General features: G+C 61.7%; 209 protein-coding genes, 1 other RNA gene, 1 pseudogene and 1 riboswitch (1 of these 212 cut by a window edge). Of the genes and pseudogenes, 118 read left to right on the top strand and 93 right to left on the bottom strand.

Going from position 1 to position 223,121, the window contains the following annotated elements:
• Positions 1-88: 88 nt before the first annotated feature.
• Complete coding sequence (gene elbB / locus LIY36_RS01820) at positions 89-754, bottom strand: isoprenoid biosynthesis glyoxalase ElbB (RefSeq protein WP_226454636.1); 666 nt, start codon at positions 752-754, stop codon at positions 89-91.
• A gap of 116 nt (positions 755-870) precedes the next feature.
• Here elbB and LIY36_RS01815 point away from each other — a divergent pair, with 116 nt between their 5' ends.
• Complete coding sequence (locus LIY36_RS01815) at positions 871-2,106, top strand: sterol desaturase family protein (RefSeq protein ID WP_226454635.1); 1,236 nt, start codon at positions 871-873, stop codon at positions 2,104-2,106.
• On the opposite strand, the gene LIY36_RS01810 is transcribed toward LIY36_RS01815, so the two are convergent.
• Entirely contained in the window at positions 2,087-2,722 is a 636-nt protein-coding gene (locus LIY36_RS01810; protein ID WP_226454826.1) for a DedA family protein, read from the bottom strand. The genes LIY36_RS01815 and LIY36_RS01810 overlap by 20 nt on opposite strands.
• 208 nt (positions 2,723-2,930) lie before the next feature.
• On the opposite strand from LIY36_RS01810, the gene hemB reads away from it, so the two are divergent.
• The gene (gene hemB / locus LIY36_RS01805; protein WP_192297947.1) at positions 2,931-3,944 is read left to right on the top strand and encodes a porphobilinogen synthase; all 1,014 of its coding nucleotides are present in this window, start codon (positions 2,931-2,933) and stop codon (positions 3,942-3,944) included.
• 18 nt (positions 3,945-3,962) lie between these two features.
• A complete protein-coding gene (gene ppk1, locus LIY36_RS01800; protein ID WP_226454634.1) occupies positions 3,963-6,185 on the top strand; it encodes a polyphosphate kinase 1 in 2,223 nt (740 codons plus the stop codon).
• A 136-nt stretch (positions 6,186-6,321) separates the two neighbouring features.
• Here the strand turns inward: ppk1 and ppx are convergent, their stop codons facing one another.
• Positions 6,322-7,824, bottom strand: a complete 1,503-nt coding sequence (ppx, locus tag LIY36_RS01795; protein WP_226454633.1) for an exopolyphosphatase — start codon at positions 7,822-7,824, stop codon at positions 6,322-6,324.
• 449 nt (positions 7,825-8,273) lie between these two features.
• Between ppx and LIY36_RS01790 the strand changes: the two genes are divergently transcribed.
• From LIY36_RS01790 to LIY36_RS01775, 4 genes are all read left to right on the top strand, one after another.
• Positions 8,274-8,921, top strand: coding sequence for a DUF1120 domain-containing protein (locus LIY36_RS01790; RefSeq protein WP_226454632.1), 648 nt, complete (start codon positions 8,274-8,276; stop codon positions 8,919-8,921).
• An 85-nt stretch (positions 8,922-9,006) separates the two neighbouring features.
• Positions 9,007-9,744: a fimbria/pilus chaperone family protein gene (locus LIY36_RS01785; RefSeq protein WP_226454825.1), complete on the top strand. Its 738-nt coding sequence runs from the start codon at positions 9,007-9,009 to the stop codon at positions 9,742-9,744.
• A gap of 7 nt (positions 9,745-9,751) precedes the next feature.
• A complete protein-coding gene (locus LIY36_RS01780; protein WP_226454631.1) occupies positions 9,752-12,241 on the top strand; it encodes a fimbria/pilus outer membrane usher protein in 2,490 nt (829 codons plus the stop codon).
• Positions 12,231-12,770: a hypothetical protein gene (locus LIY36_RS01775; RefSeq protein WP_226454630.1), complete on the top strand. Its 540-nt coding sequence runs from the start codon at positions 12,231-12,233 to the stop codon at positions 12,768-12,770. Before LIY36_RS01780 ends, LIY36_RS01775 begins: the two co-directional genes overlap by 11 nt.
• Here the strand turns inward: LIY36_RS01775 and LIY36_RS01770 are convergent.
• The 4 genes from LIY36_RS01770 to LIY36_RS01755 are packed head-to-tail and all read right to left on the bottom strand — an operon-like array spanning position 12,742 to position 15,582.
• Positions 12,742-13,479, bottom strand: a complete 738-nt coding sequence (locus LIY36_RS01770; protein WP_226454629.1) for an amino acid ABC transporter ATP-binding protein — start codon at positions 13,477-13,479, stop codon at positions 12,742-12,744. The genes LIY36_RS01775 and LIY36_RS01770 overlap by 29 nt on opposite strands.
• Complete coding sequence (locus LIY36_RS01765) at positions 13,466-14,116, bottom strand: amino acid ABC transporter permease (RefSeq protein ID WP_192297940.1); 651 nt, start codon at positions 14,114-14,116, stop codon at positions 13,466-13,468. The genes LIY36_RS01770 and LIY36_RS01765 overlap by 14 nt, the downstream gene beginning before the upstream one ends.
• Positions 14,113-14,781, bottom strand: coding sequence for an amino acid ABC transporter permease (locus LIY36_RS01760; protein WP_192297939.1), 669 nt, complete (start codon positions 14,779-14,781; stop codon positions 14,113-14,115). The genes LIY36_RS01765 and LIY36_RS01760 overlap by 4 nt, the downstream gene beginning before the upstream one ends.
• A gap of 15 nt (positions 14,782-14,796) precedes the next feature.
• Positions 14,797-15,582, bottom strand: coding sequence for a transporter substrate-binding domain-containing protein (locus tag LIY36_RS01755; RefSeq protein WP_226454628.1), 786 nt, complete (start codon positions 15,580-15,582; stop codon positions 14,797-14,799).
• Positions 15,583-15,846: 264 nt separating this feature from the next.
• Here LIY36_RS01755 and LIY36_RS01750 point away from each other — a divergent pair, with 264 nt between their 5' ends.
• The 5 genes from LIY36_RS01750 to LIY36_RS01730 all read left to right on the top strand — a co-directional run bounded on the left by LIY36_RS01750 (position 15,847) and on the right by LIY36_RS01730 (position 21,057).
• Complete coding sequence (locus LIY36_RS01750) at positions 15,847-16,542, top strand: FadR/GntR family transcriptional regulator (protein WP_192297937.1); 696 nt, start codon at positions 15,847-15,849, stop codon at positions 16,540-16,542.
• A gap of 121 nt (positions 16,543-16,663) precedes the next feature.
• Complete coding sequence (gene trxA / locus LIY36_RS01745; protein WP_003213989.1) at positions 16,664-16,993, top strand: thioredoxin TrxA; 330 nt, start codon at positions 16,664-16,666, stop codon at positions 16,991-16,993.
• A 234-nt stretch (positions 16,994-17,227) separates the two neighbouring features.
• On the top strand, positions 17,228-18,487 hold the full coding sequence (rho, locus tag LIY36_RS01740) for a transcription termination factor Rho (RefSeq protein WP_016973082.1): 1,260 nt from the start codon (positions 17,228-17,230) through the stop codon (positions 18,485-18,487).
• 135 nt (positions 18,488-18,622) lie between these two features.
• Positions 18,623-20,089, top strand: a complete 1,467-nt coding sequence (ubiD, locus tag LIY36_RS01735) for a 4-hydroxy-3-polyprenylbenzoate decarboxylase (RefSeq protein WP_226454627.1) — start codon at positions 18,623-18,625, stop codon at positions 20,087-20,089.
• Positions 20,089-21,057, top strand: a complete 969-nt coding sequence (locus LIY36_RS01730; RefSeq protein WP_226454626.1) for a CDP-6-deoxy-delta-3,4-glucoseen reductase — start codon at positions 20,089-20,091, stop codon at positions 21,055-21,057. Before ubiD ends, LIY36_RS01730 begins: the two co-directional genes overlap by 1 nt.
• 150 nt (positions 21,058-21,207) lie before the next feature.
• Here the strand turns inward: LIY36_RS01730 and LIY36_RS01725 are convergent, their stop codons facing one another.
• Positions 21,208-21,684 carry a sn-glycerol-3-phosphate transporter gene (locus LIY36_RS01725; protein WP_226454625.1) on the bottom strand — a complete coding sequence of 159 codons (477 nt, stop codon included), beginning with the start codon at positions 21,682-21,684 and terminating at the stop codon, positions 21,208-21,210.
• 285 nt (positions 21,685-21,969) lie between these two features.
• On the opposite strand from LIY36_RS01725, the gene LIY36_RS01720 reads away from it, so the two are divergent.
• Both LIY36_RS01720 and LIY36_RS01715 read left to right on the top strand, forming a co-directional pair.
• Positions 21,970-24,357: a TonB-dependent receptor plug domain-containing protein gene (locus LIY36_RS01720; RefSeq protein WP_226454624.1), complete on the top strand. Its 2,388-nt coding sequence runs from the start codon at positions 21,970-21,972 to the stop codon at positions 24,355-24,357.
• A 26-nt stretch (positions 24,358-24,383) separates the two neighbouring features.
• On the top strand, positions 24,384-25,037 hold the full coding sequence (locus tag LIY36_RS01715; RefSeq protein ID WP_226454623.1) for a gamma-glutamylcyclotransferase: 654 nt from the start codon (positions 24,384-24,386) through the stop codon (positions 25,035-25,037).
• Here the strand turns inward: LIY36_RS01715 and glpT are convergent.
• Positions 25,034-26,371 (bottom strand): glycerol-3-phosphate transporter, encoded by a 1,338-nt coding sequence (gene glpT, locus LIY36_RS01710; protein ID WP_192297931.1) that lies wholly within the window; start codon positions 26,369-26,371, stop codon positions 25,034-25,036. The two genes, LIY36_RS01715 and glpT, sit on opposite strands and share 4 nt — an antisense overlap.
• Positions 26,372-26,600: 229 nt before the next feature.
• On the bottom strand, positions 26,601-27,578 hold the full coding sequence (locus LIY36_RS01705) for an NADPH:quinone oxidoreductase family protein (protein ID WP_226454622.1): 978 nt from the start codon (positions 27,576-27,578) through the stop codon (positions 26,601-26,603).
• 150 nt (positions 27,579-27,728) lie between these two features.
• Here LIY36_RS01705 and LIY36_RS01700 point away from each other — a divergent pair, with 150 nt between their 5' ends.
• Positions 27,729-28,136 carry a flagellar basal body-associated protein FliL gene (locus tag LIY36_RS01700; protein WP_226454621.1) on the top strand — a complete coding sequence of 136 codons (408 nt, stop codon included), beginning with the start codon at positions 27,729-27,731 and terminating at the stop codon, positions 28,134-28,136.
• 118 nt (positions 28,137-28,254) lie between these two features.
• Here LIY36_RS01700 and LIY36_RS01695 read toward each other — a convergent pair whose 3' ends face one another.
• The 4 genes from LIY36_RS01695 to LIY36_RS01680 all read right to left on the bottom strand — a co-directional run bounded on the left by LIY36_RS01695 (position 28,255) and on the right by LIY36_RS01680 (position 33,643).
• Complete coding sequence (locus LIY36_RS01695; RefSeq protein WP_226454620.1) at positions 28,255-29,373, bottom strand: ABC transporter permease; 1,119 nt, start codon at positions 29,371-29,373, stop codon at positions 28,255-28,257.
• The gene (gene rbbA, locus LIY36_RS01690; protein WP_226454619.1) at positions 29,373-32,090 is read right to left on the bottom strand and encodes a ribosome-associated ATPase/putative transporter RbbA; all 2,718 of its coding nucleotides are present in this window, start codon (positions 32,088-32,090) and stop codon (positions 29,373-29,375) included. Before rbbA ends, LIY36_RS01695 begins: the two co-directional genes overlap by 1 nt.
• Positions 32,087-33,052: an HlyD family secretion protein gene (locus LIY36_RS01685; protein ID WP_226454618.1), complete on the bottom strand. Its 966-nt coding sequence runs from the start codon at positions 33,050-33,052 to the stop codon at positions 32,087-32,089. Before LIY36_RS01685 ends, rbbA begins: the two co-directional genes overlap by 4 nt.
• Before the next feature lie 141 nt (positions 33,053-33,193).
• Positions 33,194-33,643: an EVE domain-containing protein gene (locus LIY36_RS01680; protein ID WP_226454617.1), complete on the bottom strand. Its 450-nt coding sequence runs from the start codon at positions 33,641-33,643 to the stop codon at positions 33,194-33,196.
• A gap of 194 nt (positions 33,644-33,837) precedes the next feature.
• Here LIY36_RS01680 and LIY36_RS01675 point away from each other — a divergent pair, with 194 nt between their 5' ends.
• Positions 33,838-33,987, top strand: coding sequence for a hypothetical protein (locus tag LIY36_RS01675; RefSeq protein WP_092355790.1), 150 nt, complete (start codon positions 33,838-33,840; stop codon positions 33,985-33,987).
• A gap of 24 nt (positions 33,988-34,011) precedes the next feature.
• Here LIY36_RS01675 and LIY36_RS01670 read toward each other — a convergent pair whose 3' ends face one another.
• The 4 genes from LIY36_RS01670 to LIY36_RS01655 form a co-directional block, all read right to left on the bottom strand.
• Entirely contained in the window at positions 34,012-34,626 is a 615-nt protein-coding gene (locus LIY36_RS01670) for a 5-formyltetrahydrofolate cyclo-ligase (RefSeq protein ID WP_226454616.1), read from the bottom strand.
• Positions 34,627-34,683: 57 nt separating this feature from the next.
• Positions 34,684-34,862, bottom strand: a non-coding RNA gene (gene ssrS / locus LIY36_RS01665) — 6S RNA.
• A gap of 30 nt (positions 34,863-34,892) precedes the next feature.
• On the bottom strand, positions 34,893-35,210 hold the full coding sequence (locus LIY36_RS01660) for a cell division protein ZapA (RefSeq protein ID WP_159937738.1): 318 nt from the start codon (positions 35,208-35,210) through the stop codon (positions 34,893-34,895).
• Complete coding sequence (locus tag LIY36_RS01655) at positions 35,207-35,416, bottom strand: TIGR02449 family protein (RefSeq protein WP_003177365.1); 210 nt, start codon at positions 35,414-35,416, stop codon at positions 35,207-35,209. Before LIY36_RS01655 ends, LIY36_RS01660 begins: the two co-directional genes overlap by 4 nt.
• Positions 35,417-35,554: 138 nt before the next feature.
• On the opposite strand from LIY36_RS01655, the gene LIY36_RS01650 reads away from it, so the two are divergent.
• The 9 genes from LIY36_RS01650 to gcvH all read left to right on the top strand — a co-directional run bounded on the left by LIY36_RS01650 (position 35,555) and on the right by gcvH (position 44,983).
• Positions 35,555-36,112, top strand: a complete 558-nt coding sequence (locus tag LIY36_RS01650; protein ID WP_058426458.1) for a YecA/YgfB family protein — start codon at positions 35,555-35,557, stop codon at positions 36,110-36,112.
• A 20-nt stretch (positions 36,113-36,132) separates the two neighbouring features.
• A complete protein-coding gene (gene pepP / locus LIY36_RS01645; protein ID WP_192297923.1) occupies positions 36,133-37,455 on the top strand; it encodes a Xaa-Pro aminopeptidase in 1,323 nt (440 codons plus the stop codon).
• The gene (ubiH, locus tag LIY36_RS01640; protein ID WP_192297922.1) at positions 37,452-38,639 is read left to right on the top strand and encodes a 2-octaprenyl-6-methoxyphenyl hydroxylase; all 1,188 of its coding nucleotides are present in this window, start codon (positions 37,452-37,454) and stop codon (positions 38,637-38,639) included. The genes pepP and ubiH overlap by 4 nt, the downstream gene beginning before the upstream one ends.
• The gene (locus LIY36_RS01635) at positions 38,632-39,117 is read left to right on the top strand and encodes a DUF4442 domain-containing protein (RefSeq protein ID WP_226454615.1); all 486 of its coding nucleotides are present in this window, start codon (positions 38,632-38,634) and stop codon (positions 39,115-39,117) included. Before ubiH ends, LIY36_RS01635 begins: the two co-directional genes overlap by 8 nt.
• Positions 39,118-39,126: 9 nt before the next feature.
• Positions 39,127-40,344, top strand: coding sequence for a 2-octaprenyl-3-methyl-6-methoxy-1,4-benzoquinol hydroxylase (locus tag LIY36_RS01630; protein WP_226454824.1), 1,218 nt, complete (start codon positions 39,127-39,129; stop codon positions 40,342-40,344).
• A gap of 161 nt (positions 40,345-40,505) precedes the next feature.
• Positions 40,506-41,510, top strand: coding sequence for an extracellular solute-binding protein (locus tag LIY36_RS01625; RefSeq protein ID WP_226454614.1), 1,005 nt, complete (start codon positions 40,506-40,508; stop codon positions 41,508-41,510).
• A 180-nt stretch (positions 41,511-41,690) separates the two neighbouring features.
• Positions 41,691-43,307 (top strand): ABC transporter permease, encoded by a 1,617-nt coding sequence (locus LIY36_RS01620; RefSeq protein WP_226454613.1) that lies wholly within the window; start codon positions 41,691-41,693, stop codon positions 43,305-43,307.
• A 156-nt stretch (positions 43,308-43,463) separates the two neighbouring features.
• The gene (gene gcvT, locus LIY36_RS01615) at positions 43,464-44,546 is read left to right on the top strand and encodes a glycine cleavage system aminomethyltransferase GcvT (RefSeq protein WP_226454612.1); all 1,083 of its coding nucleotides are present in this window, start codon (positions 43,464-43,466) and stop codon (positions 44,544-44,546) included.
• 53 nt (positions 44,547-44,599) lie between these two features.
• Complete coding sequence (gcvH, locus tag LIY36_RS01610) at positions 44,600-44,983, top strand: glycine cleavage system protein GcvH (RefSeq protein ID WP_192297917.1); 384 nt, start codon at positions 44,600-44,602, stop codon at positions 44,981-44,983.
• Between the two features lie 51 nt (positions 44,984-45,034).
• Here the strand turns inward: gcvH and LIY36_RS01605 are convergent, their stop codons facing one another.
• From LIY36_RS01605 to LIY36_RS01575, 7 genes are all read right to left on the bottom strand, one after another.
• The gene (locus LIY36_RS01605) at positions 45,035-46,174 is read right to left on the bottom strand and encodes a DegT/DnrJ/EryC1/StrS family aminotransferase (RefSeq protein ID WP_226454611.1); all 1,140 of its coding nucleotides are present in this window, start codon (positions 46,172-46,174) and stop codon (positions 45,035-45,037) included.
• 156 nt (positions 46,175-46,330) lie between these two features.
• Positions 46,331-46,831: an outer membrane protein gene (locus LIY36_RS01600; protein WP_268945274.1), complete on the bottom strand. Its 501-nt coding sequence runs from the start codon at positions 46,829-46,831 to the stop codon at positions 46,331-46,333.
• Between the two features lie 123 nt (positions 46,832-46,954).
• Complete coding sequence (locus tag LIY36_RS01595; RefSeq protein WP_003176799.1) at positions 46,955-47,269, bottom strand: DUF2388 domain-containing protein; 315 nt, start codon at positions 47,267-47,269, stop codon at positions 46,955-46,957.
• A gap of 69 nt (positions 47,270-47,338) precedes the next feature.
• Entirely contained in the window at positions 47,339-47,785 is a 447-nt protein-coding gene (locus tag LIY36_RS01590) for an NfeD family protein (RefSeq protein WP_192297914.1), read from the bottom strand.
• A gap of 10 nt (positions 47,786-47,795) precedes the next feature.
• A complete protein-coding gene (locus LIY36_RS01585; RefSeq protein WP_010207363.1) occupies positions 47,796-48,716 on the bottom strand; it encodes an SPFH domain-containing protein in 921 nt (306 codons plus the stop codon).
• A 66-nt stretch (positions 48,717-48,782) separates the two neighbouring features.
• A complete protein-coding gene (locus LIY36_RS01580; protein WP_226454610.1) occupies positions 48,783-50,462 on the bottom strand; it encodes a GspE/PulE family protein in 1,680 nt (559 codons plus the stop codon).
• Positions 50,463-50,548: 86 nt separating this feature from the next.
• Entirely contained in the window at positions 50,549-50,884 is a 336-nt protein-coding gene (locus LIY36_RS01575; protein WP_226454609.1) for a hypothetical protein, read from the bottom strand.
• A 128-nt stretch (positions 50,885-51,012) separates the two neighbouring features.
• Between LIY36_RS01575 and LIY36_RS01570 the strand changes: the two genes are divergently transcribed.
• Positions 51,013-51,483, top strand: a complete 471-nt coding sequence (locus LIY36_RS01570) for an Lrp/AsnC family transcriptional regulator (protein WP_192297911.1) — start codon at positions 51,013-51,015, stop codon at positions 51,481-51,483.
• A gap of 114 nt (positions 51,484-51,597) precedes the next feature.
• Here LIY36_RS01570 and LIY36_RS01565 read toward each other — a convergent pair whose 3' ends face one another.
• Positions 51,598-52,965: a CYTH domain-containing protein gene (locus LIY36_RS01565; RefSeq protein ID WP_192297910.1), complete on the bottom strand. Its 1,368-nt coding sequence runs from the start codon at positions 52,963-52,965 to the stop codon at positions 51,598-51,600.
• A 158-nt stretch (positions 52,966-53,123) separates the two neighbouring features.
• Between LIY36_RS01565 and argE the strand changes: the two genes are divergently transcribed.
• From argE to LIY36_RS01515, 10 genes are all read left to right on the top strand, one after another.
• The gene (gene argE, locus LIY36_RS01560; protein WP_226454608.1) at positions 53,124-54,272 is read left to right on the top strand and encodes an acetylornithine deacetylase; all 1,149 of its coding nucleotides are present in this window, start codon (positions 53,124-53,126) and stop codon (positions 54,270-54,272) included.
• 135 nt (positions 54,273-54,407) lie between these two features.
• The gene (gene argA / locus LIY36_RS01555) at positions 54,408-55,709 is read left to right on the top strand and encodes an amino-acid N-acetyltransferase (protein ID WP_192297908.1); all 1,302 of its coding nucleotides are present in this window, start codon (positions 54,408-54,410) and stop codon (positions 55,707-55,709) included.
• Between the two features lie 721 nt (positions 55,710-56,430).
• Positions 56,431-57,795 carry an OprD family porin gene (locus LIY36_RS01550; protein WP_226454607.1) on the top strand — a complete coding sequence of 455 codons (1,365 nt, stop codon included), beginning with the start codon at positions 56,431-56,433 and terminating at the stop codon, positions 57,793-57,795.
• Positions 57,796-58,091: 296 nt separating this feature from the next.
• Positions 58,092-58,730, top strand: a complete 639-nt coding sequence (locus LIY36_RS01545) for a peroxiredoxin (protein ID WP_177043807.1) — start codon at positions 58,092-58,094, stop codon at positions 58,728-58,730.
• 332 nt (positions 58,731-59,062) lie between these two features.
• Positions 59,063-59,656, top strand: coding sequence for an NADPH-dependent FMN reductase (ssuE, locus tag LIY36_RS01540; protein ID WP_159960795.1), 594 nt, complete (start codon positions 59,063-59,065; stop codon positions 59,654-59,656).
• 97 nt (positions 59,657-59,753) lie between these two features.
• Positions 59,754-60,722, top strand: coding sequence for a sulfonate ABC transporter substrate-binding protein (locus tag LIY36_RS01535; RefSeq protein WP_192297905.1), 969 nt, complete (start codon positions 59,754-59,756; stop codon positions 60,720-60,722).
• Positions 60,723-60,747: 25 nt separating this feature from the next.
• Positions 60,748-61,896, top strand: coding sequence for an FMNH2-dependent alkanesulfonate monooxygenase (gene ssuD / locus LIY36_RS01530; RefSeq protein WP_192297904.1), 1,149 nt, complete (start codon positions 60,748-60,750; stop codon positions 61,894-61,896).
• Between the two features lie 8 nt (positions 61,897-61,904).
• On the top strand, positions 61,905-62,693 hold the full coding sequence (gene ssuC / locus LIY36_RS01525) for an aliphatic sulfonate ABC transporter permease SsuC (RefSeq protein ID WP_192297903.1): 789 nt from the start codon (positions 61,905-61,907) through the stop codon (positions 62,691-62,693).
• Positions 62,690-63,496 (top strand): aliphatic sulfonates ABC transporter ATP-binding protein, encoded by an 807-nt coding sequence (ssuB, locus tag LIY36_RS01520; protein WP_192297902.1) that lies wholly within the window; start codon positions 62,690-62,692, stop codon positions 63,494-63,496. The genes ssuC and ssuB overlap by 4 nt, the downstream gene beginning before the upstream one ends.
• A 28-nt stretch (positions 63,497-63,524) precedes the next feature.
• Positions 63,525-63,740, top strand: coding sequence for a TOBE domain-containing protein (locus LIY36_RS01515; RefSeq protein ID WP_003176783.1), 216 nt, complete (start codon positions 63,525-63,527; stop codon positions 63,738-63,740).
• A gap of 120 nt (positions 63,741-63,860) precedes the next feature.
• On the opposite strand, the gene LIY36_RS01510 is transcribed toward LIY36_RS01515, so the two are convergent.
• Entirely contained in the window at positions 63,861-64,490 is a 630-nt protein-coding gene (locus LIY36_RS01510; protein ID WP_226454606.1) for a TetR/AcrR family transcriptional regulator, read from the bottom strand.
• 231 nt (positions 64,491-64,721) lie between these two features.
• Complete coding sequence (locus LIY36_RS01505) at positions 64,722-66,098, bottom strand: glutamine synthetase family protein (protein ID WP_003213894.1); 1,377 nt, start codon at positions 66,096-66,098, stop codon at positions 64,722-64,724.
• 608 nt (positions 66,099-66,706) lie between these two features.
• Between LIY36_RS01505 and LIY36_RS01500 the strand changes: the two genes are divergently transcribed.
• From LIY36_RS01500 to LIY36_RS01470, 7 genes are all read left to right on the top strand, one after another.
• A complete protein-coding gene (locus LIY36_RS01500; RefSeq protein WP_226454605.1) occupies positions 66,707-68,065 on the top strand; it encodes a glutamine synthetase family protein in 1,359 nt (452 codons plus the stop codon).
• Positions 68,066-68,123: 58 nt separating this feature from the next.
• On the top strand, positions 68,124-69,488 hold the full coding sequence (locus LIY36_RS01495) for an aspartate aminotransferase family protein (RefSeq protein WP_192297899.1): 1,365 nt from the start codon (positions 68,124-68,126) through the stop codon (positions 69,486-69,488).
• A 193-nt stretch (positions 69,489-69,681) separates the two neighbouring features.
• The gene (locus tag LIY36_RS01490; RefSeq protein ID WP_192298238.1) at positions 69,682-70,776 is read left to right on the top strand and encodes a polyamine ABC transporter substrate-binding protein; all 1,095 of its coding nucleotides are present in this window, start codon (positions 69,682-69,684) and stop codon (positions 70,774-70,776) included.
• Positions 70,777-70,932: 156 nt separating this feature from the next.
• Complete coding sequence (locus LIY36_RS01485; RefSeq protein WP_329959595.1) at positions 70,933-72,027, top strand: polyamine ABC transporter substrate-binding protein; 1,095 nt, start codon at positions 70,933-70,935, stop codon at positions 72,025-72,027.
• Between the two features lie 67 nt (positions 72,028-72,094).
• On the top strand, positions 72,095-73,237 hold the full coding sequence (locus tag LIY36_RS01480; RefSeq protein WP_192297897.1) for an ABC transporter ATP-binding protein: 1,143 nt from the start codon (positions 72,095-72,097) through the stop codon (positions 73,235-73,237).
• Entirely contained in the window at positions 73,234-74,154 is a 921-nt protein-coding gene (locus LIY36_RS01475) for an ABC transporter permease subunit (RefSeq protein WP_065902286.1), read from the top strand. Before LIY36_RS01480 ends, LIY36_RS01475 begins: the two co-directional genes overlap by 4 nt.
• Positions 74,151-75,035 (top strand): ABC transporter permease subunit, encoded by an 885-nt coding sequence (locus tag LIY36_RS01470; protein ID WP_056860728.1) that lies wholly within the window; start codon positions 74,151-74,153, stop codon positions 75,033-75,035. Before LIY36_RS01475 ends, LIY36_RS01470 begins: the two co-directional genes overlap by 4 nt.
• Positions 75,036-75,170: 135 nt before the next feature.
• On the opposite strand, the gene LIY36_RS01465 is transcribed toward LIY36_RS01470, so the two are convergent.
• Positions 75,171-75,809 carry an HD domain-containing protein gene (locus LIY36_RS01465; RefSeq protein ID WP_226454604.1) on the bottom strand — a complete coding sequence of 213 codons (639 nt, stop codon included), beginning with the start codon at positions 75,807-75,809 and terminating at the stop codon, positions 75,171-75,173.
• A gap of 247 nt (positions 75,810-76,056) precedes the next feature.
• Between LIY36_RS01465 and LIY36_RS01460 the strand changes: the two genes are divergently transcribed.
• The gene (locus tag LIY36_RS01460; RefSeq protein ID WP_226454603.1) at positions 76,057-77,022 is read left to right on the top strand and encodes a GlxA family transcriptional regulator; all 966 of its coding nucleotides are present in this window, start codon (positions 76,057-76,059) and stop codon (positions 77,020-77,022) included.
• A gap of 144 nt (positions 77,023-77,166) precedes the next feature.
• Here LIY36_RS01460 and LIY36_RS01455 read toward each other — a convergent pair whose 3' ends face one another.
• Together LIY36_RS01455 and LIY36_RS01450 are read right to left on the bottom strand one after the other, a co-directional pair.
• Positions 77,167-79,521 (bottom strand): penicillin acylase family protein, encoded by a 2,355-nt coding sequence (locus LIY36_RS01455; protein WP_226454602.1) that lies wholly within the window; start codon positions 79,519-79,521, stop codon positions 77,167-77,169.
• A gap of 30 nt (positions 79,522-79,551) precedes the next feature.
• Complete coding sequence (locus tag LIY36_RS01450; protein WP_226454601.1) at positions 79,552-80,127, bottom strand: DUF6436 domain-containing protein; 576 nt, start codon at positions 80,125-80,127, stop codon at positions 79,552-79,554.
• Between the two features lie 99 nt (positions 80,128-80,226).
• Here LIY36_RS01450 and LIY36_RS01445 point away from each other — a divergent pair, with 99 nt between their 5' ends.
• Positions 80,227-81,150 (top strand): alpha/beta hydrolase, encoded by a 924-nt coding sequence (locus LIY36_RS01445; protein WP_226454600.1) that lies wholly within the window; start codon positions 80,227-80,229, stop codon positions 81,148-81,150.
• 120 nt (positions 81,151-81,270) lie between these two features.
• Here LIY36_RS01445 and LIY36_RS01440 read toward each other — a convergent pair whose 3' ends face one another.
• Positions 81,271-82,023, bottom strand: a complete 753-nt coding sequence (locus LIY36_RS01440) for a DUF2059 domain-containing protein (protein ID WP_192297892.1) — start codon at positions 82,021-82,023, stop codon at positions 81,271-81,273.
• Between the two features lie 132 nt (positions 82,024-82,155).
• On the opposite strand from LIY36_RS01440, the gene LIY36_RS01435 reads away from it, so the two are divergent.
• Both LIY36_RS01435 and LIY36_RS01430 read left to right on the top strand, forming a co-directional pair.
• Entirely contained in the window at positions 82,156-82,788 is a 633-nt protein-coding gene (locus LIY36_RS01435; RefSeq protein WP_192298236.1) for a 2OG-Fe(II) oxygenase, read from the top strand.
• A gap of 2 nt (positions 82,789-82,790) precedes the next feature.
• Positions 82,791-83,285, top strand: a complete 495-nt coding sequence (locus tag LIY36_RS01430) for a DUF523 domain-containing protein (RefSeq protein ID WP_226454599.1) — start codon at positions 82,791-82,793, stop codon at positions 83,283-83,285.
• Position 83,286: 1 nt separating this feature from the next.
• Here the strand turns inward: LIY36_RS01430 and LIY36_RS01425 are convergent, their stop codons facing one another.
• Positions 83,287-83,781 (bottom strand): transporter substrate-binding domain-containing protein, encoded by a 495-nt coding sequence (locus LIY36_RS01425; protein WP_226454598.1) that lies wholly within the window; start codon positions 83,779-83,781, stop codon positions 83,287-83,289.
• A gap of 135 nt (positions 83,782-83,916) precedes the next feature.
• On the opposite strand from LIY36_RS01425, the gene LIY36_RS01420 reads away from it, so the two are divergent.
• The gene (locus tag LIY36_RS01420; protein WP_192297889.1) at positions 83,917-84,357 is read left to right on the top strand and encodes a DUF4399 domain-containing protein; all 441 of its coding nucleotides are present in this window, start codon (positions 83,917-83,919) and stop codon (positions 84,355-84,357) included.
• A gap of 64 nt (positions 84,358-84,421) precedes the next feature.
• Here LIY36_RS01420 and serA read toward each other — a convergent pair whose 3' ends face one another.
• Positions 84,422-85,651 carry a phosphoglycerate dehydrogenase gene (serA, locus tag LIY36_RS01415; protein WP_192297888.1) on the bottom strand — a complete coding sequence of 410 codons (1,230 nt, stop codon included), beginning with the start codon at positions 85,649-85,651 and terminating at the stop codon, positions 84,422-84,424.
• A 204-nt stretch (positions 85,652-85,855) separates the two neighbouring features.
• Between serA and LIY36_RS01410 the strand changes: the two genes are divergently transcribed.
• The 4 genes from LIY36_RS01410 to LIY36_RS01395 all read left to right on the top strand — a co-directional run bounded on the left by LIY36_RS01410 (position 85,856) and on the right by LIY36_RS01395 (position 90,161).
• Positions 85,856-87,250 (top strand): FAD-binding oxidoreductase, encoded by a 1,395-nt coding sequence (locus LIY36_RS01410; protein WP_192297887.1) that lies wholly within the window; start codon positions 85,856-85,858, stop codon positions 87,248-87,250.
• Positions 87,251-87,272: 22 nt separating this feature from the next.
• Entirely contained in the window at positions 87,273-87,938 is a 666-nt protein-coding gene (locus LIY36_RS01405; RefSeq protein WP_226454597.1) for a fumarylacetoacetate hydrolase family protein, read from the top strand.
• A 267-nt stretch (positions 87,939-88,205) separates the two neighbouring features.
• Entirely contained in the window at positions 88,206-89,132 is a 927-nt protein-coding gene (locus LIY36_RS01400) for an SdiA-regulated domain-containing protein (RefSeq protein ID WP_226454596.1), read from the top strand.
• 120 nt (positions 89,133-89,252) lie between these two features.
• Complete coding sequence (locus LIY36_RS01395; protein WP_192297884.1) at positions 89,253-90,161, top strand: SdiA-regulated domain-containing protein; 909 nt, start codon at positions 89,253-89,255, stop codon at positions 90,159-90,161.
• Here the strand turns inward: LIY36_RS01395 and LIY36_RS01390 are convergent, their stop codons facing one another.
• Complete coding sequence (locus LIY36_RS01390; protein WP_226454595.1) at positions 90,162-92,108, bottom strand: autotransporter domain-containing protein; 1,947 nt, start codon at positions 92,106-92,108, stop codon at positions 90,162-90,164.
• 279 nt (positions 92,109-92,387) lie between these two features.
• Complete coding sequence (gene rpiA / locus LIY36_RS01385) at positions 92,388-93,059, bottom strand: ribose-5-phosphate isomerase RpiA (RefSeq protein WP_017736692.1); 672 nt, start codon at positions 93,057-93,059, stop codon at positions 92,388-92,390.
• Positions 93,060-93,198: 139 nt separating this feature from the next.
• On the opposite strand from rpiA, the gene ilvA reads away from it, so the two are divergent.
• Together ilvA and LIY36_RS01375 are read left to right on the top strand one after the other, a co-directional pair.
• Positions 93,199-94,713, top strand: coding sequence for a threonine ammonia-lyase, biosynthetic (ilvA, locus tag LIY36_RS01380; RefSeq protein WP_226454594.1), 1,515 nt, complete (start codon positions 93,199-93,201; stop codon positions 94,711-94,713).
• A gap of 41 nt (positions 94,714-94,754) precedes the next feature.
• A complete protein-coding gene (locus tag LIY36_RS01375; protein WP_226454593.1) occupies positions 94,755-95,168 on the top strand; it encodes a DUF2269 family protein in 414 nt (137 codons plus the stop codon).
• 113 nt (positions 95,169-95,281) lie between these two features.
• Here the strand turns inward: LIY36_RS01375 and LIY36_RS01370 are convergent, their stop codons facing one another.
• A complete protein-coding gene (locus LIY36_RS01370) occupies positions 95,282-95,938 on the bottom strand; it encodes an HAD family hydrolase (protein ID WP_226454592.1) in 657 nt (218 codons plus the stop codon).
• A gap of 143 nt (positions 95,939-96,081) precedes the next feature.
• On the opposite strand from LIY36_RS01370, the gene LIY36_RS01365 reads away from it, so the two are divergent.
• Together LIY36_RS01365 and ptsP are read left to right on the top strand one after the other, a co-directional pair.
• Positions 96,082-96,561 carry an RNA pyrophosphohydrolase gene (locus tag LIY36_RS01365; RefSeq protein ID WP_003176750.1) on the top strand — a complete coding sequence of 160 codons (480 nt, stop codon included), beginning with the start codon at positions 96,082-96,084 and terminating at the stop codon, positions 96,559-96,561.
• A 22-nt stretch (positions 96,562-96,583) separates the two neighbouring features.
• Positions 96,584-98,863: a phosphoenolpyruvate--protein phosphotransferase gene (ptsP, locus tag LIY36_RS01360; RefSeq protein WP_192297879.1), complete on the top strand. Its 2,280-nt coding sequence runs from the start codon at positions 96,584-96,586 to the stop codon at positions 98,861-98,863.
• A 145-nt stretch (positions 98,864-99,008) separates the two neighbouring features.
• Here the strand turns inward: ptsP and LIY36_RS01355 are convergent, their stop codons facing one another.
• Positions 99,009-99,755 (bottom strand): NRDE family protein, encoded by a 747-nt coding sequence (locus LIY36_RS01355; RefSeq protein WP_226454591.1) that lies wholly within the window; start codon positions 99,753-99,755, stop codon positions 99,009-99,011.
• Positions 99,756-99,875: 120 nt separating this feature from the next.
• Here LIY36_RS01355 and LIY36_RS01350 point away from each other — a divergent pair, with 120 nt between their 5' ends.
• The 3 genes from LIY36_RS01350 to LIY36_RS01340 all read left to right on the top strand — a co-directional run bounded on the left by LIY36_RS01350 (position 99,876) and on the right by LIY36_RS01340 (position 102,424).
• Positions 99,876-100,658 (top strand): sulfite exporter TauE/SafE family protein, encoded by a 783-nt coding sequence (locus tag LIY36_RS01350; protein ID WP_226454590.1) that lies wholly within the window; start codon positions 99,876-99,878, stop codon positions 100,656-100,658.
• Positions 100,659-100,723: 65 nt separating this feature from the next.
• Positions 100,724-101,536 carry a prolipoprotein diacylglyceryl transferase gene (gene lgt, locus LIY36_RS01345; RefSeq protein WP_192297876.1) on the top strand — a complete coding sequence of 271 codons (813 nt, stop codon included), beginning with the start codon at positions 100,724-100,726 and terminating at the stop codon, positions 101,534-101,536.
• A gap of 54 nt (positions 101,537-101,590) precedes the next feature.
• Positions 101,591-102,424, top strand: coding sequence for a thymidylate synthase (locus LIY36_RS01340; protein ID WP_226454589.1), 834 nt, complete (start codon positions 101,591-101,593; stop codon positions 102,422-102,424).
• A gap of 131 nt (positions 102,425-102,555) precedes the next feature.
• Here the strand turns inward: LIY36_RS01340 and cadR are convergent, their stop codons facing one another.
• Positions 102,556-102,996: a Cd(II)/Pb(II)-responsive transcriptional regulator gene (cadR, locus tag LIY36_RS01335; protein ID WP_226454588.1), complete on the bottom strand. Its 441-nt coding sequence runs from the start codon at positions 102,994-102,996 to the stop codon at positions 102,556-102,558.
• An 84-nt stretch (positions 102,997-103,080) separates the two neighbouring features.
• Here cadR and LIY36_RS01330 point away from each other — a divergent pair, with 84 nt between their 5' ends.
• The 7 genes from LIY36_RS01330 (at position 103,081) to LIY36_RS01300 (ending at position 112,085) form a co-directional block, all read left to right on the top strand.
• Positions 103,081-105,333 (top strand): heavy metal translocating P-type ATPase, encoded by a 2,253-nt coding sequence (locus LIY36_RS01330; RefSeq protein WP_226454587.1) that lies wholly within the window; start codon positions 103,081-103,083, stop codon positions 105,331-105,333.
• A 16-nt stretch (positions 105,334-105,349) separates the two neighbouring features.
• A complete protein-coding gene (locus LIY36_RS01325) occupies positions 105,350-106,213 on the top strand; it encodes a LysR family transcriptional regulator (RefSeq protein ID WP_226454586.1) in 864 nt (287 codons plus the stop codon).
• 238 nt (positions 106,214-106,451) lie between these two features.
• On the top strand, positions 106,452-107,516 hold the full coding sequence (locus tag LIY36_RS01320) for a putative 2-aminoethylphosphonate ABC transporter ATP-binding protein (RefSeq protein ID WP_226454585.1): 1,065 nt from the start codon (positions 106,452-106,454) through the stop codon (positions 107,514-107,516).
• Position 107,517: 1 nt separating this feature from the next.
• On the top strand, positions 107,518-109,230 hold the full coding sequence (locus LIY36_RS01315; protein ID WP_226454584.1) for a putative 2-aminoethylphosphonate ABC transporter permease subunit: 1,713 nt from the start codon (positions 107,518-107,520) through the stop codon (positions 109,228-109,230).
• A 19-nt stretch (positions 109,231-109,249) separates the two neighbouring features.
• Positions 109,250-110,272, top strand: coding sequence for a putative 2-aminoethylphosphonate ABC transporter substrate-binding protein (locus tag LIY36_RS01310; protein ID WP_226454583.1), 1,023 nt, complete (start codon positions 109,250-109,252; stop codon positions 110,270-110,272).
• A gap of 125 nt (positions 110,273-110,397) precedes the next feature.
• The gene (locus LIY36_RS01305; RefSeq protein WP_226454582.1) at positions 110,398-111,531 is read left to right on the top strand and encodes a TIGR03364 family FAD-dependent oxidoreductase; all 1,134 of its coding nucleotides are present in this window, start codon (positions 110,398-110,400) and stop codon (positions 111,529-111,531) included.
• Entirely contained in the window at positions 111,531-112,085 is a 555-nt protein-coding gene (locus LIY36_RS01300) for a phosphonate degradation HD-domain oxygenase (RefSeq protein ID WP_226454581.1), read from the top strand. The genes LIY36_RS01305 and LIY36_RS01300 overlap by 1 nt, the downstream gene beginning before the upstream one ends.
• On the opposite strand, the gene LIY36_RS01295 is transcribed toward LIY36_RS01300, so the two are convergent.
• Complete coding sequence (locus LIY36_RS01295) at positions 112,082-113,449, bottom strand: DUF3482 domain-containing protein (protein ID WP_226454580.1); 1,368 nt, start codon at positions 113,447-113,449, stop codon at positions 112,082-112,084. The two genes, LIY36_RS01300 and LIY36_RS01295, sit on opposite strands and share 4 nt — an antisense overlap.
• The gene (locus LIY36_RS01290; protein WP_226454579.1) at positions 113,442-114,821 is read right to left on the bottom strand and encodes a DUF2868 domain-containing protein; all 1,380 of its coding nucleotides are present in this window, start codon (positions 114,819-114,821) and stop codon (positions 113,442-113,444) included. The genes LIY36_RS01295 and LIY36_RS01290 overlap by 8 nt, the downstream gene beginning before the upstream one ends.
• Positions 114,822-114,890: 69 nt before the next feature.
• Here LIY36_RS01290 and LIY36_RS01285 point away from each other — a divergent pair, with 69 nt between their 5' ends.
• The gene (locus LIY36_RS01285) at positions 114,891-115,403 is read left to right on the top strand and encodes a dihydrofolate reductase (protein ID WP_192297864.1); all 513 of its coding nucleotides are present in this window, start codon (positions 114,891-114,893) and stop codon (positions 115,401-115,403) included.
• Positions 115,404-115,527: 124 nt separating this feature from the next.
• On the opposite strand, the gene LIY36_RS01280 is transcribed toward LIY36_RS01285, so the two are convergent.
• Positions 115,528-116,919 (bottom strand): L-cystine transporter, encoded by a 1,392-nt coding sequence (locus tag LIY36_RS01280; protein ID WP_226454578.1) that lies wholly within the window; start codon positions 116,917-116,919, stop codon positions 115,528-115,530.
• Between the two features lie 239 nt (positions 116,920-117,158).
• Here LIY36_RS01280 and LIY36_RS01275 point away from each other — a divergent pair, with 239 nt between their 5' ends.
• From LIY36_RS01275 to LIY36_RS01260, 4 genes are all read left to right on the top strand, one after another.
• Positions 117,159-118,217 carry a haloacid dehalogenase-like hydrolase gene (locus tag LIY36_RS01275; RefSeq protein WP_370694873.1) on the top strand — a complete coding sequence of 353 codons (1,059 nt, stop codon included), beginning with the start codon at positions 117,159-117,161 and terminating at the stop codon, positions 118,215-118,217.
• A gap of 218 nt (positions 118,218-118,435) precedes the next feature.
• Positions 118,436-118,969: an RNA polymerase sigma factor gene (locus LIY36_RS01270; protein WP_192297862.1), complete on the top strand. Its 534-nt coding sequence runs from the start codon at positions 118,436-118,438 to the stop codon at positions 118,967-118,969.
• Positions 118,966-119,913 carry a FecR family protein gene (locus LIY36_RS01265; RefSeq protein WP_226454577.1) on the top strand — a complete coding sequence of 316 codons (948 nt, stop codon included), beginning with the start codon at positions 118,966-118,968 and terminating at the stop codon, positions 119,911-119,913. Before LIY36_RS01270 ends, LIY36_RS01265 begins: the two co-directional genes overlap by 4 nt.
• A 132-nt stretch (positions 119,914-120,045) precedes the next feature.
• Entirely contained in the window at positions 120,046-122,493 is a 2,448-nt protein-coding gene (locus tag LIY36_RS01260) for a TonB-dependent siderophore receptor (protein WP_226454576.1), read from the top strand.
• A gap of 56 nt (positions 122,494-122,549) precedes the next feature.
• Here LIY36_RS01260 and LIY36_RS01255 read toward each other — a convergent pair whose 3' ends face one another.
• Together LIY36_RS01255 and ilvD are read right to left on the bottom strand one after the other, a co-directional pair.
• On the bottom strand, positions 122,550-123,197 hold the full coding sequence (locus LIY36_RS01255; protein ID WP_226454575.1) for a putative adhesin: 648 nt from the start codon (positions 123,195-123,197) through the stop codon (positions 122,550-122,552).
• Between the two features lie 158 nt (positions 123,198-123,355).
• A complete protein-coding gene (gene ilvD / locus LIY36_RS01250; RefSeq protein ID WP_192297858.1) occupies positions 123,356-125,197 on the bottom strand; it encodes a dihydroxy-acid dehydratase in 1,842 nt (613 codons plus the stop codon).
• Positions 125,198-125,477: 280 nt separating this feature from the next.
• Here ilvD and LIY36_RS01245 point away from each other — a divergent pair, with 280 nt between their 5' ends.
• Complete coding sequence (locus LIY36_RS01245; protein WP_226454574.1) at positions 125,478-127,211, top strand: DUF4153 domain-containing protein; 1,734 nt, start codon at positions 125,478-125,480, stop codon at positions 127,209-127,211.
• On the opposite strand, the gene LIY36_RS01240 is transcribed toward LIY36_RS01245, so the two are convergent.
• The gene (locus tag LIY36_RS01240) at positions 127,186-127,944 is read right to left on the bottom strand and encodes an MFS transporter (protein ID WP_226454573.1); all 759 of its coding nucleotides are present in this window, start codon (positions 127,942-127,944) and stop codon (positions 127,186-127,188) included. The two genes, LIY36_RS01245 and LIY36_RS01240, sit on opposite strands and share 26 nt — an antisense overlap.
• Before the next feature lie 231 nt (positions 127,945-128,175).
• Positions 128,176-129,372, bottom strand: coding sequence for a class I SAM-dependent rRNA methyltransferase (locus LIY36_RS01235; protein WP_003195152.1), 1,197 nt, complete (start codon positions 129,370-129,372; stop codon positions 128,176-128,178).
• 279 nt (positions 129,373-129,651) lie between these two features.
• Here LIY36_RS01235 and LIY36_RS01230 point away from each other — a divergent pair, with 279 nt between their 5' ends.
• Both LIY36_RS01230 and mutM read left to right on the top strand, forming a co-directional pair.
• The gene (locus tag LIY36_RS01230) at positions 129,652-130,464 is read left to right on the top strand and encodes an HDOD domain-containing protein (protein ID WP_192298234.1); all 813 of its coding nucleotides are present in this window, start codon (positions 129,652-129,654) and stop codon (positions 130,462-130,464) included.
• Between the two features lie 21 nt (positions 130,465-130,485).
• Positions 130,486-131,298, top strand: a complete 813-nt coding sequence (mutM, locus tag LIY36_RS01225; protein WP_226454572.1) for a bifunctional DNA-formamidopyrimidine glycosylase/DNA-(apurinic or apyrimidinic site) lyase — start codon at positions 130,486-130,488, stop codon at positions 131,296-131,298.
• Between the two features lie 114 nt (positions 131,299-131,412).
• Here mutM and LIY36_RS01220 read toward each other — a convergent pair whose 3' ends face one another.
• From LIY36_RS01220 to LIY36_RS01200, 5 genes are all read right to left on the bottom strand, one after another.
• The gene (locus LIY36_RS01220) at positions 131,413-131,664 is read right to left on the bottom strand and encodes a YfhL family 4Fe-4S dicluster ferredoxin (RefSeq protein ID WP_017734768.1); all 252 of its coding nucleotides are present in this window, start codon (positions 131,662-131,664) and stop codon (positions 131,413-131,415) included.
• A gap of 196 nt (positions 131,665-131,860) precedes the next feature.
• Positions 131,861-132,340 carry a pantetheine-phosphate adenylyltransferase gene (gene coaD / locus LIY36_RS01215; protein WP_003176711.1) on the bottom strand — a complete coding sequence of 160 codons (480 nt, stop codon included), beginning with the start codon at positions 132,338-132,340 and terminating at the stop codon, positions 131,861-131,863.
• Between the two features lie 103 nt (positions 132,341-132,443).
• On the bottom strand, positions 132,444-134,039 hold the full coding sequence (locus LIY36_RS01210; RefSeq protein ID WP_226454571.1) for a GMC family oxidoreductase: 1,596 nt from the start codon (positions 134,037-134,039) through the stop codon (positions 132,444-132,446).
• A 165-nt stretch (positions 134,040-134,204) separates the two neighbouring features.
• Entirely contained in the window at positions 134,205-134,750 is a 546-nt protein-coding gene (locus tag LIY36_RS01205; RefSeq protein WP_226454570.1) for a twin-arginine translocation pathway signal protein, read from the bottom strand.
• A gap of 28 nt (positions 134,751-134,778) precedes the next feature.
• Complete coding sequence (locus LIY36_RS01200; RefSeq protein WP_226454569.1) at positions 134,779-136,206, bottom strand: coniferyl aldehyde dehydrogenase; 1,428 nt, start codon at positions 136,204-136,206, stop codon at positions 134,779-134,781.
• Between the two features lie 147 nt (positions 136,207-136,353).
• Here LIY36_RS01200 and LIY36_RS01195 point away from each other — a divergent pair, with 147 nt between their 5' ends.
• Both LIY36_RS01195 and LIY36_RS01190 read left to right on the top strand, forming a co-directional pair.
• The gene (locus LIY36_RS01195) at positions 136,354-137,025 is read left to right on the top strand and encodes a TetR/AcrR family transcriptional regulator (RefSeq protein WP_192297850.1); all 672 of its coding nucleotides are present in this window, start codon (positions 136,354-136,356) and stop codon (positions 137,023-137,025) included.
• A gap of 33 nt (positions 137,026-137,058) precedes the next feature.
• On the top strand, positions 137,059-137,913 hold the full coding sequence (locus LIY36_RS01190) for a sulfurtransferase (protein WP_226454568.1): 855 nt from the start codon (positions 137,059-137,061) through the stop codon (positions 137,911-137,913).
• A gap of 32 nt (positions 137,914-137,945) precedes the next feature.
• Here LIY36_RS01190 and LIY36_RS01185 read toward each other — a convergent pair whose 3' ends face one another.
• From LIY36_RS01185 to LIY36_RS01170, 4 genes are all read right to left on the bottom strand, one after another.
• Complete coding sequence (locus tag LIY36_RS01185) at positions 137,946-138,941, bottom strand: hydrolase (RefSeq protein WP_226454567.1); 996 nt, start codon at positions 138,939-138,941, stop codon at positions 137,946-137,948.
• Between the two features lie 127 nt (positions 138,942-139,068).
• A complete protein-coding gene (gene rsmD / locus LIY36_RS01180) occupies positions 139,069-139,686 on the bottom strand; it encodes a 16S rRNA (guanine(966)-N(2))-methyltransferase RsmD (RefSeq protein WP_192301240.1) in 618 nt (205 codons plus the stop codon).
• Positions 139,686-141,176, bottom strand: a complete 1,491-nt coding sequence (locus LIY36_RS01175; RefSeq protein WP_226454566.1) for a M16 family metallopeptidase — start codon at positions 141,174-141,176, stop codon at positions 139,686-139,688. Before LIY36_RS01175 ends, rsmD begins: the two co-directional genes overlap by 1 nt.
• On the bottom strand, positions 141,169-142,524 hold the full coding sequence (locus LIY36_RS01170) for a M16 family metallopeptidase (RefSeq protein WP_226454565.1): 1,356 nt from the start codon (positions 142,522-142,524) through the stop codon (positions 141,169-141,171). The genes LIY36_RS01175 and LIY36_RS01170 overlap by 8 nt, the downstream gene beginning before the upstream one ends.
• A gap of 338 nt (positions 142,525-142,862) precedes the next feature.
• Between LIY36_RS01170 and ftsY the strand changes: the two genes are divergently transcribed.
• The 4 genes from ftsY to rpoH all read left to right on the top strand — a co-directional run bounded on the left by ftsY (position 142,863) and on the right by rpoH (position 146,946).
• Complete coding sequence (gene ftsY, locus LIY36_RS01165) at positions 142,863-144,275, top strand: signal recognition particle-docking protein FtsY (protein WP_226454564.1); 1,413 nt, start codon at positions 142,863-142,865, stop codon at positions 144,273-144,275.
• Positions 144,272-144,943 (top strand): cell division ATP-binding protein FtsE, encoded by a 672-nt coding sequence (ftsE, locus tag LIY36_RS01160; RefSeq protein ID WP_226454563.1) that lies wholly within the window; start codon positions 144,272-144,274, stop codon positions 144,941-144,943. Before ftsY ends, ftsE begins: the two co-directional genes overlap by 4 nt.
• Positions 144,940-145,965, top strand: coding sequence for a permease-like cell division protein FtsX (ftsX, locus tag LIY36_RS01155; RefSeq protein ID WP_192301245.1), 1,026 nt, complete (start codon positions 144,940-144,942; stop codon positions 145,963-145,965). Before ftsE ends, ftsX begins: the two co-directional genes overlap by 4 nt.
• A gap of 126 nt (positions 145,966-146,091) precedes the next feature.
• Positions 146,092-146,946 carry an RNA polymerase sigma factor RpoH gene (rpoH, locus tag LIY36_RS01150; protein ID WP_016972967.1) on the top strand — a complete coding sequence of 285 codons (855 nt, stop codon included), beginning with the start codon at positions 146,092-146,094 and terminating at the stop codon, positions 146,944-146,946.
• A 135-nt stretch (positions 146,947-147,081) separates the two neighbouring features.
• Here rpoH and mtgA read toward each other — a convergent pair whose 3' ends face one another.
• Positions 147,082-147,804 (bottom strand): monofunctional biosynthetic peptidoglycan transglycosylase, encoded by a 723-nt coding sequence (gene mtgA / locus LIY36_RS01145; RefSeq protein ID WP_226454562.1) that lies wholly within the window; start codon positions 147,802-147,804, stop codon positions 147,082-147,084.
• Between the two features lie 70 nt (positions 147,805-147,874).
• Here mtgA and LIY36_RS01140 point away from each other — a divergent pair, with 70 nt between their 5' ends.
• From LIY36_RS01140 to trmB, 4 genes are all read left to right on the top strand, one after another.
• Positions 147,875-148,249: a DUF423 domain-containing protein gene (locus tag LIY36_RS01140; protein ID WP_192301247.1), complete on the top strand. Its 375-nt coding sequence runs from the start codon at positions 147,875-147,877 to the stop codon at positions 148,247-148,249.
• 79 nt (positions 148,250-148,328) lie between these two features.
• Entirely contained in the window at positions 148,329-148,529 is a 201-nt protein-coding gene (thiS, locus tag LIY36_RS01135) for a sulfur carrier protein ThiS (RefSeq protein WP_015886354.1), read from the top strand.
• Between the two features lie 48 nt (positions 148,530-148,577).
• On the top strand, positions 148,578-149,372 hold the full coding sequence (locus tag LIY36_RS01130; RefSeq protein ID WP_058426547.1) for a thiazole synthase: 795 nt from the start codon (positions 148,578-148,580) through the stop codon (positions 149,370-149,372).
• Between the two features lie 9 nt (positions 149,373-149,381).
• Positions 149,382-150,107, top strand: coding sequence for a tRNA (guanosine(46)-N7)-methyltransferase TrmB (gene trmB, locus LIY36_RS01125; protein WP_226454561.1), 726 nt, complete (start codon positions 149,382-149,384; stop codon positions 150,105-150,107).
• Positions 150,108-150,250: 143 nt separating this feature from the next.
• Here the strand turns inward: trmB and LIY36_RS01120 are convergent, their stop codons facing one another.
• The 9 genes from LIY36_RS01120 to LIY36_RS01080 all read right to left on the bottom strand — a co-directional run bounded on the left by LIY36_RS01120 (position 150,251) and on the right by LIY36_RS01080 (position 156,983).
• Positions 150,251-150,574, bottom strand: coding sequence for a DUF3392 domain-containing protein (locus LIY36_RS01120; protein ID WP_010207241.1), 324 nt, complete (start codon positions 150,572-150,574; stop codon positions 150,251-150,253).
• An 18-nt stretch (positions 150,575-150,592) separates the two neighbouring features.
• Positions 150,593-151,795: a radical SAM family heme chaperone HemW gene (hemW, locus tag LIY36_RS01115; RefSeq protein WP_226454560.1), complete on the bottom strand. Its 1,203-nt coding sequence runs from the start codon at positions 151,793-151,795 to the stop codon at positions 150,593-150,595.
• Positions 151,792-152,385 (bottom strand): RdgB/HAM1 family non-canonical purine NTP pyrophosphatase, encoded by a 594-nt coding sequence (rdgB, locus tag LIY36_RS01110; RefSeq protein ID WP_226454559.1) that lies wholly within the window; start codon positions 152,383-152,385, stop codon positions 151,792-151,794. Before rdgB ends, hemW begins: the two co-directional genes overlap by 4 nt.
• A complete protein-coding gene (locus tag LIY36_RS01105) occupies positions 152,382-152,819 on the bottom strand; it encodes a DUF4426 domain-containing protein (RefSeq protein ID WP_226454558.1) in 438 nt (145 codons plus the stop codon). Before LIY36_RS01105 ends, rdgB begins: the two co-directional genes overlap by 4 nt.
• Positions 152,820-152,840: 21 nt before the next feature.
• A complete protein-coding gene (gene metW / locus LIY36_RS01100; RefSeq protein WP_105521094.1) occupies positions 152,841-153,461 on the bottom strand; it encodes a methionine biosynthesis protein MetW in 621 nt (206 codons plus the stop codon).
• Positions 153,462-153,468: 7 nt separating this feature from the next.
• Positions 153,469-154,608, bottom strand: a complete 1,140-nt coding sequence (metX, locus tag LIY36_RS01095; protein ID WP_192301250.1) for a homoserine O-succinyltransferase MetX — start codon at positions 154,606-154,608, stop codon at positions 153,469-153,471.
• 225 nt (positions 154,609-154,833) lie between these two features.
• Entirely contained in the window at positions 154,834-155,421 is a 588-nt protein-coding gene (locus LIY36_RS01090) for a YggT family protein (protein ID WP_226454557.1), read from the bottom strand.
• Positions 155,422-155,444: 23 nt separating this feature from the next.
• On the bottom strand, positions 155,445-156,263 hold the full coding sequence (gene proC, locus LIY36_RS01085; RefSeq protein ID WP_226454556.1) for a pyrroline-5-carboxylate reductase: 819 nt from the start codon (positions 156,261-156,263) through the stop codon (positions 155,445-155,447).
• Positions 156,264-156,296: 33 nt separating this feature from the next.
• A complete protein-coding gene (locus LIY36_RS01080) occupies positions 156,297-156,983 on the bottom strand; it encodes a YggS family pyridoxal phosphate-dependent enzyme (RefSeq protein WP_192301253.1) in 687 nt (228 codons plus the stop codon).
• Between the two features lie 57 nt (positions 156,984-157,040).
• Between LIY36_RS01080 and LIY36_RS01075 the strand changes: the two genes are divergently transcribed.
• Positions 157,041-158,075 (top strand): type IV pilus twitching motility protein PilT, encoded by a 1,035-nt coding sequence (locus tag LIY36_RS01075; protein ID WP_226454555.1) that lies wholly within the window; start codon positions 157,041-157,043, stop codon positions 158,073-158,075.
• A gap of 138 nt (positions 158,076-158,213) precedes the next feature.
• On the opposite strand, the gene LIY36_RS01070 is transcribed toward LIY36_RS01075, so the two are convergent.
• Entirely contained in the window at positions 158,214-158,852 is a 639-nt protein-coding gene (locus LIY36_RS01070) for a C40 family peptidase (RefSeq protein WP_226454822.1), read from the bottom strand.
• Positions 158,853-159,102: 250 nt separating this feature from the next.
• Between LIY36_RS01070 and LIY36_RS01065 the strand changes: the two genes are divergently transcribed.
• Positions 159,103-159,531, top strand: coding sequence for an NINE protein (locus LIY36_RS01065; RefSeq protein WP_226454554.1), 429 nt, complete (start codon positions 159,103-159,105; stop codon positions 159,529-159,531).
• 139 nt (positions 159,532-159,670) lie between these two features.
• Here the strand turns inward: LIY36_RS01065 and LIY36_RS01060 are convergent, their stop codons facing one another.
• The 7 genes from LIY36_RS01060 to gshB form a co-directional block, all read right to left on the bottom strand.
• Positions 159,671-160,942 carry a dihydroorotase gene (locus LIY36_RS01060; protein ID WP_226454553.1) on the bottom strand — a complete coding sequence of 424 codons (1,272 nt, stop codon included), beginning with the start codon at positions 160,940-160,942 and terminating at the stop codon, positions 159,671-159,673.
• Positions 160,939-161,943 (bottom strand): aspartate carbamoyltransferase catalytic subunit, encoded by a 1,005-nt coding sequence (locus LIY36_RS01055; RefSeq protein ID WP_192301257.1) that lies wholly within the window; start codon positions 161,941-161,943, stop codon positions 160,939-160,941. The genes LIY36_RS01060 and LIY36_RS01055 overlap by 4 nt, the downstream gene beginning before the upstream one ends.
• A gap of 24 nt (positions 161,944-161,967) precedes the next feature.
• Positions 161,968-162,474: a bifunctional pyr operon transcriptional regulator/uracil phosphoribosyltransferase PyrR gene (gene pyrR, locus LIY36_RS01050; RefSeq protein ID WP_226454552.1), complete on the bottom strand. Its 507-nt coding sequence runs from the start codon at positions 162,472-162,474 to the stop codon at positions 161,968-161,970.
• 73 nt (positions 162,475-162,547) lie between these two features.
• Positions 162,548-162,985 carry a Holliday junction resolvase RuvX gene (gene ruvX / locus LIY36_RS01045; RefSeq protein WP_003195067.1) on the bottom strand — a complete coding sequence of 146 codons (438 nt, stop codon included), beginning with the start codon at positions 162,983-162,985 and terminating at the stop codon, positions 162,548-162,550.
• Positions 162,985-163,554 carry a YqgE/AlgH family protein gene (locus LIY36_RS01040; protein WP_192301259.1) on the bottom strand — a complete coding sequence of 190 codons (570 nt, stop codon included), beginning with the start codon at positions 163,552-163,554 and terminating at the stop codon, positions 162,985-162,987. The genes ruvX and LIY36_RS01040 overlap by 1 nt, the downstream gene beginning before the upstream one ends.
• 186 nt (positions 163,555-163,740) lie before the next feature.
• On the bottom strand, positions 163,741-164,646 hold the full coding sequence (locus LIY36_RS01035; RefSeq protein WP_226454551.1) for an energy transducer TonB: 906 nt from the start codon (positions 164,644-164,646) through the stop codon (positions 163,741-163,743).
• A 77-nt stretch (positions 164,647-164,723) separates the two neighbouring features.
• Positions 164,724-165,677, bottom strand: coding sequence for a glutathione synthase (gene gshB / locus LIY36_RS01030; protein WP_226454550.1), 954 nt, complete (start codon positions 165,675-165,677; stop codon positions 164,724-164,726).
• A gap of 239 nt (positions 165,678-165,916) precedes the next feature.
• On the opposite strand from gshB, the gene pilG reads away from it, so the two are divergent.
• The 9 genes and pseudogenes from pilG to LIY36_RS00985 form a co-directional block, all read left to right on the top strand.
• Positions 165,917-166,324, top strand: coding sequence for a twitching motility response regulator PilG (gene pilG / locus LIY36_RS01025; protein ID WP_026137140.1), 408 nt, complete (start codon positions 165,917-165,919; stop codon positions 166,322-166,324).
• A gap of 46 nt (positions 166,325-166,370) precedes the next feature.
• Complete coding sequence (gene pilH / locus LIY36_RS01020) at positions 166,371-166,736, top strand: twitching motility response regulator PilH (protein ID WP_034101258.1); 366 nt, start codon at positions 166,371-166,373, stop codon at positions 166,734-166,736.
• Between the two features lie 12 nt (positions 166,737-166,748).
• Entirely contained in the window at positions 166,749-167,273 is a 525-nt protein-coding gene (locus LIY36_RS01015) for a chemotaxis protein CheW (protein ID WP_192301262.1), read from the top strand.
• Positions 167,270-169,321 (top strand): methyl-accepting chemotaxis protein, encoded by a 2,052-nt coding sequence (locus LIY36_RS01010; RefSeq protein WP_226454549.1) that lies wholly within the window; start codon positions 167,270-167,272, stop codon positions 169,319-169,321. The genes LIY36_RS01015 and LIY36_RS01010 overlap by 4 nt, the downstream gene beginning before the upstream one ends.
• A gap of 185 nt (positions 169,322-169,506) precedes the next feature.
• Positions 169,507-175,326, top strand: a complete 5,820-nt coding sequence (locus tag LIY36_RS01005; protein WP_226454548.1) for a hybrid sensor histidine kinase/response regulator — start codon at positions 169,507-169,509, stop codon at positions 175,324-175,326.
• Positions 175,319-175,774 carry a chemotaxis protein CheW gene (locus tag LIY36_RS01000; RefSeq protein WP_226454547.1) on the top strand — a complete coding sequence of 152 codons (456 nt, stop codon included), beginning with the start codon at positions 175,319-175,321 and terminating at the stop codon, positions 175,772-175,774. The genes LIY36_RS01005 and LIY36_RS01000 overlap by 8 nt, the downstream gene beginning before the upstream one ends.
• 138 nt (positions 175,775-175,912) lie before the next feature.
• The gene (locus LIY36_RS00995; protein WP_192299950.1) at positions 175,913-176,296 is read left to right on the top strand and encodes a polymorphic toxin type 44 domain-containing protein; all 384 of its coding nucleotides are present in this window, start codon (positions 175,913-175,915) and stop codon (positions 176,294-176,296) included.
• Positions 176,274-176,693 (top strand): hypothetical protein, encoded by a 420-nt coding sequence (locus LIY36_RS00990; RefSeq protein ID WP_192299949.1) that lies wholly within the window; start codon positions 176,274-176,276, stop codon positions 176,691-176,693. The genes LIY36_RS00995 and LIY36_RS00990 overlap by 23 nt, the downstream gene beginning before the upstream one ends.
• Before the next feature lie 74 nt (positions 176,694-176,767).
• Positions 176,768-176,860, top strand: a pseudogene (locus LIY36_RS00985) (chemotaxis protein CheW); the annotation flags it as partial.
• A gap of 144 nt (positions 176,861-177,004) precedes the next feature.
• Here the strand turns inward: LIY36_RS00985 and LIY36_RS00980 are convergent.
• Together LIY36_RS00980 and LIY36_RS00975 are read right to left on the bottom strand one after the other, a co-directional pair.
• Positions 177,005-177,292, bottom strand: coding sequence for a HigA family addiction module antitoxin (locus LIY36_RS00980; RefSeq protein ID WP_192299948.1), 288 nt, complete (start codon positions 177,290-177,292; stop codon positions 177,005-177,007).
• Positions 177,293-177,306: 14 nt separating this feature from the next.
• The gene (locus LIY36_RS00975) at positions 177,307-177,585 is read right to left on the bottom strand and encodes a type II toxin-antitoxin system RelE/ParE family toxin (RefSeq protein WP_192299959.1); all 279 of its coding nucleotides are present in this window, start codon (positions 177,583-177,585) and stop codon (positions 177,307-177,309) included.
• Positions 177,586-178,093: 508 nt separating this feature from the next.
• On the opposite strand from LIY36_RS00975, the gene LIY36_RS00970 reads away from it, so the two are divergent.
• Together LIY36_RS00970 and trhA are read left to right on the top strand one after the other, a co-directional pair.
• Positions 178,094-178,339: a DUF6124 family protein gene (locus tag LIY36_RS00970; protein WP_226454546.1), complete on the top strand. Its 246-nt coding sequence runs from the start codon at positions 178,094-178,096 to the stop codon at positions 178,337-178,339.
• A 129-nt stretch (positions 178,340-178,468) separates the two neighbouring features.
• Complete coding sequence (gene trhA / locus LIY36_RS00965) at positions 178,469-179,086, top strand: PAQR family membrane homeostasis protein TrhA (protein WP_192299945.1); 618 nt, start codon at positions 178,469-178,471, stop codon at positions 179,084-179,086.
• Positions 179,087-179,227: 141 nt separating this feature from the next.
• Here trhA and LIY36_RS00960 read toward each other — a convergent pair whose 3' ends face one another.
• Positions 179,228-180,130, bottom strand: a complete 903-nt coding sequence (locus LIY36_RS00960; protein WP_226454545.1) for a LysR family transcriptional regulator — start codon at positions 180,128-180,130, stop codon at positions 179,228-179,230.
• 99 nt (positions 180,131-180,229) lie between these two features.
• On the opposite strand from LIY36_RS00960, the gene LIY36_RS00955 reads away from it, so the two are divergent.
• Genes LIY36_RS00955 through LIY36_RS00945 form a run of 3 tightly spaced genes read left to right on the top strand, consistent with a single transcriptional unit; the run spans position 180,230 to position 182,750 of the window.
• Positions 180,230-181,462 (top strand): D-amino acid dehydrogenase, encoded by a 1,233-nt coding sequence (locus LIY36_RS00955; protein WP_226454821.1) that lies wholly within the window; start codon positions 180,230-180,232, stop codon positions 181,460-181,462.
• 10 nt (positions 181,463-181,472) lie between these two features.
• Positions 181,473-181,823 carry a RidA family protein gene (locus tag LIY36_RS00950; RefSeq protein WP_192299940.1) on the top strand — a complete coding sequence of 117 codons (351 nt, stop codon included), beginning with the start codon at positions 181,473-181,475 and terminating at the stop codon, positions 181,821-181,823.
• A 24-nt stretch (positions 181,824-181,847) separates the two neighbouring features.
• On the top strand, positions 181,848-182,750 hold the full coding sequence (locus tag LIY36_RS00945) for a transporter substrate-binding domain-containing protein (RefSeq protein ID WP_226454544.1): 903 nt from the start codon (positions 181,848-181,850) through the stop codon (positions 182,748-182,750).
• A 140-nt stretch (positions 182,751-182,890) separates the two neighbouring features.
• Here the strand turns inward: LIY36_RS00945 and LIY36_RS00940 are convergent, their stop codons facing one another.
• Positions 182,891-183,610, bottom strand: coding sequence for a 16S rRNA (uracil(1498)-N(3))-methyltransferase (locus tag LIY36_RS00940; protein ID WP_226454543.1), 720 nt, complete (start codon positions 183,608-183,610; stop codon positions 182,891-182,893).
• A 69-nt stretch (positions 183,611-183,679) separates the two neighbouring features.
• On the bottom strand, positions 183,680-185,086 hold the full coding sequence (locus tag LIY36_RS00935) for an adenosylmethionine--8-amino-7-oxononanoate transaminase (protein ID WP_192299938.1): 1,407 nt from the start codon (positions 185,084-185,086) through the stop codon (positions 183,680-183,682).
• A gap of 248 nt (positions 185,087-185,334) precedes the next feature.
• Here LIY36_RS00935 and LIY36_RS00930 point away from each other — a divergent pair, with 248 nt between their 5' ends.
• Together LIY36_RS00930 and LIY36_RS00925 are read left to right on the top strand one after the other, a co-directional pair.
• The gene (locus LIY36_RS00930; RefSeq protein WP_192299937.1) at positions 185,335-185,886 is read left to right on the top strand and encodes a cytochrome b; all 552 of its coding nucleotides are present in this window, start codon (positions 185,335-185,337) and stop codon (positions 185,884-185,886) included.
• Positions 185,887-185,918: 32 nt separating this feature from the next.
• Positions 185,919-186,497 (top strand): YceI family protein, encoded by a 579-nt coding sequence (locus LIY36_RS00925; RefSeq protein WP_192299936.1) that lies wholly within the window; start codon positions 185,919-185,921, stop codon positions 186,495-186,497.
• A gap of 405 nt (positions 186,498-186,902) precedes the next feature.
• On the opposite strand, the gene LIY36_RS00920 is transcribed toward LIY36_RS00925, so the two are convergent.
• The 5 genes from LIY36_RS00920 to ahcY form a co-directional block, all read right to left on the bottom strand.
• The gene (locus LIY36_RS00920) at positions 186,903-188,789 is read right to left on the bottom strand and encodes a DEAD/DEAH box helicase (RefSeq protein ID WP_226454542.1); all 1,887 of its coding nucleotides are present in this window, start codon (positions 188,787-188,789) and stop codon (positions 186,903-186,905) included.
• A 222-nt stretch (positions 188,790-189,011) separates the two neighbouring features.
• Positions 189,012-189,803 (bottom strand): substrate-binding periplasmic protein, encoded by a 792-nt coding sequence (locus LIY36_RS00915; RefSeq protein ID WP_226454541.1) that lies wholly within the window; start codon positions 189,801-189,803, stop codon positions 189,012-189,014.
• Between the two features lie 63 nt (positions 189,804-189,866).
• Positions 189,867-190,949 carry a hypothetical protein gene (locus LIY36_RS00910; protein WP_226454540.1) on the bottom strand — a complete coding sequence of 361 codons (1,083 nt, stop codon included), beginning with the start codon at positions 190,947-190,949 and terminating at the stop codon, positions 189,867-189,869.
• 81 nt (positions 190,950-191,030) lie between these two features.
• On the bottom strand, positions 191,031-191,876 hold the full coding sequence (gene metF / locus LIY36_RS00905; protein WP_226454539.1) for a methylenetetrahydrofolate reductase [NAD(P)H]: 846 nt from the start codon (positions 191,874-191,876) through the stop codon (positions 191,031-191,033).
• Positions 191,877-192,053: 177 nt separating this feature from the next.
• On the bottom strand, positions 192,054-193,463 hold the full coding sequence (ahcY, locus tag LIY36_RS00900; protein WP_192299931.1) for an adenosylhomocysteinase: 1,410 nt from the start codon (positions 193,461-193,463) through the stop codon (positions 192,054-192,056).
• A gap of 21 nt (positions 193,464-193,484) precedes the next feature.
• A riboswitch (S-adenosyl-L-homocysteine riboswitch) is annotated at positions 193,485-193,591 on the bottom strand.
• Positions 193,592-193,789: 198 nt separating this feature from the next.
• On the opposite strand from ahcY, the gene LIY36_RS00895 reads away from it, so the two are divergent.
• From LIY36_RS00895 to LIY36_RS00880, 4 genes are all read left to right on the top strand, one after another.
• The gene (locus LIY36_RS00895; protein WP_122488807.1) at positions 193,790-194,194 is read left to right on the top strand and encodes an acyl-CoA thioesterase; all 405 of its coding nucleotides are present in this window, start codon (positions 193,790-193,792) and stop codon (positions 194,192-194,194) included.
• Positions 194,195-194,289: 95 nt separating this feature from the next.
• Positions 194,290-196,179: a patatin-like phospholipase family protein gene (locus LIY36_RS00890; protein ID WP_226454538.1), complete on the top strand. Its 1,890-nt coding sequence runs from the start codon at positions 194,290-194,292 to the stop codon at positions 196,177-196,179.
• A gap of 59 nt (positions 196,180-196,238) precedes the next feature.
• Positions 196,239-197,123 carry a formate/nitrite transporter family protein gene (locus tag LIY36_RS00885; protein WP_226454537.1) on the top strand — a complete coding sequence of 295 codons (885 nt, stop codon included), beginning with the start codon at positions 196,239-196,241 and terminating at the stop codon, positions 197,121-197,123.
• 125 nt (positions 197,124-197,248) lie between these two features.
• Positions 197,249-201,868, top strand: coding sequence for a dermonecrotic toxin domain-containing protein (locus LIY36_RS00880; RefSeq protein ID WP_226454536.1), 4,620 nt, complete (start codon positions 197,249-197,251; stop codon positions 201,866-201,868).
• Here the strand turns inward: LIY36_RS00880 and LIY36_RS00875 are convergent.
• Positions 201,862-203,121 carry a cation:proton antiporter gene (locus tag LIY36_RS00875; RefSeq protein WP_226454535.1) on the bottom strand — a complete coding sequence of 420 codons (1,260 nt, stop codon included), beginning with the start codon at positions 203,119-203,121 and terminating at the stop codon, positions 201,862-201,864. The genes LIY36_RS00880 and LIY36_RS00875 overlap by 7 nt on opposite strands.
• 194 nt (positions 203,122-203,315) lie before the next feature.
• Here LIY36_RS00875 and LIY36_RS00870 point away from each other — a divergent pair, with 194 nt between their 5' ends.
• Positions 203,316-203,702 (top strand): MAPEG family protein, encoded by a 387-nt coding sequence (locus tag LIY36_RS00870; RefSeq protein WP_192299926.1) that lies wholly within the window; start codon positions 203,316-203,318, stop codon positions 203,700-203,702.
• 127 nt (positions 203,703-203,829) lie between these two features.
• Here LIY36_RS00870 and mltA read toward each other — a convergent pair whose 3' ends face one another.
• Positions 203,830-205,014: a murein transglycosylase A gene (mltA, locus tag LIY36_RS00865; protein WP_226454534.1), complete on the bottom strand. Its 1,185-nt coding sequence runs from the start codon at positions 205,012-205,014 to the stop codon at positions 203,830-203,832.
• Positions 205,015-205,144: 130 nt separating this feature from the next.
• Here mltA and LIY36_RS00860 point away from each other — a divergent pair, with 130 nt between their 5' ends.
• The gene (locus LIY36_RS00860) at positions 205,145-205,594 is read left to right on the top strand and encodes a c-type cytochrome (protein ID WP_226454533.1); all 450 of its coding nucleotides are present in this window, start codon (positions 205,145-205,147) and stop codon (positions 205,592-205,594) included.
• A gap of 6 nt (positions 205,595-205,600) precedes the next feature.
• On the opposite strand, the gene LIY36_RS00855 is transcribed toward LIY36_RS00860, so the two are convergent.
• From LIY36_RS00855 to LIY36_RS00835, 5 genes are all read right to left on the bottom strand, one after another.
• The gene (locus LIY36_RS00855) at positions 205,601-205,996 is read right to left on the bottom strand and encodes a DUF1090 domain-containing protein (protein WP_192299923.1); all 396 of its coding nucleotides are present in this window, start codon (positions 205,994-205,996) and stop codon (positions 205,601-205,603) included.
• A 38-nt stretch (positions 205,997-206,034) separates the two neighbouring features.
• Positions 206,035-207,699, bottom strand: coding sequence for an NAD-dependent DNA ligase LigB (gene ligB, locus LIY36_RS00850; RefSeq protein ID WP_226454532.1), 1,665 nt, complete (start codon positions 207,697-207,699; stop codon positions 206,035-206,037).
• Between the two features lie 95 nt (positions 207,700-207,794).
• Positions 207,795-208,145, bottom strand: coding sequence for a hypothetical protein (locus tag LIY36_RS00845; protein ID WP_192299921.1), 351 nt, complete (start codon positions 208,143-208,145; stop codon positions 207,795-207,797).
• Positions 208,146-208,363: 218 nt separating this feature from the next.
• Positions 208,364-209,554, bottom strand: coding sequence for a methionine adenosyltransferase (gene metK, locus LIY36_RS00840; protein WP_192299920.1), 1,191 nt, complete (start codon positions 209,552-209,554; stop codon positions 208,364-208,366).
• 19 nt (positions 209,555-209,573) lie between these two features.
• A complete protein-coding gene (locus LIY36_RS00835; RefSeq protein ID WP_192299919.1) occupies positions 209,574-210,569 on the bottom strand; it encodes an ArsR/SmtB family transcription factor in 996 nt (331 codons plus the stop codon).
• A gap of 259 nt (positions 210,570-210,828) precedes the next feature.
• Here LIY36_RS00835 and tkt point away from each other — a divergent pair, with 259 nt between their 5' ends.
• The 6 genes from tkt to fba all read left to right on the top strand — a co-directional run bounded on the left by tkt (position 210,829) and on the right by fba (position 217,138).
• A complete protein-coding gene (gene tkt, locus LIY36_RS00830) occupies positions 210,829-212,826 on the top strand; it encodes a transketolase (RefSeq protein WP_192299918.1) in 1,998 nt (665 codons plus the stop codon).
• Between the two features lie 159 nt (positions 212,827-212,985).
• On the top strand, positions 212,986-214,041 hold the full coding sequence (gene epd, locus LIY36_RS00825; protein WP_192299917.1) for an erythrose-4-phosphate dehydrogenase: 1,056 nt from the start codon (positions 212,986-212,988) through the stop codon (positions 214,039-214,041).
• Positions 214,042-214,058: 17 nt separating this feature from the next.
• On the top strand, positions 214,059-215,222 hold the full coding sequence (locus LIY36_RS00820) for a phosphoglycerate kinase (protein WP_192299916.1): 1,164 nt from the start codon (positions 214,059-214,061) through the stop codon (positions 215,220-215,222).
• Between the two features lie 29 nt (positions 215,223-215,251).
• Entirely contained in the window at positions 215,252-215,479 is a 228-nt protein-coding gene (locus LIY36_RS00815; RefSeq protein WP_192299915.1) for a hypothetical protein, read from the top strand.
• A gap of 47 nt (positions 215,480-215,526) precedes the next feature.
• Complete coding sequence (locus LIY36_RS00810) at positions 215,527-215,859, top strand: MliC family protein (RefSeq protein WP_192299914.1); 333 nt, start codon at positions 215,527-215,529, stop codon at positions 215,857-215,859.
• Between the two features lie 214 nt (positions 215,860-216,073).
• Positions 216,074-217,138, top strand: a complete 1,065-nt coding sequence (gene fba / locus LIY36_RS00805; protein WP_192299913.1) for a class II fructose-bisphosphate aldolase — start codon at positions 216,074-216,076, stop codon at positions 217,136-217,138.
• A gap of 57 nt (positions 217,139-217,195) precedes the next feature.
• Here the strand turns inward: fba and LIY36_RS00800 are convergent, their stop codons facing one another.
• Complete coding sequence (locus LIY36_RS00800) at positions 217,196-217,624, bottom strand: hypothetical protein (protein ID WP_226454531.1); 429 nt, start codon at positions 217,622-217,624, stop codon at positions 217,196-217,198.
• Positions 217,625-217,857: 233 nt separating this feature from the next.
• A complete protein-coding gene (locus LIY36_RS00795) occupies positions 217,858-218,523 on the bottom strand; it encodes a polysaccharide lyase family 7 protein (RefSeq protein ID WP_226454530.1) in 666 nt (221 codons plus the stop codon).
• A 312-nt stretch (positions 218,524-218,835) separates the two neighbouring features.
• Between LIY36_RS00795 and LIY36_RS00790 the strand changes: the two genes are divergently transcribed.
• Genes LIY36_RS00790 through LIY36_RS00780 form a run of 3 tightly spaced genes read left to right on the top strand, consistent with a single transcriptional unit; the run spans position 218,836 to position 221,797 of the window.
• Positions 218,836-220,938: a putative bifunctional diguanylate cyclase/phosphodiesterase gene (locus tag LIY36_RS00790; protein WP_226454529.1), complete on the top strand. Its 2,103-nt coding sequence runs from the start codon at positions 218,836-218,838 to the stop codon at positions 220,936-220,938.
• Between the two features lie 42 nt (positions 220,939-220,980).
• Positions 220,981-221,481 carry a M48 metallopeptidase family protein gene (locus tag LIY36_RS00785; protein WP_017735682.1) on the top strand — a complete coding sequence of 167 codons (501 nt, stop codon included), beginning with the start codon at positions 220,981-220,983 and terminating at the stop codon, positions 221,479-221,481.
• A gap of 19 nt (positions 221,482-221,500) precedes the next feature.
• Complete coding sequence (locus tag LIY36_RS00780; RefSeq protein WP_192299909.1) at positions 221,501-221,797, top strand: winged helix-turn-helix domain-containing protein; 297 nt, start codon at positions 221,501-221,503, stop codon at positions 221,795-221,797.
• Positions 221,798-221,918: 121 nt separating this feature from the next.
• Here LIY36_RS00780 and LIY36_RS00775 read toward each other — a convergent pair whose 3' ends face one another.
• A complete protein-coding gene (locus tag LIY36_RS00775; RefSeq protein ID WP_226454528.1) occupies positions 221,919-222,371 on the bottom strand; it encodes a GNAT family N-acetyltransferase in 453 nt (150 codons plus the stop codon).
• Positions 222,372-222,548: 177 nt separating this feature from the next.
• On the opposite strand from LIY36_RS00775, the gene LIY36_RS00770 reads away from it, so the two are divergent.
• Positions 222,549-223,121, top strand: partial view of a substrate-binding periplasmic protein gene (locus tag LIY36_RS00770; protein WP_226454527.1) — the 5' portion only. It continues 165 nt past the right edge of the window; only the first 573 of its 738 coding nucleotides appear in the window; its start codon is at positions 222,549-222,551; its stop codon lies beyond the right edge, outside the window.

Here is a 223,121-nt window from a genome sequence, read left to right as displayed (position 1 = left end):
GAGCGCTGCGGTGTTTCAGGGAGACCGAGGTGCCTGGTTTTAGGGCGGCTTCGCCCCCCAGCGCGGGGCAAGCCCGCTCACTACAGGGTCAGTCGTTTTCGTGGGTCAGCTCGAGCACCCGGTCTACCAGCTTGTTGATGCCCGACGCCACCTCGCTGATGCTTTTGCCCACCATATAGGCCGGTGTGCTCACCAGCCTGCGCGCCGTGTCCTCGACGATGTCGTCCACCGCGCATTCCTGGTGGGTGGCGCCCATCTTGTCCAGGGCCGCTGCCGTGTCAGCGCAATTGCCGATGGTGCAGGTCACGCCGGGGCCGTAGATCTTCGCGGCCAGGGCCGGGGAGATGCAGATCAGTCCTACCGGTTTGCCCGCTTCGGCAAAGGCTTCGGCCAACGCCAGTACCTGCGGGTTGACGCTGCAACCGGCGCCTTCCACGGCAAAGTTCGACAGGTTTTTCGCCGCCCCAAACCCTCCGGGCACGATCAGCGCGTCGAAGTCGGCGGCGTTGGCCTCGCCAATGTCCTTCACGTCACCGCGAGCGATACGTGCCGACTCCACCAGTACATTGCGCGACTCGGGCATTTCTTCGCCGGTGAGGTGGTTGATCACGTGCAGTTGCGCAATGTCCGGGGCAAAGCATTGGACCTGAGCGCCGCGCTGGTCCAGACGCAGCAGGGTGATCACGCTTTCGTGGATCTCGGCGCCGTCGTACACGCCGCAGCCGGAAAGGATCACTGCAATTTTTTTGCTCATGGGCATTTCTCCTAGGGTCTTGGCGTTAAATGTCTACTAATTTGTCACCTGTTGCCAATGGGCTCTCGCGGCGCTACACCTACTCTAGATGTAACAAAAATAGACCGGACTAGCCCATGGACTTCGTGCCTTACGCGGTACCGTTTTTCATCGCCTTGATCGTGGTAGAGCTGCTTGCTGACCGCTGGCGCGGCGCGCGCAATTACCGGGTGGCAGACGCCATCAACAGCCTCAGCACCGGCGTGCTGTCCACCACCACAGGCTTGCTGACCAAAGGCGTGGGGCTGCTCACCTACGCGTTTGCCCTCAAACACTTGGCGCTGCTTGAATTGCCTGCCCAGAACCCCTGGACCTGGGTATTCGCTTTCGTGTTCTACGACTTCTGCTACTACTGGCTGCACCGCATGGGCCACGAGCGCAATATTTTGTGGGCCGCGCATTCGGTGCACCATCAGAGTGAGGACTACAACCTCAGCACCGCCCTGCGCCAGACCAGCACCGGTTTCCTGCTGAGCTGGATCTTCTACCTGCCGCTGGCGGTGGTCGGCGTGCCGTTGGTGGTGTTTATCAGCGTGGCGTCGCTCAACCTGCTGTACCAATTCTGGGTGCATACCCGCCACGTGCCCAAGCTTGGCTGGTTCGAATGGTTCTTCGTCACACCGTCCAATCATCGGGCGCACCATGCACAAAACGCTCTCTACATGGATCGCAACTACGGCGGTGTGTTCATTATTTGGGACCGGCTGTTCGGCACCTTCCAGGAAGAAGACGACAACGAACCGGTGATTTTCGGCGTGACCACGCCCCTGGCCAGTTGGAACCCACTGTGGGCCAACCTGCAGTTTTATGCCCAGCTGTGGAGTGATGCGCGGCGCACCGAGAAGTGGTGGGACAAATTGCGCATCTGGTTCATGCACACCGGCTGGCGCCCGGCGGACGTGAAAGCCAGGTACCCGTTGGCCAAGCACGACTTGAGTCAGTTCCGCAAATTCGAGGTGCCGCTGGATGTGCGCCAACAGGTGTACATCGCCCTGCAATTTGCCGCGTATGTGGGGTTTGGCAGCTATCTGATGAATTTCGGTGAAGGCTTGCCGACCGCCGCGTTGATTCTGGGCTGGAGTGCCATGGCACTGGGATTGTTTACCCTGGGCGTGGCCCTGGAGGACCGGCCGTGGGCGCTGAAGGCTGAGCTGACGCGGCTGGCGCTGAATGTGCCGCTGGTGTGGCTGGCGCCGCAGGTCGGGCTGTGGCCGGCCAGCAACCTGGGCTGGCTGGGCCTGGCGAGTTACAGCCTGCTCAGCGTGATCGGCCTCTACTGTTGCAGAAGCCGGCTTACTCGACTGGTGTCTTAGACGCCTCGACCGCCGCCGGCTCGGCCGCGAGCCGGGCCTTGGCGTCGGCGCAGGCTTGACGGGCGATGCGCGCGTTCTTGATCCGGCGGCGCAGCCACAGGCCAAAGCCCAGCACCAGCAGCGCGCCCAGCACCCACAGCTCGTACTTCTTGACGCTGCCGAGCATGCCTTCGAGCACCGCGCCGAAGTGGTACGCCGCTGCGCCCAGCGCTGCCGCCCAGATCGCCGCGCCAATGCCGTTGAGGATCAGGTAACGCACCGGCGGATAACCGGAAAGGCCGATCGCCACGGGCATCACCGTGCGCAAGCCGTAGACGAAGCGGAAGCTCAGTACCCAGATGTCCGGGTGCTTGCGGATATGCTCCAGGGCTTTGTCGCCCATCAATTGCCAGCGCGGCTTGCGCGCCAACAGCTTGCGGCCGTGCTTGCGCCCCAGGAAGTACCACAACTGGTCGCCGGCATAGCTGCCGAAGAAGGCAACGACCACCACCAGATTGATGTCCATGTACCCACGGAACGCCAGGAAGCCTGCGAGCACAAGGATGGTCTCACCTTCAAAGAAGGTGCCCAGGAAGAGCGCAAAGTAGCCGAAGTCATGCAGGAATTGTTGAAGCATGGTCTGGGGTGCTGGCGAAATGAACGCGCAGCCTACGCCTTCGTGAACATTCATGAAAGTATCGAGATGTGTCTTGAAGTGAACAATTCCTACATAAATGACGAATGCGGCTACAGGTCGCACCGTTAAGCACAACTGTCATTCATTCGTCATAATGCCCGCTTATAACTGCAACGCTCGCCCGTAAACGCGGGCTCAGGAGTCTGTCGTGAGCTTTACCCCTGCCAATCGCCTGTTCCCCGCCACCCGCCTGCGTCGCAATCGTCGTGATGATTTTTCTCGCCGTCTGGTCCGTGAAAACGTGCTGACGACGAATGATCTGATCCTGCCGGTGTTTGTGCTCGACGGCGAGAATCGGCGCGAAGCAGTGGCGTCGATGCCGGGCGTGGAGCGCTTGACCATCGATCAGTTGTTGATCGAGGCGGCGGGTTGGGTCGAGCTGGGGATTCCGGCGGTGGCGTTGTTCCCGGTCACACCGGCGGGGCTCAAATCTCTCGACGCGGCCGAAGCCTGGAACCCGCAGGGCATCGCCCAGCGCGCCACCCGCGCCCTGCGCGAGCGTTTCCCGGAGCTGGGCGTGATCACCGACGTTGCCCTGGACCCGTTCACCACCCACGGCCAAGATGGCATTCTGGACGAAGACGGCTATGTTCAGAACGACATCACCGTCGATGCGCTGGTCAAGCAAGCCTTGTCCCATGCCGCAGCCGGTGCCCAGGTGGTTGCACCGTCGGACATGATGGACGGCCGCATCCAGGCGATCCGCGAAGCCCTGGAGCTGGCCGGTCACGTCAATGTGCGGATCATGGCCTACTCGGCCAAGTATGCCAGCGCCTATTACGGCCCGTTCCGCGATGCGGTGGGTTCGGCACTGAACCTGGGCAAGGCCAATAAGGCCTCGTACCAGATGGACCCGGCCAACAGCCACGAAGCCCTGCACGAAGTGGCGGCCGACCTGGCCGAAGGCGCCGACATGGTGATGGTCAAGCCCGGCATGCCGTACCTGGACATCCTTTACCGGGTCAAAGAGGAATTCAAAGTGCCGACCTTTGTCTATCAGGTCAGCGGTGAATACGCCATGCACATGGCCGCGATCCAGAATGGTTGGTTGAGTGAAGGGGTGATCCTTGAATCCCTGACTGCCTTTAAACGTGCCGGCGCTGATGGCATCCTGACTTACTTCGCCGCCCGCGCTGCCCAATTGCTTAGAGAGCAACAATAGCCCTCACAGGAACACTTGATGAATACCGAAGGACTCACAGAAGTTGCCGTAAAAGACGCTCACCCGGTGGTTGAACCTGTCACCGAGACCCCGCCGGAGCTGGAGCCGGCCCCACCTGTCGTGGTGGTCGAAACACCGGCCCCGGCGCCTGTGGCGGTGGTGACCAACCTGGATGACAGCAGCCTGTACATCCATCGCGAGCTGTCACAACTGCAATTCAACATCCGCGTGCTGGAACAGGCGCTGGATGAGTCCTACCCGTTGCTGGAACGCCTGAAGTTCCTGCTGATCTTCTCCAGCAACCTGGACGAGTTCTTCGAAATCCGCGTCGCCGGCCTCAAGAAGCAGATCACCTTCGCCCGTGAACAAGCCGGCGCCGACGGCCTGCAACCTCATCAAGCGCTGGCGCGCATCAGCGAGCTGGTGCATGGCCACGTGGACCGCCAGTACGCGATCCTCAACGACATCCTGCTGCCGGAACTGGAGAAACATCAGGTCCGCTTCATCCGTCGCCGCCACTGGACCACCAAGATCAAGACCTGGGTGCGCCGTTACTTCCGTGACGAAATCGCGCCGATCATCACCCCGATCGGTCTCGACCCTACGCACCCGTTCCCGTTGCTGGTGAACAAGAGCCTCAACTTCATCGTCGAGCTAGAAGGTATCGACGCCTTCGGTCGCGATTCCGGCCTGGCGATCATCCCGGCGCCGCGCTTGCTGCCACGGATCATCAAAGTACCGGAAGAGGTGGGGGGCGCTGGCGATAACTATGTATTCCTGTCGTCGATGATCCATGCCCATGCCGATGACCTGTTCCAGGGCATGAAGGTCAAAGGCTGCTACCAGTTCCGCCTGACCCGCAACGCCGACCTGGCGCTGGACTCCGAAGACGTCGAAGACTTGGCCCGTGCCCTGCGCGGCGAGCTGTTCTCGCGGCGCTACGGCGATGCGGTGCGCCTGGAGGTGGCCGACACCTGCCCGAAACATCTGTCGGACTACCTGCTCAAGCAGTTCAACCTGGGCGAGACCGAGCTGTATCAGGTCAACGGCCCGGTGAACCTGACGCGCCTGTTCAGTATCACCGGCCTGGACAGCCACCCGGAGCTGCAATACACGCCGTTCACCCCGCAGATCCCGAAACTGCTGCAAAACAGCGAGAACATTTTCAGCGTGGTGAGCAAGCAGGACATCCTGTTGCTGCACCCGTTCGAGTCGTTCACCCCGGTGGTCGACCTGCTGCGCCAGGCCGCCAAGGACCCGCACGTTCTGGCCGTACGCCAGACCCTGTACCGCTCCGGCGCCAACTCGGAAATCGTTGACGCCCTGGTCGACGCTGCGCGCAACGGCAAGGAAGTCACCGCGGTGATCGAGTTGCGGGCGCGCTTCGACGAAGAGCCCAACCTGCAACTGGCCAGCCGCCTGCAAGCGGCCGGTGCGGTGGTGATCTACGGCGTGGTCGGCTTCAAGACCCACGCCAAGATGATGCTGATCCTGCGCCGCGAAGCGGGTGAGATTGTGCGCTACGCCCACTTGGGCACCGGCAACTACCACGCCGGCAACGCCAAGCTCTACACCGACTACAGCCTGCTGACTTCCGACGACGCCCTGTGCGAAGACGTCGGCAAGTTGTTCAGCCAGTTGATCGGTATGGGCAAGACGCTGCGCATGAAAAAGCTGCTGCACGCGCCGTTCACCCTCAAGAAGGGCATGCTCGACATGATTGCCCGCGAAACCCAGTTCGCCCTCGACGGCAAGCCGGCGCACATCATTGCCAAGTTCAACTCGCTGACCGATCCGAAGATCATCCGCGCGCTGTACAAGGCCAGCCAGTCCGGCGTACGCATCGACCTGGTGGTGCGCGGCATGTGCTGCCTGCGTCCGGGGATTGTCGGCGTATCGCACAATATCCACGTGCGCTCGATCATCGGCCGCTTCCTGGAGCACACGCGGGTGTTCTATTTCCTCAATGGCGGCGAAGAGCAGATGTTCCTCTCCAGCGCCGACTGGATGGAGCGCAACCTCGACAAGCGTGTGGAGACTTGCTTCCCGGTAGAAGGCAAGAAGCTGATCATGCGCGTCAAGAAGGAGCTGGAAAGCTACCTGACCGACAACACCCACAGCTGGAGCCTGCAATCGGACGGGCGCTACGTGCGCAACACGCCAACCGGCAACCAGAACCCGCGCAGTGCGCAGGCGACGTTGTTGGAGCGGTTGGGTAGCCCGATCCTGACGGTGAGCTGAAACCTGCGACAAACCAAATGTGGGAGCGGGCTTGCCCGCGATAGCGGTAGGTCAGTCAAAGATGCATTGACTGACACTCCGTCATCGCGGGCAAGCCCGCTCCCACATTTGTTTTTGCAGCGTTCTTTAGAGCGCCTCAGCGCACGTTCAGCGTGAACCCCACCCGCGTCAACCATTCTGCTTCTTGCGCAAAATCCGCCTGGGTCAGCTGGTTTTCATCCAGCCAGCCTTTCGGGAACACCACGTCCAGGCTCTCGGCGTCGGCGCGCAAGGTCACCTGGGGCATTTCCTGGGTACCACGGATGTGATGGAACAGGATCGCAAAACGCAGCAGCACGCACAGGCGGATCAGCTTGATGCCGTCGTCGCCGAACTCGGCAAACTTGTCCTTGGGGATGTTGCGGCGGTGGCCGCGCACCAGCAGGGCGAGCATCTGTTGGTCTTCGCGGGAGAACCCGGCGAGGTCGGAGTGCTCGATCAGGTAGGCGCCGTGCTTGTGGTAATGGTAGTGGGCGATGTCCAGGCCCACTTCATGCACCTTGGCCGCCCAACCCAGCAGCTCACGCCAGACACCGTCTTCCAGGTCCCAGTCGGCCGCGACCTGGTCGAAGGCGTGCAGGGCTTTGCGCTCCACGCGCACCGCTTGTTCCATGTCGACGTGATAGCGCTCCATCAGCGAGCCGAGGGTGCGCTCACGCACGTCTTCGTGGTGGTGGCGGCCCAGCAGGTCGTAGAGCACGCCTTCACGCAGGGCTCCGTCGCAGTGGTCCATGCGTTGTAGTTCGAGGGCGTCGAAGATCGCCTCGAGAATCGCCAGGCCCGCCGGAAAGATGGTGCGACGGTCGGGCTTGATGCCGTCAAAGTCGATTTTTTCCGCGTCACCCAGCTTGAACAGCTTGCGCTTGAGCCACGCCAGGCCTTCGGCATTCACCTCGCCGGTGCCATGGCCGCCGGCTTTCAGGGCCAGGCCGATGGCGCGGATGGTGCCGGAGGAGCCGATGGCTTCGTCCCAGGTCAGGCGGTGCAGGGCGTGCTCGATGCTCATGATCTCCAGCCGCGCCGCCGTGTAGGCCTGGGCGTAGCGTGCCGGGGTGATCTTGCCGTCCTTGAAATAGCGCTGGGTGTAGCTGACGCAGCCCATCTGCAGGCTTTCGCGCAACAATGGCTCGAATCGTTGGCCGATGATGAATTCGGTACTGCCCCCGCCGATGTCGGCGACCAGGCGTTTGCCGGGGGTGTCGGCCAGGGTGTGGGATACACCGAGGTAGATCAGGCGTGCTTCCTCACGGCCGGAGATGACTTCCACCGGGTGCCCGAGGATCTCTTCGGCGCGGCGGATGAATTCGCCACGGTTGCGCGCTTCACGCAGAGCATTGGTGCCGACGATACGCACGGCGCCCAATGGCATACCGTTGATCAACTGGGCAAAACGCTTGAGGCAATCGAGGCCGCGTTGCATGGATTCTTCGTTGAGCTGACGCTCATCATCGATCCCGGCTGCCAGTTGTACTTTCTCGCCGAGCCGCTCAAGGATGCGGATCTCACCGTTCTGGGCCTTGGCCACGACCATGTGAAAGCTGTTGGAGCCCAGGTCGATGGCGGCGATCAGGGACAGATTCTTGGCTTGGGATTGCGGCATGGTTTGGGGGTCTCGGTCGATAACCTAGCCATCGTGCCACGATCGACCGCTGGAGCCAACGCGTAGTGCTTCGGGAATTTCGCTGAGGCCGCTTGTGAAGCTTTTTTGCAGAAAATATAGGTTGTCTTTACGGGCTTATGTCGAGGTGGATGACGGATATGTAGGAGTTGTTAACTGGGGACTGTTGTAGAACTTCTTATGACTTCTCCTACAGTAGTTGGTCAATGTTCTTTTTGTTTTATTGTTCTGCGCCTACCACTGAGGCGGGCTCTTTGCGCAACTTGTCTTTTACTGGTCCTACGCTAACTGATGTGTTGTCTTATTCTTTAATGGAGTACCAAAGCGACAGACTGTCACCCGGCAATTTCGCCGTGGTGTTATTTATTTATGGATTTATGTTTCCAGGATAAAAATAAATACGCCTGATAACTTTAAGTGACGGGTCGACTATGAAGAAAATTATTGGATTGACGCTTGGTATCGCTTGCCTGGCAGCAACGCTTAGCGCCCAGGCAACCACCAGCGCTCAGTTGGTGGTCAGGGGCTCAATTACACCTGCCGCCTGCAACCTCAGCCTGGCGGGCAGTGGCATTGTCGATTACGGCGTGATCCGTTCTGGTGAGCTGTCCCAGACAGCATTCAACCCGCGCGAGGAGAGGACCACATCCCTGGTCGTCAACTGCGGTACGACGCCAGCGAAGTTCGGCCTCACCTTCACCGACCTGCAAGCGGGTAGCAAGGTGACGGGTATCCTGGGTGCCGGCTTTACCGAGGCGCAGAACTATGGCTTGGGCATGGCAGGAAACCGCAGAACCGGCGGCTACTCGATCACGCTCAAGGATCTGCGGTCTTCCGGCGTAACGCTGTATCCGATCATGCGCTCCGGTGGCGGAGCTTGGCAGAGCAGTGATGGCAAGGTTGCGCAGTCACCCAGCCAGTACTCCTGGCGCAACGGTGCGACGATTACACCTGCCTCCATCACCCAACTGACAGGGACCATTGCAGTGAAGGCCGTCATCAATAAAGCCCAGGACTTGGACCTGAGCCGCGACGTCTCCATTGATGGGCGAGCCACGCTGGTATTGAGTTACATCTAAACGACGACAATACAGCCGTTCAAGAAGTGTAACTACTTCTTGTCGGCTGTTTTACGTGGGCGCTTGGCTATCAACCGTTAACTTCATGGATTGCGGGGAATACTGCGTGCGTGGTTCTTCAGTAATAAACAGTGTGCTGTTACAGGTGGCAAGTTTATTTATTCTTTTAACCAATGTTGCGGCAGCGGACGGCATGCAGCCGGAAACTACTGTGGTCGTGCTGTATGAAGAAGCGGGTGAAGCCACACTCAATGTCAAGAACACGGACGCGGGCCCGGCGCTGCTGCATTCCGTCGTGGAAAATGTGCCCGAGGACCAGGCCCCGCTACTGATTGTCACGCCGCCGATCACACGGGTGGAGGCGGGCGATACGCAGCTGGTGCGTTTTATCGGCACATCGACGGAACCGCTGAAGACCCAGCGGCTCAAGCGTGTGTCCTTCGAGGGGATTCCCCAGGCACGTGCCGCCGGCGCTGCGACCATCGGTATCACCCTGCGCCAGAATTTGCCGCTGATCCTTCACCCGCGGGGCCTGCCTTGGCATCACACGCCCTGGGAACTGCTGGTGTGGCGGCGGGCCGGTGAGCAGCTCACGGTGCATAACGACAGCGCGTATGTCGTACGCCTGGCGCCAGACGTGCGTTTGTTGCCGCAGGGCGTCCCGGCCACGTTGCCGCGTGCTTACCTCTTGCCGGGTGAAACGCTGACCGCGAAGGCCGACGGGCCCATGGCGGGCTTAGTCACGGTCGAGATCCAGCCGGCCACGGTCTACGGTTTCTCGGTAGACAGTTACCAGGCGCCGATCACCCAGGGCGAGGGTTGATCAGCCCATGACAAACCTGTCGACTGTCCCCATTACGGCCTCTTCCAGGTCGCGCCGGCCGTCACTGTTCGTGGGGGTTGCCACGCTCTGGAGCTTGCCGGCCCTGGTATCGGCCCTCGAGTTGGGCGAGGGTTTCGACCTGGCGGCGCTTACCACCCTTGGCATTGACCCGAAGGTCTCCGATTATTTTCGCAGCGCCGCGCGTTTTCGCGAGGGCGTCCATGTGGTCGGTTTGCGGGTCAATGGAAACCCGCTCGGGCTGGTGGATGCCCGTTTCGATGCACAAGGCCGATTGTGTTTTACCCCTGGTTTGCTGGAAAAGGCCGGGTTGGTCAAACCCGATACGGTCATTGGCGAGGGCGCGGCACCGGGCGAGGCCTGTCATGACTTCCTCGGTGAGTTCCCGACGACCATGGTGAGACTGCGCCCCGGCATCGACGAAGTCGCGTTGGTGGTGCCCACCCAGTCATTGCGTGAGCCCCAATGGGAAGCCGGACAATTTTCCCAAGGCGGAGGGGCGGCATTGTTCAACTATGACCTGCTGGGTTTTGACAGCCGCTCGCGCAGTGGGCCCAGCCGGTTCGTGTCGGCCTATACGGAGGCGGGCTTCAACTGGGAGGACTGGATCGTTCGCAGCCGCCAGTTTTATGTGTCGGATAACGGCAAGGTCCGCACCGAGCACCTGTACGCCTATGCCCAGCGGGACATCGCTGCGTTGCAGTCGACCTTTCAACTGGGCCAGATTTCCAGCAACAACCCGCTGTTTGGCGGTGTGCAGTTGTCGGGTTTGCAGTTTTCCCCCGATGGCCAGTCGCGAGTGCCGGCAGGCAGTCATAACGCGGTGGTCGAGGGGCTTGCCCATAGCCAGTCGCGGATCGAGGTGCGTCAATCCGGTGTGCTGATCCACAGCACGCTGGTGCCCGAGGGGCCGTTTCGTCTGACGAGGTTGCCCCTGCTCAATGGCACCAGTGACCTTGAAGTCAGCGTGATCGATGTGCGGGGCGCCAAGCGCAGCTTTGTTGTGCCGGCCGCGTCGTTCGGCGGCGCTGCGGCTGCCCCCGGCTACTACTTCTCGGTGGGGAAGGCGCGTGAAAGCACTGGCGAAGGGGCGGCGTCACCGATGGTTGCCATGGGCAGCGGCACCTGGGGGCTTGGGCGCGATTCGTCCATGGGGCTTGGCGTGTTGGGCGCCGAAGACTACTGGTCGGCGGGAGGCAGTTTGAGCAACGTGTTTTTCCAGCGGGTTGCAGTGGGCGCGCGCCACAACCTTTCCCGGGACAGCCGCAAGGCAGTGTCCGGTTCGCGCAGTACCGTGTCGGTGAGCAGCCCCGTTTCCGCCAATGTGCAAGCCAACCTCAGCGCCACCCGCCAGACCCGTGGTTATCGGGAGGTGCTCGAAGCGGGCCGGTCATGGACGGCCGATGAGTTGGGTACGCGGTTCAAGAACCAATATACGGCGGGCATGAGCTGGGTCGATCCCTCGCTGGGCGTGTTCTCCCTGGGATATACCCGCAGTGCGCAATTCGACGGGCGAGCCACCGAGCAGGTGTTCGCTTCGTGGAACAAGTCGTTCAATCGCGTGGATGTCGGGTTGATTGCCGATTCGCAGGTAGGCGGCACGCGTGATTCCACGCCCGACGGCAACCGCCGCAACGCGCCCCAGGACAATGACCTGGCGGTACGCCTGCAAGTCAGCGTGCCCCTGGGCGCTGATCGTCGCCTGAACAGCTATGCCAGCCGCCGTGGGGATCAGTTCGGCGCCGGCACTGCGCTGAACGAGCGGGTCAACGAGTACGTGAACTACGAGGTGGGCGTCGAGCGAGACCTCAAGGCTGGGGAGCAATCGACTCGCGCTCATGTCGACCTGCTGCCGCGCTATACGCGGGTCGGCCTGGGGGTCAGTCGCGACCCGCTGGGCACCAGCTACTCGGGACAGTTGCAGGGCGGGATCGTGGCACACGAGCGCGGCGTGACCTTTTCGCCCTACGCCGTACAGGACACGTTTGGCATCGTTTCCGTGGGCGACATCGGCTCGGCCCGGATCGAAACCCCGCAAGGCCCGGTGTGGACCGACTACCGTGGGCACGCGGTGATCGCCGGCTTGCCGGCGTATACCAACAGCCGCGTCGAAGTGCAGACCCGCTCGCTGCCCAAGCGCGTCGACTTGAAGAACGGCACCCAGGTGCTTGCTGCTGGCCGTGGTTCCGTCAATACCGTGGATTTCGATGTGGTGAAAGTCCGTCGCGTGTTGCTCAACGCCAGTGATGCGCAAGGCCGACCACTGCCCCAGGGGGCTGCGGTACTCGGCAAGGGCAACCGCTTCCTTACCAGCGTGGCGGGTGAGGGCAAGGTTTTTCTGAATGATGTCAATGAGTCGCAAGACCTGCGGGTATCACTGCCGGACTCCTCCACCTGCTCACTGCGTGTCGACGCCGAGGCCAAGCCGGATAATGACAAGTTCTACGAGACTGCATCGGCGGTGTGCCATGCTCTTTAAGTGGGCAATGCTGCTTTGCGCGGTACTGATCGCTCCGGGAGCGTGGGCCGAAAACTGCCGCTTGTCGTTGAGCCAGGCTCATATCGACTACGGTGCCATTCGCCGGGCCGGGCCGGTGACAGGCGCCTCCATGGCACTGCCGACTCGCTCGCTGCACCTGACTGTGCTGTGTGCCGAGCCCTCGGCAATGGCGTTGCGCTTTACCGGCGCGGCTGCCGATGGCCAGGGGTTTCAGTTTGGTCGCCCAGGGCGCTTTCGTCTGAGCCTCAAGCACGCGCGGGTGGACGGCCGCGCGGTCGAGTGGGCGGCGATGCAACGGCCCGACGAGTCGGCGGATGGGCAATTGCTGCCTGGCCAGACCCTGGAGGTGCGAGTGGCGGGGATGCGGGTGGCAGGGCGAAGGCTGACCGCTCAAGTCGACATCGACACCGACCTGCCAGCCGATGCCCTGGAGGTGCGCAACGAGGCGCGCCTGGAAGGACGCGGCAGCCTTGAGCTGATCAGCCTGCCTGCTCCACCGAGCCAATGAAGTTGGCGAACTCAGTGGTCTGCGGGTTGGCGAACAGCACCTTGGGGTCGCCCACTTCATGCACCTTGCCCTGGTGCATGAACACCAGCTTGTCGCCGACTTCGCGGGCGAAGCGCATTTCGTGGGTCACCATGATCAGGGTCATGCCGTCCTTGGCCAACTGGCGCACCACGCTGAGCACTTCGTTGACCAACTCCGGGTCCAGGGCCGAGGTGATTTCGTCGCACAGCAAGACTTTCGGCGACATGGCCAGCGCACGGGCAATCGCCACGCGTTGTTGCTGGCCGCCGGACAAGCGATCAGGGAAGGCATCGAATTTGTCGCCGAGCCCGACGCGTTCCAGCATCTGCCTGGCCAGTTGCGCGGCCTTGGCCTTGGGCACTTTCTGCACCACCTGTGGTGCGAGCATCACGTTTTCGCCCACCGTCAGGTGTGGGAACAGGTTGAATTGCTGGAACACCATGCCGACTTTCTGTCGCAGGCTGCGCAGGTCGGCGCGAGCGGCGTCGAGGTACTCGCCGTCGACTTCGATCACGCCGTCGTTGATCGATTCCAGGCCGTTGAGGGTGCGCAGCAAGGTGGACTTGCCCGAGCCGCTGCGGCCGATGATCGCCACCACCTGGCCTTCTTCAACGGTCAGGTCGATGCCCTTGAGGACGTGGTGATCGCCGTAGTACTTATGCAGGGCGGAAATTCTAAGCAGAGGCATGCAGTCTCCTTTCCAGGTAGCGCGCGCTGAGGGACAGGGGGTAGCAGAGCAAAAAATAACCAAGGGCCACCAGGCCGTAGACCATGAAGGGCTCGAAGGTGGCGTTGGCGAGCATGCCGCCGGTCTTGGTCAGTTCGGTGAAGCCGATGATCGAGGTCACGGCGGTGCCTTTGACCACCTGCACCGAGAAGCCCACGGTGGGCGCCACGGCAATTCGCAGGGCCTGGGGCAGGATCACGTAGCGCAGTTGCTCCAGTGGGTTGAGCGCCAGGCTGGCCGAGGCTTCCCATTGCCCGTGGGCGATGGAGTCGACGCAGCCGCGCCAGATTTCGGCGAGGTAGGCACTGGTGAACAGGGTCAGGGCAATCGCGGCGGCAAGCCAGGGCGAAATATCCACACCGAGCAGGGCGATGCCGAAAAACACCAGGAACAGTTGCATCAGCAACGGTGTGCCCTGGAACAGTTCGATATAGGTGCGCGCCACGTTACGCGGGAACGCCTTGCTGCTGATGCGCAGGGTCATCACCAGCAAGCCGATCAGGCCGCCGCCGATGAACGCCACCAGCGACAGCAATAGGGTCCATTGCAGGCCGGTGAGCAGGTTGCGCACGATGTCCCAGAACGAAAAATCACTCATCGGCTATTCCTCATCACAAACCGGCGGCCGATCCAGTTGAGCAACTGGCGAATCATCAAGGCCATGCACAGGTACACCAGGGTGGTCAGGGCATAGGTTTCAAAGGCGCGGAAATTACGCGACTGGATAAAGTTGGCGGCAAAGCTCAACTCTTCGGTGGCGATCTGCGAGCACACTGCCGAACCGAGCATCACGATGATGATCTGGCTGCTCAGGGCCGGCCACACCTTGCCCAGTGCCGGTAGCAGCACCACGTGGCGAAACGCTTCGAAACGCGTCATCGCCAGCGCCGCTGCGGCTTCCAGTTGCCCACGGGGGACGGCCTGGATGCCGGCGCGGATGATTTCGGTGGAGTAGGCGCCCAGGTTGATCACCATCGCCAGCACGGCGGCTTGCCATTCGGTGATCTTCAGCCCCAGGGACGGCAGGCCGAAGAAGATGAAGAACAGCTGCACCAGGAACGGCGTGTTGCGGATCAACTCGACGTACACGCCGAAGAACCAGGCGAACGGCTGGATCTTCCACGCCCGCACCACGGCGCCGGCAGTGCCCAGGGCCACCCCGAGAATCGCGCCAATGGCGGTCAGCTCCAAGGTGAACAGCGCGCCACGCAGCAGCAGGTCGGTGTTGGCCAGCACGGGCACAAAGTCGAACTGATAGGCCATGGGTCAGCTCCGCCTTCAAAGATCAGCCGGCAAAGGCTCTTTCAGCCATTGCAGGGCGTTCTTTTCCAGGCTGCCATCGGCCTTGGCGGACACCAGGATCTGGTTGACCTTTTCCAGCAGCGCCGGCTCGTTCTTGTTCACGCCCACGTACACCGGCGAATCCTTGAGCTTCACCTTCAGCGCAGGCACGCGTTTGGGACTGCGCTCGCTGATCGCGACCATCACCACGTTGCCGCTGGCGATCAGGTCGACCTGGCCGGCCAGGTAGGCGGCGATGGTCGAATTGTTGTCTTCGAAGCGCTTGATCGTGGCTTCCTTGGGCGCAACGGCGGTCAGCTCGATGTCTTCGATGGCGCCACGGGTCACGCTGATGGTCTTGCCCTTGAGGTCGTCGAGACCAGTGACAGCCGCGTCAGGCGGGCCGAATACGGCCAGGTAGAACGGCGCGTAGGCCTTGGAGAAGTCGATGACCTTTTCCCGCTCGGGGTTCTTGCCCAGGCTGGAGATCACCAGGTCGACCTTGCCGGTGGTCAGGAACGGAATGCGGTTGGTGCTGTTGACCGGGGTCAGCTCCAGCTTGACCTTGAGCTGGTCGGCCAGCAGCTTGGCGGTGTCGATGTCCAGGCCGCGCGGTTTCATGTCCGGGCCGACCGAGCCGAAGGGCGGGAAGTCCTGGGGCACGGCGACCTTGAGGGTGCCACGGGCGACGATGTCGTCCAGACCGTTGGCCTGGGCGGGTGCCTGGCTCAGCATCAGGCTGGCAAACAGGGCAGTGAGCAGGGCGCTGTAGCGCTTGGTCATGGCAACTCTCCGAGAAGGGCGAAGGGGTTTTCTGGATTGGGCTGATGGGGTAATTGCACAGCCCATGCCAGCCTGCGCAGGATCGTCTGCAAGGCAGGGTTTTGCTGCGCTGCGCTGGTCTTACTGGTCTGAACAGTGGTGGGGCTTTTCGCACCCTTTTCGAGCGCCGTTAAAACCGCGCGAGCCCCTTTGGGGCGTGGCTTGCCGCCGGCCGCGAATAGCTTTACAACTAGCCGCTCAGTTGACTGGAACCTTGAGTTTTTTATGAATTCCATCGCCCAAGCCGTACCGGAAGCGGCCCTGCAGGCCATCCGCAAACTGATCAAGGAGCAAGGCTTCGGGCCGGGCGATGCATTGCCGTCCCAGCGCGATCTGGCGCTGCAGTTGGGGGTGAGCCGGGCGTCTTTGCGCGAGGCGCTGTCGTCTTTGAGCGCCTTGGGCGTGGTCAGCGTGCAGCCGGGCAAAGGTGTGTTTGTGCAAGCAGTCGACGAGGCGCCGGGATTTGCCTGGCCGTTTGCGGCACAGGCCACGCCGTTGGATATTTTCCAGTTGCGCTATGCCCTTGAAGGCTTTGCGGCGGGTCTGGCGGCGGTGACGTTGACCATCGACGAGCTGGACAGCCTGGACGATAACGTCGAGGCGATGCGCAAGGTGCTCAAGGCCGGTGACTTTGAAGCGGCGGCGCGGCTGGACTTCGAATTCCACCAGCGCATCCTGCTGGCCAGTGGCAATCAGGCGATGGTGAGCATCCTGAGCGCCAGCGCCGAGGTGTTCCTGGAAAGTCAGAAACTACCGTTCATCCGGCCGGAGCGGGCCATGGAAACCTGGCAGGAACACCGCAAGATCCTGCGCGCCCTGGCCCGGCGCGCCAGTGCGGCGGCGCAGAAAACCATGCAGGAGCACGTGCGCAATGCGGCGCTGCGCACCGGCATTGCCTTTGTGACTCCCGTAGCGCCTTGAGTTGGGCTATACCCAAACTCATGCACCACCATAGCAAGACTCAATCAGAGGCGGCTTCCTGAACGGGGGAAGGGCAGCTATGATGGGCCACGTTTTTTTTGCTTACAATCCGGAGACATCCATGAGCAACGATCTTATCAAGCACGTCACCGACGCGACCTTTGAGGCCGAAGTACTCAAGGCTCAAGGCCCGGTGCTGGTTGACTACTGGGCTGAATGGTGCGGCCCTTGCAAAATGATCGCTCCTGTTCTGGACGACATTGCAACCACCTACGAAGGCAAATTGACCATTGCCAAGCTGAACATCGACGACAACCAGGAAACCCCGGCCAAGCACGGCGTGCGTGGTATCCCGACGCTGATGCTGTTCAAGAACGGTAACGTCGAAGCCACTAAAGTGGGCGCGCTGTCGAAGTCCCAGTTGCAAGCTTTCCTCGACGCGAACATCTAAACGTCGTCAGAAAGGCCCCGCAAATTGCGGGGCTTTTTCGTGAAACAGGGCTAGACGCTCCGAAACTCAGGTGGTACATTCGGCCCCGCACTGGTTTCTCCACTGCCCCCTGCATGCCGTCGCCGACGCACTCCTTTTCGATTAGTACGCGATCCTGTCGCCTTCTCTGCGGCGCGGCCTCATTAAGCCAAAAGCTTAATTTCCCCCCTCCATAAATGATTACGTCATTCCTATATGAATCTGACTGAACTCAAGCAAAAGCCGATTACCGACCTGCTCCAGCTGGCCGAAGAAATGGGCATAGAAAATATGGCCCGTTCGCGCAAGCAGGACGTGATTTTCTCCCTGCTGAAAAAGCACGCGAAAAGCGGCGAGGAAATCTCCGGTGATGGCGTGCTGGAGATTCTCCAGGACGGCTTCGGCTTCCTCCGCTCTGCAGACGCCTCCTATCTTGCCGGCCCAGACGACATTTACGTCTCGCCGAGCCAGATCCGTCGCTTCAACTTGCGCACCGGTGACACCATCGTTGGCAAGATCCGCCCTCCAAAGGAAGGCGAGCGTTATTTCGCCCTGCTCAAGGTCGACACGATCAACTTCGATCGTCCTGAGAACGCGAAAAACAAGATTCTCTTCGAGAACCTGACCCCGCTGTTCCCGACTGTGCGCATGAAGATGGAAGCCGGCAACGGTTCCACCGAAGACTTGACCGGTCGTGTGATCGACCTGTGCGCCCCGATCGGCAAAGGCCAGCGTGGTCTGATCGTCGCGCCGCCGAAAGCCGGTAAGACCATCATGCTGCAGAACATTGCAGCGAACATCGCGCGTAACAACCCTGAAGTTCACCTGATCGTGCTGCTGATCGATGAGCGTCCGGAAGAAGTGACCGAAATGCAGCGCACCGTGCGCGGCGAAGTGGTTGCCTCGACGTTCGATGAGCCGCCAACCCGCCATGTGCAGGTTGCCGAAATGGTGATCGAGAAGGCCAAGCGCCTGGTCGAACACAAGAAGGACGTGGTGATCCTGCTTGACTCCATCACCCGTCTGGCCCGTGCCTACAACACCGTGATCCCGAGCTCCGGCAAGGTATTGACCGGTGGTGTCGACGCCCACGCCCTGGAGAAACCGAAGCGTTTCTTCGGCGCCGCGCGCAACATCGAAGAAGGCGGCTCGCTGACCATTATCGCCACCGCACTGGTTGAAACCGGTTCGAAGATGGACGAAGTGATCTACGAAGAGTTCAAGGGTACCGGCAACATGGAACTGCCCCTGGACCGTCGCATCGCGGAAAAACGCGTATTCCCGGCCATCAACATCAACCGTTCCGGCACCCGCCGTGAAGAGTTGCTGACTGCCGACGACGAACTGCAGCGCATGTGGATCCTGCGCAAGCTGCTGCACCCGATGGATGAAGTTGCTGCCATCGAGTTCCTGGTCGACAAGCTGAAGACCACCAAGACCAACGACGAGTTCTTCTTGTCGATGAAGCGTAAGTAATACGACGCTTGCGGTCCGAAAGAATGGCGCCCCCAGGGGCGCCATTTTTTTTGCGCCCGCTTTTTAAGTGCTCCGGCAGCCAAATGCCCCTCGGAGCAGGTAGGATGTACGCCTATTTTACGGGTGGCATGGTTAATGAAATTCAAGGATCTTCGGGATTTCGTGCAGCAGCTTGAGCAGCGCGGAGAGTTGAAACGTATCCAGATGCTGGTTTCCCCGGTGCTGGAAATGACTGAGATTTGCGACCGTACCCTGCGCAACAAGGGCCCGGCGCTGCTCTTCGAAAACCCGACCGGCTTTGACATTCCGGTGCTCGGCAACCTGTTTGGCACCCCCGAGCGCGTGGCGTTTGGCATGGGCGCCGAGTCGGTCAGCGAGCTGCGCGAAATCGGCAAGCTGCTGGCTTTCCTCAAGGAGCCCGAGCCGCCCAAGGGGTTGAAGGACGCCTGGTCGAAGCTGCCGATCTTCCGCAAGATCATTGCCATGGCCCCCAAGGTGGTCAAGGACGCGGTGTGCCAGGAAGTGGTCATCGAAGGTGATGACGTCGACCTCGCCATGCTGCCGGTGCAGACCTGCTGGCCCGGCGACGTCGGCCCGCTGATCACCTGGGGCCTGACCGTCACCAAAGGCCCGAACAAGGACCGCCAGAACCTCGGCATCTACCGCCAGCAAGTAATCGGCCGCAACAAGGTGATCATGCGTTGGCTGAGCCACCGTGGCGGCGCGCTGGATTACCGTGAATGGTGCGAAAAACACCCAGGCCAGCCATTCCCGGTCTCCGTGGCCCTGGGCGCCGACCCGGCCACCATCCTTGGCGCCGTGACGCCGGTGCCTGACAGCCTGTCCGAATACGCCTTCGCCGGCCTGCTGCGCGGTAACCGCACCGAGCTGGTGAAGTGCCGTGGCAACGACCTGCAAGTGCCGGCCACCGCCGAAATCATCCTCGAAGGCGTGATCCACCCGGGGGAAATGGCCGACGAAGGCCCGTACGGCGATCACACCGGCTACTACAACGAAGTCGACAGCTTCCCGGTGTTCACCGTCGAGCGCATCACCCACCGGATCAAGCCGATCTACCACAGCACCTACACTGGCCGGCCGCCGGATGAGCCGGCCATTCTGGGCGTGGCGCTCAACGAAGTGTTCGTGCCGATCCTGCAAAAGCAATTCCCGGAAATCACCGACTTCTACCTGCCGCCGGAAGGCTGCTCGTACCGCATGGCCATCGTGACCATGAAGAAGTCGTACCCAGGCCACGCCAAGCGGGTAATGCTTGGTGTGTGGTCGTTTTTGCGACAGTTCATGTACACCAAGTTCGTTATCGTCACCGACGACGACATCAACGCCCGCGACTGGAACGACGTGATCTGGGCCATCACCACGCGCATGGACCCCAAGCGCGACACGGTGATGATCGACAACACGCCGATCGACTACCTCGACTTCGCCTCGCCGGTGTCGGGCCTGGGCTCGAAGATGGGCCTGGATGCCACCCACAAATGGCCGGGTGAAACCACGCGCGAGTGGGGCCGGGTGATCGTCAAGGACGAAGCTGTCACAGCCCGTGTCGATGCAATGTGGAAAGAATTGGGAATAGATTGATGCGTGTAACCCTGCAACCGTCCGGCGCCGTGCTGGAGTTGGTCCCTGGCGAGCGAATCCTCGAAGGCGCCCGTCGCCTGGGCTACGAGTGCCCCCAGGCCTGTCGCAACGGCGTGTGCCACATATGCGCGGCGTTGCTGGTGGAAGGCCGGGTGCAGCAAGCCGGTGAGGTGCGCGACCACGGTGAGTTCTACACTTGTATCGCCGAGCCGCTGGAAGATTGCATTGTGTTGTGGGATGGCGTGCTGGCGCCGGGAGAGTTGCCGTTGCGCAAGTTGTCGTGCCAGTTGAGTGAGTGCGTGGACGTCGGCGGCGACGTGTGGCGCGTGCGCCTGCGTGCACCGGCCGGCAAGGCGGTGCGTTACCACGCCGGGCAATACCTGATGATCGAGCGGGACAATGGCGACAAGTCGGCGTTCTCCCTGGCCTCGGCGCCCCACGCCGGGCGTGACTTGGAGCTGCACGTGCTGGCCCGTGAAGACAGCGCCCGCAGCTTGCTGGCGCAGTTGCAGCGCAACCAGATGGCGCGCGTCGAGCTGCCATTTGGCGACACCCACCTGGCCGAACTACCGGACGGGCCGCTGGTGCTGATCGCCGCCGGCACCGGCATGGCACAGATGCACAGCTTGATCGAACACTGCCGCGCCTCGGGCTTCAAGCACCCGGTGCATCTGTATTGGGGCGTACGTCGCCCGGAAGATTTCTACACCATCGAGCACTGGGACCAGTGGCTGCAACTGCCCAACCTGTTCCTGCACAAAGTTGTCAGCGACCTGTGCGGCTGGGACGGGCGTTGCGGGTTGTTGCATGAAGCAGTGTGTGAGGACATCGCCGACCTCAAGGCCGTGCACGTCTATGCCAGTGGTTCGCCGGCGATGATATACGGCACATTGGATGCCCTGGTCGAAGCCGGGATGGACGCGCACCAGATGCGCGCCGACGTATTTGCCTACGCTCCCCGTCCATAAATTACTGGCCTACACCGATCAAAATGTGGGAGCGGGCTTGCTCGCGAAAGCGGTGTGTCAGCCAAAGATGTTTTGACTGATCCACCGCTTTCGCGAGCAAGCCCGCTCCCACACAAGCCCGCTCCCACATTGGATTGTGTCGTGTCAGGGTCAGAAGCGTACGCCGGTTGTCACCATCGCCGCATTGAACCCCAGCAACACCAATTCCGCCGCCACCGGCCCGTAATGGGTGCCCACTGACGGAATGATCACCGGCGCCACGCCGAAACGGTTCAACGGAATCTTGTCGCGGTATTCGCCGCGATAGCCCTGGATCACCCCGCCGGTCAGCTTGAGGTACACCGGATAGTCGCTCATGTCATAGCGCTTGCCCGCATAGGCGTAGTACGAGCGCTGGCTGAACGAGTTGCGAAATGTCGCCCCGCCATATACCCAACCAGATGCGTCATTGCGCTCCAGGCCGATCAGGTCCTGGTTGTTGTTGTGCTTGGGGTCCGGTGAGAAGTGCCGGGTGTAGACGCTGGTCTGCGCGTACCAGAAGCCCTTGTCGTCTGGCGCAGCGGTTTCGTTGGCCAGGGCAGCGGTGGCTTGTGCCAGAAGCAGCAAGCCGAGGAAAAGCTGTTTCATGATCCGACCTCGGTAGTCGTTTGGATGGGCGGCTAGTGGGGTCGCTTAATCCCTGTAGTTTGACGGCTAGCGCCCGACCTGGCCTGAACGTGGGCTGAAAGTATGACCGCCTATGCTTATGCATTTAAGGTCTTTTAAATGTAGGAAAAGTCTTATTAAGATATAAGGCAACGGACTACCGACGTTCTGCCAAACACCAACAACTGACCGCCACCGCCCGCCAGCCGGATCGATCGTACGCATTCAGAGCATGACGTTCTGATAGATGATTCCAAGGGGAGCGGTATGGGGAGCTACAAGAAACACGCGCTGTACTCGGCGATTTTGTCAGCCAATTTGCTGACCGCCGCAGGCTTCAATCCTGTCTTTGCGGCCGAAACGTCCGCCACCGATGCGCCTAAGCTCGACACCGTGATCGTCACCGGCACCCGCGCCCAGGAGCGGACTGCCAGTGCCTCGCTGTCGCCGGTGGATGTGATTTCCGGCGACACCCTGCGCAGCACCGGTTCCGATGAGCTGGGCGCAGTGTTGGCGCGGCTGATTCCGTCGATCAACTTTCCACGCCCAAGCCTGGTGGATGGCGCCGAACTGGTACGCCCTGCGCAGCTGCGCGGGTTGTCGCCGGACCAAGTGTTGGTGCTGGTCAACGGCAAGCGCCGCCACACCAGTGCCTTCGTCAACCTCGGCGGGGCGGTGGGGCGTGGCTCGGCCCCAGCGGACCTGAACGCGATCCCGCTGTCGGCGGTGGACCATATCGAAGTGCTGCGCGACGGCGCGTCCGCGCGCTACGGTTCGGACGCGATTGCCGGGGTGATCAACGTAATCCTCAAGCATGCCGACCATGGCGGCTCGATCTCCAGCAAGTTCGGCCAGTACAAGAAGGGCGACGGAATCCAGCGCAATATCAGCGGCAACACCGGCCTGGCCTTGGGCGACAACGGCTTTATCAGCCTCTCCGGCGAAGGCGCCGACAACGATTACACCAACCGTGCCGGCAAGGATTACCGCACTGCCAGCATTGGCTCCACCACCTACGGCCAGCGCGTGTTCCGCCAGGGCGAACCGGCGACCAATGAAGGCAAGCTGGCGTTCAACTCCGAATATTCCTTCAACGATGCGGCCGAGTTCTACAGCTTTGGCGGTTACAGCAAGCGGCGTGGCGAGACGGCGGCGTTCTACCGTGCAAGCAATGCGTCCAACAACATCGCGGCGCTCAACCCCAATGGCTACCTGCCGCTGATCAAGGGCAGCCTGGAAGACACCTCGCTGGTGGTGGGCCTGCGCGGCTTGCTGGCCTATGACTGGCATTACGACCTGTCGGCCAACTACGGCAAGAACACATACGAGCTGAGCACCGAAACCATCAACACCTCCCTGGGCCTGGCCACGCCGCGCAAGTTCGACAACGGCACCCTGAGCAACGACCAGAAGCAAGTCAGCCTGGACCTGTCCCGTGAGTTCGACGTGGGCTTGCTGCCGTATCCGGTGTCCGTCGCGTTTGGCGGTGAATACCTGCGCCAGGGCTATGAAATCGAAGCGGGCGAGCCGGCATCCTACTACCAGAGCGGCAGTTCGGGCCTCGGCGGCTTCCGTGAGGCTGACGCCGGCAGCAGCTCGCGCCACAACTGGGCCCAGTACCTGGACCTGGAAACCAACTTCACCGAAAAACTCAGCGCCTCGGCCGCCGTGCGGCATGAGGATTACAGTGACTTCGGCTCCAATGTCAGCGGCTCGCTGTCGGCGCGCTACGATTTCACCCCGCAGGTGGCCTTGCGCGGCAGTATTTCCAACGGTTTCCGCGCACCGTCCCTGGCCCAGCAGAACTTTGCGTTTACCTCGTCCCAACTGATCGGCAGTGAAATCCGCGAGGCCGGCACGTTCCCGGCCTCCAGCCAGGTTGCCCGCCTGCTTGGCGCAGAGGACCTGAAGGCCGAGAAATCGCGCAACTACAGCCTCGGCCTGGTACTGGAGCCCGCCGATGACCTGACCGTGACGCTGGATGTGTACCGCATCGATATTCGCGACCGCATCAGCCTATCGTCCAACCTCAACCTGAGCCCCGCGACCCAGGCCTACCTGCAAGCCAACGGCGTCGGCAACATCAACTACACCACGGCGCGCTACTTCACCAATGCCACCGACACCAGCACCGACGGCGTCGACCTGGTGGCCAACTATCGCTACCAGTTCGACAACGGCATCCGCTGGAACAGCACCGTCGGCTACAACTACAACCACACCAAGGTCACGGACGTGAAGGCCAACCCGGCGATCCTCGACAGCCTGGGGGCCAACCTGGTGCGGGTCGACCGCCGCGAGAAAAGCGGCCTGCTCGGCGATACCACGCCAGAGCACAAGCTGAGCCTGGGCAACGACTTCACCTTCGGCAATTGGGCGTTGCACAGCAACCTGGTGCGCTATGGTGAGTTCACCAGCTATCAGGCGGACAAGGTCAACGACCAGACCTTCAAGGCAGCGTGGGTGCTGGACCTGTCGGCGGACTACAAGTTGCAGAACTGGACCTTCACCCTGGGCGGCGACAACGTCACCGATAAATACCCGGAAAAGGTCAATGCGTTCGCCAGCAGCGGCGGCAACCTGGCCTACAGCACATTTTCGCCGTACGGTTACAGCGGCGCGTTTTATTACGGTAAAGTTGCTTACAACTGGTAACACACAGGAGACCTAAGCGATCTGCCATGACCGTTATTGAATCCGATCTTATGCAATTGGCTTACCCTCCGCGGCTCGATCTGGGGCCGCAACTCACTCACGAGCAGTTGATGAGTTCGATGCAGGCGACCATGGGCCGGCACAAGGGTGGGCCGGTCTGGCTGTTCGCTTACGGCTCGTTGATCTGGCGTCCTGAATGCTCATCCACCCAACGCGTGCGGGCGCGGGTCCACGGTTATCACCGTGGCCTGTACCTGTGGTCCCACGAGCACCGGGGGACGCCGGAATTGCCGGGGTTGGTCTTTGGCCTGGATCGCGGCGGCTCATGCAGCGGGTTTGCCTACCGTTTGCCGGAAGACCAGCTGGAAGCCTCGCTCTACGCACTGTGGTGCCGCGAAATGCCGTACCCCTCGTATCGGCCACACTGGCTCAGTTGCCGTCTTGAAGATGGCAGTCAGGTGCAGGCCTTGGGGTTTGTGTTGGAGCGGCACTTGCCCAGCTACGCGGGCAATCTTCCCGACGCCATCCTGAACCACGTGTTGGAAAGCGCTTGCGGGCGTTACGGCACTACGCGCGATTATGTCGAGCAGACCGTCCACGCCCTGCGTAGCCACGCCATGCCAGATAAAAACCTGGAGGCGCGGCTCAAGCGTTGTGCGAAGGGGTGTTCAGGCGGTTAACGCGCCGAACTGACGCTGTTGGTGTGCCACAGCGTGGGGATCAGGAACGCAATCGCCAACACGCACGCGCCGATCAGCAGCACGAAACCACCGTCCCAGCCGAAGTGGTCCACGGTGTAGCCCATGGCCGCACTCGCCGCCACCGAACCGCCCAGGTAACCGAACAGGCCGGTGAAACCCGCCGCCGTACCGGCAGCTTTCTTCGGTGCGAGTTCCAGCGCCTGCAGGCCGATCAGCATCACCGGGCCGTAGATCAGGAAACCGATGGAGAACAGCGCGATCATGTCGATCATCGGGTTGCCCGGCGGGTTGAGCCAGTAAACCAGGGTCGCCACCGTCACCAGCGCCATGAACACGATGCCGGTCAGGCCACGGTTGCCACGGAAGATCTTGTCCGACATCCAGCCGCACAGCAGCGTGCCCGGAATACCGGCCCACTCGTAGAAGAAGTACGCCCACGACGACTTGTCGACGGTGAAGTGCTTGGCTTCCTTGAGGTACGTCGGCGCCCAGTCCAGCACGCCGTAGCGCAGCAGGTAGACGAACACGTTGGCGAAGGCGATGTACCAGAGCATTTTGTTGCGCAGCACGTACTTGACGAAGATTTCCTTGGCGCTGAATTCGTCTTCGTGGCTGGCGTCGTAGCCTTCCGGATAGTCGTTCTTGTACTTCTCGATGGGCGGCAGGCCGACCGATTGCGGGGTATCGCGCATGGTGATGAAGGCAAACGCCGCCACCAGCAGGGCCACGGTGGCCGGTACGTAGAACGCCGCGTGCCAGTCGTTGAACCAGGCCATGCCAAGCAGGAACAGCGGGCCGATCAGGCCGCCGCCGACGTTATGCGCCACGTTCCACACGGAAACCACGCCGCCGCGCTCCTTCTGCGACCACCAGTGCACCATGGTCCGGCCACTTGGCGGCCAGCCCATGCCTTGGGCCCAGCCGTTGATGAACAGCAAAATGAACATCATGGTCACGCTGGACGTCGCCCAAGGTGCGAAACCGAAAATGAACATCACACCCGCTGAAACCAGCAGGCCGAAGGGCAGGAAGTAACGCGGGTTGGAGCGGTCGGACACCAGGCCCATGAGGAACTTGGACAGGCCGTAGGCAATCGCGATGGCGGACATCGCCAGGCCCAGTTCGCCGCGGGTGTAACCCTCGTCGATCAAGTACGGCATGGCCAGGGAGAAGTTTTTACGCAGCAGGTAGTAGCCGGCGTAACCAAAGAAAATACCGGCGAAGATCTGCCAGCGTAGGCGTCGGTAGGTGCTGTCTATTTTTTCTTCAGGCAGGGGCGCCTGGTGTGCGGCAGGACGAAAGAAAGCAAACATTCAAGAGCTCCAAATTTCTTGTTTTGACTGCGGATGCGAATGTTACAGTTTCGTTACCGAAAATAGCATCGCCTCTTATCTGCAAACACAGGAAATGAGCGTCAGTGGATGTTCTCTTACGAACATGTCGCGAATGGATAAGTGTGGGTCGGGATGGGGTCTCGCAGGACACTGGAGATCCAAATGTGGGAGCAAGCCCGCTCCCACATTTAACTGTATTTCAAGTGGGTTAGCGGGTTTGGACGACGACTTTCCCGACAGCCCGGCGCTGCCCCAGGTCATTGATCGCCTGCGCCGCCTGTTCCAGCGGATACACCTGCGACACCAACGGCTTCAACTTGCCCTCGCCATACCAAGTGAACAGCTGCTGGAAATTCGCGGCATTGTCTTGCGGCTGGCGCTGGGCGAACGAGCCCCAGAACACCCCGACCACCGCCGCGCCCTTGAGCAGCGCCAGGTTCACCGGCAGCTCCGGGATGCGCCCGCTGGCAAACCCCACCACCAGCAAGCGGCCGTTCCAGGCGATGCTGCGGATGGCCTGGTCAAACAGGTCGCCACCCACCGGGTCGTAGATCACATCCGCGCCGTTGCCGTCGGTGAGGCGCTTGATCTCATCCTTCAGGCTGGTTTCGCTGTAGTTGATCAACTCATCGGCACCGGCGGCTTTTGCCACTGCGAGTTTGTCGGCGCTGCTGGCCGCCGCGATCACACGGGCGCCCATGGCCTTGCCGATTTCCACCGCCGCCAGGCCCACGCCACCGGAGGCGCCGAGTACCAGCAGGGTTTCCCCGGGTTGCAGGTGGCCGCGCTGTTTGAGCGCGTGCATCGAGGTGCCGTAGGTCATGCTGAAGGCGGCGGCGGTGTTGAAGTCCATGCTCGGCGGGATCGGCAGCACGTTGTAGCCCGGCACCGCGACCTGCTCGGCAAAGCTGCCCCAGCCGGTCAGGGCCATGACCCGGTCGCCAACCTTCAGGTGGCTGACCTTCTCGCCGACTTCACTGACCACACCCGCCGCTTCGCCACCCGGCGAGAACGGAAAGGGCGGCTTGAACTGGTACTTGCCCTCGATGATCAAGGTGTCCGGGAAGTTGACCCCGGCAGCATGCACGTCCAGCAGGATCTCGTTTTTCTTGATCGCTGGGCTTGCGACATCTTCCAGCACCAGGGTTTCGGCAGGGCCGAAGGCTTTGCACAGCACAGCTTTCATCGGACTATTCCTTTGGGCGTCGTGGCCGATAAGTGTAGAAGGGTGCGTCTGGGGGTCAACGAGCATGCTCGTGCCTGATACGTCGCCATAAGCTTGTGCTGAGCGTTGCTAGCGTTATGCTAGCGCGCAACCGAATGTGAGGAATGAACTGTGAAAGCGTGGATCCTGTTGATGCTGGCCCTGATCTTGCCGATGGCAGCCCAGGCCCAGGAAGCGAAAGAAGGCGAGGCGCCGAAAGTCAGCTATATCAGCCTGACGCCACCGTTCGTCGGCAACTATGGCCTGGACGGCACCGCCAAGCTGAAGGTGTACAAGGCCGACATCGCCCTGCGCGTGACCGGCACCGAGGCGGCCGCGGCGGTCAAAGCCAACGATGCGTTGATCCGTAATCAACTGGTGGCGCTGTTCACCCAGCAGACCAACGAGACCATGAGCACCGTCGAAGGCAAAGAGAAACTGCGCCAGGAAGCGTTGAAGCAGACTCAGCAAGTGATGAACGATGAGACGGGCAAGCCAGTGGTGGAAGATCTGTTGTTCAACAACCTGATCATTCAGTAACCCGGGCGCTTCGCGCCATTCGCGCGCAAGCCCGCTCCCACAGTTGACCGCATTCTCATGTTGAAACGCGGTCAACTGTGGGAGCGGGCTTGCTCGTGAAGAGGCCCTGACAGTCACCTCAGGACGCCAAACTCTTCCTGAACCGTCCCCGCGCCACCGCAAAAAACACCAACCCGATCCCCGCCAGCGCCAGCAAGTCCGGCCACACCACACCCACCCCCGCATCCCGAAACAGAATCGCCGCGCTCAGGCTCACAAAATGCGTCGAGGGCGATGCCTGCATCACCCATTGCAACCACTCGGGCATGCTGTCCAACGGCGTACTGCCGCCGGACAACAACAGCATCGGGATAATCACCGGAATCGCCAGCAAGCCAAATTGCGGCGTCGAACGGGCCAGTGTGGCGAGAAAGATCCCCAGTGCGGTGCTGGCAAACAGATACAGCGCCGTGACAAACAGGAACAACCCCAGCGACCCCGCCAGCGGTACGCCGAGCAAACCCTTGACCACCACCTCCAGCGACACCCAGGTGCACAACACCACCACCAGCATGTTGCTCCAGATTTTTGCCAGCATGATCTCCAGCGCGGTCAGCGGCAGCACCAGCAAATGGTCGAGGGTGCCGTGCTCGCGTTCCCGCAGCAGCGCAGTGCCGGTGAGCACGACGGCGAGGATGGTGATGTTGTTGACGATCTGGATCACCGCCAGAAACCAGCCGCCTTCCAGGTTGGTGTTGAACAGCGCGCGGGTGGTCAGCAGGGCCGGCGTGTTGCTCGCGGCAGCGGTCTGCCCGCTATAGGCCAGCAGCTCACGCTGGAAAATCCGCCCGATGTAGCCCGCGCCCATAAACGCCTGGCTCATCGCCGTGGCGTCCACATTCACCTGCACGCCGGGTTGGCGACCGGCCAGCAGGTCGGCCTGGAAATTCGCCGGCACATTGATGACGAAGGTATACGCGCCGCTGTCCATGACCTTGTCCAACTGGTCATAGGCTAATGGCACAGGCGCTTGAAACTCGGGTGGCTGCAGCGCTTCGGCCATCTGCCGCGAGAGCGTGCTGTGGTCTTCGTCGATAAACGCCACACTGGCGTTGTGTACGCCAATCACCGAACCGGCGGCGGGCATATAGATGGCTACGGTGAAGGCGTAGAACAGGAACAGCAGCAAGACGCTGTCGTGGCGCAGGCTGGTGAGTTCCTTCAGACCCAGGCGCAGGATGTGCGCGAACTTGTGCATCAGGCCTCCTGCTTCTTGAGCATGATCAGGCTCAACCCGGTGAACCCGACGAAAAACCCGAACAGCGCCAGGCACTGCGGCCACAGCTGGCGCAGGTCCAGGGCCTTGGTAAAGGTGCCTACCGCAATGTCGAGGAAATGCCCCGCCGGAAACAGCATGCCCATCAGCGCGGCGGCGCCTTCCAGGGACGAACGCGGCACGATCAGCCCGGAAAACTGGATAGTCGGCAGGCTGGTGATGATCATGGTGCCGAGGATCGCGGCGATCTGGGTGCGGGTGAACGCGGAAATCAGCAGGCCCATGCCGGTGGTGGCCAGCACATACAGCAGGCCGCCGAACGCCAACGTCAGGCCGCTGCCCTTGAATGGCACGCCGAACAGCCAGCGGTTCATCGCCACCAGCAGCGCCAGGTTGATCAGGCTGACGGCCAGGTACGGCGCCTGTTTGCCCAGCAGGAACTCCAGGCGTGTGAGCGGCGTGGCGTAGAAGTTGGTGATCGAGCCCAGCTCCTTTTCACGCACGATGCCGAGGGCGGTGAGCATCGCCGGAATAAACGCCAGGATCAGCGCCATTACGCCGGGGCCGATGGCGTTTACGCTGACCACGTCCTGGTTATAGCGAAAGCGCGTTTCCAGTTTGGCCGCTGCCGGGGTGTTTTGTGGCCGGCTGCTCAGTTCGCCCAGTTGCTGGAGGTTGGCCTGGTGCACGGCTTCTACATAGTTGCGGCTGGTTTCCGCACGAAACGGCATGCCGCCGTCGAGCCAGGCGGCCACGGTGGGTTGGCGACCGGCGTAGAGGTCGCGGCCAAAACCGGGGGGGATCTCCAGGGCCAGTTTGATTTCCGAGCGTTGCAGGCGCCGGTGCAGTTCGCTCGAATCCTGAATCGCCGGTTGCTCCTCGAAGTACCGCGAGCTGCGGAACGCCTCCAGGTAGGCGCGACTCTGCGGGGTCTGGTCTTGGTCATAGACGGCGAAGGCGAGGTTTTCCACATCCAGGGAAATGCCGTAGCCGAAGATCACCATCATGAACATCGCGCCGAGCAGGGCGAAGGCCATGCGCACCTTGTCGCGCAGCAGTTCCTTGCCTTCGCGGCTGGCCACGGCCAACAAGCGCGCCAGGCTGAAACCGCGCTTGCTCACCGGCGGCGCCGCGGTTTCGCTGACCGTGGCGGTGGGCGCAGTCGGCTCGGGTTCGCCCTGGGCCTGTTCCAGGCAGGTGACGAAGGCAGCTTCGAGGGTGTCGCCGTGGAACTGCTGTTGCAGCGCGTGCGGCGTGTCGCAGGCCAGCACCTTGCCCGCGTGCATCAAGGAAATGCGGTCGCAGCGCTGGGCTTCGTTCATAAAGTGGGTGGACAGAAAGATGGTCACGCCCTGTTCGCGGGACAACTCGATCAGCAGCCGCCAGAAGTCATCCCGCGCCGCCGGATCGACGCCCGAGGTCGGCTCGTCGAGGATCAGCACTTCCGGGCGATGCAGCACCGCCACCGCCAATGACAGGCGCTGGCGCAGGCCCAGGGGCAGTTCGCCGGAGGGTTGCTCGGCGACATCACCGAGGTCGAAACGCTGGATCAACTCGTCGATCCGCGGCCCGCTCTCGGCCGGGTTCAGGTCGAACAACTGCGCGTGCAGTACCAGGTTCTGGCGCACGCTGAGTTCGCCATACAGCGAGAAACTCTGCGACATGAACCCCACGCGCTTGCGGGTGGCCAGGTCCTTGGCATTCACCGGGTTGCCCAGCAACTTCGCGCTGCCTTCGGTGGCCGGCATCAGCCCGGTCAGCACCTTCATGGTGGTGGTCTTGCCGCAACCGTTGGAACCGAGGAAACCGAAAATCTCGCCACGGCCGATGGCGAAGCTGACCTTGTTCACCGCGGTGAAATCACCGAAACGCAGGGTCAAGTCGTGGGCTTCGATGGCGATGTCGGTGTTGGCGCTTTCCCGGGGTGGGATCAGCAGCGGTTGGTTGTCGTGGGCGCTGTCGCCCTGGAAGTGGGTGAAGGCCTCATCCAGTTTGCCACTGGGTGTGGCGGCGGCCAGTTCGCTGCTCAGGCCGTCGGCGATCAGTTTGCCGCGATCGAGCATCAGGCAATGTTCGAATTGTTCGGCTTCTTCCATGTAGGCCGTCGCCACCAGCAACGTCAGCTGCGGGCGCTCGCTGCGTACGGTTTCTACCAGCTCCCAGAAGCGTCGGCGCGACAGCGGATCGACGCCGGTGGTGGGTTCGTCGAGGATCAGCAGGTCCGGGTCGTGGATCAGCGCGCAGCACAGGCCGAGCTTCTGCTTCATCCCGCCGGACAGCTTGCCCGCCGGGCGTTCGGCGAAGCGTGCGAGGTCAGTGGCCAGCAGCAGGTTGTGCATGCGCTGGTCGCAGTCGGCTCTGGACAGGCCGAACAGCGTGGCGAAGAAACGGATGTTTTCGCTGATCGACAGCTCGGGGTACAGGTTGCCGCCCAGCCCTTGGGGCATGAAGGCGATGCGCGGGTAGAGGCTGTTGCGGTGGCGCCGGTCCTGGATCGAGCCGCCAAGCACCTCTAGCTGGCCTGCCTGGAGCTTTTTGACCCCGGCGATCAACCCCAGCAGGCTCGACTTGCCTGCGCCGTCCGGGCCGATCAAGCCGCAGCGCGTTCCGGCGGGCAGGCTGAAGGCGATGTCGAGCAAAGCCTGTTGTTTGCCGTAGCGATGGCTGATCCCGCTGGCGTGCAGCGCCAGGCCGGTCATTGCAGGTTGGCCGGCCAGGCGATGTCTGCCGTGCGCACGTAACCGGCGCCGGGCATGCCCGGTTTGGCTTGGGGCACGGCGTCGGGTTGGGTCAGGCGCAGTTTGACGCGGAACACCAGTTTCTGGCGCTCGTCGCGGGTTTCCACTTCCTTGGGCGTGAACTGGGATTTGGCGGCGACAAAGCTGATCTTGGCCGGCAGCGGTTGCTGGGGCAGGGCATCGAGCAGGATGCCCGCGTCGCTGCCGACGGTCAGGCGACCGGTGACGGAGGCGGGCAGGTAGAGGTTCATGTACTGGTCATTCGGATCGATCAACAGCAGCACACGTCCGCCCGCGCCAAGCACTTCGCCGGGCTCGGCCAGGCGCAGTTGGATGATCCCGTCGATGGGCGCGCGCAGGCTGCTGTCGTCGATCTCGCTGTTGAGCTGGGCGACTTGGGCCTGGGCCGCACCGATGGCGGCCTTCACCGAGTTGACTTGGGCTTGCGCGGCGATCACCGCGGCGTTGCCGGTGTTCTGCCGGGCTTGCTGCTGGTCGATCAGTTGGCTGCTGGCGAAGCCGCGCTTGTACAGCTCCTGGGTACGCTTGAGTTCCTGGTTGGCCAGCAACTGCTCGCTTTGGCGCAGTTGCACATTGGCCTCGGCGGCGGCGAAGTTTTCCTTGGCGCGCAGCACTTCGGCCTCGGCCTGGGCGCGTTGGGCCTCGAGGGTGCGGGTGTCCATGCGTGCGAGCAGTTGGCCTTTGAGCACCTTGTCGCCTTCGTCCACGCGCACCTCGGCCAGGCGCCCGGGGATCTTGGCGGCGATTTGCACTTCGGTGGATTCCAGGCGCCCGTTGCCCATGCTCAGGCCTTCGGGGAGGCGGTCCTGGAGGGAGCGCCAATAGCCGAAGCCGCCGGCACCCAGCAACAGGGCGATGAGTGCGATGGCGAAAAGACGGGAGGTGTGGTGATTCGTCGACATGGCGGCTTCCTGCGGCATTAGCATCCTAGTTTGACCGGATGGCGCCCAGGGGCGGTTGATTCCGGTCAAATGAAGCACCAGCCTAACCCGCCCGGCGTGCAGATGCATGCGTCTGGCGCGTGACTGCCGGGTTCTGGGTGTTTAACCCAGGGCGAGCACCGCCGCCCATTGTTCGGCGGTCACCGGCATCACCGACAGTCGGCTGCCTTTTTGCACCAGCGGCAACTCGGCGAGGGCGGTTTGCTGCTTCAGGTAGCCCAGGCCCAGCACCTTGGGGAATGTCTTGACGTGGGCGACGTCGATCGCGTTCCACGGATTTTTGTCCGGGGTGGCCTTGGCGTCGTAGTAGTGGCTTTGCGGCTCCAGGGCTGTGGGGTCCGGGTAGGCTGCCTTGATGATTTTTCCGATGCCGGCAATCCCTGGCTCCGGGCAGCTGGAATGGTAGAAGAAAAACTCGTCGCCCTCGGCCATGGCGCGCAGGAAATTGCGCGCCTGGTAGTTGCGGACCCCATCCCAGCGAGCTTCGCCGAGCTTTTCCAGGCCCTTGATGGAGAGTTCATCGGGCTCGGATTTCATCAGCCAGTAGGCCATTTTTGCGCTCCTCAAAATGGGATTGGGCAAGTTGTCGGGCAATTGCATGACAAACCGACAGTCGGTTGGCGTCAAGGTTTGCGTGTTGGTTCACGTTACCGCAGAATGCCCGCTTTTAAGCTTGACAGCGCCGCAACGGACTCCTGAGGAACGTTGTTGTCATCGTGTACGAAGTGCCTGAAGGGGGGCAATCGATGCAACGTAAGCCGGATTTACTATGGATTTTGGTTATTTTGTTTGGTCTGGGCGTCGTGACCACCGGGTATGCCCAAAGCTTGTGGTCCAACAAGACCGATGCTCCCGTTGAATTGACTCAGCAACAGCCGCAACCGTTCAAGCGTTGACCCTTCTTCCAGACGCCGCTTTTTTTACTGCGGCGTCTGCGCGATATACCACTGCTTATCCGTGACGGTGCCGGCCAATGGCACATCCCAGCTCGCCTGCGTCAACTTCTCGACCTTCTGGCATTCATGGGCCAGGCCCAGCAACGTCGGCTTGCGCCAGCTCTGGCGGCGCGCGAGGTAAGCGAGGCTGCGGTCGTAGAAGCCGCCGCCCATGCCCAGGCGGCCACCCGCATCATCGAAACCGACCAACGGCAACAACACCAGGTCCAGCGCCCAGACCTTGCGCTGTTGGCCGATGTTGACCCGTGGCTCGAGGATGCGGAAGCGATTGGGCCGTAGCTTTTCCCCAGGCCGCACGCGCTGGAACACCATCTTGGTGCGTGGCCATGCGCTGAGCACCGGCAGGTAAGTGGCCTTGCCCCGGCGCTGGGCGGCACGCAGCAACAGGCGCGGGTCGATTTCGCCGTCCGTCGGTAGATACAGGGAAATGTGTTTGGCCCGGCGAAACAGCGGCTGCTGTGCCAGTTGCCGATAGAGGCCGTGGGCGGCCTTGCGCTGCTGGCTCGGGCTGAGCTCGCGGCGGGCCTTGCGCAACATGCGTCGAAGTTGCGGACGGGAAAGCGGCGCAGGTTCGGTCATGGTTTTCGGCTCATAAAACAATGCCAGTCCGAAGACTGGCATTGAGTTTGGGAATTCAGGCTCCCCGACAGAGCCGCTGTCGACTTAGCCCTTGAACCCGAAAGTTCAAGGTGGAAGAAGCAGTAGGCTTTAAGGCTTTCCGTCTAGCGGACATGCACACCAGCCCAACGTGCAACTTCCAGGGTAGTGCGAATCGGCTCAGGGACATCGCCGACTGGCAAACACGCCAGGGAGTGGGGCGAGTATACCTTAAACAGTCGCGGCAATCAGCCCTTGGGTGTGTCTGAATCGCTGGACAGCACCAGATCCACACGTTCCAGCAGGTCGCGCACCTGCTCGCGCGTCGAGCCGCTGGCCTGCACATCAGGACGTTCCTGCTTGTGCAGCAGATCGTGAGTGATGTTCAGCGCGGCCATCACGGCGATACGGTCGGCGCCGATGACTTTGCCGCTGCTGCGGATTTCACGCATCTTGCCATCCAGGTAGCGGGCGGCGCTCACCAGGTTGTTGCGCTCTTCCTGGGGACAGATGATCGAATATTCTTTATCCAGGATCTGCACGGTGACGCTATTGCTTGAACTCATGAGTCTTGCTCCAGGGCCTTCAGGCGCGAAATCATCGATTCGACCTTACGCCGGGCGATTTCGTTTTTTTCAATGAGGTGAGCGCGTTCCTCGCGCCAGGTTTTTTCCTGAGCTAGTAGGAGTCCGTTTTGACTCTTAAGTTGCTCGACCCGATCAATTAGCAACTCGAGTCTGGCCATCAGCGCTTGCAGGTCGGTGTCTTCCATTGGGTTCCACTGGATTTGTCTGATGAATGGCAACTGCAGGATAAACGATCTGACGCCCTTGATAGTCTTGGTACGTCTGCCGGTGCTAGGATACAGCGCTTCATTCTAGACATTGCGCCGTCTGGCGCCTAGCTCACCATGCCCATTCAGAACTCCCCGTACGATGCTTTTTCCAAACTGCTGAGCGCCAGCGGTCACCCATGCTCGCCTGCCGAATTGCACGGCGTGTTGCTGGGCCGCAGCTGCACCGGCGTAGGCTTTGATGCCGACAACTGGCTGGCCGATGTGGCCGAGCTGCTGGAGACCGAGCCGACCGACAACGTGCGCAACGCGCTGATCGGCCTGCAGGAAATGGTCAAGGGCGAGCTGACCGGTGACGACGTCACCGTGGTCCTGCTGCTGCCGACCGACGACGCACCGCTCACCGAACGCGCCGCCGCACTGGGCCAATGGTGCCAGGGCTTCCTCCACGGTTTCGGCGTGAACGCCGGCGGCCTGGAACTGAGCACCGACGCCAAGGAAGTGTTGCAGGACCTTGCGGCCATCTCCCAGGTACAAGACGCCCTGGAAGAGTCCGAAGACGGCGAAGGCGACTACATGGAAGTCATGGAGTACCTGCGCGTCGCGCCGCTGCTGCTGTTCACCGAGACCAAGAAGTCCGCAGAACCTGCCGCACCCAAGCCGTCGCTGCACTAAGCAAGGAAGCCCATCTGCCCATGATTCATATCCCCAGAGCGGAATACACCCGGCGTCGCAAGGCGCTCATGGCGCAGATGGAACCCAACAGCATCGCGATCCTGCCGGCCGCCGCCGTGGCGATCCGCAACCGTGATGTCGAGCATGTCTACCGCCAGGACAGCGACTTCCAGTACCTGAGCGGTTTCCCCGAACCCCAGGCGGTGATCGTGCTGATGCCCGGTCGCCTGCATGGCGAGTACGTGCTGTTCTGCCGCGAACGCAACGCTGAACGCGAATTGTGGGACGGCCTGCGCGCCGGCACCGAAGGCGCGATCCGCGACTTTGGCGCCGACGACGCGTTCCCCATCACCGACATCGACGACATCCTGCCCGGCCTGATCGAAGGCCGCGACCGGGTGTATTCGGCCATGGGCAGCAATGCCGAATTCGACCGCCACCTGATGGAGTGGATCAACGTGATCCGCTCTAAAGCGCACCTCGGCGCCCAGCCGCCGAACGAATTTGTTGCGCTGGATCATCTGCTCCACGACATGCGCCTGTATAAATCGGCGGCGGAAGTGAAGGTGATGCGCGAGGCGGCACGGATTTCCTGCGCGGCCCACGTACGGGCGATGCAGGCCAGCCGCGCCGGTTTGCACGAGTTCAGCCTGGAAGCCGAACTGGACTACGAATTCCGCAAGGGCGGCGCAAAGATGCCGGCCTATGGCTCCATCGTCGCCGCCGGGCGCAACAGCTGCATCCTGCATTACCAGCAGAATGACGCCGTGCTCAAGGACGGCGATCTGGTGCTGATCGACGCCGGTTGCGAGATCGACTGCTACGCCAGCGACATCACCCGCACCTGGCCGGTCAACGGCAGGTTTTCGCCCGAGCAAAAGGCGGTCTACGAGATTGTGCTGGCCTCCCAGGAAGCCGCCTTTGCCCAGATCGCCCCCAACAAACATTGGAACCAGGCCCACGAGGCGACGGTGCAAGTCATCACTGCCGGGCTGGTCAAGCTGGGCTTGTTGCAGGGCGACGTCGACGAGTTGATCGCCAGCGAAGCCTACAAAGCCTTCTACATGCACCGCGCCGGCCACTGGCTGGGCATGGATGTGCATGACGTGGGCGAGTACAAGGTGGGCGGTGAATGGCGCGTGCTGGAGGTGGGCATGGCATTGACCGTGGAGCCGGGGATCTACATCTCGCCGGACAACCAGAATGTGGCAAAGAAATGGCGTGGCATTGGCGTGCGCATCGAGGACGACGTGGTAGTGACCAAGCAAGGCTGTGAAATCCTGACCGGCGGCGTGCCCAAGACCGTCGCCGAGATCGAAGCGTTGATGGCGGCTGCCCGATGAGCCGGGTCAACCTCGCGATCATCGGCGGTGGCCTGGTGGGCGCCAGTCTGGCCCTGGCGTTGCAGGCCGGGGCCAAGGCGCGTGGCTGGAAGATCGTGATGATCGAGCCGTTCGCGCCGGGCGACAGCTACCAGCCGAGCTACGATGCGCGCTCGTCGGCGTTGTCCTACGGCGCCCGGCAGATTTATCAGCGCCTGGGCCTGTGGCAGGACATTTCCCGTCGCGCCGAGCCGATCAAGCAGATTCACGTGTCGGACCGGGGGCGTTTTTCCACGGCGCGCCTGTCTGCCATGGAAGAGGGCGTGCCAGCCCTGGGTTATGTCGTCGAAAACGCCTGGCTCGGCCAATGCCTGTGGCAAGGTTTGGATAAAGACGTGGTCAGCTGGCGCTGCCCGGCTGAAGTCACGCGCATGGAACCACTGCCCGACGGCTATCGCCTGACCCTCAACGATGAAACCGTGCTGGAATGCGACCTCGCCGTGCTGGCCGACGGCGGCCGTTCCGGCCTGCGCGAGCAACTGGGCATCGGCGTGAAAACCCGGCCGTACAACCAGAGCGCGCTGATCGCCAACATCACCCCGAGCGAAGCCCACAACGGCGAAGCCTTCGAGCGTTTCACCGATGAAGGCCCGATGGCCTTGCTGCCGCTGCCGGACAACCGTTGCGCACTGGTGTGGACGCGCATCGGCATGGACGCCCAGCGCCTGGCGAACCTCGATGAGCGCAGCTTCCTCAGTGAATTGCAGGGCGTGTTCGGCTACCGCCTGGGCACCCTCAAGCAAGTTGGCGCACGTCACCTGTATCCGTTGACCCTGGTGGAAGCCGAAGAACAAGTGCGCTCCCACCTGGCGATCCTCGGCAACGCCGCCCACAGCCTGCACCCGATTGCCGGGCAGGGCTTCAACCTGTCCCTGCGGGACGCCCACGCCTTGGCCGAAGCCTTGCTGGCCGGGCCTGAGGTGCCGGGCGACCTGGCGACGTTGCAAGGCTACCGCGAGCGCCAGCGCCTGGACCAGAAACTTACTGTGGGCTTCTCCGACCAGGTCACGCGCCTGTTTGGCAGCGCCCAGCCGCTGGTCGCCCTGGGCCGCAACATGGGCCTGCTCGGTCTCGACCTGCTACCGCCGGCCAAACGCTGGTTCGCCCGTCAGGCCATGGGCCTGGGCACGCGTCCCGATGCGTAAGTGGTTGATTGAGCGCCTGGGCAAGGCGCGCTTGTTGCGTTGGATCATGACCCTGTACCCGCCGTACCTGGGGGCGGGCGTCAGCGTGCAGCAGATGAGCGCGGACTTTCGCCACGTCAAAGTGCGCATGGGCCTGGGCTGGTACAACCGCAACTATGTCGGCACGCAGTTCGGCGGCAGCCTGTATTCGATGGTCGATCCCTTCTACATGTTGATGCTCATGGAGAACCTGGGCCGCGACTACATCGTCTGGGACAAGGCCGCGAGTATCGATTTCATCTCGCCGGGCAAAGGCCCGGTGTTTGCCGAGTTTTCCATCGACGATACGTTGCTCGATGAAATCCGCCGGCAGACCGAGGGTGGCGAGAAGTATTTGCCTCACCTCAAGGTACAGATTCATGACGGCGCCGGCACCCTGGTGGCGCGCGTCGACAAAACCCTTTACGTGCGGCGCAAGCCGCCAGCGAGACAGGCTTAAACCATGGACATGCGCGCAGATGTGCTGATTGTCGGGGCCGGAATGGTCGGAAGCGCCCTGGCGCTGGCGTTGCAGGGCAGTGGCTTGCAGGTGTTGCTGCTCGACGGCAGCCCGCTGAGCGTCAAGCCGTTCGCTCACGACGCGGCGTTCGAACCCCGCGTGAGCGCCTTGTCGGCCGCCAGCCAGCGCATCCTCGAGCGCCTGGGCGTGTGGGACGGCATCGTCGAGCGCCGCGCCAGCCCTTACGGCGAGATGCAGGTGTGGGACGGCAGCGGCACCGGGCAGATCCACTTCTCGGCGGCCAGCGTGCATGCCGAGGTGCTTGGGCATATCGTCGAAAACCGTGTGGTCCAGGATGCCTTGCTTGAGCGCCTGCACGACTGCGACCTGGGCCTGCTGGCCAATGCGCGCCTGGAACAGATGCGCCGCTCCGGCGATGACTGGCTGCTGACCCTGGCCGATGGTCGCAAGTTGCGCGCGCCGCTGGTGGTGGCGGCCGACGGCGCCAACTCCGCCGTGCGCCGCCTGACCGGCACCGCGACCCGCGAATGGGATTACCTGCATAACGCCATCGTCACCAGCGTGCGCAGCAGCCAACCGCACCAGCGCACGGCGTGGCAACGTTTCACCGACACCGGGCCGCTGGCGTTTTTGCCCCTGGTACGCGATGGGCAAGAGGACTGGTGTTCGATCGTCTGGTCGACCACGCCGGCGGAGTCCGAGCGCCTGATGGCACTGGACGATGAAGGCTTTTGCCGTGAATTGGAGCGCGCCTTTGAAGGCCGCCTGGGCACGGTGATCAGCGCCGACCCGCGTGTCTGCGTGCCGCTGCGCCAGCGCCACGCCAAACGCTACGTGGCCGAAGGCCTGGCGTTGATCGGCGACGCAGCCCACGTGATTCACCCGTTGGCGGGGCAGGGCGTGAACCTGGGCTTTCTCGATGCGGCGACGCTGGCCGAAGTGCTGTTGTCCGCCACCGAGCGCGGCGAACGCCTGGCGGATGTAAAAGTGCTGAGCCGCTACGAGCGCCGACGCATGCCGCACAACCTGGCGTTGATGGCCGCGATGGAGGGCTTCGAGCGGTTGTTCCAGGCCGACCAACTGCCGCTGCGCTGGTTGCGCAATGCCGGGCTGAAGATGGTCGACCAGATGCCCGAAGCCAAGGCCGTGTTCGTGCGCCAAGCCTTGGGCCTGACTGGCGATCTGCCTGATTTGGCAAAACCCTGAGCTTGAAACCCGGTCCCCTGTGGGAGCTGGCTTGCCTGCGAAGAGGCCATCAGCCCCACTATAAATCCTACTCATGCAACATCTGGTAACGCCTCCAGCAAGCGCCGGCAAATGTGAGTCCTTATCATTTGCGCTCTTTTTGCAAATGAGAGACCGCACCCATGTTGGTACCCAAGCGCCTCCTGACTGCCCTGGCACTCACCCTGATCGGCAGCACCACCGTGCAGGCAGCCGACGAAGTGGTGGTCTACTCCTCGCGCATCGACGAACTGATCAAGCCGGTGTTCGACGCCTACACCCAGAAGACCGGTGTACAGGTGAAGTTCATCACCGACAAGGAAGCTCCGCTGATGCAACGCATCAAGGCCGAGGGCGAAAACGCCACCGCTGACCTGCTGCTGACCGTCGATGCCGGCAACCTCTGGCAGGCCGAGCAAATGGGCATCCTGCAACCGTTCACCTCGCCGGTGATCGACAAGAACATCCCCCTGCAGTATCGCTCCTCCAACCACGCCTGGACTGGCCTGAGCCTGCGTGCCCGTACCATCGCCTATTCCACTGACCGGGTGAAACCGGGTGACCTGACTACCTACGAAGCCCTGGCCGACAAGCAGTGGGAAGGTCGCCTGTGCCTGCGCACGGCGAAGAAGGTCTACAACCAGTCGCTGACCGCCACCCTGATCGAAACCCATGGCGCGGCCAAGACCGAAGAAATCGTCAAGGGTTGGGTCAACAACCTGTCCACCGACGTGTTCTCCGATGACATCGCCGTACTCGAAGCGATCAACGCCGGGCAATGCGACGTGGGCATCGTCAACACCTATTACTACGGGCGCCTGCACAAGCAGAACCCGAAGCTGGCGGTGAAGCTGTTCTGGCCGAACCAGGGCGACCGTGGCGTGCATGTGAACCTGTCGGGCATCGGCCTGACCAAGCACGCGCCGCACCCGGAAGCCGCCAAGGCCTTGGTCGAGTGGATGACCACGCCTGAGGCGCAGAAGATCTTCGCCGACGTGAACCAGGAATTCCCGGCCAACCCGGCAGTGCCGCCGTCGGCGGAAGTGGCGACCTGGGGCAAGTTCGTGGCGGACACCTTGCCGGTGGAAGTGGCGGGCAAGCGTCAGGCCGAGGCGATCCGCCTGATGGATCGCGCTGGCTGGAACTAAGTACAATCTGCCAGGCACCGCAGTCCTGAATGTGAGAGCTGGTTTGTGTGGGAGCTGGCTTGCCTGCGATAGCATCACCTCGGTGTATCAGTGATACCGAGGTGATGCTATCGCAGGCAAGCCAGCTCCCACATTGGTTAGCGGCGACTTCAAATTCTTCATTATTCCGAGAGCTTTTCCTTGGCCCACCCCGCCCAACGCCGCTGGTACCTGCCGGTTTTCACCGTCGCCGCCCTGGTGCTGCTGCCGCTGAGCGTGCTGTTGCTGTCGTGGCAGAGTATCGATGTGCAGATCTGGTCCCACCTCTGGGAAACCCAGATGCCGCGCCTGCTGGGCAACACCCTGACTCTGGTGCTGGGCGTCGGCGTCGGTGTGACCCTGCTTGGGGTCAGCCTGGCCTGGCTGACCAGCCTGTGCGAATTCCCCGGGCGGCGCTGGCTGGATTGGGCGCTGATGCTGCCCTTCGCCATTCCGGCCTATGTACTGGCGTTTGTGTTTGTCGGCCTGCTGGATTTTTCCGGGCCGGTGCAAACCCTGCTGCGCGAGTGGTTCGGCACCGGCCTGCGCCTGCCACGCGTGCGTTCCACCAGCGGCGTGATCACCGTGTTGGTGCTGGTGTTCTATCCCTATGTCTATCTACTGGCGCGCACCGCGTTCCTCGCCCAGGGCAAGGGCCTGATGGAAGCGGCGCGGGTGTTGGGGCAGTCACCGTGGCAAGCGTTCTGGCGCGTGGCGTTGCCCATGGCGCGGCCGGCGATTGGTGCCGGCGTGGCGTTGGCGCTGATGGAAACGCTGGCGGATTTCGGCGCGGTCTCGGTGTTCAACTTCGATACCTTTACCACCGCCATCTACAAGACCTGGTACGGTTTTTTCAGCCTGTCGAGTGCGGCGCAACTGGCCAGCCTGTTGCTGTTGGTGGTGATGCTGGTGCTGTACGGCGAGCGCCGTGCCCGGGGCGCCAGCCGGCCGAGCAACGAGCGGCCACGGGGCAAGGCGCTGTATCACCTGCGTGGGCTCAAGGCGGCAGCAGCCAGCAGTTGGTGTGGGTTGGTGTTTGCCTGCGCGTTTGTCATCCCGATGCTGCAACTGGTCGCCTGGTTCTGGCAGCGCGGTCGCTTCGACTGGGATGAGCGTTATTCGGGCCTGATCGTGCATACGCTCTACCTGGGCGGTATCGCTGCGCTGATAACCGTCAGTGTGGCGCTGGTGCTGGCGTTCGCCAACCGGCTGGCACCTACCCGGGCGATTCGCTCCGGCATCAGCCTGGCCAACGTCGGCTACGCCTTGCCGGGCTCGGTGCTGGCGGTGTCGATCATGTTGGCGTTCAGCTACCTGGACCGTGAGCTGGTGGTGCCGCTGTCGGGCTGGCTGGGCGGTGCGGGCAAGCCGTTGCTGCTGGGCAGCCTGTCGGCGCTGGTGCTGGCGTATCTGGTGCGCTTTTTGGCGGTCGCCTACGGGCCGCTGGAAAACAGCCTGGCGCGAATCCGACCCTCGTTGCCGGAAGCGGCGCGCAGTCTTGGCGTGAGCGGGCCACGACTGTTTTGCAAAGTGTATCTGCCGTTGCTGCTACCGGGGACGTTGAGTGCGGCGTTGCTGGTGTTCGTCGATGTGCTCAAGGAAATGCCCGCGACCCTGCTGATGCGTCCGTTCGGCTGGGACACTCTGGCCGTTCGGATCTTTGAAATGACCAGCGAAGGCGAGTGGGCGCGGGCGTCTTTGCCGGCCCTGACGTTGGTGTTGGTCGGCCTGTTGCCGGTGATCGGGCTGATCCGGCGCTCTGCTCGGCAAATCGGCTAGGTGCCAGTCCTACGGCTTGCAGCTACAATGCGCGGCATTCGGTGCGCTCCGCCTTTCTGGCCGGGTTGCTGTAGGTGGTTGCCGGCCTTGTAAATCAAGGCGTTCAGCACGTACGACAACGCTGCGCACCTTCGCCAAGCCCGGAAGGAGAAACCCATGGGACAGCGTACGCCTCTGTATGACCTGCATCTCGCCCTCGGCGCGAAAATGGTCGATTTTGGCGGTTGGGATATGCCTCTGCACTATGGTTCGCAAGTCGAAGAACACCATCAGGTGCGACGCGACTGCGGGGTGTTCGATGTATCTCATATGACCGTGATCGATGTCACCGGCCCCCAGGCTAAGGAATGGCTGCAGCACCTGCTGGCCAATGATGTCGAGCGCTTGCATGGCTGCGGCCGTGCGTTGTACAGCGCCATGCTCAACGAAAAGGGCGGCGTGGTGGACGACATGATCGTCTACCGCACCGAGAGCGGCTACCGGCTGGTGGTCAACGCCGCTACCCGCGACCAGGACATCGCCTGGATGCAGGCGCAACTGGGTGGCTATGGGGTGCAACTGCACGAGCGGTCCGAGTTGGCCATGCTCGCCATTCAGGGCCCCCATGCCCGGCAGAAGATCGCCGAGTTGGTCACCCAGTCCCGCGGCGCCCTGATTCATCAGCTCAAGCCGTTTGAAGGCCTGGCCGATGGCGACTGGTTTATCGCACGCACCGGTTATACCGGCGAGGACGGTTTGGAAATCGTGCTGCCCGCCGAACAGGCCCCGGGCTTTTTCAACGACCTGGTGGGCGCGGGCATTTCTCCCATTGGCCTTGGCGCCCGCGATACCTTGCGCCTTGAAGCGGGCATGAACCTGTATGGCCAGGATATTCACCAGGATGTTTCGCCGCTTGCGGCCAACATGGCCTGGAGCATTGCCTGGGAACCGGCCGAGCGCAATTTCATCGGCCGTACCGCGCTGGAAGCCGAGTTGGCGGCCGGTGTGCAATTCAAATTGGTCGGGTTGGTGCTGGAAGAACGAGGTGTTTTACGCGCTCACCAAGTAGTTCGTATCGCCAATGTTGGCGAAGGGGAGATCACCAGTGGTAGTTTCTCTCCTACGCTGAGCAAATCCATTGCCCTGGCACGTGTACCGACGGCGACAGCTGATCGTGCCGAAGTGGAAATCCGCGGCAAGTGGTATCCGGTTCGAGTGGTCAAGCCGACCTTCGTGCGCCATGGTAAAACCTTGATCTAACCTATTTCCGGCAGGCCAAAGGCCGCTGACACTACTTCTTGAGGACACAGACTATGAGCAATATCCCGGCCGACCTGCGTTTTGCCGAGAGTCATGAATGGGCCCGTCTGGAAGCTGACGGCACTGTGACCGTCGGTATCTCCGACCATGCCCAGGAAGCGTTGGGTGATGTGGTGTTTGTTGAGCTGGCGGAAGTCGGCGCGCAGTTCGAGGCTGAAGGCCAGGCGGGTGTGGTTGAGTCGGTGAAGGCGGCTTCGGATATTTATGCGCCCGTTGCGGGCGAAGTGATTGCCGTCAACGAGGAACTGAGCGGGAGTCCTGAGCTGTTGAACTCCGACCCTTACGGCGCCTGGATTTTCAAGCTCAAGCCAAGCAACCCGGCTGACCTGGAAAAACTGCTGGATGCTGCCGGCTACAAAGCCGCCATCGGCGAATAAGCACGGGTAAAAATCTGGGAGGGGGCAAGCCCCTCCCAGATTGGCGTCTACTCAGGGTTTGAGTACGGCTTTTACGGCCTCCACCGACCGCTCCACATCCGCTTCCGTCATCGCCGTGAACATCGGCAACGACACGATCAAACGTCCCACCTTTTCCGCGACCGGGAACATGCCTTCCTTGAACCCCTGTGCCCGATAAAGGCTCAACAGGTGGATAGGCGGGTAGTGATAGCCGATGCCGACGCCGCGGGCCTGCATCTGCTCCATGAAGGTGGCGCGAGCGGGCAGGCCGTCCTGGCGTTCCGGCAGCACCAGTTGGAACAGGTGCCAGTTGCTGTTCTCAAAATCCGCCGGCGGCAGCTGTGCACCGTATTTCTCTTCGAAGTCGCTGCCGAAGCATTTGAAGTAGTGCCGCGCCAGGTTCTGGCGGTGGGCAGTGATCTCTTCGATGTGGGCAAACTGGCCCAGGCCGATGGTGGCGGCGATGTCGGTCATGTTGAACTTGCCGCCGAGTACATCCACGTCCAAGCCGTCGAAACCGGTGCGTGTTACGCCTTGCAGGCGATACTTCTCTGCCAGGCGGGCTTCGTCGGCATTGTTCAATACCAGGCAGCCACCCTCGGAACAGGTGACATTCTTGTTCGCCTGGAAGCTGAACGATACGAAGTCACCAGTGGCGCCGATGCGCTCGCCATCCCAGCTGGAGCCCAGGGCCTGGGCGGCATCTTCGATGACGCGCAGGTTGTACTTGTTGGCCAGTGCGTAAAGCATCGGCATGTCCAGGGGCAGGCCGGCCAGGTACACCGGGATGATTGCCTTGGTACGTGGCGTGATCGCGGCTTCTACCTGGGCCAGGTCGAGGTTGCGGGTGACCGGGTCGATGTCGGCAAATACCGGCGTGGCGCCCACTTCCAGAATTACGTTGGCGGTGGCGACCCAAGAGATTGGCGTGGTGATGACTTCATCGCCCGCGCCGATCCCGGCGATGCGCAGCGCGATCTCCATGGTGCAGGTGCCCGAGTTGAATGTGCGCACCGGCCGGCCGCCAAAATATTCCGACAGCTGTGCTTCGAACGCCTGCACTTTCGGCCCGCTGGTGATCCAGCCCGAGCGCAGTACATCGCCAACCGCCGAGATGGTGGCTTCATCGATGATGGGTTTGGAGAACGGCAGAAAGGGCTGTTGGCTCATGACGACGAAGGCATCCGTTTCAAAGGGGTAATGAGTGAAAAATCGGTCAGTGCCGGCATAGTTGCACGGTCCGACTGAATATAGCCTGTCCTGCGTGAATGAATCGTCACCGTCGGGTTAAAAATGCCGCTTCAAAAGTGGCATTCTGTGAAGGCTTCAAAAAGAGTAGCGGGCTTCCAGAAACACATTCTGCTCCTTGAGCTTGCCTTTGATTTGTTCATCCCGGGCGTTCACACGGTTCGCAAAGGTGTTGTAGCCGGTTTCAACATCGCCCATTGCGATGTAACGGTAACCAGTGCCCAGTGTGATCTGGTCAGTGACCTTGGCTTCCAGCCCCATGCCTAGGCTATAGGCGAAGTTATGCTGGCGGTTATTGGCGAAACGACGGGTCACATTGGTTTGATAGCCTTCGGCTTCAACACGTGCGACGCCCACCCCGGCCATCCCGTAGAACGACAACCATGGGTTGATCGAGATGTCTTTGTAGCCATTGAGCATCAAGCGTTGGCTCTGGACATGCAGGCTGTTGACGTTGGCATTAAAGGGGGCCCAGTAGGACTTGAATGTCGAGTTGTTCGGCATCGTGTATTCCCCTTCCAGACGCCAGCCACTGTCGAGAATCCTTAGCTTGTTACCCACCCGGATGAGGCTCGACAGGACTTTGCTGTATTGGGCTGTGAAAGCAGGAGTGCTTGTGTAGTGCCCCGGTGAGATTGACTGTAGGAATGGAAGACAAAAAAATGCCGCTGGTTAACAGCGGCATTTTTTATCGAGCACGAATCACTCGGTAACTGCGTTTTTCGCAAGGATGGCGTTGGCCAACTCCATGTCCGTGGCCTGTAGGCCAGGGTTGTCGGCGCGGACTTTCTGCATCGCAGCTTCCAGGTATGGGCCACGGATGCCACCGTCGCTGGCGACAAAGCTGCCTGCATCGTCTTGTGCAGCGACCACCAGTTTGTGGTCTTTGAATGTCAGGTACGTCGAACCGGTAGTGGCGCCCGACGAGATGACATTGCGCCAGAAACTGTCGGCCATGGCTGAACCGACAGGAAGGGAAAGCACAGCAAGGGTTGCGACAGCATATTTGAGACGCATGATGGGTGACTCCGGGTGGGTTATCTGTTCTTTATGATTGTAGTTAGTCCAACCGAGTTCCCTCACTGACTAAACAGTTTCAACCCTCAACACTACGCCGTCCTGACCAACCACCCGGACTTGAGCGCCCACAGGGCTGTCCGGGCCGGTCACCATCCACACGCCATCGCCGACTTTTACCTTGCCTCGTCCATCCACAATCGCCTGGTGCACCATGAAGGTGTGACCGATCAGCTCCGAGCCGCGCTCGTTGAGCCCGGGTTGGTCGCTCACCTTGGCACTGCTGCGCTGGCGCTTCCACCAATACACCGCTGTCAGTATGGACAGCAGCGCAAACAACAGGAGCTGCCACTCCAGCCCCAGGGGCGGCACCAGGAACTTGATCACGCCCACGGCAGCCGCGGCGATACCCATCCACAACAGGTAACCGCCAGCGCCGAAAACCTCGAGAATCAGCAGCACCGTACCCAGTGCCAGCCAATCCCAGAACGACAGATGCTGCAGGAAATCCCACATGGCGCTGGCCTCAGCCTTTCTTGTTGTCGAATGTAGCCTTGACGATCTCGCCGATCCCGCCGACCGCTCCGATCACCTGGCTGGCTTCCAGCGGCATCAGGATGACCTTGCTGTTGTTGGCGGAGGCCAGCTTGCCCAGTGCGTCGATGTATTTTTGCGCGACGAAGTAGTTGACCGCCTGCACGTTGCCCGACGCGATCGCTTCCGACACCACCTGGGTAGCGCGGGCTTCGGCTTCGGCCTGACGTTCACGGGCCTCGGACTCCAGGAACGCGGCCTGGCGGCTACCTTCGGCCTCCAGGATCTGCGCCTGCTTCTTGCCTTCGGCGGTCAGGATCGCCGACGCCCGCAGGCCTTCGGCTTCGAGGATTTGTGCGCGCTTGATCCGCTCGGCTTTCATCTGGCCCGACATGGCGGCCATCAGGTCGGCGGGCGGGCTGATGTCCTTGATCTCGATCCGGGTGATCTTGATGCCCCACGGCGCGGTGGCTTCGTCCACGGTTTTCAGCAGTTTTTCGTTGATGCCGTCACGCTGGCTGAGCATGGCATCCAGCTCCATGGAGCCGAGCACGGTACGGATGTTGGTCTGCAGCAGGTTGCGGATGGCGTGTTCGAGGTTGTTCACCTCATAGGCCGCCTGCGCGGTGTTGACCACCTGGAAGAAGCACACGGCGTCGATCTGCACGGTGGCGTTGTCGGCGGTGATGACTTCCTGGGGCGGGATGTCCAGCACGCTTTCCATCACGTTGATCTTGCGACCGATGCGGTCCATGACCGGGATGATGATGTTCAGCCCGGGCTTGAGGGTATTGGTGTAACGGCCGAAACGCTCGACCGTCCATTGGTAGCCCTGGGGGACGACCTTGAAGCCCATGAACAGGATGGCGATGGCCAATCCCACGAAAAGAAGCAGTACGGTTCCGATCTGCATAGCGATTCCCTATCCGATGTTTTCAGTGAGCGGATTGTAACGGTGTTGTCACCGTTAAGAACGGTTTCACACGGCAACAATCAACGGATTTGTTTCTGAATCCCCAGGCGTCACCCGCAATGCTTCGGCCATCGTCGTCAGGCCGGCGGCGACCTTGTCCGTGGCGGCCTTGCGCAAGCTACTCATGCCTTGGGCAATTGCGCGTTGACGCAAGGCCTGTACGTCGGCACCGGGCGTGATCAGCGCCCTGAGGTCATCATTGAGCACCATGATTTCGTAGACTCCGGCACGCCCCCGGTAACCACTGTTTCGGCATTGCGCGCAGCCAATGGCCTCGTAGGCATCACCCATCGCACGCTTGCAGTGCGGGCATAACAGTCGCACCAAGCGCTGGGCCATCACTCCTATAAGGGTAGCCTTGATCAAATAATGAGCAATGCCCAACTCCTGCAAACGACTGACCGCGCTGGGCGCGTCGTTGGTATGCAGGGTCGACAGCACGAGGTGCCCGGTCAATGCGGCCTGGATCGCCATTTCGGCGGTTTCCTGGTCGCGGATCTCGCCGATCATGATGATGTCCGGGTCCTGGCGCAGCAGCGCGCGGATGCCGCTGGCGAAGCTCAGGTCGATGTTGTGCTGTACCTGCATCTGGTTGAAGGCCGGTTCGACCATCTCGATGGGGTCTTCCACCGTGCACAGGTTGATCTCCCGTGTCGCCAGTTGCCTAAGCGTGGTGTACAGCGTGCTGGTCTTGCCTGATCCGGTCGGGCCGGTGACGAGGATGATGCCGTTGGTCTGGCGTGTCATGGCGTGCCAGCGCTGCTGGTCGTCGCCTGACAAGCCCAGTTGATCAAAGCCCTTGAGCAGCACCTGCGGGTCGAAAATCCGCAGTACCAGTTTCTCGCCAAACGCCGTCGGCAAGGTCGAGAGGCGCAGCTCGACCTCGGCTCCCGCCGGGCTTTTTGTCTTGATCCGGCCGTCCTGGGGTTTGCGTTTTTCCGCCACGTTCATTCGCCCCAGGCTTTTGAGGCGGCTGACCACCGCCATCGTGACCTGGGGTGGAAACTGATACACGTCGTGCAGCAGGCCGTCGATGCGAAAGCGCACGCGGCCTTGCTCACGGCAGGGTTCGATATGGATGTCACTGGCGCGCTGGCCGAAGGCGTACTGCAACAGCCAATCGACGATATTGACGATATGCGCGTCATTGGCGTCCGGCTCCTGGTCGCTGGCGCCCAGGTTGAGCAGATCGGCGTTGCCTGGCGCAGCGAGCTTTTGGTCGGCGCCGCTGACGGACGTGGCCAGGCGATAAAACTCACCGATACAGCGGCGGATGTCCTCGGGGTTGGCCACCACGCGCTTGATCGTACGTTTGAGCACCTGCGCCAGGCCGGCCTCCCAGCGGGTCACGTAGGGCTGGGCGCTGGCGATGGTGACGGTCTGCGCGTCCACGGCCACCGCGAGAATGGTGTGGCGCTGGGCGAAGGCGTGGGACATCAATGGCACTACCTTCGCCACGTCGATGCTCAGCGGATCGATGCGCCAATACGCTTGCCCGGCCTGTTCGGCGAGCCACTGGGTGAGGGTTTCCAGAGGGACGCCCTGGGCGGCGATGCATTCGAGGGGGTGTTGGGTAGGGCAGACCGGCAGTGCCAGCAGGCGTTTCGCCACCTCGGCGGTCACCAACCCAGCGGTGATCAAGGCCGGCAATAAGTGCTGCAATTCCAATCGCTGATCAACGGACATCGAGGTGTTCCTGGGTGACTTGGGGTGTCATCCCAGGCTAGTCAGCCCCTGAACCGCTCAGTGGCGAGGTGTATTGCAGGTTTTTACTAAGCACTCGCCATTGCCGCGGCAGGCTGCGCGGAATCAGCCGGCCACAGTTCCAGTGAACACACGCTGATCAGGTTTCGAATCTTTTCACCGATCACCTGGGCGCGATGCCAGCTCAGGCCATCCATCACGATGTCGAGGGTCAGCAGGTCCTGCTCGCGGCTCATCGTCACCTGTTGCGGCGTCAAAAATTGCAGCGCGAAATAGTTGAGTACCCGGCACAGCACGTCCGGCTCCGCTTCGGCGACGATCTGGTAATGCGCCTGGCAATGGCTGCTGTTGACGGCCCACGCATCGACGCGGGTGACAGGTTGGGTGGTTTCGACGGCGTGCATGGGGACATCTCCACAAGTGATGGGAGAAATTTTTACATTCGCCAGCGGAGATTTCTTATCTAAAATGGGCATGATTTGCGAATAATCGAATCATACAATTCAAGATAAGCACCATAGAAGGTATTTATATGCACAGCGAGCTGGACGCCTACGATCGCCGCATCCTGGCCCTGCTGCAAGAGGACGCCTCGCTTTCCAGCGCGCAGATTGCCGAGCAGGTCGGCCTGTCCCAATCGCCGTGTTGGCGGCGCATCCAGCGGCTCAAGGAAGAGGGCGTGATCCGCGCGCAGGTGACCTTGCTGGACCGCAAGAAAATCGGCCTCAACACGCAGATTTTCGCCGAGGTCAAACTCAACGCCCACGGTCGCTCCAACTTCACCGAATTCACCGACGCGATTCGCGGGTTTCCGGAAGTGCTGGAGTGTTATGTGCTGATGGGGGCGGTGGATTTTCTGTTGCGCATCGTGACTGCGGATATTGAGGCGTACGAGCGGTTTTTCTTTGAGAAGCTGTCGATGGTGCCGGGGATTCAGGAGGTCAATTCGATTGTGGCGCTTTCGCAGATCAAATCCACTACCAGCCTGCCAGTGTTGCGCTGACCCTGTGGGAGCGGGCTTGCTCGCGAAAGCGGTGTGCCAGTCAGAAATCAGCTAACTGACCCACCGCTTTCGCGAGCAAGCCCGCTCCCACACAAGCCCGCTCTCACATTTGGATTACAGACGCAGCAGAGTCTTCCACGCCCGGTTCTGATACACCGCAATCGCCTGATGCATCCGCGCATCCAGCGACTCATCGGTGATCGGCTGGTTGGCCAGTTGCGCCAACTTGTTCAGCTCGCCGTACAGGCGGTCCAGTTCCGGGATGTCCACCACCTGACGCGCATGGTGCAGCCAGGCCTGGATGCGTTCGATGCGCGGCAGTTGCTCGGCGAGGTCTTCCGGCTGTTGCTGGTAGCGCGGCAGTTGCAGGGCGACGGCGTCGTCGGCCAGCAGGCGCGGCAGCCAGTTGGTGATTTGCGCCGCGCCCTGGCGGTTGCCGCGCACGTTGCGGTCGGCGGTCCAGGTGCGGGCCAGCAGCCAGCGGGAGGCGTTGAGTGAGAACAGGCCCCAGCGCACGTCCTCCAGTTCCTCGGCGAATTGCTCCGGCGCGGCCTTGCGGATGTCTTCGTCGTCATCGCCGGCTTGCACCAGTGGGCGCCAGTCTTCCAGCAGGGCGTCCAGTGCACTGCGCAGTTCGCTGGTGGATTGACGCGGTGCGGCCTGGCCGAGGCTGCCGACCAGGGCGCGCATTTCGCCGAGGTTGTCGACCCAGTCTTGCAGCAGGCGCCAGTGGCCATTGAAACGGTATTGCTCGGCCAGGCGCTGGCTGCTGCCGAGCAGGTGCCACATGATCGCGGCGAAGGCATCGTCCAGAGGCATTTCGGCGTGGATCTGCGGCGCGGGCAGGCTCAGGGAGTAGCTGCTGGCGTCATACAGACGGTAGCCGCGTTCGGCCTTGCTGATGTCACACGGCATCAACGCCAGGGTCGCGGCCAGTTCGGCGGCCAGTTCCAGCAGGGCGGCCGGTTCACCTTCGCGCAGTTCCAGTTCCAGCTCGCAGATTTCTTCTTTCTGCTTGCCGACCACCACGTGGCCCAGGTCGAGTGCGGCTTCGATGACTACTTTGGCCTTGCCACGGCCCCAGGCGATTTCGGCGCGTTCCCGCACGAAGTCGGTGGTGAAGATCGGCTTGAGGGTCTTTTTGTCCAGTTCGGCCAGTTGCTCGGGCCAGCATTCGCCGTCGAGCTTTTTCACGTCGAGCTTGGCTTTGGGCAGGTCCCAGTTGTACTCGTTGCGTTCCGACAAGCCGGCGATGCTCTGACCGCGGGTCTTGAGGGTCTGGATGATCTCGTCACCGTCCTTGCGCAGGCGCAGGGCGACTTTGGCCTGGGCCAGGTCGCGCTCGGGGGTGTCGAAATACTGGTTCATCAACTCACGGCGTTCCCAGCCACTTTTGTTGCGTTTTTTCAGTAGCGGGTGCTCACGCAGCGCGGCGAGTGTTTCGCGGCTGACGCGGAGCTTGATTTCGGTTTCTTTCTGCATGGCCGGAAAATCCAGGATCGGGAGCGCAGCCGGGGAAAAGAGTGGCTGCCAAGGTCGTGCAGTGTACAGGACTGAGCCCGGCAACGCGCCGCAACGGTTTATTGTGTCGTACAGATGGCTCTATAGTGGGACTCATCCGGGAAGTTGAGAGGCCGCGCATGCCGTTACCGTCCATGAAAGAACAGTTCGCTGCGCTGATTGCCGCGCCGTCGGTCAGTTGCACCCAAGCGTCTCTGGACCAGAGCAACCGCCCGGTGATCGATTTGCTCGCCAGTTGGCTGGGGGATTTGGGTTTTGCCATCGACATCCAGCAAGTCAGCCCCGGCAAGTTCAACCTGCTCGCCAGCTTCGGCAGCGGCCCCGGTGGCCTGGTGCTGGCGGGGCATAGCGATACCGTGCCGTACGACGCGGCGTTGTGGAAGACCGATCCGCTGAAGCTGACGGAAGTCGACGGCCGCTGGGTAGGATTGGGTAGTTGCGACATGAAGGGTTTTTTCGCCCTGGCCATTGAAGCGGTGCTGCCGCTGCTGGAGCAACCGTTCAAGCAACCGCTGCTGATCCTCGCCACCTGCGATGAAGAAAGCTCCATGTCCGGCGCCCGTGCGCTGGCCGCAGCCGGACGCCCGCTGGGCCGTGCGGCTGTGATAGGCGAGCCGACGGGCCTCAAGCCGATCCGTCTGCACAAAGGCGTGATGATGGAACGCATCGACATCCTGGGCCGCAGCGGCCATTCGTCGGACCCGAGCCTGGGCCACAGCGCCCTTGAAGCCATGCACGACGCCATCGGCGAACTGCGCGGCCTGCGCCAGACCTGGCAGCGCGAGTACCGCAACGCGCAATTCAGTGTGCCGCAGCCGACGATGAACTTCGGCTGCATCCACGGTGGCGACAACCCCAACCGCATCTGCGGCCAATGTTCCCTGGAGTTCGACCTGCGCCCGCTGCCGGGCATGGACCCGCAGGTGCTGCGCGATGCCATCCGCCAGAAGCTCGAACCCCTGGCCGAGCGCCATCAGGTGAAGATCGACTACGCGCCGCTGTTCCCCGAAGTGCCGCCGTTCGAGCAGCCCGAAGACGCCGAGCTGGTGCGCGTGGCGGAACGATTGACCGGTCATCGTGCCGAAGCAGTAGCGTTCGGCACCGAAGCACCTTATCTTCAGCGCCTTGGCTGTGAAACCCTGGTGCTCGGCCCTGGCGACATCGCCTGCGCCCATCAGCCGGGCGAGTACCTCGAAATGTCACGCTTGACGCCTACAGTGCGTCTATTGCGGGAACTGATCGAACATTACTGCCTGAAACCTGCATAAATTAACCCCTGTCTGTTCGTACATAGAAGGAGAGCGAGCGTGTCGCCAAGCCTGTTCCGACGATAACCATCAGCCTGCTGTGCGCTTTCACGATTGTTCCTTTTTCGGCTGCTTTTTATTACAGGCCCAGGTGTTATGCCCGACTACGTTAATTGGCTTCGTCACGCGTCCCCTTACATCAACGCCCACCGCGACTGCACCTTTGTGGTCATGCTGCCCGGCGACGGTGTGGAACACCCCAACTTCGGCAATATCGTCCACGACCTGGTGCTGCTCCACAGCCTGGGCGTGCGGCTGGTGCTGGTGCACGGTTCGCGCCCGCAGATTGAAACCCGCCTTGAAGCCCGCGGCCTCACTCCGGCTTACCACGAAGGCTTGCGCATCACTGATGCCGCCACGCTGGAGTGTGTTATCGACGCGGTCGGCCACCTGCGTATCGCCATCGAAGCGCGCCTGTCGATGGACATGGCCTCTTCGCCAATGCAGGGCTCGCGCCTGCGGGTGGCCAGCGGCAACCTGGTAACCGCACGGCCGATCGGCGTGCTCGAAGGCGTGGACTACCACCACACCGGTGAAGTGCGCCGGGTCGACCGCAAGGGCATCAACCGCCTGCTCGACGAGCGCTCCATCGTGTTGCTGTCGCCGCTGGGTTATTCGCCCACCGGCGAGATCTTCAACCTGGCCTGCGAAGACGTCGCCACCCGCGCCGCCATCGACCTGGGCGCCGACAAGCTGCTGCTGTTTGGCGCCGACATGGGCCTGCTCGATGAAAACGGTCGCCTGGTGCGTGAACTGCGTCCGCAGCAAGTACCGGCGCACCTGCAACGCCTGGGCAGCAGCAACTATCAAGCCGAATTGCTCGATGCCGCCGCCGAAGCCTGCCGTGGCGGGGTAGGGCGCAGCCATATCGTCAGCTACGCCGAAGATGGCGCGTTGCTCACCGAACTCTTTACCCGCGACGGCGGCGGCACGCTGGTGGCCCAGGAGCAATTCGAGCTGGTGCGTGAAGCGGCGATTGAAGACGTGGGCGGCTTGCTGGATTTGATCAGCCCGCTGGAAGAGCAGGGCATTCTGGTACGCCGCTCGCGGGAGGTGCTGGAGCGTGAGATCGAGCAGTTCAGCGTGGTCGAGCGCGAAGGCATGATCATCGCGTGTGCGGCGCTGTATCAGATCGCTGATTCGGACGCGGGCGAGCTGGCCTGCCTGGCGGTGAACCCGGAGTACCGCCACGGCGCGCGCGGCGACGTATTGCTGGAGCGCATCCAGACCCGTGCGCGGGCGCAGGGTTTGAAGACCTTGTTCGTGCTGACGACCCGCACCGCTCACTGGTTCCGCGAGCGTGGGTTCGTGCCGAGCAGCGTGGATCGCCTGCCATCGGCGCGGGCGTCGCTGTACAACTATCAGCGCAATTCGAAGATTTTCGAAAAGGCGCTGTAAACCCGGCTTTCAAGCCAATGCAGAGGGGGCTTGCCCCCGATAGCGGAATGTCAGTCAGTCCATCTGATATTGATACTCCGCCATCGGGGGCAAGCCCCCTTTTGCATTTGCCTGGCTGGGTGCCCATGCCCCCTGCGACAACGTGACTGCCGTTGCGGGCTATCCATGCTTCAGAAAGCTTGATTTGCGCCTATACGATGAGCGCGACGATGGATAGATTGCGCGAAGTGGCGACCGAGAAGATTTGAACCGAGGTTGCCGATGGGCAAATCGGCTGGCTTAGACAGCAGAAGAAATTATTAGTGACACTAAAACTGTAACAAATTGACGGGAGGATATGCGTTTGGCCATGATGGCGTCGCCTTTTTGATCGTGGGTGACGTAAGAAACGATACGGCCACACTAATCGGTCTAAAAAAGCGTCGAAAAATACCCTTTAGGAATTAGCTTGTGGAGCGGGTCGTCTACGCTGACCGGTCCATGTCGCACAAATGCTTATTCCCAAATCGTATGAAAAAGAATGAAACAATTCTTTTTGGGTGTATGAAAAACTCATTACCCTGCAGGGACCAAATCAACTGCTGTTAGACGAAGGTAGTAGACACACAAGGTTACGATTGACTTGCCAGTCACTATCCGGTGCTAATCGCGCATCTGTGGATCAAGGGCGTCAGACCCGAGACCAAAGAAATACAAAAATTAGAAATGAGAGGAGCGGTACATGAAGAAGTCCACCTTGGCTTTGGCTGTAGCTTTGGGCGCAATCGCCCAGCAAGCAGGCGCTGCCGGTTTCATCGAAGACAGCCACGCCACCCTGAGTGCGCGTAACTTTTACATCAACACTGACAACCGCGATGGCCAGCCATCGTCCAGCTCGAACACCCGTAACAAGAACGCTGAATGGGGCCAAGGCTTCGACCTGCGTTTCATCTCGGGTTACACCCAAGGTACTGTTCAGTTTGGCGTTGACGCGATCGGCCTGTACGGCGTGCGTCTGGATTCGAGCCGCGCTAACCACGGTAACTACAACGGCACTGCTTCAGGCGGCACCGTGTTCCCGAGCGATGGCAACGAAGCGGTCAACGATTTCGCCAGCCTGGGCGTGACCGGCAAGGTCAAGATCTCCCAGACCGAACTGAAGCTGGGCACCCTGCAGCCTAAGCTGCCGGTTATTGTGACCAACGATGGTCGTCTGCTGCCACAGACCTTCCAAGGCGGCCAGATCACTACCAACGACATCAAGGATCTGACCTTGGTTGCTGGCCAGGTCGAGAAGGCCAAGGGTCGTAACTCCAGCAACAACGAAAACCTGTCGATTGGTGGTGCCAACGGTAGCTCGAACTACAACACCGGTACTTTCGTTAACAAGTTCTACTATGCAGGCGGTGACTACAAAATCACCAAAGACCTGACTGCCCAGTACTACTACGGCAACCTGGAAGACTTCTACAAGCAGCACTTCCTGGGCCTGACTCACAACTGGGCAATCGGCCCGGGCGTTTTGAAGTCTGACCTGCGTTATTTCAACAGCTCTGACGACGGTAAGAACAGCAACACCCCTGCCTACTACAGCAGCGGTAACTACAACGGTTTTGCGTCGGGCAAAGGCAAAGTCGACAACAATCTGTACAGCGGTCTGTTCCTGTACTCCGTTGCCGGTCACACCTTCGGTGGCGGTTATCAGGTCAGCAATGGCAGCAGCGACTTCCCATGGCTGAACCAAGGCGACGGTTCGTCGGCTTACCTGACCACTGACATGCAGATCCAGAAGTTCGCCCGTGCTGGCGAGCGTACCTGGCAAGCTCGCTACGCTTACGACTTCGCTAAAGTCGGCGTACCTGGCCTGACTGCTGGTGTTGTCTACCTCAAAGGTACCGATATCGACACCGTCACCGCCACCCGTGCTGAGCTGACTGGTCAATCCGAGTGGGAACGTGACATCACCGTTGCCTACGTGATTCCAGAAGGCCCGCTGAAAAACCTCGGCGTTGCCTGGAAAAACGCGATGTGGCGTACCGACCTGGCGAACACCCGTTCCCAGGACGAAAACCGCCTGATCGTCAGCTACTCGCTGCCACTGTTCTAGTAGCGTGAAGCTGTTGTAAGACTGTTTGTAAAACCTTGCCCGGCGCAACGCCGGGCAAGGTGTCTTGCCTTTCAAGTCGGGCCAAACCCCCGCAAGCCCTTCCTGAACCCCTCTTTGTACAGCGTCTCAAGGCCTTCTCGAACCTTGGAAACGATGGTGCGCCTCGCGCATGGCCGCGTCCAATGAACACATTTTTAATATTCCTTTATCGTCTAGATAAATCGATATTTATTCTTTTTAAATAATCTGCAACCCATGCACAGTAGGCTCCATAAGCACTCACCAGGAGCCATACCATGAGCCTAAGACTGGGCGACATCGCCCCCGACTTCGAACAGGATTCCAGCGCCGGCAAGATTCGTTTCCACGAATGGTTGGGCGATAGCTGGGGGGTGTTGTTTTCCCATCCGGCGGACTTCACTCCGGTGTGCACCACCGAGTTGGGCTTCACCGCCAAGCTCAAGGACGAGTTCGCCAAGCGCGGCGTCAAGGCCATCGCCCTGTCGGTCGACCCGGTGGATTCGCACCACAAGTGGATCGAAGACATCAACGAAACCCAGAACACCATCGTCAACTTTCCGATCCTGGCGGACGCCGACCGCAAGGTCTCGGACCTGTACGACCTGATCCACCCGAACGCCAGTGACACCCTTACCGTGCGCTCCCTGTTCGTGATCGACCCGAACAAGAAGATTCGCCTGACCATCACCTATCCGGCCAGCACCGGGCGTAACTTCCACGAAATCTTGCGGGTGATCGACTCGTTGCAGCTGACCGACAACTACAAAGTCGCCACGCCGGCCAACTGGCAGGATGGTGATGAAGTGGTGATCGTGCCGTCGCTCAAGGATGAAGAAGAGATCAAGAAGCGCTTTCCGAAGGGCTATCGCGCAGTGAAGCCTTACCTGCGCCTGACCCCTCAGCCCAACCGCTAACGCAGAACCAATGTGGGAGCGGGCTTGCTCGCGAATGCGGTCTGTCAGTCACAGATGTGTTGTCTGACCCACCGCTTTCGCGAGCAAGCCCGCTCCCACACAAGCCATCCTTCACATTTAAATCGTATTTCAAGGCTCACAATGCAGGGGTTTTCAGGCCGTTTTCACGGCCTTTTTTTTCGCCCGGCGTTTCATTGTCCATATATGCATTTAAAGAATAAACAAATGAAAAAATAAGATTTATAGATATATAAATCTGCTGATAAGGTCTGTTCCATCTTGGCGCCATCGCCACACAGCGAACCGCCGGCACTTGCTCAAGGAATTACTGCATGTTGGTCGTAACACTTGGAGGCAGTCCCAGCCAGCGTTCCCGCTCCGGGGTGTTGCTGGAAAAAACCCGTCAGTGGTTGCAAGACAAAGGTGTGGAAGTGGTGAGTTACCAGATTCGGGACTTCCCGGCTGAAGACTTGTTGCACGCCCGTTTCGATAGCCCCAAGGTCATCGACCTGCTGCAACAGGTCGCCAACGCAGACGGTCTGGTGATCGCCACGCCGGTGTACAAGGCCTCGTTCTCCGGTGCGCTGAAAACCGTGCTGGACCTGCTGCCCGAACGCGCCCTGGCCCACAAGATCGTCTTGCCAATGGCCACCGGCGGCAGCATCGCCCACATGCTGGCGGTGGACTACGCCTTGAAGCCGGTGCTGTCGGCGCTCAAGGCCCAGGAATTGCTCCACGGCATCTTTGCCGAGGACAGCCAGATTGCATACGCCGAAGGCAGTGCCCAGGCGCAGTTGGTGCCGGTACTCGAACAGCGTTTGCACGAAGCGCTGGAAACGCTCTACGGCGCCATGGCCCGTCGCCCGAAACCGCTGGACCCCCATGTGTTGAATGAACGTTTGTTGAGTGCTCGCTGGAGCATTTGAGCCTCACCGCACTAAAAAGATTTACTCACCTTACTCAGCCGCCAACGGCCAAGCAGGTGCAGCCAACCCCCTAAACGCATTATTTGGAGAGAGCGCCATGCGCACTGCCATCTTGCGTCGTGGCCTGGTCGCACTGTTTGCTGCGGCTGTGTCCTTCGGCGCCATTGTTCAAGCCCAAGCCGCCGAGACCCTGCGGATCGGTTATCAGAAATACGGCACGCTGGTGCTGCTCAAGGCCAAGGGCACGTTGGAAAAACGCCTCGCCGCCCAAGGCGTCAACGTGCAGTGGACCGAGTTCCCAGGCGGCCCGCAATTGCTCGAAGGCCTCAACGTCGGCTCCATCGACTTTGGCGTCACCGGCGAAACTCCTCCGGTGTTCGCCCAGGCCGCCGGTGCCGACCTGCTTTATGTCGCCTACGAGCCGCCAGCGCCGACCAGCGAAGCGATCCTGGTGCCGAAAGACTCGCCGATCAAATCCGTGGCCGAGCTCAAGGGCAAGAAAATCGTGCTCAACAAAGGCTCCAACGTGCACTACCTGCTGGTACGTGCGCTGGAAGACGCCGGCCTCAAATACACCGACGTGCAGACCGTATTCCTGCCGCCCGCCGATGCCCGCGCCGCGTTCGAACGCGGCAGCGTGGACGCCTGGGTGATCTGGGACCCGTATCAGGCCGCCGCCGAGAAACAACTGCAAGCGCGCACCCTGCGTGACGGCACCGGCATCGCCGACAACCATCAGTTCTACCTGGCCACCAAGCCTTACGCCGAAAAACACCCGGAAGTGGTCAAGGCGCTGATCGAAGAAGTGCGCGCCGTGGGCGAGTGGTCCAAGGCCAACCCGCAGGAAGTCACTGAACAAGTCGCACCGCTGCTCGGCCTGCCGGCCGACATCACCCTGACCTCGGTGAAACGCCAGGGCTACGGCGCGCTGTTCCTGACGCCGGAAGTGGTCGCCGCCCAGCAAAAAATCGCCGACAGCTTCTACCAACTCAAATTGATCCCCAAACCCTTGAGCATCAAGGACGTGATCTGGACGCCACCCGCCGCCGTTGCCAAAGCGCCGTAATCCGACTACTTCAGGAGACAACTCCATGAGCCTCAATATTTTCTGGTTCCTGCCTACCCACGGCGACGGCCATTACCTTGGCACCGCCGAAGGCGCTCGCGCCGTTGATCACGGTTATTTGCAGCAAGTGGCCCAGGCCGCTGATCGCCTGGGCTTCGGCGGGGTGCTGATCCCCACCGGGCGTTCGTGCGAAGACTCGTGGCTGGTGGCCGCGTCGCTGATCCCGGTGACCCAGCGTTTGAAATTCCTTGTCGCCCTGCGCCCCGGGATCATCTCCCCGACGGTGGCGGCGCGTCAGGCCGCGACTCTGGACCGTCTGTCCGGCGGTCGCGCGTTGTTCAACCTGGTGACGGGCGGGGACCCGGAAGAATTGGCCGGTGATGGTTTGTTCCTGAGCCATGAGGAGCGTTACCAGGCCTCGGTGGAGTTCACCCGCATCTGGCGCCGCGTGCTGGAAGGCGAAACCGTGGACTATGACGGCGAGCACATCAGCGTCAAAGGCGCCAAATTGCTCTACCCGCCGATCCAGCAGCCGCGTCCGCCGCTGTACTTCGGTGGTTCCTCCGACGCGGCCCAGGACTTGGCGGCCGAACAGGTGGACATGGTGCTGACCTGGGGTGAGCCGCCTGCCGCCGTCGCGGAAAAAATCGCCCAGGTACGGGCCAAGGCCGAGAACCTTGGGCGCACCCTGCGCTTCGGCATCCGCTTGCATGTGATTGTGCGCGAAACCAACGAAGAGGCATGGAAAGCCGCCGACAAGCTGATCTCCCACGTCGACGACGACACCATCGCCCGCGCCCAGGCCTCGCTGTCGCGTTTTGACTCGGTGGGCCAGCAACGCATGGCCGCATTGCACGGCGGTAGCCGCGATAACCTCGAAGTCAGCCCCAACCTGTGGGCCGGCGTCGGCCTGGTGCGCGGCGGTGCGGGCACGGCGCTGGTGGGCGACGGCCCGACCGTCGCGGCGCGGGTCAAGGAATACGCGGACCTGGGTATCGACACCTTTATCTTCTCCGGTTACCCACACCTGGAAGAGTCGTACCGCGTCGCTGAATTGCTGTTCCCACATCTGGATGTCGAACGTCCCGAGCTGCCCAAAGGCGCCGGGTACGTCAGCCCGTTCGGCGAGATGGTCGCCAACGACATCCTTCCCAAAGCTGCGTCGGCGAGCTGAGGCGGCCCATGAACTATGAAAAATTGAGCCATCGCGTGGCGCCCTGGGTGCTGCCGATCCTGTTGCTGGCGATATGGCAGCTGTCGGTGTCGGCCGGTTGGTTGTCGACGCGCATTCTGCCGGCGCCGAGCGCAGTGATCGCAGCTGGTGTCCACTTGGTGGCCAGCGGCGAAATCTGGACGCACCTGGCCATCAGTGGCTGGCGTGCGGGCCTGGGGTTTGTGATCGGTGGCGGCATCGGTTTGGCCCTGGGCTTTATCACCGGCCTGTCGCAGTGGGGCGAGCGCCTGCTAGACAGCTCGGTGCAAATGATCCGCAACGTGCCGCACCTGGCGCTGATCCCACTGGTGATCCTGTGGTTCGGTATCGACGAGACCGCGAAGATTTTCCTGGTCGCCCTCGGCACGCTGTTCCCGATCTACCTGAACACCTACCACGGCATCCGCAACGTCGACCCGGCGCTGGTGGAAATGTCGCGCAGCTATGGCTTGTCCGGGTTCAGCCTGTTCCGTCAGGTGATCCTGCCGGGTGCGCTGCCTTCGATCCTGGTGGGGGTGCGCTTTGCCCTGGGCTTTATGTGGCTGACGTTGATCGTGGCGGAAACTATCTCCGCCAGCTCGGGCATCGGCTATCTGGCAATGAACGCCCGGGAGTTCCTGCAAACCGACGTGGTGGTGCTGGCCATCGTGATGTACGCGATCCTCGGCAAGCTCGCCGACCTCGCGGCGCGTGGCCTGGAGCGTGTGTGGCTGCGCTGGCATCCGGCGTATCAAGTAAATAAAGGAGGTGCGGCATGACTGCTCAACAACCTCCGCGCCTGCTCAAGGGGATCCCGCTGGCTGTGCGCAAGCTGCGCAAGGCCTTTGGTGCGCGGGAAGTGCTCAAGGACATCGACCTGCATATTCCGGCCGGTCAATTCGTAGCGGTGGTCGGTCGCAGCGGTTGCGGAAAAAGTACCCTGCTGCGCCTGCTCGCCGGCCTGGACAAGGCCAGCAGCGGTGAGCTGTTGGCTGGTTCCGCGCCGTTGAGCGAGGCGATTGAAGACACGCGGCTGATGTTCCAGGAAGCACGCCTGCTGCCGTGGAAAAAGATCATCGACAACGTGGGCCTGGGCCTCAAGGGCAACTGGCGCCCCAAAGCGTTGGAAGCCCTGGAAGCGGTCGGCCTGGCCGAGCGTGCGAATGAATGGCCGGCGGCCCTGTCCGGCGGCCAGAAACAACGGGTGGCCCTGGCGCGCGCCTTGATCCACCAGCCGCGCCTGTTGCTGCTCGACGAACCGTTGGGCGCACTGGATGCACTGACCCGTATCGAGATGCAGCAACTGATCGAAAACCTCTGGCGCAAGCACGGCTTTACCGTGTTGTTGGTGACCCACGACGTGAGCGAAGCCGTGGCGATTGCCGACCGGGTGATTTTGATCGAAGACGGCGAAATCGGCCTGGACCTGATCGTCGACCTGCCACGCCCGCGCGCCCGGGGTTCCCATCGCCTGGCGGCGCTGGAAGCCGAAGTGCTCAACCGTGTGCTGTCGCTGCCCGGCACGCCGCCGGAACCCGAACCTGTTTCACCGCTGCCTACGCAATTGCGTTGGGCTCAATAACTCACGCGTCCCACGAAGAGAGAACTCCATGACTATTAAAGCCATCAACGTGCGCAACCAGTTCAAAGGCACCATCAAGGAAATCGTCGTAGGCGACGTGCTGTCGGAAATCGACGTGCAGACCGCGTCCGGCATCGTCACTTCCGTGATCACCACCCGCTCGGTCAAGGAGCTGGAACTGGTGATTGGCAGTGAGGTGATTGCCTTTGTTAAGTCGACTGAGGTGTCGATTGCCAAGTTGTGATTGGCAGCGTTCCTGAGGCCGCCATCGCAGGCAAGCCAGCTCCCCCATTTTGATTTGCAAACACCGTCAAATGTGGGAGCTGGCTTGCCTGCGAAGGGGCCCGCCCAACCACCACAAGACTCAACGCTTGGGCAGGTAGGCCGGCAAATACAGCCCTACATACGCATCAAACACCCGCATCCCTTCCTCCGCCATGCGCGGCGTGATCAGCCCATGCTGATGCATCGAGCGTGCATACACGCGGTCGCTCAGTTCCAGTGCCAGCGCAAACACATCCACGTCTTTGGGCAAGGTCGGCACTTCGAAGTGGCGGTTGAACACCGCGAGCATCAAGTCGCCCAATTCCAAGTCATGCTGACGGTCGGCCTGGGTCACTTCGGTCAGCCCGTGCTGCGCCAGGATCAACTGGCGTGCGGCGGCGTCGTGCTCATAGATGGTCAGCATGCGCTGTTCAACGATGTAGGACAGGTCCCGCCAGTGCTTGAGTGATTCATGCTCGATGGGCGCCTGGATTGCTGCACGGAAGGCCGCGTGCACATCCGCTGTCAACGCTTCCAGCAGTGCCGGTACGCTGGCGAAAAAGTGGTACACCGACGATGGCGGGATCTGCGCGCGCTCGGCCACGCTATAGATCGACAAACCGGCCACCCCTTCGGCGGCCAGCAAGGTGCGGGCGGCGTCGAGGATCGCGTCGATCCGGGCCTGGCTACGGGCGCGGGGTTTGCGAGGGGCGGCGGGGCGGGGGGGCATGGAAGTCTCCTACAAGGCAGCGGGCATTGTATGAGCAGGAAACTGTGTTGTCTTCAAGGCCGCCATCGCAGGCAAGCCAGCTCCCACAGTTGCCCGAGTTCCAGCTTTGGAATGCAGTCAACTGTGGGAGCTGGCTTGCCTGCGATGAGGCCACCTCGGTTTCCCGAATTAAACCCATAAAAAAACGCCACAGACCAAAAGCCTGTGGCGTTCTTTTTATGCAGCCGCCGATTAGACGGTATGCAGGTACCAGTTGTACTCAAGGTCGGAGATGGAGTGCTCAAACTCCTCCAGCTCACTTTCCTTACAGGCGACGAAGATATCGATGTATTTAGGATCGATGTACTTGGCCATCACCTCGCTGTCGTCCAGCTCGCGCAGGGCATCACGCAGGTTGTTCGGCAGGCTCTGCTCGTTTTGCTCGTAGCTGTTGCCTTCCACTGGTGCGCCCGGTTCGATCTTGTTGGTCAGACCGTGGTGCACGCCTGCCAGGACCGAGGCCATCAGCAGGTACGGGTTGGCGTCGGCGCCGGCCACGCGGTGTTCGATACGTACGGCGTCGGACGAGCCGGTCGGTACGCGAATCGCCACGGTGCGGTTGTCCAGGCCCCAGCACGGCGAGTTCGGCACATAGAACTGTGCGCCGAAACGACGGTAGGAGTTGACGTTGGGGCACAGGAACGCCATTTGGGCGGGCAGGGTCTCCAGCACACCGCCGATTGCGTGACGCAATGCGGCGTTCTGCTCGGGATCCTCGCTGGCAAAGATGTTCTTGCCGTCCTTGTCCAGAATGGAGATGTGCACGTGCAGCCCGTTGCCTGCCTGGCCTGGGTAAGGCTTGGCCATGAAGGTGGTGTCCATTTCATGGTCGTAGGCGATGTTCTTGATCAGGCGCTTGAGCAGTACCGCGTAGTCGCATGCCTTGATCGGGTCGGCGACGTGGTGCAGGTTCACTTCGAACTGCGCCGGGGCACTTTCCTTGACGATGGCGTCGGCCGGGATGCCTTGCTCCTTGGCACCTTCCAGGATGTCCTGGAGGCAGTCGACGTATTCGTCGAGGTCGTCGATCAGGTAGACCTGTGTCGAGTGCGGGCGTTTGCCGGAGATCGGCGAGCGGGGCGGTTGTGGGCGGCCGTTCACGTTCTCCTGGTCGATCAGGTAGAACTCAAGCTCGAAGGCGGCGCAGATGGTCAGACCGAGGTCGTCGAATTTGCTTACAACTTGGCGGAGCACTTCGCGCGGGTCGGCGAAGAAAGGTTCACCTTCGAGTTCGTGCATGGTCATCAGCAGTTGCGCGGTTGGGCGCTTTTGCCAGGGCTCATTGCACAGGGTGTCGGGGATCGGATAACAGATTCGGTCAGCATCACCGATGTCCAGGCCCAGGCCGGTGCTTTCCACCGTCGAGCCGTTGATATCCAGGGCAAATAAAGAGGCAGGCAGGTTAATGCCCTTCTCGTAAACCTTGTGGAGGCTGGTGCGTTCGATGCGCTTGCCGCGCACCACACCATTCATATCCGCAATTAGAAGGTCTACGTACAGAACCTCAGGATGATCCTTAAGGAACGCGTTCGCTTCGTTAAGCTGAACGGCACGCGGGGGTACCGACATGATGCAACACCTTTGTTGTTAAAAATATCAATCATTGATCTTTTCTGGTTTCAGTCAACCCGAACGGCATGCCGAAGTCAAGCGAGGCCTTTTTTGCCCTAAAAAAGCGCTGCAATAGCTTTTTTGGGGCTTTTTGGGGCGATTTTTCCGCTTTGAATGGTGTGGGACTCGCGGGCTTGAGCGGGCCGTGTTGTATTTTTTACGGGGGAGTTGTGTAAAAAAATGAACAAGGCTAAGCTCGATTCAAACCCATAACAGCAATAATACCGGGGTGTTTCATGCGTCGCCTGTCTCCAACCGGCGTCTCTGCCTGCTTCAGGCAGGCCAGTTCCATCGCTCATTCTTCCTTTGCCCGTGTGGGGGTTCCGGTCAATATTCTTGACGGTTCAACCGCCTGCGTCTTTACCGCCTCGCGACTCCAATGCCTGTCTCAAGAAGCGCGCCTGCCAAGGTGCCGCTCATGATTCTGCACGGCTTTTGCTTTAGGAATGCAACACCACCACAAATGGCAGGTAAGCTCCTATCCGGAACGAAAAGACGACGCGGATGCTGCGTCAACCAACGCCTGGCCTTTAATGGATGCCAGGAAACCCAGCCCAGAGGCATTTATGAGTAACAACCTCGACCAGCTCACCGATTGGTTGAAAGACCACAAGATCACAGAAGTCGAATGCATGATTGGCGACCTGACCGGCATCACCCGGGGCAAGATCTCGCCGACCAACAAGTTCATCGCCGAAAAAGGCATGCGCCTGCCCGAGAGTGTTTTGTTGCAGACCGTGACCGGCGACTATGTCGAAGACGACATCTATTACGAATTGCTCGACCCGGCCGACATCGACATGATCTGCCGCCCCGACCAGAACGCCGTCTACCTGGTGCCCTGGGCCATCGAGCCGACCGCGCAGGTGATTCACGACACCTACGACAAGCAAGGCAACCCGATCGAGCTGTCGCCGCGCAACGTGCTCAAGAAAGTCCTCCAGCTCTACGCCGACAAAGGCTGGCAGCCCATCGTGGCACCGGAAATGGAGTTCTACCTGACCAAGCGCTGCGAAGACCCCGACTTCCCGCTGCAACCGCCGATCGGCCGTTCCGGTCGCCCAGAGACCGGTCGCCAGTCCTTCTCTATAGAAGCGGCCAACGAATTCGACCCGTTGTTCGAAGACGTCTACGACTGGTGCGAACTGCAGGAACTGGACCTCGACACCCTGATCCACGAAGACGGCACCGCGCAGATGGAAATCAACTTCCGTCACGGCGACGCGCTGTCCCTGGCCGACCAGATCCTGGTGTTCAAGCGCACCATGCGTGAAGCCGCACTCAAGCACGACGTGGCCGCCACCTTCATGGCCAAGCCCATGACCGGCGAGCCCGGCAGTGCGATGCACCTGCACCAGAGCATCATCGACATCGCCACTGGCAAGAACGTCTTCTCCAATGAAGACGGGACCATGAGCCAGCTGTTCCTCAACCACATTGGCGGCCTGCAGAAATTCATCCCCGAATTACTGCCGCTGTTCGCCCCCAACGTGAACTCGTTCCGCCGCTTCCTGCCCGACACGTCGGCGCCGGTCAACGTGGAATGGGGTGAAGAAAACCGCACCGTCGGCCTGCGCGTACCGGATGCCGGCCCGCAGAACCGTCGTGTGGAAAACCGCCTGCCGGGCGCCGACGCCAACCCGTACCTGGCGATTGCCGCCAGCCTGCTGTGCGGCTACATCGGCATGGTCGAAGGCCATAACCCGAGCGCACCTGTGGTCGGCCGTGGTTACGAGCGACGCAACCTGCGCTTGCCGTTGACCATCGAAGACGCCCTGGAGCGCATGGAAAACAGCAAGACCATCGAGAAATACCTGGGTCAGAAATTCATCACAGGCTACGTCGCGGTCAAGCGGGCCGAGCATGAAAACTTCAAGCGCGTGATCAGTTCGTGGGAGCGGGAATTCCTGCTCTTCGCCGTCTGATGCGCCGGGCGCACGGGGTAACCCGCGCGCCCTTCACTGAAAAGTCTAGGAGATTGGTATGTCCAGCAACAACCCGCAAACCCGTGAATGGCAAGCCTTGAGCAGTGAGCATCACTTGGCGCCGTTCAGTGACTTCAAGCAATTGAAAGAGAAAGGCCCACGGATCATCACCAAAGCCCACGGCGTTTACCTGTGGGACAGCGAAGGCAACAAGATCCTCGACGGCATGGCCGGCCTGTGGTGCGTGGCGATCGGATACGGTCGCGATGAACTGGCTGACGCCGCCGCCAAGCAGATGAAAGAACTGCCGTACTACAACCTGTTCTTCCAGACCGCTCACCCGCCGGTGCTGGAACTGGCGAAGGCCATTTCCGACATCGCGCCCGCCGGCATGAACCACGTGTTCTTCACGGGTTCCGGCTCCGAAGGCAACGACACCATGTTGCGCATGGTCCGCCACTACTGGGCGATCAAGGGCCAGCCGAACAAAAAAACCATCATCAGCCGCAAGAATGGCTACCACGGTTCCACCGTAGCCGGCGCCAGCCTGGGCGGCATGACCTATATGCACGAGCAGGGCGACTTGCCGATCCCGGGTATCGTCCATATCGCCCAACCGTACTGGTTTGGCGAAGGCGGCGACATGAGCCCGGAAGAGTTCGGTGTGTGGGCCGCCAACCAGTTGGAAGAGAAGATCCTGGAACTGGGCGTGGACAACGTGGGCGCCTTTATTGCCGAGCCGATCCAGGGCGCCGGCGGCGTGATCGTGCCGCCTGAGACCTACTGGCCGCGCATCAAGGAAATCCTCGCCAAGTACGACATCCTGTTTGTGGCCGACGAAGTGATCTGCGGTTTCGGCCGTACCGGTGAGTGGTTCGGTAGCGATTTCTACGGCCTGAAACCACACATGATGACCATCGCCAAGGGCCTGACCTCGGGTTACATCCCCATGGGCGGCTTGATCGTGCGCGATGAAGTGGTGGACGTGCTCAACGAAGGCGGCGATTTCAACCACGGTTTCACCTACTCCGGCCACCCGGTGGCAGCGGCGGTGGCCCTGGAAAACATCCGCATCATGCGCGATGAAAAAATCGTCAGCCGCGTGCACGAGGAAACGGCACCGTATTTGCAGAAACGTCTGAGGGAACTGGCAGATCACCCGTTGGTGGGTGAAGTTCGCGGTGTGGGCATGCTCGGTGCGATTGAGCTGGTGCAAGACAAGGCCACGCGCAAACGCTACGAAGGCAAGGGTGTGGGCATGATCTGCCGCACGTTCTGCTTCGAGAATGGCCTGATCATGCGCGCCGTGGGCGACACCATGATCATTTCGCCGCCGCTGGTGATCAGCAAGGCAGAGATCGACGAGCTGGTGACCAAGGCTCGCCATTGCCTGGACCTGACTTTGGCGGCATTGCAGGGCTAAGTGCTAGGCTCAGCACGCAGGCTTTCGAGCGCTGCGTGCTGAGCAGTTATAGATGAGGCTTTGGTTGAAAGCCGGCCTCTGAACTTGCCAGACTGTCGCCCTGTTTTGTCGCCCTTTGGAAGGGTCGCAAAACCTTGTAAGAACGTGGCCCAAAAAAGAAAAATTGGAGCATCACCAAATGAAGGCATTAGGTTTGAAGAACGCTGGCAAGACCCTCCTCGCCTTGTCCCTGATGGGCGCAATGGCGGGCGCGGCCCAGGCGGACGATAAAGTCCTGCACGTCTACAACTGGTCCGACTACATTGCACCGGACACCATCGCCAACTTTGAGAAAGAGTCGGGCATCAAAGTGGTGTATGACGTTTTCGACAGTAACGAAACCCTGGAAGCCAAGTTGCTGGCAGGCAAGTCCGGTTATGACATCGTCGTACCGTCGAACAACTTCCTCGCCAAGCAGATCAAGGCCGGTGTCTACCAGGAACTGGACAAGTCCAAACTGGTGAACTACGACAACCTGAACAAATCCCTGCTTAAAGCCGTGTCGGTCAGCGACCCGGACAACAAGCATGCCTTCCCGTACATGTGGGGCTCGATCGGCATCGGCTACAACCCGGAGAAGGTCAAGGCTGCGCTGGGCGTGGACAAGATCGATTCGTGGGACGTGCTGCTCAAGCCTGAAAACATCGCCAAGCTCAAGAGCTGCGGCGTGAGCTTCCTCGATTCGCCAACCGAAATGTTGCCAATCGCCCTGCATTACCTCGGTCTGCCGACCGACAGCCAGAAGAAGCCAGACCTCAAGCAAGCCGAAGACCTGTTCCTCAAGATCCGTCCTTCGATCGGCTACTTCCACTCGTCCAAGTACATTTCCGACCTGGCCAACGGCAACATCTGCGTGGCCGTGGGCTACTCGGGTGACATCCAACAGGCCAAGTCCCGCGCGGCTGAAGCCGGTGGCAAGGTCAAGGTGGCCTACGACATTCCGAAAGAAGGCGCTGGCAGCTTCTTCGACATGGTCGCCATCCCTAAAGATGCCGAAAACGTCGACGCCGCCTACAAGTTCATGAACTACCTGCTCAAGCCGGAAGTCATGGCGGCGATCACCAACAGCGTGCGTTTCCCGAACGGTAACGAGAAAGCTACCGCCCTGGTCGATAAAGACATCACCAGCGACCCGGGCATCTACCCGCCAGCGGACGTGCAAGCCAAGCTCTACGCGATTGCCGACCTGCCAGCCGCTACTCAGCGTGAGATGACACGCAGCTGGACCAAGATCAAGTCCGGCAAGTAAGCCTTGAAACCTGTGGGAGGAGGCCAAGCAGTGAGCCCCCTCCCACAAATTAAATGACAGAAAGTTTTGCCGGATCGGTTTATCGAGGGTAAGTTGCGCGCCGGTTTTGTTGCCGGGCAACAACTTCAAGGCCCAACTATTTAAGAGGACCTCCACTTGCCAATTTCTTTATTTCGCAAAGCCATGCTGGTGGGTGCAGGTATCACGCTGACGTTGAGCGTGCAGGCCGCATCGACGGTGCATATTTATAACTGGTCGGACTACATCGGCACCGACACCCTGGCCAACTTCGAACAAGCCAGCGGCATCAAGCCCGTGTATGACGTGTTTGATTCCAACGAAACCCTGGAAGGCAAGTTGCTGGCCGGGCGTACCGGCTACGACGTGGTCGTGCCGTCCAACCACTTCCTGGGCAAGCAGATCAAGGCGGGCGCATTCCAGAAGATCGACAAGTCGCAGTTGAGCAACTACGCCAACCTCGATCCGATGCTGCTCAAGCGCCTGGAAAAGAACGACCCGGGCAACCAATACGCGGTGCCGTACCTGTGGGGCACCAACGGCATTGGTTACAACGTCGATAAGGTCAAGCAAGTGCTGGGCATCGACAAGATCGACTCCTGGGCGGTGCTGTTCGAACCGCAGAACATGAAGAAGCTCGCCACGTGCGGCGTATCGTTCATGGATTCGGCGGATGAAATGCTGCCGGCGGTGCTCAACTACATGGGCCTGGACCCGAACAGCACCAACCCGGACGACTACAAGAAGGCCGAGGAAAAGCTGCTTAAAGTGCGGCCCTACGTGACCTACTTCCACTCTTCCAAATACATCTCCGACCTGGCCAACGGCAACATCTGTGTGGCCGCCGGTTTCTCTGGCGATGTGTTCCAGGCCAGGGCCCGTGCGGCCGAGGCGGGCAAAGGCGTGAACATCGCCTACGCGATTCCGAAAGAAGGCGGCAACCTGTGGTTTGACGTGCTGGCGATCCCCAAGGATGCCACCAACGTCAAAGAGGCCCACGCCTTCATCAACTATTTGCTGCAACCTGAGGTGATCGCTCAGGTCAGTGATTACGTCGGTTATGCCAACCCTAATCCGGGGGCGGACAAACTGATGAAGCAATCGATACGCACCGACGAAGCGGTTTACCCACCGCAGGCGGTTCTCGACAGGACGTTCGTCAACTTCGAGCTACCCCCGAAAGTGCAGCGTGTAATGACCCGTATCTGGACCAAGGTCAAGACGGGCAAGTAAGGCTCAAACTATCCAGGGTTCGCTTGCACAGAGCGAACAGCACCGTTTTTTTTTGGGAGTTTCGTAAATGGCAGTTGCCTCCGGCGCCTATAAGAAAGCCCTCGAAGGGGACCAGACACCGAAGAAGGTGCTGGTCAAAATCGACCGGGTCACGAAGAAGTTCGACGAGACGATTGCCGTGGACGATGTGTCCCTGGAAATCAAGAAAGGCGAGATCTTCGCCCTGCTCGGCGGTTCGGGTTCGGGCAAGTCCACCTTGCTGCGCATGCTCGCAGGTTTCGAGCGCCCGACTGAAGGTCGCATCTACCTCGACGGTGTGGACATCACCGACATGCCGCCCTACGAGCGGCCGATCAACATGATGTTCCAGTCCTACGCCTTGTTCCCGCACATGACCGTGGCGCAGAACATCGCGTTCGGCCTGCAACAGGACAAGATCCCCAAGGCCGAGATCGACGCCCGCGTGGCCGAGATGCTCAAGCTGGTGCAGATGAGCCAGTACGCCAAGCGCAAGCCGCACCAGCTGTCCGGTGGCCAGCGCCAGCGTGTGGCCCTGGCCCGTTCCCTGGCCAAGCGCCCGAAACTGCTGCTGCTCGACGAGCCCATGGGCGCCCTCGACAAGAAACTGCGCTCGCAGATGCAGCTGGAACTGGTGGAAATCATCGAACGCGTTGGCGTGACCTGCGTGATGGTGACCCACGACCAGGAAGAAGCCATGACCATGGCCGAGCGCATCGCGATCATGCACCTGGGCTGGATCGCCCAGATCGGCAGCCCGATCGACATCTACGAGACGCCAACCAGCCGCCTGGTGTGCGAGTTCATCGGCAACGTCAACATCTTCGAAACCCAGGTGGTCGATGACGCCGAAGGCCACGCGGTGCTCAAGTGCCCGGACCTGGACCGCGACATCTACGTGGGCTACGGCATCGCCACGGCGGTGGAAGACAAGTCGGTGACCTACGCCATCCGTCCGGAAAAGCTGCTGGTCACCTCCGAAATGCCGACCTGCGAGCACAACTGGTCCAGCGGCAAGGTGCACGACATCGCCTACCTCGGCGGCCACTCGGTGTTCTACGTGGAACTGCCGAGCGGCAAGCTGGTGCAGTCGTTCGTCGCCAACGCCGAACGCCGTGGGCAGCGTCCGACCTGGGGTGACCAGGTCTACGTGTGGTGGGAAGACGACAGCGGCGTGGTACTGCGCTCATGAACATGAAGAAGCTCAAGCGCCGCCTGCAACGAATAACCCCCAGTGGCCGGCATGCGGTCATTGGTATTCCCTTCCTGTGGCTGTTCCTGTTCTTCATGCTGCCGTTCTTCATCGTCCTGAAGATCAGCTTTGCCGAAGCCGACGTGGCGATCCCGCCTTACACCGAGATCTACACCTTTGTTGAGCAGAAACTGCAGTTGGTGCTGAACCTGGCCAACTACGCGATGCTCGGCGACGACGAGCTGTACATCGCCGCGTACCTGGGTTCGCTGAAAATGGCGTTCTTCAGCACGCTGCTGTGTCTGCTGATCGGCTACCCGATGGCCTACGCCATTGCCAGTGCGCGCAAAGAGATGCAGACCGTGCTGGTGCTGCTGATCATGATGCCGACCTGGACCGCGATCCTGATCCGCGTGTATGCGTGGATGGGCATCCTCAGCAACAACGGCTTGCTCAACGGTTTTTTGATGTCCATCGGGCTGATCAACGAACCGTTGCAGATCCTCAACACCAACATCGCGGTGTATATCGGCGTGGTCTATTCGTACCTGCCGTTCATGATCCTGCCGCTGTACGCCAACCTGGTGAAACACGACCAGAGCCTGCTGGAAGCCGCATCCGACCTGGGTTCGAGTACCTTCAACAGTTTCTGGAAGATCACCGTGCCGCTGTCCAAGAACGGCATCATCGCCGGCTGCATGCTGGTGTTTATCCCGGTAGTGGGCGAGTTCGTGATCCCGGAACTGCTCGGTGGCCCGGAAACCCTGATGATCGGTAAAGTGCTGTGGCAAGAATTCTTCAACAACCGTGACTGGCCGGTGGCCTCCGCCCTGGCGGTGGTGATGCTGGCGATCCTGATCGTACCGATCATCCTGTTCAACCGCAGCCAAGCCAAAGAGATGGAGGGCAAGATATGAAGCGCTTCAGTTTCTCCAGCTTTATGCTGGTGGCGGGGTTGTTGTTCATCTACCTGCCGATGCTGATCCTGGTGATCTACTCGTTCAACGAATCCAAACTGGTGACGGTGTGGGGCGGTTGGTCGATCAAGTGGTACGTGGGCCTTTTGGACAACACCCAGTTGATGGGCTCGGTGGCGCGTTCCCTGGAAATCGCCTGCTACACGGCGGTGGCCGCCGTGGCGCTGGGCACGTTGGCGGCATTCGTGCTGACCCGTATCAGCCACTTCAAGGGCCGCACGCTGTTCGGCGGCCTGGTGACCGCGCCGCTGGTGATGCCGGAAGTGATCACCGGTCTGTCGCTGTTGCTGCTGTTCGTGGCGATGGCGCAGATGATCGGCTGGCCCCAGGAGCGCGGCATTGTCACCATCTGGATCGCCCACACGACGTTCTGTGCGGCGTATGTGGCGGTGGTGGTGTCGGCACGCTTGCGTGAGCTGGACCTGTCGATCGAAGAAGCGGCGATGGACCTGGGCGCGCGGCCGTGGAAGGTGTTCTTCCTGATCACCATCCCGATGATCGCGCCGTCGTTGGCGGCGGGCGGCATGATGTCGTTCGCGCTGTCCCTCGACGACCTGGTACTTGCCAGCTTCGTGTCGGGGCCGGGTTCGACCACCTTGCCGATGGAAGTGTTCTCGGCGGTGCGTCTTGGGGTCAAACCCGAGATCAACGCCGTGGCCAGCCTGATTCTGTTGGCGGTGTCGCTGGTGACCTTCCTGGTGTGGTTCTTCAGCCGTCGTGCCGAAGAGATGCGCAAGAAGGCCATCCAGCAAGCGATCGAAGAAGCGGCGGCGGATGGCTGGCAGCAGCCGGACAAGCGTAGAGCACCCGCACCGGTCTAAAGGTCGGAACGGGGGTCAAAATGTGGGAGCGGGCTTGCTCGCGAATGCGGTGGATCAGTCGGTAAATCTGGTGACTGACACTCCGCCTTCGCGAGCAAGCCCGCTCTCACATTTGATTGCATTTCAAGGCAGCGATTATGCGGCCCAAGGGGATTTGCGAATCACCTCGACAAAATTCATCGGCCTGAACCCCGGCTCCTGATCCACCAGCACATCGGTCTTCACGTTGCCAAACGTGGTCTGCGGACGATGGCGCAAGCCGTCGGCGAACGCGCAGATGATGCACTCCTTGAACCCTTCACCGCGTGGATGCGCATGCACCACCGCTTCGCGCTGGGTGTCGCTGAAGGCGGCGTAGTCCATGCCCAGCACGTCCATCTCGACGCCGGCAGTCACCAGCGCGACGGTCGGGCGCAGATGTTGCGGTACGCCCGGGGTGGTGTGCAGGGCGATGGACAGCCACACCTGTTCGATGTCGTCCTCGCTCAGGCCATAGGGCTTGAGGAAAGCTGCCGCCGCGTTGGCGCCGTCCACTTCAAAACGTTCGTTGTCACTGCGATGGCCGGCCACCAGGCCCAGGTCGTGGAACATCGCGCCCACGTACAACAACTCCGGGTTGTAGGCCAGTCTCTTGCGCTCACCGCTCAAGGCGCCAAACAAAAACACCCGGCGCGAGTGGTGGTAGAGCAGGTCGGATTCGACGTCGCGGATGTATTCGGTGGTGGCCTTGGCGAGGGCGCTGTCGGGGATCGGGATGCCGGCGATGGTGGTCATGGTGGTTCTCCTGTGGGAAGAATTCCAGTCTGATCGCGCGCCCCTGGCGGAGCCATCGCCGCGAGGGCGCGATCCCGGCCAATGTGCCGCCACTTCATGCCAAGGGTGTACACAGTCCAATGTGGGAGCTGGCTTGCCTGCGATAGCATCACCTCGGTATACCTGCTGCACCGAGGTGTCTGCATCGCAGGCAAGCCAGCTCCCACAGGGGGCTGTGTTTATCCAGTTAGAGAAGGTGTGCCTGTTCATGAGCAAAACCGTCGCCATCCTGATCTTCCCCGGCGTCCAGTCACTGGACGTGAGCGGTCCGATGGACGTGTTCTGCGAGGCCAACCGCTTCCTGCCAACCCAGGACCACTACCAGTTGGACGTCATCGGCCTCGGCCACGGCAACATGACCGCCTCCAATGGCTTGTCATTGCAGGCCCATCGGCATTACAGCGAAGCCCTTGAGCCCTATGACCTCTTGTTGGTCGCTGGCGGCCCACGGTTGCCTTTCGAAGATTTCGGCGCCGGGTTCGACGCCTGGCTGCGCGCCGCCGCCGCCCGTGCCCAGCGCTTCGGTTCGATCTGCAACGGCGCGTTCATGCTGGCTCGCGCCGGGTTGCTGGAGGGCAAAACCGTCACCACCCACTGGAATGACGCCGCCGACCTGGCGCGCCTGTGCCCGTCGGCCAGGGTCGAAGCCGACCGTCTCTACGTGCAGGACGGCAATCTCTACACCTCGGCCGGGGTTACGGCGGGCATCGACTTGTCGCTGTATTTGCTGGCCCGGGACCACGGCCCGGAAGTCGCGCTGAGCGTGGCCAAGCGATTGGTGGTGTTCACCCAGCGAGCGGGCGGGCAGTCGCAGTTCAGTCCGTTCCTGACGCCCCACGCCGAAACCACCTCGGCGGTGGCGTTGGTGCAGCTCTACGTGCTGGCCAACCTGACTGGTGACCTGGGCATCGCCGACCTGGCCAAGGCGGCCAATATGAGTGCGCGCAACTTCTCCCGGGTGTTTGCCCGTGAAGCGCGGATCACCCCGGCGGAGTTTGTCGAGCGGGCAAGGGTGGATGCGGCGCGGGTGATGCTTGAAAGCAGCCACGCGCCGCTCAAGACCGTGGCTTATCGGTGTGGCTTTCGTGATGCCCAGCATATGCGCAGTGTGTTCAACCGCCGGTTGGGCGTGACACCACAACAGTTCCGGCTCAACTTTGCCGCACCGATCTGAAGCAGTACTCGGACCCACTGTGGGAGCTGGCTTTTGTGGGAGTGGGCTTGCTCGCGAATACGGTGTGTCAGTTACAGATGTTTCTACTGATCCACCGCATTCGCGAGCAAGCCCGCTCCCACATTTTGACCGGATTCCAAGTCGTTATCGGGCTGGCAGCAGTTTCAACGTGCCACGGGTATTGGCCGTGACTTCTTCATCGGTGAAATGCGCCTGTTCGTAGCCACCCTCGATATAAGTCTCCGCCTGATCCCAATAATGCCGATCAAAAGGCACCCCGCTTTGTCCCACCGGGTTGATGGTCAGGGCGTGGGCTACGTCGGCAAAGTCGATCAGGCGTCGGGTAGATGGGCCATAGGTCACCGGCCATGGCGCCGGGCCGATAGCGGCGGACTGGTTGTTCGGCACTTCATGGGTGCCCGGCGCCGGGAATGGGCCGACGTTGAACACGCTGTCCAACGGCTTCTGCAGACCCAGCGGATGGCCGTGGGTCAGGGTGTGGGCCTTGCCCCATTGCCACTGGCTCGGGTCATCGCCCAAGGTGACCTTGAGGTGCGCGAGGCTGTTGTCCCAGGCGCGCTTGACGGTCTCGGTACGCTGGCCATTCCACCAGGGTGAATCCGCCGATGCGGCCAGACGCGGCAGCGCGGCGTCGATCACACGGGTGCCGAGCAGGGTCTTGAACATGCCGTCGCCGAGCTTGGGGTGGAACGCCGCGTCGGCGAGGTTGAACAGGAACTGGTTGAACAGCGTGGCGCTGGTGGAGTCCAGCGGGTAGTCGCCTTTCCAGCTGGCCAGTTGCTCCAGCAGTGGCAGCTGCGCCGGGTCCTTGACCACCTCGCGCAGCACCGGCAATAGCGGCGCCAGCAGGCGCGGGCCGAAGGCGGTGGTGGTGCCCAGTTGCAGGGCCTGGCTGTTGTTCACGTCCCATTTCACGCTCTTGTCGCTCAATTGCGCATTCAACTGCTGGCCGCGATCAGCGAGGTTGTAATAGCCCGGGATCTCCATGCCGGTGGGCGAGACCGGCTGGGCATTGGCCGACACCACGTAACCGCGTGCCGGGTTTTCTTCCTGGGGGTTGGCGCTGAAGGGGTAGAAGCCCAGCTTGTCAGCCTGGGCTGTGCTGCCGTCGAGGATAAACCCGGCGTTGACCCCGGCCGGGCGGATCGGCAGCTGGGCCGAGGCCCACCAGCCAATATCGCCCTTGGCGTTGGCCCAGACGATGTTCAAACCCGGCGCCGACACCTTGGCCGCCGCCGCGCGGGCCTTGGCCAGGGTGTCGGCACGGTTGAGCTGGTAGAAACCTTCGAGGATCGGGTTCTGCGTGTCGAGGAATGCCCACCACATGGCAATCGGCGTCTTGCCGGCATTTTCCCCGAGCACGTCATTGATGATCGGCCCGTGGGGCGATTGGCGCAGGGTGAGGCTGACCGGCGCCTGGCCCTTGACCTTGATCTGTTGCTCGGTGCGGGTCATGTCGACCCATTGGTCGTGGTACCAGACCTGGTTGGGGTTGTCCGGGTTGACCTTCTCGGCGATCAGGTCGAGGTCATCGTTCTGGAACATGGTCAGGCTCCAGCCGAAGTCCAGGTTGTGCCCCAGGAACGCCACCGGCACCAGCGCGTTGTGATAGCCATACAGCTCAAAGCCCGGCGCCGACAGCTGCGCCTCGTACCACACCGACGGCACCGAGAAGCGGATATGCGGGTCGCCCGCCAGCAACGGCTTGCCGCTCTTGGTACGGTTGCCGCTGATAGCCCAGGCGTTGCTGCCTTCGAATTGCGGCAAGCCGTTGTCGGCCAGTGCCTGCTCGCTCAGGGAGGCAAGGGCGCCGAGGGTTTGCCAATCGCTGGCGGCGAGGTTGAGGGCACCCTTGGGTTGCCAGTCGAGGTCGAAGACTTTCAGGTAGTCGCTGCCCAGCTGGTCGCGTACGTAAGTCAACAAAGGTTCGGTACGAAACGCGGCGGCAAAGCTGTAGGCCATGTACCCGGCGACGCTGATGGTGTCCTCGGCGGTAAACGCGCGCTTGGGGATGCCCAGCACGTCGAACTCCACCGGGCTGGCGTGGCTGTCCTGATACTGATTGATGCCGTCCAGATAGGCTTGCAGGGCTTTCCAGTGTGCGGACTCATGGTCCAACTGCGCCACATAGGTGGTGGCACGCTCGCGAATGCGCAGGCTGCGGAACAGCTTGTCGGTCTCCAGCACCTTGGGCCCGAGCACTTCGGCCAGTTCGCCGCGGGCCAGGCGCCGCATGATTTCCATCTGGAACAGCCGGTCCTGGGCATGGACATAGCCCAGGGCGCGGTACAGATCGGTCTCGTTTTCGGCGCGGATATGCGGCACGCCACGGTCGTCGTAGCGCACCGTGACCGAGCCTTGCAGGTTGCTCAGCATCACCGTGCCCTGGCGGGTCGGTTGCTTGCTGTAGATGTACAGGCCTGCGCCGAGGGCGACCAACACCAGCAGAACCGCGAGAACCTGCAAGACGCGCTTCATGAACTTTCCTTGGCAAGAATGGGGGACGGACTACTGATCCTTAGGCCACGAACAATAGCAGCCCACCGCCAGGGTGTGCGTGGCATTCACTTCGCGTCCGCTCTCCAGTGCCATGAGGATCGGCTCGATAAAACTGTTGCTGGAGTTGCACGTCAGCCCTTCGCTGTAGGGCCCGAAATACGCGAGCTTGCCGCTGCGATCCCAGATGCCCACGGCGGGGCTGGCGGGCACCTGGTCGGCGCCGGGCAGGGCGTTGAGGATTTTCATCTGGCGCAGGTTTTCCGGCAGTTGGCCGTGGCTGCCGGGTTTTTGCAGGGCGTAGAACTCGACGCCCTGGGGCGCGTAGCGCTCGATCAGCTCGCCCAGGTGTTGCTGGTTGCCGACGTTGCACGGGCAGGCCGGGTCCCAGAAATGCACCAGGCGGATCGGGCCGGGGCCGGCGAGGTCGGCAGGCAGTGTCAACGGATCGCCGGAAAACACCGCCGTGTGTTCGCTGAAAGCGCGCAGATAGCGGCCCTGGAACCAGTCATACGCCGCCCACAGCACACCGGCGCAGATGACCAGGAGCAGGCTGGCGAACAGGGCGGAACGGTAGGACGGTCGCATTCAGATGTATCCTCGAAGGTCGCGTAGCTTGCCATGCTTGTCCTGACAGATGAATATCGCAGCTCGATATTCATCTGCGCCGCCAGTCTGGAAGCCTTTATGCCCGTCACCTTTGACCCCGATCATCTGCGCGAAAGCTTGCGGCCCCTGGTGGACGCGCAACCGCTCAGCGCCGAGGCGCGGGTCTACCAGCGTTTCTACGGGCTCGATCAGGCCGTCAGTCGCCTGGGGCGTTTCGAGGTGGCTGGGTTCGAGGTTGTTGCGCAAGTGTGGTGGCCGGCCCAGCCTGTGGCGACGATGTTCATGTATCACGGCTTCTACGACCACATGGGGCTGTATCGCCACGTGGTGAAGTGGGCGTTGGAGCAGGGCTTTGTGGTGATTGCCTGCGATTTGCCGGGCCACGGCCTGTCCAGCGGCGAGCGGGCGAGCATTGATGATTTTGCGGTGTACCAGCAGGTGCTGCAGGCGCTATTTGCCGAGGCCCTGACGCTGCAATTGCCGCAGCCGTGGCACCTGTTCGGGCAAAGCACCGGCGGTGCGGTGGTGGTGGATCACTTGCTCAACCATGGCGCCGACAGCCCGGCCCAGGGTAAGACGTTCCTGTTGTCGCCATTGGTGCGACCGCGTGCGTGGGGCTGGTCGCAGGTCAGTTATTACCTGCTGCGGCCGTTCGTCAAAGGCATCGCGCGGCGGTTCAGCGATAACACCAACGACCCCGCGTTCAAGCCGTTCCTCGAAGCCGACCCGCTGCAACCACGGCAACTGCCGACAGCGTGGGTGGGCGCGTTGGCCCGCTGGATCAAGCGCATCGAAGCCGCCCCGCGTAGCTCACGACGGCCGGTGATTGTGCAAGGCGAGGAAGATATGACGGTGGACTGGCGGCACAATTTGCAGGTGCTGCGGGGCAAGTTCGATCAGCCGGAGATATTGATGCTGGCGCGGGGCAGGCATCACTTGGCGAATGAGATTGCGGAGATTCGCCAGGAGTACTTCAGTTTCCTCACGGACCAACTGAAGTAACACCGTTCAAAATGTGGGAGCGGGCTTGCTCGCGAATACGGTATGTCAGTCACAGATGTTTTGACTGAGCCGCCGCTTTCGCGAGCAAGCCCGCTCCCACATAAGCCCATTCCACACTGATTACTGCGTCAGGCTTGAAGTACTTTGGCCCACAGCAAGCCCTGCGCGAATCGCCGCCAGCGCCGCCTGGTAATACGCCTTACCCTCTGGTGATTCGGCAAACGTGGCGAATTCTTCCAGCTCCGGGTCAGACAAATCCCGATAGACGTACAGCAACGTATTGTTCAGATCATTGCCAATCTGCTGCATCAACCGCTCACGCTGGCCATTCAGCATGCCTTGCGCCTGACCACCGCCGAGCAGGCCGGGAATCATCTGGCTCAGGCTGTCGGCCGCCACGCCGGCAATCGCCAGGCTGACTTCCGCACCGGCTTCACGGGCGGGCAACGCTTGAGCCAAATGCCCAATGATCAGGCTACGCGTAGCGTCGGCTTCGATTTTCGGCAGGCCCTGGGCATTTTTCGCCAACTGGTCGCGGCGCGTGGCCAGCAACTCGGCGGCCACAATTTTGCGGCCCAAGGGCGACTGGAAGAACGCCAGCGCGGGTGCCGGATCGGCCAAATTCTTGCGCAACTGCGCCTCGGCACGCTGGTCCATGGCCTGGGCGGCGAAGCGTTTATTGCTGTTGTCTACCAGCGCTTGGTAAACCGCCGGCGGCAGGCTGTTGCGGTAGCGTTGCTGGGCGGCACTGAGGGCGTCATTGAAATGCGCACGTTGTTCGGCCCAGCCGGCGACCTTGTACAACTGGTCATGGCCGTCTGCCCAGGCGGGCATTACGCAGAACATCAGCAAGGATAAAAACAAACGACGCATTAGGGACTCCTGTCAGTCGGCCACTATTGTCCGTGTCGGGCGTAGGATTTGTCGAGAAGTCCTATCAGTCGCCTGACTAAAGTGTATTCAGATGCTCGGCGGCTCTGTCGGATTCACAGGCGTATGGATACTATGCGCGCCATGCAAATACCCCTCGATCACCCGCTGTTGCAACGTATTGTCGACGACCTGGCTGAAAAGGGCTGGTCGCGGCAGGACGGCTTCGTGCCCCAGGCTCTGACCCTGGAACTGGCGGCTGAGTGCCGTAAACGTGCGGCTGAAGGTGAATTGGCACCGGCGGCTGTAGGACGTGGTCCGACCCAGGAGGTCCGTGAGGGTATCCGTGGTGACCATATCCAGTGGCTGGAGGAGGGTGACTCGCCCGTCTGCGATACCTACATGGCGTTGATGGACAGCCTGCGTCTGGCGATGAACCGCAGCCTGTTCCTTGGCCTGGAAGACTTCGAAAGCCACTTCGCGATGTATCCGCCGGGGGCGTTTTACCTCAAGCACCTCGACCGCTTTCGCGACGATGACCGGCGCACGGTCTCGGCGGTGATCTACTTGAACGAGGCCTGGCTGTCCGAGCAGGGCGGCCAGTTGCGCATGTACCTCAAGGACGGTGTCGAATACGACGTGGACCCTGCGGGGGGGAGCCTGGTGGTGTTCCTGTCTGGCGAAGTGCCCCATGAAGTGCTGCCCGCCACGCGCGAACGCCTGTCCTTGACCGGTTGGTTTCGCCGGCGCGGCAACGAGCCGTTTTAAGCATGGAAAAGATTCTGATCAGCCGCTGTTTGCTCGGGCACAAGGTGCGCTACGACGGTGGCGCCAGTGGGCCGTTCGATCAATTGGCGGCGTGGCAGGCCGAAGGGCGGGTGGTGGCGATCTGCCCGGAAGTCTCCGGTGGCTTGCCCACGCCGCGCCCGCCCGCCGAGATACCCGGCGGGCAAGGTGTGGATGTGTGGGAAGGGCGAGCCCAGGTGTTGACGGCTGAGGGTGAAGATTTCAGCGAAGCCTTCCTCGACGGTGCTCGCCAGGCGTTGGCGTTGGTGCAGCGGCATGGCATTCGTATCGCCGTGCTCAAGGCCAATAGCCCGTCTTGTGGAAACTTGCTGACATATGACGGCACCTTCTCGGGTGTGAAGGTGAGCGGCGAAGGCGTGACGACAGCGCTGCTCAGACAGCACGGGGTGCAGGTGTTCAGTGAGCTGGAGTTGCCCGAGGCGGCAGCGGCCTTGGCCCATCTCTCAGAAAGTGTCTAGTTCAATGTGGCTGGACTACCGGCGGCTCGTTCTCCAGCCACTTCTGCGCCAACGCCTTCAACCGCCCATCCGCCTTCACCCGCTGCAGCGCGCTATCCAAACTTGCCTTGAACGCCGGGTTGCCCTTCTGGAACGGGATCGCCAGCTCAGGCTTCTCGCGATACGCCTCACTGAAATCGAACCGATCCTGCAAGGCGGCAGTCATAGCGATATGGTTGATGGCCACGTCGTACTTGCCGGTTTCCACGCCTGGCAGTAAATCGGCGTCGTCGGTGGTGATAAACGAAGGGCGCACGTCCATCTCCTTGGCCAGTTGCTCGCCGAGTTCCACTTCAAAACCGGTGAGTTTGTCGCCTTCCTTGAAGTTGAACGGCGGGGTGTTGGCTTCAAGGGCGATGCGCAGTTCGCCACGGTCAAACACATCATCGACCAGTTCGGCGTGAGCCAAGGGGCTCATGAGGGGCAGCAACAGTAACAGGCCAGGCGAAAAGCGCATGGTCACTCCTAGAGAATTTTTTATGTGCGAGGCGCCGTTCAGCATCGCTTTGCTATGGTGTTGAGTGCCTTGGACAGCAATTTGTCGCGAAGTTGTCACAACCCTACAGATTTCCTGGAAAAACTGGAGAAGCGAATGAAAGCCCTTTTGTCCCGTGCAACGATTGCCAGCCTGTTGCTGGGTGCCTCGATGTTGGCCAATGCCGCCGATGTGCCTCGTACCCCTGCACCGAAGGGTGCCGAGGTGTTTATCGTCTCGCCCAAAGACGGCGCGACGGTCGATAAGACCTTTACCGTCAAATTCGGCGTCAAGGGCCTGGACCTGGAGCCGATCGACAAGCAAGTGCAAGGCGCCGGCCACCATCACCTGTTGGTCGACCGGGACGTGCAGTCGCTCAAAGCCGACGAAGCCATTCCAGCCGATGCCACCTCGATCCACTTCGGCAAGGCACAAACCGAAACCGAACTGACCCTGACCCCGGGCAAACACACGCTGCAACTGGTGGCCGGCGACAACGTACACCGCCAGTTCGAGCCCACTGTAGCCTCGAAAGTGATCACGGTTAACGTCAAGTAAGATTTGTTCAGATGCAAAAAAGGGAGCCCCGAGGGGCTCCCTTTTTCATGGTGCGGTTGAAACCTTAGAACAACACGCGGCTACGGATAGTGCCGTTGATGTGCTGCAGTTTCTCTTGTGCCAGGTCCGAGTACTCGGCGTCGACGTCGATCACCACGTAGCCGACCTTTTCGTTGGTCTGCAGGAATTGACCGGAGATGTTGATGCCGTTTTCCGCGAAGACCTTGTTGATCTCCATCATCACGCCAGGGATGTTCTGGTGGATGTGCAGCAGACGGTGCTTGCCAGGGTGAGCCGGCAGGGCCACTTCCGGGAAGTTCACCGAGGATACCGACGTACCGTTGTCGCTGTACTTGACCAGCTTCTCCGACACTTCCAGGCCGATGTTGGCTTGGGCTTCGGCAGTGGAACCGCCGATGTGCGGGGTCAGGATCACGTTGTCCAGGCCACGCAGCGGGCTTTCGAAGATGTCGTCGTTGGAGCGTGGCTCCACCGGGAACACGTCGATGGCGGCGCCGATCAGGTGCTTGTCCTTGATCGCGTCGGCCAGGGCGTCCAGCTCGACCACGGTGCCGCGTGCAGCGTTGATCAGGATGCCGCCTTTCTTGATGGCGCGGATTTCCTTCTCGCCGATCATCCACTGGGTCTCAGCGGTTTCCGGAACGTGCAGGGTCACGATGTCGGACATGCCCAGCAGTTCGGTCAGGCTGGCCACTTGGGTGGCGTTGCCCAATGGCAGCTTGGTCAGGGTGTCATAGAAGAACACCTGCATGCCCAGGCCTTCGGCCAGGACCGACAGTTGAGTACCGATCGAGCCGTAACCGATGATGCCCAGCTTCTTGCCGCGGATTTCGAAGGAGTTGGCTGCGCTCTTGATCCAGCCGCCACGGTGGCAGGAAGCGTTCTTCTCAGGAATGCCGCGCAACAGCAGGATCGCCTCGGCCAGCACCAGCTCCGCCACGGAACGGGTGTTGGAGTACGGTGCGTTGAACACCGCGATGCCGCGCTCGCGCGCTGCGTTGAGGTCGACCTGGTTGGTGCCGATGCAGAAACAGCCGACCGCCACGAGTTTCTTGGCGTGATCGAAGATTTCTTCGGTCAGCTGAGTGCGGGAGCGAATGCCGATGAAGTGCGCGTCGGCGATCTTTTCCTTGAGCTGGGCTTCCGGCAGAGAACTGGTGATGTACTCAATGCTGGTGTACCCGGCGGCTTTCAGAACGTCGACAGCCGATGGGTGGACGCCTTCCAGAAGAAGGAACTTGATCTTGCTCTTATCGAGAGAAGTCTTGCTCATCTGCGTAAACCTGTATCCCGGAGAAAAATGGCAGGGAATCGGATCGCTTAAGCTGACCCGGACGGCAGGAAAGCCGTCACCGCAGAAACGCCCTTGGGCTCTGTCCTGCGGGGGCGGTATGCTAGCATACGCGCCCCGCAAACACTCATTCCTGCGACGTGAAGCGTTCTCAGGATGACCATGAATTGTTCGAGAGTTCTGTCGATGACCCATCCTGCCCTGATTGATGAGCTAAAGACCCTGGTTGAGCCTGGCAAAGTGCTGACCGATGCAGACTCCCTGGAGGCTTACGGCAAGGATTGGACCAAGCACTTCGCACCCGCGCCGACCGCCATTGTCTTCCCCAAGACCATCGAGCAGGTCCAGGCCATCGTGCGTTGGGCCAATAACCATAAGGTCGCGCTGGTGCCATCCGGTGGTCGTACAGGCCTGTCGGCCGCTGCCGTGGCGGCGAATGGTGAAGTGGTCGTGTCCTTCGACTATATGAACCAGATCCTCGACGTGAACCTCACCGACCGCACCGCCGTGTGCCAGCCGGGCGTGGTCACCAAGCAACTGCAGAACGTTGCCGAAGAAAACGGCCTGTACTACCCGGTGGACTTCGCATCCTCCGGTTCCAGCCAGATTGGCGGCAATATCGGCACCAATGCCGGCGGGATCAAGGTGATTCGCTACGGCATGACCCGCAACTGGGTGGCCGGCATGAAGGTCGTCACCGGCAAGGGCGACGTACTGGAGCTGAACCGCGATCTGATCAAGAACGCCACCGGCTACGACATGCGCCAGCTGTTCATCGGCGCCGAAGGGACGTTGGGTTTTGTGGTCGAAGCCACCATGCGCCTGGACCGTGCGCCGAAAAACCTTACCGCCATGGTGTTGGGCACGACTGATTTCGACTCGATCATGCCGGTGCTGCACGCGTTCCAAAGCAAGCTTGACCTGACAGCCTTTGAGTTTTTCTCCGACAAGGCCCTGGCCAAAGTCCTCGGCCGTGGCGACGTGCCGGCACCGTTCGAAACCGAGTGCCCGTTCTACGCGCTGCTGGAATTCGAAGCGACCACCGAAGAAGTTGCCAACCACGCGCTGGAAACCTTCGAACACTGCGTGGAGCAGGGCTGGGTGCTGGACGGCGTGATGAGCCAGAGCGAAACCCAACTGCACAACCTGTGGAAACTGCGCGAGTACATCTCCGAGACCATTTCCCACTGGACTCCGTACAAGAACGACATCTCGGTAACCGTGTCGAAAGTGCCGGCGTTCTTGAAGGAAATCGACGCGATCGTCGGCGAACACTACCCGGACTTCGAAATCGTCTGGTTCGGCCACATCGGCGACGGCAACCTGCACCTGAACATCCTCAAGCCGGAAAACCTGAGCAAGGATGAGTTCTTCGCCAAGTGCGCCACTGTTAACAAGTGGGTGTTCGAAACCGTCGAGAAGTACAACGGTTCGATCTCCGCCGAACACGGAGTGGGCATGACCAAGCGCGATTACCTGACCTACAGCCGTTCGCCAGTCGAGATCGAATACATGAAAGCCGTCAAAGCGGTGTTCGACCCGAACGGGATCATGAACCCTGGCAAGATCTTCGCTGTTTAATCGCCCCTGAAGGAGTCGTTCCATGAGCTACCAGCACAAGTATGTCGACGGCACCAACATCCACTTTCCGGTAGGGAAAGTGGTGTGCATTGGGCGTAACTACGCCGAACATGCCAAGGAACTGGATAATCCGGTGCCAACCGAGCCGTTGCTGTTCATCAAGCCAGGCAGCTGCGTGGTGGCGTTGGAAGGAGGGTTTGCCATCCCTACCGAGCGCGGTTCGGTGCACTACGAAGCGGAAATCGCAGTGTTGATCGGCAAACCACTGTCGACCAAGCCCAGTCGCGAAGAAGTGCTGGACGCGATCTCTGGTTTCGCCCCGGCGCTGGACCTGACCCTGCGCGACAAGCAGGCCGAGCTGAAAGCCAAGGGCCTGCCGTGGGAAATCGCCAAGTCCTTCGACGGCGCGGCAGTGATCGCGCCGTTCGTGGTGAGCAGCACCTTCCCTGACCTGACCGACATCGGCATCCGCCTGACCATCAATGGCGAAGTGCGCCAGGACGGCAACAGCGCAATCATGCTCAACCCGATCGTGCCGATGATCCAGTACATGGCGGGCTGCTTCTCGCTGCAGGCTGGCGACGTGATCCTCACCGGCACCCCGGCCGGCGTGGGCCCGCTGAATGTGGGCGATGAGCTGGTGCTGGAGTTGTCGGGTGTGAATCGCTTCGAAAGCGTGGTTCGCTAGGTACTGACGAAACGCGATTAAAAATGTGGGAGCGGGCTTGCTCGCGAATACGGTGGTTCAGTTGGAACATCTTTGACTGACACACCGCTTTCGCGAGCAAGCCCGCTCCCACACAAGCCCATTCCCACATTGGTTTTGTGTGTGCCCGCAAAATCCAGTTCTTTGCATTTTTTTCACACGCCATCCGGATAATCCTCAGCCTCTTGCGCGCGGGCTTCTAGATCCTGTGCTATCACCTAACGCTGACTTTCCGGAAAAAGCGCCCCCATGGCCGTTACCCTGCCCAGCAGTACCTCCAAGCCGCGTTCGCGTTTTGCCCTGCGCTGGTATTCCTGGCTGCTATTGGTCGGCGTGATTACCTATGGCCTCGCCTGGGCGATGCACTGGGATGATCGCGGCATGCTGTGGGTCAAGGAACGCTTCGAGAACCCTGCCGAACGCCAGCAGAGCGTGTGGCTGCCGGATTATCAGGTGGTGATCGATGGCAAACTTTTGCCAGGCATGGAGAAGGATGAGGCTTCGGACGTCTCCTACAACCCCCGCACCAAAACCCTGTTTTCCGTCATGGGCAAAAACCCGTTCCTGGTTGAGCTGACCCTGCAAGGCGATGTGCTGCGCAAGATGCCACTCAACGGCTGGAGCAACCCGGAAGGCGTGACGGTGCTGGAAAACGACCTGCTGGCCGTGGTCGACGAGCGTGACCACACCTTGACCATCGTCAAGGTCGACGCCGGCACGACCCAGCTGCACAAGGCCGACTTCCACAGCTACGACCTGGGCCCGTCGAAGAACCAGAACAAAGCCTTTGAGGGCGTCACCTGGGACAAGCGCAACCAGCAGATCATCCTTGGCGAAGAACGCCCGCCTGCGCTGTTCACCTGGAAAAGCGACGGCAGCCAGACCCTGGCTGGCGACAAGCAAAAACTGAGCAGCACCGAATTGGACATGCGCAACCTCTCGGCCCTGGCCGTGGACCCACGCACCGGTCACTGGCTGGTGCTTTCGGCCGATTCCCACCTGCTGCTGGAGCTGGATGAAAAGGGCGAGCAAGTCAGCTTCATGACCCTGCTTGGCGGTTTCAATGGGCTCAAGGACACCATTCCACGTGCGGAAGGGGTGACCATGGACGAGGACGGCAACCTGTACATGGTCAGCGAGCCGAACCTGTTCTATCGCTTCGAAAAGCACAAATAGCACCTCGGTTACGTCGGATAGTTCTCTAAGAACGGCATCCACCAGACACCAGGGCGCGTTTAAGTTTAAATTCAGACGGGCGTGATATTCATGCGCCACCTTTGACTTTGAGCCCGCCCGATGCGCCGACTTGTCCGCCCCACACCCATCCTCCTGCTACTTGCGCTGATCGCCCTGATCAGCGCTGCAGTGGTTGCGCAAGAATTTCGCCTGTTCGAGCGTGGCTGGTTCAACTTTCTGGCGTGGCGCCAGCCAGCCAATGAGCATTCCATCGGCCTGGCCGACTACCGTGTGACCCTTGAGGCCCAGGTCATCGAAGGCCTGGACAGTGATGTGTCGGCCCTGACTTACGACCCGGTGCGCAAGAGCCTGTTTACTGTCACCAATAGAAACCCGGAGCTGATCGAACTGTCGCTGGAAGGCAAGATCCTGCGGCGCATCCCTCTGGTGGGGTTTGGGGATGCCGAGGCGGTGGAATTCATCAGCGAGAGCATCTACGTCATCAGCGACGAGCGCCAGCAGCGGCTGATCAAGGTGCATGTGGATGACGACACGCAGTTCCTCGATGCCGCCGACGCCGAGCAAATGGTCCTGGGCCTGCACATGGGTGGCAACAAGGGCTTTGAAGGGCTGGCCTATGACTCGCTGGGCAAGCGTCTGTTCGTGGCCAAGGAGCGCGACCCGATGCTGATCTACGAGATTCACGGCTTTCCCCATTTCAAGCCGGAAAAAACCTACTCGGTGCATGTGATCAACAACCCCAAGCGCGATGCCGGGCTGTTTGTGCGTGACCTGTCGAGCCTGCAATACGATGAGCGCAGCGGCCATTTGCTGGCGCTGTCTGATGAGTCGTTTCTGGTGTTGGAGCTGGATGTCGACGGTCGCCCGTTGAGCAGTTTGTCGCTGCTCAACGGGCGCCATGGCCTGAAAAAACGCGTGCCTCAGGCCGAAGGGATCGCCATGGACGATGACGGTACGTTGTACCTGACCAGTGAGCCCAACCTGTTCTACGTGTTCAAGAAGCCCTGATCAGAACATCCATTGCACCCCCAGCGAGTAGCCGGTCTGGCTGCCTTCGCTGTGGCCCAGGCGGCCGTTGACCTCGGCAAATACTCCCAGCTGCGGGGTGATCGCCAATTGGCTGCCGACTTGCGCGCGACCAAAGCTCTTGTCCGCTGAACCCAGCTTGGCGGTGCGCGCCTGGCCGTCGGCGCGGGCGGTCAGTTGCAGGTCGTCCAGGCGGCCGTCAGCCATCTCCTTGACCCAAGCGATGTCGCCGTAAGGCAGCAGGTTGAGGCCGTAGGGCAGGGCGACAGCGCCTCGCACGCGCCAGCCGAGGCTGGCTTCCAGGGAGTCGAAAGACTGTTCCTCGTAGGTCAGGGCCGTGCGCAGGTCCTGCTTTTCGCGGAATTTATCGATACGCGAGTGGCTGTAGTCCAGGCCTGCAAAAGGCCCGCTCTTGATGGCGCCGAAGTCAAAGTCATAGCCACCCAGCACGCGCGCGCCCAGGGTCAGGGCGTCGGTGTTGCCGGTCAATTGCTGGTTGAGCAGGATCGGCCCGCCATTCGCCTGGATCAGCAGGTTGCGCTTGGACTCGAAGCGGCTGTGGCCGATGCTCAGGTCGCCGGCCAGCCAGCTCGGCCCGCCATCGTTGAGCAGCGCATAGGCCGCGGCTTGCCAAGTGTCGCTGTCGAGTTTGCCACGGTGCTCAAGCGTGTCACGGCCGTTGAGGTAGCTTAGGCTGGCGCCGATGTTCAGGCTCGGGGTCAGTTGATAGTCGCCCAGCGCATGCAGGCCCACGCGTCGCGCTTCGGGGTTGGGGGCAGTATCGAAGCCGCTGTCCGGGTTGTATTCGCCGTCCACGCCGATCTCGCCATCAAAGCTGCCAACCTCGCGGCTGGCCGACTGCAAGGTCAGCCAGCGCCGGTCATGCAGGCGCACCATGGCCTGGTGCTGGCGTTGCAGGTTGTCCTGCATATTGCGCGCAACGGCGCCGCCCGAGGCGGTGGAGGCCATCAGGTCGGCGTTGGTCAACTCCAGCACGAGGCGGCTGAGCAGGCGCGAATAGTCGCGCAGGCGTTGATCGATGCGCGCCTGGCCGAAGGCGTCGGTGAGCACGGCCTTGTTGTCTTCGGCGGGGTCGTGCCAGGTCGAGCCACCGGGGATCTTCGGGTTGTCGGTCTGGGTGTAACCGTCGAGGTCGCCCAGTTCCCAGTTGGTGGCTTCTATATACAGAATCGGGATGTTCAGCGGTTCGAAGGGCTCGCCATCGCTGCAGCAGCCGGTGCCTTTGGGGTATTGCGGGTCCAGGCCGGGGTTGGTGAACAGCGGGATGTTCAATTCCTTGGCGATCTCAAAGGTGTGCTCGCGCAACGACGCCAAGGCCGGGTTGGCGGTGCTGTTCTGGCCGGCGTGGGCGTACATCATGTCGCCGGTGATCAGGCTGTCGAGGTTGATCATCGCCAGCATGTTCGCGCGCTGGCTGGCGCTCAGCGACGCGACAAACGCCCGCGAACCGCGCAGGCCTTCCTCTTCGGCGCCAAAGCCGACGATCTGCAAGCCGTTTTCCAGTTGCAGGCCGCCAAGGTTCTTCGCCACTTCCGTCAGCACGCTGGCGCCGGAGCCGTTGTCGTCCAGGCCTTGCAGGGTCGGGCGGCCGAAGAAGGTGTCGAAGTGTGCGCCAATCACCACGTACTGCGGTTTGGTGCCGGCGGCGTAGGCCACCACGTTTTGCGACGCGCGACTGCCGTTGTTCCAGGTGAAGTCCTGGCGGCTGATGCTGTAGGCCGTGCCCATCTGGCTCTGCATCCAATCGGCGGCCCCGGCGAAGTTGGCCGTGCCGCGATAACGGCCGGGGTAGTCGTTGATCAGTTTTTCCAGGGTGGTGTTGGCGTGCTCGCCGTAGTCGTAGGCCAGGAGGTGGGTCGGCAGCAGGGCGCAGGCCGCGCTGATAGCAAGGGCTAGGGGCTTTATCACAAGGTCTTCCTTGAGGTGATGGGGATGTTCAAGCCCAGACCTTTGCACAATGTGCGCCTCATTCCCTGGGCGATTGTGATTTGGCGCATTGTTAAACGGGTGAGTCGCCTGGCTGTAATTTGTAACGGATTTGATACCAGTGGCGGTGTTGAGTGTCGTGACGTGGCGCACGATTTTGGCGAGGGGGGCTGCGAAAAGTAGCGTTTTTGTTACATGGGTGCTGTGAGCGAGGGGATCAAATGTGGGAGCCAGCTCCCACATAAAGCGAGGCAGTGAGCCTTAGGCCTTGAGGGTTTTCACACCTTCAGCGGTGCCCAGCAGCAGTACATCAGCCGGGCGCGCAGCGAACAAACCATTGGTGACCACGCCGACGATGGCATTGATCTGGGTTTCCAGCTCCACCGGGTTGGTGATCTGCATATTGAACACATCCAGGATGATGTTGCCGTTATCGGTCAACACGCCCTCACGGTAAACCGGGTCGCCGCCCAGTTTTACCAGCTCGCGGGCCACGTGGCTGCGGGCCATCGGGATCACTTCCACCGGCAGCGGGAACGCGCCGAGCACCGGTACCAGCTTGCTGGCGTCGGCGATGCAGATGAAGGTCTTGGCCACGGCCGCGACGATCTTCTCGCGGGTCAGGGCTGCGCCGCCGCCTTTGATCAGGTTCAGGTGCGCGTCGCTTTCATCGGCGCCATCGACGTAGAACTCCAGGTCGCTCACGGTGTTGAGCTCGTACACCGGAATGCCATGGCCCTTGAGGCGTGCAGCGGTGGCTTCGGAGCTGGCCACGGCGCCGTCGAATGCGCCCTTGTGCTGGGCCAGCGCATCGATAAAGCAGTTGGCGGTGGAGCCGGTGCCGACACCGACGATGCTCTTGTCGTCGAGTTTGGGAAGGATTAAATCGACAGCGGCCTGGGCCACTGCCTGTTTGAGTTGATCCTGGGTCATGCGGGCTCCGGAACGGGCGGGGGAGTTATCGAGGGGCGCGAGTATAACCCAACAAAACCTCTGGATTCGTGTGGTCGCCCGGCCAAAAGCCGGGTTAGACTCCTTGGCCCTGCCAAACCGTGAAAGTAGATGCCCGCCGATGCTTGAACAGTACGTCAAAAAGATCCTCACCTCCCGCGTCTACGACGTTGCCGTAGAAACCCCGCTGCAGACCGCCCGCCAGCTCTCCGAGCGGCTGGGCAACAAGGTCTGGCTCAAGCGTGAAGACTTGCAGCCGGTGTTCTCGTTCAAGATTCGCGGCGCCTACAACAAGCTGACCCAATTGAGCAGCGAGGAGCGTGCCCGCGGTGTGGTCACGGCCTCGGCGGGCAACCATGCCCAGGGCCTGGCCCTGGCCGCCAAGGTGCTGGGGGTCAAGGCCACCATCGTGATGCCCAAGACCACCCCCGAGATCAAGGTTGAAGGTGTGCGCTCCCGTGGTGGCAAGGTGGTGTTGCACGGTGATTCCTTCCCGGAAGCCCTGGCCTACTCGCTGAAACTGGTCGACGAAAAGGGCTACGTCTACATTCACCCCTACGATGATCCGCACACCATTGCCGGGCAGGGCACCGTGGCGATGGAAATCCTGCGCCAGCACCCGGGGCCGTTGGACGCGATCTTCGTACCCGTGGGCGGCGGCGGGCTGATCGCCGGTATCGCGGCGTACGTGAAATACCTGCGGCCGGACATCAAGGTCATCGGCGTTGAGCCGGACGACTCCAACTGCCTGCAAGCCGCGCTGGCCGCAGGTGAGCGCGTGGTACTGCCGACCGTCGGGCTATTTGCCGATGGCGTGGCGGTGGCGCAGATCGGCCAGCACACCTTCGACATCTGCAAGCACTATGTGGATGAAGTGATCACCGTGAGCACCGATGAAATCTGTGCGGCGATCAAGGACATCTACGACGACACCCGTTCCATCACCGAGCCGGCAGGCGCGCTGGGTGTGGCTGGCATCAAGAAGTACGTCGAGACCCGTGGCGTCACCGGGCAAACCCTGGTGGCCATCGACTCCGGTGCCAACGTCAACTTCGACCGCCTGCGCCACGTAGCCGAGCGCGCCGAGCTGGGCGAAGGCCGTGAAGCGATTATCGCCGTGACCATCCCCGAGAAGCCGGGCAGCTTCAAGGCGTTCTGCGAGGCCGTGGGCAAGCGCCAGATCACCGAATTCAACTACCGCTTCCACTCTGGCAGCGAGGCGCACATCTTTGTCGGTGTGCAGACCCACCCGGAAAACGACCCGCGCAGTGCCTTGATCGCCAGCCTTACCGGCCAGGGTTTCCCGGTGCTGGACCTGACCGAGAACGAACTGGCCAAGTTGCACATCCGCCATATGGTCGGCGGGCATGCGGCGCACGTCAGCAATGAAGTGGTGTTTCGCTTCGAATTCCCGGAGCGCCCGGGAGCCTTGTTCAACTTTCTTAACAAATTAGGCGGGCGCTGGAACATCTCGATGTTCCACTATCGCAACCACGGCGCAGCTGACGGCCGTGTGGTCGCAGGCCTGCAAGTGCCGGCGAACGAGCGTCACCTGGTACCGGCAGCCCTGGAAGCCATCGGCTACCCGTACTGGGATGAAAGCGATAACCCGGCCTACAAACTGTTCCTCGGTTGAGCGACTACGCTGATTGGGGCGGCCTTTGAGAGATTCGAGATATGCAAACCCTGATCACCCTGAAAGTTATCCACATCGCGGCCACCGTGTTGCTGCTGCTCAGCGGCCTCGGCCTGGCGCTGTTGGCCTGGCGCAAACGCAGTGCCGGCCCGGCGGTCACCGTGCAGCGGCCGTGGGCCTTCGTCTGGTTGCTGATGGGGATCTGCGTAGTCAGCATGCCGTTCACCGGCTGGTGGCTGGTGCACTTGGTCGGCTGGCCGCTGGGGCAGACCTGGATCCTGGGCTCCAGCATCCTCTACACCGTAGCGGCGCTGGCCTGGTTCTGGCTGGTGGCGCGGCTTAATCGCCTGCGTAAAGGCGAGGGCGGCAGCCTGAATTTCACCTTGGTGCTGGCGGTGGTCAGCCTGGTGGGGTTCGTGGCGATTGCGGGGCTCATGGGCGCTAAGCCGGTTTAAGGCGCAAGACCGAGTCGCCTGCATTCGCGAGCAAGCCCGCTCCCACACTCGACCGAGTTCCAACATGAGAATACGGTCAAAATGTGGGAGCGGGCTTGCTCGCGAAGGGGCTATCAGCTACGCAGCGTAATCACCGGCCACCCGCGCTTCTCAGCCTCAGCCCGCAAATTCGGGTCCGGATCCACCGCCACCGCGTGCGTCACTTGCTCCAGCAACGGCAGGTCATTCATCGAATCGCTATAGAAATAGCTGCCTTCCAGGCTGAATCCGGTTTCTTCCAACCACCGATTCAAACGCGTCACCTTGCCTTCCCGGAAGCACGGCACATCGGTGCTGCGCCCGGTGTAGCGGCCATCTTCCATCTCGCATTCGGTGGCAATTAGGGTTTCCACGCCCAGGCGTGCGGCAATCGGCGCGGTGACGAAACGGTTGGTGGCGGTGATGATCACCAGTGTGTCGCCGGCGGCGCGGTGCTTGGCCAGCAGTTCCACGGCGCCGGGCAGCATCAGCGGCTCGACGCAGTCGCGCATGAAATCGCGGTGCCACTCGTCGAGTTGGGCCATCTCGGTACGGCCGAGGATTTCCAGGCTGAAGTTCAGGTAGGCGGCGTTGTCCAGCTTGCCGGCCAGGTAATCCTGGTAAAACTCGTCATTGCGGGCCTTGTAGGCGATCGGGTCGAGAATCCCGCGTTCACAGAGGTAATCGCCCCAGGCGTGATCGCTGTCGCCGCCGAGAAGGGTGTTGTCCAAGTCGAATAAAGCCAGGCGCATTGCAGTTACTCGCTGAAATGTCTGTAAAAAGGCGTCCAGAATACGGTCTTTTCACAAGAGTGCACATAAGCTAAGAAGCCTCGTTGCCGCTGCAACAACCTTTGTGGAACAATGCGGCGACATGCGTTTGCGAGGTTGTTGCCGTGATCGACCCCGATGGTTTCCGTCCTAATGTCGGGATTATTCTTACGAATGATGCCGGACAGGTGCTATGGGCTCGCCGAATCAACCAAGATGCCTGGCAGTTTCCTCAAGGTGGAATCAACCCCGACGAAACCCCTGAAGACGCCTTGTACCGTGAGTTGAACGAAGAAGTCGGCCTTGAGCGCGAAGATGTGCAGATTCTGGCCTGTACCCGTGGCTGGTTGCGTTATCGTTTGCCGCAACGCCTGGTGCGTACCCACAGCCAACCGCTGTGTATCGGCCAGAAGCAGAAATGGTTTCTCCTGCGCCTGATCTCCAACGAGCAGCGGGTGCGGATGGATTTGACCGGTAAACCGGAGTTCGATGGCTGGCGTTGGGTCAGCTATTGGTATCCGTTGGGCCAGGTGGTGACATTCAAGCGCGAGGTTTATCGTCGCGCTCTCAAAGAGCTTGCCCCGCGCCTTTTAGCGCGCGACTGACGACGGAGTTCGACCCCGAGCCATGCTCAATACGCTGCGCAAGATCGTCCAGGAAGTTAACTCCGCCAAGGATCTCAAGGCGGCGTTGGGGATTATTGTGTTGCGCGTCAAGGAAGCCATGGGCAGCCAGGTCTGCTCGGTTTACCTGCTGGACCCCGAGACCAACCGTTTTGTGCTGATGGCCACCGAGGGCTTGAACAAGCGCTCCATCGGTAAGGTCAGCATGGCGCCCAATGAAGGTCTGGTGGGCCTGGTGGGGACGCGTGAAGAACCCCTGAACCTCGAAAACGCGGCTGATCACCCGCGTTACCGCTACTTTGCCGAAACCGGCGAGGAGCGCTACGCCTCGTTCCTCGGCGCGCCGATCATTCACCACCGCCGCGTCGTCGGCGTGTTGGTCATCCAGCAAAAAGAACGCCGCCAGTTCGACGAAGGTGAAGAAGCCTTCCTCGTGACCATGAGCGCGCAGCTCGCCGGGGTAATCGCCCACGCCGAGGCCACTGGCTCGATTCGCGGCCTGGGCCGTGAGGGCAAGGGCATCCAGGAAGCCAAGTTCGTCGGCGTGCCGGGTTCGCCGGGCGCGGCGGTCGGTACGGCGGTGGTCATGCTGCCGCCGGCGGACCTGGATGTAGTGCCGGACAAGACCGTCAACGACATCGACGCTGAAATCAAACTGTTCAAGACCGCCCTCGAAGGCGTGCGCGCCGACATGCGCAACCTGTCGAACAAGCTGGCCACCCAGCTGCGCCCCGAAGAGCGTGCGCTGTTCGACGTGTACCAGATGATGCTCGACGACGCGTCCCTGGGTAACGAAGTCAAGACCGTGATCAAGACCGGCCAGTGGGCCCAGGGCGCGCTGCGCCAGGTGGTCACCGATCACGTCAACCGCTTCGAAATGATGGACGACGACTACCTGCGCGAGCGCGCCTCGGATGTACGCGACCTCGGTCGCCGTCTGCTGGCGTACCTGCAGGAAGATCGCACCACCAATATGGTCTTCCCCGACAAGACCATCCTGGTCAGTGAAGAACTGACCGCGACCCAACTGGGCGAAGTGCCGGAAGGCAAGCTGGTGGGCCTGGTCTCGGTACTCGGTTCGGGCAACTCCCACGTCGCGATCCTGGCCCGGGCCATGGGCATCCCGACGGTGATGGGCCTGGTGGACCTGCCGTATGCCAAGGTCGACGGCATCGACATGATTGTCGATGGCCATCGCGGCGAGGTGTTCACCAACCCCGGCGAAGTGCTGCGCAAGCAATACGCCGAGGTGGTTGAAGAAGAGAAACAACTGGCGCTGGGCCTCGATTCCTTGCGCGAACTGCCGTGCGTGACCACCGACGGCCATCGCGTGCCGCTGCTGGTCAACACTGGCCTGCTGGCCGATGTGGCCCGCGCGCAACAGCGTGGCGCCGAAGGGGTGGGGCTGTACCGCACCGAAGTGCCGTTCATGATCAACCAGCGTTTCCCGAGCGAGAAGGAGCAGCTGGCGATTTATCGCGAGCAATTGCAGGCCTTCCACCCGTTGCCGGTGACCATGCGCAGCCTGGACATTGGCGGCGACAAGTCACTGTCGTATTTCCCGATCAAGGAAGACAACCCCTTCCTCGGCTGGCGTGGGATTCGTGTCACGCTCGACCATCCTGAAATTTTCCTCGTCCAGACCCGCGCCATGCTCAAGGCCAGCGAAGGCCTGAACAACCTGCGCATCCTGTTGCCGATGATCTCCGGCACCCATGAGCTGGAAGAGGCGCTGCACCTGATCCACCGTGCCTGGGGCGAAGTGCGCGACGAAGGCGCCGACGTACCGATGCCGCCGATTGGCGTGATGATCGAAATCCCGGCGGCGGTGTACCAGGCCAAGGAGCTGGCGCGGCAGGTGGACTTCCTGTCGGTGGGTTCCAACGACCTGACCCAATACCTGCTCGCCGTGGACCGTAACAACCCACGGGTGGCCGACCTCTACGACTACCTGCACCCGGCGGTGCTGCAAGCCCTGCAACATGTGGTGCGCGATGCCCATGCCGAAGGCAAGCCGGTGAGTATCTGCGGCGAAATGGCCGGTGACCCGGCGGCGGCAGTGCTGTTGATGGCGATGGGCTTTGACAGCCTGTCGATGAACGCCACCAACCTGCCAAAGGTGAAGTGGATGCTGCGCCAGGTGGATCTGGGCATGGCGAAGGAGCTGCTGGCGGAATTGATGACCATCGACAACCCGCAAGTTATCCACAGCTCGCTGCAGTTGGCGCTGAAGAATCTGGGGCTGACGCGGATGATCAATCCGGCTTCTGCGAAGACCCTCTGACTTCAGCTGATGGCCCTTGTAGTGAGCGGGCTTGCCCGCGCTGGGTGGCGAAGCCGCCCCAAACCGGCCGCCGCGGTGTTTCAGGAAGATCGCGGTGTCTGGGTTTAGGGCGGCTTCGCCACCCAGCGCGGGGCAAGCCCGCTCACTACACGTTGAGTTCTACCTCACCCAGCCGCCCACCATGGGGCCCAAAACTACGCTCCACCATCCGCCGAGTCCCGTCGGCATTCACAATCAACGCCGTACTCGCCCGCGTCCCATAACTGGGGCTGGCGATAAACACGCTGGATAAAAGACTCTCCGTCGCCAACCCCACGCCGGTATCGGGCAAGTCTGCAAACGGCGCTGTCTGCGGATCACTTAAAAGCCCCAGCAACGCCTCCGGTTGCGGGTCATCCAGCACCGCACTCAACGCCGCCTTGGCCTTGAGCAACTTGGGCCACGGCGTATCCAGCCCAGCGTTGGATAACCCATACACCCCGGCCTGCAACCGCGTCGGCTGGGTGTGATTGGCGTTGTAGTGCCACAACTCCTCCCGTGTGCCCAGCAGCAGGTTAAACCCGGCATATTCGATCGAACGGCCGTTAACGTCGGCCAAGTAGTCGTCAATCGGCAGGTTTCCATTGAGAAAGCGCGCCACCAGTTCCCCGCGGGACTTGCGCGCCGGTGGCTGGTGCGGATCGCGGATATTGGTCAGGGCGGCAAACCGCCCGTCGGCATTCACGCCCAGCCAGGTGCCGCCGGCTTCCTGATCGCGGCCGGCGTAGACCTCGGGTGCATCCGGCCACTGGGCAAGCTGCAGGCTGGGGCGGGCGTAGAACTCATCACGGTTGGCCGCGACGATCAGTGGCTGGGCATGGCCCGGCCGCCAGGCGAAGACAATCAGGCACATCAGGCGATCCCTTTTGTGTTTTTTGCCACTCTACGCACTCAAGCGCGGGCGTTCCATCGTCTCCAGTTGGGTCGCATGCCTTCCATCCGTTAACATGCCGGACTTGATTTGGGGGCTCCCATGGAATTTTTGCTGTATTTGGCGCTGGGCGCCTGTGCGGGTGTGCTGGCCGGGCTGTTCGGGGTGGGCGGCGGGATTATCATCGTGCCGGTGCTGGTGTTCAGCTTCACCTTGCAGGGCTTCGACCCCCAGGTGCTGACCCACCTGGCCGTGGGCACCTCACTGGCGACCATCATTTTTACCTCGATCAACGCCGTGCGTGAGCACCACCGGCGTGGCGCGGTGCGCTGGCCGATCTTTGTGTGGATGACCGTGGGCATCCTGATCGGCGCCGGTTTTGGCGCACTGACCGCCGAAGCCATCTCCGGCCCGCACTTGCAGAAGGTCATCGGTGTGTTCGCCTTGGTGATCGCGCTGCAACTGGCCCTGGAGGTCAAGCCCAAGGCCAGTCGCACGGTGCCGGGCAAACTCGGCCTGACCCTGGCCGGCACGGTGATCGGCTGGGCGTCGGCGATTTTCGGCATCGGCGGCGGCTCGTTGACCGTACCGTTCTTGACCTGGCGCAGCGTGCCGATGCAGCAGGCGGTGGCCACCTCATCGGCGTGCGGCCTGCCGATTGCCCTGGCCAGTGCATTAAGTTTCATGATTCTGGGCTGGCATGACCCGCTGTTGCCCGCTCATAGTCTAGGGTTCGTGTATTTGCCGGCGCTGTTGGGCATTGCCCTGACCAGCATGGTGTTTGCCCGTTTCGGCGCGCGCCTGGCGCACAAGCTGTCGCCGCGCTTGCTCAAGCGCCTGTTTGCCGGGTTGCTGTTTTGCGTCGGTTTGAATTTCTTGCTGTAACGCAGCCTTAATCGCGCCCCGGCATGGTCCGGGCGCTATAACGAATGATTTAACGAGGAGTCGCAATGCTGCCTTACCCGCAGATCGACCCGGTGGCCCTGGCCATCGGTCCGCTGAAAATCCACTGGTACGGGTTGATGTACCTGATCGGTATCGGCGGCGCCTGGCTGCTGGCTTCCCGGCGCCTGAACCGTTTCGATCCGACCTGGACCAAGGAGAAGCTCTCCGACATGGTCTTCTGGCTGTCGATGGGGGTGATCGTCGGCGGGCGCCTGGGCTACGTGTTGTTCTACGATCTGTCGGCGTACATCGCCAATCCGACGCTGATCTTCGAAGTGTGGAAGGGCGGCATGGCGTTCCACGGTGGGTTTGTCGGCGTGATGATCGCTGCCTGGTGGTTCGGCCGTCGCAACGGCAAGTCGTTCTTCGAACTGATGGACTTCGTCGCGCCGCTGGTACCGATTGGCCTGGGGGCCGGGCGCATCGGCAACTTCATCAACGCCGAGCTCTGGGGCAAGCCGACCGACGTGCCGTGGGCGATGGTGTTCCCGCCATTCAGCGACCCGGCGCAACTGCCGCGCCATCCGTCGCAGCTCTACCAGTTCGCGCTGGAAGGCGTGGCACTGTTCCTGATTCTCTACCTGTTCTCGCGCAAGCCGCGCCCAACCATGGCTGTGTCGGGCATGTTCGCGTTGTTCTACGGGATCTTCCGGTTCATCGTCGAATTCGTGCGCGTGCCGGATGCACAGTTGGGCTACCTGGCGTGGGGCTGGGTGACCATGGGTCAGATCCTCAGCCTGCCGATGATCCTCGCCGGCCTGGGCCTGCTGTGGTGGGCGTACAATCGCCCGCAGCCGCTGAAGAACACTGCGCTTTAAATTCGAATGCCGAGGCGGTTGCCCTGCCTCGGCTTCAACGATACGGGTAAAAAAATGAAGCAATATCTCGAACTACTGAACGACGTCGTGACCAATGGATTGACCAAGGGCGATCGCACCGGCACCGGCACCAAGGCCGTGTTTGCCCGTCAGTATCGGCATAACTTGGCCGACGGCTTTCCGCTGCTGACCACCAAGAAGCTTCACTTCAAAAGCATCGCCAACGAACTGATCTGGATGTTGAGCGGCAACACCAACATCAAGTGGCTGAATGAAAACGGCGTGAAGATCTGGGACGAATGGGCCACCGAAGACGGTGACCTGGGACCGGTGTACGGCGAGCAGTGGACCGCCTGGCCGACCAAGGACGGTGGCACGATCAACCAGATCGACTACATGGTGCATACGCTCAAGACCAACCCCAACAGCCGCCGCATCCTGTTCCACGGTTGGAACGTCGAGTACCTGCCCGACGAGACCCTGAGCCCCCAGGAAAACGCGCGCAACGGCAAGCAAGCCCTGCCACCGTGCCACCTGCTGTACCAGGCCTTCGTCCATGACGGTCACCTGTCGATGCAGTTGTATATCCGCAGCTCCGACGTGTTCCTCGGCCTGCCGTACAACACCGCGGCGCTGGCGCTGCTCACCCATATGCTGGCGCAGCAGTGCGACCTGATCCCCCACGAGATCATCGTCACCACTGGCGACACCCATGCGTATAGTAACCATATGGAACAGATCCAGACCCAGCTGGCGCGTACGCCGAAGAAGCTGCCGGAGTTGGTGATCAAGCGTAAGCCTGCGTCGATCTATGACTACAAGTTCGAAGACTTTGAAATTGTGGGTTACGACGCCGATCCGAGCATCAAGGCTGATGTCGCCATCTGATCAATGTGGGATCTAGCTTGTGTGGGAGCGGGCTTGCTCGCGAAAGCGGTGGATCAGCTTGCAGATGTGTTAGCTGACACACCGCATTCGCGAGCAAGCCCGCTCCCACATTTAGTCCGTATTCACTTGAGTTAGTGGCCGTGGCTTCTGCCCACATGGGAAGGCTCAGCCTCACTGGCCGCCACACTTCCGCTGACTTCAAGCCGCTGCAAAATCCCGCACTGCTCCCCACCGCCACAACGCTGGCGCAGGTCCAGCAACTGTTCCTGCAACGCCAACAGCCCGTCGATCCGCGCTTTCACATGGTGGATATGCTCGTCGATCAACGCATTCACGCTTTCGCACTGGTCCTGCGGACTGTCGCGCAAATCCAGCAGGCTGCGGATCTCCTCCAGGGTCATGTCCAGGCTGCGGCAATTGCGGATAAAGATCAGCCGCTCGGTGTGCGCCTGGGTGTACACGCGGTAATTGGCCTCGGTGCGCGCCGGCGGTGGCAGCAGGCCTTCCTTCTCGTAATAGCGGATGGTTTCCACGGGGCAGTCGGTCAGTTTCGCCAGTTCGCCGATCTTCATCGCAGCAATCTCCAAATGGGTGCTTGACCCTATAGTGGCTACAGGGTCTTTACTTGGCAACAGGCACCTTACGGACGCGACCTGATGAGCGATTCCATCCACACCCCGCATAAACACAAGCACGACCATGATCATGGCGAGCATAAACTCACGCCTGTGCATAACCACGGCCACGGCGATTCCTGCTGTTCCGCCAGCTCGGCTGCGGCAAAGGTGACGCTGAACGAGGCGCCCACCGCCGGCTCGCGCTTGAGCACGTTCCGCATCGAAGCCATGGACTGCCCCACCGAGCAGACGCTGATCCAGAACAAACTGGGCAAGCTCGCCGGCATCCAGCAGTTGGAATTCAACCTGATCAACCGCATCCTCGGCGTCACCCACGACCTGCCGAGCACCGCGCCGATCATCGCCGCGATCAAATCCATCGGCATGCAGGCCGACCCCATCGAGGAAGGCACCCCGGCTGCCGCACCACCCGCCAAGAAACACTGGTGGCCGCTGGCATTGTCCGGCGTCGGTGCATTGGGCGCTGAAGTGCTGCACTTCACTAACGCCGCGCCGACCTGGGTGATTGCCCTGGTGGCGCTGGTGTCGATCCTCAGCGGCGGCCTTACCACCTACAAAAAGGGCTGGATCGCCCTGAAAAACCTCAACCTGAACATCAACGCGCTGATGAGCATCGCGGTGACCGGCGCAATCCTGATCGGCCAGTGGCCGGAAGCGGCCATGGTGATGTTCCTGTTTACCGTCGCCGAACTGATCGAAGCCAAATCCCTGGACCGTGCGCGCAACGCTATCAGCGGCCTGATGCAGATGACCCCCGAACAGGCCACGGTGCGGCAGGCCGACGGTTCGTGGGCTGAACAAGAGGTCAAAAGCATCGATCTTGGGGCTATCGTGCGGGTCAAGCCTGGCGAGCGCATCGGCCTGGACGGCGAAGTCACTGCGGGCCAATCGACCATTGACCAAGCGCCGATCACCGGCGAAAGCCTGCCCATTGAAAAGACCGTGGGCGACAAGGTCTTCGCCGGCACCATCAACCAGGCCGGCGCTCTGGAATACAAAGTCACCGCAGCGGCCAACAATTCCACCTTGGCGCGGATCATTCACGCCGTGGAACAGGCCCAAGGCGCCCGCGCGCCGACCCAGCGCTTTGTCGACAGTTTCTCCAGGGTCTACACCCCGGCGGTATTCCTGTTTGCCCTCGGCGTAGCCCTGATCCCGCCGCTGTTCATGGCCGGCGTGTGGTTCGACTGGATCTACCGCGCCCTCGTGCTGCTGGTGGTGGCGTGCCCGTGTGCGCTGGTGATCTCCACGCCCGTGACCATCGTCAGCGGCCTCGCGGCGGCGGCGCGCAAAGGCATCCTGATCAAGGGTGGCGTCTACCTGGAGGGCGGCTACAAACTCGACTACCTGGCCCTCGACAAGACCGGCACCATCACCCACGGCAAGCCGGTGCAAACCGATTACCTGGCGCTGTTCCCCAACGTCGAAGCCAGCGCACCGGCGTTAGCCGCGAGTTTGGCCGGGCGTTCCGACCACCCGGTGTCCCTCGCCATCGCCAATGCGGCTGTGGATAAAAACCTGGCGCTGCACGCTGTGGATAACTTCGCGGCGCTGGCGGGCCGTGGCGTGCGCGGCGATATTAACGGCGAAACCTATCACCTGGGCAACCACCGTCTGGTGGAGGACCTTGGCCTGTGCTCGCCGGAGCTGGAAGAAAAACTCTTCGCCCTGGAAAAACAAGGCAAGTCCGTGGTGCTGCTGCTCGACAAGTCCGGCCCGCTGGCGCTGTTTGCCGTGGCCGACACGGTCAAGGACAGCAGCCGTGAAGCCATCCAGCAACTGCACGCGCTGGGCATCAAGACCCTGATGCTCACCGGCGACAACACCCACACCGCCCAGGCGATTGGCGCCCAGGTCGGCATCGATCAGGCCCGTGGCGACCTGCTGCCCACCGATAAACTGCAAGCCATCGAAACCCTCTATGGCCAAGGCCATCGCGTCGGCATGGTCGGCGACGGCATCAACGATGCCCCGGCCCTGGCCCGTGCCGAGATCGGTTTCGCCATGGCCGCAGCCGGCACCGACACCGCCATCGAGACGGCCGACGTGGCCCTGATGGACGATGATCTGCGCAAGATTCCCGCATTCATTCGGTTGTCGCGGCAAACCTCGAGTATCCTGCGGCAGAACATCGCCCTGGCGCTGGTGATCAAGGCGATCTTCCTCGCAGTCACGTTCCTGGGCATGGCCACCATGTGGATGGCGGTGTTTGCCGACATGGGCGTCAGCCTGCTGGTGGTGTTCAATGGCCTGCGCCTGTTGCGCAAATAATGGATGTGAGGGTGGCGTGCTGAGTGCCGAGTTGAAGGCTTTTTACATGGTCGCGCGCCTGGGCAGCATTACCCAGGCGGCGAAAAAACTCGGCCTGAGCCAGCCCACGGTCACCACCCAGATCCGCAACCTCGAAAGCCAATACGGTGTTGAGCTGTTCTACCGTGGCGGCCGGCGTCTGACCGTCAGCGATGAAGGCGCGCGGCTGCTGCCGATGGTCAAGGCGCTGTTGCAGCAAGAAGCGGACATCGAGTTTTTCCTGCGCAACAACGGCCAGGTCCAGGGCGCATTGCGGATTGCCGCGACGGCGCCGTATTACATTCTCGACCTGGTCAAAGCCTTCCGCGAACGCCTGCCGCAGGTGGACGTGTCGGTGGAAATCGGCAACTCCCAACAGGTGCTCGAAGCGCTGGACGATTACCGCGTCGATGTCGCCGCGTCCTCGCAGTTGGTGGAAGACCCACGCCTGATCCGCCGGGTATTGGGCACCGACCCGCTGGTGCTGGCGGTGCATCGCGACCATCCCCTGGCCAAGCTCGACCATGTACCCCTCAGTGCCCTGGCCGGGCATACCTTGTTGATGCGTGAAGCGGGCTCGACCACACGGCGGCTGACGGAAGAGATGTTGCAGGGCGCTAGCGTGAGCTACGGGCCGCTGCTGGAAATCGGCAGCCGCGAGTCGATCCGCGAGGCGGTGTTGCGCAATATCGGCATCAGCATCATTGCGCGCCAGGAAGTGCCCCATGACCCGCAACTGCGGGTGCTGACCATCGAGCATGCGCCGCAGATTCCGGAGTATTTGTACTGCCTCAAGGAAAGAAAAAGCGCACGGTTGCCAGCGGCGTTTCTGGGCTTGGCGCAGGAAATGTCGCCCCTCTGAGTTCTATGGTGGTCTTGAGGGCCTCTTCGCGGGCAAGCCCGCTCCCACATTTTGACCGTGTGAACCCGATCAAGTGTGGGAGCGGGCTTACCCGCAAAAGCGGCAGTGCAGGCACCACACCCCTTTGACCCCTACCCAAATCCACCAATACCACTATCAACACCTTTTGCCTTCCTGCCACACGCGCGACGCATTGCCTACCTAGCATGACCCTCATCCGTTTGATGAGGTGCCACGCATGAACACTGCCCTGAGCCAACCCGGCGCGCCGATGAAGGTGCGCAATATCCAGAAACGCTTCGGCGCCTTCACTGCGCTCGACAACGTATCCCTGGACGTCGCCGCCGGTGAGTTGGTGTGCCTGTTGGGCCCGTCCGGCTGTGGCAAGACCACCTTGCTGCGCTGCATCGCCGGGCTCGAGCGCCAGGACAGCGGCGAACTTTACCTGGGCAACCGCGACGTTTCCCTGCTGCCACCCCAGGCGCGGGACTACGGCATTCTGTTTCAGTCCTACGCCCTGTTTCCCAACCTGACTGTCGAAGCGAACATCGGCTACGGCCTCGCCGGCAGCGGCCGCGATGAAGTGCGCAAGCGTGTCGCTCAGATGTTGGAACTGGTCGGCCTGGTCGGCAGTGAAAAGAAATACCCCGGCCAACTCTCCGGCGGCCAGCAACAACGCGTGGCTCTAGCCCGGGCGCTGGCGCCTGCGCCGTCGTTATTGCTGCTGGATGAACCGATGTCCGCCCTCGACGCCCGTGTGCGCGAGCATCTGTGCACCGAACTGCGCCAACTGCAACGGCGCCTGGGCATCACCACGCTGATGGTCACCCACAACCAGGACGAAGCCATGCTGATGGCCGACCGCATCGCCGTTATGAACAACGGCAAGGTCGAGCAGTACGCCACGCCCCAGGAAATCTACGACCGCCCGGCCACGTCGTTCGTGGCGGAATTTGTCGGCCAGGGCAATTGGCTGCCATTCAGCCGCAACAGCGCCAGCCACGCCCAGGTCGGCGGGATGAACATGCGCTTGGCTGATGATGCCGGCGTGGCCAAGTCCGGCCGCCTGTTCTGCCGCCCGGAAGCCATCAGCGTCAACCCGCCGGTGCATGAAGAAAACCTGTTCCCGGCCAAGGTCCGCGAGGTCACGTTCCTCGGCAACCGCTGCCGCATGAGCTTTGAGCTCGAGCAGTTACCCGGCCATGCGCTGCTCGCCGAACTGGCCCCGGAAGCCATGCCGCGCCTGGGCGCCCAGGACATCTGGGTGGCCTTGCCGCCGCGCAGCCTGCAGGTGTTTGCCTGAGATGGCCGTTGTCATGACCTTGCCCGCCGTGCGCCAGGCTTCCCGTGCCGAACTGGGCGACCGCCTGTTTGTGGTCGGCGGCAAACTGCTCTGGCTGTGCTTGCTGGGCGTCGCCGTGTTGCTGCCGTTGCTGGCGATCTTCTGGCGTGGTTTCAGCAGCGAAGCGGGGCAGGGCGGCGGTCTGGTCGCGGCTAAAGCACTGATCACCAGCGCCAACTTCCACTGGTTGCTTGGCAACAGTCTGAAAGTTTCCCTCAGCGTCGCGGCCATCGTCGTACCGCTGGCCTACCTGTTTGCCTACGCCCTGCAACGCACGCTGATTCCCGGCAAGGCGATCTGGCGCGGCCTGTCCCTGTTGCCGTTGATGGCACCGTCGATGCTGCCGGGGATTGCGCTGGTTTATCTATTCGGCAACCAGGGTATGTTGCGCGGCTTGCTCTCGGAGAATATCTACGGTTTCTGGGGCATCGTTCTGGGCGAAGTGATCTACACCTTCCCACACGCCTTGATGATCCTGCTGTCGGCGCTGTCCCTGGCGGATGCGCGCCTGTTCGACGCGGCCTCCAGCATGGGGGCGAGCCCGGCCCGGGCGTTTCGCAGCATCACCTGGCCGGCCACGCGCCAGGCGGTGTTCGCCGCATTCTGTCTGGTGTTTACCTTGACCATCACCGACTTCGGCGTGCCCGTGGTGGTCGGCGGCGATTATCAGGTGCTGGCGCTGGAGGCGTACAAGGCGGTGGTCGGCCAGCAACAGTTCGGTCGCGGCGCGTTGATCGGCATGGTGTTGCTGCTGCCGGCGCTGTTCAGCTTCGGCGTGGATGCGTGGTTGCGCCGCCGTCATGGCGACTCTATGAGCGGCCGCGCCCAAGTGTTCCAACCGCTGCCATCGCGTTCGAGGGACGGCTGCTACCTGGCCATCGTCCTACTGATCTGCGCCGTTTTGCTGCTGGTGTTCGGCATGGCGGTGTACTCCTCGCTGGTGAAATTCTGGCCGTACAACCTGTCGCTGTCGCTGACCCACTACCAGTTCGAAGACACCGCCGGCGGCGGCTGGCTGGCCTATCGCAACAGCCTGACCCTGGCCTTGTGCACCGCGTTGATCGGCAGCGTGCTGATCTTCACCGGCGCCTACCTGATGGAAAAGACCAAGGGCCAGAAGGGCCTGAACCTCGCGCTGCGCCTGCTCAGCTTTGTGCCGATGGCCGTGCCGGGGTTGGTGCTGGGCCTGGGCTACGTGTTCTTTTTCAACCTCAACGGCAACCCGCTGCATGTGTTCTACGGAACCATGACGCTGCTGGTGGTGTGCACCATTGCGCATTATTTGACCACCGCGCAGATGACCGCCACCACGGCGTTGCGCCAGCTGGACGCCGAGTTCGAAGCCGCCGCGCTGTCCCTCAAGGCGCCGCTGTATCGCCATTACCTGAAAGTCACCGTGCCGATCTGCCTGCCGGCGCTGCTGGACATCGTGCGCTACCTGTTTGTATCGGCGATGACCACCGTATCCGCCGCGATTTTCCTCTACAGCCCCGACACCATCCTCGCCGCCGTCGCCGTGTTGAACATGGACGATGCCGGCAACGTGGGCGGCGCGGCGGCCATGTCGACCCTGATCCTGTTCACCTCGGCCGGCGTCTCGCTGTTGCTGGCGTGGGCCTCACGTGGCGCGTTGCGTCGCTCCCAAGCCTGGCGCCAGAGCGCGCCGGGCCAATAATCCCGATAGGAGGTGTTCCATGTTCAAACCCCTGGCACTGGTCGCTGCCGTACTGTCTGCATTCAGCCTGAATGCCTTCGCCAAGACCGACCTTACGGTGTACACGGCCCTCGAAGCCGAGCAGTTGAAGACCTACAAGCAAGCCTTCGAAAAGGCCAACCCGGACATCGAAATCAAGTGGGTGCGCGACTCCACCGGCATCATCACCGCCAAGCTGCTGGCCGAGAAAGACCGCCCGCAAGCCGATGCAGTCTGGGGCCTGGCCGCCTCCAGCCTGGCGATCCTCGACCAGCAAGGCATGTTGGACAACTACGCACCCAAGGACCTGGACAAGATCGGCAAAAACTACCGCGACCCGGCCAACCCGCCGGCTTGGGTGGGCATGGACGTCTGGGCCGCGACCATTTGCTTCAACACCGTCGAAGCTGAGAAGCAAGGCCTGAGCAAACCCGTGAGCTGGCAAGACCTGACCAAGCCTGAGTACAAGGGCAAGATCGTGATGCCCAACCCGGCCTCGTCCGGCACCGGTTTCCTGGATGTGAGCGCGTGGTTGCAGACCTATGGCGAGAAGCAGGGCTGGCAGTACATGGACGACCTGCACCAGAACATCGGCCAGTACGTTCACTCGGGCTCCAAGCCGTGCAAGCTGGCGGCGTCTGGTGAATTCCCGATCGGGATTTCCTTTGAATACCCGGCCGTGCAGTTGAAGCGCCAGGGCGCGCCGCTGGACATCATCCTGCCGAAAGAAGGCCTGGGTTGGGACATTGAAGCGACGGCCGTGATGAAGGGCACGGCCCACGCCGACGCGGCGAAAAAACTCGCCGACTTTTCCGCCAGCCCAGCGGCGATGGCGCTGTACAAGGACAACTTCGCCGTGCTCGCCCAGCCGGGGATTGCCAAGCCGCAGACCGAATTGCGGGCCGATTATGAGCAGCGGCTGATCAAGAACGACTTTGCCTGGGCGTCGAAGAACCGCGACAGCATCCTCACCGAATGGCGCAAGCGCTATGACGGGAAGTCGGAGAAGGTGGCGGGTCAGTAATTTTTTCGTTAGGGCTGCTGGCCTCTTCGCGAGCAAGCCCGCTCCCACATTTTGATTTGTGAACACATTCAAATGTGGGAGCGGGCTTGCTCGCGAAGGCGGCCTTGAATTCAGGACATCATTCCATGACACACCCCACCGACCTTTTAATTGTCGGCGCCGGCATCCTCGGCCTGTCCCACGCCTTCGCCGCCGCCCGGCGCGGCCTCAAGGTCAAGGTCTTCGAACGCAGCGCCACGCCCCTGGGCGCCTCGGTACGCAACTTCGGCCAGGCCCTGGTCACCGGCCAGCCGCCAGGCACGATGCTCGACCTGGCGCGGCAAAGCCGTGACATCTGGGGCCACTGGGCCCAGGCCGCGGGCCTGCAGCTCAAGCGCAACGGCGCCTACCTGTTCGCCCGCAACGAAGCCGAAGAGCATCTGCTCGAAGCCTTCTGCGCCGGCCGCGCCAAGGAACACGGCTACCACGTCGAATTGCTGCAAGGCGCAGCGATGAAGGATTTGTATGGCGGCCAGTTCCGTCATCACCGTGCCGCGTTGCACGGCAAGGACGACCAGCAACTGTATTCGCGCGAAGCGCTCCCGGCGTTGATCAACTACCTTCGCGACGAATTGAACGTGGAGTTTCATTTCTCCACCCTGGTACGCGATGTGGAACCGGGCCTGCTGCACAGTACGGCGGGCAGCTTTCGCGGCGAGCAGATCATCGTCTGCTCCGGTCACGACTACCAAACCCTGCTGGCCGACGCGATGGCCGAACTCAACCCAAGTATCTGTCGCCTGCAAATGCTGCGCGCACGGCCAGCGGTTAATCTCAACCTGCAACACGCCTTGCTCACCGGCCTCAGTTGCGTGCACTACGGCGCCTTCGCCGACCTGCCCGAGGCGGCGACGGTGCGGGCGCAGATCCTGCGCGATGTGCCGCACCTGCACGAGCACGGCATCCACCTGCTGATCAGCCCGACACCCTATGGCGAGCTGATCATCGGCGACTCCCATGCCTACGGCAGCGATGCCTCGCCGTTCAACGCCGAGCAGGTCGACGACTGGATGATCGAACTGGCCGAGCAGACCCTGGGTTGCAGGCTCCAGGTGGTGGAGCGCTGGCAGGGCGTATACGGGGCACGGGGGCCGGGGCCGTTCTCGTTCCTGCGGGCGGCACCGGGGGTGAGCGCAGCGTTGATGCACACCGGCGTGGGCATGAGCGTCGGGCCGGCGCTGGCCGAGCGCAATATCAGTGCGTTGTGGGGGAGTGTGTGATGAGCCCGGAACAGGCGATTGCCGAGGTCTTTGGCCTGTACGAGCGACACGGCGCGGCGGATTACATCGGCGAGCCGGTGTCGCAGATCGAGCACATGTCCCAGGCCGCGCAGCTTGCCATGTTGGAAGGGTTTGACGATGAAGTGGTGCTGGCGGCGTTTTTCCACGACATCGGGCATCTGTGCGGCCAAGGCGGCGCGGACATGGGCGGCTACGGCGTGGTCAGCCACGAAAGGCTGGGCGCGGATTACCTGCGCCGCGCCGGGTTCAGCGAACGCTTGGCCAGGCTCGTGGAATATCACGTGCAAGCCAAGCGCTACCTGACGTTCAACCAACCGGGCTACTACGCCCGATTGAGCGCAGCCAGCCGTCGCACCCTGGGCTATCAGGGCGGGATGATGACCGCCGAAGAAGCCCAGGCCTTTGAGCAGGACCCGCTCTGCGCGGTCAGCCTGCGCATGCGTCATTGGGACGAGCAGGCCAAGCAGATGCATGTGCCGCTGCTCGACCTTGAGGTGCTCAAGGCCAAGGCGCGGCAGGTGTTGGCGGCTTAGGTTTCGTCGAGGCGCTGGGCGAGTGCTTCGACCTGCTCCTGGCGTTCGGCCTGGCTGAGTTTGGCGTGGGGGTTGAGCGACGACCATTGCGGATGGGCACGGGCTTTGTGCAGCGCGTCCGGCAATTTGCCCTCGCGCCAGCTTTTGTCCTGGGGCGTGTCGACCTTGATGCTGTGCATCGCCGCATGCCCACGCAGGTTCAGGGCCTTGAGCAACTGACGTTGGCGCAGCGCGAGCAGGCGCAGCACGCTGTCGTCCACGGTCAGTTCGCGTTGGCCTTTGATCTTGCCCAGCAGCCGGCTGCCATAACTGCGTGCGGTTTGCAGCGCACCACCGGCAATCGCCCCGGCCAGGGCGGCGGCGCCGAGGGTCAGGCCGCCGACCAGCAGATCCACACCGGCCCCGGCGGCGGCCCCGGCGGCGATCCCGCCACCGACGCGCACCCCGAGTTGCTTGAGGGTTTCCGGGTTGAACAGGTCATCGCCCCAGCGCCCGTCGAGCAGCGGCAAATCGCTGGCGGCGGCGTCTTGCGGGCGAAACCCGAACAGTTTGAGCAGCGCTTCCACGCATTTCTGTTCGCGCTGGCGCACGGCCTTGCGCAGCTCGTTGATGGCGTGCGGCTCATCTTCGGTGACCACGCTGCGACGGCACGCGGCACAGTCGATCAGCAGCTCGGCGATCAACCGCGCTGCGCTTTGCTGACGGGCCTGGCGCTGGGCCTGCTGGTCAAGAATCAGGCGCTCCAACTGCGGCCGGGCGTTTTCCAGCAATAGGGCGAGGCTTTCGTACAGGCGGCGCTCGCCGTCTTCCGGCGGTGCGACGCTGTCGAACCGCACCAGTGCATGCAGGCCCAGGCGGGCCAGGGCTTCACGCCAGTCCGGTTCGCGATGGTCGCTGCTGCTGACAAAGTTGAGCACCGGCAGTAACGGCTTGCCGCAACTGGCCAGCACTTGCAGCTCGTCGCGGTACTTGGCCAGCACCGGCTCGCGGGCGTCGATCACATACAGGCCGGCGTCCGAGGCCAGCAGTTGGCGCAGCACCTTGGCTTCCTGTTCGAAACGCTGGCGCGCTTCGCTGCCTTCGAGGAACCGCGCCAGCCGGGCCGGGCCGTCGAGGCGTTCACCCGGGCGGTCCAGGCGCTCCAGGTAGTCGAGCAGGGCAATGGCGTCTTCCAGGCCGGGAGTGTCGTACAACTCCAGCAGGGCTTCGCCGTCCACCGACAAGCGCGCACCTTCGACATGCCGTGTGGTGCTGGGGCGGTGGGAGACTTCGCCGAAGCCCACGTCGCGGGTCAGGGTGCGCAGCAGCGAGGTTTTGCCGACATTGGTGTGGCCGACCACGGCGAGTTTCAGCGGTTTAGTCATGACCGGTCTCCAGCCAGTTCAGCGGCGCGCAGTCGGCGAAGGGCAGCTCTAGCTGTTGCAGCGCGCTGTGCCAGTCGCCCAGGCGTTCGGCGTCCAGCGCCTGGCCGGGCGGTGCTTGCAGCAGCCACACACGGGTGGCGGCGGCGCTACGGGCGAGTTCGGCGATCAGCGCGAGGCTGCCGCGATCCGGCGAACGTCGTGGGTCGCAGGCGATGGCCAGGCGGGCGGGCGGGAAGCGCGTGAGTTGTTCCAGCAGTTTGTGGCGCGATTCGCGGCTGTCGAGGATGCCGGCGTCGTTGACGTTGGCAGGCAGCTTGGGCGGCCATGGATGCTGGTCGTCCAGTTCGATGGCCACCAGCAGGGCGCCGTCGCTGTGCAGGTCGCTGACGCCGCCGCTGACAGGGGGCAACTGCTCCGGTGCGGCGTCGTTGACGCCGAGGCGTTCGCTGCTTGGCATCAGGCGTTCACGCAGCTGGCTGTAGCCCGGCAGGTTGAGGTCCAGGCGCAGGGCGGCGCGCCCGCGTTGCCAGCGCCACAGGCAGAGCAGGGCGAGGAGCAGACGCGGCAGCAGGCCGTAGACCAGCAGCACGCCTACCAACCAAGCGGCCCAGGCCTGGCGGGCGCGTTCGATGTTCAGCGCGAGATCGCCGCTGGCGCGGATCATCTCGACGGTTGGTACGTTGAAGCCCAGCAGCGCGGGCAGGCTGCCCAACGTTTGGGTTGCGGCGACGAAGGTGTCGGCGCTGAGGATGGTGGTTTCCCACACGAAGCCGTAGCGGCGGGTGGCGAGCAGCGTCAGCAGGATCGCCAGGGCGCTGAGCATGGCCAGCAGCCACAGGCCGTTGACCAGCACGCCGACGGCCCAGCGATTGAGTTTCTGGCGTTGCAGCAACAGCAACAACGCCGGTGCCAATTGTGCGGCCTTGGCGTCGCGGGCGAGTTTTTCGCTGAGCCACAACCACAGCCGCCCCAGGCTGGCGCCGTGTTCGCCGGCAAACAGCAGGCCCAGGGCCCAACTGATCAGCAGGATCAGATTCAAACCGAGCAGGCTGCCCAAGGCCCAGAACACATTCACCGGGCCCAGGCCGTTGCCCAGCGCGGCGAAGGCCAGGCCGGCGCCGCTGATCAGCGCGACGATGGCCAGCAGCACCAGCGCCAGGCGCGCACCTTGCAGCCAGCGGGTGAGGGCGGCGCTCAGGCCATCGCGTTCGGCCAGGTGCAGAGCGCGGCGCTGGATACGCGTCGGCAAATCGCCACCGGCCGCGCGGGCCAGGCGGTTGGCTTCCTGGTCGTCCAAGGGGCCTGCGTGTTCTTCGCGCAGGCGCACGGTTTCTGTCAGCCAGAGTTTTTGCAGCGGGGTCAGTGCAGTCACGCGCCGTCCTGTTGTGTTTGTGAGCCTGGAGCATAACCCCTGACTCGGGGCTCTGGTATTCTCGTCGCCATGAAAAAAACTCTCCCTTTAAGCCTGATCGCAGCCCTCGGTGAAAACCGCGTGATCGGCGTCGACAACAGCATGCCCTGGCATTTGCCGGGGGATTTCAAATATTTCAAGGCCACCACGCTCGGCAAGCCGATCATCATGGGGCGCAAGACCTGGGATTCCCTGGGCCGACCGTTGCCGGGGCGCTTGAACCTTGTGGTCAGCCGTCAGACCGATCTGGTGCTGGAAGGTGCCGAGGTTTTTCCGTCGCTGGACGCTGCGGTTGAGCGCGCCGAAGCGTGGGCGCTGGAGCAGGGCGTGGATGAGCTGATGCTGATCGGCGGTGCGCAGTTGTATGCGCAGGGGCTGGAACAGGCCGATCGCCTGTATTTGACGCGGGTGGCGTTGAGCCCGCAGGGGGATGCGTGGTTTCCGGAGTTTGATTTGAACCAGTGGAAGCTGGTTTCCAACCAAGAAAATCCGGCTGAAGGTGACAAGCCTGCCTACAACTTCGAAGTCTGGAAAAAAGCCTGACAGCCCGTAGTGAGCGGGCTTGCCCGCGCTGGGCGGCGAAGCCGCCCCAACAGGTACGCCGCGGTGTTTCAGGAAAAACGCGGTGTCTGGTTTTGGGGCGGCTTCGCCGCCCAGCGCTACAAGTTTAGGCTTGGGCTAGTTCGGCGTGCTCATCGGCATCCAATACGGCTTTATCCGTCTGCCCCATGATCTGGCTGGTAATCGCCCCGGCCGTCATCGAGCCGTTCACGTTCAACGCCGTGCGGCCCATGTCGATCAGTGGCTCCACGGAAATCAGCAACGCCACCAATGACACCGGCAAGCCCATCGCCGGCAGCACGATCAGCGCGGCAAACGTCGCGCCGCCGCCCACGCCCGCCACACCGGCCGAACTCAGGGTCACAATCGCCACCAGCGTCGCGATCCACAGCGGGTCGAGCGGGTTGATGCCCACGGTCGGCGCCACCATCACCGCCAACATCGCCGGGTAAAGACCCGCGCAACCATTCTGGCCGATGGTCGCGCCAAACGAGGCGGCGAAACCGGCGATGGAGTGCGGGATGCCCAGGCGACGGGTCTGCGCCTCGATGCTCAATGGGATCGCCGCCGCGCTGGAGCGGCTGGTGAAGGCAAATGTCAGCACCGGCCAGACCTTGCGGAAAAAGCGCAGCGGGTTGATCCCGGCCAGGGACAGCAGCAGGCCGTGCACCACGAACATCAGGCCCAGGGCCAGGTACGACACCACCACGAAACTGCCGAGCTTGATGATGTCTTGCAGGTTGGAACCGGCGACCACCTTGGTCATCAGCGCCAATACGCCGTACGGCGTCAATTTCATCACCAAGCGCACCAGGCGCATCACCCAGGCTTGCAGGGTGTCGATGGCGTTGAGCACTTTCTGGCCTTTTTCCACGTCATCCTTGAGCAGTTGCAGCGCGGCAACCCCCAGGAACGCGGCGAAAATCACCACGCTGATGATCGACGTCGGCTTGGCCCGCGCCAGGTCGGCGAACGGGTTCGACGGCACGAACGACAGCAGCAACTGCGGGATATTCAGGTCGGCGACCTTGCCCGCGTAATCACTCTGGATCACCTGCAGGCGCGCCATTTCCTGGGTGCCGGCCACCAGGCCTTCGGCGGTGAGGCCGAACAGGTTGGTCAGGCCGATACCGATCAACGCCGCGATCGCGGTGGTGAACAACAGTGTGCCGATGGTCAGGAAGCTGATCTTGCCCAGGGACGCGGCGTTGTGTAACCGCGCCACGGCGCTGAGAATCGAAGCAAATACCAGCGGGATCACGATCATTTGCAGCAATTGCACATAACCGTTGCCGACCAGGTCGAACCAGCCGATGGAAGCCTTGAGCACCGGGTTGCCGGCGCCGTAAATGCTATGCAGTGCCACACCGAACGCCACGCCCAGGGCCAGGGCGAACAACACCTTCTTGGCCAGGCTCCAGTTTGTGCGGCGGGTTTGTGCCAGGCCCAGTAACAGGACCACGAACACCAGTAAGTTGAGAATCAGAGGCAGATTCATTGAAGCTCCGTCAGAGGCTGCCAATCGCGTGAGCCTGCGATTGCGAACCGGAAAGCCTAACAGCTTGAAATATATTGATTTAATACCGATATCGAATGGTGACTGTCGCTTTTGGAATAAGCCTTTGACGCTCAGGTATATGGCGTTGGCGGAATCAGGACGCAAGCGGTCGTGCTCGGGCGCTAACTGTCACAGGGATTTGTTAGCGTCGATGTCTTTCACTCAGGGAGAAAACGCATATGAAGCTCGCTTCGAGAATGTTTGCCGCCGCGCTGTGCCTGGGCCTTGCTGGCCACGCCATGGCCGCCACCGAGTTGAAACACTGGCCGGCCCCGGCCGCCGAGCAACTGAACAAAATGATCGCCGCCAACGCCAACAAGGGCAATTTCGCGGTGTTCGACATGGACAACACCAGCTACCGCTACGACCTCGAAGAGTCCCTGTTGCCCTACATGGAAAACAAGGGCCTGATCACCCGCGACAGCCTTGATCCGTCGCTCAAGCTTATGCCGTTCAAAGACACTGCCGACCATAAGGAAAGTCTGTTCAGTTACTACTATCGCCTCTGCGAAGTGGACGACATGGTCTGCTACCCGTGGGTCGCCCAGGTGTTTTCGGGGTTCACCCTCAAGGAACTCAAGGTCCAGGTCGACGAACTGATGGCCTCCGGCAAGCCGGTGCCTGTCAGCTATTTCGAAGGCGACGTGGTGAAAAAATCCGAAGTGCAGCCGCCGAAAGTCTTCACCGGCCAGCAGGAGCTGTACAACAAGCTGATGGAAAACGGCATCGACGTGTATGTGATGACCGCTGCCTCGGAAGAACTGGTGCGCATGGTCGCCGCCGATCCGAAGTACGGCTACAACGTCAAACCCGAGAACGTCATCGGCGTGACCACCCTGCTCAAGGACCGCAAGACCGGCGAGCTGACCACCGCACGCAAACAGATCAGCGCCGGCAAATATGACGAGAAAGCCAACCTCGGCCTCGAACTCACCCCTTACCTGTGGACCCCGGCCACCTGGATGGCCGGTAAACACGCGGCGATCCTGACCTACATCGACGAGTGGAAAAAACCGGTGCTGGTGGGCGGCGACACGCCAACGAGCGATGGCTACATGCTGTTCCACGATGTGGACGTGGCCAAGGGCGGCGTGCATTTGTGGATCAACCGCAAGGACAAATACATGACCCAGCTCAACGGCATGATGGCCAAGCACGCGGCGGCGCAGGCCAAGGAAGGGCTGGCGGTGACGGCGGACAAGAATTGGGTGATCGTCAAACCGGATGACATTCAGTAACACCGAGTCGCCTGCATTCGCGAGCAAGCCCGCTCCCACATTTTGACCGCATTCTCATGTTGAAACGCGGTCAAAATGTGGGAGCGGGCTTGCTCGCGAAGACGGCCTCAAAAACACCGCATGACCCCCAGCAAAAAATAGATTTCAATTGCGAACCAATCTCATCCTCTGCTAGCGTGCGCACCTCCTGAACCCCTCGTTCACCTCAAGGTAGTGCCGTGCTCTCCTGGAATTCGCAGATCGCGCGCCTGTTCGCGGAGCAGAAGAAAGCCCTCGAAGCCTTCGTCACCCGCCGCACCGGCAGCGCCCAGGTAGCCGCCGACCTGACCCAGGAATCGTTCCTGCGCCTGGCCCGGTTGGACTCCGGCGAGAAGATCGACAACCTCCCGGCCTTCCTCTTCACCATCGCCAGTAACCTGGTGCGCGATCACCAGCGCCAGGCCATTCGCCGTGAGCGCCTGGACGCCGGCGAGCCCAGCGAAGAACTGCCGTGCAGCAACCCCGGCGCCGATGAACAATTGGCCGCCTACCAGCAGGAGCAACTGATGCAGGACGCGATCCTGGCGTTGCCCGAGGCGACTCGGCAGATCTTCCTGCTCTATCATGTCGACGAACTTTCCTACCGCCAGATTGGCGAACGCCTGTCGATCACCCCGCGCAGCGTGGAATACCAATTGCGTCGCGCCTTGATTGAATGCCGCGCCTACATCAAGACGCGGCTTGCCTGCGATGCACAAGGACGTCGGACATGACTGCGTTACCCACTGCCGACGCGTTGTTCGAAGAAGCGTGCGCCTGGTACTTCCGCTTGCAGGCCGAGGACGTGACCCCGGCCGAGATGGACGCCTTTGCCGCTTGGCTCGGGCAGGGCCAGCCCCAGGACGACGCGTGGCAGGAAGTACAGGCGATGCTCGGCGGTTTGCGTGAACCGGCACGGTTGATCCGCCGCGCCGAGCAGGCCGCGTGGCGCAAACCCGCGCGGCGCTGGGCTTATGCCGCTGCCGTGCTGCTGGCGGTTGGGTTGACCGTACAGAACACGCCCTGGCTCGACCGCCTGCGCGCGGACTACGCCACCGGCACCGGCGAATCGCGCACCGTCGAATTGGCCGATGGCTCTCAGTTGCAACTCAACACCGACAGCGCGATTCAAGTGCGCATGAGCGGCGGCGAGCGTCAGATTCGTCTGCTGCGTGGCGAAGGTTTTTTCAGCGTGACCAAGGACCCGGCGCGGCCGTTCGTGGTGCAGTCCGGTGAGGGCTGGGTCAAGGTGGTCGGCACCCAGTTCAGCGTGGCGCGGCGCGATGCGCAGACGCGGGTGCAGGTGGCCGAGGGCAAGGTGCAGGTCAGTGCGGGCATGGGCGAGCCGGTCTACCTGGAGCCGGGACGGGCGGTGGAATATCAGGACCAGCGCCTCGCCGACGTGCACGCTTTCGATCCCGCCAGCGGTTTCGCCTGGCGCCAGCGCCAACTGGTGTTCCGCCAACAGCCGCTGTCGGAAGTGGTCAACGAGTTGAACCGTTACTGGCCCGGCAAGACCTTGGTGCTTGGCGACGCGTTGCGCAATCGCGTGGTCTCCGGCGTGTTTGAGATCGACAAACCCGATGCCGTAATCAAGGCGCTGGAATATACCCTCAACCTGCATGCCGAGCGCTACACCCCGTATTTGCTGGTGTTGCGCGAAGGCAAAGCGTCCTGACGGCAACTTTTTCAAAATATTTTCAGGGTTTCCCGGTGGGGCATCGTCCTTGATCACTGAGGCGTAAATAGTAAGCACTCTCAAGTAGTGCGGCGCCGATCACCGACTTTTTTGCACCGGGGAGCACCATTCATGGCACACCGATACGCCGCACGGCCCTTGCTGGCACTGGCCATTTCCTTGGCCAGCGGCACTGCGCCGCTGTATTTGCAGGCTGCTGAGACCATCCAGGCCCAGACTTACCGCTTCGATATTCCAGGGCAAAGCCTGGACGGTGCGCTGGCGGCATTTTCGGCGCTGACGCGGGTGCAGGTGTTGGTGAATGGTGAGTTGACCCAGGGGGTGGTGTCGCCGGGGGTGAAGGGCAACCTGAGGCAGCGTGAAGCCTTGGGGCAACTGCTCGGCGGCACGGGCTTGAGCGCAGCGTTTATCAATGCCGATACCGTCACCCTGGAAAAGCGTGTGGACGCCGGTGGCGCCCTCGAAGTCGGCGCCACCACCATCAGTGCCGAGCGCCTGGGCGTCACCACCGAAGGTACCGGCTCCTACACCACGGGGGCCGTGACCATCGGCAAGGGCGAGCAGAAACTCAAGGACATCCCGCAGTCGGTCAGCGTCATGACCCGCAAGCAGATGGACGACCAGAACACCACCAAGCTGTCCGACGTGGTCAAGCGCACGCCCGGCCTGACGGCGACCAAATCTCCTGGCCCTGGCATGTTCATCTTCTCCCGTGGTTTCGAAGTGGGCACGCTGCAATACGACGGCGTGGGCATCCCGCGTAACACCTACACGCTGGGCAGCTACCTCACCGAAAACATGGCGATCTACGACCGCGTCGAAACCCTGCGCGGCCCGGCCGCCTTGCTGCAAGGCGCCAACAGCCCCGGCGGCACCATGAATCTGGTGCGCAAGCGTGGCCAGCAGGCGCCCACAGTGACCATCACCGCCAAGGCCGGCTCGTGGGACCACTACGGCACCCAAGTCGATGCCGGTGGCCCGCTCAACCCGGAAGGCACCTTGCGCGGCCGGTTTGTGGCGGATTACGACACCACCAACTCCTTCGTCGATTACGCGGGCGGCTGGAACCAGACCGTCTACGGCGCCGTCGACTACGACTTCACGCCAGACACTACCGTGGGCGTCGGCATCAGTAACCAGAAAGGCCACTCACGCCCTAATTTCATGTCGTTGCCCCGCTACGCCAATGGCAGTGATATCGGCCTGCCGCGTTCGACCTTTGTCGGCGCCAGCTGGAACCGTGCCGTCAACAACCAGACCCAGGTGTTCGCCGACCTGGAGCATCGTTTCAACGATGACTGGAAAGTGAAGGCTGCGCTGGTGGCAATGGACGAGCATAACGACGCGACGTACCAGGCGACGTGGGATACCGTCCCCAACCCCGGTGATACGGGCAATGTGCGCTACATCGACTGGGTGACCGACTTCAATACCAAAAGTCGTGGCGCGGACGTGTATGTCAACGGCAAGTTCGACGGCCTGGGTTTCCAACAGGAAATGGTCCTGGGCGCCAACTATTCCAAACTCACCACCGACGACCAGTGGGCGCGGGCGGCAACGAATGGCGCGGATATTTTCAACATCGACCACAACCGTGTGCAGCGCGACAAATACCAGTTGTTCCAGGCGGGGAACGCCTCGAAGAGCTGGTATGACATTCGCCAGAAAGGCATCTACGGCACCTGGCGCGTCAAGGTGCTGGACCCGCTCACGCTGATCCTCGGCGCGCGCACCAGTTGGTATGAGTACTCCTACATCGGCCAGAACGGTCGCCAGGGCGTGTACGGCGCTGCCGAGGAAAGCACCACGCAAACCTCCGGCAAGGTCACCCCGTATGCAGGCCTGGTCTATGCCCTGAACGATCAATGGTCGGCCTATGCCAGCTACGCCGATGCGTTCGAGCCGCAAACCAACCTGACCACCTCCGGCTCGCTGCTCAAGCCTATCGAGGGCAAGAACTACGAGCTGGGCATCAAGGGTGAACTGGCCGATGGCCGCCTCAACACCTCGTTTGCGATCTTCCGCTACGACCAGGAAAACCGTGGCGTCCAGGACCTGCAAGGGCCGATGAACTGCAATGGCTGGTACTGCTCGGTGGCCTCGGGGAAGGTTCGCAGCCAGGGCTTTGAAGCCACATTGGGCGGTGAAGTGCTGCCGGGTCTGCAACTGGTCTCCAGCTACACCTACAACACCACCAAGTTCCTCAAGGACGACACCTACGAAGGCAAGGTCTTCAGCACTTGGACGCCCAAGCACCTGCTCAAGGTGTGGGGCGACTACCAATTGCCGGGGGACTGGCAAAAGTTCAGCGTCGGTGCTGGCGTGACGGCGCAAAGCAGCACCGTCGCCTACGACCGCACCTTCAGCGTGCCGGGCAATGCACTGTGGGATTCGCGGGTGACCTACAAGATCAACCAGGAGTTCACCGTCGCGGCGAACCTGAACAATATGTTCGACAAGAAGTACTACATCCCGGCGTACAACGCGAACTGGGGCAGTAACTACTATGGCGACCCGCGCAATGTGATGTTCACCATGACCTACACCCCACAGTTCTGATTTCAGCCGGATAAAAAATGCCCGGCTCTTGGCGGGCACTTTTTATGCGCGGCGTTTCAGCCTGACGACTTATCCTGTATCGGCGCTCCAGTTGCCGGGACTGTATCGCAACTTTCTTCACGCAAAGTGGCACGGTATAGAGGTGCTGCAGGATTAAGCAGGTTCGGGCGACAGAATGAAGCGTGAATCTCTTGATACTGCAGCCCCTTGTTATTCACCTCCGTCAGGGCATCCTGCAAAGTGATGGCTATGTTCCTCAAGGCGAGTGAAGGGGTTTTCCGGTTGCGTACAGTCAGCACGTCGAAGTCCGAGTTGTTCACGGTATACCGAATGTTGTTGTAAGAGTCCTCCGGGTATTTGCCGAGCAGATAATTTCGGACGTCTTCACCAGGGCGCGTTTTCTCGTAAATATTCACGGTTTCTCGGGCTACGCCACCCAGGGTGGGGTCTTGCAGCGAATGGCCATCCGGGCCATAAAAAACAAGAGACGTGTTCTCTGGCACTTTCAAGTTCATACCCGGAAGGTAGGCGCCATGGGCGCTGATGACCAGTTTTCTGGGAGACTGCTGTGTCGGGCCTTGGAGTAGGTAGAAATGTTCACCAAGGGCCGTTGCCCCGTTTGGCGGCAGGTTTGCTTTGTGTTGTGGAGGATGCTGGAGTTGCGGGGCAACAGTGAAAGAAGGTGCAGGCGCGATTCTGGGCATGAGCGTTACCTGTTAGAAAACTGAAACCATGAACGGGCATTTGCAGTGCTGAGTTCGGTAGGGTCAGTTTGTTTATCGGTAGCTGATGACATTTAGTTCCAGCGAGGGGGCAAAAAAATGCCCCGAAGATCGGGGCATTTTTGAGGCGCTGAGGGGGGTTATAGCCCGTCAAGCATCGCCTTGTTACGCACGGCACCCTTGTCGGCACTGGTGGCCAGCAGGGCATAGGCTTTCAACGCGGTGGTGACTTTGCGCGGACGCTTCTCCACCGGCTTCCACCCCTTCTTGTCCTGCTCGACCCGGCGTGCCGCCAGTTCTTCATCGCTGATCAACAGGTTGATCGAGCGGTTCGGAATGTCGATCAGCACCTTGTCGCCATCCTGCACCAGGCCGATCGCGCCGCCGGCTGCGGCTTCCGGCGAAGCGTGGCCGATGGACAGGCCCGAGGTGCCGCCGGAGAAACGGCCGTCGGTCAGCAAGGCGCAGGCTTTGCCCAGGCCCTTGGATTTCAGGTAGGAGGTCGGGTAGAGCATTTCCTGCATACCCGGGCCGCCTTTCGGGCCTTCGTAGCGGATGATCACGATGTCGCCTTCCTTCACTTCGTCGGCGAGGATGCCGCGAACCGAGCTGTCCTGGCTTTCGTAGATCTTGGCGCGGCCTTCGAAGACGTGGATGGATTCATCCACACCGGCGGTTTTCACCACGCAGCCATCCAGAGCGATGTTGCCGTACAGCACGGCCAGGCCGCCTTCTTTTGAGTAGGCGTGCTCGACGCTGCGGATGCAGCCGTTTTCACGGTCGTCATCCAGCGTGTCCCAACGGGTCGACTGGCTGAACGCGGTTTGCGTCGGGATGCCGGCCGGGCCAGCCTTGAAGAAGTGGTGCACCGCTTCGTCGTCTGTCTGGGTGATGTCCCACTTGGCGATGGCTTCTTCCATGCTGCGGCTGTGCACGGTCGGCAGGTCGGTGTGCAGCAGGCCGCCACGGGCCAGGGAGCCGAGGATCGAGAAGATCCCGCCGGCGCGGTGCACGTCTTCCATGTGGTACTTCTGGATGTTCGGCGCGACTTTGCACAGCTGCGGCACGTGGCGGGACAGGCGGTCGATGTCGCGCAGGTCGAAATCGATCTCGGCTTCCTGGGCCGCGGCCAGCAAGTGCAGGATGGTGTTGGTGGAACCGCCCATGGCGATGTCCAGGGTCATGGCGTTTTCGAACGCCTTGAAGTTGGCAATGTTGCGCGGCAACACCGAGTCATCGTTCTCGCCGTAGTAACGCTTGCACAGCTCGACGATGGTGCGGCCGGCCTGCAGGAACAGCTGCTCGCGGTCGCTGTGGGTGGCCAGTGTCGAACCGTTGCCCGGCAAGGCCAGGCCCAGGGCTTCCACCAGGCAGTTCATCGAGTTGGCGGTGAACATGCCGGAGCACGAGCCGCATGTAGGGCAAGCGCTGCGCTCGTATTCCGCGACCTTCTCGTCAGAAGCGCTGGAATCGGCGGCGATGACCATGGCGTCCACCAGGTCGAGGCCGTGGGAGGCGAGCTTGGTCTTGCCGGCTTCCATCGGGCCGCCGGAGACGAAGATCACCGGGATGTTCAGGCGCAGGGCGGCCATCAGCATGCCGGGGGTGATCTTGTCGCAGTTGGAGATGCACACGATGGCGTCGGCGCAGTGGGCGTTGACCATGTATTCCACGGAGTCGGCGATGATCTCGCGGCTCGGCAGGGAATACAGCATGCCGTCATGGCCCATGGCGATGCCGTCGTCGACGGCGATGGTGTTGAATTCTTTCGCCACACCGCCGGCGCGTTCGATCTCGCGGGCGACCAGTTGGCCCAGGTCCTTGAGGTGGACATGGCCGGGTACGAACTGGGTGAACGAGTTGGCAATCGCGATGATCGGCTTCTTGAAGTCGTCATCTTTCATCCCCGTGGCACGCCACAGTGCGCGCGCGCCGGCCATGTTGCGGCCGTGGGTGGATGTTTTCGAGCGGTAATCAGGCATTGGAGCACTCCGGGCGGCTAATCAAGTACTAAAGGGGAGTGAGCTTCTATTTCACGACTGGAACACCCGAAAAATGGCCGTGTGTCCGGAAGTTGCCACTCGCGTCGCGGGATCGCCGCGTGCTTGGGCCTCGAGCTCATAAACCCGCCGGGGGATGACTGGCGATGAATAGGGCCGATTCTACACCGCTGGCGTCTGGAGGGAACGGGGCAATACAGGGCCTGCGGCTTTGTTTAGACTGGCGGCCTTTTTTGTCCCTCTCCACTCCAAAGGAACTGGAATGCCCGGTATCAATCGTTTTCTTGGGTTCTACCTGCTGATCGGCCTGGTCCAGGGAATCGCCTTCTATTACTCCGACCAGCTGTATCGCTTGAACGAAGCGCTGTTTTTTGTCACCTACACCCTGGTCCTGGTGGGCGGCACCACGTTGCAGTTGCTCGGGGAAAAAGTCCGGCACTGGCGTTCGCTGTTGCCGACGCTGCTGTTCACCCTGCTGATGGGCGGCATGACGTTGTGGGTGTGTTATGGCGTCGAGCATATCGGCGACAACCGTTGGGCGATCAACTCGTGGTTTATCAGTGTGGTGGTGCTGAGCTACGTCTGCGCCAGCTTCCTGTTTGCCTGGCCCTCGGCCAAAGGCCAGCGCTGGCGCTATGAAGACCTGTTCCAGCAAGCCTGGAACAGCGTGTTCATCGTGCTCTACGCGTTGATCCTGGTGGGGCTGTTCATGGCGTTGCTCAAGCTGTGGGGCCGGCTGTTCCTGATGTTGGGCATCGAGTTCTTCGAGCATCATTTCTGGAGTGAGTTGTTCCTGTGTTTCGCCCTGCCACTGGTGTTCGCGCTCGGCATGTACTTGGCGGCCCGCAGTGAAAAAGTCATCGGCCAGATGCGCGGCATGCTGTTCAGCGCGTGTGGTTTGCTACTGCCGTTGATTGCGCTGATCAGCGTGCTGTTTACCCTGGCCCTGCCGTTTACCGGGCTTGGGCGGATATGGGCGACGGGCTATTCCACACCGATTTTGCTGGTGCTGGCCGGGGCTCAGCTGTTTCTGCTCAACGGGGTGTTCCAGGATGGCGCGCAGCCTCGGCCGTATCCAAAGTGGCTGACGCGGTTTATCGAGTTGAGCCTGTTGTGCCTGCCGGTGCTCGCGGCGCTGGCGTTTTATTCGAGCTGGCTGCGGGTCGAGCAATACGCCTTGTCGCCGCAACGGTTCATTGCGCTGGCGGCGGCATCACTGTGTGGTTTGTACGGCCTGGCGGCGGTGTGGGCGGTGGTGCTGCGTAAACCGGTGTGGCTGGGCAACTTGCGTGTGACCAACCCGGCACTGGCGTTGCTGTTTTGTGCGCTGGTGGTGTTGATCAACACGCCGCTGCTCAACCCGGTACAGATCAGTGTGAATGATCAGGTGCAACGCTTGCTGGACGGGCGCACCAAGGCCGAGGCCTTTGATGCGCACTACCTGCGTTTTGGCCTGGAGAAGGCCGGCGAGGAGGCTTACGCCAAGTTGCAGGAGGATCTGGATAAAGAGCGCATTCTTGACGCGGATTCGCGTCGTGCCTTGCGCGAGCGCATGGACGACACGGCGCTGAGTTTCAGCGAACAGTATGAAAAGGAGCGCGCCCGCCGGCCCAAGCCCGAACTCGAATGGATCGGTCCCAAGCCCAAGGGCAGCGAGCAGTTTGCCGAACTGAGCCTGGCTACCGACTCACCGTGCGAGTCCAACTGTGTGTTGTGGGCGGTGGATCTGGACCTGGACGGCCAGCCCGAAGTGCTGGCGATTCCAAACACCGGCTACCGCCAAGACTCCAAGCCACCGCGCATCTTTGCCCTGGATGAGAAAGGCCAATGGGACGATCGCGGCCCACTGGTCTGGACGCAACTGCCGGACGGCTATGTGGACACCGAAACGCTGATCCACGACATCCGCATCGGCAGGATCGAACTGGTCAAGCCGCGTTACCGGCAATTGCAGACCAGTGACATGCTGCTCACGCCGGTAATGCGCGAGCCGTAGTCTGCCGGTTGGTCACCAGCCCCCATAGGCTGAGCACGATAAAACTGAGGGCGCTGATCAGCATCGGGATCAGCAAGGTCACCGTGGTGATGGCGTGCATGCCGACAATCAATGTCAACAGCACCCCGGCGACACTCAGCAAGCCGAGGCCGATGTTTATCTGCCGCGACAGCGTGATGCGTTTTTGCAAATACGACGCCACGACGCCGCCGAGCAGGTCGGCCACGCCGTACACCATCAGCACCAGCGCGTATTGGTATTCGGAAAGCTGCAGCGTGTCCATGAAGATCAGCGGTGACAGCGCGACAAACGAGCCGCTCAAGGTCATGTAATACAGGCGCACGCGGGCGCGGTCTTGTTCGTCGAACAGGTCTTCCACCAGCGCGTGGCCCAGCACGAAAAATCCACAGCCCATGGCCTGGACACTGCGAAACAGCAGGAAGCTCAGGTAATCCGGCGCCCATGCGCAACCGATGGCGCCGAGGATCGACAGGCTGATGCAGCCGATCAGCACTTCCTTGCGCCCCCATTTATCCGACAGCGGGCCGGCCACCAGTTGGGAGATCGCAAAGACCAGCGTGAACAGGCTGATGGACAGCGCGACGTCAGCGGTGGGCGTATCGAAGTGGGCGGACAGGGCGGGGAAGGAGGGCAGCAGGATATTGATCGGAAAGAAGCTGATCAGGGAAATGCAGGTGATCAGGATGAAGCGCGAGAGGGCGGGCCCAGACATTGTTTTTGTTTTCCCGGAGTAGAACCAGAAATCGATACTAGTCTGCGGAAAATGGAATTCAATCAAAAAAAGTGGCTTGTAGAAGTCGGAACAATGTTTCTGGCACTGCGCAAAAAAGTGTGGGAGCGGGCTTGCTCGCGAATGCGGTGTGTCAGTTAACAACTTTGTAACTGATCCACCGCATTCGCGAGCAAGCCCGCTCCCACATTTTGTTCTGCGTTCTAACTCTACTTAGCTGTTAGGCAGCAACCGGCACGTGATGCTCTTGATGTAGCGCGTCTCGGCAATCGCCGGATGCACCGGGTGATCCGGGCCTTGGCCGCCGCGTTCGAGCATCTGGATGTTGCGGTCCAGGTGGCGAGCGCTGGTCAGCAGGATGTTTTGCAGGTCGTCTTCCGGCAGGTGCATGGAGCACGAAGCGCTGACGAGGATGCCGTCCTTGCTGAGCAGGCGCATGGCTTGCTCGTTGAGGCGGCGGTAGGCGCCTTCGCCGTTCTTCATGTCTTTTTTGCGTTTGATGAACGCCGGTGGGTCGGCGACGATCACGTCGAAACGTTCTTCGCTGGCTTTCAGTTCTTTCAAGGCTTCAAACACGTCGCCTTCGATGCAGGTCATTTTCTCGGCAAAGCCGTTCAGCGCGGCGTTGCGCTCCACGCCGTCGAGGGCGAAGGCCGAGGCATCGACGCAGAACACTTCACTGGCGCCAAAGGCCGCGGCTTGCACGCCCCAGCCGCCGATGTAGCTGTACAGGTCGAGCACGCGTTTGCCTTTGGCATACGGAGCCAGGCGGGCGCGGTTCATGCGGTGGTCGTAGAACCAGCCGGTTTTCTGGCCCTGGATCACCGGGGCTTCGAATTTCACGCCGTTTTCTTCCAGCGCCACCCACTCCGGCACCAGGCCGAACACGGTTTCGACGTAGCGGTTGAGGCCTTCGGCGTCGCGTGCGGCGGAGTCGTTCTTGAACAGGATGCCGCTGGGCTTGAGCACTTGGGTCAGGGCGGCGATCACGTCTTCTTTATGGGCTTCCATGGTCGCCGAGGCGATCTGTACCACCAGGATGTCGCCGAAACGGTCGACCACCAGGCCTGGCAACAGGTCGGAATCGCCGTAGACCAGGCGGTAGAACGGCTTGTCGAACAGGCGGTCACGCAGGGACAGGGCGACGTTCAGGCGGTGCACCAGCAGCGACTTGTCCAGCGGCAACTTGATGTCACGCGACAGCAGGCGGGCGCAGATCAGGTTGTTCGGGCTCATGGCCACGATGCCCAGGGTCTTGCCGCCGGCCGCTTCCAGGATAGCCTGGTCGCCTGCCTGGAAGCCGTGGAGTGGGGTGGCGGCCACGTCGATTTCGTTGCTGTAGACCCACAGGTGGCCGTTGCGCAAACGACGATCGGCGTTGGCTTTGAGACGCAGGCTTGGCAGGGACATGACGTCGCTCCGGAAAAAAGAGCGGGAGTATACCTGTTGCACGCCGTTTCATGTGGGAGCTGGCTTGCCTGCGATGCAGACGGCGCGGTGTATCTGACGTACGGCGGTGAGGCCATCGCAGGCAAGCCAGCTCCCACATTGGATCGGGTTTCAGTTCCGGTTTTTGAGGTGTCGGTCAGGTTCCCATAGAGGTTAGAATCCCCGCCTAGCCCAGAGTAAGTACTTATGTCCCAAGAGCTATCCGCCGAACAGATCCAGCAGGCCCTGCAAGGCATCAGTGTGCCGCCTCAACCGCAGATCATGGTGGATCTGCAGATGGAGCAGTACATGCCTGACCCGGACCTGGAAGTGATCGCCCGGCTGATCGCCCAGGACCCGGGCCTGTCCGGGGCGTTGCTGAAGATCGTCAACTCGTCGTATTACGGCTTGAGCAACAAGATCGCCTCGATCCAGCGCGCCGTGAACCTGCTGGGCAGCCGTTCGATCATCAACCTGATCAACGCCCTGTCGATCAAGGGCGAGATGAGCGACGACACCATCGTCACCCTCAACCGCTTCTGGGACACTGCCCAGGACGTGGCCATGACCTGCCTGACCCTGGCCAAGCGCATCGGTGCCCAGGCGGTGGACGAGGCCTACGCCCTCGGCCTGTTCCACGATTGCGGCGTGCCGCTGATGCTCAAGCGCTTCCCCAACTACATGACGGTGCTCGAAGAGGCCTATGCCAACGCCGGCCCCGACTGCCGCGTGGTCGACACCGAGAACAACGCGTTCAACACCAACCACGCGGTGGTCGGCTACTACACCGCCAAATCCTGGCGCCTGCCGGAGCATGTGACCGACGCCATCGCCAACCACCACAACGCCCTGGCGATCTTCAGCGATGAATCGTCGCGCAATCCGCAGCTGAAAAACCTGCTGGCGATCCTCAAAATGGCCGAGCACATCGGCTCGTCGTACCGCGTGCTGGGCAACCAGACTGTCGATCATGAGTGGAATGCCATCGGCCATCTGGTGCTGGACTACGTGGGCCTGTCGGACTACGACTTCGAAAGCATGAAGTTGTCGATCCGCGAACTGGGCGCCCACTGACCCTTCTTTCACGAGGTACGCATGCCCGAGTTACCTGAAGTCGAAACTACCCGGCGCGGGATCGCGCCGCACCTGGAAGGCCAACGCGTCAGCCGTGTGGTGGTCCGTGAGCGGCGCCTGCGCTGGCCGATCCCGGAAGACCTGGATGTGCGCCTGTCCGGGCAGCGCATCGTGCTGGTGGAGCGGCGCGCCAAGTACCTGTTGATCAATGCCGAAGTGGGCACCTTGATCAGCCACCTGGGCATGTCGGGCAACCTGCGCCTGGTGGAGGTCGGCATGCCAGCGGCCAAGCATGAGCATGTGGACATCGAGCTGGAGTCTGGCCTGGCCCTGCGCTACACCGACCCGCGGCGCTTTGGCGCGATGCTCTGGAGCCAGGACCCGCACAACCACGAGCTGCTGCTGCGCCTGGGGCCGGAGCCGTTGACCGACCTGTTCGACGGTGAGCGTTTGTTTCAACTGTCTCGCGGCAAGTCGATGGCGGTGAAGCCGTTCATCATGGACAACGCGGTGGTGGTTGGCGTGGGCAACATCTATGCGACCGAGGCGTTGTTTGCGGCGGGGATTGATCCGCGTCGTGCGGCGGGCGGTATTTCCCGTGGGCGCTATTTGAAGCTGGCGATCGAGATCAAGCGCATCCTGGCCGCTGCGATCGAGCGGGGCGGTACGACATTGCGCGACTTTATCGGTGGGGACGGGCAGCCGGGGTACTTCCAGCAGGAGCTGTTTGTCTATGGCCGGGGGAACGAGGCGTGCAAGGTGTGCGGGACTGAGTTGCGCAATGTGGTGCTGGGGCAGAGGGCGAGTGTGTTTTGCCCCAAGTGCCAGAGCTGATTGCTAGGTGAAGGCTGATGACGCCTTCGCGAGCAAGCCCGCTCCCACATTCGACCGCGTTCTCATGTTGGAACTCGGTCAACTGTGGGAGCGGGCTTGCTCGCGAAGAGGCCCTTAAGCCTTGCCAGTAATCTTGCGGTACTTGTCCATCAACTGCTCTTCCGTCTCCGGATGGGCTTCATCCAGCGGAATGCAATCCACCGGGCAGACCTGCTGGCACTGAGGTTCGTCATAGTGGCCGACGCACTGTGTGCACAGGTTCGGATCGATCACGTAGATCTCTTCACCTTGGGAAATGGCAGCGTTCGGGCACTCGGGTTCGCAGACGTCGCAGTTGATGCAATCGTCGGTGATGATCAGGGACATGGAAACTCCTGCCAGGGCTGTCAGCCAGGGCATCTGAAAACTAATGCGCGCAATTGTGCCGCATTGGCGCCCGCAGTGCGAGCAGCTCTGACCTATGGCTGTAGTGAGCGGGCTGCCCCGCGCTGCGATCGACCAGGCGCCTCAAGCTAACCTGACACACCGCGGGCGCGGGCAAGCCCGCTCACTACGGGCCAAGTTACTTTTTGAAGCGCAGGGTCAGTGCATCGGCGACGGCCGGGTGGACGAACTTGGTGATATCTCCACCCAACGCGGCGATTTCACGAACCAACGTCGAGGAAATGAACGAATAACGTTCCGACGGCGTGAGAAACAGGCTCTCCACGTCCGGCGCCAGTTGGCGGTTCATGTTGGCCAGCTGGAATTCGTATTCGAAGTCCGACACCGCGCGCAGGCCGCGCAGGAACACATTGGCGTTCTGCTCTTTGGCGAAATGCGCCAGCAGCGTCGAGAAGCCCACCACTTCCACATTGGGCAGGTGCTTGGTGACTTCACGCGCCAGCTCCACGCGCTGTTCCAGGGGGAACAGCGGGTTTTTCTTGGGGCTGGCTGCGACCGCGATGATCACATGGTCGAACAAGCGTGAGGCGCGTTCGACCAGATCGCCATGGCCTTTGGTAATCGGGTCGAAAGTACCTGGGTACAACACTCGGTTCATCGCGTCGTCCTGGCGGAGTCCGTTGGGGAACCGGATGGTATCGCAGCCATCCCGGTCGGCCAAGTCGACTTATGTAGATAGAGGCCGCTTATCCGACGTTTTTTCACGCTGTTTTCAGACGTTCGGCCAAGGCAGTGGCCAATTGCGCGGTCAATCCATACACCGACAATTGCGGGTTTGCCCCAATGCTGGTGGGGAATAGCGAGCCATCGTGGATCGACAGGTTGCGTAATTGGTGATGGCGCCCGAGGCTGTCGGCCACCGCATTTTTCGGCTCTTCGCCCATGGCGCAACCGCCCATCACATGGGCGCTGCCCAGGCAGGTGCGGTGCAGTTCCAGCTTCAGGCCTTCGATCAGGGTACGGGCTTCGGCCAGGGTTTTGACGTAGCGCGCATCGTGATGCAGCGGCTTGACCGACTTGGCGCCCGCCGCGAACTGAATCTCGGCCATGCTGTGGAATGCCCGGCGCAGGCCGTCCCAGGCGTAGTCCGAGACCTGATAGTCGAGCACCGGCGTACCGTCGCCGCGCAACTCCACGTTGCCACCGGGGCTGTCGGGGTGAAAGCCATCGCGCAGCAGGGCGAGCATCGCGTGGGTATTGGGCAGTTGGCTCATGTCCAGGGCGTTTTGCGTGCCGTAGCCACCGAGCAGGGTACTGGCCAGCGCCGGGTGCAGGGGCGGCGCCTCAAGCTTGTACGACATTTTGCCGGTGGTGCCGTCCTGCCATTGGAAATGGTCGGAGTAGATCGACTGCGGTGCGCCGTAGAACGGGTTGATCACCTCGTCGAACAGCCCGGCGGAAAAATTCACCAGGTGCAAAAAGGTCCGCTTGCCCAGGCGCGAGTGCGGGTCGGGCGCGTCCGAGCGCATCAGTAGGGCCGGGCTGTTGATGCCGCCGCCAGACAGCACGTAGTGCCTGGCCTTCACGCTGATCCTGCGCCCTGTGGGCGCCACGCACAGGGCGTCCATCGCCACGCATTCCAGGCTGCTGATGGTGTCGCCGGTGAATTTCAGGCGTTCGGCGCGGGCGAGGTAGAGCAGCTCACCGCCTTTTTCCAGGGTGGACGGGATCGTGGTCACCAGCATCGATTGCTTGGCGTTGACCGGGCACCCCATGCCGCAATACCCCAGGTTGAAGCAGCCGCGCACGTTGCGCGGGATCACGTGCCAGCTGTAGCCGAGCTTCTCGCAGCCTTTGCGGATCACCTCGTTGTTGGCATTCGGCGGCATGGCCCAGGGGGCGATGCCCAGGCGCTGCTCCATTTTTTCAAACCACGGCGCCATCTCGGCGCTGCTGTGGCCCTTCACCGCGTATTCGCTGGCCCAGTGGGAAAGGGTGGCGTCTGGTGTGCGAAAGCTCGATGTCCAGTTGATCAGCGTGGTGCCGCCTACCGCCCGACCTTGCAGGATGGTGATCGCGCCGTCCTTGCTCATGCGGCCGATGCCTTCCTGGTACAGGCTGGTGTAGGCCTCGTCTTCGAGCAGCTTGAAGTCGCTGCTGGTCTTGAGCGGGCCCTCCTCGATCAGCAACACTTTGTAGCCGGCGGCACTGAGGATTTCGGCGGTGGTACCGCCCCCGGCGCCGCTGCCGATGATGGCTACGTCGGCTTCCAGGGTCAGGTCGCTGTCGAGGGCAGCGCCATTGTGGGTTTTCCAGCCACGGGCCAGGCCATCACGGAACAGATCGGGTACGGGCATAGACATGCACTCTTGTTGTTATAGGTGTCGGTCGCTACGAAGTTGCAATCAAAATGTGGGAGCGGGCTTGCTCGCGAAGGCGGTACATCAGTGAAGAATGTATTGGCTGACACACCGCTTTCGCGAGCAAGCCCGCTCCCACATTTTGGGTTGGGTTATCAAGGCTTAGATCTTTGGTGGGCCGGGATAGCCGCAGTGGGCCCACGACGCCGGCTGGAAGTACCACGCCATGATCACCAGCTTGAGCAGCGAGCCCTGGCCCATGCGCAACAGGTTCAGGTAACTGTTCTCCCAGCGGTGCAGGAAGTTGCGGATCTGCTCGCTGCTGGCGTTTTCCCAACTGCCCCAGATCCCGGTCAACGGTCCGCGGGTGATGCCCATGCCCAGCACGTCGAACAGTTGCTGGGTGAGCTTGAACATCTCCGGCGACAGGCGTTGCAGGCTGAAGTCGAGCTTTTTCAGCGTGTCTTCCATTGTGCTGGCAACTTCCTGGGCGCTGGCCACGCCTTCAAGCAGTACCGGGATGACGGCGCGCAGGAACGGCAAATCACTGCTGCGCAACATCACAAAACCGCTGGCCGGCGTGCTGCTGGAGCAGCCGCTGAGGCTGGCGCCAAGCCCGGCGGTGGCCAGGAAGGCGCTGGCGCACAGGCCGATTTTCAAGACGCCGCGCCGTGACAGCGCGGGTGTTTCAGTCAGGCTGGGGTTCATTGTTATTGTTATCCCGAGAGTGGCGTGATCAGCGGATAAACAGCTTCTGGATCAACTTCTGGATGGATTTTCCGTACGGCGGGTAGATCAATTTCGCGGCGTTCAGGCGCTGTTTCACCAGCACGCCCTTGGCCTTGCTGAAGGTGAGAAAGCCTTCGTGACCGTGGTAGTGGCCCATGCCCGAGGGGCCGATGCCGCCAAATGGCATGTCGTCCTGGGCCACGTGCAGCAGGGTGTCGTTCAGGCACACGCCGCCGGAATGGGTCTCGTGCAGCACACGCTCCTGTTCGCGTTTGTTGTAGCCGAAGTAATACAGGGCCAGCGGGCGAGGGCGCTGGTTGATGTAGGCGAAGGCCTGGTCGAGGCCGCGATAGGGCACGATGGGCAGCAGCGGGCCGAAGATCTCGTCCTGCATCACCGTCATGTCGTCGCTGACATTCAGCAGCAGGCTGTGGGCCATGCGCCGTGCCTGGCCTTGCTCATACAGCGGGATCAGGGTGGCGCCTTTGTCGGTGGCGTCCTTGGTGTAGGCATTGAGCCGCGCCAATTGCCGTTCGTTGATGATGGCGGTGTAGTCCGGGTTGTCTGCCAGGGTCGGATAAAACCCGCGAATGGCTTGGGTGTAGGCCTCGACGAACCCTTCCACACGATCTTCCGGGACCAGCACGTAGTCCGGCGCCACGCAGGTCTGCCCGGCGTTCAAGGCTTTGCCGAAGGCGATGCGTTCGGCGGCGTCCTTGAGCGGCACATCGGCGGACACGATCGCCGGCGACTTGCCGCCCAGCTCCAGGGTGACCGGCGTGAGGTGCTCGGCCGCCGCGCGCATCACGTGTTTGCCGATGCTAGTGGCGCCGGTGAACAGCAGGTGGTCGAAACGCAGCCTGGAAAACGCCATGCCCACTTCTGCTTCGCCCAGCACCACGCACACCAGGTCTTCGGGAAAGATCTTCGCCAGCAGCGTCTTGAGCAGTTCGCCGGTGGCCGGGGTGGATTCGCTGAGCTTGAGCATCACCCGGTTACCGGCGGCCAATGCACCGACCAGCGGGCCGATGGCCAGGTACAACGGGTAATTCCAAGGCACGATCACCCCGACCACGCCCAGCGGTTGATAGATGACTTTGGCTGACGCGGGCTGAAAGGCCAGGCCTACGGCGCGGCGCGAAGGCTTCATCCAGCCCTTGAGGTGTTTGCTGGCGTAGTGAATGCCATGCAGGCTGGGCATCAGTTCGGCGAACAGGGTTTCGTCGGCGCTGCGGTGGCTGAAGTCCTGGCTGATCGCGTTGATCAACGCCTGGCGTTCGTCGCTGAGCACGTCGCGCAAGGCCTTGAGCCACTGCTGGCGTTGCGCCGCCGGCGGCATCGGGTTGGCGGCATAGGCGCGCTGTTGGGCGTTGAACAGGTCCTGGAGTTGGTCCAGCGCCTGGGAATCTTGCAGGTAGGCAACGTTGGCAGACATGGCGCAGTTCCCGATTGTTATAGGTCTGCCTGGATTTTTAGAGTCATTGCTCTAAATTGTCAAATAACATTGCAGCAACATGCAGATTTATCCTGGCCGGGATAGGCCGTAAGATGCCCCATCACGTGTATAGAAGCTGATTCCCCTATGGCACCACGAGTAAAGACCAGCGAGCGCATTGTGCAAACCAGCCTGGAGCTTTTTAACCAGCAGGGCGAGCGCAGTATCAGCACCAACCACATCGCCGCCCACATGGAAATTTCGCCGGGCAACCTGTACTACCACTTCCCCAACAAGCAGGCGATCATCGCCGTGCTGTTCCGTGAATACGAAGCCCTGGTAGACAGTTTTCTGCGCCCGCCCCAGGGGCGCGCCGCCACCGTTGAAGACAAGCGCTTCTACTTGCAGGCCCTGCTGGCCGGCATGTGGCGCTATCGTTTCCTGCACCGCGACCTTGAACATTTGCTGGAAAGCGACCCGGAACTGGCCACTGGCTATCGGCGGTTTTCCCAGCGCTGCCTGACCCAGGGCAACGCCATCTACCGGGGGTTTGTCGATGCCGGCATCCTCAATATGGACCCGATCCAAACCGAAGCCCTGACCCTCAATGCGTGGATTATCCTTACCTCGTGGGTGCGTTTCCTGTGCACCACCAATGAAAACTCCGCCCATTTGAGCGCCGAGGCGATCAAGCGCGGGGTGTATCAAGTGCTGGTGCTGGAGGCGGGGTTTGTCACACCCCAAGCCAAGGATGCGGTGGATGCGTTGTTCAAAGAGTTTTACGTGCCGTTGAATCAGGCACTGGAAGAAGTGAAGTAGGACCTTTCCCGAATCTGTTTACAGGAGTCCGTCATGCCGCTTGCCCAACTGATCAGTCCCTCCCAATTGGCCGAGCGCCAGAAGTCGCTCGGGCTGGTGATCCTGGATTGCCGTTTTGCTCTCGAAGACCCGGATTACGGGCGTTGCAGCTACGCCGAGGGGCATATCGAGGGCGCGCAGTACGCTGACCTAGAGCGCCACCTCAGTGGCCCGGTGATTAAAGGTGTGACCGGCCGTCATCCACTGCCGGCGGCGGACGTTCTGCTTCAACAACTGCAGGCGTGGGGCATCAATGCCGACACCGACGTGGTGCTGTATGACGACGGCCCCGGCGCATACGCCGCCCGGGCGTGGTGGTTGCTGGCCTGGTTGGGCAAGCGCGATGGTGTGTTTATCCTCGATGGTGGCCTCAAGGCCTGGCATGCCGCCGGTTTCCCGTTGAGCCTGGATGCGCCGCTGGTTGCGTCTGGCACCTTTGTCGGCACGCCGGACTACGGTTTGCTGCTGGATGCCGAGCACTTGCAAAAACGCTTGGGCCAGCCAGGTTTGACCCTGATCGATGCCCGCGCACAGGCGCGGTTTCGTGGTGAGGTTGAGCCGATCGACCCGGTTGCCGGGCATATTCCGGGGGCGCAGTGCGCGGCGTTCAGTGAAAACCTGGGCAGCGATGGGCGTTTCCTGCCGGTTGAGCAGCTCAAGCAACGGTTTGCTGAGCAGTTGCAAGGCCGCTCACCGGACGAGTTGGTGGCCTATTGCGGTTCGGGGGTGACGGCGTGTCATAACCTGTTCGCCCTGAGCCTGGCGGGGTACCCATTGGGTAAGTTGTATGCGGGGTCTTGGAGTGAGTGGATTACTGATCCGGCGCGGGCTATTGCAACCGGCGATTGAGCTATCCGGGATGTAAGCCCGCTCCCACATTTTTACCGATGTTGTGTCAGTAGCCATTGTGGGATGCGGCGTTCGAGGTAGTAGCCCGGGTGCTTGAGTGAGCCGTCGACAAATCCGACATGCCCACCTTTGGCGGTCAATTCGAACTCCGTGCAATCCGACAACTCAGCGGCCTCAGGCAAGCTGTGGGCAAACACGAACGGATCATCCACCGCCTGGATAATCAGCGTCGGCGTGCGGATTTCCCCCAAGTAGTAGCGACTCGACGCTCGTCGGTAATAGTCCTCGGCACTGAGGAAGCCATGCAGTGGCGCAGTCACCCGCCCGTCGAAATCCCAGAACGTGCGCATCTTCTCCAGCGAGCCCAAGGCCTCCAGGGTCTTCAGCCCGTCCGCGCGGCCGTCCTGTAGGAAGCGGCTCTGCTTGACGCGGATATACGCGAGCATCTCGCGCATGAAGTGCTTCTGGTACACCCGCGAAAACCCCAGCCCGATGCGGTCGGCGCATTGATCCAGGCGAAAGGGCACCGACACCGCCGCCGCGCCTTGCAGCCCGCAGGCGCCGCCGGTTTCACCGAGGTGCTTGAGCAGCACGTTGCCACCCAGCGAATACCCCACCGCATACAGCGGCGCCAACGGTCGCTTGGCACGCAGGTGGGCAATTGCGGCGGCCAGGTCTTCGCTGGCGCCTGAGTGATAGCTGCGCGCCAGTAGATTGGGCTCTCCCGAACAGCCACGCCAGTTCAGCGCTGCGCTGGCCCAGCCTTGGCTGGCGAGGGCTTTTTGCAGGCCGGCGACGTAGGGCGAGTTGGATGAACCGGTCAGCCCGTGCAGCACCAGCACCAGCGGCTCTTGGGCGTCGTGGGGGCCGTGCCAGTCGAGGTCGAGGAAGTCACCATCGTCCAGCCACAGGCGTTCGCGTTGGCGTTCGAGATGGGTAGTGGGGCGCCACAGCGGCCCCCACAGCGTTTGCAGGTGGGGGTTGCCGAGGCCGAAGGCGGGTTTGAACCGGTCTGAAGAGGGAGTCATGAGAATCTCGGTAGCAGGCGAACTCAATGGTGGTGAGCGGGCTCGCCCCGCGCCGGCGGTGTGTCAGGTTAGCTTGAGGCGCCTGGTTGATCGCAGCGCGGGCAAGCCCGCTCACTACAGAGTCCTGCTAGGCGGCGCTTTCGACCAGGCGGTGCCACAACGCGTAATACACCCGACCGGACTTCTGCTCCCGGTGCAGGCGCCAGGCGCCCGGCAGACCCAGTGTGGAAGGTGCGGTCTCGCTTTCAGTGTAGATCCACGCATCGGGAGCCAGCCATTGGCGCTCTTCCAGCAGTGTGCACACGGTCGGCAGCAGGTTCTGGTTGAACGGCGGGTCGAGGAACACCACGTCGTACTCGCTGGCTGGTTGGGTTTCCAGGTAGCGCAGGGCATCGGCAGTCTGCACCTGGCCGTTGGTGCAGCGCAGGGTGCCCAGGTGTTCCTTGAGGCTGGAGACCGCCACGTTGCTCGCGTCCAGCGCCTGGGCCTGGGCGGCGCCACGGGACAGCGCCTCCAGGAACAGCGCACCGCTGCCTGCGAACGGGTCCAGTACCTTGGCACCGCCGATGTACGGCGCGAGCCAGTTGAACAGGGTTTCACGCACGCGATCCGGCGTTGGGCGCAGGCCCACGACATCGGGGAAGCTCAGCTTGCGGCTACCCCATTCACCGCCAATGATGCGCAGTTGGCCCACACCGTTGTGGACGTTGTGGACAGGTTTTTTCGGGCGAGATGAACTGGCCATTAATGCTCCGGAACCCCGAGCGGCTGCTCGGCGGGTTTATCAGTGGGGGGCGGTAGTGGCTTTTGCGCAGTCGTCGGGCCGGCGGTCACGATGACCATCTTGTCGGCGCTCAAGTGTTTGTTCATTGCAGCCTTGACCTGCTCTACGGTCAGGGCCTGGGATTGTTTCATGAAATCTTCCAGATAGCTCAGCGGCAGGTTGTAGAAACCCATCGCACCCAGCTGCCCGACGATATCGGCGTTGCTCGCGGTAGACAGAGGGAAGCTGCCGGCCAGTTCGCGCTTGGCGTCATCCAGTTCCTTTTGTGTCGGGCCGGTCTTGAGGTAGTCGGCGACAACATCCTCGACCAGGCGCAGGGTGCCGCCGCTCATTTCGGCTCGGGTCTGCAGGTTGATCATGAACGGGCCGCGCGCCTGCATCGGGGAGAAACCGGAGTAGACGCCGTAGGTCAGGCCGCGTTTTTCGCGCACTTCGCTCATCAGGCGCGTGCCGAAACCGCCGCCGCCGAGGATCTGGTTGCCCAGGGACAAGGCTGCGTAGTCCGGGTCGGTGCGATCGATGCCGAGCTGGGCGAACAACAGGTGTGTCTGCTTGGACGGAAACTCGATATGGCTCAGGCCGGCTTTAGGTTCGCTCGGCTGGGCGATCTTCGCCAGTGCCGGGCCTTTGGGCAGCGATGCGGACACCTTGGCGGTCATGGCTTCGGCTTCGGCGCGGGTGAGGTCGCCTACGACTGCAATCACGGCGTTACCCGCTGCGTATGCCTTGGCGTGGAACGCCTGCAACTGCGCCAGGCTGATCTTCGGAACGCTCTCGGGAGTGCCTTCGCTCGGGTGTGCGTAAGGGTGGTCGCCATAAAGACGCTTGAACAGCTCAAGGCTGGCCAGCTTGGCCGGGTTTTGCTTCTGGTATTCGAAGCCCGCGAGGATCTGGTTCTTGATCCGGGCCAGGGAGTCGGCCGGGAACGTCGGCTTGCCGATCACCTCGTCAAACAGCGACAGCGCGGCGTCGCGCTTGTCGCTGGCGCTCAGGCTGCGCAGCGACACCAGCGCCATGTCGCGGAAGGCGCCATTGCCGAAGTCTGCGCCCAGGCCTTCAAAGTCGCGGGCGATCTGGCTGACATCCTTGCCCGGCACGCCTTCGTTGAGCATGGCGTTGGTCATCAACGCCAGGCCCGGCACGTTGCCGTCCTGGCTGCTGCCGGCGGCGAATAGGATGCGCATGTCGAACATCGGCAGTTCATGGGCTTCGACGAACAGTACTTTGGCGCCCTCGGCGGTGGTCCAGGTTTGTACGTCGAGCTTGCGGTTGGTCGGCGCCTTGCCGTCCAGCTCCGCAAGGGATTGCAGCTTGTTGGCCGATTGGGCTTTTTCCAGTGCCGGGCTGGCGATGGATTCGCTCGGGCGCAGGAAATACACGGCGCCGGCGGCGACCAGGGTGACGGCGATCAGGCCGGGCAGGATCAGGCGGCTGTTTTTGCGATCACTCATGAGCGGTCTCCTCAGGCAGTACGTGGGCGACGCTGAGACGTTCGCGGGTGAAGTAGGTGCGGGCGGCTTTCTGGATGTCTTGCGGGGTCACGCTTTGCAGTTCGGCAAGCTCGGTGTCCATCAGCTTCCAGGACAGGCCGACGGTTTCCAGCGAGCCGATGGCCGTGGCCTGGCTGGTGATGGAGTCACGCTGGTAGACCAGGCCGGCGATGACCTGGGCGCGGATGCGTTCCAGTTCTGCGGCGGTTGGCGGCTTGGCCTTGAGTTCATCCAGCAGGCGCCACAGGCCGGCTTCGGCTTGGGCAATGGTCTTTTTCTTCTGCTGGTTCGGTGTGGCCGAGAGGGTGAACAGGCTGTCGCCACGGGTGTAGGCGTCGTAGTTGGTGGAGGCGGCGGAGACCAGCTCTTCACCACGCTCCAGCTGTTCGGAGATGCGTGCGCTGTAGCCGCCGTCCAGCAGCGCCGAGATCAGGCGCAGGGCCTGGACCGAGCGTTTGTCTTCGGCGGTGGCCAGGCCCGGCACGTTGAAGCCGAGGATCACGCTGGGCAGTTGGGTCTGCACTTTCATGGTCAGCAGGCGCTCGCCGGGCTCGGCCAGTTCCATCGGCACCTTGGCCGGTGGCACGTCACGCTTGGGGATAGGGCCGAAGTAGCGCTGGGCAAGGGTCTTGACCTCGTCCGGGGTCACATCGCCGACCACCACCAGGGTGGCGTTGTTCGGCACGTACCAGGCCTGATACCAGTGGCGCAGTTCTTCGACCTTCATGCGGTCCAGGTCAGCCATCCAGCCGATGGTCGGCGTGTGATAGCCGCTGGCCGGGAAGGCCATGGCCTTGAAGCGTTCGTAGGCCTTGGACATCGGGTTGTCGTCGGTGCGCAGGCGGCGTTCTTCCTTGATGACCTCGATTTCGCGGCTGAACTCGTCGGCCGGCAGGCGCAGGCTGGCCATGCGGTCGGCTTCCAGTTCGAAGGCGACGCCCAGGCGGTCACGGGCCAGTACCTGGTAGTAGGCGGTGTAGTCGTCGCTGGTAAAGGCGTTCTCTTCGGCGCCCAGGTCACGCAGGATCAGCGAGGCTTCGCCGGGGCCGACCTTGGCGCTGCCCTTGAACATCATGTGTTCCAAGGCATGGGACAAACCGGTCTGGCCCGGGGTTTCGTAGCTCGAGCCCACCTTGTACCAGACCTGGGACACCACCACTGGCGCACGATGGTCTTCGCGCACGACGACTTTGAGGCCGTTATCCAGGGTGAATTCGTGGGTGGGTTGTGGGTCGGCAGCCAAGGCTGAAAGGGGCAGACAAACTGTGCTGAGCAGCAGGCCTGCGGCGCGGCGGGCTAGAGCATTCATTCGTTTTTAAACCTGTTGGGCTGCCCGCTTGGTCTTAGCGTCGGCGGGCGAGGAGGTGCTAGGATACTGATCCGATTTAGGGACGGCCACTGCGGCAGTCATCTTGTCCCGGATCAAGTCGTAGGAATGTTGGAATAGACCCTCGGTTTCCCCGACGATCTTCCGCTTTTCGCCGATTTTATCGCTTCAGTCCTATATTGAATCGATTTGTAGAGGCCTTTATTTACGCCTTACAAAATGTTGCGCATGAACAAGCGAGCCTTAAAGCAGTCTGTTCTGCATCGAATTTATTTACCGAGGCGCCCTGGCGCATCGCTACCTTGAGATAGCCGTCCTCCATGTTTGGTTCCAACGACGACAAGAAGAGCCCAGCTGCGGCTGGCGAGAAAAAAGGCCTGTTCGGATGGCTGCGCAAAAAGCCGCAGGAAACCGTCGTCGAACAGCCACAGGTCCAGCCTGAGCCGATTCCAGCGCCCATCGTGGACGCCGAGCCGATGGTCGAAACCCCTGCGCCGGTGGTACTGCCGCTGGTTGAGCCGGTGTTGCAGCCGGTCGTGGAGGCCGCGCCAGAACCCGAGCCAGAACCCGAGCATAAGCCTTGGCCGGAACTGCCAGTCGCCGAAGAGCCGGTGGCGTTGGTTGAAGACGTTCAGGCCGAACACGTAGCACCACCGATTCCTGCTGTGGTTGAACCCGTGGAAGACGTGGTGGTGCAGGCGCCGCCAGTTGTCGAAGTCGCAGCGCCTGTTGCTGTGGTCGCGGCCGCTGTGCCTGCGGTTGTCGAGCCAGAGCCGGTCGTCGCAGCCGTTGCCGAAACCAGCAAGACCGGCTTTTTCGCCCGCCTCAAGCAAGGCCTGAGCAAGACCAGCGCCAGCATCGGCGAAGGCATGGCCAGTCTGTTCCTCGGCAAGAAAGTCATCGACGACGAGCTGCTGGAAGACATCGAGACCCGTCTGCTCACCGCCGACGTGGGTGTCGAAGCCACCGCCGTGATCATCCAGAGCCTGACCCAGAAGGTCGCGCGCAAGCAACTGACCGACGCCGACGCCCTCTACAAATCGCTGCAGGCCGAGCTGGCCGCGATGCTCAAGCCGGTGGAAGCACCGTTGGTGATCACGCCGAACAAGCCGTTCGTGATCCTGGTGGTTGGCGTCAATGGCGCCGGCAAGACCACCACCATCGGCAAGCTGGCCAAGAAGCTGCAGTCCGAAGGCAAGAAAGTCATGCTGGCGGCGGGCGACACCTTCCGTGCCGCGGCCGTGGAACAGCTGCAAGTGTGGGGCGAGCGCAACAAGATCCCGGTGATCGCCCAGCACACGGGTGCCGATTCCGCTTCGGTGATCTTTGATGCCGTGCAGGCCGCCAAGGCCCGCAACATCGATGTGTTGATCGCCGATACCGCCGGCCGCCTGCACACCAAAGACAATTTGATGGAAGAGCTGAAGAAGGTCCGCCGCGTGATCGGCAAGCTCGACGCAGACGCACCGCACGAAGTACTGCTGGTGCTGGATGCTGGCACCGGCCAGAACGCCATCAGCCAGGCCAAACAATTCAACCAGACGGTGCAACTGACCGGCCTGGCATTGACTAAGCTCGACGGCACGGCCAAGGGCGGCGTGATCTTTGCCCTGGCCAAACAGTTCGGGTTGCCGATTCGTTATATCGGTGTCGGTGAAGGCATCGACGACCTGCGCACCTTTGAAGCCGAACCCTTTGTACAGGCACTTTTCGCCGAGCGGGAGCGTTCATGATTCGATTCGAACAGGTCGGTAAACGCTATGCCAACGGGCATGTGGGCTTGCATGAGCTGAGCTTTCGAGTGCGTCGCGGCGAATTCTTGTTTGTCACCGGTCATTCCGGTGCCGGTAAAAGTACCTTGCTGCGCCTGTTGCTGGCCATGGAGCGTCCGACCACGGGCAAACTGCTGCTGGCCGGCCAGGACCTGGCCACCATCAGCAATGCACAGATTCCGTACCTGCGCCGTCAGATCGGCGTGGTGTTCCAGAACCACCAGTTGCTGTTCGATCGCACGGTGTTCAACAACGTTGCGCTGCCCTTGCAGATCCTCGGGCTGTCCAAGGCCGAGATCGTCAAGCGCGTGGACTCGGCCCTGGAGCGCGTGGGGCTGTCGGACAAGACCGACCTCTACCCCGGCGACCTGTCCACCGGCCAGCAACAGCGCGTCGGCATCGCCCGCGCCATCGTCCACCGCCCGGCCTTGCTGCTGGCGGACGAACCCACCGGTAACCTCGACCCGCGCCTGGCGGCCGAGATCATGGGCGTGTTCGAAGACATCAACCGCCTGGGCACCAGCGTGCTGATTGCCAGTCACGACCTGGCGCTGATCGCCCGCATGCGCCATCGCATGCTGACCCTGCAACGCGGCCGCCTGATCGGTGACGGGGAGGCTGGCGTATGAGTGCTACCCGCAGCCCCAAGGTTTCCGAACGCGTGGCGCCGAAAGCCGCCGACCCGCAACCGCAGAAAAAGAAAAAACACGACGATGACGACGGCCCGGACTTCGGCACGCTGCTGCGCGCCTGGATCGAAAGCCATCGCGCCAGCCTGCTCGACAGCCTGCGTCGCCTGGGCAAGCAGCCGATTGGCAGCTTTTTCACCTGCCTGGTGATGGCCGTGGCCTTGAGCCTGCCGATGGGCTTGTCGCTGCTGCTTAATAATGTGGAGCGCCTGGGCGGTTCCTGGCAGCGTGCGGCGCAGATTTCGCTGTACCTGAATATCGACGCCAGCAGTAAAGAGGGCGAAGCGCTGCGCGACCAGATCAAGAACATCCCGGGCGTGGCAGAGGCCGAGTACATCAGCCGCGATCAGGCGCTTGAGGAGTTCCAGCAGCAATCCGGCCTGGGCGAGGCGCTCAAGGAACTGCCGCAGAACCCGCTGCCGGGTGTGGTGCTGGTGACGCCAAACGAAGTCGACAAGCCAACCCTGGAGGCCCTGCGACAAAAACTCGCAGAGATGCCCAAGGTGCAACAGGCGCAACTTGATCTAGTCTGGGTGGAGCGCCTGGCGGCAATCCTCAAGCTGGGCGATCGTTTTGTGTTCGGTCTGACGGTGCTGTTGGTGTCTGCATTACTTTTGGTGATAGGTAATACCATTCGTCTTCATATTGAAAACCGTCGCACCGAGATAGAAGTGATTAAACTGGTCGGCGGCACGGACAGCTATGTGCGTCGTCCTTTTCTGTACATGGGCGCGCTTTATGGCTTCGGTGCCGGGATTTTCTCCTGGGGGCTGTTGGCGTTTGGCCTGGACTGGCTGAACGACGCGGTTGTCGGGCTGGCCGGTTTGTACGGCAGCGATTTTGCCTTGGCCGGGGTGCCGGTAGCCGATGGTCTGAGCCTCTTGCTTGGCGCGGTATTGTTGGGGTATATCGGTGCGTGGATTGCGGTCGCTCGTCATTTACGTGAGCTGGCACCGAAGTAGTTAATGTCAGATTAATGTGGTTTCGTTTGTATTGACCGTATCAGTGGTTTAGGGAACTTGTCCTACGGTTCCCGGTCAATTTTCGCAGTGCTGAACTGCACGAGTTATGTAAGTCGGAGGTTTCGTATGACCACTTCTTTGCAACCTGCTTATGCTCTGGTCCCAGGTGCGAACCTGGAGGCGTATGTGCACACGGTCAACAGCATTCCATTGCTGACGCCCGAGCAGGAGCGTGAACTGGCCGAGAGTCTCTACTATGAGCAGGATTTGGGGGCGGCTCGGCAGATGGTGCTCGCCCACCTGCGTTTTGTCGTACATATCGCCCGTAGCTATAGCGGCTACGGCCTGGCGCAGGCTGACCTGATCCAGGAAGGCAACGTCGGCCTGATGAAGGCTGTAAAGCGCTTCAACCCGGAAATGGGCGTGCGCCTGGTGTCGTTTGCCGTGCACTGGATCAAGGCGGAAATCCACGAGTTCATCCTGCGCAACTGGCGCATCGTGAAAGTCGCGACCACCAAGGCCCAGCGCAAACTGTTCTTCAACCTGCGCAGCCAGAAAAAACGCCTGGCGTGGCTGAACAACGAGGAAGTCCACCGCGTGGCTGAAAGCCTCGGCGTGGAGCCTCGTGAAGTACGCGAGATGGAAAGCCGCCTGACCGGCCATGACATGGCCTTCGACCCGGCTGCCGAAGCAGACGACGACAGCGCCTTCCAATCGCCGGCCAACTACCTGGAAGACCACCGGTACGACCCGGCGCGTCAACTGGAGGATGCGGACTGGAGCGACAACTCCAACCACAACCTGCACGAAGCCCTGGAAGTGCTGGACGACCGCAGCCGTGACATTCTCTACCAGCGCTGGCTGGCAGAAGACAAAGCCACGCTGCACGACCTGGCGCAGAAGTACAACGTATCGGCCGAGCGGATTCGTCAGCTTGAAAAAAGCGCGATGAACAAGCTGAAACTGTCCATCGCCGCCTAAAGCGCGGGTTTCGAAACCAACACGATCGAATGTGGGAGCGGGCTTGCCCGCGAAAGCGGAGTGTCAGTCGCCAGAGATGCTGGCTGATACACCGCATTCGCGGGCAAGCCCGCTCCCACATTTTTTTGTGTTGGGTCAGTCGGACCAGGGGGCTTTTCGGGAGCTGTTCAGCTCGAGCAGGTAGCCATCGCCGCCCAACTGGCCCATCTGCTGGCGAATCCACGCCGCGCGCCGCGCCACGTACGCCGTCGGATGGCTGGCACTCCACACTCGCGGGTTCGGCAACACCGCCGCCAGATAGCTGGCCTGCTGTCGCGACAGGGCCTTGGCACTCACCCCAAAGTGATGCCGCGCCGCCGCTTCTGCGCCAAACACACCCTCATCCCATTCCACGCTATTGAGGTACACCTCAAGAATCCGCTGCTTGGGCCACAACACCTCGATCAGCCCGGTAAACCAGGCCTCCAGGCCTTTGCGCAGATAACTGCGGCCGGCCCACAAGAACAGGTTTTTCGACACCTGCTGGCTCAAGGTACTGGCGCCGCGAATCGAGCCGCCGCGCTCGTTGTGCAGGAGCGCCGCCTGGATCGCGCCGAAATCGAAACCCCAGTGCTGCGGGAAACGCTGGTCTTCGCCGGCCATCACCGCCACTTTGAGTTCGTCGGAGATCTCCTCCCACTGCACCCAGCTGCGTTGCAGGTCAATGGGTTCGCCATCGATCCAGGATTCGATCTTGCGCTCGACCATCAACGCGGTGAACGGAGGCGGAACGATACGGAACAGCAGCACGAGCAAAACGCTGCCGATCGCAAACCATTTCACGACTTTGAGAAAACGACTGAAGAGGACACGCAGCATAGAGATGGCTTGGCCGAACCCGTTGAGCGGGCCATTATACAGACCCTGCCCCTTGTGACTGGAGTTCCTCATGCTGCGTGGCTTTCTGATGTTGGCTGCCTTTTTTGGCTTTACGGGTGTCGCCCTTGGCGCGTTCGCCGCTCACGGCCTGAAAAACCGCCTGAGCGCCGAGTACCTGGCGATCTTCCACACCGGCGTGACCTACCAGTTGGTGCACACCCTGGCCCTGTTCGGCGTGGCACTGCTGGCGGCGCACCTGCCTGGTCGCCTGGTGACCTGGGCAGGCGTTTCGTTTGTGGTCGGTATCCTCTTGTTCTCCGGCAGTCTGTACGTGCTGACGATGACCGGCATCAGCAAGCTCGGCATCATCACCCCGTTTGGCGGCCTGGCATTCCTGCTCGGCTGGTTCCTGCTGGGGCTGGCTGCATGGCGCTTGCAGCTGTGACCGCTTGACGCTTGGTGCTGACCTTCCGGTCTCAATCACGCTAGAATGCGGGCCCCTAAAAACGATGGCGGCCCGTGGCATGCGCATTCAGTTGAACGGCGAATCCTTTGAACTGCCCGACGGTGAAACCGTTGCGGCCCTGCTGACCCGTCTGGACTTGACCGGACGTCGTGTCGCAGTGGAACTCAACCTGGATATTGTCCCGCGTAGCCTGCACGCCGAGACCGCGCTCACCGAAGGTGACCAGGTCGAAGTGGTCCACGCCATCGGTGGCGGCTAGTCGCCGGCCCGAATTCTGCAGAACCTCACCCCATTACGAGGATTTCCCATGAGCATCGTTCGTAGCGACAAGCCCTTCGTCCTGGCCGGTCGTACCTACCAGTCCCGTCTGCTGGTCGGCACCGGCAAGTACCGCGACATGGAAGAAACCCGCCTGGCCATCGAAGCCTCGGGCGCCGAGATCGTGACTTTCGCCGTACGCCGTACCAACCTCGGCCAGATCGAAGGCGAACCGAACCTGCTCGAAGTCCTGTCGCCGGATCGCTACACCTTCCTGCCGAACACCGCCGGTTGCTACGACGCCATCGAAGCCGTGCGCACCTGCCGCCTGGCGCGTGAGCTGCTCGACGGCCACAACCTGGTGAAGCTGGAAGTGCTGGCCGACCAGAAAACCCTGTTCCCCAACGTGATCGAAACCCTCAAGGCCGCCGAAACCCTGGTCAAGGAAGGTTTCGACGTGATGGTCTACACCAGCGATGACCCGATCATCGCGCGCCAACTGGCAGAAATCGGCTGCATCGCCGTGATGCCGTTGGCCGGTCTGATCGGTTCCGGCCTGGGTATCTGCAATCCGTACAACCTGCAGATCATCCTTGAAGAAGCCAAGATCCCGGTGCTGGTGGATGCGGGCGTGGGCACCGCCTCCGACGCAACCATCGCCATGGAACTGGGCTGCGACGCGGTGCTGATGAACTCGGCCATCGCCCATGCCCAGCAGCCGATCCTGATGGCCGAAGCCATGAACCACGCGATCGTCGCGGGCCGCCTGGCCTACCTCGCCGGCCGCATGCCGAAAAAACTCTACGCCAGCGCCTCTTCGCCGCTGGATGGTCTGATCAAGTAAGAGCTATTGATGACTGAATCAAACGAAACGCCGAACACCCTGGAAGAAGGCGACGAGTCCAAGCACCGCCGCATCAAGAGCTTTGTGATGCGCGCCGGTCGCATGACCGAAGGCCAGCAAAAGGGCCTGGAACAGGGGACGCCGCTGTTCGTGTTGCCCCTGGCCGACGCGCCGGTGGACTACGACCAAGTGTTCGGCCGTTCGGCCCCGCGCTCCCTGGAAATCGGCTTCGGCATGGGGCACTCCCTGCTGGAAATGGCTGCGGCCTCGCCGGAGCAGGATTTCATCGGCGTTGAAGTGCACCGTCCGGGTGTCGGCGCGCTGCTCAATGGCGTGCTGACCCAGGGCCTGACCAACCTGCGCGTGTACGACTGCGACGCGATCGAGGTGCTCAACCGTTGTATCGCCGATAACAGCCTCGACCGCCTGATGCTGTTCTTCCCGGACCCATGGCACAAAGCCCGTCACCACAAGCGTCGCATCGTCCAGGCCTCCTTCGCGGAACTGGTGCGCAGCAAGCTGAAAGTGGGCGGCGTCCTGCACATGGCTACCGACTGGGAACCGTATGCGGAATACATGCTGGAAGTGATGGATGTCGCGCCTGGCTATCGCAACCTGGCCGAAGACGGCAAATGCGTGCCGCGCCCGGCCGAGCGGCCGATCACCAAGTTCGAACGTCGCGGTGAGCGACTCGGGCATGGCGTGTGGGATTTGAAGTTCGAGAAAATCGACTGACAGACTTCCAGCCTGGAATGCGGTCAAAAATGTGGGAGCGGGCTTGCTCGCGAATGCGGTGGATCAGTCGACATCTTCAGTGACTGAAAGTCCGCATTCGCGAGCAAGCCCGCTCCCACATTTGTTTCTCGGTGTGCTCGGGACTAGCGGCGGTCGGCGACTACGCCGATCAACACCAATACGACCACCAATACCGGCGCCAGGCTGTAGTTATTGAACTGGCTCAACCCCCGCACAATCCACGGCGTGGCGTAGATCAACGCCGCACCGCTGCCAATCATGCACAGCAACGCCATCAACGGTACGCGCAACGCACCGGCCACGCTGCCCAGGCGGGCTTCGACCCAGCCTTTGATGTCGGCGCCAAACAGCACCAGCAAACAACCGACGAGGGCCAGGGAGATTTCCGATAGGTTGCTACGGCTCCAGCGGGATACGGTGGCGAGCAGGTCGAGTACCAAATCCATTCGATTTCCTTAAGAGCTTCAGCTCAAAAACGTCTGCAACAGGTCATTGAGAAAGAGTTGCCCGCGGTCGGTCGCCGCCAGGCGTGACGGTTCGACCTGCATCAGGCCACTTTGTTCGGCCTCGCGGCGGCCTTCGTTGAGGCTGGCCAGGTCCAGCCCGGTACGCTCGGCGTAGAGCCTGGCCTCGACACCTTCGGTGAGGCGCAGGGCGTTCATCAGGAACTCGAACGGCAACTCTTCGTTGGTCAGCTCTTTCGCTCCGGCCTGGAAGTTTTTGGCCGGGTTGAGGTAGTCCTTCGGTGCACGGGTCTTCCAGGTGCGCACAATGCGCCCGTCCGGATGGCTGAGCTTGCCGTGGGCACCGGCACCGATGCCGATAAAGTCGCCAAAGCTCCAGTAGTTCAGGTTATGCCGCGCCGGGCGACCCGGTTGGGCATAGGCCGACACTTCATATTGCGCGTAACCATGCTCGGCAAGCAGGGCCTGGCCGGCTTCCTGGATGTCCCATAGCGTGTCGTCTTCCGGCAACGCCGGCGGCTGGTTCCAGAACACCGTGTTGGGCTCCAGGGTCAGCTGATACCACGACAAATGCGTGGGCTTGAGCGCGATGGCCTGGCGCAGGTCGCTCAGAGCATCATCCAGGGACTGGTTGGGCAAACCGTGCATCAGGTCGAGGTTGAAGTTGTCGAACCCGGCCTGGCGCGCCATGCCCGCAGCCCGAACGGCTTCATCGCCATTGTGGATACGCCCCAGGGCCTCAAGCTTTTCCTGCTGGAAGCTCTGGATGCCAATCGACAGGCGATTGATCCCTAGCTTGCGGTACGCCACGAACTTCTCTTGCTCGAAGGTACCGGGGTTGGCTTCCAGGGTGATCTCGATGTCGCCGGCAAACGGGATGCGCGCTTCCACGCCCTTGAGCAGGTGGCCCAATGCCGCGGCGCTGAACAGGCTTGGCGTGCCGCCGCCGAAGAAGATCGAACTCAGCTCGCGCCCATACACGGCATGCAGGTCCTGATCGAGATCGGCGAGCAAGGCGTCCACATACTCTTCTTCCGGCAGCACTTTGCTGGCGGTGTGGGAGTTGAAGTCGCAATACGGGCATTTGCGCACACACCACGGGATGTGGATGTACAGCGCCAGGGGCGGCAGCAGGGGCAGGGCCGCCCGAGGGGTTTGCGCGCCGCCGTGGATCAGCGGCTGCGCAGAGGTGTTCTGGGTCATTTCAGGCTCAAGCGTTGGCGCAGCAAATCCATTGCGCGGGCGCGGTGGCTGATCTGGTTCTTGTCGGCCGGGCTCAGCTCGGCGCTGGAGACATTACGCTCAGGCACCCAGAACAGTGGGTCATACCCAAAGCCATGTTCGCCGCTGGCCGCATGCAGGATGCGCCCGTGCCACAGGCCTTCGCAGAGGATCGGCAATGGATCGTCCGCATGGCGCACCAGGGCCAGCACGCAGACGAACTGTGCGCCGCGCTGCGCGTCCGGTACGTCCTTGAGGGCGTCCAGCAGCTTGGCGTTGTTGGCCGCGTCGCCTTTGCCATCGGCATACCGCGCCGAATAGATGCCGGGGGCGCCGCCGAGGAAGTCCACCGCCAGGCCCGAGTCGTCGGCCAGTGCCGGCAGGCCGGAGATGCGTGCGGCGTTGCGCGCCTTGAGGATGGCGTTCTCGACGAACGACAGGCCGGTTTCTTCCGGCTCTACCTGGCTGAACTCGCCAATCGAGCGCAATTGCACCGATTCGCCGAGCATGGCCTGCAGTTCCTTGAGTTTGCCGGCGTTATGGCTGGCCAGTACGAGTTGAGTCAGGTTCATTTGTCGGCCGGGAACAGTTCTTGGTTGAATTGGAAGCTATGGGCTTTGCCGCCGGTTTCAACGTTGATGGTAAACGTCTTGTATTCACGCTGCGTCACGGAGTAAGGCGCCAGGTAGTTGATCCCGCCTTTCTCGTTGATCTGCTTGAAGGTCAGGATCTCGCTCTTGCCGCCCAGGTCCTTGATGGTGCCGGTCACTTGCGCCGCCACTGGGGTCACGCCCTTGATCACGGTCACGTTGATCAAGCCTTTCTCCTTGCTGCGCACCACGCCGATGTTCTGGGCGGTTTCCGGTTGCAGGAAGCTGGAGGTGAAAGTGTTGTAGTGGACGGTGATGTCACCGAAGTCTTTCTTGCGGTTAGCGTCGATAGCGTCCGCTGCGATGGCGCTGGTGCCCAGGCATGCGGTCAGTAGAAAAATAGCCAAGCGACTCATGATCATCCCTCTTGAAAATGATTAGACGGCAATCTTGTGATCCGTCAGGCCAGGACTGCTGACCCGGTAAATGCCGATTTCGCCCAACAGGTTGGGCCATAGCTTGCTTGCCCAGCCGTGGCGGTGCTGTTGATCGACCGCAAGGCGGTTGATCACCTTGGCTTCACGCTCACCGCACAAGGCTTCGAAGTCTTCGAAGGTGCAGAAGTGGATGTTTGGCGTGTTGTACCACGTGTATGGGAGGAAATCCGAGACCGGCATACGGCCCTTGGTGGCCAGGTACCAACGGCAACGCCAATGCCCGAAATTCGGGAAGGTGATGATGCACTGGCGGCCCACGCGCAGCATTTCGTCGAGGATGCGGTCCGGGTAGTGCACCGCTTGCAGGGCTTGGGTCATCACCACGATGTCGAAGCTGTTGCTGGCAAAGTTGCCCAGGCCCTTGTCCAGGTCCTGCTCGATCACGTTGATGCCCTTGGCCACGCACTGGGCGATGTTGTCCGGGTCATTTTCCAGGCCGTAGCCGGTGACTTGCTTGTTGTCCCGCAGCCAGCTCAGCAGTTCGCCATCACCGCAGCCCAGGTCGAGCACGCGGCTGCCGGCGGGGATCCATTCTTGGATGATGTCCAGGTCGGCTCTCATGGCTTTCTCACAATACGATTCGGTTCATGTAGTTGCTGAACGCTTGCAGGTAGCGCGGGATCGGGATCAGGAAGGCATCGTGGCCTTGCGGAGCGTCGATCTCCAGGTAGCACACGTCTTTGCGCGCGGCCATCAGCGCGTCCACCAGTTCGCGCGAGCGCGCCGGCGAGAAGCGCCAGTCGGTGGTGAACGACATCACGCAGAACTTGGCCTTGGCGCCTTCGAAGGTTTTCGCCAGGTCGTCGTCAAAGTTGGCGGCCGGGTCGAAGTAGTCCAGGGCCTTGGTCATCAGCAGGTAGGTATTGGCGTCGAAACGCCCGGAGAACTCCTCGCCCTGATAACGCAGGTAGCTTTCTACCTGGAACTCGACACTGTGGAAGTCATAGTTGAGCTTTTCGCTCTTGAGGCCACGGCCGAATTTCTCGCCCATGGAGTCGTCGGACAGGTAGGTGATGTGCCCCACCATCCGCGCCAGCATCAGGCCGCGTTTGGGGATCACGCCCGCTTCCTGGAACGAACCACCGTGGAACTCGGGGTCGGTGAGGATGGCCTGGCGCGCCACTTCGTTGAAGGCGATGTTCTGCGCCGACAGCTTGGGGGCCGAGGCGATTGCCAGGCAATGGCGCACGCGATCCGGGTAGGTGATGGTCCATTGCAGCGCCTGCATGCCGCCGAGGCTGCCGCCGATCACCGCCGCCCACTGGTTGATGCCCAGCAGGTCGGCCAGGCGCGCCTGGCTGTGCACCCAGTCTTCCACGGTGAGCACCGGGAAGTCGGCGCCGAACGGCTTGCCGGTTTCCGGGTTGAGGCTGCTGGGGCCGGTGGAACCGTTGCAGCCGCCGAGGTTGTTCAGGCTGACCACAAAGAATTTGTTGGTGTCGATGGGTTTGCCGGGGCCGATGCAACTGTCCCACCAGCCGGGCTTGCGCTCGTCGACCGAGTGGAAACCGGCCGCGTGATGATGCCCGGACAAGGCGTGGCAGATCAGCACGGCATTGCTCGCCGTAGCGTTCAGTTGGCCGTAGGTTTCATAGATCAGGTCGTAGGCGGGCAGCGAACGGCCGCAGGCCAGGGCCAGCGGTTCGCTGAAGTGCGCCACTTGGGGCACGACCAGTCCAACAGAATCGGGGGGAAAGGCAGCTGGCATCGACCCTGCTCTCGTTTAAATGAGGCGTAAGTCTAAAGAGCGGGGGGGCTAGCGGCAAGCAAACCCCTGAACCCGTTCACAGAAACAAAATGTGGGAGCTGTTTGTGTGGGAGCGGGCTTGCTCGCGAAAGCGGTGGGTCAGCCACTCATCTGGTGACTGACACTCCGTATTCGCGAGCAAGCCCGCTCCCACACAAGCTCGCTCCCGCATTTAGGTGTTGCGTGTCAGATCAACCCGAACAGCATCTTGGGCATCGCGGCAAATTCAGCCAGGTACGGGATCACCCAACCCTGGATCAGCTGGATTGCGATAAACGCGAAGATCGGCGAGATGTCCAGGCCACCCAGGTTCGGGATCAACCGACGGAACGGTGCCAGCACCGGCTCGGTGATCTGGTACACCAGCTCGGCGCCAGGGCTGCGGCTGCCCGGTGCGACCCAGGACAGAATCACGCTGATGATCATCGACCAGAACAGAATCTTCAAAAACAGCGAGAAGATGCCGATCAGTGCCCACGGCAACAGCAGCACGGTGTAGGGCAGGAAGCCCTTGAGCAGCAACACCACCGCGAACAGCAGGATCTGCAACAGCAGCGCCAGTACCAGCGACGACATGTCCAGCCCGAACATGCTCGGGACTACCCGACGCAGGGGCTTGAGCAGCGGCTGGGTCGCCTTGACCACGAATTGGCACAGCGGGTTGTAGAAGTTCGCCCGCACCAGTTGCAGGATAAAACGCATCAGCACGATCAGCAGGTACAGGCTGCCCAGTGTCTGGATGATGAAAATAAGCGCGTCATTGAGTCCGAGCATGTTTGATTCCTTGAAGGGGACGACTATTTGCCCAGCTGCTCGGCCATTTCTGCCGAACGATGTGCTGCGGCACCCAGTGCTGTTTCCACCAGGGCTTCAAAGCCCCCGGCCTGGAACGATTCGATGGCGGCTTGGGTCGTGCCGCCCGGCGAGGTCACGCGACGGCGCAGTTCGGCGGCGTCGACGTCGCTGGTCACGGCCATCCTGGCTGCGCCCAGTGCGGTCTGCTCGGCCAGTTGCTTGGACACTTCCTGTGGCAGGCCCAGTTTGACGCCGGCAGCGGTCATGGCTTCGATCAACAGGAAGAAGTACGCCGGGCCGCTGCCGGACACGGCGGTGACCGCATCCAGTTGCTGTTCTTGCTCCAGCCACAGGGCGATGCCCACGGCGGACAGTAGCTCCTGGGCCTGATCGCGCTGTACGGCGCTGACGGCGTCGGTGGCATACAAACCGCTCACGCCCTGGCGCAGCAGCGAAGGGGTGTTGGGCATGCAGCGCACGATCGGCTGGGCACCGAGCCAGGCGGTCATGCTCGCGCAGGTAATCCCGGCGGCGATGGACACTACCAACTGCTGCGGTTGCAGGCTCGGGCGCAGGCTTTCGCACACGGCCTTCATGGCCTGTGGCTTGACCGCCAGCACGATCACATCGGCGCCCTGGATGGCCTCGGCATTGTCGGCAAAGGTTTCGATACCGTGCTCGGTGCTGACGCGGGCACGGGTTTCGGCACCGGGGTCACTGGCGCGGATCTGCGCGGCGTCCAGGCCCTTGGCCCGCAGGCCGCCGATCAGGCTGGCCGCCATGTTACCGGCGCCGATAAAGGCAATACGCGTGTCTCTCATGACAGGTCCTTATTCAGTGAAAAGTCAGCCGCTTCACGGCTGGCCGTAGTCGCGGGCGCCAAACAGTGCAGTACCGATCCGCACCCAAGTGGCGCCTTGGGCGATGGCCGACTCAAGGTCATGGCTCATCCCCATGGAAAGTGTGTCCAGCGGCAGATTCAAGCTGGCTTGCAGCTCGCGCACCGTGGCGAAGGCTGCATCTTGCGCGGCGCGATCTTCAGTCGGCTCGGGGATCGCCATCAATCCACGCAACTTCAAGCGCGGCAGAGCGCTGATCGCCTCGGCCAGGGCCGGCAGGTCGGCGGGCGTACAGCCGGACTTGCTGGCTTCACCACTGACGTTGACCTGGATGCAGATATTCAGCGGTGCCAGGTCGGCAGGGCGTTGTTCGGACAGGCGTTGTGCGATTTTCAGGCGTTCCACGGAATGCACCCAAGCGAAGTTCTCGGCGATAGCGCGCGTCTTGTTCGATTGAATGGGGCCGATGAAGTGCCAACTCAAGGGCAGGTCAGTTAATTCGGCCTGTTTGCCCAGGGCTTCTTGCAGGTAGTTTTCGCCAAAATCGCGCATGCCGGCGGCATAGGCTTCCCGCACGGCTTGGGCGGGTTTGGTCTTGCTCACGGCCAGCAGGTGGATGCTGCTGGCGTCACGTTGCACGGCGTCGGCTGCGGCGCGGATCCGCTGGCTAACCAGATCGATGTTGTCTGCTATCGTCGACATTCAAGATGCGCCCGTGGATATGGAGTCCGCGGCATTCTACTGGAAATGGAAAGCCCTATGGATATCACTGAACTGCTCACGGCCTGCGTGCGCCGTGGCGCCTCCGACCTGCATTTGTCGGCTGGCCTGGCGCCGATGTTGCGTGTGGACGGCGAGGTCTGGCCGCTGGATTGCCCGGCACTCTCACCGCCCCAGGTGGCGGATCTGCTCAGCCCTTTGCTCAATCAATACCAGCAAAAGGATTTCGAAACATCTCTTGATACAGATTTCGCTTTCGAACTGCCCGGCGTGGCGCGGTTCCGGGCGAACGTGTTCCGCCAGGACCGTGGCATGGGCGCGGTGTTTCGCAGCATTCCCAGTCAGGTCCAGAGCCTGCAGAGCCTTGGCCTGGGTGAGGTGTTCCAGCGCATAGCCCAACTGCCGCACGGGCTGGTGCTGGTCACCGGGCCGACCGGCTCGGGCAAGTCCACCACCCTGGCGGCGATGATCGACTACCTCAATCAGCATCGGCGCCAGCACATCCTCACCCTGGAAGACCCCATCGAATTTATCCACAGGCCGAAAACCGCGCTGATCAACCAGCGCCAGGTGCATCGCGATACCCTTAGTTTCTCTACGGCCTTGCGCTCGGCGCTACGCGAAGACCCGGATGTGATCCTGGTCGGCGAGTTGCGCGACCTGGAAACCATCCGCCTGGCGCTGACCGCCGCCGAGACCGGGCATCTGGTGTTCGGCACCCTGCACACGGCATCGGCGCCCAAGACCGTGGACCGGCTGGTGGACGTGTTCCCGGCCGGCGAAAAAGCCATGGTCCGCGCGATGCTGTCGGAGTCGTTGCAGGCAGTGGTGTCGCAGGTGCTGGTGAAGAAGGTTGGCGGCGGGCGGGTGGCGGCGCACGAGATCATGCTGGGTACACCGGCGATCCGCAATTTGATCCGCGAGGACAGGGTGGCGCAGATCGTCTCGGCGATCCAGACCGGCGGGGCACTGGGAATGAAGACGCTCGATATGAGCTTGAAGGCGTTGGTGGGCGAGGGGCTCGTCAGCCGCGAGGATGCGCGGGAGAAGGCGAGGGTGCCTGGTGATATATAGCGCTTGAGAACAATGAAAACCAAGTGTGGGAGCGGGCTTGCTCGCGAATGCGGAGTGTCAGTCAGCTCATCTGGTACTGATACACCGCATTCGCGGGCAAGCCCGCTCCCACATTTTGTACTGCATTGCAGCTTGAAATCAGCGTTGCACAACCCGCAGGTTGTTCTGCTCTTTGGGCAAAACCCGCTTGGCGATCACGTAGTTCTTGTCCCAGAACGGCTTCTTCAGCGTGTCGATGCTCACCGACTTGCCACGACGCGGCGCGTGGATGAAGCGGTCGTTGCCCAGGTAGATGGCAACGTGGTTGACCTGACGGCTCTTGAGCTTGAAGAACAACAGGTCGCCCGGCTTCAGGTCCTTGCGATCAACCTTTTGCCCGTGGCCGGCGGCCATGGCGTTGGACGTGCGCGGCAAATCCACTGCGGCGACGTCGTTGAACGCATATTTCACCAAACCGCTGCAATCGAAGCCTTTACTTGGGCTGCTGCCGCCCCAACGGTAGGGAGTACCGAGCACATTGACGGCGCGGCTGAGTACATTGCTGCTTTGCTTGGTGTTGTTCAGCGCCAGTGAGTTATGAAGGGCCTTGCCGTGAACCTTGCTCACTTGAGTAGGTCGGTTGACGGTCGGCTTTTCTCTTTTGGCGGTGGCTGGTGTGCTGTGAACTTTAGGGGTGAAACCGTTGACGTTCGGAAGTCGTTGCTCACGATTGGTGGCGTGGGCGGCCAGTGGCATTAATAGGCAAATGGTTAGCCATGTCTTGAAAAATGGTCGCATTAGGCGTGGCTCTTTTTGGTTTGCGCGCAACTTTATAACAGCTTTTTTTGCCGTTATCAGGCCGTTTGTCGACTGAACCTTGGGGTCAAAATCAGGAAAAACGCGACGAAACGCCGCAATTGTCCTACACAAGTCAGGTGGCATAAGGCTTTCAGGGGAGGGAAGATACCATTTGCCGTACGTCGGGCGCCTGTAAAAAAGTCACAAAGAAAGTGAAAAAATTTATCTATCGAGTGAAAAGAGGTACGCCATGAACACCTATCGACAGGCAATTTCGCAGCCCGACACCCATAGCAAGGTGATCGGCTACCTGCTCTGGATTTTCGGTTTCACCGGATCGCACCGTTTTTATTACGGCAAACCCGTGACAGGTACGATCTGGTTCTGCACCTTAGGTTTGCTGGGGATTGGCTGGCTGATCGACCTGTTCCTTATCCCCGCCATGGACCGTGAAGCCGACCTGCGTTTTACCGCCGGGCCCATCGAATACAACGTGGCCTGGGTGCTGTTGACGTTCCTGGGTGTGTTCGGCGTGCACCGCATGTACCAGGGCAAATGGATCAGCGGCTTGATCTACCTGCTGACCGGCGGCTTGTTCCTGGTGGGGGTGCTGTATGACTTCTGGACGTTGAATACGCAGATTTCGATTCGCAATGCCGAGCGCAATGGCGGCCGCTGAGTTTCTTTCTAGGAGCATACACGGAACTGAATGTGGGAGCGGGCTTGCTCGCGAATGCGGTGGATCAGTCAACATCTTCAGCGACTGACACTCCGCATTCGCGAGCAAGCCCGCTCCCACATTTTTTACCCTGCCCGCTTTAGGCCTGGTAGCTGATCCGACCGTCGACCAGGGTGTAGCGCACCGTCGCCGGCAGGCTGTGGCCAATGAACGGGCAGTTTTCACCCTTCGACAGCCAATGCTCCCCGGCAACGGTGGAACTGGCCGGGTCAAACAGCACCAGATCCGCCGCCGAACCCACCGCGAGCTTACCCGCTGGCAAGCGCAGGGCGTCGGCAGGACCCGCGCTCAAGCGTGCCAGCAGCGTCGGCAAATCGAGCAAGCCTTCCTCAACCAACGTCATCGCCAGAGGCAACAACAGCTCAACGCTGCTGATCCCCGGCTCAGTCGCGCCAAACGGTGCCAACTTGGCATCGCGTTCGTGGGGCTGGTGGTGGCTGGAAATCGCCGAGACCACCCCGGACTTCACCGCCGCCCGCAGACCATCACGGTCGGCACGGGTGCGCAGGGGCGGCTGCACGTGGTACAGGCTGGAGAAGTCGATCAGCGCTTCGTCGGTCAAGATCAACTGATACAACGCCACATCCGCCGTCACCGGCAAGCCACGGGCCTGGGCCTGGGCGATCAGGGCCACGCCCCGCGCGCTGGTCAACTGGCTGAAGTGCGCGCGCACGCCGCTTTGCTCGACCAGCAGCAGGTCGCGGGCCAGGGCCACGGTCTCGGCGGTCTCGGGGATGCCGGGCAAACCGAGGAAGCTGGCCACGGCACCTTCATGGGCCAGGCCACCTTCGGCGAGGTCGCGGTCCTGGGAATGGAAGATCACCGTCAGGTCGAAGGTGGCCGCATATTCCAGGGCGCGGCACAGGGTGCGAGTGCTGCGAAAGCTTTCCAGGCCGTTGCCGAAGGCCACGCAACCGGCGTCGCGCAGGGCGATCAGTTCGGCGAGTTGTTCGCCTTCCAGGCCTTTGCTCAGGGCGCCGATGGGGAACACTTTGCAGTTGCCGGCTTCACGGGCGCGGTCGAGGATCAACTCGGTCACCGCCGAGGTGTCCAGGATCGGCTTGGTGTGCGGCGGGCAGCACAGGCTGGTCACGCCACCGGCAGCGGCGGCGCGGGTTTCGCTGAGGATGCTGCCTTTGCGGCTGTAGCCCGGCTCGCGCAGGGCGACGTTGAGGTCGACCAGCCCGGGCGCGGCCACCAGGCCTTTGGCGTCGATGGTTTCAACGGCGCTGAAACCGGCCGGGGCGGCGCCGATGGCGATGATCTTGCCGGCTTCAAGATGCAGATCGGTGACTTGATCCAGGCCACTGGCCGGATCGATGACGCGGGCGCCGAGGATGCTGAGCTTCACTGGGCGTTCTCCTGCTCGAATTGACGTTGCGCGGTTTGCCCGCTCATGGCCATGGACAATACGGCCATGCGCACGGCGATGCCGTAGGTGACCTGGTTGAGAATCACCGACTGGGTGCCGTCGGCCACCGCCGACTCAATCTCCACCCCACGGTTGATCGGGCCGGGGTGCATCACGATGGCGTCCGGCTTGGCACCGGCCAGGCGCGCAGTGGTCAGGCCGAACAGGCGGTAGAACTCACCTTCGCTCGGCAGCAGGCCACCGGCCATGCGCTCGCGCTGCAGGCGCAGCATGATGACCACGTCCACATCCTTGAGGCCTTCGGCCATGTCGGTGTAGACCTTCACACCGTATTGCTCGATGCCGATGGGCAGCAGGGTTTTTGGCGCGATCACGCGGATGTCCGGGCAGCCCAGGGTTTTCAGGGCCAGCATGTTCGAGCGCGCAACCCGCGAGTGCAGGATGTCGCCGACGATGGCCACCGACAGGTTTTCAAAGCTGCCCTTGTGGCGACGGATGGTGAGCATGTCGAGCATGCCCTGGGTCGGGTGGGCGTGACGGCCGTCGCCGCCGTTGATGATCGCGACCTGCGGGCACACGTGCTCGGCGATGAAGTGCGCGGCGCCGGAGTCGCCGTGGCGCACCACGAACATGTCGGCGGCCATGGCTTCCAGGTTGCGCAGGGTGTCGAGCAGGGTCTCGCCCTTGCTCGCCGACGAGGTCGACACGTTCAGCGTGATCACGTCGGCCGACAGCCGTTGGGCCGCCAGTTCAAAGGTGGTGCGGGTGCGGGTGGAGTTCTCGAAGAACACATTGCAGATGGTCTTGCCGCGCAGCAGCGGGACCTTCTTCACCGCGCGGCCGCCGACTTCAAGGAACGAGTCGGCAGTGTCGAGGATTTCGGTGAGCAGTTCGCGGGGCAAACCGTCGAGGGACAAGAAATGTTGCAACTGACCCTGAGCATTGAGCTGCAGCGGGCGCTTGGCATCTAGAGGCGTCATCGCGGGGACTCTTTACAAGGCGGTTTAAAGGGCAAGGTCTTGCAGTTCGAGTTCGAGCGGCGTGGGACCGGACAATTTTACCCGCTGGTGGGGTTCCAGCGACAGCGTCGCGCCGACCACATCCGGGCTGATCGGCAATTCGCCGGCGTCCAGGTCCAGCAGACAGACCAGGGTCACGCTGGCCGGGCGGCCGTAGTCGAACAGTTCGTTCATGGCGGCGCGGATGGTGCGCCCGCTCATCAGCACGTCGTCGATCAGTACCAGGTGCTGGCCTTCGATCTCGAACGGCAGGGCCGATGGGCGCACTTGCGGATGCAGGCCGTTCTGGCTGAAGTCGTCCCGGTAGAACGACACGTCCAGGGTGCCGAGGGGCGCGTCGCTGCCCAATTCTTCCAGCAATGCCTGGGCGACCCACACACCGCCAGTGCGAATGCCGATGAAGCGTGGCTCGCTGATGGCGCGGTGTTGCAGATGGGCCGTGAGGTTTTTGGCCATTTGGCTGATCAGTTCGGCGGGGTTCGGCAAGCTCATGCAGGCTCCTTCAGGACCTTGGCGCAGGCAAGGTCCGGGCTCAAACGTAAAAAGACGCGGCAAGCCGCGTCAGTCAGGATTCAAATAAAGCGGTGTTTTCATCCAGCCAGCCCTGCAACAGCAAGGCGGCGGCGATGGCGTCCACCGGGTTGTCGCGGTAGCTGCCTTTCTGGCCGCCACGGTCGCGGCGTTCACCTTTGGCTTCAAAGGTGGTGAGGCGCTCGTCGTGGGTATAGAAAGGCAGGTTGTAGCGGCCATTGAGGCGGCGGGCGAATTTTTCGGCGCGCAGGCACATGTCGCTTGGGGTTCCATCCATGTTCAGCGGCAGGCCGACCACGACGGCGTCGGGCTTCCACTCCTTGATCAGGGCTTCGACCTGGTTCCAGTCCGGTACGCCGTTCTGGGCTTTCAAGGTGCACAGCTCGCGGGCCTGGCCGGTGATCACCTGGCCGACCGCTACGCCGATCTGTTTGGTGCCGTAGTCAAAACCGAGGATCAGACGCAAAGCCATCAGGCGTGCCCCGCCTGGCTGGTCAGCAGGCTGAGGTTGACCCGCAGCTTGGCCGCAGCGGCGTCAAGGCGCAGTTCCACGGGGGTGTTGAACAGGATGTCGGCGTCGAACGGGCAGGTCAGCCAGGCGTTGCTGGCCAGTTCGGCCTCCAGCTGGCCAGCTTCCCAGCCGGCGTAGCCGAGGGTGATCAGGCTGTGCTCGGGCCCCACGCCGTCGGCGATGGCGAACAACACATCCTGGGACGTGGACAGCGACACGCCGTCCAGGTCGACCGTGGCCTGGAACTTCGGACCGGTGGGGTGCAGGACAAAACCGCGATCGGTCTGCACCGGCCCGCCGATGTAGATCGGCACGCCCTGGCAGCGAGCCGGCGGGTCGGCCTCGGGGCGCAGTTGCTCAAGAATGTCCGCCAGGTTCAGCTCTTGCGGGCGGTTCACCACCAACCCCATGGCACCATTGGCGGTGTGCTCGACAATGTAGGTCAAGGTCTGCGCAAAGTTCGGGTCGGCCATGTGAGGCATGGCGATCAGGAATTGGTGCTTGAGGTAGGTCGGGCTGACGTTTTTCATGTCCGCTAGTGTGGCGTTGGAGGGGCGAACTGACAAGCCTGGCGTGTAGTGAGCGGGCTTGCCCGCGCTGGGTGGCGAAGCCGCCCCAAACGCTACGCCGCGGTGTTTCAGAAAGACCGAGGTGAATGGATTGGGGCGGCTTCGCCGCCCAGCGCGGGGCAAGCCCGCTCACTACAAGTGTCTGATTTAGTTGCTGGAGAGGCGGTCGCCCTTGGCAAACTTCCAGGTGCGGATGATTTCCAGGCGGTCGACGTCGTTCAGGTCGCCGGTAAACGGTGCAAAAGGTGCGGCCAGGCGCACGATGCGCTGGGCGGCCTGGTCCAGCAAGGGCTGGCCGGAGGACTCGAGTACCAGCACTTCATATAACGAACCATCGCGGTTGATCGACACCAGTAAGCGCAAATTGCCATAAATCTGCTGGCGACGGGCCTCCTCAGGATAGTTGAGGTTACCGATGCGCTCGACCTTCTTGCGCCACTCATCCTTATACCAGGCGCCCTTGTCACGCATGGTCGAGGCGGCATTCAGCCGGTAGATGCGCGGGCGCTTGGCGTACAGCTGTTGTTCGTTGGCCAGTTCGGCTTCGAGGCTGGAGATTTCGTCGGTCAGCGTCGAACTGTCGAAGGTCGGCGCCGGCTTGACGGGCTGGGGCTGCGGCTCGGTCTTGGCTTTTTCGCGTTGCACCGGCGCTTTCTGCGGTTTTGGCGCGACGGTGGTCACGGTGGGCTTGGGTACCGTCTGCTGGACCTCGGGCTTGGGCGTCGGCGGTGGGCTGACTTTGTTGACCTTGTTGTCCTGGAATGGCGCCACTTGCGTAGTCTTGGGCACCGCTTTCTTGTCCAGGGTGCCGCTGCCTTGCTGGTTGTCCTGGGCGAGAAAGTCGGCCTTCTCGGGCTTCTTTTCGCTCTTGAACGTGGCGAGGGTGATTTCCAGGGTCCTGGTGATCTGCTTGGGTTCGACCATGGTGAAACCCACGCCGAGGAGCAGGGCCAGGTGAATCAACGCAGCCAGGAACAGGGTAAATCCGAGCCGATCAGCCGGGCGCACCCTGCTGTGGGAGAGTTCGGGGGGCAGTTCGGACGGGAGTGTCATGACAGAGGAACCAACATCGCGCGTTTCACAGGTGGCGCATGATAACGCAATGTTGGTTTGTGTCCGGCTGTTCTATGTCACTTGGCTTGTAGCTTGCGATCGATGGCAGCCATCAGCATTTCGCCGATATTGGTGCCGAACGCGTTGTCGATCTCGCGGATACAGGTCGGGCTGGTGACGTTGATTTCGGTCAGGTGCTCACCGATCACGTCCAGGCCTACAAACAATAGGCCTTTTTCCCGCAGGGTTGGTCCGACTTGGGAGGCGATCCAACGATCCTTGTCCGACAGCGGCCGTGCTTCGCCACGTCCACCGGCCGCCAGGTTGCCACGGGTCTCGCCGGCTGCCGGGATCCGCGCCAGGCAGTAATCCACCGGCTCGCCGTCGATCATCAGGATGCGCTTGTCGCCGTCCTTGATCGCCGGCAGGTAAGCCTGGCCCATGATCTGCTGGGTGCCCAGGGCGGTCAGGGTCTCCAGGATCACCGACAGGTTCGGATCGCCGGCGCGGTGACGGAAGATCGACGTACCCCCCATGCCATCCAGCGGCTTGAGGATTACATCACCGTGCTTGGCGGCAAATTCACGCAACACGTCGGCACGGCGGCTGACCACGGTCGGCGGCGTGCATTGTGGGAACAGGGTGGCGAACAGCTTTTCATTGCAGTCGCGCAGGCTTTGCGGTTTGTTGACGATCAACACACCGGCGCGTTCGGCCTGCTCCAGCAGGTAGGTGGAGTAGACGAACTCCATGTCGAACGGCGGGTCCTTGCGCATCAGGATCACGTCCAGGTCGCTCAGGGAACTGTCGGTTTCGTCTCCCAGTTCGAACCACTTCTCGGGGTTGGCAAACACCTGCAGCGGGCGCATGCGCGCGCGGGCCTCGCCGTCGCCCTGGTACAGGTCGCGCTGTTCCATATAGAACAAGGTCCAGCCGCGGGCCTGGGCGGCCAGGAGCATGGCCAGCGAGCTGTCCTTTTTATAGGAAATGCTGGCGATAGGGTCCATGACAATGCCGACGCGAACGCTCATGGGGGATTTCCTCTAGCAAATTAGGGCGCATAAAAGTGGCGTCAGAGTGGCGCTGCGGCTGTTGTGGGTCAAGGAAAAACCACCTGGCCGGTTGCTCGATAGATTGCGCCCGGAGACTGTGCTAAAAAGACTGCCACAGCGCAGCAGCCCTTGAGATCCAAGGCTTGCGGCACTCACCCTGTGAGACGTCAGGCAGTACACACCGAAAACCGATTCGCTGTGGCGATGGTAGAGCAGATATGGAACAGCATTCCAACGCCTTGAGAGTGATGGTGATCGACGATTCAAAGACGATCCGCCGTACCGCCGAGACCCTGTTGAAGAACGCGGGGTGCGAGGTCATCACGGCCATCGACGGTTTCGATGCCCTGGCGCGGATTGTTGATCATCACCCGCACATTATTTTTGTCGACATCATGATGCCGCGCCTGGATGGCTACCAGACCTGCGCCCTGGTGAAGAACAACCCGGCGTTCAAGTCGATCCCGGTGATCATGCTGTCCTCCAAGGACGGCCTGTTCGACAAGGCCAAGGGGCGTATCGTCGGTGTCGATCAGTTTTTGACCAAGCCTTTCAGCAAGGAAGAACTGCTGGGCGCGATCAAGGCCTACGTGCCTGCCTTCGCCGCAGTAGAACAAGCACACTGACACCGCCCCACAAGGGCCGGCGTCTACCAAGTTAGTGGGGAAAACCATGGCACGTGTTCTGATCGTCGACGATTCGCCGACTGAAATGTACAAATTGACCGGCATGCTGGAAAAGCATGGCCACGAAGTCCTCAAGGCCGAAAACGGCGCAGACGGCGTGGCCCTGGCCCGCCAGGAAAAACCCGATGCCGTTCTCATGGACATCGTGATGCCGGGCCTCAATGGCTTCCAGGCCACCCGCCAGCTGTCCAAGGAGCCGGAAACCAACGGCATCCCGATTATCATCATCACCACCAAGGATCAGGAAACCGACAAGATCTGGGGCGCGCGCCAGGGCGCCAAGGATTACCTGACCAAGCCGGTGGATGAAGACACCCTGATCGCCACCCTGAACAAGGTGTTGGCCGGCTGACGGCAGGCGATCATGACCGAGTCGCAAACCGCCTTCGAGCTGTTGCTGGACATCGACCGCCGCTGCCGCCTGCTGGCTGCCGACCTGCCGTCCCAGGAAACCCGGCAGCAGGGTTGGAGCGGCATCGGCTTTCGCGTGGGCGCGCACTGGTTCGTCGCGCCCATGGGCGAAGTCGCCGAAGTCCTGCATGAGCCGCGCTGCACTTTAATGCCCGGGGTCAAGACCTGGGTCAAGGGCGTGGCTAATCTGCGTGGACGCTTGTTGCCGGTGATGGACCTCGGTGGGTTCCTCGGCCAGGCGCTGTCCAAGGCGAGCAAGCAACGGCGCGTACTGGTGGTGGAATACAACGACCTGTTTGTCGGGCTGTTGGTGGACGAGGTGGTGGGCATGCAGCATTTCGCACAAGACGCATTGCGGGTGAACGTCACCCCCGGCGCGCCGTTTATCCAGGGCCAGTTCGACGGCGATCAGCCATGGCAGGTCTTCAGCCCCTTCGCCCTGGCCCAGGCCCCTGGCTTCATGGATGTCGCCGCATGACCACCGCAACCACGCCCAAACCCCAGGCCGCCTCGCACAGCCGCTCACAGATCATCGTGCTGTTTATCGCGCTGATCGTGTTCATCATGCTGCTGTTTGCCAACTTCGCCTACCTCAACACCCAGTCCACCTACGACAAGCAGTACATCGGCCACGCCGGTGAATTGCGCGTGTTGTCCCAGCGCATCGCCAAGAACGCCACCGAAGCCGCCGCCGGTAAAGCCGCCGCGTTCAAGCTGCTCGGCGAGGCGCGCAACGACTTCGCCCAGCGTTGGGGCTACCTGAAAAAAGGCGACCCGCAAACCGGCCTGCCCGCCGCCCCCAGCGCGGTGCGCGCCGAGATGCGTGCGGTGCAGACCGACTGGGAAGCGCTGCTGAAGAACACCGACGCGATCCTCGCCAGCGAACAGACCGTGCTGTCCCTGCACCAGGTGGCCGCGACCCTCGCCGAAACCGTGCCGCAATTGCAGATGGAGTCGGAAAAAGTCGTCGACATCCTGTTGCAACGCGGCGCCCCGGCCAGCCAGGTGGCGCTGGCCCAGCGCCAATCGCTGCTCGCCGAACGCATCCTCGGTGCGGTCAACACCGTGCTCGCCGGCGACGAAACCGCCGTGCAGGCCGCCGATGCGTTTGGCCGTGATGCCAACCGCTTCGGCCAGGTGCTCAACGGCATGCTCCAGGGCAACGCCGGGCTGCGCATCACCCAGGTCGAGGACCGCGACGCCCGTGCGCGGCTGGCGGAGATTGCGGAGCTGTTCGAGTTTGTCTCCGGCTCCGTGGATGAAATCCTCGAAACCTCGCCGCAACTGTTCCAGGTGCGTGCGTCGGCGAGCAACATCTTCAACCTCTCGCAAACCCTGCTCGATGAAGCCTCGCACCTGGCCACCGGGTTTGAAAACCTCGCCAGCGGGCGCACCTTCGATACCATCGGCGGCTACGTGCTGGGCTTGCTGGCGCTGGCTTCGATCATCCTGATCGGCCTGGTGATGGTGCGCGAGACCAATCGCCAACTGCACGAAACCGCCGAGAAGAACGAGCGCAACCAGAACGCGATCATGCGCCTGCTCGATGAAATCGAAGACCTCGCCGACGGCGACCTCACCGTGACCGCCTCGGTGACCGAAGACTTCACCGGCACCATCGCCGACTCGATCAACTATTCGGTCGACCAGTTGCGCGACCTGGTCGCCACCATCAACCTCACCGCCGGCCAGGTCGCGGGCGCAGTGCAGGACACCCAGGCTACCGCCATGCACCTGGCCCAGGCCTCGGAGCATCAGGCCCAGCAGATCGCCGAAGCGTCCACCGCGATCAACCAGATGGCCCAGTCCATCGACCAGGTTTCGGCCAACGCCGCCGAATCTTCGGCGGTGGCGGAGCGCTCGGTGGAAATCGCCAACAAAGGCAACGAGGTGGTGCACAACACCATCCACGGCATGGACAACATCCGCGAGCAGATCCAGGACACCGCCAAGCGCATCAAGCGCCTGGGCGAGTCGTCCCAGGAAATTGGCGACATCGTCAGCCTGATCGACGACATCGCCGACCAGACCAACATCCTCGCGCTCAACGCGGCGATCCAGGCGAGCATGGCCGGGGATGCCGGGCGTGGTTTCGCGGTGGTCGCCGATGAAGTGCAACGCCTGGCCGAACGTTCCTCGGCGGCGACGCGGCAGATCGAAACCCTGGTGCGCGCCATTCAGGCCGACACCAACGAAGCCGTGATCTCCATGGAGCAGACCACCACCGAAGTGGTACGCGGCGCGGGGCTGGCGCAAGACGCCGGGGTGGCGCTGGAAGAGATCGAAGGCGTGTCGAAAACCCTGGCGGCGCTGATCCAGAGCATCTCCAATGCGGCGCAGCAACAGACGTCTTCGGCGGGGCAGATTTCGCTGACCATGAACGTGATCCAGCAGATCACCAGCCAGACGTCTTCGGGCTCGACCGCGACCGCCGAGAGCATCGGCAATTTGGCGAAAATGGCCAGCCAGTTGCGCAGGTCGGTGTCGGGGTTCACCCTCCCGCCCGCCAAGCAGGTGGATGATTGAAATACCATCCCAATGTGGATGCGGGCTTGTGCGGGAGCGGGCTTGCTCGCGAATGCGGTGGGTCAGCCAATACAGATGCCGGCTGACCCACCGCATTCGCGAGCAAGCCCGCTCCCACAGTTGATCTCCTCTGGTCTGGAGAGCGATGCACTACCAGCAACCCACGAATTCTAAGCGGAGCAGTTATGGTTGATCGGCACGACTACGTGGCCCTCGAATGGGTCAAGGGCGACATTGCCGAAACCCTGAAACAGGCCCGTTCGGCGCTGGATGCGTTTGTCGAAACCAACGACAGCGCCGTCATCGACCAGTGCCTGGCCGGTATCCACCAGGTGCATGGCGCGCTGCAAATGGTCGAGTTCTACGGCGCGGCGCTGCTGGCCGAAGAGATCGAGCACCTGGCCTTGGCCTTCCAGGCCGGCCAGGTCAGCCAGCGCGACGAAAGCGTGCGCCTGCTGCAACAAGCCCTCGGCCAACTGCCGCTGTACCTTGACCGCGTGCACAGCGCCCGCCGCGACCTGCCGCTGGTGGTGTTGCCGTTGCTCAACGACCTGCGCAGTGCGCGGGGTGAAAGCCTGCTGTCGGAAACCAGCCTGTTCAGCCCGCAACTGCTCTCGATTGCGCCGCTGCCCGACGACGTGCTGGCCCAACGTGCGCCACCCGACCTGCAAGAACAACTGCGCCAGTGGCACCAACTGCTGCAACAAGCCCTTGCCGGGCTGCTGCGTGAAGACCACGGGCCCAGCAACCTGGAAGACATGGCACGGGTTTTCGCCCGCCTCGAAACGCTGTGCCAGGGCGCGCCGTTGTTGCCGCTGTGGCAAGTCACCTCGGCGCTGGTCGAAGGCATGCTCACCGGCGTGATCGCCAACAGCCCGGCACTGCGCAGCCTGCTCAAGGCCAGTGACAAGCAACTCAAGCGCCTGTTGGCCCAGGGCATCGGCGGGATCAACCAGCCGGCGCCGGATGACCTGCTCAAGAGCCTGCTGTTCTACGTGGCCAAGGTCACCCGGCCGACACCGCGCATGCAAAGCCTGAAGGAACGTTACGGTCTCGACGAAGCCTTGCCCGACAGTGCCGTGGTAGACGCCGAACGCGCACGGCTGGCCGGGCCGGATCGCAACGCCATGGGCTCGGTGCTCGGCGCCTTGTGCGAAGAGCTGGTGCGGGTCAAGGAGCGCCTCGACCTGTTCGTGCGCAGCGACCGCCAGCACACCAGCGACCTCGATGCGCTACTCGCACCACTGCGGCAGATCGCCGATACCCTGGCAGTGCTGGGCTTTGGCCAGCCGCGCAAAGTGATCATCGACCAACTCGCCGTGGTGCTGAGCCTGGCCCAGGGCCAGCGCGAACCCAACGACGCCGTGTTGATGGACGTCGCCGGTGCCTTGCTCTACGTCGAAGCCACGTTGGCGGGAATGGTCGGCACGGTCGAGCCGGAAAGCCGCGAGGAAAGCCGCCTGCCCACCACCGACCTGACCCAGATCCACCAGTTGGTGATCCGCGAGTCCTGCCAGTGCCTGCGCCAGGCCAAGGAACTGGTGATCGATTGCGTCGAAGCCGACTGGGACAGCCAGCGCCTGGAGTCTTTGCCGGAACTGCTCAGCCAGGTGCGCGGCGCGCTGGCGATGATCCCGCTGCCACGGGCGGCGAGCCTGATGCGCGGTTGCACCCATTACGTCGACGAACAGTTGATGGTCAACGAGGTGCCGCCGTCCGAAACCGAGCTGGGGCATTTTGCCGATGTGATCAGCAGCCTGGAGTACTACCTCGAACGCATGCTCCAGGACCCCGACACCGATGGCGAACGGGTCCTGGAAACTGCCACCCAGGGCCTGGCGGCGCTGGGTTACCTGCCGGCGGAGAAACCCTGGCGCCAGGCGCTGGCGGCACCGGACGGCGCGTTGACGGTGGACGCCACGCCGAGCCAGTCGCAGTTCGATGCCCTGGCCAACCCCACGTCGCGGCTCAACCCGCCGGCGCTGCAACGCCCCGGCAGCCTGCTGCCGCCACCGGCCGACGAAGAACCGATCGACGATGAACTGCGCGAAGTGTTCCTCGAAGAAACCGATGAAGTCCTCGACGTGCTACACCGCCACCTGTCCAACGGCGCCGACAAGGCGGCTTTGGGCGAAATGCGCCGCGCCTTCCACACGCTCAAGGGCAGCGGGCGCATGGTGCGTGCGCTGGTATTGGCGGAGCTGGCCTGGGCCGTGGAAAACCTGCTCAACCGTGTGCTGGAACGCAGCGTGGCGCTGGGGCCCGACGTGCAACAGGTGCTGGACGACGCCGTCGCCCTGCTGCCGGAATTGATCGCCGACTTCGCCACTGACGACCAGCACCAACGCGATGAAGTCGACGCCCTGGCCGCCCGCGCCCACGCCCTGGCCAGCGGCGCGCCGGCACCTGCCGCCGAACCCCACGACCCGATGCTGCTGGAGATCTTCCGCAACGAGGTCCAAAGCCACCTGGAAAGCCTCAACCACTTCCTGCACCAGGCCGCCGAGCATGTGCCGCTGCAAGTCAGCGATGAACTGCAACGCGCCCTGCATACCCTCAAGGGCAGCGCCTATATGGCCGGCGTGTTGCCCATCGCCGAACTGGCGCGCCCGCTGGATCACCTGACCCGCGAGTACAAGGCCCATCGCCTGCCGCTGGATCTGGATGAAGTGGAGTTGCTGCTGGAAGCCGAGGGCCTGTTCCAGCGCGGCTTGCGCCACCTGGACCGCGACCCGCTGGCACCGATCAAAGGCGCGCCGGACCTGATCAAGCGCATCCAGGCCCTGCTCGATCATCAGTTGGCCGCGCTGCTCGATGCGCCGAACACCGGCCTGCGCATCAAGCGCGACCCACAATTGATCGCCAACTTCCTGGCCCAGGGCATGGACATCCTGCTCGATGCCGAAACCCTGCTGCGCCGCTGGCAACAGCACCCCGGCGAACGCCAGGAACTCACTGCGCTGCTTGACGAGCTGACCACGCTGGGGGAGGGCGCGCACATCGCCGACCTGCACGCCATTGACGAACTCTGTGAAGCGCTGCTTGATCTGTACGGCGCCGTGGAAGAGAGCAGCCTGGCGGTCAGCGAGCGCTTCTTCCACGAGGCCGAACTGGCCCATGACGCGCTGATCAACATGCTCGACCAACTGGCCGCCGGCCAGGAAATCAGCCCGGTGCCCACCCGCCTGCAAGCCCTGCGCGAACTGCTGGACGAAGCCCTCGACCCGTCCGCCACTGGCCTGGTCAAGAGCGACGGCAGCCACGCGCTGAGCATCGCCGAACTGGGCGCCGCCACGGCGAAACTGGAACACGAGACGGCAGTGGACGACGAGATCGTCGAGATCTTCCTCGAAGAAGCCGTGGACATCCTCGACAGCGCCGGGCAGTCCCTCAAGCGCTGGCTGCTGGAGCCCGAGAGCAGCGCACCGTTGTCGTCACTGCAACGTGACCTGCACACCCTCAAGGGCGGTGCGCGCATGGCCGAAATCGGCCCGGTGGCCGAGCTGGCCCATGAGTTGGAAGGCCTCTACGAAGGCTTGGTAGACCGCCGCTACAGTTACTCCGCCGAGTTGGCCCAGGTGCTGATGGCCAGCCATGAACGGCTGGCCTTGCAACTGGAAGAACTGCAACACCAGCAGCCCCTGAGCGACAGCGCCGAACTGGTGGCCAAGGTGCGTGCCTTGCGCCAAAGCGCGCCGCCGCCCACCGCGCCCCAGGCGCTGGAAAGCCCCGGCGCCGACCCTGAGTTGCTGGATATTTTCCTCGAAGAAGCCGCCGATATTCTCGACAGTTCCGGCAGTGCCTTGCTGCGCTGGCAGGCCGAGCCAGGCAACCGCCAGGAAGTCGAAACCCTGCTGCGCGACCTGCATACCCTCAAGGGCGGCGCGCGCATGGTCGAGATCGGCCCGATTGGCGATTTGGCCCACGAGCTGGAGTTTCTTTACGAAGGCTTGTCGGCCGGTTTGCTCGCGCCGTCGGCGGAACTGTTCGCGCTGCTGCAAGGTTGTCACGACCGTTTGGCGCAGATGATCGATGCGGTCGCGGACGGCTTGCCGGTGGGCTCGGTGGACAAACTCATCGAACGCATCAAAAGCCTGGTGCACCCGAGCAACGAGCCGGTGCTGCCGGTGGCGTTGCCGGCAGGCAAGGCCGAGACGGTGGTTGATCCCGCTGCCGACATGGTGAAGATTTCCGCCGACTTGCTGGATGACCTGGTCAACCTGGCCGGTGAAACCTCGATCTTCCGTGGGCGTATCGAGCAGCAGGTCAATGATGCGCGCATTGCCCTGAGCGAGGTGGAAACCACCATCGAGCGCATGCGCGACCAACTGCGGCGCCTCGACACCGAAACCCAGGGCCGTATCCTCAGCCGCCAGCAGGCCGAGGCCGAGCGCCTGGGTTATGAAGAGTTCGATCCGCTGGAAATGGACCGCCATTCGCAGTTGCAGCAACTGTCCCGCGCCTTGTCTGAATCGGCCTCCGACCTGCTCGACCTCAAGGACACCCTCGAGCGGCGCAACAGTGATGCCCACGATCTGTTGCAGCAACAGGCGCGCATCAACACCGAGTTGCAAGAAGGCCTGATGCGCACGCGCATGGTGCCGTTCGAGCGCATGTTGCCGCGGCTCAAGCGCATCGTGCGCCAGGTGGCGGGCGAGCTGGGCAAGGACGTCGAATTCATCGTCGGCAACGCCGAAGGCGAGATGGATCGCAACGTGCTGGAACGCATGGCGGCGCCGCTGGAACACATGCTGCGCAACGCCGTCGACCACGGCCTGGAGTCCCGTGATGCGCGCCTGCTGGCGGGTAAGCCGGAGAAGGGTCGCATTACCCTGGACCTGACCCACGAAGGCGGTGACATCGTTTTCGACATGCGCGACGACGGCGCCGGTGTGCCGCTCGAAGCGGTGCGGCGCAAGGCGATCAAGCGTGGCCTGCTCGACCCCAACCAGGAGATCAGCGACCGCGACGTGTTGCAGTTCATCCTGCAACCGGGTTTTTCCACGGCGGAAAAGATCACCCAGATTTCCGGGCGCGGCGTGGGCATGGACGTGGTGCATGAAGAAGTGCGCCAGCTCGGTGGCTCGATGTTTATTGAGTCGACGCCGGGTGTCGGCGTGCACTTTCGCATTCGCCTGCCGTTTACCGTGTCGGTCAACCGGGCGCTGATGGTGCAGTGTGCGGACGATCAATACGCGATCCCGCTCAACACCATCGAGGGCCTGGTGCGGGTGCTGCCCCACGAGCTGGCCGGGCACTATCAGCAAGATCCGCCGCGTTATGAATACGCCGGCCAGCGCTACGAACTGTTTTACCTGGGCGACCTGCTGCACACCGTCAGCCGTCCCAAGCTGCTTGGCCAATACCAGCCGGTGCCGGTGCTGTTGGTGCAATGCAATGAACGGCGGGTGGCGGTGCATGTGGATGCCATGGCCGGCACGCGGGAGATTGTGGTCAAGGGCCTGGGCCCGCAGTTTGCCGGGGTACAGGGCTTGTCCGGCGCGACCATCCTCGGCGATGGCCGCGTGGTGCTGATCATCGACTTGCTCGCGCATATCCGTGCCCGCCAACCGGCCTTGCCGGCGCAGGCAGTGGACGCGCCGCTGGTGCTCAACGACCCGCTGAAAAAACGCCCGCTGCTGGTGCTGGTGGTGGACGATTCGGTCACCGTACGCAAAGTCACCAGCCGCCTGCTGGAGCGCAATGGCATGAACGTCCTGACCGCCAAAGACGGCATCGACGCCATCGCCGTGCTTGAAGAACACACCCCGGACCTGATGCTGCTCGACATCGAAATGCCGCGCATGGACGGCTTCGAAGTGGCGATCCAGGTGCGCAACGACCCGCGCCTGATGCGCCTGCCGATCATCATGATCACCTCGCGCACCGGCCAGAAACACCGCGACCGCGCCATGGCCATCGGCGTCAACGACTACCTCGGCAAGCCGTACCAAGAGTCGGTGCTGCTGGAAAGCATCGCCTACTGGAGCAAGTCCCATGCTTGACCACCGCACCAGCCAACTCACCGGCCTGTTGTTGCCCCTGGCCGACCGCCACCTGGTGCTGCCCAACGTCGCCATCGCCGAGCTGATCGACTTCCAGCGCGGCGAACCGGCCAGCGATGCGCCACCGTGGTATCTGCGCCAAGTGACCTGGCGTGATCAACAACTGCCGCTGATCAGCTTTGAAGCCGCGTGCGGCGAAGCGGTCGTGACCGCCGAGCGCTCGCGGATCGTGGTGCTGAACGCCCTGGGTGGGCGGCCGACGTTGAAGTTCATTGCGCTGGTGATCCAGGGGATTCCGCGTTCGTACAAGCTCGATAGCCAGTTGAGTTATGTGGACGTGCCGCTGTGCCCGCTGGAGCTGGCGGCGGTGCAGGTGGGCGAGCATGTGGCGAAGGTGCCGGATTTGCTGGGGTTGGAAGCGTTGTTGGTGGAATCAGGCTTGGCCTGAGCCCCTCCCACGTTTGGTCTTCTGTGTAGGTCCAGTTATCAAACACTGTCTGAAATGTCTGTAAGTTGGTTTGCTGAGTTTTTGCCGATTTTTGAGTGCTAGTTTTCAGCACTCATCTCCATCCGCAAGGACTCGCAAATGGCTGTCCCTCCTACGCCTCCGGGCGTTTCGCTGCAAGACAATATCGCCTTGGCCAATAACCGACGGTTGCATCTGAAACCGGGTTCGGCGTTTACCTATTCGTGGTTTTACTCACAGGTCCGAGGGCGTGGCCCCTGGGATTACAAACAGAAAAGTCGGGAATACGAGGCATTCGGCAACTTCAACTATGGCGTCACCGGAACGGTGCTGGGCATTCCTGAAGGTGTCTTGCTAAGGGCCGCAGGCGCCGCGCAAAAGGCAGCTGGCACCTCCCGAGCGGAATTTGGCGATTGGTGGGGCGATGCGCCATACGGCGATGACCATAGTGATCAGTATTGGATCAAGGAGGGTATCGAATATGCCAGGTCCCAAGGCTACTAATCGGCTGGTACAGGGCCTGCTCAATGGGCTGCTAGTGGTGTGTCTCGGCTACCTGGGGGTTGGCTGGTTGATGAGCCCTGGCACGCCGGAATTGGATCAAGTGGTGTTCAAGTATGCGTTGGATAACGGTAGGTCGATCTATGGGGTTCGGGACGGGCAGGGTGGGGCGACCGTGGGTTTTTCCTACAGGTACTATGTGCATAAGGACTTGGGCAGTGATCAGGAGATATTGGCAGCGCTGGTTTCTGCCCATCCTTTTATGAAAACCAAAGAGCCTGACGTCCAAGTGAACCGGGTGGACGGAGTTATCCACCTGATTGTTCATGGAGAAGTCCACGAGTACCGAAGCTATCCGCTTGAAGGTTTGGGAGCGGTGAAAATAGACATGCAGTTGTAACTGCGGCCAGACCTGCCCGAGCAACAGCCTCAAACAATGCATGAATCTGCCTGCCGAACTCTATTGTGGCGAGGGAGCTGGCGGCGGTGCAGGTGGGGAAGCATGTGGCGAAGGTGCCGGATTTTCTGGGGTTGGAAGCGTTGTTGGTGGAGTCCGGATTGGCCTGATTTCAAGCCCTGTGAAGATAGAATGTGGGAGCTGGCTTGCCTGCGATAGCGGTGTGTCAGATGTTGATGCTGTGACTGACACACTGCAATCGCAGGCAAGCCAGCTCCCACAGTGGATCTTCTGTGCCTTGAGCGCTGTGCCCGTTACTCAATCCGCGCAAACCGCTCAATCACCGGCTGTTCCCGATGCTCGGCCTGCCACAAATCATAGGCACTCTGCATCGACAGCCACAGCTGCCCAGTGCTCACGCCTGCCCGTTCCAGCCGCACCGCCAAATCCGGGCTGACCGGCGCACGCCCGTGCAAAATCCTTGAAAACGTCTCACGAGCAAACCCCAGACGCCGGGCCATTTCGGTGATGGTGATGCCTAGGGCAGGGATCACGTCTTCAAGCAGGATTTCGCCTGGGTGAGGGGGGTTGTGGATGCCCATATAGATACCTCTCCTCAGTGGTAATCAAGATAATCAACCAGTTCGACTTGGTCGTCGAACATCCGAAAAATGATGCGCCAGTTACCACTAATGCTGACGGACCAATAATCGATCAAGTCGCCTTTCAACCGATGGAAGCGCCATCCCGGCAAGTTCAGCGCAACGGGGTGCTCGGCTTTGTCCAGAATGAACAGAACTCGGCGCAAGCGCTTGGCATGATTTGCGTTGATGCCGCTGGTTGAGCCGGTCTGATAAAAGTCTTTGAGGCCTTTATGCCTCCAACTGACGATCATGGCGCGATTGTGATGTGGTACATCACGCTCTGCAATTGCCGCGTATCGGTTTGATCGGTCGGTTTCATGATGGATTTCCATGGCACGATTCGGACCGAAAAGGCTAGAGAGACGGATTCCTAGCAACAACCTGAAAGTCCTGTCGGAGCATTCCCTGCAGTTTGTCAGGGCGGTCAGTGTGAGGAGGGCTCTAGGATTTTTCCTGCAAGATTTTGGGCCAGGCGTGAACTTGTCGCGTGCAGCCAGCGCGCCTAGTCTTCGTCCCGTCATCGCAAAAAACGGTGACACGGACGTGCAAGTCCGACGAAACTGTTTAGGCGTACAGACGCCCAGCCATCCAACGGGCGTTTTTTGTGCTCGCTGCTTTATGGCGGCTGCGCGCAGGAGGTCTTCGGACCTGCTGGGTGTCCTAAACAGGCCCGGTCTTGCACACCTGCGCACGGTCGCCACCCTCATTCGCGTGCAAGCGAACGGTGGCGCTCCTTACTCACTGTTTAGGAGCTTCATCATGATCAAACCCACCCCCAATCCCCCCAGGCACCTCTTCACCGTCAACCCTCACCAAGACACCGAAGCGCTGCTGGTCAACGCCAGCGAAACCTTGTCGTCCCTCAACGCCATGACCTGCAACCTGGCCTTCGACCTGGACACCTCCCAGCGCGCAATCCTGCTCGGGATCCTGCAAATGGCAGAGCTTGGGCAGTTGTTGGTGGACCGGGCACTGGAACAGATTTCCCCTTCCTCTGCGGCTTAACACTTGAGCGTTCCCAAAAAGGGACTCATCGGTCCCTTTTTGGGACTCTTTGGCTAGCCCCTTGCACTCTCCCCCACAACGCTGGACCCTAGCCCCTCATTGCTAACGGGAATCGGAGGTCAGTGGCGCATGTATCACGGTGAACGATTCAACGCCTGGAGCCACCTGCTCGGCGCGGTGGCGGCTTTTGCGGGGGCGGTGTGGATGCTGGTGGTGGCGAGCCTGGATGGCAGCCCCTGGAAGATCGTCAGCGTGGCGATCTATGGCGTCACGCTGCTGGTGTTGTACAGCGCGTCGACCGTGTACCACAGCGTGCGCGGGCGACGTAAGGAGATCATGCAGAAGGTCGATCACTTTTCGATCTACCTGTTGATCGCCGGCAGCTACACGCCGTTTTGCCTGGTGTCGTTAAGGGGCCCGTGGGGCTGGACGCTGTTCGGCATCGTGTGGGGGTTGGCGGTGATCGGCATCCTGCAAGAGATCAAGCCCCGTTCCGAGGCGCGGATCTTGTCGATCGTGATCTATGCGGTGATGGGCTGGATCGTGCTAGTGGCAGTCAAGCCGCTGATCGCTGCGCTGGGCACGGCGGGTTTCACCTGGCTGGCGGCGGGCGGGGTGTTGTACACCGTCGGCATCATCTTCTTTGCCCTGGAGGACCGCCTGCGGCATTCCCATGGGATCTGGCATTTGTTTGTGATTGGCGGGAGTTTGCTGCACTTTGTGGCGATCATGCGCTACGTACTCTGACGGCCGACTCGATCAAAAATGTGGGAGCGGGCTTGCTCGCGAATGCGGTGGGTCAGCTAATAGGCTAATTGACTGATACACCGCTTTCGCGAGCAAGCCCGCTCCCACATTGGTTTTTCATTGGGCTTGAGAATGCTGTTCTTAGAGGCGTTGCAGCAGCTCTTGGGCACGCTGCCCAACAATCCCCAACAACTTGGCCAACATATGCGGCGGCGGCTCATCTGCGCGGGTCAGGGCGTACAAGGTGATCGGCAACGGTGGTGTGAGCGGGCGGATGCAGGTGGTGGCGGTCGAGGCGCCGAGGGCGGTGAAGGGGTCGATGACCGTCAGGCCAGCGCCGGATTCGACCATGGCGCGGGCCAGGGAATAGGTTTGCACCGAGATTGTCACTCGGGGCGCGGGGTCGACGTTTTCCAGGTAGCTGTCGAGTTTGGCGGCCAGCGGATCGGCGCTGGAAAGGCCGATCAACGGCGCACCCGCCAGGTCCGCCAGGGGCAATGGCGTGCTCAGTTCGGCTTCGCTCCAGTAGCCTTTGGACGCCAACGCCACCAGCACACCGTTGGCCAGCACTTGGGTGGTCAACCCCGGGTGCCCGGAGAAGTTGAGGGTCAGCGCCAGATCAATCTCGCGCATCAGCAGTTTCTGCACCAGCTCGCGGCTGTGGTCGCTGGACAGCTCGCAGGCCATGTCCGGGTAATCGCGGGTCCATTCCAGGATCGCCGGCGGCAGCAGCGACAGGGCCAGCGCCGGGATCGCCCCGATGCGCACGCTCTGGCCCGGCGCGCGGCGCAAGCTCTTGGCCAGGCGCCGCACGGCTTGCAGGCTGTCGGTGACTTTATCGACTTCGCGCTCCAGCGCCAGCGCTTCCGGCGTGGGCTGCAACTTGCCGCGCACCCGCAGAAACAACGGGAAACCCAACTGCAACTCGGCGTGCTGCAGCACCTTGGTCACTGCCGGTTGTGACACGTGCAACAACTGCGCGGCAGCGCTGACGGAGCCGGTCTGGCGGATAGCCTGGAAGATTTCGATATGACGCAGGCGCATGGCAAGTCCATAACCTTTGTTTATAGGTGAGCCATCTTTATTCATTGTCGCTGGCCTGTCACCTGCCCCTAGGCTGGAACCCTCTTAATGCAACGGCAGGTGGCGGGGATGGTGTGCATCATCGGCGGTGGGGTGATCGGTCTGGCCAGTGCCTATGCGCTGGTGCGTGCGGGCCATGAAGTGACGGTGATCGATGCGCGCGACACCCTGGGCAGCGAGACCAGCTTCGCCAACGGCGGGCAATTGTCCTACCGCTACGTCGCCCCGCTGGCGGATGCCGGTGTGCCGCTGCAAGCCATCGGTTGGTTGCTGCGTGGTGACTCGCCGCTCAAGCTGCGCCCGCGCCTCGACCCTCGGCAATGGCGCTGGATGGCGGCGTTCCTCGGCGCTTGCCGTGGCTCGGTGAACCAGCGCAATGCCGCGCACCTGCTGCGCCTGGCGGCCTTGAGCCAAGCGACGTTGCAGCAATGGCGCGAGGAGGATCGCCTGGACGGTTTCGACTGGCGGCGCAACGGCAAGCTGGTGACCTTTCGCACTGCGGCAAGCTTTGAATCGGCGCGCAATAAAATCACCGACATCCTGCAACAGCAAGTGCTATCCGCCGCCGATTGTGCACGTTTGGAACCGGCGCTGGAGGGCGGTGGTTTTGTCGGCGGGATCTACACACCGAACGAAGAAGTGGCCGACTGTCATGCCTTCTGCCAGCGTTTGGCGGCGCGGCTGCAAGCTTCGGGGCGTTGCCGCTTTGAGCTGGGGCGCAAGGTCACTGGCATTCGTCATGCCGACGGCGCGGTGCAGGCAATCGAGTTGGGAGATGAGGTGATGCCGGTCGAAAACCTGGTGCTGGCCGCCGGTTATCGCAGCGCTGAACTGGGGGCCTCGCTGGCGCTGTACCCGCTCAAGGGCTACAGCCTCAGCGTGCCGATTGGCGCGCAGCATCGGGCGCCGAACGTGAGCATCACCGACTACGACCGCAAGATCGTCTACGCGCGCATCGGCGAGCAACTGCGGGTGGCGGCGATGGTGGACATCGTCGGTTTCGATGCCAGCCTCGACCCCAAACGCCTGGCGCTGATGAAACGCCAGGCCCTGGAGACTTTTCCCCTGGCTGGCGACTATGCCCATGCGGTGGAATGGGCCGGCATGCGTCCGGCCACCCCGACCGGCGTGCCGCTGATTGGCGCCGGTCAATATCGCAACCTGTGGCTGAACCTGGGCCACGGTGCGCTGGGTTTTACCCTGGCCTGTGGCAGCGGCCAACTGCTTGCCGAGCTCATCGACCAACAGGTCACTTCCATTGATATGCAGGGCCTGGCGCCCCGCGCGGCATAAGGATGCCCCCATGACCATCAACCGAATCAGCAGCAATGAACGCCTGAGCGGCGCCGTGACGTTCAAGGACTTGGTGTTCCTCTCCGGCCAGGTGCCAGGCGACGGTGAGGACGTGGCGACGCAAACCCGCGAAGTCCTCGCCAAGATCGATGGGCTGTTGGCCCAGGCAGGCAGCGACAAGGATCATCTGCTCAATGCAACGATTTATCTGAAGGACATCAGCAGCGGTTTTGCACCGATGAACGCGCAGTGGTCTGCGTGGCTTTCGCCAGGCATGGCGCCGACCCGCACCACCCTGCAAGCGGAACTGGCTCGACCCAGTGTGCTGGTGGAAATCAGCGTGATTGCTGTACGTAAATAACTCAAAGACCAACGGAGAATAACAATGAAAAAGATCCTGTTGACCGGCTGCACCCTCGGGCTGTTATTGGCCGCACAGGCCCAAGCGAGCACGGCCCCGCTGGACGGCACACTGGCCAAGATCGCCAGCGCCCAGTCAATCACCCTGGGTTATCGCGATGCGTCGGTGCCGTTTTCCTACGTGGGGGATCACAGTGGCAAACCCATGGGCTATTCGGTGGAGCTGGCGAACAAGATCGTCGAGCGCATCCAGCAGAAAACCGGGGTGGCCAACCTGAATGTGAAGTACAACCTGGTGACATCGCAAACCCGTATCCCGCTGGTGCAGAACGGCACCGTCGACCTGGAATGTGGCTCTACCGGGGTGACCGCCGAGCGGCAGAAACAGGTGGCGTTTTCCTACGGGTTTATCTATGTGAAGGGCCAGTTGCTGACCGCCAAGGACAGCGGCATCAAAGGCTTCGGCGACCTTTCCGGCAAGAACGTGGTGACCACTGCGGGTACCACCAACGAGCGCTTTCTCAAGAGCTACAACGCCGAGCACAAAGCCAACATGTTCGTGATCAGCGCCAAGGACCACGGCGAGGCGTTCAAGATGCTGGAGACCGGCCGCGCGGCGGCGTTCTACATGGATGATGCGTTGCTTTACGGCGAACGTGCCAAGGCCCGGGACCCGCATAACTGGGTGGTGGTAGGCGAGGAGCAGTCGCGGGAGATCTACAGCTGCATGGTGCGCAAGGATGACCCGCAGTTTCTGGCGGTGGTCAACGAGACCCTCGGTGACCTGTACCGCAGTGGGGAAATCAACGGGATTTACCAGCGCTGGTTTGAACAGCCGATTCCGCCCAAGGGCTTGAACCTTGAGTTCCCGATGACCAGCGAGCTGAAGGCGATTATTGCCAAGCCGGTCAGCGATCCGGTGGAGTAGTTGCCTGGCAATCCAATCCAAATGTGGGAGCGGGCTTGCTCGCGAATGCGGTGTGTCAGCCACAGTTAAGCTGACTGACTCACCGCATTCGCGAGCAAGCCCGCTCCCACATTTTTGATTGGGTTTGCAAAGGCAGAGGGTTAGAAATCACCCCATAGCTGTTGAGCGACAGCCAATGCCACCACTGGCGCGGTTTCAGTACGCAACACCCGCGGCCCAAGGCGCGCAGCGTGGTAGCCGGCGGCTTGGGCGACCTCGACTTCATTGTCCGTCAACCCACCCTCAGGCCCGATCAAAAACGCCAGGCTCGATGGCTTGGCATGGCTGACCATCGGCTCGGCCACCGGGTGCAGCACCAGCTTCAACTGCGCCTCGGTCTGCTTCAACCAGTCTGCCAGCAGCAGCGGCGGGTGAATCACCGGCACCGTCGAACGCCCGCATTGCTCGCACGCGCTGATCGCCACCTGGCGCCAGTGCAGCAGGCGTTTGTCGGCGCGCTCGTCCTTGAGGCGCACTTCGCAGCGCTCGCTGAAAATCGGCGTGATCGCGTTGACCCCAAGCTCGGTGGCTTTCTGGATCGCCCAATCCATCCGCTCGCCCCGGGACAGGCCCTGGCCGAGGTGGATGTGCAGCGGGGATTCGGCCTGGCCCGCGAAGCTTTCGCTCAGTTGCACGGTGACGCGCTTCTTGCCGACTTCCAGCAAGCTGCCGAGGAATTCCTGGCCGGAGCCGTCGAACAATTGCACGGCGTCGCCTTCGACCATGCGCAACACGCGGCTGATGTAATGCGCCTGGGCCTCGGGCAGTTCTACGTCGCCGAGGCTCAGCGGGGTGTCGGTGAAAAAGCGGGACAATCTCATTTCTGTTCTCTGGAAAATTCTGTGCAGGAGCAAGATAACGGTGGCGAGGGTGCCTAAAAAGGTGGGGAATCAACCCGGATCGCGAAAGCCTGGGTGGAAGTCCTGTGGCACCGCGACGCTGACGCTGCTGTTGGTGGCGATGTCGATGCCTTCACTGGCCACTTCGGCGAGGAAGTCGATCTGCTCCGGCGTGATCACATATGGCGGCAGGAAGTACACCACGCTGCCCAACGGCCGCAACAGTGCGCCGCGTTCCAGGGCGTGTTCGAACACCTTGAGGCCTCGGCGTTCCTGCCACGGGTAGGCGGTCTTGGTGGCCTTGTCCTGAACCATCTCGATGGCCAGTACCATGCCGGTCTGGCGCACTTCCGAGACGTGCGGGTGGTCGACCAGATGCGCGGTGGCGCTGGCCATGCGCTGGGCCAGGGCCTTGTTGTTTTCGATGACGTTGTCTGTCTCGAAAATATCCAGCGTCGCCAACGCCGCCGCGCACGCCAGCGGGTTGCCGGTGTAGCTGTGGGAATGCAGGAAGGCGCGCAGGGTCGAGTAGTCGTCGTAGAAGGCGTTGTACACGTCATCGGTGGTGAGCACGGCAGCCAGCGGCAGGTAACCGCCGGTGAGGGCCTTGGACAGGCACAGGAAGTCCGGGCGGATGCCGGCCTGTTCGCAAGCGAACATGCTGCCGGTGCGGCCGAAGCCCACGGCGATTTCATCGTGGATCAGGTGTACGCCATAGCGGTCGCAGGCTTCGCGCAGCAGCTTGAGGTACACCGGGTGGTACATGCGCATGCCGCCAGCGCCCTGGATCAGCGGCTCGACGATGACGGCGGCGACGGTGGCGTGGTTTTCCGCCAGGGTCTGTTCCATGACCAGGAACATGTTGCGCGAGTGCTCTTCCCAGCTCATGCCTTCGGGGCGCAGGTAGCAATCCGGGCTGGGCACCTTGAGGGTGTCGAGCAGCAGCGCCTTGTAGGTCTCGGTAAACAGCGGCACGTCGCCCACCGACATCGCGGCGATGGTTTCGCCGTGGTAGCTGTTGGTCAGGGTGACGAAGCGCTTCTTGTCTGGCTGGCCGCGGTTGAGCCAGTAGTGAAAGCTCATTTTCAGCGCGACTTCGATGCACGATGAGCCGTTATCGGCGTAGAAACACCGGGTCAGGCCTGCGGGCGTCATCTTGACCAGGCGCTCGGACAACTCGATCACCGGCTGGTGGCTGAAACCGGCGAGGATCACGTGTTCCAGCTGGTCGACCTGGTCCTTGATGCGCTGGTTGATGCGCGGGTTGGCGTGGCCAAACACGTTGACCCACCAGGAACTGACCGCGTCGAGGTAGCGCTTGCCTTCGAAGTCTTCCAGCCACACGCCTTCGCCGCGCTTGATCGGGATCAGCGGTAGTTGCTGATGGTCTTTCATCTGGGTGCAGGGATGCCACAGCACGGCGAGGTCGCGTTGCATCCACTGGTTATTCAAGCCCATCTTGCATCTCCTCAAGCAACAATCGCGCAAGCCTATGCAATGGGCGGCCGTGTCACAACCCTATAAGAATTAATTCGCGGTAAACGCAGGACGGTCTGTCACGTTTCTTAGGAATAGTCTTAATGCCTTGTTAATTTATTATGCATAGTCTCTTGATCGTATTTCTCGATATTTCAAAGCGAAATTTTCGGCTTTAATTCGATAGGTAAATCGCTAGTCTTGAGCGCAGCTCTTACGGGATTAAGTACATGCAGTTACGCAATTCACCGGCCCGCTACGGCTGGGTCAGCATGGTTTTGCACTGGGGCGTGGCCCTGGTGGTGTTTGGCTTGTTTGCGCTGGGTTTGTGGATGGTCGGCCTCGACTATTACAGCGCCTGGCGCAAAGACGCACCGGACCTGCACAAGAGCATCGGCATCACGCTGTTCGCCATCATGCTGGTGCGTATCGTCTGGCGCCTGGTCAGCCCGCCGCCACCACCGTTGGCCAGCTACAGCCGCATGACTCGCATGGGTGCCGCGTTTGGCCACGCGTTCCTCTATCTCGGGCTGTTTGCCGTGATGATTGCCGGTTACCTGATTTCCACCGCAGACGGTGTCGGGATCCCGGTGTTTGGCCTGTTCGACATTCCCGCCGTGGTTTCCGGGCTACCGGACCAGGCAGATAACGCCGGCCTGGTGCACCTGTACCTGGCCTGGGTGTTGGTGGTCTTCGCCGGCTTGCATGGCGTGGCTGCATTGAAACACCACTTCATTGACCGTGATGCGACCCTCATGCGAATGCTGGGGCGCAAAGCCTGATGTTCAACCTCGACTCACAAGGAATAGAAAGCATGTTGAAAAAGACTCTCGCCGCACTGGCACTCGGTTCTGCGCTGTTGTCCGCCGGTTCCGCGATGGCCGCTGACTACAAGATCGACAAAGAAGGCCAGCATGCCTTCATCGATTGGAAAATCAGCCACCTGGGCTACAGCTACATTCACGGCACCTTCAAGGATTGGGATGGTTCGTTCAGCTGGGATGCCGCCAAGCCTGAAGCCAGCAAGATCGCCGTCGATGTGAAAACCGCCAGCCTGTGGTCCAACCACGCTGAGCGTGACAAGCATATCGCCAGCAAAGACTTCCTGGACGTTGCCAAGTTCGCCGATGCCAAGTTTGTTTCCACCGCGGTTAAACCGACTGGTAAAGACACTGCTGACGTGACCGGCGACCTGACCTTCCACGGCGTGACCAAGCCAGTGACCTTCAAGGCCACGTTCAACGGCGAAGGCAAGGACCCATGGGGCGGTGAACGTGCTGGCTTCAACGCCAAAACCACGGTCAATCTGAACGACTTCGGCATCAAAGGCCCAGGTCCTTCTTCGCAGACCGTTGACCTGGACATCTCGCTGGAAGGTGTAAAGCAGAAGTAATTTCTGCTCGCACATAAAACCGGGTCGAAAGACCCGGTTTTTTTATGCCTGCGAGTTCCAGACAACCATTGAGCTGAAATGGGATCCCCTGTGGGAGATTCTATGGTTGAGGGGAAATGTCTCTACCAGCAGTGCCGCCGCCTTCGCAGCCTCGCTAAAGCTCAGAGGACTAGCCGTGTCTGGGCGATCTCCAGCCGAGTGCTGACAGCCCAGCAACACCAATCAACTGTGGGAGCGGGCTTGCCTGCGAAAGCGGCGGGTCAGGCAGCACATCTTTAACTGACAGACTGCTTTCGCGAGCAAGCCCGCTCCCACACAAGCCCTGGCCCAGGTTTGATCGGCGTCGAGCCCATAAAAAATGCCCCGCCTCAAAAGAGGCGGGGCATTTTTATATCGCGTTGAAACTCAGCGGTTGCGAGTCAGCAGCGCTGGCTTCTCACCACGAGGACGGCCTGGCAGTTGATCCAACTGCTCGGGTGTCGGGAAGCGATCCGCTTTCGACTCCTTGTGGATGATCTTCGGCGCCGGGCCGCCACGCGGGTTTTGCACGGCTGGTTCGGACGAACGTGGCTGGTCGTCACGGGACGGGCGGCGGTTGTTGCTGCGCGAGTCTTCGCGACGCGCCTGGCCGTCACGGGGTGCACCACTGCGTGGGCCGCTGCGCTTGGCCGGTGGCGTACCAGTGGTGCCGCCGCTGCTGTTGCGTGGGGCGTTTTGGCGGCCGCCTTGCGGTTGACCATTGCGCGGTGCACCTGCACCGGCGCCTTGGGCCGGGGCACCTGGACGACGGCCACGGCCTTGGGCCGGTTTGGCTTGGGGCACGTAGTCAACGCGGTTACCGAAGTTGTCCACGTCGTCGTCGAGGAACTCGTCCGGGGCGCGGTCGGCTGCGGCGCGTGGCGGCTGGCTCGGCTGGCGCTGTTCGCGGGCCGGGGTGCCTTCGCGGGGCTTCTGCTCGCGGGCCGGGCGTTCGCCACGGCCGTTGGTCGGCGCTTTTTCCTTGCCGCCCTTGTCCTTGCCCTTGTCGCGACGACCGCCGCCGCCCCCGCCGCCGTTCGGGCCATCGCCCTTCGGACCGCGTGGGTTGCGTGGGTTGCGCACGTCCGGACGCTCGCGCACTTCTGGCTTCTCGGCCTCTACGGCGCTGGCATCGAAGCCCATCAGGTCGCCGTCGGCGATTTTCTGCTTGGTCATGCGCTCGATGCTTTTCAGCAGTTTTTCTTCGTCCGGTGCAACCAGGGAGATGGCTTCACCCGAACGACCGGCACGGCCGGTACGGCCGATGCGGTGCACGTAGTCTTCGTCGACGTTCGGCAGCTCGAAGTTGACCACGTGTGGCAACTGGTCGATGTCCAGGCCACGGGCAGCAATATCGGTCGCCACCAGGATACGCACGCTGCCGGCCTTGAAGTCGGCCAGGGCCTTGGTGCGTGCGTTCTGGCTCTTGTTGCCGTGGATGGCTACGGCGGTGAGGCCGTGCTTGTCCAGGTATTCGGCCAGGCGGTTGGCGCCGTGCTTGGTGCGGGTGAATACCAGCACCTGTTCCCACGCACCGGCAGTGATCAGGTGCGCCAGCAGCGCACGCTTGTGGCTGGCGGCCAGGCGGAACACGCGTTGCTCGATACGCTCGACCGTGGTGTTCGGCGGCGTGACTTCGATGCGTTCCGGGTTGTGCAGCAGTTTGCCGGCCAGGGCGGTGATGTCGTTGGAGAACGTGGCCGAGAACAGCAGGTTCTGGCGTTTGGCCGGCAGGCGCGCGAGGACTTTTTTCACGTCATGGACAAAGCCCATGTCGAGCATGCGGTCGGCTTCGTCCAGTACGAGGATTTCCACGTGGGACAAGTCGACGCTGCCTTGGCCGCACAGGTCGAGCAAACGACCCGGGCAGGCGACCAGCACGTCCACACCACGGGACATGGCCTGAACCTGTGGGTTCATGCCGACGCCGCCGAAGATGCAGGCACTGACGAACTTCAGGTCGCGGGCATACAGCTTGAAGCTGTCGTGCACTTGGGCGGCGAGTTCGCGGGTTGGGGTCAGGACCAATACACGCGGTTGGCGCGGGCCGTGACGCTGGGATTTGTCCGGGTGACCGTTGGGAAACAACCGCTCCAGGATCGGGAGGGCGAAGCCGCCGGTTTTACCAGTACCTGTCTGAGCCGCAACCATCAGGTCGCGACCTTGCAACACGGCGGGAATGGCCCGCTGTTGCACCGGAGTAGGCTCGGTATAGCCCGCTGCCTCGATGGCGCGGACTAAAGCCTCGGAGAGACCGAGGGAAGCAAAGGACATGAGTAATCCTGTTCTAGTTAGGGCTTGGCCCAAAGGGATAATCTTGCCGGGCGTGAATGGCGCTTAGGGGAGCGCAATCCCGTCCGGTCCTGCTGCGTCTGGCGGGCACTCCACCGGCTCGCGCGGGGCTGAAAGCTGCGCTGTAGCGGGGTTGGGTGCCTTTTTCAAGACCTCAGCGGCCGGGCGTAAGCCTGGCGGAAAGGCCGGAGTATAACAGAGCAATCACGGCGCGCTGCTTTCCTGCTGCTCAACGGCGTGTTCCAAGGCCGTACTGGCTTGAAATCCACCGTATTGGGCGCTCAGAGCGATGTACGCGGGCTCCTGCTTGAAACGCTTGAGTTCGGCGGCAAAGCGCTGCACCAGCAGGTCCATGCCCGCGCCCCGGCGTACGGCCAGAAATTGCTGTTGGCGGCTGACCACCACCGGCGCCTGGCTGACTTTGCCCTCCAGGCCCAGGGCCTTGATTACATGCTGGCCGACGCGGCGGTCAGTGATCACCAGATCGACGCGGCCCAGCAGCAATTTGCCGAAGTTGGCTTCGTGGCTGGGTGCCGGTTCGCGGTTGAACAAGCTGGAGCTGCTGAAGGCATCGCCGTAGAGGTAGCCCGGCGAGGTGCCGACTGTCAGGCCGCGCAGGTCGTCAAGGGTGTCGGCAGGGTGGGGGCGGTCGTTGGCGTAGTACAGCACGAACTGGACTTCCGACAGCGGCTCGCTGGGGTAAAGCAGTAGGGTGTCGCGCTCGTGGCTGTGGAAAATATCCAGCGCGCCGTCGGCATGGCCTTGTTCGAGCATCGCCAGGCAGCGCTTCCAGGGCAGGAACTGCCACTCCACGTCGACCCCAAGGCGCTGGAACACGATCACCGTGGTTTCGTAGTCCAGCCCGCGCATGGTGCCGCGGTCGTCATAGACGTAGGGCGCCCAGGGCTCGGTGACAATGCGCAATTTCTCGCCGTAAGCCGCCAGGCTCAAGCAAGTCAAAAGGGCAGCGGTCGCAAGCTTCAGAATCACGGGCATGCCCTGAGGTTACGTCGCTCGGGCCCTAAAGAAAAGCTCTGGCACAAGCATCTGCGGGCTGCGCTATTTTGTCTCCGAGGTCATCAGGTGGGCATGGATCGCCGCACGGCGCTCGCCCAGAATCAGGCGCACCAGGGGATTGGCGAACCAGCGCTCCAGTTGATGAGCATCCACGGGGGATTTCTGCCGCTCTGCCTGATTTTGCCGGGCCTTGTCCCACCAAACCGGGCCGCACGCCTGGTCGAACTCGTTTTCGTGCTCGTAGCAGCCGTAGAGGATTTCGCGAATGAACTGCTGCTTGCGCTTGGGCAGGGCCAGGGTGATCAGCTTGTACATCAGGCGTTGCAGGCGTGGTGGGCGCGGCAGGTGGGCGGAGACCTGGCGAGTGTCGGCCAGGGCGTGCGCGCAGGTCGGTGCGGCACCGTGCTTGGCGATCCACGCCCTGACCTTGGCCCGGAACAGCTGCTTGCGGCTCCAGTAGTGGTGGATCAGGTCCGGGCACTGGCGCACGTTGACGCTGCGGTAGGCGACCACCGACAGGCAGAACTCTTCCAGGGTGTAGGCGCCCTGGGCCAGGGGGAACAGTTCGTCCATCAGTTCGATGGAACGGTCCAGCAGGTGCGCATCCTCGCGAGCCATGCCCATCACGCCGGAGTTGAGCAGTGGCATGTCGTCATCGGCCAGGCCCTTGTCGGCCAGGAGCTGGGCGAGGGTCTCGTACAGCACGCTTTCGCGGTTATCGCCGTACTTGGCGTGGAACGCGTTGCACAGCACGGTGCCGGGGGCGACGCGCTCGAACAGGGCCATGGGCGAGTCGTGGAAAAACGTGTCGGTGTCGATCAGCAGAGCGCGCTCCGCGGTCTCCAGGACCTGGCGCAACAGCACGTGCTTGGTGCGGAAATGGTAGCCGTGGGGCTCGCTCCAGCGTTTGCGGGTGGCGTCGTCCAGGGTGTGGACGTGCACCGGCAGGTCGCGATAGGGCTCGGGGTTGTCGCTGAATACCTGGATGTCCAGGGGCATGTCCTGGGGGCCGCCCAGATGGGACAGGGCACTGGCGATGCTGAATACCGCTTCCTGATGATAGGTCTCGGCGCCGAATACCAGATAAACCAGCTGCGGGCGGGGAGTCGGGGATGCTGTATTCATGTACTGCAGGCTTCCATTCCGGGAGGTATGAACAAAAAAAGCCCCCGTATCAACGAGGGCCCGGGTGCGACCGAACGGGCCTTAGCGTGGCAGCTTGAGGTTGTTCCAGATCGCCAGACTAGGGTCAGCCTGGTTGAGGGTATAGAAGTGCAGGCCGGGTGCACCACCTTGTAACAAACGTTCACACATTTCGCTGATGACCTGCTCGCCGAACGCCTGGATGCTCTTGACGTCGTCGCCGTAGGCTTCCAGTTGTTTGCGCACCCAGCGTGGGATCTCGGCACCGCACGCGTCGGAGAAGCGTGCGAGCTTGCTGTAGTTGGTGATCGGCATGATGCCCGGCACGATCGGGATGTTCACACCCATGGCCCGTACACGCTCGACGAAGTAGAAGTAGCTGTCGGCGTTGAAGAAGTACTGGGTGATCGCGCTGTTGGCGCCGGCGTTGGCCTTGCGCACGAAGTTCTGCAGATCATCTTCGAAATTGCGTGCCTGGGGGTGCATCTCCGGGTAAGCCGCCACTTCGATATGGAAGTGATCGCCGCTTTCTTCACGGATGAAACTCACCAGGTCGTTGGCGTAGCGCAGCTCACCGCTGGCGATACCCATGCCGGATGGCAGGTCGCCACGCAGGGCAACGATACGTTTGATGCCGGCTTGCTTGTATTGGGTCAGCAGGCCGCGCAGGTCGGCCTTGCTGTCGCCCACGCAGGACAAGTGCGGAGCGGCAGGAACTTTGACTTCGCTTTCCAGCTGCAACACGGTATTGATCGTGCGATCACGGGTCGAACCGCCGGCGCCGTAGGTGCAGGAGAAGAAGTCGGGGTTGTAGCTGGCCAACTGCCTGGCAGTCGCCATCAATTTTTCATGCCCAGCATCGGTCTTGGTCGGGAAGAACTCGAAGCTGTAGCGACGGTCTTGGGACATGGTAATAACCCTATGAAACTCAGATACCGGAAGTCATGCACCGATTTAATGTGGGGGCGGGCTTGCTCGCGAAAGCGGTGTGTCAGTCACCGGATGCATTAACTGACATAGCGCATTCGCGGGCAAGCCCGCTCCCACACAAGCCCGCGCCCACAAGGGCAGCGGGCCGCAGGCAAATCAGTAGCGGTAAGCGTGCGGCTTGAACGGACCTTCAACGGTCACGCCGATGTAGTCGGCCTGGGTCTTGGTCAGTTGAGTCACGACGCCGCCAAAGCCGCGGACCATTTCCAGGGCCACTTCTTCGTCGAGTTTCTTCGGCAGTACTTCCACGGTCAGGCGCTCGGCTTTCTGGGCTGGCGACAGGTCGGCGTATTTCTGCTCGAACAGGAAGATCTGCGCCAGTACCTGGTTGGCGAACGAGCCGTCCATGATGCGGCTTGGGTGGCCAGTGGCGTTGCCCAGGTTAACCAGGCGGCCTTCGGCCAGCAGGATCAGGTAGTCGTCGTTCTGCGGGTCGAAATCGCCAGCGCCGGTACGGTGAACCTTGTGCACCTGCGGCTTCACTTCTTCCCATGCCCAGTTCTTGCGCATGAAAGCGGTGTCGATTTCGTTGTCGAAGTGACCGATGTTGCAGACCACGGCGCGCTTCTTCAGGGCCTTGAGCATGTTCGAGTCGCAAACATTGACGTTGCCGGTGGTGGTCACGATCAGGTCGATCTTGCCCAGCAGAGCCTTGTCGATGCTCGCTTCGGTGCCGTCATTGATGCCATCGATGAACGGCGAAACCACTTCGAAGCCGTCCATGCAGGCTTGCATGGCGCAGATCGGGTCAACTTCGGAAACCTTGACGATCATGCCTTCCTGACGCAGGGACTGGGACGAACCCTTGCCCACGTCACCGTAGCCGATCACCAGGGCTTGCTTGCCCGACAGCAGGTGGTCGGTGCCGCGCTTGATGGCGTCGTTCAGGCTGTGACGGCAGCCGTATTTGTTGTCGTTCTTGCTCTTGGTCACCGAGTCGTTGACGTTGATGGCCGGGATTTTCAGCTCGCCCTTGGCCAGCATGTCCAGCAGGCGGTGTACGCCGGTGGTGGTTTCTTCGGTCACGCCGTGGACGCGGTCCAGGATGGCCGGGTATTTCTTGTGCAGCAGCTCGGTCAGGTCGCCGCCGTCGTCGAGGATCATGTTGGCATCCCAAGGCGCGCCATCTTTCAGGATGGTTTGCTCCAGGCACCACTCGTACTCTTCTTCGGTCTCGCCTTTCCAGGCGAATACCGGGATACCGGCAGCAGCGATGGCGGCAGCGGCCTGGTCTTGAGTCGAGAAGATGTTGCAGGACGACCAACGCACTTCGGCACCCAGGGCAACCAGGGTTTCGATCAGCACGGCAGTCTGGATGGTCATGTGGATGCAGCCGAGAATCTTCGCGCCCTTGAGCGGTTGCTCGCTGGCGTATTTGCGGCGCAGACCCATCAGGGCTGGCATTTCGGATTCGGCGATAAAGGTTTCGCGACGGCCCCAGGCAGCGAGGGACATGTCGGCGACTTTGTAGTCGGTGAAATCTGCAGGCGTGTTGACAGCGCTCATAGAGAGCCTCCATTCGTAGTGTGCGAATGGGCGCCGTTGTGCGTTTAGTATCAAGCCCGATGAACCAGGCCGGACAACGCCCCATCCGAGCCTGACAGGTTGAACCTGCTGCAGCGCCCCTCGGACAGGTGGCGGGAAAACGGTAACAAGTGGATATGACCGTTTTGAAACGGCGCCGATTATAGCCGTGTGCGCCGCACTTCCCAAGCCTTTCTGTCGGACACATGAAGATCGCTCATGGACTTGATAGGCAATGCTTCATAGAGCTCTGGCGCGGCCTCTGCCATGATGTCGCCCATCATTCGGCAAGACGCTTTGGAGTGACCATGAACTTCCACACCCGCAAATGGGTAAAACCTGAAGACCTCAACCCCAACGGCACCCTGTTCGGCGGCAGCCTGCTGCGCTGGATCGACGAAGAAGCGGCGATATACGCGATTGTCCAACTGGGCAACCAGCGCGTCGTCACCAAGTACATCTCCGAAATCAACTTCGTCAGCGCCTCGCGCCAGGGCGACATCATCGAACTGGGCATCACCGCCACCGAGTTCGGCCGTACCTCCATCACCCTGACCTGCGAAGTGCGTAACAAGATCACCCGCAAAAGCATCCTCACCGTGGAAAAAATGGTCTTCGTCAACCTCGGCGAAGATGGCTTGCCGGCGCCACACGGGCGTACCGAGATCAAGTACGTGAAGGATCAGTTTCAGGACGAAAGCATCAGCGAGTAGGGGGCTGCGCGGGATAACTATTTCCAGAAGCCACGAGAGGGATCTTTCATCGGCGCTCGCGTTACTCAGGATTAAATCCTGCAGAGAGCGCCACCATGAAAGTCTCACCTACTCCCCTGCTTGTATCCTACCCCGCACCTCAATCCGAGACTGCCGCTGACAAAACCGTATTGGTGGCGAACAGTGGCAAGCGTGCCTTGACCCTCAACCGGTATCGAAATGGCCAGGTAGAAATGCTGCTGTCGCGCCCGCCCGCGACGCAGTTGGTGGCCAGCGGCGGTGGGGCCAAGGGCGTTGCCTATTCCGGAGTGGTGCAGGCCCTGGAGGAGAGGAACGCTCTGCGTGACATCCAGACGGTTTCCGGCTCGTCGGCCGGGGCGATTTATGGCGCGCTACTGGCCAGTGGCATGGGGGCCGAGCGGTTTGACCTGCTGTCGGACAACTTGGAGCTTCCGACGCTGCTCAATAGCGACAGGACCTGGGTCCGGGCGTTGCAGAATGCCTACACCGACGTGGGACGGATGGTGGGTCGCTTACCGGCGCCTGTAGGCGATGTCCTGCAAGCTCTCTACACGCTGCTGCCACGCCTGCAATCCAGCGCGCAGCCCCTGGAACGCTTGATCCGTGACGAGTCGCGCCAGGCGGTGCTGGAACGAATCGCCGAGCTGCCCAGGGACGCGCGTTCGACCAGCACCATGGCCATCGCCGACCGGCTCAGTGCCGGCGGGGCCACTACGTTTGCCGACCTGGAGGCCTTGAGTCGGCAGATTCCTGCAATCAAGCCGCTCAATATCACCGGTACGGCGATGTTTGCCGGCAGACCGCAACTTGTCGTGTTCAACGCCAGCCTGACGCCGGATATGGACATTGCCCGCGCCGCCCACATTTCCGCAGCCCTGCCGATCCTGTTCAAGTCACCGCAAGAGCGGGGGCATGGCTTCCAGGCGCAAGGTGAAAAAACGGCTTTCCAGGACGGCGGCGTCTTGCTCAACACGCCGGTGGCGGACCTGTATCAGCGCCAGCCCCACGGCAACGCAGTGACCGATGTCGAGCGGTTGATCCTGCGATTGGACGACGTGACGGTGCCCAAGCCGGGTGCGGGCCTGATGGATGCGGTCGCGGACGCCGTCACGGGAACCGCACACACCGCCAACGGCGAACTGATGCGCGCTCGGTTGAAGCCCTTTGCCGATCAGACGGTGAGCCTGCCTTTGAATACCGAATTGGGCGATTTCCGCGGCACGCTCAAGGGCACACTCAACTTCGGCATGCCGCAGGATGTAAAAAATCATCTGCAAAAGCGCGCCTTTGATGCGGTGAGCGAGCACTTGGACAAGCGCGAAAACGTACGTGAGCAGTACATGTTTGACTCCGTCCACAGCGCCATTCTGGCCCTGGACGACGAAACGTTGGCCAGTGCCGCACCGGATCTCGCCAAGGACGAAGCCTGCAAGCCGGTGCTGCGTTTCCGGCATGAGGCGCGCCAGGTATTAGCGGCTCTGGACAGCGCCATCAGCGCGTCCAATCAGGGTGATCGGCTGGAACTGAGCGCAGCGCTGGCCAGTGCCTTGCGCAATCTAGACCGCCTGGCTGATCGGCCGGAGTCGCTGGACTGGCTGGCGACGCAACTCAATGCCCCGGGCAACGCCAACTTCCAGCAATTGCTGCAATCGACACACGGGCATATGTCCAAGGTGCTGCGAAGTGGCATGGCTGAGATGAAGCGGCGCGATGTGGCAGCGGCGGCCGATAACCTGGTGCGCGAAGTGATTTATCCATCCTTGTTCCGCTACGGTCAGTCGGATGCCAACGCGACGCTGTTGCGCGACGCCGTGCGTGATCTGGAGCGTGCGACGACGCCAGCCGAAGTGAACCAGGTGCTGGATAACATCATTAACAACTATCAGGCGCGTAACAAACCCTGGGGCAAACTCTTTAGCTCAACCACCGTGGAAATGGCCAAGACCTGGCGCCTTCCGGTTTAAATGAACAGCCACGCTCGCGGCATGTCGTATCTTCAGGCACCCCTTGGACGCACACGATCATGGCCACTCGAGACGACGGCAAGACCCCCAACCTGTCGCGGGAAGAACAACAGGATGTGGACGAGAACCAGCCGCCCCGCGCGGCGGTTCTGCATGAAATCATCCGCACCCAGGGCGACCAGGAGCTAGAGCGCAATGTCGCGGCCTTGTGGTGGTCGGCGTTGGCCGCCGGCCTGACCATGGGCTTGTCGCTGATGGGCATGGGGCTGCTTAATTCGCGGTTGCCGGACGGCGAAGCATTCAAGGTGATCGCCAGCTTCGGCTACTGCGCAGGCTTCCTCGCGGTGATTCTTGCGCGCCAGCAACTGTTCACCGAAAACACCCTGACCGCTGTGTTGCCGGTGATGAGCAAGCCCACCCTGGCCAATGCCGGGCGCCTGTTGCGTTTGTGGACGGTGGTGCTGGTGGGCAACCTGTGCGGTACGTTGCTGGTGGCGTACGTGATGTTGCACTTGCCGATCTTCGACACCAAGACCGACCTGGCTTTTTTGGAGATCGGCCGCAAGGTCATGGAAAACGACCCCGGGCAGATGTTCGCCAAGGGCATCGTCTCCGGCTGGATGATCGCGACCATGGTGTGGATGATCCCGTCGATGGAAAGCGCCAAGCTGTGGATCATCATCCTGATCACCTACCTGATGGCACTGGGCGACTTCACCCATATCGTGGTTGGGTCGGCGGAAGTGTCCTACCTGGTGTTTGCCGGCGAGTTGCCATGGAAGGATTTCTGGCTGGTCTTCGCCGGGCCGACGCTGGCGGGCAATATCATCGGCGGCAGCTTTATTTTTGCGCTGATCAGTCACGCGCAGATCCGCAGTGAAAGCAGTTTGCCTGGCAAAAAAGCCGCGGACCCCAGGCACCCGCAACAGATCGACAAGCAATAACCCGCAGGGTGGTACTCCCTTGTCACCCAGGGTTTCGATAGGTCGGCACGCTGGCTCGGCGGGCTGACTGGCCGAGCTTCACCCACCAGGCATTCAGGGCCCGCGTCTTTTCAAGGACGTGACCAATGGCCAAGACGCCTCATTCGCTGTATCACCTGATGCCCCTGCGGCGAGCCGCCCGGGATATCCAGGCGCTTTTTTCCACTCGATCCTCCCTGCAAGTGATTGCCCTGCAAGCCCTGCAGCGCACACTGCGCGCAACGTACCCCACGGTGGCTATCACGGACACCGCCCCCGTGGTGCTGACGCCGCGCTATCGCTACCAGAACCAGGTGATCGACCTCGCGGGTTACGAACGTTTGACGTTGGTTGATGCGTTGATCAATCGTTTCGTCGACGGTATCTGGGTCGATTACACACGCGGCCAACTGCTGACGGAGCAGCCGGACAGCGAGCCGATCAAGATCTTGGCGTTGAAAAACCTGGACGCCCAGGCGTCCGTCAACCAGCTTGGACCCTTGTTGCTTGAGCATTGCCAGCGGGCGTTGATCGATGACTGGAGCGAGCTGTCCATCGAAGCGCGCAGCCGCTTTGAGTCGCTGTCGCTGCGCTTGAAAGAAACCCTGAGGCAGTTGAGCGTGCCCACGCTTGTCAGCGACCCCGGCCAGCGCCAGATGATCAATGACGTGCTGCAAGTCCCCGACAACAACTTGCGCGGCGGCACTACCCGGGCCTATCTGGTAGACCAATGGGGAGAGGCGGGCAGCGACGCGTTGGAATTGTTGCGCGGCATGGTACTTGTCGGTCCTGCCGGCAGCGGCGAGACACTGCTGCTCTTTACCTTGAGTGCGGGCATTGAAGTGTTTACTTCCCGTGCCGCCTTGGGCGCAGCGTTGCGCACGCGTCTGGCCGGCTTGGCGCCGGGGCGTGCAATGCAATGGCGGCTGTATGAGCCGCGCTCGAATATTTTCGATGGGTTTGCCTTGAGCTTTCTGGCCAAGCAGTTGAGCGACCTGCGGTGGGGCGTTGAGCTGGGGCGTCGATCCCCCTACTGGAGCGCTGCCTTGCTGGACATGGTGCAGTGGCTGGCCACGGGGGATTTCGACAGTTTGCAGCTCGAGACCGACGCTGGGCTGCGCAGGCTTTACGGTGCCCTGCCGGGCTGGGTGAAACAGGCCAGCCGTGAGGTGCGCGGCTTGTTTTCCCAGTATTTGAACAGCTTGGGCAAGCTGTTCAGTCAACCCAACTGGCGCTTTTTCGACGATGGGGTGCCGTCGTTGCTAGCGTTCACCCGGGAGCGGCTGATGGCAGCGTACCCCAAGGCCTCGCCCCTGGAACCGAATGACGTGATCATCACGGTGCATACGGTCAGGGGCGTATCGGCCGTGGGCGGGCTTCCAGTCAAGCTCATCACCACCTTGCTCAAGGTTGCGTTGGAAAACCTGGCGAGCCTGCCGGGAGACTCGATTGAAGTGACGTTGCGTAACGGCGCCGAGCCGCCCCATTGGCTGACGCCTAGCGCCATCAAGCGCTTGGTGAGCGAGGTCGATATCGGCGAGCACTACCCCAACCTAGTGGCGCTAGCGCTCAGGGATTCACCCGCCGAAGTGCGATGGCGCAGCCGCAGCTTTATCGCGCAACTGCGCATTGAACTGCCGCTGCTGGCGCTAGAGTTCTACACCCGTGGCCAATGGGGCTTGAGCCGCAAGGGCTACGAAAGCGTTGTCGCCGTGATGCAGGCACAGGAGATCGATCGCTACCTGGGCAACCAAGTCATCGTGCTCAGGCCCCTGGCGTTCAAGGCCACTGCCAGCGCGTCCGCCGATGTGGTCACTAACATGTTTGTCATCGGGCCCCAGTCCCTCGATGCCGGGCCAGTGGTGTTGTACCGGCCGATGGCGCAGCCCAAGTTGATGGAGTTCGCCAGCCGGCAAGACCTGCTCAAGGCCATCGACCAGCCGGGTGAACTGCAGCAACAGGTGCTGGCCTGGATGAGCGCCGACGCGCGCGCCACTTACCGGGGCAGCGGGTTCCTCGCTCCCCACTTCAATACGATGGACGGGTTGGCGTTGCTGATCGATGCCCTGACCAGCACCCCGGCGATGTTGGCCACTGACAAGGTGCAAGGTGACTACGGGCAACATCTCTATCAAAGCCAGGTGCAGGCAATTCTCGAACAAGCAGACCGGCAGTCGGTGTCCAACCGTGAAAACCTCTGGGCGCGGCGAATGGAGGGGCTGTCGCTGGGGTTGAACAGCGTCATGCCGTTGGTTACAGGGCCGCTGGCGGTGGTCGGATGGTTGCAGGTGGCGTGGTCCGTGCACGAGCAACTCGGCGCCGCCGCTCGCGAGGACAATGAAGATGAGAGCGCAACCTTGGTTGGGTTTTTCCTGAATATGGCGTTGGTGCTGATGCACTACTCCAATGATGCGCTCAGCGATCGCGTCAACAACGCCCGGCGTGAGGGCGAAATCGAGGCGCCGCAACGTCCAGAAATCATCGAGCCCCCCGCGCCGAGCGTGGACAACCCCGTGCAGGAATTGCCGGCCATGGACGCTGCGCGTGACGTGAGCCAGGCTTATATGGCTGTCGAATATGGCTGGTTGCCCACGTCCAGTCGCTTGACGCCTTCCCAACTGGCCGACCTGCAAACCTTCAGGGTGGCCAAGCCCACGGCGGCAACCCGGGTGATCAGCGGTGCCAGGTCCGGCCTGTTGCAGAACGATGGCCAGTGGTACGCCGAGGTTGATGGGAATTGTTACAACGTGAGCATCGAACACGACGACGTACGAGTCGTTGCCGGCAATGGGCGCCGGGGGCCTTGGCTCAAGGCTGATGGTAAAGGGCACTGGAGCCTGGACCTGCGGCTGCGGTTGCGGGGTGGCGCGCCGGGCGCAGACGCCGAGGGCATTGCCCAGGCGCGTGAGCTCAAAAGCCGGTTCGATACGCTCTACGCCCAATACACTGAGGCGCAGATGCCTGGAGCCGCAGTGATCGGGCAATTGCTGGCGGAAGTCGCGTTGTCGGAACGTGTCACGCGGATTGAGCGCGAGATCGATAACGTCGCCCTGTTGCAGCAGCGCGCCAAATTGCTGCTGGGTCTGCTGGAGCAACGCCGCCGTTTGGACGTGGTGCAGGATTACACGGCGCTGCGCCATCACTTCCTGGCAACCCAGGTGAATTGCCTGCGTTTTCAGGTCCGGTTGATGGAGGTTATGCGCAGCACGCGTTACAAGCAGATCAGTGATCCTGCGGAAGTTTACCTGCTTACGCTGCATGAGGTCATGCGGGCCACGTTCCCCGAATCCACGCGTGTTGGCCTTCGTGGGATCGCCAGGTTGCATGGCCAGGCGGTGCAACTGTGCCGTGAGCAGCGCGTGGCCTACGAGGCGCTGCTCGAAACAGTGCGCCCGCAAGATACCCAGATAAGTGCGCTGGATACACCGGAGTGGCGTGGTAAGGCGCCGATTCTGGCCTGGCTTGAAGCCGGGCTGCGGCCGATGGTGCTGCGCTGCGTGTGGGCAAAGGTCGAGGCGCCGGGCGCGCAGGTGTTGAGCCTGCTACAAGACGTCAACCTGCGTTGTCGCTTGAGGCTATCCAGCTACCGCCAGCTCTGTACCAACCAGAACTTCAGCGTTGGCCAGCGCCGCCAATTGCTCGACGAAACCGTCGACGAACTGGCCTGGCTGGATGTGCGCCTCGCACAGGCTGCCGCCATCCCCAGCAGTTTCATCGACCGCGTTGCGCTGGATGAGTATCGCGCCTATATCCAAACAATTCGTGAGGAAATCGTGCAGGACACCCTGCAGTTCTATGCCGAGCAAACCGCGCTGCCGGCCACCAGCGGTACGGTCGCAGAAGGGATTGTCCAGAGTCGCCATTTCGGCGCGTTGGCCGCCACACAACGTGGTTCTTTGGGTGGCAGTTCTTCGAGCGCGCCTGAGGAAGAATCGGTAGAGTTTGTTGACCCCTATACCCGTCATGTTTACGCGCGGTTCGTCAAAACCCAGACAAGTGACGGGGTTGATTGGGTCTACCAGGCAACCCCCGTTGTTCAGGCCATTCACTGGCAACCTCAAGGCTATATCAACAGTTGGCGATTGATCCAGCACGGGACGGACGCTCTGAAGGCGTTGCCAAGCCTGGAGCAAAACATACGGGTTGCGCCTCGGGCGGTGCGGGGCGATCTGGAGTTGCTGGCCGAGCGGATGTTCGAGGACGTACGACGTTCCCTCGCAAGTCGCAAAGATGCAGAACACGTCGATCCGTTGAAAGCGTTGCTGGAGAAGAACCTGACAGACAAGGCCAATGAGCTGATCAAGGCGGGCCGCGAGGCTCATCAACGTATGGTGCTGGCGCGTGAGCCGACCACCACCGGCATCGCTGACCTGCTGGCCGAGGGTGTCGTCGAGATCAAGGAAGTGCCTGAAACCCGACGTGCACCCGGCGCCGGTTCGCCGCCGCTGTTTCGCAGCTTCTACATACAGAAGGTCAAGGCCAGCGGCCAGGTGCCGGAGGTGCTCTGGTTTGCGCACTTCCATTACCCGGCCGATTACAGCGCAGGGGCGCTGGGCTTCAAGTTCGCGCATCTGAAACCTGCAGGCACGCCCGTCGGCAGCTTTGAACAGCGACTACGGGCGGCCCGTGGTGATAACGAGCGGTTATTGTCGATCTTTCGCACCACCATCGAGCCTGAGGCGGCGCAAACACTGTTCTTCAGTAACGAGGAGGCCTCGGCTCAATGAGTTGAGGTGCCAGGCGCGGGCTCGTCGCGGGTCACGCGCTTGACCAGCTTGCCGATGCTCAACCCCTGCAACAGGATCGATGACAGCACCACGATATAGGTGATGCTCAGCAGCAGGTCACGCTCGGGGCCCAATGGCAGTGCCAGAGCCAATGCCACTGAGACCCCGCCGCGCAAACCGCCCCAGGTGAGGATGCGGATAGTGCCGCGGGGCACCGTGCGCCAGCGGCGTAGCAGCAGGATCGCCGGGGCTACCGTCAGCAGACGCGAGAGCAGGATGGCCACTGCGAGCAAGCAGGCAGCGAACACATGCAGCCAGTTGAACGGCAACAGCAGCAACTCCATGCCGATCAAGGCGAACAGCAAGGCGTTGAGCATGTCATCGAGCAATTCCCAGAAACCGTCGAGGTAGCGGCGGGTCATGTCGTTCATTGCCAGCTTGCGGCCCAGGTTGCCAATGATCAGGCCCGCGACCACCATCGCAATCGGTGCCGAGACGTGCAGTTCGGTGGCCAGCGCCGAGCCGCCGATCACCAGGGCAAGGGTCAGCATCACTTCGATCTGGTGCTGCTCGATGCTCTTGATCATCAGGTACACGAGGTAGCCGATCAGGCCGCCGAACACCACGCCGCCAATCGCTTCATGGGCGAACAGCATCGCTGTGGCGCCGACGGTGGGGGTTTCGCCCAGCTGTGCGATGCCGAGCAAGACGGTAAACACCACCACTGCCGTACCGTCGTTGAACAGCGATTCGCCGACGATGGTGGTTTTCAGCGGCTTGGAGGCATTGGCAGTACGCAACACGCCCAGCACCGCAATCGGGTCGGTGGGCGAGATCAGTGCGCCAAACAGCAGGCAGTACAGGAAGCTCACGTGCCAGCCAAACAGGGCAAAGATGTAATACGCCAGGCTGCCGATCACCACGGTGGCGATCAACACGCCAAAGGTCGCGAGCAGGCCGATGGGCCAGCGGTAGCTGCGCAGGTCGTTGAGGTTGACGTGCAGGGCGCCGGCAAACAGCAGGAACGAGAGCATCCAGTTCATCAGCAGGTCGCCGAAGTCGATCTGGCCGATCAATTGCTGGATGCGTTCCTCCAGGCCCGGGTAGCCGAGGACACTCAGGCCTTGCAGGAACAGGGAAAACACCAGGGCCGTGACCATCACACCGATGGTGGGCGGCAGGCCGATAAAACGGAAGTTCACGTAGGTGAGCAGGGTGGTGAGGCAAATAAACGCGGCGACAAGTTCAAGCATCCGGGGTCCTTGGAAGTTGGGTGGCGGATCATTGGTGGGGGGATGGACCGCAGCAGCGGCGGGAGGTTGCAGGGCAAGCGGCAAGTCGACGATAGAACCTTTCGCGCGGCGGTGGTTCATAGCGGTGAGTGCGGCGTGCCATATTTAGTGCTAAAACTCTAATTTCTGTTTAAAAACCAAAAAAGGAAGCAGTGATGACGGTGGCCTTCTGGTGTGTGTTGATTGCGATTTTCCTGCCTTACCTGTGCACGGGGGTGGCCAAGTTCAGCGGCGGTAAGTTCGGGCCCCGGCAGAACCATGATCCGCGTGCGTTCCTGGAGACGCTTGATGGGGTCGCCAAACGTGCGCACAACGCGCAGCTCAACAGTTTTGAAGTCACCCCGGCGTTTGCGGCGGCGGTGATTGTCGCGCACCTGGCCGGCACGGCTGAGCTGGTGACGATCAATGTGCTGGCGGTGTTGTTTATCACCAGTCGCCTGCTGTACATCATTTGTTACCTGGCGGACTGGGCGATGTTGCGTTCACTGGTGTGGTTCGTGGGCATGGCGTTGATTGCGAGTTTCTTCTTCATCTCGATCTAAAGCCTGATAACGATCCCCTGTGGGAGCGGGCTTGCCCGCGAATGCGGTGGTTCAGCATCAGATGTGCTGACTGACACGCCGCTTTCGCGAGCAAGCCCGCTCCCACATTTTTGATCTTCAGCGCTTGTCAGCTCCCGGTAGTGACTTGCGGCACTTGTGGCAATGCTGCGCCTTTAGGCCACAACATCCAGATCTGCCCCTGCTGCTTCATATTCCCCGCCAGCTCACCCGCTGCTGCGCCAGTGCCCCAGAACAAGTCTGCACGCACTTCGCCGGTGATTGCACCGCCCGTGTCTTGCGCGGCTACAGGTCGCGCGATGGGCGAGCCATCCGGCTTGGTGGTGGACAGCCACAACAGACTGCCCAACGGAATCACCTTGCGATCCACCGCCACGCTGTAGCCGGCAGTCAAGGGTACGTTCAACGAACCGCGCGGGCCTTCGTTGCTGTCGGGGCGCACGCTGAAGAACACGTAGCTGGGGTTGCTCGCCAGCAGTTCCGGGATGCGCTGCGGGTGGGCCTTGGCCCAGGCACTGATGGTGCCCATGGTCACGTCTTCTTTCTTCAACTCGCCTTGCTCCACCAGCCAACGCCCGATAGGGCGGTAGGGGTAGCCGTTCTGGTCGCCATAACCGATGCGCAGTTGGCGTCCGCCGGCCAGTTGGATACGGCCCGAGCCCTGGATCTGCAGGAATTGCAGGTCCATCGGGTCGGTCAGCCAGGCAATCGGCTTGGCGGTGGAGCCCTGGCCATTGATCGCACTGGCGTCGTCGTAAGGCTTGAGTACCCGGCCTTCGAGGCGGCCGCGCAGGCGCTTGCCCTTGAGTTCTGGGTAGATGCTTTCGAGGTTGACGATGATCAGGTCATCCGGCACGCCGTACACCGGCACGTCGGCTTTGGCGGTCTTGGTCAGGCTGCCGGGGTAGACCGGTTCGTAGTAGCCGGTGATCAGGCCGTTAGGCGTGTTGTCGGCCGAACGCAGGCCGAAGACATCCAGGCGCTCTTTGAGAAAACCGCGTACCGCCTCGGCATTTCCCGGCACCGTAGCCGCTGCGGCGCAGGTCGCGCCCCAGATCGGGTCGGCCTTGAGGCGTTGGCAGGCACTGCGCCAGGATTCAAAACCGGCCAGCAGGTCGCTGTCGGATACCGCCGGCAAGGCTTCCCAGGGCGCGCTCACATAGGTGGCCACGGCGTGGGGTTTGGAAGTTTCATCTTTGGCTGTTTCTTTCCCCGCATCGCAACCGGCAAGCAGCGCGATCAGCGGTAGAGCCCACGCCAGGCGGCGGCTCCAAGGGTTGAGGGTGATATTCATACGCGTATTTCCTGAAGCGATTGCCCGCGCCGTAGCGCCTGTTGGGCAACCCTTATTATTAATAGGGCTATTGGTCTTTGTGGGCTGGGCGAGGATACTGGCCGCCGTTTCCCGTGACCCTGAAGCCACCATGACTTTTAAACGATTGACCGTTGTATTGCTGGCCTGCCTGACACTGTCTGCCTGCGGCGGCGTTGATCCGAATTCGCCCTTGGGCCAGCGCAAGGCGATCTTCAAACAGATGCTCAAGACCGGCGAAGACCTGGGCGGCATGCTGCGTGGGCGCATCCCGTTCGACGGCGCCAAATTCGCTGAAGGTGCGGTCAAGCTGGACGCGTTGTCCCATGAGCCATGGAAGCACTTTCCGAGCGTGCGCGAAGAAGACCATAGCAGCGCCAAAGATGATGTCTGGCAGAAACAGGCGCAATTCCAGGAATTGGCCCGCAACCTTGAAACGGCCACCGGTGAATTGGTGACCGCCAGCCAGGTGCAGCCTTACAAGGCCAGCAACCTGGGGCCTGCGGTGCAGAAAGTCGAAGATGCCTGCAGCGCGTGCCATAAGCAGTTCCGCGACCACTAAGCGATTTTACTGGTCGAGCTCTTCCACAGCGTCCTGCAGCTCTTTACGCGACTCGGCAAGCTTGTCCTTACGCTTGTTGATCTTGTCCGCGTCGCCTTTTTTCATGGCCTTGTCGAGGTCGGCCTGACGGCGACTGACTTCGTGCTTGGCGTCGAGTACCTTGTTTTCCCGTTCCTTTTTCAAGGAGGCGTCGGTGCAATTGGCGGTGACTTCGCTCAGGGCTTTTTCCAGGCCGGCTTGCTGGGCGCTGTTGCCGTGGGCCTTGGCTTGTTCGATCTGGGCGCTGATGGCCTGGCGCTTGGCGGCGCAGCCGGTGAGTTGCGGGGCGTCTTCGGCGGCCAGCAACGGCGTGGCCATGAAGCTTGCGACGGTCAGCAGGGCAAACGGTGCGAGAAATTTCATGTGGAGCTCCAAGGTCGCAATCTGATGGCCGGGCGGGTTCAAAACCCGTCGATCCCGGCCGCGCGTAATGTTTCAGCCATGGCCAGCACCTGCGGGTCGCGAAAAAAGGCGCTCAATTGCGCCGCGCGACCGGGGCCGATGCCGTCGGTTGCCAGCCAGGCTTGGGTGTCTTTGGCAGCCAGGGTGTGCCAGCCGCCTTCCAGGTTGTTGCGTGCCGTAGGCGGTACGCCGAGGGCTTTGAGCCATTGTGCAAAGGGCCGTTGTCGCGCGCTGCGCAGGCTGTCGAGCACTCGCGCGCGACTGCGATCACCGAGGCCGTCAATGTTAGCAAGCTCTGCCGCATCCAGGGTCAACCAATCGAGAAAGCCTGCGATTAGACCGGCCTGGATCAATACGTTCCACGTCTCGCGGCCCACATGGGGCAGCGCCAGGCCCTGATTACTGCTGAGCCAGGTGAGGCGGGCGAGCAATTGCTCTTCGCAACCGGGGTCCAGTTGCCAGCAACTGAGGGCGTGAAAGGCGCCGGCGTCGGGGGCGTGCACCTCGACACGCTCGGTGTTGCGCAAAATCACCTCGTCCAACCGCGGGATCACCTGGCCTGCGAGGCTGATGGACACCTGATCGCCGGGGCGTATGTCCAGCGCTTGCCAACGTTTCAATGAGCCGGTGCTGACGCGACTGATCTGCCGGTCATCCAGGCGCACCGGTTCCAGTTCCAGGATCGGCGTGATGCGCCCGGTGCGGCCGATCTTGAACTGCACCTTGCGCACCAGTGCCAGGGCCTTGGTGACCGGGTACTTCCACGCGACCACCCAGTAAGGCGCGCTGACTTTCCAGCGCTCGGCCGGTGCGCGTAGTGCCTGGTGCAGTACCACCCCATCGCTGGCGAAGGGCAACGGGTGGGTGTACCAATAAGTGCGCCAGTGCGCGGCTTCGCTGATGCTCCGGACCGGCTGGCTGTAGCGCTGGCTGTCGGTGAAACCCAGGTGTGCGAGGGTATTCAGGCGTTCGTTGAATGAGGCCGGGCCGTCGGGCCAGGCCCAGACAAACAGGCCGATACCGGCGGCGTCGGCGTCGCTCAGCTGTTGGCGGTTCATCAGCCCGGCCACCTTGCTGCGGGCATTGAGCCCGCCGTGTACCGATTGCACATGGTCGGTGAGGCGCCAATAGAGTTCACCTTGCAGGACCAGGTCGATGGGCTCCGGCAGGTGCTGGACAATGCCGGGGATCCTGCGTGCGGCGGCTGACCAGTCCTGGCCCTGGAGACCGTCGCCGCGGCTGATCAACCGGCTCAGGCGGCCCTTGCGATACACCAGGGTCACAGCCACGCCATCGATCTTGGGCTGAATCCAGACATCCTGGCGGGTGCTCAGCCAGGCCTCGACAGCGTGTTCATCCAGGAGTTTTTCCAGGCCGGTATGGGCGACGGGGTGGGGGTGGGTGCCCCGGGAACTGGCCAGGGGGTTGTCTGCTGGCGCCGTGGGTTGGGGCGCGCACTCGCGCCAGCGGGCCAGGCGTTGGCGGGCCTGGTCGTAAAGCTCGTCGCTGATGGGGGACTGCCCGAGCCGGTGGTAACTATCGTCCCACTGGCGGATCTGCGCGGACAGGCTGTTGATCTGTGTCCGGGCGTCATCGGGGCAATCCTCGGCCCACGCCCAAAAAGCGCACATGCTGAGTAAAAGAGCCATCACTGAACGCATCATGAGCATCCTTGCTCGGAAGGGGAACCCAGCCTAAATGATCCACACGCCCACAAAAAAGCCCCGACGGTGCGGGGCTTTTTACGGGGTGTTTCTGCTTACTTGAACAGGCCGCCCAGTGCTTTCACGGCGTCGTTCTTGTCGGCCTTGGCTTCGGTGGTTTGCTGCTTGGCGTCGGCCTTGGCCTGGGTTTCGGCGAGTTTGTCACAACCTTTGTTGACTTGGTCCTGCGCCGCTTTGAAGGCCTTCACGGACAGCGTGTCGTTCTTGGCTTCGGCGGCATCGATCTTGGTTTGCAGGTCTTTGGCGTGTTGTTGGCAGTCGCCGGAGTTGCCGCCCAGTTGGGAACTCAGGGCGCCGCTCAGTGCGCTCAAGTCGGTGCCGGCGTGAGCAGGCAGGGCGAACAGGCTGAGCAGAAGGGCAGCAGGGGCGAGCGTGGAGATGCGCATGAAAAACCTCAATGTTCGATTGCTCGCGCGCGGATGAATCCCGGGCTGGCGCAAGGCAATATCCAAATAAGGTGAAGGCCCGAGAGGGCGCGGATTCTAGTGGGCCATTATTTGGCCTGCAAGGTTTGGATCCAAAAAATGTGAACATCACCGCGAATCATCCGGCAATAAAAAGCCCCGCCGGGCGAACCCGGCAGGGCTTTGGGTACTGCGGGCGATTACAGGCCGGCAGCGACGCGCAGGTCGTTGGCGCGGTCGGTTTTTTCCCAGGTAAACGTGGTGAAGGTGTCGTCGCCAACCGTCTTCTGTGCAGGGGTGCGGCCGAAGTGGCCGTAGGCTGCGGTTTCCTGGTACATCGGGTGCAGCAGGTCAAGCATGGTGGTGATGGCGTACGGACGCAGGTCGAAGACCTCACGCACCAACTTGACGATCTTGTCATCGCTGATCTTGCCGGTACCGAAGGTATTCAGCGAGATCGACGTAGGCTGGGCCACACCGATAGCGTAGGAAACCTGGATCTCGCAACGCTCGGCCAGGCCGGCCGCCACGATGTTCTTGGCCACGTAACGACCAGCATAGGCCGCCGAACGGTCAACCTTGGATGGGTCTTTGCCGGAGAACGCGCCGCCGCCGTGACGGGCCATGCCGCCGTAGCTGTCGACGATGATCTTGCGGCCGGTCAGGCCGCAGTCGCCCACGGGGCCACCGATGATGAACTGGCCAGTCGGGTTGATGTGGAACTGGGTGTCTTTGCTCAGCAGTTCGGCCGGCAGCACGTGCTTGACGATCAGCTCCATCACGCCTTCGCGCAGGTCGGCGTAGGACACGTCCGGGTTGTGCTGGGTCGACAGTACGACAGCGTCGATACCGACGACTTTGCCGCCTTCGTAACGGCAGGTCACCTGGGACTTGGCGTCCGGACGCAGCCATGGCAGCAGGCCGGATTTGCGCGCTTCAGCCTGACGCTGCACCAGTTGGTGCGAGAAGGTGATCGGGGCTGGCATCAGCACGTCGGTTTCGTTGCTGGCATAGCCGAACATCAGGCCCTGGTCGCCGGCGCCCTGATCTTCAGGCTTGGCGCGGTCGACACCCTGGTTGATGTCGGGGGATTGCTTGCCGATGATGTTCATCACGCCGCAGGTCGCGCCGTCGAAGCCGACGTCGGAGCTGTTGTAGCCGATGTCGGTGATCACATCACGGACGATCTGCTCCAGGTCAACCCAGGCCGTGGTAGTCACTTCGCCAGCGATGATCGCTACACCGGTTTTCACCAGAGTCTCGCAGGCCACACGGGCGTGCTTGTCTTCAGCAATGATGGCGTCCAGCACCGCGTCAGAAATCTGGTCGGCGATTTTGTCCGGATGCCCTTCAGACACGGACTCGGAGGTGAAAAGGGAGTATTCGCTCATCTCGATGTTTTCCTGATATTTACCGATGGTGAGTGTCGCCAGCCGGTCGCTGAAAATGGCGGACCTGGATCTGGAAACCATTACGTAAACCTACATAGAGGCTTTCCCCGGGAACGAGTCCCGCAGCGGTGGCCCAACGGGCCAGATCGTCCTGTTCAAAACCCAACCAGAGATCACCGCAGGCCTCCTTGGCCCAATTCTGGTTGTGGCTGCATAAATCCGTAACCAACAGGCTACCGCCGGGGTGCAGGAGCCCGGCCATTTGCTTGAGGGCGTCGGCGGGGGCGGCGAAATGGTGCAAGACCATGTTCAGCACCACGCAGTCGGCCTGCAGGGTTGTGCCATTGAGCGCGTCAGCCAGTTGCAGCGTGACGTTGCCCAAAGCCTCGCGCTCGCAGAGCTGGCGCGCCAGTTCGAGCATCGCCGGGCTGTTGTCCAGCGCACTGACGTGCTTGAAACGGCATGCCAGGTCTGGCAGGAAACCGCCATCCCCAGGGCCGACCTCCAGCGCGCTGGCTTCATCACTGAAGCTCAGCTTGTCCAGTAGCGCCAGTACGCTTTCGCGGTATTGGGGCAGACCGGCGATCAGGTCCTGTTGGGCGCGAAACTTCTCGGCCACCCGTGAGAAAAAGTCCTGGCTGGCCGCAGCACGTTGCCCGTGGACCTGGGCGATGCGCGCTTGCACGTCGCCCGGCAGGTTCAGGCCATCGACTTCTTCAAGCAGGGCGGCGTGCAGCTTGCCGCCGAGCAGGTCGGTGTGGGGCAGGGCGCGACGGTAGAAGATTGCGTTGCCTTCGCGGCGGGTAGCCACCAGTTCGGCCTGGGCCAGCACCTTCAGGTGGTGGCTCATGCCGGATTGACCGATGGCGAAGATCTGCGCCAGTTCCAATACGCCAAACGAGTCGTTGGCCAGTGCGCGCAGTACGTTCAAACGCAACGGATCGCCGGCGGCCTTGCACAAGGCTGCCAGTTCATCGCCGTCATCGGGACGCAGGGAGGGCACGGGTAGATTCATAAGGCCAGCAGTCTAGTGACGGGTGCAAGGCATCGCAAGGTCAATATCAAAAAGTTTTGATATTGATCGATAAGTGGCGGTCATAAGCAAGCACTCCAGCCTTTAGACGAACGGGTGGCCGATTTCTGCAAGGGATTGGCGCACAAAGGGCAGGAAAAACCGCTCAAGTGACTATCTGTCATTGCCCGCAGGCGGTGGCTGAGGGAAAATGCCGGTCCTTTTTTCCGTTTCTTTTTATTCAAACCCCAGGAGATCAGCGATGCCCAGCCGTCGTGAGCGTGCCAACGCCATTCGTGCCCTCAGCATGGATGCCGTGCAAAAAGCCAACAGCGGCCATCCCGGTGCCCCGATGGGCATGGCGGATATCGCCGAGGTACTTTGGCGTGACTACCTGAAACACAACCCGAGCAATCCATCGTTCGCCGACCGTGACCGCTTCGTGCTGTCCAACGGCCACGGCTCGATGCTGATTTACTCGCTGCTGCACCTGACCGGCTACGACGTCACCATCGATGACCTCAAGAGCTTCCGCCAGCTGCACAGCCGCACCCCGGGTCACCCGGAATTCGGCTACACCCCAGGCGTCGAGACCACCACCGGTCCCCTGGGCCAAGGCCTGGCCAACGCGGTTGGCTTCGCGCTGGCGGAAAAAGTCCTGGGCGCACAATTCAACCGCCCTGGCCACGACATCGTCGACCACCACACCTACGTGTTCCTGGGTGATGGCTGCATGATGGAAGGCATTTCCCACGAAGTCGCGTCCCTGGCCGGCACCCTGGGCCTGGGCAAGCTGATCGCCTTCTACGATGACAACGGCATCTCCATCGACGGCGAAGTCGAAGGCTGGTTCACCGATGACACCCCGAAGCGTTTCGAAGCCTACAACTGGCAGGTGATCCGCAACGTCGACGGCCACGATCCGGAAGAGATCAAGACCGCCATCGACACCGCTCGCAAGAGCGCACAGCCGACCCTGATCTGCTGCAAGACCACCATCGGCTTCGGTTCGCCGAACAAGCAAGGTAAAGAAGACTGCCACGGCGCCCCACTGGGTGACGCGGAAATCGCCCTGACCCGTGCTGCGCTGAAATGGAACCACGGCCCGTTCGAAATCCCGGCCGACATCTACGCCGAATGGGATGCCAAGGAAAAAGGCCTGGCGACCGAAGCCGAGTGGGACCAGCGTTTCGCGGCCTACTCCGCCGAGTTCCCGGAGCTTGCCAACGAGCTGGTACGTCGTCTGGCCGGTGACCTGCCTGCCGACTTCTCGGAAAAAGCCTCGGCCTACATCGCCGAAGTCGCGGCCAAGGGCGAGACCATCGCCAGCCGTAAAGCCAGCCAGAACACCCTGAACGCCTTTGGCCCGCTGCTGCCGGAGATCCTCGGCGGTTCGGCCGACCTGGCCGGTTCCAACCTGACCCTGTGGAAAGGCTGCAAGGGCGTGACGGCGGAAGACGCCAGCGGCAACTACATGTACTACGGCGTACGTGAGTTCGGCATGAGCGCCATCATGAACGGCGTGTCCCTGCACGGCGGCCTGGTGCCTTACGGCGCGACCTTCCTGATGTTCATGGAGTACGCACGCAATGCCGTGCGTATGGCTGCGCTGATGAAGAAGCGCGTGATCCACGTTTACACCCACGACTCCATCGGTCTGGGCGAAGACGGCCCGACACACCAGCCGGTCGAGCAGCTGACCAGCTTGCGTACCACGCCGAACCTTGACACCTGGCGTCCAGCCGACGCGGTGGAATCCGCCGTGGCCTGGAAGCACGCCATCGAGCGCAAGGACGGCCCTTCGGCGCTGATCTTCTCGCGTCAGAACCTGCAACACCAAGTGCGTACCGACGCGCAGATCGCCGACATCGCCCGTGGCGGTTATGTGCTCAAGGACTGCGCTGGCGAGCCGGAGCTGATCCTGATCTCCACGGGTTCCGAAGTGGGCCTGACCGTTCAGGCGTACGACAAGCTGACTGAGCAAGGCCGCAAGGTGCGTGTGGTTTCGATCCCGTGCACCAGCGTGTTCGATGCCCAGGACGCCAGCTACAAGCAATCGGTCCTGCCGTTGCAGGTCAGCGCGCGTATCGCCATCGAAGCGGCTCACGCCGACTACTGGTACAAGTACGTGGGCCTGGAAGGCCGCGTGATTGGCATGACCACCTACGGTGAGTCGGCGCCGGCGCCAGCGTTGTTCGAAGAGTTCGGTTTCACCCTGGACAACATCCTGGGTCAGGCTGAAGAGCTGCTGGAAGACTAAGGCTGTAAATTGGGGTGGCTGTACTGACGCCTTCGCGAGCAAGCCCGCTCCCACACTTGACCGAGTTCCAGCATGAGAATGCGGTCAAAATGTGGGAGCGGGCTTGCTCGCGAAAGCGGTCTAACAGTCACCCCTCTACCCAAGGTAATCGAGAACCCCATGCCTCAACCGCGTCCCTACAAAGTTGCACTCAACGGCTACGGCCGCATTGGTCGTTGCGTCTTGCGTGCTCTGTTCGAGCGAGGGGCGGCTGCCGGGTTTGAAATTGTTGCGATCAACGATCTGGCCGACATGGCCAGCGTCGAATACCTGACACGCTTTGACTCCACCCACGGCCGTTTCCCAGGCGAAGTGCGGGTCGAGGGCGATTGTCTGCATATTAATGGCAACTGCGTGCAGGTCCTGCGCAGTGCCACCCCCGAAGGCATCGACTGGAAAGCACTGGGCGTCGACCTGGTGCTGGAGTGTTCCGGTGTCTATCACACCCGTGCCGATGGCCAGCGTTTTCTCGACGCCGGCGCGCCGCGTGTGCTGTTTTCCCAGCCGATGGCCAGCGAGGCGGATGTCGACGCCACCATCGTCTACGGCATCAACCAGGATTGCCTGACCGGTGCGGAGCTGTTGGTGTCCAACGCCTCCTGCACCACCAACTGCAGCGTGCCGTTGTTGCGCCTGCTGGATCAGGCGATTGGTGTGGACTACGTGTCGATCACCACCATTCACTCGGCGATGAACGACCAGCCGGTGATCGACGCCTACCACCATGAAGACCTGCGTCGTACGCGTTCGGCGTTCCAGTCGGTGATTCCGGTGTCTACCGGCCTGGCGCGTGGTATCGAGCGACTGCTGCCGGAACTTGCCGGGCGAATCCAGGCCAAAGCCGTACGGGTGCCGACGGTGAACGTGTCTTGCCTGGACATCACCATGCAGACCGTGAGCGACACCGATGCGACGGAGGTCAACCGAATCCTGCGCGACGCCGCCACCAGCGGCCCGCTCAAAGGCCTTTTGGCCTACACCGAGTTGCCCCACGCCAGTTGTGATTTCAACCATGACCCGCATTCGGCGATTGTCGATGCCAGCCAGACCCGCGTTTCCGGCCCGAGGCTGGTGAACATCCTGGCCTGGTTCGACAACGAATGGGGTTTTGCCAACCGCATGCTGGATGTTGCAGGACACTATCTGCACATCGCCTCCAAACAACCTCAACAGTAATTCAGGAACTGCGACCCATGACCGTGTTGAAGATGACCGACCTCGATCTGCAAGGTAAGCGCGTACTGATCCGCGAAGACCTCAACGTCCCAGTCAAGGACGGTGTTGTCACCAGCGATGCGCGAATCCTGGCCTCGCTGCCGACCATCAAGCTGGCCCTGGAAAAAGGTGCGGCCGTGATGGTCTGCTCCCACCTGGGTCGTCCGACCGAAGGTGAGTTCTCCGCCGAAAACAGCCTCAAGCCTGTAGCCGATTACCTGAGCAAGGCCCTGGGCCGCGAGGTGCCGCTGGTGGCTGACTACCTGGCTGGCGTCGACGTTAAAGCCGGCGACATCGTGCTGTTCGAAAACGTGCGCTTCAACAAGGGCGAGAAAAAGAACAGCGACGAACTGGCCCAGCAATACGCAGCGCTGTGCGACGTGTTCGTGATGGACGCATTCGGCACCGCTCACCGTGCCGAAGGTTCGACCCACGGCGTGGCCAAGTTCGCCAAAGTCGCCGCTGCGGGCCCTTTGCTGGCCGCTGAACTGGACGCACTGGGCAAGGCCCTGGGCGCGCCGGCGCAACCGATGGCGGCCATCGTTGCCGGTTCCAAAGTCTCCACCAAGCTGGACGTGCTCAACAGCCTGAGCCAGATCTGCAACCAGCTGATCGTTGGCGGCGGTATCGCCAACACCTTCCTGGCCGCCGCCGGCCACCCGGTGGGCAAGTCGCTGTACGAGCCGGACCTGCTCGACACCGCCCGCGCCATCGCCGCTAAAGTCAGCGTGCCATTGCCGGTAGACGTGGTCGTCGCCAAGGAATTCGCCGAGAGCGCCGAAGCCACCGTCAAGCTGATCGCAGACGTGGCTGCCGACGACATGATCCTGGACATCGGTCCGCAAACCGCGGCCAATTTCGCCGAACTGCTGAAAGCCTCCCAGACCATCCTGTGGAATGGCCCGGTCGGCGTATTCGAGTTCGACCAGTTCGGCAACGGCACCAAGGTGCTGGCCAAGGCCATCGCTGAGAGCTCGGCGTTCTCGATTGCCGGCGGTGGCGACACCCTGGCGGCCATCGATAAATATGGCGTTGCTGATCAGATCTCCTACATTTCTACCGGGGGTGGCGCGTTCCTCGAGTTCGTCGAAGGCAAAGTCCTGCCAGCGGTTGAAGTGCTGGAAACACGGGCCAAAGGCTAAGGCGCGTGATCCGGAAAAGGAGCATTCCCATGATCAAGACGTTGGCACTGGTGATCGCAGCGGGCCTGTTGGCCGGCTGCGGCAGCACGCCGAACGCGGCGTCCGAGGCCGGAACGCCTGGGGCGCAGCCGAAAAAAAGCTGCTACCAGGCTGACTGGCAAGCCGAGACCATGCCGGTGATCAACAAGCGCATCGGCAATGAACGGCTGGAGAAATACGACGCTGCGCCCAACGGTCAGGAACAGGGTTGTCCTTGACGGGTCTGATCAATTGGCGGCCGTTGGTCGCCTCACGAGGATTGGCAATGAAAGGCGTTTTCGCCCTGGCAGCCCTGGCCCTGTTGGCCGGCTGCAGCAGCATGAACATGTTCAACAAGGCAGAGCCTGCCGACAAGTGGACCACCTGGACCTGCGACAGCAAGGCCGAGGTCAACTGGCGCTTTGCCAATGCAGCCCGCAGTGAGGTGGACGTACGCCTCGGCGGTTCTGACCAAGTCTACCGCCTCAAGCAAGACGTCGCCGCCTCGGGTGCGCTGTACGCCAACGACCAATTGGCGTTTCACACAAAAGGTGAGGAAGGCCTGGTTTACTGGGTCGCCACCGACGATTTGATCGGCCGTGGCTGCAAGGCCCAGTAAGAACTCGATCTCAAGACAAATGAGATCCAAATGTGGGAGCGGGCAAGCCAGCTCCCACATTGACCCCGTTTCAAATTGAGATGGGTTAAATCCAATCAGCAATAACGATTCAGCAGGCCAGGCATGCAAACCCTGACCGGCAATAACTTGAATAGCAGCCGCCGCTACGGCAGGCTTGCACGATTAACGACCCTCGACCGGGAGAGACAACACAATGGCACTTATCAGCATGCGTCAAATGCTGGACCACGCAGCCGAATACGGCTACGGCGTCCCAGCCTTTAACGTCAACAACCTTGAGCAGATGCGCGCCATCATGGAAGCCGCTGACAAGACCGACTCCCCCGTGATCGTCCAGGCTTCGGCCGGTGCCCGCAAATACGCCGGCGCGCCGTTCCTGCGTCACCTGATCCTTGCCGCGATCGAAGAATTCCCGCACATCCCGGTGTGCATGCACCAGGACCACGGCACCAGCCCTGACGTGTGCCAGCGCTCCATCCAACTGGGCTTCAGCTCGGTGATGATGGACGGCTCCCTCGGCGAAGACGGCAAGACCCCGACCGACTACGAGTACAACGTACGCGTTACTCAACAAACCGTCGCCATGGCCCACGCCTGCGGCGTGTCGGTTGAAGGCGAGTTGGGCTGCCTGGGTTCCCTGGAAACCGGCATGGCCGGCGAAGAAGACGGCATCGGCGCCGAAGGCGTGCTGGATCACAGCCAGATGCTGACCGACCCGGAAGAAGCCGCTGACTTCGTCAAGAAGACCCAGGTCGACGCCCTGGCCATCGCCATCGGCACCAGCCACGGCGCCTACAAGTTCACCAAGCCACCTACCGGCGACGTGCTGGCTATCGACCGCATCAAGGAAATCCACAAGCGCATCCCCAACACCCACCTGGTGATGCACGGTTCTTCCTCGGTGCCGCAAGAATGGCTGGCGATCATCAACCAGTACGGCGGCGACATCAAAGAAACCTACGGCGTACCGGTTGAAGAAATCGTCGAAGGCATCAAGCACGGCGTGCGCAAGGTCAACATCGACACCGACCTGCGTTTGGCGTCCACCGGTGCGATGCGTCGCCTGATGGCCACCAACCCGAGCGAGTTCGACCCGCGTAAGTTCTTTGGCGCCACGGTGACTGCGATGCGTGATGTGTGTATCGCGCGTTATGAAGCGTTTGGTACTGCCGGTAATGCTTCGAAGATCAAGCCGATCTCGTTGGAAGCGATGTACCAGCGGTATTTGAAAGGTGAGTTGAACGCCAAGGTCAACTAAGCCCCGAGCGTTTGAAAAGAAGCCCGCAGCGATGCGGGCTTTTTCGTGCCTGCTGATTCAAACAACAGTGAAACGTAGATTCTGCGAGATGACAGTGTAAGTTCCGGATGCGTTTGTCTGTTCGAAATAAATATCGTAGATACCAGGTAAGCCGAATTTGAACCGTACCTCCGCCTCGTAGTGCTCGCGTTTATTGGTAATGAATGCCTGCAAGAGGGCAGGGGTCAGCAGCGTGGTGATAACAGTCACCGTGGGGAAACCGGCAGAGGGAACCGGGTACAAGTAATAGGTGATCGTGTCATTGATCCGGGTGTCTATGTCGAGCAGGTGATAGAGGACGAGATACCTGATATTGATACTGACTACCGGCAAAGTCTGAGGGCCGGTGAAAAAACTCCCAGGCGGTACCGCGTTATATATTTTGGGTTGGTTGCCCGATGAAAATCCAGAGACAGGAGCTTGAGCAATAGTAATTAAGCTGGGCATCAACTACTCCGGGGTAACGTGGCTATCGGTAGGGCAATCTCTGGCTCAGTCACTCAACTGCGTCCGACGTTGTGATCTGAGTGCGGTGCCGTGTGCCAAGTCTAAAGGGAGTTGATGTGCCCTCCACCTGTGAAACTTGACAGTGTTTTATAGAAGTTGGCTATATCGATGGTTTTTTCCATTCCCCAGTGTGCTGAAGAATGAAAAAAACCGTGCTGACAGGGTGTCGGTGTTCAGTCGTGATCAATATCCAACTTTGCAAAGGTCACCTTCGCGCCTTCCTTGCTATCTCCACTGTTGTCCTGCACATACGCCCCCGCCTTGAAATACAACGGCTTCGCCCCCCACGCCGCACCAATGCGTTCGTTCCACTCGCCATCCGCGGCATACACGCTGAGCAACCCTGCCTTATTCAGATTGATCACGTAGGTGAAGCTCTTCTCCAGCGGCACATTCGAAGCGACGATCACTACCCGCCCTTCATCCTCATCCGGGCGCATGCGCACTTTGGCGACGATGTTGCCGGTCTGGGTCTTCTCCTTGAATTGATACTCCAGCTTGATCAGCGGTTTCTGGCTGTCGTAGGCGTGAATCTGCCCGATCACGATCTTGCCCGAGGATGGCACTTGATTGACCGCCAGGGTCGCGCGCAGGAAGTTGTCCGCATCCGGGTAGGTCCAGTTGCGCAAGCGCCCATCGGCGTAGGTTTCGCGCAGTTCGCTGCGTGGGTAGATGGCGTTTTCGGTGCGGGTGCCGGTCACGGGGGTCCAGAACTGCACGTTGCTGCCTTCGGCCTGGAAGTATTGATCGTTAAAGCCGCTCATCAGCTTTGGCGTATCGATGGTCGCAGGTGGGGAGCCGACAGGGATGCTCAGGTTCCAGGTAGAGAGGTCGATCATGGCGTAGGCCTTTTTACAGAGGGGTGAAAGCTTTGGCCCGGAGGCCAGACAAGTTCTTTATAGGCGGTGCTTGTCCGGTTGTTAAACACTGGTTGGCAACTTATTGGCGTCAGCGAAATGTCAAAAAGCCATGTTTCCCATGAACCGCGGGCTGTAGCGGTTGACCGTTAGTCGGCTGACTGAACTTTGCGTCTATCATGGCATCCACGTCACTTCTGATTTTCAGGAACCGGGTCTAGAGTGACGTCTCAGGGTTTGTCCGGGTTTTCTCTCAAAAATGACCGGAATTGCACCTTAAGGAAGAGAAGCAGCATGGATTGCGCTCCACACAACGGCGATGGCAGTTCGGTTCTTTTGGTGGTCGACGACTACCCGGAAAACCTCATCAGCATGCGTGCGCTTTTGCAGCGTGAAGATTGGCGGGTGATGACCGCCGCGTCCGGCATGGAAGCGCTGGAATTACTGTTGGCCCACGAAGTCGACCTGGTCTTGCTGGACGTGCGCATGCCCGGCATGGACGGTTTTGAAGTGGCGCGGCTGATGCGTGGCAGCCAGCGCACGCGCATGACCCCGATTATTTTTCTCACCGCCAATGCGCAGTCGCCCGCCGCCGTGCAGGAAGGTTATGCCAGCGGGGCGATCGACTACCTGTTCAAACCGTTTGACCCGCATATCCTCAAGCCCAAGGTCCAGGCGTTGCTGGAACACCAGCGCAACCGCCGGGCCTTGCAGCGCCTGAGTCATGACCTGGAGTCCGCCCGCGCCTTTAATGCCTCGGTGTTGGACAACGCCGCCGAGGGCATTCTGGTGGTGGGCGAGGGCAGTGTGATCCAGTACGCCAACCCGGCGATTTCGCGGTTGTTGAACGCCACGATGCTCGAGTTGCAGGGCGAGAGCTTCCTGAGCTTCCTGCAAAAGCCCCACGTGCCCGCCTGGCTGAGCTTCCCCATGTATGAGGCGTACTGCAAAGGTGAGACGTGGCGCCAGCACGACGCCATTTTGCGCACCAGTCGCGGCCAGCAGGTGGCGGTGGCCTTGTCCAGCGCGCCATTGCCCGCCGAGCAGAAGGCCATGGTGGTGACGGTGCTGGACATGTCCGAAGTGCGCCACCTGCATCAGCAGCTGGAGTTCCAGGCGGTGACCGACCCGTTGACCGGCCTGCTGAACCGGCGCGGCTTCTACCAGGCGGTGGAAAGCACGTTACTGCGCAGCGAACGCAACGAGAACGCGCTGGTGCTGCTGTACCTGGACCTCGATGGTTTCAAGCGGGTCAACGACTCCCTTGGCCATGATGCGGGGGATCGTGTATTGCGTTGGGTCTCGGAACAGATGCAGGCATGCCTGCGCTCCTACGACATTCTGGGGCGCATGGGGGGCGACGAATTCACCGCGCTGCTGGAGCTGGAATTCCCCGAGCAAGCGGCGAAGATTGCAGAAAAACTCATCGAGCGCGTGTCGATCTGCCAGCAGGTTGACGGCCTGGATGTGATGCTTGGCGTGAGCATCGGCATCGCCACGTTCCCCGACTGCGGCGCGGACTTGAGCGGCCTGTTGCGTGCAGCCGACATCGCCATGTACGAAGCCAAGCGCGCCGGGCGTCAGCAGTATCGCTATTACGATCAAGACATGAACGGCCGCGCCCGCTCACGCCTGATGCTGGAAGACAGCGTGCGCACGGCCATCGAGAACAGAGATTTCACACTGGTGTACCAACCCCAGGTGTCACTGCTGGACGGGCGTTTACGTGGCGTCGAGGCGTTGTTGCGCTGGCAGCACCCCAGTGTCGGTGATGTGCCGCCAGGGCTGTTTTTGCCGCTGCTGGAAGAGGCGCGGTTGATCAGCCAGTTGAGCGCCTGGATCTACCAGCAAGTCGCCGCCCAGCGCCAGGCCTGGCAAACGTTTGACCCGGAGTTGGTGCTGAGCGTCAGCCTGAGCGGCAACCAGTTCAATATGCCCAACCTCGCCGCCCAGTTGCAGCAGGTGGTAGAGCGCCATGGATTGCAGGGGCGCCAGCTGGAAGTGGAGATCAGCGAAGACTGCCTGACCAGCAACCTGGAAGAGTCGGCCAAGCAACTCAAGCTGCTGCGCCAGATCGGGGTGCGCATCGCGCTGGATGACTTTGGTTGCGGCCATTGTTCCCTGGCCCATCTGCGTGACCTTGAGTTCGACACCCTCAAGCTCGACCCGCAACTGGTCGCCCGTCTGCCGGGATCGACCCGGGATGCGGCGATGGCGCGCAGCATCATCGAACTGTGCGGGCACTTTGATGTGCTGGTGGTTGCCGAAGGGGTGGCCACCCAGGCGCAGGCGGATTGGCTCAAGTCCAATGGTTGCGCGTTTGCCCAGGGCCCGCTGATTGCGCAACCGCTGATGGCCGACGAAGTCGCCAGCTGGCCGCACCCTCGGCAGGTCTGAATTCGTTACACTGGCGGCCATTCGAACCCTGTTGCAGACCCCATGACCGCGCTGAAATACCTCCAGGCCTATCCCGCTGCGCTCCAGGAGCAAGTGCGCCAACTGATCGCCAAGGACCAGTTGGGCGCCTACCTTGAGCAGCGCTACCCTGAACGTCACGCCGTGCAGAGCGACAAGGCCCTGTACGCCTACGCCCTGGCCTTGAAGCAGGAACACCTGCGCAACGCGCCGGCCATCGACAAAGTGCTGTTCGACAACCGCCTGGACCTGACCCACCGCGCCCTCGGCCTGCATACGACGATTTCACGGGTGCAGGGCGGCAATCTCAAATCCAAGAAAGAAATCCGCATCGCGGCGCTGTTCAAGGACGCGGCGCCGGAGTTCCTGCGCATGATCGTCGTTCACGAACTGGCGCACTTCAAGGAATCGGACCACAACAAGGCGTTCTACAAACTCTGCGACTACATGATGCCGGGCTACCATCAGGTGGAATTCGACCTGCGGGTGTACCTCACGTATCGCGACCTGCAAGGCAAGCCCTGACCGCATAAGGCGACCGACCATGGATGTGAGCAAAACCAAGAGCAGCTTCTACCGCCGCCTGTACGTGGCGTACCTGATCGACAGCGGGCTGGCGAGCAATGTGCCGGCATTGACCGACGTCACCGGCATGCCCCGGCGCACGGCGCAGGACACGATTGCGGCGTTGGCCGACTTGGACATCGTGTGTGAATTCGAGCAGGAAGACGGGGCGCGCAATCATGCGGGGCAGTATCGGATCCGCAGCTGGGGGGCGATTGATCGGGGGTGGATTGCGGGGAATCTGGCTTCGGTGAAGCAGGTGTTGGGGTATCCCTGAAGTTTTGTGGTGAAGGGGCTGGCGTTATCGCAGCGATGCGGCGACCCGACAAGCCAGCTCCCACATTTTGACTGTATTCACAAATCAGAATGTGGGAGCTGGCTTGCCTGCGATGCGGCCCTCAGACCCGCCGCATCCCAATATGCGGAATGTCATCCTCCAGATATTCCTCTCCCGCCACCACAAACCCATACCGCCCGTAATACCCCTGCAAATGGGCCTGGGCCGACAGAAAGATCGGCGTCTCGGGCCAGATGTCGGCAATCCGCTTGAGCGTCTCTTCCATCATCTGGTGGCCCAACCCGGTGCCCCGCGCCACCGGCGCCACGATCACCCGGCCGATGACCACATCGCCGCCCTGGGACTCCGGGTCCAGCAGGCGCAGGTAGGCCACCAACTGGTCATCCTGCCAGGCCATCAGGTGGTGGGTGTCGCCTTCCAGATCCTGCCCGTCGATGTCTTGGTAGACGCACTTTTGCTCGACGACGAACACCTCGCCACGCAGGCGCAGGATCGCGTACAACTGCTCCTTGCCCAGGTCGGTGTGATGTTTGCAGACCCAATCGACTGTCATGGCGAAATCTCTTATCAGTAGGTGTTCTGGATAGTAAGCGCGACGAGCGATTGTGTCTAAATCAGCTATTTTTTGTGAGTGAAATCAATTTGCCATCATTGGGTGCATTCGCCGCCCGTTTCTTTGTGTAATCTTGAGCTACTGTTAGAACCTCTGGGCCCGCCAAGGATGTTGAGCATGCCGCGATTGTTTCGTGCCGTTGCTTTGATTGGAGTGTTGTTGCTGGCCCAGCCGGCGTTCGCACAGCGTTTACGCTTGGTGGCGGATGCCTGGCCTCCCTTTACCGATGCCACCTTGATCAATGGCGGCTTGGCCACCGACATCGTCAGCACGGCCTTGGCCCGTGCCGGCTACGCCAGTGATTTCGAGCAGGTGCCCTGGGCCCGTGCGCTGATGGGCGTGGGTGACGGGCGCTACGACGTGCTGGTCAACGCCTGGTACGACGATGCCCGTACCCGGCTGGGCCAGTTTTCCGGCGAGTACCTGCTCAACCGCGTGCGTTTCATCAAGCGACGCGACGACCCTATCGAGTTCAACAACCTTGAGCAATTGCACGCGTACCCCATCGCGGTGGTGCGCGGCTATGCCTACTCCGCAGCGTTCGACGGCGATGCGCAGTTGCAGAAAGTCCCGGTGCACAGCTTCGCCATGGCCGTGCGCATGCTGGCGGCGCAACGGGTACGGCTGACGGTGGAGGATGAATATGTGGCGCGCTATTACCTGGCACGGGAGTCGCCCAAGGTGCGCAAT

This window comes from Pseudomonas sp. AF03-9 (assembly GCF_020515815.1).
Lineage (GTDB): Bacteria > Pseudomonadota > Gammaproteobacteria > Pseudomonadales > Pseudomonadaceae > Aquipseudomonas.
Note: the sequence above shows the minus strand (reverse complement) of the source record. Positions and strands in the feature narration are given on the sequence as shown.

What these genes read in the sequence shown, in the direction of transcription:
- elbB (WP_226454636.1), bottom strand. Translation starts at nt 754, where the DNA reads ATGAGCAAAAAAATTGCAGTGATCCTTTCCGGCTGCGGCGTGTACGAC.
- LIY36_RS01815 (WP_226454635.1), top strand. Translation starts at nt 871, where the DNA reads ATGGACTTCGTGCCTTACGCGGTACCGTTTTTCATCGCCTTGATCGTG.
- LIY36_RS01810 (WP_226454826.1), bottom strand. Translation starts at nt 2,722, where the DNA reads ATGCTTCAACAATTCCTGCATGACTTCGGCTACTTTGCGCTCTTCCTG.
- ppk1 (WP_226454634.1), top strand. Translation starts at nt 3,963, where the DNA reads ATGAATACCGAAGGACTCACAGAAGTTGCCGTAAAAGACGCTCACCCG.
- ppx (WP_226454633.1), bottom strand. Translation starts at nt 7,824, where the DNA reads ATGCCGCAATCCCAAGCCAAGAATCTGTCCCTGATCGCCGCCATCGAC.
- LIY36_RS01790 (WP_226454632.1), top strand. Translation starts at nt 8,274, where the DNA reads ATGAAGAAAATTATTGGATTGACGCTTGGTATCGCTTGCCTGGCAGCA.
- LIY36_RS01785 (WP_226454825.1), top strand. Translation starts at nt 9,007, where the DNA reads ATGGATTGCGGGGAATACTGCGTGCGTGGTTCTTCAGTAATAAACAGT.
- LIY36_RS01780 (WP_226454631.1), top strand. Translation starts at nt 9,752, where the DNA reads ATGACAAACCTGTCGACTGTCCCCATTACGGCCTCTTCCAGGTCGCGC.
- LIY36_RS01775 (WP_226454630.1), top strand. Translation starts at nt 12,231, where the DNA reads ATGCTCTTTAAGTGGGCAATGCTGCTTTGCGCGGTACTGATCGCTCCG.
- LIY36_RS01770 (WP_226454629.1), bottom strand. Translation starts at nt 13,479, where the DNA reads ATGCCTCTGCTTAGAATTTCCGCCCTGCATAAGTACTACGGCGATCAC.
- LIY36_RS01765 (WP_192297940.1), bottom strand. Translation starts at nt 14,116, where the DNA reads ATGAGTGATTTTTCGTTCTGGGACATCGTGCGCAACCTGCTCACCGGC.
- LIY36_RS01760 (WP_192297939.1), bottom strand. Translation starts at nt 14,781, where the DNA reads ATGGCCTATCAGTTCGACTTTGTGCCCGTGCTGGCCAACACCGACCTG.
- LIY36_RS01755 (WP_226454628.1), bottom strand. Translation starts at nt 15,582, where the DNA reads ATGACCAAGCGCTACAGCGCCCTGCTCACTGCCCTGTTTGCCAGCCTG.
- LIY36_RS01750 (WP_192297937.1), top strand. Translation starts at nt 15,847, where the DNA reads ATGAATTCCATCGCCCAAGCCGTACCGGAAGCGGCCCTGCAGGCCATC.
- trxA (WP_003213989.1), top strand. Translation starts at nt 16,664, where the DNA reads ATGAGCAACGATCTTATCAAGCACGTCACCGACGCGACCTTTGAGGCC.
- rho (WP_016973082.1), top strand. Translation starts at nt 17,228, where the DNA reads ATGAATCTGACTGAACTCAAGCAAAAGCCGATTACCGACCTGCTCCAG.
- ubiD (WP_226454627.1), top strand. Translation starts at nt 18,623, where the DNA reads ATGAAATTCAAGGATCTTCGGGATTTCGTGCAGCAGCTTGAGCAGCGC.
- LIY36_RS01730 (WP_226454626.1), top strand. Translation starts at nt 20,089, where the DNA reads ATGCGTGTAACCCTGCAACCGTCCGGCGCCGTGCTGGAGTTGGTCCCT.
- LIY36_RS01725 (WP_226454625.1), bottom strand. Translation starts at nt 21,684, where the DNA reads ATGAAACAGCTTTTCCTCGGCTTGCTGCTTCTGGCACAAGCCACCGCT.
- LIY36_RS01720 (WP_226454624.1), top strand. Translation starts at nt 21,970, where the DNA reads ATGGGGAGCTACAAGAAACACGCGCTGTACTCGGCGATTTTGTCAGCC.
- LIY36_RS01715 (WP_226454623.1), top strand. Translation starts at nt 24,384, where the DNA reads ATGACCGTTATTGAATCCGATCTTATGCAATTGGCTTACCCTCCGCGG.
- glpT (WP_192297931.1), bottom strand. Translation starts at nt 26,371, where the DNA reads ATGTTTGCTTTCTTTCGTCCTGCCGCACACCAGGCGCCCCTGCCTGAA.
- LIY36_RS01705 (WP_226454622.1), bottom strand. Translation starts at nt 27,578, where the DNA reads ATGAAAGCTGTGCTGTGCAAAGCCTTCGGCCCTGCCGAAACCCTGGTG.
- LIY36_RS01695 (WP_226454620.1), bottom strand. Translation starts at nt 29,373, where the DNA reads ATGCACAAGTTCGCGCACATCCTGCGCCTGGGTCTGAAGGAACTCACC.
- rbbA (WP_226454619.1), bottom strand. Translation starts at nt 32,090, where the DNA reads ATGACCGGCCTGGCGCTGCACGCCAGCGGGATCAGCCATCGCTACGGC.
- LIY36_RS01685 (WP_226454618.1), bottom strand. Translation starts at nt 33,052, where the DNA reads ATGTCGACGAATCACCACACCTCCCGTCTTTTCGCCATCGCACTCATC.
- LIY36_RS01680 (WP_226454617.1), bottom strand. Translation starts at nt 33,643, where the DNA reads ATGGCCTACTGGCTGATGAAATCCGAGCCCGATGAACTCTCCATCAAG.
- LIY36_RS01675 (WP_092355790.1), top strand. Translation starts at nt 33,838, where the DNA reads ATGCAACGTAAGCCGGATTTACTATGGATTTTGGTTATTTTGTTTGGT.
- LIY36_RS01670 (WP_226454616.1), bottom strand. Translation starts at nt 34,626, where the DNA reads ATGACCGAACCTGCGCCGCTTTCCCGTCCGCAACTTCGACGCATGTTG.
- LIY36_RS01660 (WP_159937738.1), bottom strand. Translation starts at nt 35,210, where the DNA reads ATGAGTTCAAGCAATAGCGTCACCGTGCAGATCCTGGATAAAGAATAT.
- LIY36_RS01655 (WP_003177365.1), bottom strand. Translation starts at nt 35,416, where the DNA reads ATGGAAGACACCGACCTGCAAGCGCTGATGGCCAGACTCGAGTTGCTA.
- LIY36_RS01650 (WP_058426458.1), top strand. Translation starts at nt 35,555, where the DNA reads ATGCCCATTCAGAACTCCCCGTACGATGCTTTTTCCAAACTGCTGAGC.
- pepP (WP_192297923.1), top strand. Translation starts at nt 36,133, where the DNA reads ATGATTCATATCCCCAGAGCGGAATACACCCGGCGTCGCAAGGCGCTC.
- ubiH (WP_192297922.1), top strand. Translation starts at nt 37,452, where the DNA reads ATGAGCCGGGTCAACCTCGCGATCATCGGCGGTGGCCTGGTGGGCGCC.
- LIY36_RS01635 (WP_226454615.1), top strand. Translation starts at nt 38,632, where the DNA reads ATGCGTAAGTGGTTGATTGAGCGCCTGGGCAAGGCGCGCTTGTTGCGT.
- LIY36_RS01630 (WP_226454824.1), top strand. Translation starts at nt 39,127, where the DNA reads ATGCGCGCAGATGTGCTGATTGTCGGGGCCGGAATGGTCGGAAGCGCC.
- LIY36_RS01625 (WP_226454614.1), top strand. Translation starts at nt 40,506, where the DNA reads ATGTTGGTACCCAAGCGCCTCCTGACTGCCCTGGCACTCACCCTGATC.
- gcvT (WP_226454612.1), top strand. Translation starts at nt 43,464, where the DNA reads ATGGGACAGCGTACGCCTCTGTATGACCTGCATCTCGCCCTCGGCGCG.
- gcvH (WP_192297917.1), top strand. Translation starts at nt 44,600, where the DNA reads ATGAGCAATATCCCGGCCGACCTGCGTTTTGCCGAGAGTCATGAATGG.
- LIY36_RS01605 (WP_226454611.1), bottom strand. Translation starts at nt 46,174, where the DNA reads ATGAGCCAACAGCCCTTTCTGCCGTTCTCCAAACCCATCATCGATGAA.
- LIY36_RS01595 (WP_003176799.1), bottom strand. Translation starts at nt 47,269, where the DNA reads ATGCGTCTCAAATATGCTGTCGCAACCCTTGCTGTGCTTTCCCTTCCT.
- LIY36_RS01590 (WP_192297914.1), bottom strand. Translation starts at nt 47,785, where the DNA reads ATGTGGGATTTCCTGCAGCATCTGTCGTTCTGGGATTGGCTGGCACTG.
- LIY36_RS01585 (WP_010207363.1), bottom strand. Translation starts at nt 48,716, where the DNA reads ATGCAGATCGGAACCGTACTGCTTCTTTTCGTGGGATTGGCCATCGCC.
- LIY36_RS01580 (WP_226454610.1), bottom strand. Translation starts at nt 50,462, where the DNA reads ATGTCCGTTGATCAGCGATTGGAATTGCAGCACTTATTGCCGGCCTTG.
- LIY36_RS01575 (WP_226454609.1), bottom strand. Translation starts at nt 50,884, where the DNA reads ATGCACGCCGTCGAAACCACCCAACCTGTCACCCGCGTCGATGCGTGG.
- LIY36_RS01570 (WP_192297911.1), top strand. Translation starts at nt 51,013, where the DNA reads ATGCACAGCGAGCTGGACGCCTACGATCGCCGCATCCTGGCCCTGCTG.
- LIY36_RS01565 (WP_192297910.1), bottom strand. Translation starts at nt 52,965, where the DNA reads ATGCAGAAAGAAACCGAAATCAAGCTCCGCGTCAGCCGCGAAACACTC.
- argE (WP_226454608.1), top strand. Translation starts at nt 53,124, where the DNA reads ATGCCGTTACCGTCCATGAAAGAACAGTTCGCTGCGCTGATTGCCGCG.
- argA (WP_192297908.1), top strand. Translation starts at nt 54,408, where the DNA reads ATGCCCGACTACGTTAATTGGCTTCGTCACGCGTCCCCTTACATCAAC.
- LIY36_RS01550 (WP_226454607.1), top strand. Translation starts at nt 56,431, where the DNA reads ATGAAGAAGTCCACCTTGGCTTTGGCTGTAGCTTTGGGCGCAATCGCC.
- LIY36_RS01545 (WP_177043807.1), top strand. Translation starts at nt 58,092, where the DNA reads ATGAGCCTAAGACTGGGCGACATCGCCCCCGACTTCGAACAGGATTCC.
- ssuE (WP_159960795.1), top strand. Translation starts at nt 59,063, where the DNA reads ATGTTGGTCGTAACACTTGGAGGCAGTCCCAGCCAGCGTTCCCGCTCC.
- LIY36_RS01535 (WP_192297905.1), top strand. Translation starts at nt 59,754, where the DNA reads ATGCGCACTGCCATCTTGCGTCGTGGCCTGGTCGCACTGTTTGCTGCG.
- ssuD (WP_192297904.1), top strand. Translation starts at nt 60,748, where the DNA reads ATGAGCCTCAATATTTTCTGGTTCCTGCCTACCCACGGCGACGGCCAT.
- ssuC (WP_192297903.1), top strand. Translation starts at nt 61,905, where the DNA reads ATGAACTATGAAAAATTGAGCCATCGCGTGGCGCCCTGGGTGCTGCCG.
- ssuB (WP_192297902.1), top strand. Translation starts at nt 62,690, where the DNA reads ATGACTGCTCAACAACCTCCGCGCCTGCTCAAGGGGATCCCGCTGGCT.
- LIY36_RS01515 (WP_003176783.1), top strand. Translation starts at nt 63,525, where the DNA reads ATGACTATTAAAGCCATCAACGTGCGCAACCAGTTCAAAGGCACCATC.
- LIY36_RS01510 (WP_226454606.1), bottom strand. Translation starts at nt 64,490, where the DNA reads ATGCCCCCCCGCCCCGCCGCCCCTCGCAAACCCCGCGCCCGTAGCCAG.
- LIY36_RS01505 (WP_003213894.1), bottom strand. Translation starts at nt 66,098, where the DNA reads ATGTCGGTACCCCCGCGTGCCGTTCAGCTTAACGAAGCGAACGCGTTC.
- LIY36_RS01500 (WP_226454605.1), top strand. Translation starts at nt 66,707, where the DNA reads ATGAGTAACAACCTCGACCAGCTCACCGATTGGTTGAAAGACCACAAG.
- LIY36_RS01495 (WP_192297899.1), top strand. Translation starts at nt 68,124, where the DNA reads ATGTCCAGCAACAACCCGCAAACCCGTGAATGGCAAGCCTTGAGCAGT.
- LIY36_RS01480 (WP_192297897.1), top strand. Translation starts at nt 72,095, where the DNA reads ATGGCAGTTGCCTCCGGCGCCTATAAGAAAGCCCTCGAAGGGGACCAG.
- LIY36_RS01475 (WP_065902286.1), top strand. Translation starts at nt 73,234, where the DNA reads ATGAACATGAAGAAGCTCAAGCGCCGCCTGCAACGAATAACCCCCAGT.
- LIY36_RS01470 (WP_056860728.1), top strand. Translation starts at nt 74,151, where the DNA reads ATGAAGCGCTTCAGTTTCTCCAGCTTTATGCTGGTGGCGGGGTTGTTG.
- LIY36_RS01465 (WP_226454604.1), bottom strand. Translation starts at nt 75,809, where the DNA reads ATGACCACCATCGCCGGCATCCCGATCCCCGACAGCGCCCTCGCCAAG.
- LIY36_RS01460 (WP_226454603.1), top strand. Translation starts at nt 76,057, where the DNA reads ATGAGCAAAACCGTCGCCATCCTGATCTTCCCCGGCGTCCAGTCACTG.
- LIY36_RS01455 (WP_226454602.1), bottom strand. Translation starts at nt 79,521, where the DNA reads ATGAAGCGCGTCTTGCAGGTTCTCGCGGTTCTGCTGGTGTTGGTCGCC.
- LIY36_RS01450 (WP_226454601.1), bottom strand. Translation starts at nt 80,127, where the DNA reads ATGCGACCGTCCTACCGTTCCGCCCTGTTCGCCAGCCTGCTCCTGGTC.
- LIY36_RS01445 (WP_226454600.1), top strand. Translation starts at nt 80,227, where the DNA reads ATGCCCGTCACCTTTGACCCCGATCATCTGCGCGAAAGCTTGCGGCCC.
- LIY36_RS01440 (WP_192297892.1), bottom strand. Translation starts at nt 82,023, where the DNA reads ATGCGTCGTTTGTTTTTATCCTTGCTGATGTTCTGCGTAATGCCCGCC.
- LIY36_RS01435 (WP_192298236.1), top strand. Translation starts at nt 82,156, where the DNA reads ATGCGCGCCATGCAAATACCCCTCGATCACCCGCTGTTGCAACGTATT.
- LIY36_RS01430 (WP_226454599.1), top strand. Translation starts at nt 82,791, where the DNA reads ATGGAAAAGATTCTGATCAGCCGCTGTTTGCTCGGGCACAAGGTGCGC.
- LIY36_RS01425 (WP_226454598.1), bottom strand. Translation starts at nt 83,781, where the DNA reads ATGCGCTTTTCGCCTGGCCTGTTACTGTTGCTGCCCCTCATGAGCCCC.
- LIY36_RS01420 (WP_192297889.1), top strand. Translation starts at nt 83,917, where the DNA reads ATGAAAGCCCTTTTGTCCCGTGCAACGATTGCCAGCCTGTTGCTGGGT.
- serA (WP_192297888.1), bottom strand. Translation starts at nt 85,651, where the DNA reads ATGAGCAAGACTTCTCTCGATAAGAGCAAGATCAAGTTCCTTCTTCTG.
- LIY36_RS01410 (WP_192297887.1), top strand. Translation starts at nt 85,856, where the DNA reads ATGACCCATCCTGCCCTGATTGATGAGCTAAAGACCCTGGTTGAGCCT.
- LIY36_RS01405 (WP_226454597.1), top strand. Translation starts at nt 87,273, where the DNA reads ATGAGCTACCAGCACAAGTATGTCGACGGCACCAACATCCACTTTCCG.
- LIY36_RS01400 (WP_226454596.1), top strand. Translation starts at nt 88,206, where the DNA reads ATGGCCGTTACCCTGCCCAGCAGTACCTCCAAGCCGCGTTCGCGTTTT.
- LIY36_RS01395 (WP_192297884.1), top strand. Translation starts at nt 89,253, where the DNA reads ATGCGCCGACTTGTCCGCCCCACACCCATCCTCCTGCTACTTGCGCTG.
- rpiA (WP_017736692.1), bottom strand. Translation starts at nt 93,059, where the DNA reads ATGACCCAGGATCAACTCAAACAGGCAGTGGCCCAGGCCGCTGTCGAT.
- ilvA (WP_226454594.1), top strand. Translation starts at nt 93,199, where the DNA reads ATGCTTGAACAGTACGTCAAAAAGATCCTCACCTCCCGCGTCTACGAC.
- LIY36_RS01375 (WP_226454593.1), top strand. Translation starts at nt 94,755, where the DNA reads ATGCAAACCCTGATCACCCTGAAAGTTATCCACATCGCGGCCACCGTG.
- LIY36_RS01370 (WP_226454592.1), bottom strand. Translation starts at nt 95,938, where the DNA reads ATGCGCCTGGCTTTATTCGACTTGGACAACACCCTTCTCGGCGGCGAC.
- ptsP (WP_192297879.1), top strand. Translation starts at nt 96,584, where the DNA reads ATGCTCAATACGCTGCGCAAGATCGTCCAGGAAGTTAACTCCGCCAAG.
- LIY36_RS01355 (WP_226454591.1), bottom strand. Translation starts at nt 99,755, where the DNA reads ATGTGCCTGATTGTCTTCGCCTGGCGGCCGGGCCATGCCCAGCCACTG.
- LIY36_RS01350 (WP_226454590.1), top strand. Translation starts at nt 99,876, where the DNA reads ATGGAATTTTTGCTGTATTTGGCGCTGGGCGCCTGTGCGGGTGTGCTG.
- lgt (WP_192297876.1), top strand. Translation starts at nt 100,724, where the DNA reads ATGCTGCCTTACCCGCAGATCGACCCGGTGGCCCTGGCCATCGGTCCG.
- LIY36_RS01340 (WP_226454589.1), top strand. Translation starts at nt 101,591, where the DNA reads ATGAAGCAATATCTCGAACTACTGAACGACGTCGTGACCAATGGATTG.
- cadR (WP_226454588.1), bottom strand. Translation starts at nt 102,996, where the DNA reads ATGAAGATCGGCGAACTGGCGAAACTGACCGACTGCCCCGTGGAAACC.
- LIY36_RS01330 (WP_226454587.1), top strand. Translation starts at nt 103,081, where the DNA reads ATGAGCGATTCCATCCACACCCCGCATAAACACAAGCACGACCATGAT.
- LIY36_RS01320 (WP_226454585.1), top strand. Translation starts at nt 106,452, where the DNA reads ATGAACACTGCCCTGAGCCAACCCGGCGCGCCGATGAAGGTGCGCAAT.
- LIY36_RS01315 (WP_226454584.1), top strand. Translation starts at nt 107,518, where the DNA reads ATGGCCGTTGTCATGACCTTGCCCGCCGTGCGCCAGGCTTCCCGTGCC.
- LIY36_RS01310 (WP_226454583.1), top strand. Translation starts at nt 109,250, where the DNA reads ATGTTCAAACCCCTGGCACTGGTCGCTGCCGTACTGTCTGCATTCAGC.
- LIY36_RS01305 (WP_226454582.1), top strand. Translation starts at nt 110,398, where the DNA reads ATGACACACCCCACCGACCTTTTAATTGTCGGCGCCGGCATCCTCGGC.
- LIY36_RS01300 (WP_226454581.1), top strand. Translation starts at nt 111,531, where the DNA reads ATGAGCCCGGAACAGGCGATTGCCGAGGTCTTTGGCCTGTACGAGCGA.
- LIY36_RS01295 (WP_226454580.1), bottom strand. Translation starts at nt 113,449, where the DNA reads ATGACTAAACCGCTGAAACTCGCCGTGGTCGGCCACACCAATGTCGGC.
- LIY36_RS01285 (WP_192297864.1), top strand. Translation starts at nt 114,891, where the DNA reads ATGAAAAAAACTCTCCCTTTAAGCCTGATCGCAGCCCTCGGTGAAAAC.
- LIY36_RS01280 (WP_226454578.1), bottom strand. Translation starts at nt 116,919, where the DNA reads ATGAATCTGCCTCTGATTCTCAACTTACTGGTGTTCGTGGTCCTGTTA.
- LIY36_RS01275 (WP_370694873.1), top strand. Translation starts at nt 117,159, where the DNA reads ATGAAGCTCGCTTCGAGAATGTTTGCCGCCGCGCTGTGCCTGGGCCTT.
- LIY36_RS01265 (WP_226454577.1), top strand. Translation starts at nt 118,966, where the DNA reads ATGACTGCGTTACCCACTGCCGACGCGTTGTTCGAAGAAGCGTGCGCC.
- LIY36_RS01260 (WP_226454576.1), top strand. Translation starts at nt 120,046, where the DNA reads ATGGCACACCGATACGCCGCACGGCCCTTGCTGGCACTGGCCATTTCC.
- LIY36_RS01255 (WP_226454575.1), bottom strand. Translation starts at nt 123,197, where the DNA reads ATGCCCAGAATCGCGCCTGCACCTTCTTTCACTGTTGCCCCGCAACTC.
- ilvD (WP_192297858.1), bottom strand. Translation starts at nt 125,197, where the DNA reads ATGCCTGATTACCGCTCGAAAACATCCACCCACGGCCGCAACATGGCC.
- LIY36_RS01245 (WP_226454574.1), top strand. Translation starts at nt 125,478, where the DNA reads ATGCCCGGTATCAATCGTTTTCTTGGGTTCTACCTGCTGATCGGCCTG.
- LIY36_RS01240 (WP_226454573.1), bottom strand. Translation starts at nt 127,944, where the DNA reads ATGTCTGGGCCCGCCCTCTCGCGCTTCATCCTGATCACCTGCATTTCC.
- LIY36_RS01235 (WP_003195152.1), bottom strand. Translation starts at nt 129,372, where the DNA reads ATGTCCCTGCCAAGCCTGCGTCTCAAAGCCAACGCCGATCGTCGTTTG.
- mutM (WP_226454572.1), top strand. Translation starts at nt 130,486, where the DNA reads ATGCCCGAGTTACCTGAAGTCGAAACTACCCGGCGCGGGATCGCGCCG.
- LIY36_RS01220 (WP_017734768.1), bottom strand. Translation starts at nt 131,664, where the DNA reads ATGTCCCTGATCATCACCGACGATTGCATCAACTGCGACGTCTGCGAA.
- coaD (WP_003176711.1), bottom strand. Translation starts at nt 132,340, where the DNA reads ATGAACCGAGTGTTGTACCCAGGTACTTTCGACCCGATTACCAAAGGC.
- LIY36_RS01210 (WP_226454571.1), bottom strand. Translation starts at nt 134,039, where the DNA reads ATGCCCGTACCCGATCTGTTCCGTGATGGCCTGGCCCGTGGCTGGAAA.
- LIY36_RS01205 (WP_226454570.1), bottom strand. Translation starts at nt 134,750, where the DNA reads ATGAACCCCAGCCTGACTGAAACACCCGCGCTGTCACGGCGCGGCGTC.
- LIY36_RS01200 (WP_226454569.1), bottom strand. Translation starts at nt 136,206, where the DNA reads ATGTCTGCCAACGTTGCCTACCTGCAAGATTCCCAGGCGCTGGACCAA.
- LIY36_RS01195 (WP_192297850.1), top strand. Translation starts at nt 136,354, where the DNA reads ATGGCACCACGAGTAAAGACCAGCGAGCGCATTGTGCAAACCAGCCTG.
- LIY36_RS01190 (WP_226454568.1), top strand. Translation starts at nt 137,059, where the DNA reads ATGCCGCTTGCCCAACTGATCAGTCCCTCCCAATTGGCCGAGCGCCAG.
- LIY36_RS01185 (WP_226454567.1), bottom strand. Translation starts at nt 138,941, where the DNA reads ATGACTCCCTCTTCAGACCGGTTCAAACCCGCCTTCGGCCTCGGCAAC.
- rsmD (WP_192301240.1), bottom strand. Translation starts at nt 139,686, where the DNA reads ATGGCCAGTTCATCTCGCCCGAAAAAACCTGTCCACAACGTCCACAAC.
- LIY36_RS01175 (WP_226454566.1), bottom strand. Translation starts at nt 141,176, where the DNA reads ATGAGTGATCGCAAAAACAGCCGCCTGATCCTGCCCGGCCTGATCGCC.
- LIY36_RS01170 (WP_226454565.1), bottom strand. Translation starts at nt 142,524, where the DNA reads ATGAATGCTCTAGCCCGCCGCGCCGCAGGCCTGCTGCTCAGCACAGTT.
- ftsY (WP_226454564.1), top strand. Translation starts at nt 142,863, where the DNA reads ATGTTTGGTTCCAACGACGACAAGAAGAGCCCAGCTGCGGCTGGCGAG.
- ftsE (WP_226454563.1), top strand. Translation starts at nt 144,272, where the DNA reads ATGATTCGATTCGAACAGGTCGGTAAACGCTATGCCAACGGGCATGTG.
- ftsX (WP_192301245.1), top strand. Translation starts at nt 144,940, where the DNA reads ATGAGTGCTACCCGCAGCCCCAAGGTTTCCGAACGCGTGGCGCCGAAA.
- rpoH (WP_016972967.1), top strand. Translation starts at nt 146,092, where the DNA reads ATGACCACTTCTTTGCAACCTGCTTATGCTCTGGTCCCAGGTGCGAAC.
- mtgA (WP_226454562.1), bottom strand. Translation starts at nt 147,804, where the DNA reads ATGCTGCGTGTCCTCTTCAGTCGTTTTCTCAAAGTCGTGAAATGGTTT.
- LIY36_RS01140 (WP_192301247.1), top strand. Translation starts at nt 147,875, where the DNA reads ATGCTGCGTGGCTTTCTGATGTTGGCTGCCTTTTTTGGCTTTACGGGT.
- thiS (WP_015886354.1), top strand. Translation starts at nt 148,329, where the DNA reads ATGCGCATTCAGTTGAACGGCGAATCCTTTGAACTGCCCGACGGTGAA.
- LIY36_RS01130 (WP_058426547.1), top strand. Translation starts at nt 148,578, where the DNA reads ATGAGCATCGTTCGTAGCGACAAGCCCTTCGTCCTGGCCGGTCGTACC.
- trmB (WP_226454561.1), top strand. Translation starts at nt 149,382, where the DNA reads ATGACTGAATCAAACGAAACGCCGAACACCCTGGAAGAAGGCGACGAG.
- LIY36_RS01120 (WP_010207241.1), bottom strand. Translation starts at nt 150,574, where the DNA reads ATGGATTTGGTACTCGACCTGCTCGCCACCGTATCCCGCTGGAGCCGT.
- hemW (WP_226454560.1), bottom strand. Translation starts at nt 151,795, where the DNA reads ATGACCCAGAACACCTCTGCGCAGCCGCTGATCCACGGCGGCGCGCAA.
- rdgB (WP_226454559.1), bottom strand. Translation starts at nt 152,385, where the DNA reads ATGAACCTGACTCAACTCGTACTGGCCAGCCATAACGCCGGCAAACTC.
- LIY36_RS01105 (WP_226454558.1), bottom strand. Translation starts at nt 152,819, where the DNA reads ATGAGTCGCTTGGCTATTTTTCTACTGACCGCATGCCTGGGCACCAGC.
- metW (WP_105521094.1), bottom strand. Translation starts at nt 153,461, where the DNA reads ATGAGAGCCGACCTGGACATCATCCAAGAATGGATCCCCGCCGGCAGC.
- metX (WP_192301250.1), bottom strand. Translation starts at nt 154,608, where the DNA reads ATGCCAGCTGCCTTTCCCCCCGATTCTGTTGGACTGGTCGTGCCCCAA.
- LIY36_RS01090 (WP_226454557.1), bottom strand. Translation starts at nt 155,421, where the DNA reads ATGCTCGGACTCAATGACGCGCTTATTTTCATCATCCAGACACTGGGC.
- proC (WP_226454556.1), bottom strand. Translation starts at nt 156,263, where the DNA reads ATGAGAGACACGCGTATTGCCTTTATCGGCGCCGGTAACATGGCGGCC.
- LIY36_RS01080 (WP_192301253.1), bottom strand. Translation starts at nt 156,983, where the DNA reads ATGTCGACGATAGCAGACAACATCGATCTGGTTAGCCAGCGGATCCGC.
- LIY36_RS01075 (WP_226454555.1), top strand. Translation starts at nt 157,041, where the DNA reads ATGGATATCACTGAACTGCTCACGGCCTGCGTGCGCCGTGGCGCCTCC.
- LIY36_RS01070 (WP_226454822.1), bottom strand. Translation starts at nt 158,852, where the DNA reads ATGCGACCATTTTTCAAGACATGGCTAACCATTTGCCTATTAATGCCA.
- LIY36_RS01065 (WP_226454554.1), top strand. Translation starts at nt 159,103, where the DNA reads ATGAACACCTATCGACAGGCAATTTCGCAGCCCGACACCCATAGCAAG.
- LIY36_RS01055 (WP_192301257.1), bottom strand. Translation starts at nt 161,943, where the DNA reads ATGACGCCTCTAGATGCCAAGCGCCCGCTGCAGCTCAATGCTCAGGGT.
- pyrR (WP_226454552.1), bottom strand. Translation starts at nt 162,474, where the DNA reads ATGAGCTTGCCGAACCCCGCCGAACTGATCAGCCAAATGGCCAAAAAC.
- ruvX (WP_003195067.1), bottom strand. Translation starts at nt 162,985, where the DNA reads ATGGCTTTGCGTCTGATCCTCGGTTTTGACTACGGCACCAAACAGATC.
- LIY36_RS01040 (WP_192301259.1), bottom strand. Translation starts at nt 163,554, where the DNA reads ATGAAAAACGTCAGCCCGACCTACCTCAAGCACCAATTCCTGATCGCC.
- LIY36_RS01035 (WP_226454551.1), bottom strand. Translation starts at nt 164,646, where the DNA reads ATGACACTCCCGTCCGAACTGCCCCCCGAACTCTCCCACAGCAGGGTG.
- gshB (WP_226454550.1), bottom strand. Translation starts at nt 165,677, where the DNA reads ATGAGCGTTCGCGTCGGCATTGTCATGGACCCTATCGCCAGCATTTCC.
- pilG (WP_026137140.1), top strand. Translation starts at nt 165,917, where the DNA reads ATGGAACAGCATTCCAACGCCTTGAGAGTGATGGTGATCGACGATTCA.
- pilH (WP_034101258.1), top strand. Translation starts at nt 166,371, where the DNA reads ATGGCACGTGTTCTGATCGTCGACGATTCGCCGACTGAAATGTACAAA.
- LIY36_RS01015 (WP_192301262.1), top strand. Translation starts at nt 166,749, where the DNA reads ATGACCGAGTCGCAAACCGCCTTCGAGCTGTTGCTGGACATCGACCGC.
- LIY36_RS01010 (WP_226454549.1), top strand. Translation starts at nt 167,270, where the DNA reads ATGACCACCGCAACCACGCCCAAACCCCAGGCCGCCTCGCACAGCCGC.
- LIY36_RS01005 (WP_226454548.1), top strand. Translation starts at nt 169,507, where the DNA reads ATGGTTGATCGGCACGACTACGTGGCCCTCGAATGGGTCAAGGGCGAC.
- LIY36_RS01000 (WP_226454547.1), top strand. Translation starts at nt 175,319, where the DNA reads ATGCTTGACCACCGCACCAGCCAACTCACCGGCCTGTTGTTGCCCCTG.
- LIY36_RS00995 (WP_192299950.1), top strand. Translation starts at nt 175,913, where the DNA reads ATGGCTGTCCCTCCTACGCCTCCGGGCGTTTCGCTGCAAGACAATATC.
- LIY36_RS00990 (WP_192299949.1), top strand. Translation starts at nt 176,274, where the DNA reads ATGCCAGGTCCCAAGGCTACTAATCGGCTGGTACAGGGCCTGCTCAAT.
- LIY36_RS00980 (WP_192299948.1), bottom strand. Translation starts at nt 177,292, where the DNA reads ATGGGCATCCACAACCCCCCTCACCCAGGCGAAATCCTGCTTGAAGAC.
- LIY36_RS00975 (WP_192299959.1), bottom strand. Translation starts at nt 177,585, where the DNA reads ATGATCGTCAGTTGGAGGCATAAAGGCCTCAAAGACTTTTATCAGACC.
- LIY36_RS00970 (WP_226454546.1), top strand. Translation starts at nt 178,094, where the DNA reads ATGATCAAACCCACCCCCAATCCCCCCAGGCACCTCTTCACCGTCAAC.
- trhA (WP_192299945.1), top strand. Translation starts at nt 178,469, where the DNA reads ATGTATCACGGTGAACGATTCAACGCCTGGAGCCACCTGCTCGGCGCG.
- LIY36_RS00960 (WP_226454545.1), bottom strand. Translation starts at nt 180,130, where the DNA reads ATGCGCCTGCGTCATATCGAAATCTTCCAGGCTATCCGCCAGACCGGC.
- LIY36_RS00950 (WP_192299940.1), top strand. Translation starts at nt 181,473, where the DNA reads ATGACCATCAACCGAATCAGCAGCAATGAACGCCTGAGCGGCGCCGTG.
- LIY36_RS00945 (WP_226454544.1), top strand. Translation starts at nt 181,848, where the DNA reads ATGAAAAAGATCCTGTTGACCGGCTGCACCCTCGGGCTGTTATTGGCC.
- LIY36_RS00940 (WP_226454543.1), bottom strand. Translation starts at nt 183,610, where the DNA reads ATGAGATTGTCCCGCTTTTTCACCGACACCCCGCTGAGCCTCGGCGAC.
- LIY36_RS00935 (WP_192299938.1), bottom strand. Translation starts at nt 185,086, where the DNA reads ATGGGCTTGAATAACCAGTGGATGCAACGCGACCTCGCCGTGCTGTGG.
- LIY36_RS00930 (WP_192299937.1), top strand. Translation starts at nt 185,335, where the DNA reads ATGCAGTTACGCAATTCACCGGCCCGCTACGGCTGGGTCAGCATGGTT.
- LIY36_RS00925 (WP_192299936.1), top strand. Translation starts at nt 185,919, where the DNA reads ATGTTGAAAAAGACTCTCGCCGCACTGGCACTCGGTTCTGCGCTGTTG.
- LIY36_RS00920 (WP_226454542.1), bottom strand. Translation starts at nt 188,789, where the DNA reads ATGTCCTTTGCTTCCCTCGGTCTCTCCGAGGCTTTAGTCCGCGCCATC.
- LIY36_RS00915 (WP_226454541.1), bottom strand. Translation starts at nt 189,803, where the DNA reads ATGCCCGTGATTCTGAAGCTTGCGACCGCTGCCCTTTTGACTTGCTTG.
- LIY36_RS00910 (WP_226454540.1), bottom strand. Translation starts at nt 190,949, where the DNA reads ATGAATACAGCATCCCCGACTCCCCGCCCGCAGCTGGTTTATCTGGTA.
- metF (WP_226454539.1), bottom strand. Translation starts at nt 191,876, where the DNA reads ATGTCCCAAGACCGTCGCTACAGCTTCGAGTTCTTCCCGACCAAGACC.
- ahcY (WP_192299931.1), bottom strand. Translation starts at nt 193,463, where the DNA reads ATGAGCGCTGTCAACACGCCTGCAGATTTCACCGACTACAAAGTCGCC.
- LIY36_RS00895 (WP_122488807.1), top strand. Translation starts at nt 193,790, where the DNA reads ATGAACTTCCACACCCGCAAATGGGTAAAACCTGAAGACCTCAACCCC.
- LIY36_RS00890 (WP_226454538.1), top strand. Translation starts at nt 194,290, where the DNA reads ATGAAAGTCTCACCTACTCCCCTGCTTGTATCCTACCCCGCACCTCAA.
- LIY36_RS00885 (WP_226454537.1), top strand. Translation starts at nt 196,239, where the DNA reads ATGGCCACTCGAGACGACGGCAAGACCCCCAACCTGTCGCGGGAAGAA.
- LIY36_RS00880 (WP_226454536.1), top strand. Translation starts at nt 197,249, where the DNA reads ATGGCCAAGACGCCTCATTCGCTGTATCACCTGATGCCCCTGCGGCGA.
- LIY36_RS00875 (WP_226454535.1), bottom strand. Translation starts at nt 203,121, where the DNA reads ATGCTTGAACTTGTCGCCGCGTTTATTTGCCTCACCACCCTGCTCACC.
- LIY36_RS00870 (WP_192299926.1), top strand. Translation starts at nt 203,316, where the DNA reads ATGACGGTGGCCTTCTGGTGTGTGTTGATTGCGATTTTCCTGCCTTAC.
- mltA (WP_226454534.1), bottom strand. Translation starts at nt 205,014, where the DNA reads ATGAATATCACCCTCAACCCTTGGAGCCGCCGCCTGGCGTGGGCTCTA.
- LIY36_RS00860 (WP_226454533.1), top strand. Translation starts at nt 205,145, where the DNA reads ATGACTTTTAAACGATTGACCGTTGTATTGCTGGCCTGCCTGACACTG.
- LIY36_RS00855 (WP_192299923.1), bottom strand. Translation starts at nt 205,996, where the DNA reads ATGAAATTTCTCGCACCGTTTGCCCTGCTGACCGTCGCAAGCTTCATG.
- ligB (WP_226454532.1), bottom strand. Translation starts at nt 207,699, where the DNA reads ATGATGCGTTCAGTGATGGCTCTTTTACTCAGCATGTGCGCTTTTTGG.
- LIY36_RS00845 (WP_192299921.1), bottom strand. Translation starts at nt 208,145, where the DNA reads ATGCGCATCTCCACGCTCGCCCCTGCTGCCCTTCTGCTCAGCCTGTTC.
- metK (WP_192299920.1), bottom strand. Translation starts at nt 209,554, where the DNA reads ATGAGCGAATACTCCCTTTTCACCTCCGAGTCCGTGTCTGAAGGGCAT.
- LIY36_RS00835 (WP_192299919.1), bottom strand. Translation starts at nt 210,569, where the DNA reads ATGAATCTACCCGTGCCCTCCCTGCGTCCCGATGACGGCGATGAACTG.
- tkt (WP_192299918.1), top strand. Translation starts at nt 210,829, where the DNA reads ATGCCCAGCCGTCGTGAGCGTGCCAACGCCATTCGTGCCCTCAGCATG.
- epd (WP_192299917.1), top strand. Translation starts at nt 212,986, where the DNA reads ATGCCTCAACCGCGTCCCTACAAAGTTGCACTCAACGGCTACGGCCGC.
- LIY36_RS00820 (WP_192299916.1), top strand. Translation starts at nt 214,059, where the DNA reads ATGACCGTGTTGAAGATGACCGACCTCGATCTGCAAGGTAAGCGCGTA.
- LIY36_RS00815 (WP_192299915.1), top strand. Translation starts at nt 215,252, where the DNA reads ATGATCAAGACGTTGGCACTGGTGATCGCAGCGGGCCTGTTGGCCGGC.
- LIY36_RS00810 (WP_192299914.1), top strand. Translation starts at nt 215,527, where the DNA reads ATGAAAGGCGTTTTCGCCCTGGCAGCCCTGGCCCTGTTGGCCGGCTGC.
- fba (WP_192299913.1), top strand. Translation starts at nt 216,074, where the DNA reads ATGGCACTTATCAGCATGCGTCAAATGCTGGACCACGCAGCCGAATAC.
- LIY36_RS00800 (WP_226454531.1), bottom strand. Translation starts at nt 217,624, where the DNA reads ATGCCCAGCTTAATTACTATTGCTCAAGCTCCTGTCTCTGGATTTTCA.
- LIY36_RS00795 (WP_226454530.1), bottom strand. Translation starts at nt 218,523, where the DNA reads ATGATCGACCTCTCTACCTGGAACCTGAGCATCCCTGTCGGCTCCCCA.
- LIY36_RS00790 (WP_226454529.1), top strand. Translation starts at nt 218,836, where the DNA reads ATGGATTGCGCTCCACACAACGGCGATGGCAGTTCGGTTCTTTTGGTG.
- LIY36_RS00785 (WP_017735682.1), top strand. Translation starts at nt 220,981, where the DNA reads ATGACCGCGCTGAAATACCTCCAGGCCTATCCCGCTGCGCTCCAGGAG.
- LIY36_RS00780 (WP_192299909.1), top strand. Translation starts at nt 221,501, where the DNA reads ATGGATGTGAGCAAAACCAAGAGCAGCTTCTACCGCCGCCTGTACGTG.
- LIY36_RS00775 (WP_226454528.1), bottom strand. Translation starts at nt 222,371, where the DNA reads ATGACAGTCGATTGGGTCTGCAAACATCACACCGACCTGGGCAAGGAG.